This is a genomic window from Aeromonas sp. R7-2, from assembly GCF_040908105.1.
Classification (GTDB): Bacteria; Pseudomonadota; Gammaproteobacteria; order Enterobacterales; family Aeromonadaceae; genus Aeromonas; species Aeromonas caviae.
Genome location: NZ_JBFODC010000037.1, coordinates 110,890 through 334,001, shown reverse-complemented (window position 1 = coordinate 334,001; position 223,112 = coordinate 110,890). Strand labels below are relative to the sequence as shown.

Genomic DNA, 223,112 nt, shown 5'->3' with positions numbered 1-223,112 from the left:
GCAGGCGGCCGATGAGGGTGCTCTTGCCGTCGTCCACGCTGCCGCAGGTGAGAAAACGCAGCAGGCTCTTGTGCTGCTGGGCGTGCAGGTAGGCTTCAATGCCCTGTTCGCTGATGGCGGTCTGAATGTGGTTGTTCATGTTGCGATTCCTTAGAACATTTTTTAGAAATAGCCCTGACGCTTCTTCTGCTCCATGGAGCCGGCCTGATCGTGGTCGATGAGCCGCCCTTGCCGCTCGCTCGAGGTGGTGATCAGCATCTCTTCGATGATCTCCGGCAGGGTGGTGGCATTGGATTCGATGGCCCCGGTCAGCGGGTAGCAGCCGAGGGTACGGAAGCGCACCAGCTCCTGCTTCACTTCGTCTTCCGGGCCGATGGGCATGCGATCGTCATCCACCATGATCTTGATGCCGCCGCGATCCACCACGGGGCGCATGGCCGCGAAGTAGAGCGGGACTATGTCGATGTTCTCGAGATAGATGTATTGCCAGATGTCCAGCTCGGTCCAGTTGGAGAGCGGGAAGACACGGATGCTCTCCCCCTTGTTGACCTGGCTGTTGTAGACGCGCCACAGCTCCGGGCGCTGGTTCTTCGGATCCCAGCGGTGGGACTTGTCGCGGAAAGAGTAGACGCGCTCCTTGGCGCGGGATTTCTCCTCGTCGCGACGGGCACCACCGAAGGCGGCGTCGAAGCCGTATTTGTTGAGCGCCTGCTTGAGCCCCTCGGTCTTCATGATGTCGGTGTGCTTGCTGCTGCCGTGCACGAAGGGGTTGATGTCCATGGCCAGACCGTCCGGGTTCTTGTGGACGATGAGATCCAGCCCGAACTTTTTGGCGGTCTCGTCCCGGAACTTGATCATCTCCTTGAACTTCCAGTTGGTGTCCACGTGCAGCAGGGGGAAGGGGATCTTGCCCGGATAGAAGGCCTTGCGGGCCAGGTGCAGCATGACGGAGGAGTCCTTGCCGATGGAGTACATCATCACCGGGTTTTCAAATTCGGCGGCCACCTCGCGGATGATATGGATGCTCTCGGCTTCCAGTTGCTGCAGGTGAGTCAGTCGCTCGCGGGTGACACCTGCACGGATGCTCTGTGCATCGGATGGCTGCAGTTGGGTCAGTCTTTCACGGTCCATGTCTGGGTCCTCGGTTCATTGCTATCGCACCTGCTCGGGGCGCGGTGTTGGTTCAGTTCGGTGCCGCTATGGCCGCACCGTCAAATCGATTCGGGTCTCGCCTCTCAGGCCAGGCTCACCAGCTTGAGCTCGTGGCCGCTTTCTGCTTCCTGCCCTTGCCCCTGTTCGCCAAACCAGGCGAGTTGCTGGCGCAGGGCCACCACTTCACCGATGACGATAAGCGACGGGCTCACCGCCTGCTGGGCCAGTTCGGCCAGATCCGCCAAGGTGCCGGTCAGCACCCGCTGACGGGCCGTGGTGCCCCGCTCGATGATGGCGATAGGGGTGGCGGCGCGTCGGCCATGGCTTACCAGTTGCTGCTGGATATGCTCGGAGCGCATCAGCCCCATGTAGATGACCAGGGTCTGGTTGGTGGCCGCAAGCTGCTGCCAGTCGGGCTCCTTGCCCTCCTTCTGGCAGTGGCCGGTGATGAAGACGGCGCTCTGGGCATGGTCGCGGTGGGTGAGCGGAATGCCCGCATAGGCGGTGGCGCCGGCGGCGGCCGTGATGCCGGGCACCACGGAGAAGGGAATGCCCTCCTCGGCCAGCACTTCCAGCTCCTCGCCACCACGGCCGAACATGAAGGGATCACCCCCCTTGAGGCGCACCACCCGGTTGCCCGCTTTGGCATATTCCACCAGCAGGCGATTGGTCTCTTCCTGGGGCACGCTGTGGGCACCCGCCTTCTTGCCGACCGACACCAGGGTGGCGTCGCGGCGCACCAGGTCCAGGATCTCGGGGGAGACCAGCTGGTCATAGAGCACCACTTCGGCCTGCTGGATCTGTTGCAGCGCCTTGAGGGTCAGCAGGCCAGGATCCCCCGGGCCCGCCCCTACCAGCACCACTTCTCCCACTTCGGTACGGGCTTTGTCCAGTCCCTCGTTCAGCCACTGCTCGGCACCCTGCCAATCGGCTTTCTCAATCAGACCGGCCAGGGTGTTGGAGGCAAAGGCGCGCTCCCAGAAGCGGCGGCGATCGGAGAGGGAGGCCAGCACCTGCTTGGCCCGGCGGCGCACCCGGCCGGAGAGCTCCGCCAGACCGCCAAGATGGCGGGGCAGCAGGCTCTCGAGCCGCTCGCGCAACAGGCGCACCAGCACGGGGGCCTTGCCGCCGCTGGAGACGGCCACCACGATGGGGCTGCGATCGATGATGGAGGGGAAGATAAAGCTGGAGCGCTCGGGGTCATCCACCAGGTTGACGAACAGACCGCGCTCGGTGGCGCTCTGGTAGACCAGGGCGTTGACCTCGAGATCGTCGGTCGCGGCCACCACCAGGATCTGCCCTGCCAGGTGGGCCGGGTCGAAACGCGCCGCCACATGGGTGAAGCGACCGGAAAATTCATGGAACTCGGGCTCGAGCACGGGAGAGACCAGGGTGATCCGGGCACCTGCCGCCAGCAGCAGGCGCGCCTTGCGCAGGGCAACCTCGCCCCCGCCCACCAGCAGTACCGGGCGGCCTTCCAACCTGGCAAACATAGGTAAATAATCCATCAGGGCCCGCTCCTCGGCATCGCGACATCTGGGGCGACTATAGGCAGGAGCGCTTATCCCTCAAAATAATAAAAAATGCTCTTTAATGCGTTTTGGTAATTAGTAAAGCCGTGTAGCGGCAATAGAGAAGCGAATCTGCTTGTGGTGGATGGCACCAGACCCTAGGCTAGTGAAAGTGTTTCATAAGGAGCTTAATCATGAATGAGTCATTGATTGTATTGGGGATCTTCATATTCCTGGTACTCGCCACCCTGAGTGCCGGCATCAAGATAGTGCCCCAGGGTTACAACTGGACCGTGGAGCGCTTCGGCCGCTACACCCGCACCCTCTCCCCGGGCCTCAACCTGCTGATCCCCTACATCGACCGCATCGGCCACAAGATCATCATGATGGAGCAGGTGCTGGACATCCCGGCCCAGGAGGTGATCTCCCGGGACAACGCCAACGTCACCATCGACGCCATCAGCTTCGTGCAGGTGGTGGATGCCCGCAAGGCGGGCTACGAGGTCAACGATCTCACCAGCGCCATCCGCAATCTCACCATGACCAACATGCGGACCGTGCTCGGCGCCATGGAGCTGGACGAAATGCTCTCCCAGCGCGACACCATCAACGAGAAGCTGCTGCGCACCATGGATGCGGCCACCGCCCCCTGGGGCATCAAGGTGACCCGGATCGAGATCAAGGATGTGCGCCCGCCCCTCGCCCTGGTGGAAGCCATGAACGCCCAGATGAAGGCCGAGCGCCAGAAGCGGGCCGAGGTGCTGGAGGCCGAAGGGGTGCGCCAGTCCAAGATCTTGAAGGCCGAGGGGGAGAAGCAGTCCCAGATCCTGAAAGCCGAGGGTGAGCGTCAGGCCGCCTTCCTCGCCGCCGAAGCGCGGGAGCGGGCCGCCGAGGCGGAAGCCAAGGCGACCCACATGGTCTCCCAGGCGATTGCCGAGGGCGACATGCAGGCCATCAACTACTTCGTGGCCCAGAAATACACCGAGGCCCTGGCCCGCATCGGTGAAGGCCCCAACAGCAAGATCATCATGATGCCCCTGGAAGCGGGCAGCCTGATAGGCTCGGTGGCGGGCATGGCCGAGCTGTTCAACAAAGACGGCAAGGCGGGCAAATCATGACAGCCCTGTTCGAGGGGCTGACCCACTGGCACTGGCTGGGACTCGGCTTCGTGCTGCTGGCCATCGAGGTGATGGGGTCGGTGGGCTTTCTGCTCTGGACCGGCATCGCCGCCCTGGAGGTGGGGCTCCTGCTGCTGGTCTGGCCCTTCGGCTGGCAGGCGCAGTTGCTGCTCTTCGCCCTGCAATCCCTGCTCACCACCTGGGCCTGGTGGCGCTGGCAGCATCGCCGGGATCGCTCCGGGCTGGATGCCGCCGCTCCCATCAACGAGCGGATGCAAAGCTACATGGGCCGCGAGCTGACCCTGCTGGACGAGGTCAGCCAGGGGATGAGCCGGGTGCATCTGGACGACACCGTCTGGACGGTGCGCTGCAACGCGCCGCTGCCGGCCGGCAGCCGGGTCAAGGTGGTGGGGGCCGACTCCCACATCCTGCTGGTGGAACCCCTCGGCTGACCGGGCAACGCCCCGCCATGGCCATAAAAAAACGGGCCCGGCGCGAGTGCGCCGAGCCCGTTTTTCAATGAGGTGCTGGCTTAGTTGGCCTTGGCATCGCTCACGGCAGCTTCAGCCTTGGTGGCCACGTCAGCGGCAGCCTTCTCGACAGTAGCGGAAGCTTCGGAAGCAGCCTTCTCGACGGTAGCAGACGCTTCGCTAGCGGCTTTCTCGACAGTGGCAGCAACGTCTGCGGCCGGGGTCGCAGCCGGAGCGGCAGCTTCTTCTTTCTGACCACAGGCGGTCAACATCAGACCCAGGATACCGGCTACCAGTACTTTGTTCATGTGCATACCCTCAAAAAAAGATGGAGAGATGGTGCAGGGACCATCACTGTACGCCCCGGCTCCTGTCGGCACACCGGCCGCTGGAGCCCGAAGGCGCGCGAAATATATCCCCATATGCGGCCGATGAAAACGCGTATCACAATGATATTTTCTCGTTGGCATGATAAGAAACACTGCTGCAACGACAAATATTAATATAAAACACCCATTCATCACCAGATTCGCACAACAAATCGCCAATTACCTGACGATTGCCAGTCAGCCATTGTCTTTCTGTCAGGCTCTCGGCGCTGCCGGATTACGCCGTCAGTCAGACAGCTTCTGACAAGGCAGGCGCCGCCCCTGCTGGTCGCTCTCCCGGGCCAGGTCCAGCAAGGCCATCACCGCCAGGGCCTCGTCGGCCGGCACCGGGTTCTCCCCCTCTCCCCGGATGGTGGCGCAGACACCGCGATAGTAGGCGCCGTAGTCCCCCGCTTCGCCAGCCACGGTCTGCTGCACGAGCTGACCGTCCCGGATCTGGCTGAGCTGGCCGGGGGCGGGATCCACGCCCCAGTCCGCCGCCGGAGGCCGCTTGCCCTCCTTGAGCTGCTCCTCCTGCACGTCCATGCCGAACTTGATGAAGGAGCCCTGACTGCCGTGCACCACGAAGCGGGGCATCACGGCCGACACCAGACAACTGCCGTGCAGAATGACCCGCATCTCGCCATAACCCAGCACCACATGGAAGTAGTCGTCCGCCAGGGCCCCGGGGCGCTGCTTGCCCAGATCCGCCTGCAACCAGTCCGGCTGGCCGAACAGCTGGAGCGACTGATCCAGGATATGAGGGCCGAGATCGAACCAGAGACCGGAGCCCGGGCCGCCCGCCTCGCGCCAGCGCTGGCGCACCTCGGGGCGATAACGGTCGAAGTGGGATTCGAACTGGGCGACTTGCCCCAACGCCCCCTCCGCCAGCAGACGGCGCACCGTGAGGAAGTCCCCGTCCCAGCGCCGGTTGTGGAAGATGCTGAGCAGCCGTTGCTGCTTCTCCGCCAACTCGACCAGCGCCTTCGCTTCGGCCAGATCCAGGGCGAACGGCTTGTCGATCACCACGTGCTTGCCCGCCAGCAGGGCCTCGCGAGCGATGGGGGCGTGGGTGTCGTTGGGGGTGGCGATCACCACCAGATCGAGGCTGTCATCGGCCAGCACCTGCTCCAGGGTGCCGACCCGGGTGCCGGGCAACGCGACCTGTACCTTGGCGGCATCCCGGCTCACCACCCAGCGCAGGGTCAGGCCCGGGGTCGTGGCCAGGAAGGGGGCGTGAAAGGTCTGTCCTGCGAAGCCGTATCCCACCAGGGCGGCGTTGATTGTGTGGCTCATCCGGTTTTCTCCACGGGTCTGTGATCATGCGAGGCAGGCGGGTCGCCTGAAAAAGAGAAGGGGGCTCAAGGCCCCCTGAGTGTGCTCATCAGAGCACAGGATTTATTGCAAACACAAGCGGCGACCCTGGCGGGTCATCAGCATCACCAGCGGGGGCAGCAACAGCCACATGTGCAGGGCCAGCTGGCTCAGGGGATCCGGCATCAGCCAACCGGTGATCCCCACCAGGGCGCCGGAGCCGCTCATCTGGAACAGGCCGAGCAGGGCGGCCGCAGTCCCGGCGCAGTGGCCGAAGGGGGCCAGCGCCATACCGGCGGCGGCGCCCAGGATCATCGCAAAACCGATGCTGGAGAGGAACACCGGGCCCATCATGGCCAGCGGGTGCGGGATGTGCATGGCCAGGGTCAGGGTGATGGCGGAGAGCAGCAGCACCAGCAGGCCGATGCGCAGGGTCCGTCTTGGCCCTACCCGGGCGATGAAGCGCGGGGCCAGGAAGCAGGCCAGGATGTTGAGGGCCGCATTGGCGGTGAACCAGTGGCTGAAACCACTCATGTCCAGCCCCAGGGTCACCATCAGTTGTACCGGCGCAGCCGTCACGTAGGCGAGGATCACCGCCATCGCCAGCATGCACAGCGCCGCGTTGAACAGGAAGCTCGGGGAGCGCAGCACCGGGCTGTAGCGGGACCAGCTGATGAGCGGGCCAGCACTGCTGGTCTCCTCAGGGCGGGTTTCCGGCATCCGCCACAGCAGCCAGCTGCCGACCACGACGGCGTAACCGGCCATGAACCAGAAGTTCGCCGACCAGCCCGCCTTGGCGGTGAGCCAGCCACCCAGCAGGGGCGCCAGTGCGGGGATAAAGCAGATGGCACCGTTCAGATAGGAGATCATCTGACCGCTCTTCTTGGGGCCATAGCTGTCACGGACCACCGAGAAGGCGGCCACCGAGGTGGCGCAGGCCCCGAAGCCTTGCAGCACCCGCGCCAGCATCAGCTCGCCCAGGCTGGCAGCAAAGCCGGCTGCCAGGGCGCTCAGGCCGTAGAGCAGCACGCCCCCCAGGGCAATGGGTTTGCGCCCGTAGCGATCGGCGAGCGGCCCCACCAGCAGTTGCCCCAGCCCCATGCTGAACAGGAACCAGGTGATGGTGCCCTGCATCAGGGTCACTTCGGCCCCCAGCTGCTCGGCCATCTGGGGGATGGCAGGCAAATAGATGTCGATGGCCAGCGGGCTGAACAACACCAGGAGTACAAGCAAAAGAATCAATGGCATCAGTCACCTCAAGCCCTAGGAATATCGATTGGGCCGCGAGTCTACTGACTCAGAGTAATGAATTGAAATGGTATTTAATCACTTCGGTTATTCCCTGCTGGAAACATGCATCTCTTCTACCTCTCAGGGGGTGGAACCCGGATCCCCCGTTGGCACCGGATCCCGGGTAATTGGCGCTTTTACTAAACCCCTCCCCCGCATAGAATGCGCAGATTATTTTTGCGGAGGTGTGTGATGAACAAGCTTGTCCTGGCAACAGGGAACCAGAAAAAGGTGAAGGAATTGGCCGCCATGCTGGCCGATATGAAGATCCAGGTGATCCCGCAGAGCGAGTTTGCAGTCTCCGATGCCGACGAGACCGGCACCACCTTCGTCGAGAATGCCATCATCAAGGCCCGCCACGCCGCCCGCGTCACCGGCCTGCCCGCCGTGGCCGACGACTCCGGTCTGGAAGTGGATCTGCTGCACGGCCGCCCCGGCGTCTACTCCGCCCGTTTTGCCGGCGCCGGTGCCAGCGACAAGGAGAACATCGACAAGCTGCTGGCCGAGCTCAAGGGCGCGCCGGATTACCTGAAAAGCGCCCGCTTCTGGTGCGTGCTGGTCTACATGCGCCACGCCGACGATCCCACCCCCATTATCTGCCAGGCCAGCTGGGAAGGGATGATCATCGACGAACCCCGCGGCCAGCACGGCTTCGGCTACGACCCCGTGTTCTTCGTGCCCGACCACGACTGCACCTCGGCCCAGATGCCGGCGGAGCTCAAGAACCAGCTCAGCCACCGTGGCCAGGCCCTGGCCAAGCTCAAAGCAGCCCTGGCGGCGGTCAACTAAAGCGCTGTCTCCCGCCGCGTTGTCATCTACAATGGGGGCCGTCGGCCCCCGTTTCGTTCGCGGCGTCCCGCCCGTTGTCACCGGCAACCAGGGCCACCCGACCCCTTTTGATTGTTGAATACTGGAAATCCCATGCTGCAACTGCCGCCCCTCTCCCTCTATATCCACGTGCCCTGGTGCGTCCAGAAGTGCCCCTACTGCGACTTCAACTCCCACGCCCAGAAGGGGGAGCTGCCCCACCTCGAGTACGTGGCGGCCCTGCTGGAGGATCTGGAGCAGGATCTGCACTGGGCCCAGGGGCGCCCCCTCTCCTCCATCTTTATCGGTGGCGGCACGCCGAGCCTGCTCTCCGTCGACGCCATGCAGGCACTGCTGGACGGGGTGCGCGCACGGATCGCACTGACCCCGGACTGCGAGATCACCATGGAGGCCAACCCGGGCACGGTGGAGGCGGACAAGTTCGCTGGCTTCCAGCGGGCCGGCATCAATCGCATCTCCATCGGGGTACAGAGCTTCCAGCAGGAGAAATTGACCCGGCTCGGCCGCATCCACGGCCCCGAGGAGGCGCGCAAGGCCGCCGAGCTGGCCCACGCCATCGCGCTTCCCACCTTCAACCTGGATCTGATGCACGGCCTGCCGGATCAGAGCCTGGACGATGCGCTCTACGACCTGCAGCAGGCCATCGACTGCGCGCCGCCGCACCTCTCCTGGTATCAGCTCACCATAGAGCCGAACACGGCATTCGCCTCCAAGCCCCCCACGTTGCCGGAAGATGACACCCTGTGGGACATCTACGAGCAGGGCCACGCCATGCTGACCGCCCGGGGCTATCAGCAGTACGAGATCTCGGCCTATGCCAAAGAGGGGTATCAGTGCCGCCACAACCTCAACTACTGGCGCTTTGGCGACTATCTGGGGATCGGCTGCGGCGCCCACGGCAAGGTGACGGATCTCGCGAGCCAGCAGATCCTGCGCACCGCCAAGGTGAAGCATCCGAAAGGTTATCTGGATCCGAGCCGCCCCTATCTGGACAGCCAATGGCAGGTAAGCGCGGACGATCTGCCCCTGGAATACTTCATGAACCGGTTCAGATTGTTTGAACCCGCCCCCAAGGCGGAGTTCGAGGCCTTCACGGGGCTACCGCTGGAGCGGGTAGAGACCATGCTCGCCATCGCCCGGACCAAGGAGCTGATCGAGGATCTCGGCGACAGCTGGCAGCTCACGTCCCTCGGGCATCGCTACCTCAACGTGCTGCTCGAACTCTTTATGGATGAGTGAGCACGGGTTCACTCTCTTGCGTCAAGACCGCAAGTCAGCACCAGCGAATAGAAAAACAATCAGGGCGCCATTGGCGCCCTGATTGTGTTAGCTGATGCCTTGCGGCAGAAACCCGCTCAGCAGCAGACGCTTGCCATCTGCTGTTGGCCGGGCTCCCACCGCTTGCCGTGCTTGGCCTTGCGCTGATAGCTGCCCTTACCCTTCTTGCTCGGCTCGACCCGGGCCTGGAACAGGGGGGAGGTCACCAGTGCCTTGAGGTGGTTGTCCTGAATGATGCCGCGCTGATGTTCGCAGGCGGGTTCGGCGGTGACACAGGTCACCTTCTTCTTGGCCATATGGGCTCCTTGATGGGGTTGTCGTGTTTGCCTATCGTCCCTGTCTGGAAGGGCTGGTGGCGAAAAACGCGCCGATTGTGCGCCTCTTGCCTCCCCCGTGCAAGCTGTCAGGCGGGGTGATAGATAACCCGCACCAGGCCGCTTGGCAGCACGGCGCTCGACACCGGTCTCAACCCTGCGGGGAGAGGCCCGGTAAAGAGCGGGATCCCGCCCCCCAGGGTGACCGGCACCCAGAACAGGGTCAGCTCGTCCACCAGGGCCCCCTGCAGACCCTGCCTCACCAGCTCCCCGCCATCCAGATAGAGGTGACGGCTTCCCCCCTGCCACAACTCGTCCAGCACCTGCGCCAGCGCCCCCTGCCTGAACGCGACCCGAGGACGGGGGTCGGCGGGCCTGTGGGTCAGTACCACCAGCGGCTTGTCCCCGTAGGGCCACTCGGGAAAGGCGCTTACGATATCGTAGGTGTTGCGCCCCATCAGCAGGGTGTCTGCGCTCGCCATCAGGGCGCTGTACCCGGTCTCCTCCGGCCCGTCGCCACCATAGGGGGCCAGCCATGCCAGATCGCCCCCCTCCCCGGCGATGAAACCGTCGAGGGAGAGGGCGAGAAAGGCGGAGACCCGGGGCCGGCGCAGCTCAGTGCTCATGGTCGTGGTGCTCGTGGCGGGAAGGGGCGCCGGACTCCAGGGTCTCGAGGATGGCGCAGTGCTCCGCCGAGCGCGGGCCGCCGCAGCAGATGTCGGAGAGGGCCTTCAGGTTCTCGCGAAAACGGGTCAGCTCCAGGAGCTTCTGCTCCACCTGTTCGAGCTTGGTGTCGGCCACGGCCTTCACCTCCTGGCAGGTGACCTTGGCCTTGTTGGTGTCCAGGGCAAGCAGCTCGCCGATGTCCGCGAGGGAGAAGCCCACCGACTTGGCGCGGATGATGAACTCCAGCCGCCGCCTGTCCTGCTCCCCGTAGAGGCGATAACCAGATTCGTTGCGAATGCCCGGCGAGATGAGGCCGTTCTTCTCGTAAAAGCGCAGGGTGTCGGCCTTCACCCCGCACGCCTTGGCCAGTTCACCGATCCGATACATGGTCCTCTCCCCCCGCATGACATTCCCGACATGGTACTCAATATAAACCGGCCTCCACTATCACCTCTTTGCCCGGCGATTGCCAGTCAAAGGCAGGAAAGCAGCAGCTAACCCCCCACTTGCCGGCCATTTATCCCCAAAACACTGAAAAGACAAACGTTTCACAAAAATTCACCAGAAAACGTTTAACGCCGCATCCCACAAGGGTTTGTCTCTTTAAAAAATCCACCACAGGTCACATTTTTTGTGTAGAATACGCGCCCACAAGAGAGCGTCGCGTCAAGCGGGCATTTCCTAAAACGCTTTTGCCAACGGCCGCCCCGGGCGAGAGTGGTTTGCGAAATCCCCCACTTCCATTTATTTGGGGACTCTCTGTGTGTTGAGCCTCGCCTCCCATGGAACGGTCCCCGTTATGCTGAGGACGATAGTGTGATGGAACAAGCTCGACCCATTCGCCGTGCACTGCTGAGTGTGTCTGACAAGACTGGCATCCTGGAATTTGCCAAGGCACTCGACGCGCGTGGTGTGGCCCTGCTCTCCACCGGTGGTACCGCCAAGCTGCTGGCCGATGCGGGCCTGCCGGTGACCGAGGTGTCCGACTACACCGGATTCCCCGAGATGATGGACGGCCGGGTCAAGACCCTGCATCCCAAGGTACACGGCGGCATTCTCGGCCGTCGCGACCGGGATGACGCCATCATGGCCGAGCACGCTATCTCCCCCATCGACATGGTCGTCGTCAACCTCTATCCCTTCGCCGCCACCGTGGCCAAAGCCGGTTGCACCCTGGAAGACGCCGTCGAGAACATCGACATCGGCGGCCCGACCATGGTCCGCTCCGCTGCCAAGAACCACAAGGACGTCACCATCGTCGTCAAGGCCTCCGACTATGACCGCGTCATCGCCGAGATGGATGGCAACGGCAACAGCCTGACCCTCTCCACCCGCTTCGATCTGGCCATCGCCGCCTTCGAGCACACCGCCGCCTACGATGGCATGATCGCCAACTACTTCGGCACCCTGGTGCCCTCCTACGGCGAAAACAAGGAAGGCGACGAAGAGTCCCGCTTCCCCCGCACCTTCAACAGCCAGTTCATCAAGAAGCAGGACATGCGCTATGGCGAGAACAGCCACCAGGCTGCCGCCTTCTACGCCGAAGAGCAAGCCGCGCCGGGCTCGGTGGCAAGCGCCATCCAGCTGCAGGGCAAGGCCCTCTCCTACAACAACATTGCCGACACCGACGCGGCGCTGGAGTGCGTGAAGGAGTTCAGCGAACCGGCCTGCGTCATCGTCAAGCATGCCAACCCCTGCGGCGTCGCCATCGGTGACGACCTGCTGGCAGCCTACGATCGCGCCTACCAGACCGACCCCACCTCGGCCTTTGGCGGCATCATCGCCTTCAACCGCGAACTGGACGGCGAGACCGCCGCGGCCATCGTCGCCCGCCAGTTCGTGGAAGTGATCATCGCTCCCAGCATCAGCCAGGCAGCCCGCGAGGCGGTCGCCGCCAAGCAGAACGTGCGCCTGCTGGAATGCGGCCAGTGGACTGCCCCGGCGCAAGGCTTTGACTTCAAGCGCGTCAACGGCGGCCTGCTGGTGCAGGAGCGCGATCTGGGCATGGTGACCCTGGGGGATCTGACCGTGGTCAGCCAGCGTCAACCCACCGAGGCCGAGCTGCAGGATCTGCTGTTCTGCTGGAAGGTCGCCAAGTTCGTCAAATCCAACGCCATCGTCTACGCCAAGAACGGCCAGACCATCGGCGTGGGCGCCGGCCAGATGAGCCGCGTCTACTCCGCCAAGATCGCCGGCATCAAGGCCGAGGATGAAGGGCTGACCGTGGCGGGCTCCGTCATGGCCTCCGACGCCTTCTTCCCGTTCCGCGACGGCATCGATGCCGCCGCTGCCGCGGGCATCTCCTGCGTCATCCAGCCAGGTGGCTCGATGCGCGACCAGGAGGTGATCGACGCCGCCAACGAACACGGCATGTGCATGGTGTTCACCAACATGCGTCATTTCCGTCACTGACAGCCCAGGGCCGCCGATGGCGGCCCTGCCTCTTTAGCACCGGATCCTTTCCACTGGCAGGTTGCCACCGCAGCGCCAGTGAACTCAGACAGAAGCGAGCGAGACGATGAAAGTACTGATCATTGGCAACGGCGGCCGTGAACACGCCCTGGCCTGGAAGGCCAAACACTCCCCCCTGGTGACCCAGGTCTTCGTGGCACCGGGCAATGCGGGCACCCAGCTTGAGCCGGGCATCGAGAACGTCGCCATCCAGGCCACCGACATCGAGGGCCTGCTGGCCTTCGCCAAGGCGAACCAGGTCGGCCTCACCATCGTCGGACCGGAAGCCCCCCTGGTGAAAGGGGTGGTCGATGCCTTCCGCGCCGCCGATCAGACCATCTTCGGCCCGACCGCCGCCGCCGCCCAGCTGGAAGGCTCCAAGGCCTTCACCAAGGACTTCCTGGCCCGCCACGCCATTCCCACCGCCGACTACCAGAACTTCACCGAGGTGGAGCCGGCGCTGGCCTATCTGCGCGAGAAGGGCGCCCCCATCGTCATCAAGGCCGACGGTCTGGCCGCCGGCAAAGGGGTGATCGTCGCCATGACCCTCGACGAGGCGGAAGCGGCGGTGCGTGACATGCTCTCCGGCAATGCCTTCGGCGATGCCGGTGCCCGGGTGGTGATCGAGGAGTTCCTGGACGGGGAAGAGGCGAGCTTCATCGTCATGGTGGACGGCGAGCACGTGCTGCCCATGGCCACCAGCCAGGATCACAAGCGCGCCTTTGATGGCGACACCGGCCCCAACACCGGCGGCATGGGGGCCTACTCCCCGGCCCCCGTGGTGACCGACGAGGTGCACCAGCGCGTGATGGAGCGGGTGATCATGCCGACCGTGCGCGGCATGGCGGCCGAAGGCAACGTCTACACCGGCTTCCTCTACGCCGGTCTGATGATCGATGCCGAGGGCAACCCCAAGGTGATCGAGTTCAACTGCCGCTTCGGCGACCCCGAAACCCAGCCCATCATGCTGCGGATGCAGTCCGATCTGGTGGATCTCTGCCTCGCCGCCTGCGCCGGCCAGCTAGATCAGAAGGAAGCCGTCTATGACCCCCGTGCCGCCATCGGCGTGGTGCTGGCGGCGGGTGGCTATCCCGGCGACTACACCAGCAACCACCCCATCAGCGGTCTGCCGGTGGACGAAGTGGCAGGGGAGAAGGTGTTCCATGCAGGCACCCGCCTGGAAGGGCACACCAGCCTGACCCAGGGTGGCCGCGTGCTGTGCGCCACCGCCCTCGGCCACACGGTACAGGAAGCCCAGCAGCGGGCCTATGCCCTGGCTGGCCGCATCCAGTGGGACGGCATCTTCTATCGCAAGGACATCGGCTGGCGTGCCATCGAGCGCGAGCAGGCCGAATAAGGGCCGGATCCCGATCACTCAAAGGGCCTGCGGGCCCTTTTTTTGTTGCACGGCGTCTGTTCGGGCAGTGGAATCATCCATGGATGGTGGCTTTCAAAAACAAAAACACCTGAAAAACTCACATGACGTTAAAAAATCTATTTTTGATAAAGAATGGCAGCATGATTCACTGCCTGAGGGCCCCTTCCCGGACCAGGTGCGCGCCCTTGTATCCCTGCCGGAGGCGAGATCCGGTGGCCGTTCTCTTTCGGCTACATTACCACAGCAATCCCCTGCACAATTCGTCACAATTGGTCGCACTTTCTTCATACAATGATCGCCCTTTCATGGCATCATGATGCGTGAAACCGCACTCAAATGAGTGCTATAACAACCTGCAATCTCGTCGTCTCATAAGGAAATCCCATGCTGAAAACTGTGCGTCCCCTGCTGCTGCCCCTGATGTTCGGCCTGATGGCCCTGCCTGCCATGGCCGGCGATCTGGAGCAGCCGATGAAGAAGATCGGCTTCAACTACAAGCAGGCCGTCAAGGCCGACGACGCGGCCACCATGGAGAAATACATCAAGGAGATGAAGGCCCAGCTGGACGTCGCCAAGGGCAAGAACATGCCCGCCGCCAAGAAGGAGAAGTTCCTGGAAGGCATGACCGAAGTGCAGACCGAGCTGGATGCCAGCCTGGCAGCCCTCCAGGCCGGTGACGAAGCCAAGGCGCGCGAGCACCTGGCCAAGGTCAACGACCTGAAGAAGGAGTACCACAACTATGCCAAGCAAAAAGGCTGATCCCTTCCACTGGGATGCTCTGGTGCGCCTCACCCACTGGGGTGTGGCGGCCATCTGTATCGGCAATCTCTGGCTCAACGAGGCGGGCGAGGAGTGGCACGAGCGGATGGGATACGCCGTCATGGTGCTCATCGGCATACGCCTGCTGTGGGGGCTCACCTTCGCTCGCGGCCACGCCCGCCTGCGCGCCCTCATCCCGAGCCGGGAGGATTTTCGCCATCAGGCCGACGCCCTGCGCGAACGGACCCCGCCCACCCCGGGCCATCACGGCAGCGGCAAGCTGGCGGTCTGGGCACTCTGGCTGCTGGTACTCGCCACCGCAGGGACCGGCTGGTTCCAGAACACCGAGACCGGCTTCGATCTGGGGGCGGACGACTGGCACGAGTGGTGCACCTGGGCACTCCAGGGCATGATAGCCCTGCACCTGTGCGCCATCGCCTACACCTCCTGGCGCCAGCGCAGCAACCTGGTCACCCGCATGCTGCCAGGGCGTCGTGCCCGGGCCAGTGCCGGGCAGCAGGAACCCAACGTCTGAACGTTCACGGGGCCCTGCGGGGCCCCTGTTCATCCCCTTCGCTACCCGCTTGACGGGAGCTCGCACCGATCTGCTCCCCTCTGCCCCCTCCTGCTGCCACCGAATGGCATGAAAGCATTTTCATTCACATTTCTTAATTAATTCAGCTTGTTCGATTTTCAACCACGTCGATTTCATGAATGCTACGGAGCTGAACGAGGTTGTTTGTTGTCCGTTCGACTACACGACAGTGATACGTCAATAACAAGATCGAAGGGAAAATCGTCATGCACAACACACTGTTTCGAACCGCCCTGCTGGCGGCGGCACTCGGCTCTTTCAGCCACACTGCCAGCGCCGAAGGAGTCATGGTTCACCTGTTCCAATGGAAGTTCAACGACATCGCCAACGAGTGCGAGACCGTGCTCGGGCCCAAGGGGTTCGGTGGCGTCCAGATCACCCCGCCCGCCGAGCACAAGCAGGGCAGCCAGGTCTGGTGGACCGTCTATCAACCGGTCAGCTTCAAGAATTTCAACAGCTTCGGTGGTAGCGAGGCAGAGCTCAGAAGCATGATCGCCCGCTGCAACGCTGCCGGGGTCAAGGTCTATGCCGACGCCGTCTTCAACCAGCTGGCATCGGGTTCGGGCACCGCCACCGGCGGCGGCAGCTACAACTCGGGGCAATACCAATATCCCCAGTTCGGCTACAACGACTTCCATCACAGCGGCGACATCACCAACTACGGTGACAGCAACAACGTCTGGAACGGCGCCCTCTACGGCATGCCGGACCTCAATACCGGCTCATCCTACGTCCAGGATCAGATCGCCACCTACATGAAGACCCTGCTCGGCTGGGGCGTGGCGGGCTTTCGCATCGATGCGGCCAAGCACATGGCGCCGGCCGATGTGAAGGCCATCCTCGACAAGGCGGGCAGCCCCAGGGCCTACCTGGAGGTGATCGGCGCAGGCGGGGAGTCCCCCGACATTCAGCCGGGCCGCTACACCTATATCGACACCGTCATCGACTTCAAATACGGCACCGATCTTGCCGCCAACTTCAATGGCCAGATCAAGAACCTCAAGACCCTGGGCGAGAGCTGGGGCCTGCTCCCCTCCAACAAAGCCTTCGTCTTCGTGGTCAACCACGACCGCGAACGCGGCCACGGCGGTGGCGGCATGCTCACCTTCATGAGCGGTGCCCGCTACGATCTGGCCAACACCTTCATGATGGCCTGGCCCTATGGCTGGAAGCAGGTGATGTCGGGCTATCGCTTTGAAAACATGGGCACCTATGAAACCGACAAGGGGGCGCCGGGCAGCACGCCCTGCACGGACAGCCAGTGGAACTGCGAACAGCGCCGACCGACCATCATGAACATGGCCCTGTTCCACAACCGGACCGAAGGCCAGCCCGTCAGCAACTGGTGGGACAACGGCAACAACCAGATAGCCTTCAGCCGCGGTGACAAGGGCTTCGTCGCCATCAACAACGAGAGCGGCAGCCTGGTGGCCTCGGTGCAGACCGGCCTACCGGCCGGCGAGTACTGCAACCTCCTGGGGGGCAATGACTACTGCAGCGGCGGTTATGTCACCGTCGATGGCAGCGGCAAGGCCAGCCTGAACGTCCCCGGCATGAAGGCGGCCGCCATCATCGCCGGTTGCACCAAGGCCAGCCCCTGCGGCGGTTCCGTCCTGCCGGGCAACAAGTTCAGCAGCATGAATCTGCGCGGTACCCACAACGCCTGGGGCAACACCCCCATGACCGTCGATACCAACCGTGTCTGGTCCGCCACCCTCACCCTGACCGGCAACGGTGACGCCACCGGTGCCCAGCGCTTCAAGTTCGACGTCTTCGGCAACTGGGCCGAGAACTACGGCGACAACGAAGGGGATGGCATCGCCGACAAGGGCAGCAGCAAGGATATCCTGGTCAGCGGGGCGGGCACCTACCGCATCACCCTGAGCGAGAGCGATCTGCGCTACACGGTCACCCCCCTCACCAGCAACCAGGCACCGGTCGCCGCCCTCTCCCCCAAAACCCTCAGCGTCAAGGCGGGGGAGAGCGTGGTGTTCGACGCCTCCGCTTCCAGCGATGACGGCGGCGTGGTGAGCTACAGCTGGTCCAGCGGGGGCACCGCCGCCACGGAGACAGTCCGGTTCGATACCCCGGGTACCCATACCGTGACGGTCACCGTGACCGATGCGGAAGGGTTGACCGCCAGTGCCAGCGCCACCGTGACCGTCACCGACGACAACGGCACCTACGCCAGCGTATTGCCCACCCTGAACTTCCGCGGCACCCCCAATGCCTGGGGATCCCTTGCCATGACGCTGATCGCCGACAATCAGTGGGAAGCCCTGGTCACCTTCGACGGTCAGACCAACCAGCGCTTCAAGTTCGACGTCAAGGGGGACTGGACCCAGAACTACGGCGACACCAACAAGGACGGCGTGGCCGAACTGACCGGCAGTGACATCCTCACCCCGGTCATCGGCCAGTACCGGGTACGTTTCAACGATCAGACCCTGCAATACAGCCTGACTCCGGTGAGCGTCACCTATGCCAAGAATGTCGCCAGCCTCAACATTCGCGGCACCACCAACAACTGGGGCACAACCCCCATGTCCCTGGTCGGTGATCACCTCTGGCAGGCCAGCGTCACCTTCACCGGCAGCGGTGATGGCAACGGCGGCCAGCGTTTCAAGTTCGACGTCAAGGGGGACTGGACCCAGAACTACGGCGACACCAACAAGGATGGCGTGGCCGAGCTGGCCGGGGCAGACATCACCACGGCAGTGGTCGGTGCCTATGTGGTGCGCTTCAACGACCAGACCCTGGCCTACAGCCTGAGCGCCCAGTAAGGCTGGACACACGCCAGGGCCATTTTGCCCCGGCGCCGAACCAGGCCTCCCGCCATCGGCGGGAGGCCTTTTTCATGGCTCCATGACCCGTTCCCCGCCAGCCTGTCGGCAGGCATACTGATCCTTCATCCCCATGCAGGAGCACATATGAAACAATTGCACACCCTCAAGGCCGAGGGACGGATCGAGGAAGCCCGTCAGCACGGTCTGCTGCAACTCATCGCGCACCCGGCCCACGCCGAGCTGCATTACGAAGTGGCCGGACTGCACGACATGCTGGGGCGAGAGGCCGAGGCCATTCCGCTCTATCAGAAGGCCGTGTCGCTGGGGCTTGGCGAGGCGTCGCTGCGCGGGGCCCTGCTTGGACTTGGCAACTCCTATCGCACCACGGGCCGTCATGCCGAGGCGCTGGCCACCTTTGACGAGGCCTTGGCCCGCTTCCCCGATGCCGTGGAGTTCAAGGTGTTTCGTGCCATGACCTGCTACAACCTGGGGCGCAGCAAGGAGGGGATGGAGACGCGGCTGGGGATCCTCGCGACCACCACCACGGATCCCGCCCTGCTTCCCTACCGGCGCGCCATGGCACTCTATGCCGAGGATCTGGACAGACACTGGTAAGCGCCAGAAACGACAAAGCCGCTCAAAAGAGCGGCTTTGTCTGAAAATGGTGGCCCCTGGGGGACTTGAACCCACGACCAATCGATTATGAGTCGACTGCTCTGACCAACTGAGCTAAGGGGCCATTGATGCTGGTTAGCGGCGTGGATTATAGGGGATGGCGGATACCCCGTCCATAGTCAGATCAACCACTTGGCGAGATTTCATCCATATTCAAGCGGTTCCATGACCCCTCTTCACGCCCATGCCAGCACGGATAAAACAAAGCCCCGCACGGCGGGGCTTTTTGTTGCAATGTCAGGCTGACAGAACCCGGGACTACTCGTCCAGGAAACTGCGCAGCACTTCCGAGCGGCTCGGATGGCGCAGTTTGCGCAGGGCCTTGGCTTCGATCTGACGGATACGCTCACGGGTGACGTCGAACTGCTTGCCCACTTCCTCGAGGGTGTGGTCGGTGTTCATGTCGATACCGAAGCGCATGCGCAGTACCTTGGCTTCCCGTGCGGTCAGCCCGGCCAGCACTTCGCGGGTCGCGTTGCGCAGGCTCTCACTGGTGGCCGCATCCGCTGGCAGAGCCAGGGTGGTATCTTCGATGAAGTCGCCCAAGTGGGAGTCTTCATCATCACCGATGGGCGTCTCCATGGAGATGGGCTCCTTGGCGATTTTCAGTACCTTGCGGATCTTGTCTTCCGGCATGCCCATGCGCATGGCCAGCTCTTCCGGGTTCGGTTCACGACCCATCTCCTGCAGCATCTGGCGGGAGATACGGTTGAGCTTGTTGATGGTCTCGATCATGTGCACCGGGATACGGATAGTACGGGCCTGATCCGCGATGGAGCGGGTAATGGCCTGACGGATCCACCAGGTGGCATAGGTCGAGAACTTGTAGCCGCGACGATATTCGAACTTGTCGACCGCCTTCATCAGACCGATGTTGCCCTCCTGGATCAGATCCAGGAACTGCAGACCGCGGTTGGTGTACTTCTTGGCGATGGAGATAACCAGACGCAAGTTGGCCTCGACCATCTCTTTCTTCGCACGGCGGGCTTTGGCCTCACCAATGCTCATGCGGCGGTTGATGTCCTTGATCTGGGCGATGGACAGACCGGTCTCTTCTTCGATCTGCTGCAGCTTGCCGATGGAACGCAGTACTTCTTCGTCCATCTCGAGCAGACGGGGAGACCACGCCTTGCCGGCCTGCTTCTGGTATTCGAACCAGGCAGTTTCGCACTCGTTGTTGGTGAAGGCCGCGACGAAGGTCTTCTTCGGCATCTTGGCCTGCTCAACGCAGAGCTTCATGATGATGCGTTCCTGCACGCGGACACGCTCCATCATCTCCCGCATGTTGTTGACCAGGCGATCGAACTGCTTGGGCATCAGGCGGAATTGACGGAAGACATCGGCCAGCTGGGCGATGGCATTCTGGGTGTCGTCGTGGGCACGGCCATTCTGCTGAATGGAGAGACGAGTCACCTCATACTGGGCACGCAGTTCGCCGAATTTCTCGCGAGCGACTTCCGGATCCGGGCCACCGTCGCCGTCATCGTCGGAGTTGTCACCGTCTTCGTCTTCGTCCTCATCTTCGTCTTCGTCTTCGTCGGCGAGGTCGTCCTCGCTGAGCTCGGAGCCGATATGAGTGGCGGTCGGCGCCACGTCATCCACTTCGTTCGGATCGATGAAGCCGGAGATGATGTCGGACAGGCGAAGCTGCTCGGCTTCGTACTTGTCGTACTGTTCGAGCAGATAGGTGATGGCTTCAGGGTACTCGGCGACGGAGCTTTGTACCTGGTTGATACCGTCTTCGATCCGCTTGGCGATGTCGATCTCGCCTTCGCGGGTCAGCAGTTCGACGGTACCCATTTCCCGCATGTACATGCGGACGGGATCGGTCGTGCGACCAATCTCAGATTCAACAGATGCCAGAGCCTGGGCCGCTGCTTCGGCAGCGTCCTCATCGGCGGTACCACCTTCAGCCATGATAAGGTCATCGGCATCCGGAGCGTTTTCAACCACTTGAATGCCCATATCGTTGATCATCTGGATGATGTCTTCGATCTGGTCTGAATCGACAATGTCTTGCGGGAGGTGATCGTTCACCTCGGCATAGGTCAGGTAGCCCTGTTCTTTACCTTTGGCAACGAGGAGTTTAAGCTGAGACTGCGGGGTTTGCTCCATAGAACTCATCCGGTTGGTGTTGCTAGGTTGCGCGTACAGTGCGCTGCTGCGCAAATAGCCAATTCTAATAGAAAACCGCCAGACATGCTATGTCTGGTTGCGGCGTCGGTCATGAGAAACCCCTGCCCGCAGTGTTGTCGGGGCCAGGTGGTTATAAAGTGTTTGCTTTCAATCCCGTCGATTCGGGCAACGCTATTCATATTGGGACTGCTCACTCAAATATCAAGCCCCACTCTCATTTCTTTTCTCAATCTGCACCTCTCTGATCAGCATCATCAGCTCCTGAGTTTCCTCAGAGCTTAGCCCTTCCTGCGCCACCTTGGCCTGCAATTCTTCGATCCGTTGCTTCAGGAAAAGGTTGATGAAACCGACAAAGGTATCCTGCAATTCTCCCAGAATATCGGGCTCCTGGTCGAGCTTTACCTCTTCAAACAGGTCATGCATCGCCAGTTGGGCAAGTATTTCTCCCTCTTTTGTGCCGCGCCAATGCTCCAGCAGGATACCCGTTGTCACTCCCGGCTGGGTCAGGATCTGCTGGTGCAGTTGCAGCAGGAAAGGGATCCCCTGCAGGCGCAGCCCGGCCAACTCGGGCATGGCCGGCAGCTCGGCAGTGATCGCCGGATACTGCACCATCAGGGCCAGAGCCCTGCGGATCGGCGTCAGTTTGGTCGCCTTGGGTTTGTTGACTTCCGCCTTGGGCTGGCTGTTGCGGGCAAACAGCTCGGCAATCCGCTGCTTGTTTTCTCCCCAGCGCATCATGCTGGAAAGTCGGGTAATCAACCCCTCGCGAGTGAAACCTTCCGGTACCCGACGAATCAGCTCGGCGGCCTTGTTGGCCACTTCAAACTTGCCAGCCTCACCGGAAAGAGCCGCATCGCGCCCGAGGCGTTCGAACATGAAATCCGCAAACGACTGGGCCTTGTCGAGCAGCGCTTCGAACCCCTCCTTGCCGATCTGGCGTACCAGCGAGTCGGGATCCTCGCCATCCGGCAAAAAGACGAACTTGAGTTCACGGCCGTCCTGCAGGTGGGAGAGCGCGTTATCCAGCGCCCGCCAGGCCGCTTCCCGACCGGCGTTGTCTCCGTCGTAGCAACAGACCACCTCTGCCGTGGTACGGAACAGGGTGTGGATGTGATCGCTGGTGGTCGCAGTCCCCAGTGCCGCCACCGCATAGTCGATGTCGTACTGGCCGAGCGCCACCACATCCATGTAGCCTTCCACCACCAGGATCCGGCGCGGATCCTTGTGTGCCTGCTTGACCTCATAAAGGCCGAACAGTTCCCGCCCCTTGTGGAAGATGGGGGTTTCGGGGGAGTTCAGGTACTTGGGCGTGCCATCCCCCAACACCCGGCCACCGAAGCCGATGACCCGGCCGCGTTTGTCCCGGATCGGAAACATGATGCGATCGCGGAAACGATCGTAGCTGCCCGGGCCGCTGTCACGGGGGATCAGCATACCGCCCGAAATCAGCAGTTGTTCGTGACCCCGACTGGCGCCAAAGCGGCGACGCACCTGATCCCAGTCCCCAGGGGCATAACCGATGTTGAAGCGCTTGACCACCTCGCCAGTCAGGCCCCGGCCTTTCAGATACTCCACCGCCTGAGGCGCGTTCTTGAGATTGCTCTCGTAGAAGCGCGCAATCTGGTTCATCAGCTCGAACAGATCCTTGCTGACGGCTGGTTGGCTATGGCTTGATCCACCCGCCGTTTGCTCACGGGGAACCTGCATACCGTGCAGGCTGGCAAGCTCCTCAATGGCATCGGGGAATTCCAGGCCGTCGTACTCCATGACAAAGCCGATGGCATTGCCGTGGGCACCACAACCGAAACAGTGATAGAACTGCTTCTCCTGGCTGACGGTAAAGGAGGGGCTTTTTTCGTTATGAAAAGGGCAGCAAGCCTGGTAGTTCTTACCGGCTTTCTTCAACCGCACACGGGAGTCGATCAACTCGACTATGTCCGTGCGTACGAGCAGATCATCGATAAAGGATTGCGGGATCCTGCCAGCCATAACCGTCCTGTTTCATTGCATAGGAAATAAAAAAGCCGCGCATTCCAATGGGAAGCACGGCTTCTTCGACCAAACAAGAGAGTTGCCTGTTACGCCAAGCGGGTTTTCACCTGAGCACTGACGGCGCCGACATCGGCACGCCCCTGAATTTTTGGCTTCAAGACAGCCATGACTTTACCCATGTCAGCCATGACGGCAGCACCACTTTCAGTGATGGCTTGCTCGATCAGGGCGGCAATTTCGTCTGCGGTCAGCTGTTGTGGCAGGAACTCCTGCAGCACAACGATCTCGGCGGACTCTTTGTCGGCGAGATCCTGGCGACCGGCAGCTTCAAACTGGCTGATGGAATCGCGACGCTGTTTGACCATTTTGGTCACGACAGCGAGGATCTCTTCATCATTGAGCTCGACACGGGTATCGACTTCACGCTGCTTGATTTCTGCCATCAACAAGCGGATAGCACCCAACCGAGGCTTGTCTTTGGCAAGCATGGCGAGCTTTTGCTGATCCTTGAGTTGATCCTTCAGAGACACGGCATGATCCCTTGATTAGTACAGGCGGATACGACGTGCGTTTTCGCGGGACAGCTTCTTGGCGTGACGCTTGACAGCGGACGCTTTGGCGCGCTTGCGAATGGTAGTCGGCTTCTCGTAGAACTCACGGCTACGAACTTCGGACAGGATACCGGCCTTTTCGCAAGAACGCTTGAAGCGACGCAGAGCAACGTCAAACGGCTCATTTTCACGGACTTTGATTACTGGCATGTGCCTTTCACCTCAGTGATAAATTGTTAGCTGACCTTCAATCGATCAGCATGTCTTAAAATGGTGCGAAATTATACTCTGGACAGGGAATGAAAGTAAACCCGCAGAGATCGCTCTGGTTTAAAAAACCCGCGAAGGTTACCATAGCCGTCTCATTTTAGCAGTGAAATTTTTTAGCAATGCGTGTATTGGGCATAGAGACATCCTGTGACGAAACCGGGATCGCGATCTTCGATGATCAAAAAGGGATCCTTTCCCACCAGTTGTACAGCCAGGTCAAGCTGCATGCGGACTACGGCGGCGTCGTTCCCGAGCTCGCCAGCCGGGACCATGTACGCAAGACGATCCCCTTGATCCAGGCCGCCTTGAAAGAGGCCGGACTTGGCAAGGATGACATCGATGGCATCGCCTATACCGCGGGGCCAGGTCTGGTTGGCGCCATCCTGGTCGGGGCGACCATAGGCCGCTCGCTGGCCATGGCCTGGGACAAGCCGGCCATCGCCGTACACCACATGGAAGGTCACCTGCTGGCCCCCATGCTGGAAGAGAAGGCCCCCGAGTTCCCCTTCGTGGCGCTCTTGGTTTCCGGCGGGCACTCCATGCTGGTTCGGGTCGATGGCATCGGCAGCTACCAGTTGCTGGGCGAATCGATCGACGATGCCGCCGGTGAGGCGTTCGACAAGACCGCCAAGCTGATGGGTCTGGACTACCCCGGTGGTCCGCTGCTCTCCCGGCTGGCAGAAAAGGGCACCACTGGACGCTTTACCTTCCCGCGTCCCATGACCGACCGTCCCGGGCTCGACATGAGCTTCTCCGGCCTCAAGACCTTTGCCGCCAATACCATAGCAGCCAATGGCGACGACGAGCAGACCCGTGCCGACATCGCCCGGGCGTTTGAGGATGCAGTGGTCGACACCCTGGCCATCAAGTGCCGTCGTGCCCTGAAAGAGACCGGTCTCAATCGTCTGGTCGTGGCAGGCGGCGTCAGCGCCAACCGTCATCTGCGCGCCCAGCTGGCCGAGCTGATGGAGAGCCTCAAAGGTGAAGTCTTCTACCCGCGCACCGAATACTGCACCGACAACGGCGCCATGATCGCCTATGCAGGCATGCAACGCCTTAAGGCGGGAGTCTTCGAACCCCTGGTCGTCAAGGCCGTGCCGCGCTGGCCGCTGGATACCCTGGATCCGGTGTGATCCTGACGATCCACGACAAAAAGAAAGGGGCCTGCGGCCCCTTTTTCATCTTGATGACGGTATTCATACCCGTTTAGTTGGTGCGGAACAACGCTTCGATGGAGAGTCCCTGCCCCAGCAGGATCTCCCGCAAGCGGCGCAACCCTTCTACCTGGATCTGACGCACCCGCTCGCGGGTCAGACCAATCTCGGCGCCCACGTCTTCCAAGGTGGCCGGTTCATAGCCGAGCAGACCGAAACGGCGGGCCAGCACTTCGCGCTGCTTGGGATTCAGCTCCTCCAGCCAATGCACTATGCTGCTGCGCATGTCATCTTCCTGGGACTCCAGCTCGGGCCCCATGCCGCGCTCGTCGGAAAGTACATCCAGCAGCGCCTTGTCGCGATCGCCACCAATGGGAGTATCCACCGAGGTGATCTTCTCGTTGAGCTTGAGCATGCGATTCACATCGTCCACAGAGCGATCCAGTGCAGAGGCGATATCCTCGGCGGTCGGCTCATGGTCGAGACGATGGGAAAGCTCGCGCGCAGTGCGCAGATAGACGTTCAGCTCCTTGACCACATGGATGGGCAGACGAATGGTCCGGGTCTGGTTCATGATGGCCCGCTCTATGGTCTGGCGGATCCACCAGGTGGCATAGGTAGAGAAACGGAAGCCTCGCTCGGGGTCAAACTTCTCGACCGCGCGAATAAGACCGAGGTTGCCCTCTTCGATGAGATCCAGCAGCACCAGGCCGCGGTTGTTGTAGCGCCGGGCAATCTTGACCACCAGGCGCAGGTTGGATTCAATCATGCGCTTGCGCGCCGCTTTGTCGCCACGCAGAGCACGGCGGGCGTAGTAGACTTCCTCTTCGGCCGTGAGCAAGGGGGAGAAACCTATCTCCCCCAGATAGAGCTGGGTGGCGTCCATTACCTTGTTCAGCTCGGGCGCCATCAGTTCATCGGAAATGGTTTCTTCGGCTTCGGCCGCCACTTCCTGAACCTCTTCTTCCTCCTGAACCTCCAGCTCCTCGTCGAACTCTAACTCTGCATCCTGCATTACCAGTTGTTCTTGGCTCATGATATCTCTCCCTGACCTACACCAGAGTAAGACTCAGCTCTCTGAGTTAACGCTTTGGCAAATAGCCCATCGGGTTGATCGACTTGCCTTTGTACCGGATTTCAAAGTGCAAGCGCACATCCGGCGCATCCGTGCTACCCATATTGGCGATAACCGCTCCGCCCTTCACGGTGTCTCCCTCCTTGACCCTCAACTCATCGTTGTGAGCGTAGGCGGAGAGGTAGTCATCGTTGTGCTTGAGAATTATCAGCTTGCCATAACCTCGCAGTGCACTGCCCGCATAGACCACTTTGCCGCTGCTCGCAGCGTAAATGGGTTGGCCCTTCTGGCCGGAAATGTCGATGCCCTTGTTGCCTTGTTCCGCAACGGAGAAGCCTTCAACGATCCGCCCTTTGGTCGGCCAATGCCAGGAGAGTGTTGACGAGGAACTGACGGTTTTTTGTTCTTTCGCCTGAGCGTATGCTGTTGACGAGGCAGGAGCAATCGTTTTCTGAGCAATAAATGGTGTGGTCGTACCTGCCGGAGCCGTGGCCAGGGGTTTGGGCCCCGTGCTGGTCACAACCGGTGTGGTTGCTGCCACCATCTGACCACCCGAGGAACCCGCTCCCCCCACATTGAGCACCTGGCCCACGTGCAATGCATAAGGAGCCTGGAGGTTGTTGCGCTGGGCCAACGCCTGGTTGGAAAGACCGAACTGGCGACCGATGCTGCTCAATGTATCGCCACGGCGCACCTCGTAACTGCCAGACCCCGTCACGCTGCCACGACTGACAGGGCTGCCGACGGTTGCCACCGCCATAGGGGCGGAAGCGCCATCGAGCCTGAGCTGCTGGCCGGGATAAATGTTATAGGGGGGAGTGATGCCATTGATGCTGATAAGCGAAGCCACATCCATGCCAGAACGAAATGCAATGGAATAGAGAGTGTCTCCTTTGACCACGGTGTACCCGTTGCCTGCAATGCCGGGCTTGGTCATACCTTGACGCACGGGGATGGTCGAAGCGACCTGATCATTGCCCAGGCTGTGCACCGGAGCCGCAGTCTTGCTGGAGGAACAGGCAAGCAGCAGCCATGACAACACGACGACACCGCTACCTTGCCAAACACGCGAACACATAGTGGATCCTTAACGACTAAACCAGAAATAGGCCGCAACGGCCAAACCAATACAGAGCCAGCCCAGCACATCCACATAGTGCATCAGCTTGCGCTCCATCTTCTCGCCGCCCCAGCGCATCAGACCTGCAACCAGGAAGAAGCGCATGCCACGACCGATCAGCGAGGTCAGGATGAAAGGCAACAGTGCCATGTGGAGCAAGCCAGCCGTGACGGTAAACACCTTGTAGGGGATCGGCGTGAAGCTGGCAATAAAAATAACCCAGATGCCCCACTGCGCGAACCACTGCTCGGCCAGGGCAATCTTGTCCTCATAGCCAACCGAGGTCACCAGCGGCTGCACCACTGGCTCCCACAGGGCATAGCCGAGCAGATAACCAAACAGGGCGCCCAGCACCGAAAAGAGAGTGGCCAGCGCGGCATAGTGCCAGGCGCGATGAGGTTTGCCGAGCGCCATGGGTGCCAGCATCACATCCACCGGGATGGGCCAGAAGATGGATTCAATAAAGGCGGTGATGGCCAGATACCAGGGGGCATACTTGTGGCGTGCCCACTGCATCACCAGAACATAAAGGCGGGAAAACAACTTCACTCGACATCTCCGTCAATCAGGGGAACGAAACGTACCGGCTCCAGGATCCGGCTGGTGAGCTGGGAGCCCGATCGCTCGATGAGCTGCAGGGTCTGCTGACCATCACCCACCGGCAACACCAGACGACCACCGTCAGCCAGCTGATCGGTCAGGGCCTTGGGGACCTCACTGGCCGCCGCAGTCACCAGAATGGCGTCGAAAGGGCCCTTGTTGGGCCAACCTAGCCACCCATTGCCGTGCTTGGCCGACACATTGTGCAGATCGAGCTGGCGCAATCTACGCCGGGCCTGAAACTGCAGCGACTTGATCCGCTCCATGGTGTAGACATGCTCCACCAGGTGGGCCAGTACCGCCGTCTGGTAGCCCGATCCCGTCCCGATCTCCAGCACATGGGCTGGATCGTTCTGGATCAGCAGCTCGGTCATGCGCGCCACGATGTAAGGCTGGGAGATGGTCTGCCCATGGCCGATAGGCAGGGCCGTATTGTCCCAGGCCTTGTGGGCCATGGCCTCATCCACGAACAGCTGGCGCGGCACCTTCGCAATCGCCGCCAATACGCGGAAATCGCGGACATCCTGGGCAATCAGTTGATTCAACAGGCGCTGTACTATCACAACGTCATCCCTGCAGATCCAGCCACGCGCCCAGGGTCGACAGACTGCCGTAGGCCGTCATGTCGATGGTCAGGGGAGTGATGGAGACATAACCCTGCTCGATGGCGGCAAAGTCCGTTCCCTCTCCCGCATCCTGCTGGTTGCCGGGGGGGCCAATCCAGTAGACGGGCTGACCACGGGGATCCTCGGTGCGGATCACCGACTCCGCCCGGTGGCGATTGCCAAGACGAGTCACCCTGATCCCCTTGATCTGCTCGAGCGGCAGGTCCGGCACATTCACGTTGAGGATCTGATCCGCAGGCAACGGATGCACCATCAGCCCCCGCACCAGCTGGGCGGCGTAGTGGGCCGCACTGGCGAAATGAGTCTTGCCCACCAGCGAAACGGCGATGGAGGGGAAACCAAGATGACGCCCTTCCGTCGCGGCCGCCACCGTCCCCGAGTAGATGACGTCATCCCCCAGGTTGGCCCCGTGATTGATACCGGCCACCACCATGTCGGGCTCAGGGCGCAACAGTTCGTTGACCGCCAGATGAACGCAGTCGGTCGGCGTCCCCTTGACCGCATAACTCTTGATGCCGTGAAAACTGGACGCATCGAGGCGGGTGACCCGCAGCGGTACTTCCAGCGTCAGGGAGTGGCTGGCACCGCTGCGGTTGCGATCCGGTGCCACCACCACGACCTCGCCACAGGCACGCAACGCCTCGCTGAGGGCGCGAATGCCCTCGGCGTGTACCCCATCGTCATTACTGACCAGAATTCGCATCGGTTGAGTTCCTGAAACCGTGATCGGCCTCTTCGGCCAGCATTAACTCTCGTACCACGCTGGTGGCAAAGGCACCGGCAGGCAGGAAGAACGACAGGGTCAGCACCTCGCCCTCCCGTTGCCAGCTCATCTGCTCCGGCTTGAGCAGCAGCGGACGCCTGTCCTGATCCAGCCCGGCTTTCTCCAGTCCTTCGCACCAGTCACCATAAGGAGCCAGCACTTCTTGCTCGAACTCGGCAGCCGCGCCCTGGCTCGCCAGACGGCCACGGCCCCACTGGGGAGCGGTCAGCTGCACGTCTCCGGAGGCAAGGCGTGCCTCCAGCTCGGGAGTCACGCTCTCTTCGCTGAAGATGGAGTGGCTGCCCTTGAGCATCACGCAGTCGCCTGCCAGCAGCTGATGGGCCAGTCCCTGCTCGATGCGGGCGCTGACGATGGCATTGAACAGCATGCTGCGGGCGGCGGACAGATAGAGGGAGCGCTTGTTGCGATCCTTGATCCGTTTGCCGGCGAACATCGCCTTGGCGGCCTCCAGGTTGTTGCCACCTCGGCCGAAACGCTGCTCGCCGTAGTAGTTGGGCACCCCCTGGGTTGCTATCGCCTGCAAACGGGATTCCAGCCCGTCGGCCTGCTCCAGCCCGGTGAGACGCAGGGTGAAGTGGTTGCCCTTGAGATAGCCGACCCGCAGCTTCTTGTTGTGGCGCTTCACCTCAAGGATCCGGATGTTGTCGTTCTCGATGACCGAGAGATCCGGCTCGCCCTTGCCCGGCAGATGGATGCCGAACCACTGTTCGGTCACCGCATGGCGATCTTTCAGACCAGCCCAGGTCACTGCATTGCGGGCAACCCCGGCCGCATCGGCCAGCAGGCCAGCCACCCAGGCGGTATTCTCGCCAGTTTTGCGTACCCGGACGAAGATGTGTTCCCCCTCGCCGCAAGGTGCAAACCCGAGATCTTCATTGACCACGAAGTCGGCGGCCTCGGCCTTGAGGATGCCGCGAGCAGTGGGCGTCCCGTGCAGATAGGCAAGTTGTTCAAGCATCATTGTTTCACCAGCAAGACGACGGCTTCGGTGGCGATCCCTTCCTTGCGCCCCGTGAATCCGAGTTGTTCGGTGGTGGTCGCCTTGACGTTCACCCGGTTCAAATCACATTGCAGATCCGCGGCCAGCACGGCGCACATGGCGTCGATATGGGGGGCCATCTTGGGGGCCTGGGCGATGATGGTCACATCCAGGTTGCCGATGGCATAACCTGCGCGCTGCACGCGGGCAAAGACATCCCGCAGCAGGATGCGGCTGTCGATGCCCTTGAATTCGGCTGAGGTATCGGGAAAGTGGCGGCCGATGTCACCGGCGCCGATGGCCCCCAGCAGGGCATCGCTCACCGCATGCAACACCACGTCGCCATCGGAGTGGGCCAGCAGGCCCTGTTCATAGGGCACCGCCACCCCGCCCAGCATGCAGGGGCCGACCCCGCCAAACTTGTGAACATCAAAACCATGTCCGATCCGCATCATGCCTGCGCCCTCCTCAATACACGGAAATCTGTCTCATCAAAACCATGTCCGGTGCGGATCATGCCTGCTCCTCTGGGGATGAATCGGGTCGTGCCGACCGGCACGCACGTTGTTGCTGTAAATAGAGCCCGGCCAGGGAGAGATCTTCCGGCCGGGTCACCTTGATGTTGTCGGCCCGCCCTTCCACCATGCGCACGGGGAAACCGGCGCGTTCCATGGCGGAGGCTTCATCGGTGATGGCAGCGCCGAGCGCCAGCCCCTCCTCCAGCGCCCGCTTGAGGGGGCGGACCAAAAACATCTGGGGCGTCAGGGCATGCCAGAGCTGCTCGCGATCCACGGTGGCGAGGATATTGCCGGCCGCATCGGTGCGCTTCATGGTATCGCGCACCCGGCTGCCGAGGATGGCACCGCCAGAGGCCATGGCGGCAACAATGAGCGCATCGAGATCCTCATGGGTCAGACAGGGCCGGGCGGCGTCATGCACCAGTGCCCACTCCCCTTCTGCCACGTGCAACGCATTGAGCACGGAGAAGGCGCGCTCGCTTCCCCCTTCCACTCGCAGCACCCGCGGGTCAGTGGCCACGGTCAAGGTCTCAAACCAGCTGTCGTGGGGCGCCAGCGCCACGATCACACGGGCGATGGCGGGATGGGAGAGCAAACGCTCCAGGGTGTGCTCCAGAATGCATTTCCCTGCCAGGGACAGGTACTGCTTGGGGCAACTGGCCCCCATGCGACTACCAATACCGGCAGCCGGGACGATGGCGGTCAGGCCGCTCAGGCTATCAGTCATCGTAGGGGGCACCATCAGGCTCCGTCACCTGATCCTTTTCTTTGGGAATGATTCGGTAGAAGGTCTCGCCCTGCTTGATATAGCCAAGATCGTTGCGCGACAACTCCTCGATGGCCTCAAGGCCAGAGGTAAGATCGTCGATTTCCCGGTAAATCAGACTGTTGCGATCCTTGAGTACCAGGTTGTCCTGTTGCTGCCGCTCGATGGCGGTGGAGAGTTCCCGATAGTCGGAGAGGCCGTTTTTCCCCAGCCAGAGGTCATATTGCAGCCCTCCCAACAGGAGGAGCAGGATAAGAGTGAGTAGCCGCATGCACTGAGTCTCCTTCAAGCGGCCTAGTTTCCCATATTCGCAGGCAAGACAAAAGAAAGCCTGTGTGCCGGATGGGTTGGTCGGAATAAAAAATGCAGGTCGCACACGCCCATAAGCGCAGAACGAAAAAGCCCCGCCAGGTGGCGGGGCTTTTTGAAGCATGAACGCAGGCGAAAATTAAGCCTGGTTCTTCACTTCTTTCAGACCACGGAACGGAGCCTTGGCACCCAGGGCTTCTTCGATACGGATCAGCTGGTTGTACTTGGCAACACGGTCAGAACGGCTCATGGAACCGGTCTTGATCTGGCCAGCAGCGGTACCCACAGCCAGGTCGGCGATGGTCGCGTCTTCGGTCTCACCGGAGCGGTGGGAGATGACGGCAGTGTAGCCAGCGTCTTTGGCCATCTTGATGGCAGCCAGAGTTTCGGTCAGGGAACCGATCTGGTTGAACTTGATCAGGATGGAGTTGGCGATGCCGTTGTCGATACCGCGCTTCAGGATCTTGGTGTTGGTTACGAACAGGTCGTCACCCACGATCTGGATTTTCTTGCCCAGTTCGGCGGTCTGGTAGGCGAAACCTTCCCAGTCGGATTCGTCCAGGCCATCTTCGATGGAGACGATCGGGAACTTGGTGGTCAGGTCAGCCAGGAAGTCGGAGAAACCGTTGGAGGTGAAGATACGACCTTCGCCCTTCAGGTTGTACTCTTTCTTCTCTGCGTCGTAGAACTCGGACGCAGCGCAGTCCATGGCCAGGGTGATGTCGGTGCCCAGTTTGTAACCGGCAGCAGCAACGGCTTCAGCGATCACTTCCAGCGCTTCGGCGTTGGATTTCAGGTTCGGAGCGAAACCACCTTCGTCACCGACGGCAGTGTTGTAGCCCTTGGACTTCAGCACTTTGGCCAGGTTGTGGAACACTTCTGCGCCCATGCGAACGGCTTCTTTCAGGGTCTTGGCGCCAACCGGCTGGATCATGAACTCCTGGATGTCGACGTTGTTGTCGGCGTGCTCACCACCGTTGATGATGTTCATCATGGGCAGCGGCATGGAGTAGACACCCGGGGTGCCATTCAGCTCGGCGATGTGGGCGTACAGCGGCATGCCTTTGGCAGCAGCGGCAGCTTTGGCGTTGGCCAGGGAAACAGCCAGGATGGCGTTGGCGCCGAACTTGGATTTGTTCTCGGTACCGTCGAGGTCGATCATGATCTGGTCGACAGTGGCCTGGTCCTTGGCATCTTTACCCAGCAGAGCCTGAGCGATCGGGCCGTTGACGGCTTCGATGGCTTTCAGCACGCCTTTACCCAGGAAACGGCTCTTGTCGCCGTCACGCAGTTCCAGCGCTTCGCGGGAACCGGTGGACGCGCCAGACGGAGCGGCTGCCATACCAACAAAACCACCTTCCAGGTGAACTTCGGCCTCAACGGTCGGGTTACCACGGGAGTCGATGATTTCACGACCGATCACTTTAACGATCTTGGACATGTGTATTTCCTCAGGTTTCGTAAAAAAACAACAAAAATATGCCAAAAAAAGCGGCTGTGGCACAGAGCCCCAACCGCATTTATTTTCAATTACTTCAAATTACGCTTCTGATACTCGCCCGCCGCCTTCACAAAACCGGCGAACAGGGCGTGGCCATCACGGGGAGTCGAGGTGAACTCCGGGTGGAACTGCGCGGCCACGAACCAGGGGTGATCCGGGATCTCGATGATTTCCACCAGCTTCTTGTCGGCGGAGAGACCGGTCACCTTCAGACCTGCCGCTTCAATCTGCGGCAGCAGCTTGTTGTTCACTTCATAACGGTGACGGTGGCGCTCGTAAATGGTCGGGCTGCCGTACATCTGACGGACCTTGGAATCTTCCACCAGGTGGCAGAGCTGGGAGCCCAGACGCATAGTACCGCCCAGATCGGACTTCTCGGTCCGGGTCTCGACGTTGCCTTCGTCATCCACCCACTCGGTGATGAGACCGACCACGGGGTACGGGCTGTCTTTCTTGAACTCGGAGGAGTGAGCCCCTTCCATGCCCGCCACGTTGCGGGCGTATTCGATCAAGGCAACCTGCATGCCCAGGCAGATACCGAGGTAGGGGATCTTGTTCTCGCGGGCATATTTGGCGGCCAGGATTTTGCCTTCCACACCGCGCTCGCCGAAGCCACCCGGCACCAGGATCGCATCCAGACCTTCCAGCAGCTCGGCGCCACGGGTCTCGATGTCCTGGGAGTCGATGTACTTGATGTTGACGGAGAGACGGGTCTTCAGGCCACCGTGCTTGAGCGCTTCGTTGACGGACTTGTAGGCGTCCGGCAGGGAGACATACTTGCCCACCATGCCGATGGTGACTTCGGCAGTCGGGTTGGCCTCTTCATAGATGACCTGTTCCCACTCGGCCAGGTCGGCTTCTTTGCACTCGATGCCGAAGCGCTCGGTGATGTAGCCGTCCAGACCCTGGGATTTCAGCAGCGCCGGGATCTTGTAGATGGAGTCGACATCCTTCATAGAGATGACGGCGCGCTCGGGCACATTGCAGAACAGGGCGATCTTGGCACGCTCGTTGGCCGGAATGGCGCGGTCGGAGCGGCAGATCAGCACATCCGGCTGGATACCGATGGAGAGCAGCTCCTTCACGGAGTGCTGGGTCGGCTTGGTCTTCACCTCGCCGGCGGCGGCCAGGTAAGGAACCAGGGTCAGGTGCATGAACATGGCATTGTTGCGACCCACGATGGCCGCCAGCTGACGAATGGCTTCAAGGAATGGCAGGGACTCGATGTCGCCCACGGTACCGCCCACTTCGACGATGGCAACCTGATGACCTTCGGCACCGGCAATCACCCGCTCCTTGATGGCGTTGGTGATGTGCGGGATCACCTGGATGGTGGCGCCCAGATAGTCACCACGACGCTCCTTGCGCAGCACGTCTGCATAGATGCGACCGGTGGTGAAGTTGTTGCGGCGGGTCATCTTGGTGCGGATGAAACGCTCGTAGTGGCCCAAATCCAGATCGGTTTCGGCCCCGTCCTCGGTTACGAACACTTCACCATGCTGGGTCGGGCTCATGGTGCCCGGATCCACGTTGATGTACGGGTCCAGTTTCATGATGGTCACATCCAGACCACGGGCTTCCAGAATGGCTGCCAGAGAAGCTGCGGCAATGCCTTTGCCGAGGGATGAAACAACGCCACCAGTCACAAAAATATATTTGGTCGTCATGCTGAACCTGAAAGAAGTTTAGGGAATTTTAAGGGGTGCTTCGGGGATGAAGCAGGACGGGGAAACAGTATACCAAAACCCCCACTCCCAAACAATGAACAAAAATCTATCAGGCTCCCCGCCGCCCCGTCTTGCGCCAAATCAACTTTGCTCGGTTTCCTTGGCCTTGTTCCAGGCCTCGTCCAGCTTCTCCAGGGAGCAATCCGTCATTTTCAGACCTTCTGCGGCAATAAAGTGTTCAACCTGACGAAAACGACGCTCAAACTTGGTGTTGGCAGCCCGCAGCACCTGCTCGGGATCCTTGCCCAGATGACGCACCAGATTGACGGTGGCAAACAAGAGATCGCCGAGCTCGTCGCTCACCCGAGCCTCGTCCACGTCGACCATCAGCGCCTCTTCCATCACCTCCTCGATCTCCTCGTGGATCTTGTCCACCACGGGCCCCAGGGTCTTCCAGTCGAAACCGACGCTGGCGCAGCGCTTCTGGATCTTGGCTGCCCGGGTCAGGGCAGGCAGGGAGAGGGGGATATCGTCCAGCACGCTCTCCTTGTCGAGCGCCGCACGCTCTTTGGCCTTTTCCGCCTCCCAGTTCGCTTTGACCGCCTGCTCGTCACCGAGATCGGCATCGGAGAAGACATGGGGGTGGCGGCGAATGAGCTTCTCGCTCACGGTATCGATGATGTCGGCAAAGTCGAACAACCCCTGCTCCTTGCCGAGCTGGGCATAGAACACGACCTGGAACAGCAGATCACCGAGCTCCCCCTTCAGCCCTTGCCAATCTTCGCTCTCGATGGCATCCGCCACCTCGTAGGCCTCCTCCAGGGTGTGCGGCACTATGGTCTGGAAGCTCTGCTTGAAATCCCAGGGGCAACCCCCGTTCGGGTCACGCAATCTGGCCATGATGTCGAGCAGTTGGGGAAGGTCGTAGCGTTGGGACATGGGCAACTCACTTTCGATTCAGTAAATGGGTTCATGAATATCCGCTCACGCCACTGCTCCACATGATGTGGAGCCATGGCGGACGGAGATGGGGCGCGTGATATCCGTCTTCAATGCTCTGCAAGGAGGGAGAAAATGCAGACCGGCCACTGGGGCCGGTCGGTTGAGCATTACAGCCGCTTGGCGCTGATCACGTCGTTGAGCTGACTGAGCTTGGCCAACGCCCGGTTGAAGGCGTTGATGTTGTAAATCTCCAGCTCCATGTCTATTTCGGCGGTCTGCTCGCGCACGTTGGAGCGCGAACGCACTCCCATCACGTTGATCTTCTCGTTGGCGAGCACGGTGGTGATGTCGCGCAGCAGGCCGGATCTGTCGTTGGAGAGAATGCGGATGGTGAGACCGTAACCGCCGGAGTAGTTCTCCCCCCAGACCGCATCGATCAGGCGCTCCGGGTTGCGACGCGACAGCTCCTTGAGCTGCTCGCAATCCTCCCGGTGGATGGAAACCCCCCGTCCCATGGTGATGAAGCCCTGGATGGCGTCCCCCGGGATGGGCTGGCAACAGCGGGCGATGTGAGTCATCAGGTTGCCCACCCCTTCCACCACGATGTGATCCTTGGGTTTGGGGCGGAAGGGCACATTGGCCTTCTGCTCCAGCTTCTCCAGCAGACGGCGATCTTCTTCTTCCGCCGTCGGCTTGTTGTAACGGGTATCCAGATAATTGAGCAGCTGGTTGATGCGGATGTCGCCGCTGCCGATACCGGCCAGCAAATCTTCCAGCTCCTCCGCATGGAAGCGCTCCAGCACTACCTTGTCCACCTTGGAGAGGGTGAGGTTGTGTCTGTCCAGCTCTTTCTCCAGCAGCTCCTTGCCGGCGGCAATGTTCTTGTCCCGGTCCAGCTTTCTGAACCAGGTGGCCACCTTGGCCCGCGCCCGGCTGGAGCGCAGGAAGCCGGCGTTCGGGTTCATCCAGTCGCGGCTCGGGTTCGGCTCCTTCTGGGTGATCACCTCCACCTGATCACCGGTTTGCAGCGTATAGGTGAAGGGCACGATACGACCGTCGATCTTGGTGCCGATGCAGCGGTGACCGATCATGCTGTGCACGTGATAGGCGAAGTCGAGCGGCGTCGCCCCTGCCGGCAGGTCGATGACATCGCCCTTGGGAGTGAAGACATAAACCCTGTCCTCGAACACCTGACTGCGCAGATCGTCCAGCAAGGAGCCGCTCTCCGAGAGGTCCTCCTGCCAGGCGAGGAGTTTGCGCAGCCATTCGATCTTGTCTTCGAAGGTGCTGGTCTTGGCAGCGGCCTGGGCCCCTTCCTTGTAGCGCCAGTGCGCAGCCACACCGAGCTCCGCATCCTGATGCATCTGCTCGGTACGGATCTGGATCTCCACTGTCTTGCCCTCCTCCCCCACCACCACGGTGTGGATGGACTGGTAGCCATTGGGCTTGGGGTTGGCGACATAGTCGTCAAATTCGCGGGGAATATGGTGGAAATGGGTGTGAACGATACCGAGCGCCGCGTAGCAATCCTGCAGCCGCTTGGTGATCACCCGCACCGCGCGCACATCGAACAGCTCGTTGAATTCGAGGTGCTTCTTCTGCATCTTGCGCCAGATGCTGTAGATGTGTTTCGGTCGGCCATAGACCTCGGCCTCGACGCCGGCCTCGGCCAGGGCATCGCGCAGGGACTGCACGAATTCGCGGATGTAGCGCTCGCGGTCGAGCCGTTTCTCGTCCAGTTGCTTGGCGATCTGCTTGTAGGTGTCCGGGTGCAGGTAGCGGAAGGCGAGATCCTCGAGCTCCCACTTGAGCTGACCGATACCGAGGCGGTTCGCAAGGGGAGCATAGATGTTGGTGATCTCCTGGGCCATCAGCACCCGGGTCTCCTCATCCGCCTTCTTCGCCTCACGCAGGCAGGCGATGCGCTCCGCCAGCTTGATGACCACGGCGCGCACGTCCTCGACCATGGCGAGCAGCATGCGGCGCACGTTGTCCACCTGCTCCGGCGAGGTTTCGCTGCGGTGAAGGGTTTGCAGGGAGCGGATGGCCTCCATCTCCAGCACCCCTTCCACCAGCTTGGCGATCTTGGGGCCGAAGTCCTCGTTCACCTTTTCCTGGCTGATGAGACCGGCTTCGACGAAGGGATAGAGAATGGCGGCCTTGAGGGTGGCGAGATCCATGCTGAGCATCAGCAGGATGCCCACCATCTCGACCCCGCGCACCAGCAGGCGGTTGGTGAGCGCTTCGTCACCCAGGGTCAGGCAATACTGGTAGACGGTTCGCAACTGATTCTTGTCACTTTCACTCAGGGTAAGGGAACTGACCCACTCATCCAGAGTGAAATTGTCTTTCAAATGAATATCGCGCACCGCAACCATGGTATCAATCCTTAAAAGTGTGGGGTCGAAAGCCGATGCTCTCCTCATCCCCTCATCAACTGATGACTGCCTCAAATGGGGATGCATGAAAGAGTTTTCAAGGCATGTCACCGCGCAAGGTGACAGGGCTCTTCCCCGCATCCGATCCACTATCGACGACCTAGATTACCCTAATCACTCCCGCTCAAACAGCGCTGCCGCCGCTGGAAAACCAAGATAACCGCATTCTGCCCTGCCCGTTGAAGGCAGCGAAAAACACCTGTTTTACCTCACTCTGGCAGCATCATGCACATCGAAAAATCATCACGACCGCATCTTGATTCATCCAGAATAATGCGGTCGCCTCGACTCAGCCCCGTTCGAACAGCGCCATGGACTCCAGATGACCGGTGTGGGGGAACATGTCCAGCATCCCCAGACGGGTCAGCTTGTAGCCCCCCTGCACCAGCACCTGACTGTCACGGGCCAGGGTGACCGGGTTACAGGAAACATAGACCACCCGTTTGGGGGAAAGTGCCGCCACGTGGCTCATCACCTCCAGCGCCCCGGGTCTGGCCGGATCCAGCAGTACCAGATCGAACCCTTCCCGGGCCCAGGACATGCCCACGATGTCGCCGCTCAAGTCCGCCTTGTAGAAGCGGGCGTTGTCGATGCCGTTGCGGCGGGCATTCTCCTGTGCACGCGTCACCATGGCGAGCTCCCCTTCCACCCCCACCACTTCGCGGGCCTGACGGGCCAGCGGCAGGGTGAAGTTGCCGATGCCGCAGAAGAGGTCCAGCACCTTGTCATCCTTGCCTGCGTCGAGCCAGCTCAATGCCTGCTCCACCATGCGCTGGTTAACGGACCCGTTGACCTGGATGAAGTCGCCGGGAGCGAATGCAAGAGACAGGCCATCCAGCGTGTAACTTGGCTGAGACTGTTGACGCAGAGGTTCGATCTGCTCGTCCGCCGCCTGCAGATAGAGGTCTATCCCCTGGGCGGTGGCAAACTCGGTCAAGTGCGCCCGGTCCGCCTCGGTGGGGCGACCGGTGTGGCGCAGCAGCATCAGAATGCCCTGCTCCCCCTGAATGAGTTCCGCATGGCCCAGTTCGCGCTGGCTCTTCAGCCGGTTGAGGCATTCGCGCAGAGGGGCGATAAGGGCGGAGAGGGGCTCGGCCAGCACAGGACAGCCGGCAATCTCTACCAGATCGTTCGACTGGCGACGACGAAAGCCCACCCGGGTACAGCGACCGTTCTTGTCAAACTTGATAGCCAGACGGCAGACCCGGCGGTAGGCGCGGGACTCCCCCGTCAGCGCAGGTGCCAACGCTGGCGCCTGGATGTTGCCAAGGCGCTCGAACAGGCTGACCAGCCCCGCCTCCTTGGCCGCCAGTTGATCTCCCTCTCCCAGGTGCTGGGCACTGCAACCGCCACACTCGCGATAGTGGTCGCAGAAGGGGGCGACCCGGTTGGCCGCCGGGGTCACCACCTGTTGCAGGGCGGCGTGGGCATAGTGCTTCTTGTCGTCGATGATGCGGGCCTTGATGGCCTCGCCGGGCAGCGCCCCTTCGACGAAGATGGCCTTGCCCTGATGACGGCCGATGCCGACACAGTGGTGATCCAGACTGTCTACCGTAAATTCAATACGTTGGGGCTGGGTGGATTTCTTTTGGGGCTTGAAAAACTGGGCCATAAAACTTGGTGCCTATAGGTGGCTATGTCATGATTGTGGAATCTGCGGCAGACCATTGTCCCACAAGAATAATCGTATGACCAAATACGGCCTGAGGGCCCCAGCCGCGGCATCCGCCCCATCGTCCATTCTGACCAAAAGTGGCCCATTGATATGACCGGATACGGCCTGAGACCCCGTACAGCGACATTGACTGTATTGCCTGCCCGACCCCGGTGCCTGCATGCGCCCCGGGTCATGGCTTCTCTTGCGAAAGGCGGGTCGGCGGCATGACCAAGTACGGTCTCAGGGCCCGGGTGCTGGCCTTCACCATCTTGCCGACCCTCATCATCGGCGGCCTCATCGCCGGCTATTTCACCTTCCACCGCTATCAGCAGCTGGAAAACAACCTCATCGATCAGGGCATCAACATCATCGAGCCCCTGGCCATCGCCAGCGAATACGGCATGACACAGCACAGCCGCGAATCCCTCAAGCGGCTGATCGGGCTCACCCATCGCAAGAACTCGCCCTTCATCAAGTCCATCGCCGTCTTCACCCAGGAGAACCAGCTGTTCGTGACGTCCAACTACCACAGGGACTTCAGCCAGCTTCGTCTGCCGGACGGCAGCGTCATCCCGGCCCTGACCAGCGTCTCCGTCAACGGCGATGACATCATACTGCGCACCCCCATCCAGGCAGAGACCAGCCTGGACGGCTTCCCGCTGCCAAGCGATCTGGAGCCGCCGGTCATCGGCTACATCTCCATGCAGCTCGCCACGGACAGGGCCATCGTCCTGCAGTACCGCGACGCCTTCTTCGCGGTCATCATCGTGCTCATCGGGCTGGCCATCAGCGCCCTGTTCGGCTTCCGTCTGGTCAAGAGCGTGACCCAGCCCATCACCGACATGGTGCAGGCGGTGCACCGGATCAGGGAGGGGCGACTCGATACCCGGGTCAGCGGCCAGCTCACCGGCGAGCTGGACATGCTCAAGAACGGCATCAACGCCATGGCCAAGGCGCTCTCCGAATATCACGAGGAGATGCAGCAGAACATCGATCAGGCGACGTCGGATCTGCGGGAGACCCTCGAGCAGATCGAGATCCAGAACGTCGAGCTCGACATGGCGAAGAAGCGCGCCCAGGAGGCCGCCAGGGTCAAGTCCGAGTTCCTCGCCAACATGTCCCACGAGCTGCGCACCCCGCTCAACGGGGTCATCGGCTTCACCCGCCAACTGCTCAAGACCAGCCTGACCCCGAGCCAGACCGACTACATGCAGACCATCGAGAAGTCGGCGCGCAACCTCCTTGGGATCATCAACGACATCCTCGACTTCTCCAAGCTGGAGGCGGGCAAGCTGCAGCTCGAGCACATCCCCTTCAGCCTGCGGGACACCCTCAACGAGACCATGCACCTGCTGGGGCCGAGCGCCCACGACAAGCAGCTCGAACTCTCCCTCCAGGTGGATGCCGCCGTGCCGGACTACCTCACCGGCGACCCCATGCGCCTGCAGCAGGTGCTCACCAACCTCACCGGCAACGCCATCAAGTTCACCGAGCGCGGCAACGTGGACGTGCGTGTCGAGCAGACCGGGGAATCGAACGGCAACAAGGTGCGCCTGCGGGTGCTGATTCGCGATACCGGCATCGGCATCTCGGAAGAGCAGCAGCGCCAGTTGTTCCAGGCCTTCAACCAGGCTGACTCCTCCATCTCCCGCCGCTATGGGGGCACCGGGCTCGGGCTCGTCATCACCCAGAAGCTGGTGCAGCAGATGGGGGGCCAGATCCGCTTCGAATCCGAACTCGGCAAGGGGTCGGTTTTCTCGTTCCACCTGGATCTGGATGTCTCACCCCTGCCCCAGAGCGAGCGGCTTCCGCTGGATCGCATCCAGGGCAAGCGGGTCTGGCTGCTGGAGCCGGATCCCTTCACTCACGCCTCCCTGCTTGCCCTGCTGGGAGAGTGGCACCTGGATGTGCACTCCCTGACGGTGGACGAGGAGTGGCCCCCGATGAGCAGCCAGGACATGGTGCTCATCGGCAGCAGCACCCTGCACAGCCCACAGCAGGTGATTGCCCGTCTCGACGGACTGGACGGCCAGCAGAACACCATAGTGCTGCTCAGCAGCCACGAGCCGGCCCTCTACGACGCCATGCTGGCCCACGGCGCCGTCCACTGCCTCTCCAAGCCCATCAACCATCGCAAGTTGCTGCACGCCCTGCTCTCCCCCGAGGCGGTACGCCGTGCCCCCCTGCCCGCGCCGACGCCGCGCAGCGTGCAGGCGGTCAAGGTGCTGGCGGTGGATGACAACGCCGCCAACCTCAAGCTCATCGCCGCCATGCTCAAGGAGATGGTGACCGAGGTGGTGGTGTGCAAGAACGGCAAGGAGGCGGTCAACCTGGCCCAGAGCCAGCCGTTCGACATCATCTTCATGGATATCCAGATGCCCGTCATGGACGGCATCAGCGCCACCCAGGCGATCCGCCACCACTCCCTCAACACCGAGACCCCCATCGTCGCGGTCACCGCCCATGCCATTCCCGGTGAGCGGGAGCGCCTCATTCGCCAGGGCATGGACGACTACCTGGCCAAACCCATCGACGAGGGGATGCTGGCGCAGCTCATCACCGACTTCGCCCACCGGCGGCACCAGAATCACGGGGATCAGCAGATAGACTGGCCCCTCGCCGTGCGTCAGGCCGCCGGCAAGCCAGCCCTCGCCCGGGAGATGCTGACCATGCTGCTGGCCAGCTTCGACGAGGTGGAGCCCATCCTGGCGGCGGCGCTGGAAGGGAGTGCCGACGATGCAGACGTGCTGGCCCAGCTCCACCGCCTCAACGGTGGCTGCGCCTACTCCGGGGTGCCGGGTCTGCAACGCCTGCTCTCCCAGCTCGAGCAGCAGCTGCGCGACGGGGTCGCCGTGAGCGATCTGGAACCCGAATTGCTGGAGCTGCAGGATGCCCTGGAGCAGGTGAGGCAGGAGGCCCCCCGCTACCTGGCCCTGACCGACTGAGGCGCTTTTTCTGACTGGACAGGCGGCAGGTGGTAACATCTGCGCCGTTTCCACAGGAGTCAACATGACCAACAACGATATTCTGCGCCGCCTGCGCTATGCCCTCAGCATCAGTAACGACCAGATGGTCGAGATCTTTGCCAAGGGCAATCTGGCCATAACCCATGCCCAGTTGCACGGCTGGCTGATGAAAGAGGCCGAAGAGGGCGAGGCACAGGAAGCGGGCTTCGCCGCCTGCCCGGACTCGGCACTGAGCCAGTTCCTCGACGGCTTCATCGCCCTGCGCCGCGGTGTGCGGGAAGATGCCCCGCCCCAGGTGATCCCGAACCGGATCAACAACAACCTGATCCTGCGCAAGCTGCGCATCGGCCTCAACTACAAGGAAGAGGAGATGCTGGGCACCCTCAAGCTCGCGAACTTCAACCTCTCCAAGTCCGAGCTGAGCGCCCTGTTCCGCGCCAGGGATCACAAGCACTATCAGGATTGCGGGGATCAGATCCTGCGCAACTTCCTGATTGGCCTCACCGCCAAATACAGGCCCGGGCCCTGATGACCGCCTCCGGCCAGGTGCGAGGCTAGACCATGAGCTGGCGCCGCCTGCTGACTCCACGCCCGTCGGCGAGCGGCGGTGCGTGTCGGTTCGCGGCGCGCTGGTTCTGGTCACTGCCCCTCATCCTGCTGCTCGGCGCCTGCCAGCCTGCACCCTATCGGCTCAATCTGGATCATCAGAGCGCCAGCCAGAACGAGCGCATCGCCTTTCTCATCCTGCACTACACGGATGAAGAGGATGCCCGCTCCCTGCGCCTGCTGACCGAGCCGGAGCACAAGGTGAGCGCCCACTACCTGATCCCCCGCGACACCGACGAGCAACCGTTCCCGGTCTACCAGCTGGTGCCCGACAGCCAGCGGGCCTGGCACGCCGGACGCAGTCGCTGGCATCACTACGCCGGGCTCAACGCCAGTTCGCTCGGCATCGAGATAGTGAATCTCGGGTATGACGAGAAAGACGCGGCCCTGCCCGCCCATCTGAGACACTGGCAACCCTATCCCCCTGCCCAGATCGCCGCCCTCGGCGCCCTCGCCCGGGATCTGGTCGAACGCTACCAGATCCCCCCCACCCAGGTGCTGGCCCACAGCGATGTCGCCCCCGAGCGCAAGCAGGATCCCGGCCCCCGGTTCCCCTGGCGCGAGCTCGCCCTGCGCTACGGTGTCGGCGCCTGGCCCGACGAGGCCCGGGTGGCCGAGCTGCGCCAGACGCAGCTCATCCCCTGGGATGCGCTGCAATGGCAGCAGCAGCTAGCCCGTTACGGCTACGGCCTACCCCAGCACGGCGCCTGGGATGAGCAGAGCCGTGCCGTCCTGCGCGCCTTCCAGCTTCACTTTCGCCCCGCCCTGGTCACCGGCGAGCCGGATGCCGAGTGCCAGGCCATCCTCACCGCCCTGCTGGAGCGCTACTTCCCGTAACCAGGCTGAGGCGCCCCTTTCCTTTCGCCCTCTGCACACGGATGCCCGGCCCCATGCCAGATGAGCACGGGGTTTACCCCGCCTTCCACTCCTGAAAACCACAAGGGACGCCGAAGCGTCCCTTGTGGTTGCGATACCTGCGAAGCGGCATCAGATCCCCTGACGGGCTTCCTGCATCAGCGCACGCATGTCGCTGACCGCCTTGGCCAGACCGTCGAAGGCGGCGCGGCCGATGATGGCGTGACCGATGTTGAGCTCATAGAGCTCGGGGATGGCGGCGATGGCCTTGACGTTGTGGTAGTGCAGACCGTGGCCCGCATTGACCTTCAAGCCCTTGCCAGCGGCGTAGGAAGCACCGGCGGCGATGCGCTTGAACTCGGCGTTGCGCTCGGCATCCGTGGTGGCATCGGCGTAGCGGCCGGTGTGGATCTCGATGAAGGGAGCACCGCTCGCGGCGGCCGCATCGATCTGCAACGGATCCGCATCGATGAAGAGGGATACCTGAGCACCGACGGCCGCAAGACGGGTCACCGCATCGGTCACCTTGTCCAGCTGGCCCGCCACGTCCAGACCACCCTCGGTGGTCACCTCGGTGCGCTTCTCCGGCACCAGGCAGACGAAGTGGGGCTTGATGCGGCAGGCGATGCCGATCATCTCCTCGGTCACCGCCATCTCCAGGTTCATCCTGGTCTGGATGGTCTGGCGCAGGATCTCCACGTCCCGGTCGGTGATGTGGCGGCGATCTTCCCGCAGGTGGACCGTGATGCCATCGGCACCGGCCTGCTCGGCCACGAAGGCGGCCTGTACCGGATCCGGATACTGGGTGCCGCGGGCGTTGCGCAGGGTGGCGATATGATCGATGTTCACACCCAGGTAGATCTCGCTCATTGCTTACTCCTTGATACAGGTCATCTGTGAATGCCGGAGCGGGTGGAGCCCGCTCCTCTGTCCATGTGCCGCCGCAGCCCGGTTCTGGCCACGGCGACAGCATTATTGTTCATGAAAGGCGATGTCATAAACATAAAACATCACCAGATAATAAAAATCAGCTTGAAACACTGCCTTTTCGCTTCAAAAAGAGCTCCCTGCTCTTCAGTTGACGCTTGCCGAGATAGGGCTGCAGCGCCAGCCGACTGAAACGCTTGGCCGCCTGCAGCAAGGGGGGCGTGTCGAAACGCCCCTCGGCGAAGGCCAGCAGGTGGGCGCCGAGGAACAGGGTACGGGGATCCGGCGCCCGCTCGCAAGCGACAAAGCCGAGCTCCCGCTCGAAGCCGTAGAGCAGGGTGGGGTCGATGGGGGAGTCGTCGTCCGCGGCATATTCGAAGTCCACCGCGTAGCCCAGGGCCTGCAGCAGCAGGAACTCGAAGCGGCGCAGGGACAGCTCCGGGGTCTCGCCGTCCGCCAGGGCCATGATGGCACGGGCATAGGCGTCGAACACCTCGGGGAAGGGGGTGTGCGCTTCCAGCAGGTAGTAGACCAGCTCGTTGAGATAGAGGCCGTAGAAGAGACGATCCCCGCCGAGGCGCAACGAGTGATCCGGGCACTCCACCTGGGTGAGGTTCTTGAGATCCCCCTTGCCGCGCCAGGCAATGGTGAGCAGGGTGAAGGGCTGAAGCAGCCCCTTCAGAGAAGAGCGTGGCCCGCGGGAACCGCGAGCCACCAGGGTGAATCGACCGCTATCCTGGGTGAAGACCTCGACCAGCTGGCTGGTCTCCCGATAGGGCCGACTGTGGATGACGAAAGCCGGGGTCAGCAATCAGTCGTCGCCATACCCGAGGCTGCGCAGGGCCCGCTCGTCGTCGGCCCAGCCGGACTTGACCTTGACCCACAGCTCGAGATGCACCTTGTTCTGGAACAGCCGTTCCATGTCGATGCGCGCCTCTGTGCCGATGGTCTTGATCTTCTCGCCCTTGTTGCCGATGACCATCTTTTTCTGGCCTTCGCGCTCCACCAGGATGAGCCCGTGGATGTGGTAGAGACCGTTTTCCTCGACCTTGAAACGCTCGATCTCCACCGTCACCGAATAGGGCAGCTCCTCGCCGGTGAAGCGCATCAGCTTCTCGCGGATGATCTCGGAGGCCATGAAGCGGGAAGAGCGGTCGGTCACGTAATCTTCCGGGAAGAAGTGGACGTTCTCCGGCAGCAGATCCTTGGCCCACTCGCGGATCTTCTCCACGTTGGTGCCCTTCTCGGCGCTGATGGGCAGGATGTGGGCAAAGTTCATCTGCTGACCCAGCCACTCGAGGTGCGGCAGCAGATCCTCTTTTTCCTTGACGTTGTCGATCTTGTTGACCGCCAGCACCACGGGGCACTTGAGGTGGCGCAGCTTGCCCAGCACCATCTCGTCATCCTTGGTCCAGTGGGTGCCGTCCACCACGAACACCACCATGGCCACGTCCCCGAGGGAACTGGTGGCGGCGCGGTTCATCAGGCGGTTGATGGCCCGCTTCTCCTCGATGTGCAGACCCGGGGTATCCACATAGATGGTCTGATGGTTCTCCTCGGTGTCGATCCCCAGGATCCGGTGACGGGTAGTCTGGGGCTTCTTCGAGGTGATGCTGACCTTCTGGCCGAGCAACTTGTTGAGCAGGGTGGACTTGCCCACGTTGGGGCGGCCCACGATGGCGACAAAGCCGCAATAGGTGGTATCTGTCATGACCGCGTTCCCAATGCTGATGGAGTGAAAAGAGCGCACAGTGCCGGATCCGTCATGGTGCTCATGACAGCCGTTCCAGTGCTTGCTGCGCCGCGGCCTGTTCGGCCTTGCGGCGGCTGGAGCCGATCCCGACCAGGGGGCCATCCAGCCCATCCACTTCGCACTGGACGGTGAACTCCTGGTTGTGGGCCTCGCCCTTGACGTTGGTCACCGTGTAGGTCGGCAGGGATTTGCGGCTGCCCTGCAGGATCTCTTGCAGACGGGTCTTGGGATCCTTCTGTTCGATCCCGGGCTTGATCTCGCCAAGGCGGCTGGCATACCAGCCGAGCAGGAGGCTGCGCACCCGCTCCAGATCCGTGTCCAGATAGATGGCGCCGATCACCGCCTCGACGGTGTCGGCCAGGATGGACTCGCGGCGAAAACCACCGCTTTTCAGCTCCCCCGGCCCCAGGATCAGGTGATCCCCGAGGTCGAATTCCCGGCCCAGCTCGGCCAGCGTCTTCTCGCGCACCAGAGTGGCGCGCATCCGGCTGAGATCCCCTTCCGCCGCCTGCGGGAAGCGGTGGAAGAGATCATCGGCAATCACCAGACTCAGGATGGAGTCCCCCAGAAATTCCAGGCGCTCGTTGTGACGAGACCCTGCGCTGCGATGGGTCAGAGCCCGGGTCAGCAGCTCAGGATCCTGAAAGACATGCCCGAGACGGGACTGCAGTCTGTTCATCTTGATATTCATTTACTTGATTCCGCCAATGCGGTTGAAGCGCACACCGGTCGGCACCCAGCTCGGCAAGCTGGACCCTTCCTCGCGCTCGAATTCGAAACTGATCCAGATGGCGACCGCCTTGCCCACCAGGTTCTGCTCGGGCACGAAGCCCCAGAAACGACTGTCGGTGCTGTTGTCGCGGTTGTCACCCATCACGAAATAGTGGCCTTCCGGCACCACCCACTCGTCGGGGTAGGTGCCGGGCTGGCGATAGTAGCGGTCCACCAGGTCCGGCATCAGCGGGTTGCGCAAGGTCTCGTGGGAGACATCGCCCAGCTGTTCGGTGTAGCGATCCAGCGGGATCCCCATCTGGCTGAACTCGCCGCGCTGCTCGAACTTGACGTCCAGCTTCTGGAAGCCAGGGCACGTTTTCCCTTCCTGCTCATCGCACTTGGGCCGGATCATCAGCTCCTTGTTGCGATAGATGACCCGATCGCCGGGCATGCCGACCACCCGCTTGATGTAGTCCACCCGGGTATCCAGCGGATACTTGAAGACCACCACATCACCGCGCTTCGGCTCACCGGTCTCGAGGAACTTGGTGTTGGTCACCGGGTCCTTGAGGCCGTAGGCAAACTTCTCCACCAGGATGAAGTCGCCCACCAGCAGGGTCGGCATCATGGAGCCGGACGGGATCTGGAACGGCTCGAAGATGAAGGAGCGCAGGATCAGCACCAGCGCGATCACCGGGAAAACCCCGCCGGTCTGTTCGATCCAGACCGGCATGGGGGCCACCTTGGCCAGTGTCTTCTCGTCCACATCCGGACCGGCATTGGCACGGGCGGCGGCAATCTTGGCCGCCCGCTGCTTGGCCCAGACCAGCTTGTCGAGCGTCCAGATGATGCCGGTCAGCAGGGTGACGACGACGAGGATCAGGGAAAAGGTGCTTGCCATCGATTAATCCTTTCCGACGTGGAGAATGGCGAGGAAGGCCTCTTGCGGCACGTCCACACGGCCCAGAGACTTCATCCGCTTCTTGCCTTCTTTCTGCTTGTTCAACAGCTTCTTCTTCCGGCTCACGTCACCACCGTAGCACTTGGCGGTGACGTCTTTACGCAATGCCTTGACGGTGCTGCGGGCGATGATCTGGTTGCCGATGGCGGCCTGGATGGCGATGTCGAACATCTGGCGCGGGATCAGCTCGCGCATCTTCTCCACCACCTGGCGACCGCGATACTGGGCGTTCTCCTTGTGGGTGATGATGGCCAGGGCGTCGACCCGCTCGCCGTTGATCATGATGTCCAGACGGACCATGTCGGAGGTTTCGAAACGCTTGAAGCCGTAGTCCAGGGAGGCGTAGCCGCGACTGGTGGACTTCAGACGGTCGAAGAAGTCGAGCACCACTTCCGCCATCGGGATCTCGTAGGTCAGCGCCACCTGCTTGCCGTGGTAGACCATGTTGGTCTGTACGCCGCGCTTCTCGATGCAGAGGGTGATGACGTTGCCCATGTACTCCTGCGGCAGCAGGATGTGGCACTCGGCGATGGGCTCGCGCATCTCCTTGATGTTGTTGATGGCGGGCATCTGGGCCGGGCTGTCGATGTGGATGGTGGAGCCATCGTTCAGCTCGATCTCGTAGACCACGGTCGGTGCGGTGGTGATGAGATCCAGATCGTATTCACGCTCCAGACGCTCCTGGATGATCTCCATGTGCAGCATCCCGAGGAAGCCGCAGCGGAAGCCGAAGCCCAGCGCCGTGGAGCTCTCCGGTTCGTAGAACAGGGAGGCATCGTTGAGGGAGAGCTTCTCCAGCGCATCGCGGAAGGACTCGTAGTCATCGCTGGAGATGGGGAACAGGCCCGCATAGACCTGGGGCTTCACCTTCTTGAAGCCGGCCAGCGCCTTCTCGGCACCGTGCTTGGCCAGGGTCAGGGTATCCCCCACCGGCGCACCGTGGATGTCCTTGATGCCGCAGACGACCCAACCTACCTCGCCACAACCCAGGCCGTCGGTGTCCACCTGCTTCGGCGTGAAGATACCGATGCGATCCACACCCCACACCTGACCGGTGCTCATCACCTTGATCTTGTCGTTCTTCTTCAGGGAACCGTTCTTGATCCGCACGAGCGACACGACCCCGAGGTAGGAGTCGAACCAGGAGTCGATGATCAGCGCCTGCAGCGGCGCCTCCGGATCCCCTTCTGGGGACGGGATCTTGGCGACGATCTCTTCCAGCACCAGATCGACACCGAGGCCGGTCTTGGCGGAGCAGCGCACCGCGTCCACCGCGTCGATGCCGACAATGTCCTCGATCTCCTCGGCAACCCGCTCGGGCTCTGCGGCCGGCAGGTCAATCTTGTTCAGCACCGGCACCACTTCCAGATCCATTTCCATGGCGGTGTAGCAGTTGGCCAGAGTCTGTGCCTCAACCCCCTGACCGGCATCCACCACCAGCAGTGCCCCTTCACAGGCAGCCAGGGAGCGAGAAACCTCGTAGGAGAAATCCACGTGGCCCGGGGTGTCGATAAAGTTCAGCTGATAGGTGTTACCGTCTTGTGCCTGGTAGTTCAGGGTCACACTCTGTGCCTTGATGGTAATGCCGCGCTCGCGCTCCAGATCCATGGAGTCCAGCACCTGGGCCTGCATCTCGCGATCGGACAGGCCGCCGCAAGTCTGGATCAAACGGTCCGACAGGGTCGACTTACCGTGGTCGATGTGCGCAATAATCGAAAAGTTACGAATGTGTTTCATCGAGCAAGAATCACTCAAAATTAAGTTAGGGTCGGATATGAGGGCAGGATTTTACTGGATAACCCGGTCGACGGCCAATCTTTAGTCGGCGGGCCCCACAAATAGCGCCTTGTCTGGCGGGCGTTGGGCACCTGGATGCCCTCCGCCAGACCAGGCCCCTCAAGAGAGATGACGGGTATTGAGCACCACCCCGAGCATGCGGGGACCGTATTCCCCCTGCTCGAGCCGGTCAGAAAAGTAACGAACCAGTAAAAATCCGATGGCGCCGCCCAGCAGACAGCAGAGGATGGTCACCCCCTCTCCCGCCGACAAGAGCGGCACCAGCCAGAGCTGACCGAGCAGGGCGCCCAGCAGCAGACAGAAGAGCGGCAGCACGTACACCAGAGCCGCACCGCGCAGGATGCTGGCCTGAGGGATGCCCAGGCGGATCTGCTGGCCCACCGCCACATCGCCGGTGAGGGCGACCCGCAGCCGCTGCGCCTTCATGGGAAAGGCCTTGGCGACGGTGCCGGTCCCGCAGCTGGATTGTTGGTGGCAACCGCTGCAGGCGGATCGCCGCTCGCACTCCACCCAGGCGTGATTGCCGTCGATGGCCACTACTGTGGCCAGCTCTTCACTCATGTTACTCACCTGATGACTCCTCACAGGGGACGGTGGATGCTCCGGATCTCAGCACGGCGGCACCCTCAGGGCAAGTCTCACGGCAAAGACTCACTGCACCGCCTCGTTGCGGGCCAGGGGCTGCACTGCCTCGGCGATGCGCTTGGCGGTTTCGGCGGGCACCTCGCCCACCACGGTGATCTCCACCCCGACCTCGTTGACGAAGCTCACCAGCGAGGTGGCCCCCTGGCGGATCAACTGCTGGCGCACCGCCTGCTTGGGATCGACCCGGGAGACGTAGACGGAGAGATCCACCAGCCCGTCGGAGAGCATCATGTAATCCACCGGCAGACTGGTGCTGACCAGCTGATGCCGATCCTGAGAGAGCACCTTGAAGCCATCGGGCAACCAGGTCAGGTGCCAGTTGAGGGTCTGCTGGGGAGCGGGATAGGCATCTTCCAGCGCCAGCGCATCCGGCAGCTTGCTGCGTGCCAGGGTGACCAGCCAGGGGGCCGGCGCAGATTGCCTGTCCAGATCCACCCCCAGCACCTGCTCCACCAGATTTCCTTCCCGATCCACCATGTCCACCCGCAGCAGCAGATGGCTCTGTTCGTCAATCCAGAGCACGAAGCCGTACTTGTCCGCCTCCTTGGGCACCAGCCGTACCACTTGTGCCACCAGGCCGGCCACCCGGCTGCGGCCCGCCAGCACGGGGTCATAACTCTCCATCACCCGGGGCAGCGGCATCCTCACCAGGCTCGACCAGACCCCGGGGAAACGCGCCCCCTTGAGGGTGTAGGGTTCATGGGTGTTTTCGAAGAAGGTGTATTCGTTCTGGCGTTGCAGGAACTCCACGGCCTTGCCGTCGAGATAGCTCAAGTGAGCCACCTCCTTGCCATCGATGATCCCGTGGCTGAAACGGATAGGCTCGAGGCGCCCCTGGCGGGCCTTGACCATGGACAATTCGAAGTTTTGTTGCGAAACGGCACTCTGCATCTGCTGCAACAAGGCCTCGGCCGACAGATCGTCGGCCGAGGCCTTGGCACAAATCAACAGGAGAGAGGCCAGCAGGATACGGCTGGACTGGCGCACGATCTGATCCCTAAAAATGCGTTATTCCTGAATCTGCTTGTCTTGCAGCAGACGCTGTTGCAGTTGATGGTCGCGCAGGAAGGCATTGATGCGCTCGCGCTGCTCCTGCATCTGCTGCTCGCTCAGACCTTGCTGACGCACACCGGTCCGGCTGCCATCCTGGGGATAGTGCACGCTCACCGGCGCAGCACTGCCACCCACGGGTATGGTATTGAGCACCGGGCTGGTCGGCACACCATCCTTGCCCTGGTACTGCTGCACGCCGAAGATGACGGCGGCAGCCACGGAGGCGGCAATGGCATACTGCCCCACTTGCTGGCCAAAGCGGCGAACGAAGGGGATCACCTTGCCGGCGGGCTGCACCTGGGGCGCAGCAGGCTGTGCCGGCTTGGGCGCCAGTATGGCGGGTTCATCCTCCAGCGCCAGCATGATGCTGTCGCTGAGATCCAGTTGCAGATTGACCGGCAGGTCACCCCGCATGGCATCACCGATCAGATGGTAACGCGACCAGGTATCCTGCAGAGCGGGATCCGTTCCCAGCTCGTTCAGTACCTCGATTTCGCTGAGGTCGCCATCCATCAGGGCTGAAAGTTGCTCTTTATTTGCCATAAGTTTGCCTGTCTTTCCCCAGTTAATGCTCGATCAGAGGTTGCAGCTTTTTATCGATTGCTTCCCTCGCCCGGAAGATGCGGGATCTCACCGTACCCACCGGACAATCCATGATCTCCGCAATCTCCTCGTAGCTCAGCCCTTCCATTTCACGAAGGGTGATCGCCGTTCTCAAATCTTCTGGCAAGGCTTCTATGGCGGTAAACACCGTACGCTTGATCTCGTCGGTCAGCACCAGGTTTTCCGGGGTGGCCACCTCTTGCAGGGCTTCACCACCACCATAATATTCAGCCTCGTCCGCTTCGACATCACTGCTGGGCGGTCTACGCCCCTGTGACGTCAGGTAGTTTTTGGCCGTGTTGACGGCAATCCGGTACAACCAGGTGTAAAACGCGCTCTCGCCACGGAATGTCGGCAACGCACGGTAGGCCTTGATGAATGCCTCCTGCGCCACATCCGGTACATCGCCCGGATTGTTGACATACCTGGCCACCAGGTTGACCACCTTGTGCTGGTACTTGCGTACCAACAGGTTGAATGCATTTTTATCGCCACGCTGGACCCGTTCAACCAGCTGTTCGTCCAGTAGATTCTGGTCGCTCATCAGAGCCGTAAAACCCCCATCAGGTTATCGTTTTTCTTTTCCGGCCCCTTCTAAGCGCACAAGTTCAGACAGGAGGAATCAGGGAAAGTTCGCTTGCATTGAAAAAAATGTGATGCGGGCTGCATCACAACCCCCCTTGGGCTACCATGGGGCCAGTTCTTAATCCAGGCCAATGATACTTATGAAAGCAAGTGTTGAATACCTTTGCGACGTACTCATCATTGGCAGCGGTGCCGCCGGTCTGTCCCTCGCGTTGCGATTGGCAGACCAGGCCAAAGTCCTGGTTCTGAGCAAGGGGCCCATCAGTGAGGGGGCCACTCTCTATGCGCAAGGAGGCATCGCTGCCGTGTTCGACGAGACCGACAGCATCGAATCCCACGTGAGCGACACGCTCAACGCCGGCGCCGGGTTGTGCGACCCGGCGGTGGTGGAGTTCACCGCCCGCAACGCCCGCGACTCCATCCAGTGGCTCATTCAGCAGGGGGTCCCCTTCGATCAGGAAGAGGATGCCGAGGGGGAATCCCACTATCACCTGACCCGGGAAGGGGGCCACAGCCATCGCCGCATCTTCCACGCGGCCGACGCCACCGGCAAGGCGGTGCAGCTCACTCTGATCGACCAGGTGCGCGCCCACCCCAACATCCAGCTGATGGAGCGCTTCAACGCGGTCGATCTCATCACCACCCGCAAGCTGGGTCTGCCGGGCAACAAGGTACTGGGAGCCTATGTCTGGAATCGCAACGCCGAGCAGGTCGAGGTGATCCGCGCCCGCTTCGTGGCGCTGGCCACCGGCGGTGCCTCCAAGGTGTACCAGTACACCTCCAACCCCGATGTAAGCTCCGGCGATGGCATTGCCATGGCGTGGCGCGCCGGCTGCCGGGTGGCGAACCTGGAGTTCAACCAGTTCCACCCCACCAGCCTGTTCCACCCGGACGACCCCAACTTCCTGCTGACCGAAGCCCTGCGCGGCGAAGGGGCCTACCTGCGCCGTCCCGACGGCAGCCGCTTCATGCCGGAGTTTGACGAGCGGGCCGAGCTGGCCCCGCGGGACATCGTCGCCCGCGCCATCGACCACGAGATGAAGCGCCTCGGGGCGGATTGCATGTATCTGGATATCAGCCACAAGCCGGCGGATTTCATCATCAAGCACTTCCCGACCATTTATGAGCGCTGCCTCGCGGTCGGTATCGACATCACCAGGGAGGCGATGCCCATCGTCCCGGCGGCCCACTACACCTGTGGCGGCGTGATGATCGACAACAACGGCCAGACCGACATCCCCGGCCTCTATGCCATCGGCGAGGTGACCTATACCGGGTTGCACGGCGCCAATCGCATGGCCTCCAACTCCCTGCTCGAATGCGTGGTCTATGCCCACCAGGCGGGAGCCGACATCCTGGCCAAGCTGCCCACCAGCGTGGCGCCCCCCAGCCTGCCGGCCTGGGACGAGAGCCAGGTGGATGACTCGGACGAGCAGGTGGTGATCCAGCACAACTGGCACGAGCTGCGGCTGATGATGTGGGACTACGTGGGCATAGTGCGCACCAACAAGCGCCTGGCCCGGGCCAAGCGTCGCATCGATCTGCTCAAGCAGGAGGTGCAGGAGTACTACGCCAACTTCCGGGTCTCCAACAACCTGCTGGAGCTGCGCAACCTGTTGCAGGTGGCCGAGCTCATCGTCAACTGCGCCCTGGAGCGCAAGGAGTCTCGCGGTTTGCACTACAACCTGGATTATCCGGACATGCAGCCGGACTCCAAGCCAACCGTGCTGACCCCGGATCGGGAATGACGCCGGATCAGGAATAAGGCCGTTGCGTTCGATTCGGGCGTATGCCCTCCCCCAGATGACCCCGCCCAGGCGGGGTCATCTGCTATGAGCGGCAGATGTAGCAGGTAGAGAGACGCCCCTAGCGGACAGCGAGGTGAATGGCGCGGGCCAGGGCGCGGTAGTGTGCAGGGGCCAGGGCATCGGAGAAGAGCCAGAGCTGCCCCTCGGAGCCCTCCACCGTCTTCAGCCGCAACCAGAGCACCCCGGGCAGGATGCGGCTGCGGGGATCCAGCCGATGGCGCGCCCCTTGCCACTCGAGCCACTCCCCGTCCCAGACGAGCACGCCGCTCGCCGCCGGATGGCGGCGCAACGCGCGCCACAGACTCAGCCCCCAGACAGGGAGGAACAGCCCCCATTGCCAGCCCTGGATCAGGCTGGCGACGGGCAAGAGCAGCAACAGAAACAGGATGCACAGCAGCAGACGCTGCTGGCGGGAGGCGATCACGGGCATCACTACCCGCTGGGGAGACGCGAGGCTGGCCATGAGGGGTGGCGGTCGCGAGTCGGGCTCAGCGCAGGCTGTCGTGACGGGCCTGGTTGCGCTCGAGGATCAGGGGGATCATGGCGGCAAAAGCGGGATCCTCGGGCACGCCGTGACCCATGCACCAGCGGAACAGCTCGGGATCCTCGCACTCCAGCAGGCGGATGAAGGTGCGCTGTTCGGCCTCGCCGAGGCCATCGAACTCGTGCTCAAAGAAGGGCATAAAGATCACATCCAGCTCGAGCATGCCGCGACGGCAGGCCCACTTCAGGCGGGACTTCTCACTTGGGTTCAACATGGAACTCTCCTTACAAAGACCGGGGAATGGTAGCAGCAGGATTTTCCGGCTGACAAACATTCCTTACGTCTTTACCATACAGGTCACATACTTTCTGTCTCTGGAATCCCATCGTGAGCCTGCCGACCCCTCTTCTTCCTGCCGAGCCGACCCTGTTTTCCCTGACCAACCTGGCCATCACCCGCCTCGGCGGCCCGGATCGCGCCAAGTATCTGCAAGGTCAGGTCACCTGCGACGTCAACGCCCTGCAACCGGGCCAGAGCACCCTCGGCGGCCACTGCGATCCCAAGGGCAAGCTGTGGAGCGATTTTCGCCTGCTCTGCCTGGAAGACAGCCTGCTGATGCTGACCAAGCCCTCGGTGCTGGCCCGCCAGCTGCCGGAGCTCAAGAAGTTTGCGATCTTTGCCAAGGTCGAGATCGGCGAGTTTCAGGGCAGCCTGGCCGGACTGGCCGGTCAGGGGACGGACGACTGGATGGCACAACACTTCGCGCTGACCGGCACCGGCCTGGTGGAGGGCGGCATGGCAGTCAGGGTGGAGGCGGACCGCTGGCTGCTGGCGAACGCATCCCCGCTGGCCCTGAACCTGCCGGTGGGCGACGAAGGACTCTGGTGGGGGCTGGAGATCAAAGCCGGTCTCCCCCATCTGGAAGCGGTCCATCAGGGGGAATACATCCCCCAGATGCTGAACCTGCAAGCCCTTGATGGCATCAGCTTCAACAAGGGCTGCTACATGGGGCAGGAGACGGTGGCACGCGCCAAGTATCGCGGCGCCAACAACCGCGCCCTCTTCGTGCTGAGCGGCACTGCCGCAACGCAGGTGGCCAGCGGTGACACCCTGGAGATCCAGCTCGGTGACAACTGGCGCCGCAGCGGTCTGGTGCTCAACGCCTGGCAGCAGCAGGGTCAGGTGTGGCTCACTGCCGTGCTGCCCAAGGATACCGAGGCCGACGCCCGCTTCCGCCTCAAGCTGGAAGAGGGCTCCAGCCTCGGTCTGCAACCCCTGCCCTATGCGTTGATCGACTGAATCCCCCTAGCGAGGCACCCGCGCCAGCAGTGCCTCCTGCAGCCAGCGCCCCGCCTGCCCGAGCGGGCGGGCGCGATACCACTGCAACTCCAGCGCCAGTTCCGCCTCGGCGATGAAGTCCGGCTTGAGCACCACCAGCTCCCCCCGCGCCAGGGGCCGGTGCAGCAGAAACTCGGGCACCGCCGCCCATCCCAGCCCCAGTTTCACCAGCTCCAGGATCCCGAGATCCCCCTCCACCCACCACACTTGCGCCGAGAGGCGGAAGCGATGGCGCTCCGTCCCCTCCCGCCGTCCGGTCACCATCAACTGGCGAGCCCCTTGCAGGTCGCTCTCCTTCAACGGTGTCTTGTGGGCCAGGGGGTGATCCGGAGAGACCACCAGGGGCATGGTGACCGTCCCCAGGGAGCGGGAGACCAGCTCCCGCTCGGGGTGCGCCTTCTGATAGCTGATGCCAAGCTGTGCACGGCCGCTCTTGAGCAGCTCGGTCACGTCCTCCATCAGCGGGAACAGCAGCTCCAGCTCCACCGCCGGGTAACGGCTGGCGAACTCCTCCAGCAGGGAACCAAGCCAGGGCAGGTGGGAGTCATCGTCGATGGCCAGGGTGAGGCGCGACTCGACGCCGTTGGCCAGTTCTCCTGCGATGGCCTGCAGTCGCTCGCTCTGGGCCAGCAGCACCCCCGCCTCCTGACAGATGCGGGCACCCGCCTCGGTCAGCACGGGATAGCGGCCGCTGCGATCGAACAGCGCAAGGCCGAGATCGATCTCCAGGTTGGCGATGGCGGCACTCACCACCGACTGGGCCTTGCCCAGCCTGCGCGCCGCCGCCGAGAACGACCCGGTCTCGGCCGTCGCCAGCAATGCCTTGAAGTGTTCCAGTGAAGGGGTCATGAGCCTGCTCCGCCGTGCCGTTGTGTCGTCACATCTATCTATTTTAGCGATAGATACCAACGTGAATCTATCCAGTTTTGGCGATACATTGCCGCCATTCCCTGACCAAAGAGAGAGATAAACCATGCGTACGACCCGTGACCGCCTGCGCCACGCCATCGGCTTCGAATTGATTGGCCTGCTGATCGCCGCCCCGCTGGCTAGCTGGGTGACCGGCGTCGGGCTCAACCACATGGGCCCCCTGGCCCTGTTCTTCTCGGTGGTCGCCACCGTCTGGAACTATGTCTACAACATCGGCGTCGACAGGCTGCTGCTGCGCCTGCAGGGCCATACCCACAAGAGCCTGTGGCAGCGGGTGCTGCATACCTTGGGTTTCGAGGGGGGCTTGCTGATCGTCGCCCTGCCGGTGATGGCCTGGTGGCTCGACATCGGCCTGCTGGAGGCGCTGGTGCTGGATATGGGCTTCGTGCTCTTCTACCTGGTCTATGCCTTCGTCTACAACTGGAGTTACGATAAGGTGTTCCCCATTCCCATGGGACAGGTGCAGAAGGCACTGGGATAAGCGATTCGAGGGGTAAGGGCGAGGCACCATCATGCGATGGCATGATGGTGCTGAAGAGGGCCTCGCGGGGTCAGGCCTGGGCCTTGACCTCTTCCGGCGGGGTATCGTCCTGCCTGGTTTCCTGGCGCATCATGGCTTCGAGGTCGCTCTGGTACTGGTTCAGCATGCGCTGGGCCGCCACCATGTCCCCCTTGTGCAGGCGCTCGAACAGATGATGCTGCACCACGCCGTTGAGGTACTCCACCGTGATGGGTTGCTCCAACGCCGACAACAGCTCCTCTTTTTCCAGCTCCGCATTGATCTCGTCGACACTGGTACGCAGCAGACCGGCCAGTTGCACCAGCATGCGGCGCTCCCCTTCACGCAACAGGCTCAACATGCGGTTTCTCTGCTGCTCATTCTGTTGGGTCATACATTTCCTTACGTAGAATTGGAACAAGCCCGCTCATTCTGCCCTGTCCTTTTCACAGCGTCCATCTCGGGCGCATGACTTATTCCGGGTGCGGGGGGCCGGGTGCTATTTGCCCCCCGGCCCGGTATAGTAACGGCTGATCCAGGGGGCCCGTGCGCCCCGTTGCCGAGACCGTCCATCCCTATGACCGATGCCATTCTGGTGCTCTGCACCTGCCCCGACGAGACCAGTGCAGACCGCCTCTGCGAGCAGCTGCTCGACCAGCGCCTCGCCGCCTGCATCAACCAGCTACCCGGGGTCACCTCCGTCTATCGCTGGCAGGGCAAGACGGAGCGAACCCGGGAGATCCAGCTCGTCATCAAGAGTCGGGCCGCGCTGTTCGAACCCCTGCGCCAGTGCATTCTCGCCCACCATCCCTACGAGGTACCGGAGATCCTGGCGCTCCCGGCAAGCCAGGGCCACCCTGCCTATCTCGACTGGTTGACACAGGAGACCTCATGACCGCCTCTCGCCCCCTCTCCTTCCTGCTGATGCTGCTGGGCCTGCTCTGCGTCCTGACGACGGCCCCCGCCCGGGCCAGCAGCCAGGATCTGCTCGGCAGCCTCGGCATCGAGACTCAGCCCAGATTCCTCAAGGTGGATCAGGCCTTCGCCCTCGAGAGCGAACAACAGGGTGATCGGCTGCTGCTCCGGATACGCATCGCCGACGGCTACTACCTCTATCGCCACAGCATCCGTGTGAAGGGAGAGAACCTCGCCTTTGACGAGCCCGTCCTGCCCCCCGGTACCGAGCACGAGGATGACTTCTTCGGCAAGAGCCGGGTCTATTACCAGGAGGTGCAGATCCCCGTGGCGCTGACCCGGGTCGGGGACGCGGCCAGCCTCACCCTGAGTTACCAGGGCTGCACCGAGGGACTCTGCTACCCACCGACCGACAAGCGGATCGCCGTCGAGCCCCTCACCGCCCCCGCCCAGGCGGAAGCGGCGGCCAGCCTTCAGGGCACAGACGTGCCGGGCAGCCAGCAGGACAGGCTGGCGGCCGCCCTCGGCAGCCAGGGGTTCTGGATCAGCGTCGCCGCCTTCTTCGCCCTGGGTCTCGGCCTCGCCTTCACCCCCTGCGTCTTCCCCATGTATCCCATCCTGACCGGGATCATCGCCGGGGCCGGGCATCGCCTCTCCACCCGTCGCGCCTTCCTGCTCTCCTTTGTCTATGTGCAGGGGATGGCGGTCACCTATACCCTGCTCGGGCTCGTCGTCGCCTCGGCAGGCCTGCAGTTCCAGGCGGCCCTGCAGCACCCCTATGTGCTCATCGGCCTCTCGGTGATGTTCGTGCTGCTCGCCCTCTCCATGTTCGGGCTCTACACCCTGCAACTGCCGAGCAGCCTGCAAACCCGTCTCTCGGGCTTCTCCAACCGCCAGCAGGGCGGATCCGTGGCCGGCGTTGCCATCATGGGCATGATCTCGGGACTGGTCTGCTCCCCCTGCACCACGGCGCCGCTCTCCGGGGCCCTTATCTACGTGGCCCAGAGTGGCGATCTCTGGCTCGGCGGTGCGGCCCTCTATGCCCTCTCCCTGGGCATGGGGCTGCCGCTGCTCTTGCTCGGCACCTCTGGCGGCAAGCTGCTGCCCAGGGCCGGCGCCTGGATGGATGTGATCAAGCAACTCTTCGGTTTTGCGCTGCTGGCGGTACCCATCCTACTGCTCTCAAGGCTCCTGAGCGATCAGGTGGCTACCCTGCTCTGGCTCGGCTGGGGGCTGGTGCTGTGCGGTTATCTCTATCACCACAACCAGCATCGCGCCCATTCGGTGGGCAAGAGCCTTGGCGGCTTCGTCCTGCTGCTGGCGATGATGGGTCTGGTGGTGGTGGGCAAGGATCTGCTGCTGCCACCCGAGGGGGCCAATGCCGCCGCCCAGACCCAGGCCCCCCGATTCATCCGCATCAAGACCCTGGACGATCTCAAGGTGCAGCTCGCCGCCGCCCGCGGCAAGCCGGTGCTGCTGGATCTCTACGCCGACTGGTGCGTGGCCTGCAAGGAGTTCGAGCACAAGACCTTCAGCGACCCCGATGTGCAGGCGCGCTTCAGCGAGATGGTGCTGCTGCAGGCGGACGTCACCGCCAACGACGACGCCGACGTGGATCTGCTCAACGGCCTCAACGTGCTGGGATTGCCGACCCTCATCTTCTTCGATCGCGATGGCAACGAGGTGAACGGCCAGCGGGTGACCGGCTTCATGGGGCCTGTCGAATTTCTCGGCCAGCTGGACAAGCTGCGCTGATACCGGGTGGCCCGTGCAACCGTGTGGGCCCCCGGTTTGACCGCCATTTTTCCGGCAATCCCTTGTATATGACCGACGCCGTGGCAGAATTTGCCCTTTCCCGTCTCGTTCGTCCGGAGTTTTGATGAAAAAGTGGTTCATCCCCCTGCTGGCCCTCTGGCTTTATGGCTGCAACGCAGGTCCCGGTGAAGAGACCATCCAGAGCCAGGTCACCGCCAGGTTGCAGGCGGGCACGGATGCTGACCTGTTCGACATCCGCGACTTCGCCGTGCTCGGCAAGGAGGAGCGGATGGAGGGGGTCTATCTGGTCAAGGTGAGCTACCAGCTCCACTTCAAGCAGGGACTGGATCAGTTGCAGGTGCTGCACGACGAGGATCTCGTCTATGACAGGGTCGGCCCCTTCCAGCAGGAGATGGGGCTGATGGAGCTCGAGCGCAAATATGGCGACTTCGAGGCAGGCCAGGCCCTGGCGCAGGAGACCCAGGTCTGGATGATGAAGACGGAGCAGGGCTGGCGCCTGGCCGAGCCAGACGCGACGCAGCAGGGATAATCCCGAGCCCCCTCCCCCTAGAGCAGATCCTTCAGCCGATACCAGAGCATCCCGAGCGCCAGTAGCGGAGAGCGCAGCGCCGGGCCACCCGGGAAGGTCATGTGGGGGACGCGGCTGAAGAGATCGAAGCCCCGGCTCTCCCCCTTGATCGCCTCCGCCACCAACTTGCCCGCCATGTGGGTGGCATTGAGGCCATGGCCCGAATAGGCCTGGGCATAGAAGACGTTGGGATGCTGCTCGAGGCGGCCTATCTGGGGCAGCCGGTTGGCGCCTATGCCTATCATGCCCCCCCACTGGAACTCGATGGCGGTACCCGCGAGCTCGGGGAAGACCCGCAGCAGCTTGGGCAGCATGAAGGCCTTGATGTCGCGGGGGTCACGGCCCGAGTAGTTGCAGGCACCGCCAAACAGCAGGCGACCGTCCGCCGACAACCGATAGTAGTCGAGCGCCACGTTCTGATCGCACACCGCCATGTTCTGTGGCAGCAAGCGCTGGCGCAGGCGCTTCTCCAGCACCTGGGTGGCGAGAATGTAGGAGCCCGCCGGCAGCACCTTGCCCCCGAGATCGGGCTGGAGGTCGCCCAGGTAAGCGTTGCAGCCGATCACCAGGTAGTCCGCGCTGACCCGGCCGTGGGCCGTGGTCACCTCGACCCGCTCGCCGTAATCGATGTGGGTCACCCTTGAGTGTTCGAACAGGGAGACCCCGAGACTGGCTGCCGCACGCGCTTCGCCGAGGGCCAGGTTGAGAGGATGCAGGTGGCCGGAGCCCATGTCGATCATCCCGCCGATATAGCGATCCGACCCGACCACGGTGTGCATCTCCTCCCGCGCCACCATCTTCAGTGCGTGCCGATAACCCAGGCTCGCCAGGTGCTCGGCATCCTCCTCGAACCCCTTCAGGTGACGCGCCTTGGTGGCGAGATCGCAATAGCCCCAGGTGAGATCGCACTCGATATTGAAACGCTCGACCCGCTCGCGCACCAGCTGCACCGCTTCGATCCCCATGAGATCCAGCTCCCGCACGCCCGCCTCGCCAATCCAGCCGGCGAACTGGCTGGTATCGTGGCCGATGCCGCGGATCAGCTGGCCGCCGTTGCGCCCCGACGCTCCCCAGCCGATGCGGTTGGCCTCCAGCAACACCACCTTGTAACCGGCATCGGCCAGGTTGATGGCGGTGTTGAGGCCGGTGAAACCGCCACCGATAACGCAGACGTCCGCATCCAGCTCACCACTGAGCTCGGGCCACTGCCGATGGTCGTTGCGAGTGGCCGCGTAATAGGAGGCCGTGTGTTCCTGATGTCCCTGTCTTCCTGTCTGCATGCTCAGCATCCTGCCTGGTTGCATTCGTTTACTAAATTAAACGGGTGTCATCGATAATACCCAGCCCCCCATCCCCAATCCAGCCCGTCAGGATCACAGAAATGCAAAAGGCGCCCCGAAGGGCGCCTTTTCATGCAATCAAGGTGCTGCGAATTACAGTACGTCGATGGCGTTCAGGTCGGAGAAGGCCTTCTCCAGACGCGCGATCATGGAAGTCTGACCGGCACGCAGCCATACGCGCGGATCGTAGAACTTCTTGTTCGGCTTGTCGGCACCTTCCGGGTTGCCCAGCTGGCCTTGCAGGTAGGCTTCGTTGGATTTGTAGAAGTTCAGCACGCCTTCCCAGGTCGCCCACTGGGTGTCGGTGTCGATGTTCATCTTCACCACGCCGTAGGAGATGGATTCGCGGATCTCTTCCAGGGTAGAGCCGGAGCCACCGTGGAACACGAAGTCCAGGGACTTGGCAGGCAGACCGAACTTCTCGGAGACGTACTTCTGGGAGTTGTCCAGGATCTTCGGAGTCAGCTTGACGTTACCCGGCTTGTATACACCGTGCACGTTGCCGAAGGAGGCAGCGATGGTGAAGCGCGGGCTGATCTTGGACAGACGCTCGTAGGCGTAGGCCACGTCTTCCGGCTGGGTGTACAGGGAGGATTGGTCCAGGTGGCTGTTGTCCACGCCGTCTTCTTCACCGCCGGTGCAGCCCAGTTCCAGCTCCAGAGTCATGTTCATCTTGGCCATGCGGGTCAGGTACTCGCAGCAGATGTCGATGTTCTCTTCCAGAGACTCTTCGGACAGATCCAGCATGTGGGAGGAGAACAGCGGCTTGCCGGTTTCGGCAAAGTGCTTCTCACCGGCGTCCAGCAGGCCGTCGATCCACGGCAGCAGCTTCTTGGCAGCGTGGTCGGTGTGCAGGATCACGGGAACACCGTAGGCTTCGGCAACGGCGTGCACGTGCTTGGCACCGGAGATGGCACCCAGGATGGCAGCTTGCTGGCCTTCCAGCTTCAGACCCTTGCCGGCGGTGAACACGGCACCACCGTTGGAGAACTGTACGATAACCGGGGCTTTGACCTTGGCGGCAGCTTCCAGCACGGCGTTCACGGAGTCGGTACCGACGCAGTTGACGGCCGGCAGAGCGAAGCCGTTTTCCTTGGCGATGGCGAACACTTTCTGAACGTCATCACCAGTGATCACGCCGGGTTTTACGAAGTCGAAAATTTTCTTAGACATGTTTAATCGTCCTGTCTCGTATGCCGTTAATAAAAAGTGGGGGGTTCATCATGAACCGGCACAGCGGCCACATGATAAACGAAACGGGAGGCTTTTGCCCCCCGTCCCGGGTCAATTAGGCTTTGGCGCGCTCTTCGAGAATCGCGACAGCCGGCAGTACCTTGCCTTCTACGAACTCCAGGAAGGCGCCGCCGCCGGTGGAGATGTAGGAGACCTTGTCGGCGATGCCGAACTTGTCGATGGCAGCCAGGGTGTCACCACCGCCAGCGATGGAGAAGGCCGGGGAAGCGGCGATGGCTTCGGCGATCACCTTGGTGCCTTCAGCGAACTGGTCGAACTCGAACACGCCGACCGGGCCGTTCCACAGGATGGTCTTGGCGTTCATGATGATGTCGGCCAGGGCCTTGGCGGAATCCGGACCGATGTCGAAGATCATGTCGCCGTCAGTCACGTCGGACACGGACTTGATGGTGGCCGGGGTGGATTCGGAGAACTCGGCACCCACAACCACGTCGGTGGTCACCGGAATGTTGGTTTCGGCAGCCAGTTTCTTGGCGGTGTCGATCAGATCGTGCTCGCACAGGGACTTGCCGACGTTGTGACCGGCAGCAGCGATGAAGGTGTTGGCGATGCCACCACCGACCACCAGCTGGTCAGCGATCTTGGAGAGGGATTCGAGTACGGTCAGCTTGGTGGAGACCTTGGAGCCGCCCACGATGGCAACCATGGGGCGCTCGGGCTTCAGCATGGCTTTGCCCAGGGCTTCCAGTTCACCGGCCAGCAGGGGGCCTGCACAGGCAACCGGCGCGAACTGGGCCACACCGTAGGTAGAACCTTCGGCGCGGTGAGCAGTACCGAACGCATCCATTACAAAGACGTCACACAGGGCGGCGTATTTTTTGGCCAGCTCTTCGGTGTTCTTCTTCTCGCCTTTGTTGAAGCGGCAGTTTTCCAGCACAACCAGCTCACCGGCGGCGACGTCTACGCCATCCAGGTAGTCTTTGGCCAGACGAACCGGGCAGGACAGTGCGTCTTTCAGATAGTTGACAACCGGAGCCAGGGAGAATTCTTCGTTGTATTCACCCTCGGTCGGACGACCCAGGTGGGAGGTGATCATCAGCTTGGCGCCCTTTTCCAGAGCCAGCTTGATGGTCGGCAGAGTCGCAACGATACGTGCATCGGAAGTGACCTTGCCGTCTTTTACCGGCACGTTCAGGTCAGCACGGATCAGAACGCGTTTGCCCGCCAGATCCAGGTCGGTCATCTTGATAACAGACATATTCAGTCCTCTATATATTTTCAGGTAATGTTAAAAAAACAGTAACCTTGCGCCCGGTGCAGACTTTCAGCCTGCGGCCATCATGGCCCGGGTGGTATCCAGCATGCGGTTGGCGAAGCCCCATTCGTTATCGCACCACATCAACATCTTGACGAGGTTGGCATCGCTGACCCGGGTCTGGGTACCATCAATGATGCAGGAGTGTGCATCATGATTAAAGTCTACGGAGACCAGTGGCTCTTCCGTGTAGTCCAGAATACCGTGTAATGTACCTCTGGATGCCCGTTGCAGGGCTTGATTTACGTCACTAACTGTCACTTTTTTACGAACAGTAATGCTCAGATCCATGGCGGTTACATTGATGGTCGGTACCCGTACCGCGATCGCCTCGAACTTGCCGGCAAAGTGGGGAAGGATACGTTCCAACCCCTTTGCCAGCTTGGTGTCCACCGGGATGATGGACTGGCTGGCTGCCCGGGTTCTGCGCAAGTCGCCGTGATAGGCATCGATGACTTGCTGATCGTGCATGGCCGAATGAATTGTCGTAATAGTACCACAATTTATCTCGAATTCTCGATGCAATGTTTCGATGACGGGGACCACGCAGTTGGTGGTGCAGGAGGCGTTGGAGACGATCCGCTCCCGCCCGGTCAGCACCTGGTGGTTGACCCCGTAGACGATGGTGGCGTCCACGTCCGCGTCCGCCGGATGGGAGAAGAGCACCTTGCCCGCTCCCGCCCCCAGATGCAGCTCGGCATCGGCCCGGGAGCCGAACACCCCGGTGCAGTCCAGCACCACGTCCACCCCCAGCGCCCGCCACGGCAAGTTCGACGGATCCCGCTCGGCAAACAGGGCGATGAGATCCTCCCCCACCTGCATGCTGTTGCCCGCCAGTTGCACCGGATAGCGGAAGCGACCGTGGCTGGTGTCGAAGCGGGTCAGGTGCACCATGGCCTCGGGGGCCGCCAGCTCGTTGATGGCCACTATCTTGATAGTCTTGTCGCGGCCGCTCTCGTAGAGGGCCCGCAGCACGTTGCGGCCGATGCGGCCATAGCCGTTGATGGCAATCTTGATCATGGAAACGTTGTGTCCTTAGCTGCGACAAAGGGATGGGAGGAAGGGGCGACTCACGAGAGCAGTGCCTCGCGAAAGACGCCGCGGGCCAGCAGTGCGGCACCGAATACCCCGGCGCTGTCCCCCAGGGCCGGCGCTATCATGGGGGTGGCGAAACGGGGGTTGAACAGGAAGGGCAATACCGTTTCGCGCCCGGCGCGATAGAGGCTCTGCACATTGCCCACGCCGCCACCGATGACGATGACGTCCGGATCGAGAATATTGATCACGTTGGCGAGGGCCTGGCCGAACAGCAGATGCAGCCGGTCGATGGTGAGCCTGGCGACATGATCATGGGCACTGGCCGCAGCAATCTGGGCGAGCGAGAGACGGCGTTTGGTCCTGGCCTCGTACCAGGCCTCCAGCGCCGGGCCGCTGATGAGGGTTTCGACGCAGCCGCGCTTGCCGCAGTAGCACTCTGGCCCCTCCGGCAGCAGGACGTTGTGCCCCCACTCCCCGGCGATGCCGTGGTGACCGTTGAGGATCTGGCCGTTGATGACGATGCCGGCCCCGACCCCGGTGCCCATGATGATGCCGAACACCACTTTTGCATCGGGATGATGCTGGCGCACCGCCCCCAGGTGGGTTTCCGCCAGGGCGAAACAGTTGGCGTCGTTGGCAATGAGCACGGGGACGCCCAGCCTGCGCTCCAGATCTTCCTTGAGCGGCTTGCCGTTGAACTCGGTGGTGTTGCTGTTTTTCAGCAGCCCGGTCTGGGGGTCCCGGGCCCCCGGCGTCCCCATGCCGATGAGTGCAGGGCGCTGACCGAGTTTGGCGGCACACTCGTCCACCAGTTTGGCGATCTGGCCCAGCATGTGCTGGTAGCCGCCGTGCCGTTCAGTGGGAATGCGGTGGCGCAGCAACACCTCGTCGCCATCGAGCACCACGCACTCGCACTTGGTCCCGCCAAGGTCGATCCCCCAATCCCACGCCTGCTTCTCCATCCAGCCTCCTGCCCCTCAACGACCCCATCCCGGCCACGACTGCCAACATGGGGGTGCAGTGTAACCCGAGCCGCAACCAGGATGCAGCCCCCTGTGTCACGGACAGCAAAACGGGGCCCGCAGGCCCCGTTCATCACGCTGTTTGCCGCGCTCAGCGACCGTGGTACCGGGCGGAGAGCTCATGCACCGCGTTGACGAACACGCCGGCATGTTCCGGGTCCACATCCTGATGGATGCCGTGCCCCAGGTTGAAGACATGACCGTTGCCATGACCGAAACCGGCCAGAATGGTGGCGACCTCTTCGCGGATCCGCTCCGGGGTGGCGTAGAGCATGGAGGGGTCCATGTTGCCTTGCAGCGCCACCTTGTCGCCGACCCGGCGTTTGGCGTCCGCGATGTCGGTGGTCCAGTCCAGCCCCAGGGCATCACAGCCGGTGGCGGCGATCTGCTCCAGCCACTGGCCGCCGTTCTTGGTGAACAGGGTGACCGGCACACGGCGGCCCTCATGTTCACGGATCAGGCCATCGACGATCTTGTGCATGTACTGCAGGGAGAAGTCGCGGTAATCGCGCGGGGTGAGCACGCCGCCCCAGGTGTCGAATACCATGACCGCCTGGGCACCCGCCCTGATCTGGGCGTTGAGATAGCTAATCACGCTGTCCGCCAGCTTGTCGAGCAGCAGATGCAGGGTCTGCGGCTCTGCATACATCATCTTCTTGATCTTGGTGAAGGCCTTGGAGCTGCCCCCCTCCACCATGTAGGTGGCCAGGGTCCAGGGGCTGCCGGAGAAGCCGATGAGCGGCACGTCGCCCTTGAGCTCGCGGCGGATGGTGCGCACCGCATTCATCACGTAGCCGAGCTCGTCTTCCGGATCCGGGATGGGCAGGGCCTGCACGTCGGCCATGGAGGTGATCGGGCGCTCGAAGCGCGGGCCTTCCCCGTGTTCGAAGTAGAGGCCCAGCCCCATGGCATCGGGCACGGTCAGGATGTCGGAGAAGAGAATGGCGGCATCGAGTGGATAGCGGCGCAGGGGCTGCAAGGTGACTTCACAGGCCAGCTCGGCGTTGCGACACAGGGACATGAAATCCCCCGCAACGGCGCGGGTCGCCTTGTATTCCGGCAGATAACGGCCAGCCTGACGCATCATCCATACCGGGGTCATGTCCACTTCCTGGCGCAGCAGGGCACGCAGGTATCGATCGTTTTTCAGCTCTTTCATCCCAGTTCCTGAGTCATGTCACGCATAAAATGGCGGACATGATACCACTTTGTGCAAGGCTGAGGGCGCCCCTGATGCCGCACATCGCCGCAGGAGTGCAAAGATGTGAGGGGGCGCATACAAGCGCCCCTGTTTTCCCTCAACGCGCCTCGGCGAGGCACTGTTCGATGAGCCGGCGCGCTATGGTGCCATGAGGGGGCAAGCGCGGCAGCCAGTCAGCCTCAAAGAAGCCTGCCGCCACCAGTTCGTCATCCTGCACCCGGATCTCGCCGCTCTCGTAGTCGGCGGTGAAGCCCATCATCAGGCTGTGGGGGAAGGGCCAGGGCTGGCTCGCCACGTAACGCACATTGGTCACCCGGATGCCGCTCTCCTCGAACACCTCCCGCGCCACGCACTGCTCCAGATTCTCCCCTGCCTCCACGAAGCCGGCCAGCACGGTATACATGGGATCATCCGCCTGATAGTGACGGCGGTGGGCTGCCAGCAAGATGGCCGGCCCCTTGCGCACCGCGACGATGATGCAGGGGGAGATGCGCGGATAGACGACATGGCCGTGATGACACCCCTGGGCCCACTCCCCTTCCCTCGGGGTCATGGGGGCGCCGCACTCACCGCAGAAACGATGGGTACGGCGAAAAGTGGCGAGTTGCCAGGCCCGCCCTGCGAGGCGAAAGCCCTCTTCGTCCCCCGCCACCATAAGCTGGCGCAGCGGGGCCATGGCCTCGGTCTCCGCCTCCGCCCCCAGATCCAGCAGATGGCAAGGCAGGCCGTCCCACTCGTCGAAGCGCTCGAAGGAGGCGGTGTGCAGATGGGTGGGCAAAACGGCGCGGGGCCCTTGTGGAATGCGCCCCTGTTCATCCAGCAGGACGAGGTGATCGCCCCCCAGCACGAACCAGAAGGCCTGTTCAGTTGATGACATATGATGAAGGCTCTTGTTGAGAATGCGCGCGGCACAGGATCGTTTGCCTCATATTACGAGCGGGAAGGGCCGATGGCGACCCCCGACATGGCCCTCTTCTCGCCAGGCACACCATGAAAAAAGGCCGCCTCTGGCGACCTTTCATCCTGTTGACCGCCCGGGCGATCAGTTCATCCAGCGCTCGCTGCTCTTACGACGGCGCGGGAGCATGGGCAGGAGGATCCCGAGCAGGATGCCGCCCCCCACCATGGCACCACCGCGGATGAACCAGTCCATCTGCATGTCGTGCTCACGGTTGTCATAGCTCTGGGTCAGGGCGTCGTTCTGTTCCTTGAGGCTGCTCATCTCGGCGCTCTGGCTGTCCAGACGGGCTTTGAGGCTGGCGATCTCCTTGCTCTGCTCGGCGATCTTGCCATCCTTCTCGGCGAAGCGTTTCTCGTTGTCGCCATTGAGGTTCAGCAGACGGGCCTTGGCTTCGTCCAGCTCTTTCTGAACCTGGGGAAGGCGTTCACGCAGGCTGATCTCCCCCTGCAGCTCGCTGTTCTTGATCCAGCCCTCGCGGCCACGACCGTCCACCACCTGGGTGAATCCGGCCTCCTGGTTCACCGCCTTGACCTCCAGCGGCTCACCGGCCTTGACGCTGCCGAGGATCCGGTACTGGGTACCCGGACCGTTGTGGATATAGGTAAAGATGTTGTCTGAAACATAGCGGGTATCGGCCAGTGCCTGTTGGGCACACAAGCAGATCAGGATCCCGAGAAGGGCGCGCATGGTCGATCGATTCTCTTCGTTGGATTAGGTTGCAGGCCGAATGTTAAGCCGCCTGCGGGTCAAAGGACAAGCAAAGAAAAGCGCCATCTCCCCGAGTGAGAGCTGTCTCGCAGCCCCGCCGGTTTGCCACGCGACCATTCCAGACGTCGCACCTACTTCTGTTTCAGCGCCTGCACCTCGGCGCGCAGGGCCTTGAGCTCTTTGAGCAGTTGCGCCTGCTGCTCGCTCTGCTGGCGTCGCCACACCGCGGTGTCATCGTTGGTCTTGCCGGGATGGACGAACAGGCTGGCCATGAAGCCGCTGAGGGCGCCAAACAACCCCACTCCAAAGAGGATCAGCAGGCTGGCGACGAAGCGCCCCTCCTCCGTCTTGGGCACCAGATCCCCGTACCCCACGGTAGAGAGGGTCACCAGCGTCCACCAGAAGGCATCGTAAGGAGTCTGGATCTGGCTGCCGGGTTGCCCCGTTTCCAGCCAGTACATGACGCCGGAGCCGACCCCCAGCAACAGGAAGAAGAGGAAGAGAATGCCGGAGAGGGTGGTTTCGTTGCGTTCACGACGGAACATGGCCAGCAGATCCGGTCTGTCCCGGAGCAACTGGTAGACCCGCCACAGCTGGATGAGCCGCGCCCAACGTAGTTGTTCCACCATGGGCAGGCTGCCGGGCAGATAGAACCAGTTGCTCTTGAAGAAGGCCATCCTGTCGGAGGCGCGCGCCCAGCCATAGGCGAAGTGAGCGAGGAAGAAGTAGCAGATCAGGCTGTCGACATCATAAAAGAGCTGCAAAGTCTGGGGGCTCAGTTCACCGTGCCCCAGCCAGCGAGCAGCCACCAGGCAAACCGAAATCACGGAGAGAAACCCCATCAGCAGATCCATGGTACGCAAATGAGTTAAGTGATGTCGCATACATTTTCCAACTTTAAGCACGGTGCAAATTAATAAAAAGGAAGATAATGCCGATAGCTATGACGGCAAAGGAATAATGGACGTTGAAAGGAGAAAAATTATGCAGTTGAACCCGCTGGAGAGGCGCATGAGCAACATCCGACTGGTGCCCAAGGTGGTGCTGCTCATGGTGTTCAGCACCCTGCTGCTGCTGGCCAAACTCTGGTTCGATGCCAGCAACCTGGAAGCGACCCTGCTCAGCGAGGGCATTGATGCCGCCATGGCCAACACCATCGCCGATCGCCTGCTCTGGACCGGGCTGGTGGAGACGGCGCTCATGGGGGTCGTCTTCGTGGTGCTGCTGCTCACCGGCTCCCGCCTCATGGTCAAGCAGGTCCACTACCTGGTGGGGCTGCTGGAGCGTTTCGCCAACAAGGATCTCAGCCACAGCGTGCTGCTCAAGTCCCGGGACGAGTTCGGCGACATCGCCAAGGCGGTGGCCCACTCCCAGGAGAACCTCAAGGAGGTGTTCGGGACCCAGCGTGCCGCCTGCAAGGAGCTCAACGAGATCGCCTCCCAGGTGACTCTCTGCATGGATGAGGCGAACGAGGCCATCAACGAGGAGTTCACCCAGATTGAGCAGCTTGCCAGCGCCATGAGCCAGATGGTCGGTGCCATTCGAGAAGTGGCCAACCACGCGGAGCAGGCGTCCCACGCCACCGCCGAAACCAGCCAGCTGGCCGAGGAGGGCAGCCGCTGCGTGGCGGCTACCGTCAACACCATCGACACTCTCTCCGGCAACATCCAGCGCTCCTCCACCGTGGTCAACGAAGTGGAGCACGGGGTCGATCGCATCGGCTCCGTGGTGGACACCATCCGCAGCATCTCCGAGCAGACCAACCTGCTGGCCCTGAACGCCGCCATCGAGGCCGCCCGCGCCGGTGAGGCGGGTCGCGGTTTTGCCGTGGTCGCCTCCGAGGTGCGCGAACTCGCGAACCGTGCCCAGGCCGCCACCGTCGAGATCCAGAAGATGATCGAGCAGCTTCAGGGCAACGCCCGCCAGGCCGTCGGCCTGATGGCCGAGAGCGTGCAGCAGGCGGACAAGGGGGTGGAGCAGGTGACCCAGGCTGGTACCCAGCTCGACACCATAGTGCAGCGGGTGCAGGGAGTGGCCGACATGAACCGCCAGATCGCCGCCGCCTCCGAGCAGCAGAGCTCGGTCGCCGAGGAGATGAATGCCAACCTGGAGCAGGTCAAACAGGTGGTGGAAGGCTCCGTCGTGGTGCTGCGGGAGCTGAAAGATGCCTCCGAACTGGTGGAACACCACAGCCAGACGCTGGACAGCCATATCCAGGCCTTCAAGCTGGCCTGATGCTGGCGCCCATCGTCAAACCTTCAGGCTGGCCTGAGGTCATGATTTGAGTACACTGGAAGGCCCCCTTAGGGGCCTTTCTTTTTTCATCACGGCAAGGAGCCAGGATGCAGACCACAGAACGTGCGCTTGAGATAAGCGACGACAAGGGGCGCCTCGACGTCCCGCTCATTCACCGTTTCCTCAGTGAAAAGGCCTATTGGTGCCTCGGCATTCCCCTCGCCACCCTGCAGCGGGCCATCAACCACTCCCTGTGCTTCGGAGCCTATCTCGACGGCCAGCAGGTCGCCTTCGCCCGGGTCATCACCGACAAGGCCACCTTCGGTTATCTCGCCGACGTCTTCGTGCTGCCCGAACATCGCGGGCGCGGTCACAGCAAGGCCCTGGTGGCAGCGATCCTCGCCCACCCGGAGCTGCAAGGGCTGCGCCGTCTCTCCCTCGCCACCTCCGATGCCCACGGCCTCTACGCCGGTTTCGGTTTTGTGCCGCCGAGAAGCCCCGGCAGCCTGATGGAAATCTACGACCCCGAGATCTACCGGCGTCCCTGAGCCCGGCCGATCGCCAGATCCGTCGCCGGATCACCTTCCGGGCAGCGGCGCTGTGACGCCAGCGCCCGGGAGTGCTAGATTGGCAGCCGGCTTTTCACTCTCCCTGCAGACTCGTCAACCACAAGGACGGCAACCGTGGCCCAGCACTCTCCCTCTTTCTCCGCCTTCTCTCCCTTGTTGCAGGAGCAGGCCCTGCGCCACTGGCAGCGGCTGCTCGCCCTGGCGCCCCAGTATGACGCACTGCCCGAGCCCACCCGCCAGACCCTGCTGACCCTGCTCGGCCTCTCCGACTTTGTCGCCGACTCCCTTATCAAGCAGCCGGGGCTGCTGGCCGAGACCCTGGCATCGGACGCACTGACCCGGGCCGAGCGCTGGCCCGCCTATGAACCTGAGCTCGCAGCCCTGCTCGCCGAGGTCGCGGACGAGGAGGCGCTCAAGCGCATCCTGCGCCAGTTCCGCCGCAGCCGCATGCTGGTGATCGCCTGGCGCGAGCTGCTCGGGGAGTCCGAGGTCGAAGAGAGCTTCATCCATCTCACCAAGCTGGCGGATGCCCTCATCTGTGGTGCCCGCGACTGGCTCTACGCCAAACAGTGCAGCGAGCTGGGCACCCCCATGGACGGCGATGGCAATCCCCAGCCGCTGCTCATCCTCGGGATGGGCAAGCTCGGCGGCGGCGAGCTCAACTTCTCCTCGGACATCGACCTTATCTTCACCTTCCCCGAGAACGGCTACACCGTTGGCGGTCGGCGGGAGCTCGCCAACCAGCAGTTCTTCATCAAGCTGGGGCAGCGTCTCATCAACGCCCTCCACCAGCCCACCCAGGATGGTCAGGTGTTCCGGGTCGACATGCGGCTACGCCCCTTTGGCGATGCGGGGCCGCTCGCCATCTCCTTCGCCGCCATGGAGGACTACTACCAGCATCACGGCCGCAACTGGGAGCGCTACGCCATGGTCAAGGCACGGGTGCTGGGCCCCCAGTGTGAACACGCCATGGCCCTGACCGAACTGCTGCGCCCCTTCGTGTTCCGCCGCTACATCGATTTTGGCGTCATCGACGGCCTGCGCCAGATGAAGGCGATGATCGCCGCCGAGGTGCGCCGCAAGGGACTGGAGGGCAACATCAAGCTGGGGGCCGGGGGCATTCGCGAGGTGGAGTTCATCGCCCAGGCGCTGCAACTCATCCGTGGCGGGCGCGAGCCCGCCCTGCGGGTACGCCACCTGCCCGAGGCGCTGGCCGCCATCGCCCAGGGGGGTGCCCTGGAGGGGAGCCAGTGCGAACGCCTGCTCACCGCCTATCGCTTCCTGCGCCGGGTGGAAAACATCTTGCAGGAGATCGGCGATCAGCAGACCCAGACTCTGCCCACCGAGGATCGGGATCGCCAGCGGCTCATCGCCCCCCTCGGCTTTACCGACTGGGACGCCTTCATGGCCCACCTCGATGAGGAGATGGCCGCCGTCCATCAGGAGTTCGTCGCCGTGGTGGGGGAAGAGAAGGAGGCCCCCGCCCACCTGGAACAGCTCTGGCTCGATCTCTGGCGCACCGAGCTCGATGCCGCCGAGCTGGAAAAACTGCTGACCACGCAGGGAGTGGTGGAGCCCGCCCCCCTCTGCGCCGCCCTGCTGCGTTTCAAGGAGGAGTACAAGCGCCGTCAGGTAGGGCCCCAGGGGCGCATCGCCCTGGACTGGCTGATGCCGGAGCTGCTGCGCCTGGTGGTGGCGAGCCGTGAGCCCGCCCGCCTGTTCGAGCGGGTCTGCACCCTGCTGACTCGCATCTTCACCCGCAGCGCCTATCTGCAACTGCTGGCGGAAAACCCCGCCGCCCTGCGCCAGCTGGTACGCCTGTGTGACGAGAGCAACCTGGTGAGCGAGCAGCTGGCCCGCTACCCCATCCTGCTGGACGAGTTGCTCGACCCGCAACACCTCTACCACCCCACCCCGCTGGATCAGTACAAGCCCCAGTTGCGCCAGTTCCTGCTGCGCATCCCCGAGGAGGACGTGGAGCAGCAGATGGAGGCGCTGCGCCAGTTCAAGCAGGTGCAGCTCCTGCGCATCGTCGCCGCCGACATCGCCGGCGCCCTGCCGCTGATGAAGGTGAGCGACCACCTCACCTGGCTGGCGGAGGCGATCACCGAGGAGGTGGTCAATCAGGCGTGGGCCCAGATGAGCGAACGCTACGGGGTGCCGCCCGAGGTGGCGGTGAGCGGCCAGCGCGGCTTTGCGGTGGTGGCCTACGGCAAGCTGGGGGGCATCGAACTCGGCTACGGCTCGGATCTCGATCTGGTGTTCCTGCACGGCGGCGACCCCAACAGTTACACCGATGGCCGCAAGCCCATCGACAGCCGCCAGTTCTACCTGCGCCTGGCCCAGCGGATCCTGCATCTGTTCAGCACCCGCACTCCGTCCGGCATCCTCTACGAGATCGACATGCGGCTGCGCCCCTCCGGCGACGCCGGCCTGCTGGTCTCATCGCTGTCGGCCTATGAGCAGTACCAGCAGCAGGAAGCCTGGACCTGGGAGCATCAGGCCCTGGTGCGAGCCCGTCCCATCTATGGCGATGATGCCGTGGTCGCCGAATTTGCCCGCATTCGCCGCGACGTGCTGGCCAAGGAGCGGGATCTGCCCACCCTGGCCCGCGAAGTGCGGGAGATGCGCCAGAAGATGCGGGATCACCTGCTCAAGGCGGGAGAGGGAGAGTTCGATCTCAAGCAGTCCCCCGGCGGCATGGTGGACATCGAGTTCATCGCCCAGTACCTGGTGCTGGCCCATGCCTGCGGTGAGCCGGACGCCCTCACCCGCTGGTCAGACAATGTGCGCATCTTCGATGAGTGCGTGATGGCGGGAGTGCTCACTCTGGAGCAGGCAGAGGGGCTCAAGCAGGCCTATCTGGAGATCCGCAACCTCGGCCATCGCCTCAATCTCTCGGAGATCTCCCGCAAGGTGGGGGACGATCAGTTGCCGCGAGAGCGGGGCCATGTGCTGGCGGTCTGGCAACAGCTGCTGGGAGAATAAGCAGAAGGGGCGCCATGGCGCCCCTTCTCGTTGACGGGAGGCTTGTTGAAGATGACCTAACGCCCGCCCGCCACATCGATAAAGGTGCCGGTGGCATAGGAGGCCTCGTCCGACAGCAGCCAGGCGATGGCGGTCGCCACCTCACGGGGTTCGCCGCCCCGTTGCAGGGGAATATTGCCTTTGATCCTGTCCACCCGGCCGGGCTCGCCGCCGTCGGCATGCATCTCGGTGTAGATGAAACCCGGACGCACCCCGTTGACCCGGATCCCCTGAGCCGCCAGCTCCAGCGACAAGCCTCTGGTCAGCACGTCGACGGCCCCCTTGGCGGCGGCATAATCCACGTACTCCCCGGGGGAGCCCAGCCGGGCGGCGGCCGAAGAGACATTGACGATGGCGCCCCCCGCCGTCATGCGGCGCACCGCCTCGCGGCAGCAGAGAAAGTAGCTGGTGACATTGGTGGTCAGGGTCTGGTTGATGCGCTCGGCGCTCATCTCCAGTACCCGCATCTGAGGCTGCAACCTGCCGGCGTTGTTCACCAGATGAGTGACGGGGCCGAGCCGCGCGTCCATCTCCTCGAACAGGCGCACCACCTCGGCCTCCACGCTGACATCGGCCTGCACCGCGATGCACTCGACCGGATGGGTGGCCAGGATCTCGGCCACCACCCCCTCGGCGGACGCCCTGTCCTGACGATAGTTGAGACAGAGATGGTAACCCTGAGCCGCCAGATAGCGGGCTGTCGCGGCCCCGATACCTCTGCCGCCGCCGGTGATCAGCACCCGTTTGTTCATGAACCCTCCTGGTTCCCGGTTTCGATGACTGCTTCGCATAGTACCTCATGTTGCCGACCACACCTCGTCCCGTGACGCCCGGCACAACAACAAAGAGCCCGCACGGGGCGGGCTCTTGATGGCAACAAGGGGAAGTTGGCTATTTGAACAGGCCCTTGAGCAGCTGGTCCGCCACCCCTTTCACCCCTTCGTTGTCGGCCTTGTCACCCAGCAGCTTCTTGAGACCGCGCTCGGCCTCCTTGCGGGCCTTCTCCTCCAGCACCTTGTTGTTGCTGAGCAAGGCCTTCACGTCAAGCTTGTAGCTCGGCGCCTGCCAGTGGCCGCCGATGCGCACCGGTATGGTGATGTCCTTGAGCTCGTCCACCGTCTTGCCCCCCTGCCCCTTGCTGCTCTCCACCACGGAGGTGAGGAACAGGAAGTCGAGGGTCTCCGGCACCAGGGCGGTCTGGCCCTGCCCCTTCACCCGCAGGGCGGGGGCAAACAGCTGGATGTCATCGCTCCTGGCAACCCCGTCGGCAATCTGGAAGCTGGCGGTGAGGGCGCTGAAGTCGGTCTTGCGCACCTCCTTCACCTGATCCGCCCCCTTGCCGGTCAGGGTGGCCCGCGCCTCGCGGATCATCTCCGCCAGGTTGATGCCGTGCAGGGCGCCATCGCTCAACTTGAGGTTCACCTTGCCCTGCATCCGGCTGCGCAGCGCCTGTTCGGAGAGTCCTGAGCCCTGCGCCTCGACCTCCAGATCCCCCTTGCCTTCCAGCAGGTCGGTCTGGGCCAGGGTCTGCAGCAGGGGCCGCACATCGACCCCTTGCACCCGCTTGTGCACCTGATAGCGGGCCGGCTGCTGACGGGCATCGAGCACGCCGCTGGCGGTCACCTTGCCACCGGCCACCCCGGCACTGAACTGCTTGAGGGTGAGCTGACCACCCGCCAGGGCCAGTTGCAGATCGACGGCGCTCAGATCCAGCCCCTTGAGGCGCAGGCTGCCCAGTTGCAGGCGGCCAGCCAGGTCCACCGACTTGAGGGCGGTCAGATCCGGTTCGGCCGTGGAGAGCGCCTGGGCGGCGGGTGCCGCAGCCTGATCCTTTGCTCCGGCCGGTGCAGCCGCCCCCGACGTGGCCGCAGCGGACGCCGTCCTGGCTGGCTGACCCAGCCAACTGTCCAGGTCGAGCTTGGCCCCCTTGAGGTCAAAGTCCACTTTGGGAACGGCCCCCAGACGAACGGCGCCGCTGCCGCTCAGCAGGGCATCGTCCGCCCCCAGCACCAGGTTGCTGAGGGCGACGCTCTGCTTGTCGAGCTCCGCGCGGGCAAAACCCGCCAGCTTCACCTGCATCTGCGGGCGCGGCAGAGAATCACCGCTGAGCTTGGCGGCCAGCACGGCATCCGATATTTCCAGCAGTTGCCGGTTTTCATCGAGGCGCGCCTTGAGGGTCCCCTCCAGCGTACCGGCCAGGGTCGGCTTGTCCGCCGCCCCCTGTGCCCCGCTGAGGCTAAGGCTCAGACTGCTCCACTCCCCCAATGCCAGCCGATCGGCCTTGAGGGTGAAGGCATCGAGCCGCTGCACCGGCTGGTTCAGGCTGCCGCTGAGATTGAGATCCTTGAGCTCGCTCTTCATGGCCTCCCGGGCCGGTTTGAGCTGGGCCTGACCCTTGAGATCAAAGGCCAGATCCCCCTGTGCCCCCTTGGCCGCCAGGGTCACCGGTACCCACTCCCCCGGGGTCAACTGCCCCAGATCGAGATCCAGCCTGTCGAGCCGGGAGACGGTAGCGCTGCGGTCGTCCCGCACCAGGGCGCTGGCATCCACCAGCGCGATGCCTTGCAGGCTGATCTGCCAGGGCTGCTTGTCACTGGCGGCTAGGGGCGTCGTTGCGACAGGCTCGGAGGCCGCCTCCTCCTTGGGGTCGGCGGAGGCCTTGAGCAGGTCACTCAGGTTGGAGCTGCCGTCAGCCCTGGTCTGGATAAAGAGATGGGCGCCGCTCAGGGTCACCTTGCCTATCTCAAGCTTGTGGGAGAGCAGCGGCAGCAAGCCTACCGAGGCCTCACCCTGCTCGAATCGCACCAGGTCGGGCTCGGCGAAACCGGCGGGGTTGCGCAGCGCCACCTGCTCGAGGGAGAGGCCCAGGCTTGGCCAGAAACGCCAACCGATATCCCCTTGTATCACCAGCTCGCGGCCGGTGCTCTTGCGCACCTGTTCCACCAGCTGGGGCTTGAACTGGTTGGGATCGATGAGGGACACCAGGGCGGCGATGGCCACCACGGCCGCCAGCGCCAACCCCAGCAGGATGTAGATGATCTTCTTCACGATGGACTCCTTGAATGCGGATCTTGTGGCTGACTATACCACCGGGGGGATGACAGATGGGGCCCGTCTGCCAAAACGGGCCAGCGGCGAGACAGGGATGGTCGCAGGCCCACGTTCAAACACGCGGCAATAAAAAGGGCCCCGCAGGGCCCTGATGATAGTGGATGGCTGGCGCCCGTCTCGCCCGGATCAAGGCTGACGCGGCAGCTCCCTGTAGCCCATCTCGTACAGGGTGAAGGCATAGATGTCCGCACTCTGCTCGATAAGTTTGGCCACCGGCGTGCCCGCCCCGTGCCCGGCATTGGTCTCGATGCGGATGAGCTGGGGATGGGGGCCGGCATTGTCGGCCTGCAGGGTGGCGGCAAACTTGAAGGAGTGGGCCGGCACCACCCGATCGTCGTGATCCGCCGTGGTCACCAGGGTCGAGGGGTAGCTGACCCCGGCCCGGACGTTGTGCAGGGGCGAGTAGCCCTTCAGGTAGTCGAACATCGCCTCGCTGTCGGCGCTGGTGCCGTAGTCATAAGCCCAGCCCGCCCCGGCGGTGAAGGTGTGGTAGCGCAGCATGTCGAGCACCCCCACCGCCGGCAGGGCGACCCGCATCAGATCCGGCCGCTGGGTCATGACCGCCCCCACCAGCAGACCGCCGTTGGAGCCACCTCGGATCGCCAGCCGATCGGTGCGGGTGTAGCCTTCGGCCTTGAGGTACTCGGCCGCCGCGATGAAATCGTCGAACACGTTCTGCTTGTTCATCCTGGTGCCCGCCAGGTGCCAGGCCTGGCCGTACTCGCCGCCCCCGCGCAGGTTGGCCACCGCATAGACGCCCCCCAGATCGAGCCAGTTGGCCACCGACACGCTGAAGCTCGGGGTCAGGCTCACGTCGAAACCGCCGTAGCCATAGAGGATGGTCGGGTTGCTGCCATCAAGCTTGAGGCCCTTGCGGTAGCTGATGATGAGCGGCACCCGGGTGCCGTCCTTGCTCTGGTAGAAGCGCTGCTCGGAAACGTAATCCTCCGGTTTGAACGGCGCCGCCGAGGCGCGATAGAGGCTGATGGCGCCGCTCTTGGGCTCGAATCGGTAGAGAGTCGGCGGCTGGGCATAGTGCTCGAAGCCAAAATAGAGGGCGGGATCGTCGTGCTTGCCGTTGAAGCCACTGACGCTGCCAAGGCCGGGCAGCGCCACCTCGCGCACCCGCTTGCCTTCGTAGTCGAACTGCTCGACCCGGGCGGTGGCATCCACCATGTACTCGGCAAACAGATAGCCGCTGCCGCTGTGCACCGTCAGCACCTGCTGACGCTCGGGGATGAGATCCCGCCAGCGGGCCGGACCCGGGTTGGCGGCATCCACCGTCACCAGCCGGCCGTTGGGGGCGTCCCGGTTGGTCAGCAGGTAAAGGGTGCTGCCCTGGTTGTCCACCAGGCTCACGTCCGCATCCAGATCCCCCTGCACCGTCAGCAGCGGCGCGTTCTCCTGGCTCAGATCCTTCACATAGAGGCGGTTGCCTGAGGTGGAGTTCGCCGCCGAGATAAGCAGGAAGCGGTCATCTTCGGTGACGGTCGCCCCCACGTAGCGGTGGTGCTGGGCCGGGATGGCGCCGAACACCAGTCGGTCATCCTCCTGCGCCGTGCCGAGCCGGTGGAAATAGACCTTGTGCTGATCGGTCTTGGCCGACAGCTCGCTGCCGTCGGGCTTGTCGTAGCTCGAGTAGAAGAAGCCCTCGTTGCCGAGCCAGCTGATGCCGCTGAACTTCACGTCCTTAAGGGGCGCCTCCAGCGGCTGCTTGCTCTCTACGTCCATCAGGTGGATCTCGCGCCAGTCGCTGCCGGCCAGTGACAAGGAGTAGGCCAGGATGCGGCCATCGCGGGAGAAGCTCAGCTGATCCAGCGCCGTGGTGCCGTCGGGGCTGAGGGTATTGGGATCGAGGAACACCTCCGCCGGCTTGCCCTCCAGCTGGCGCCACAGCACGTTCTGGTTCTGCAGGCCGTTGTTCTTGAAGAAGTAGTGGTAGCGCCCCTCGCGAAACGGCGCCCCCTCCTTGGCGTAGTTCCAGGAGGCGGCCAGCTTCTCCTTGATGGCGACGCGATACGGGATCTGCGCCAGGTAACCCTGAGTCACCCGGTTCTGGGCCTTGACCCAGGCCTCCGTCTCGGGGCTGCGATCATCCTCCAGCCAGCGATAGGGGTCGGCCACGGCCTGGCCGAAATAGTGATCTACCTGCTCACCCTGGCGGGTGACGGGGTAGTGAAGGCGCGTATTCCCTGACATGGCATCCTCTCTGGTTGGCTGGCCGCTGCACGCACAGAGCAGTGACAGGGCCAGCAGGCTGACAATGGCTCGCATCGAGGCGGCTCCCTGCGGTTTGAGTGAGCGGGCAGGTTAACAAAGCGCGCCGGATGGCCCAACCCCCCGACCGGTGGCAGAGGGTGGCCCGCCGACACGGGGGAGCCATATGAATTTTTTCGCTTAAGTTTGCCGCTTTATTTTGTTTGTTATCCGGCCCTTGGGTCACAGGATGGAATAAGCGACCGACCATCTCGACTCATTCAGGATAAAGCATGCCGTACAGCTACCTATCACATCTACGTTGCAGCAAGACCGGCGAGATAGTGAATGCCGATCAGCCCCAGCAGTTGAGCCCGGTCGGTGCCCCCTTGCTGGCCAGCTACGACCTCGAGGCCCTGAAACAGGCCTGGCACCCGGCCGCGCTGCTGGGCCGCCCCGCCAGCCTGTGGCGCTACCACGAGCTGCTGCCGGTGCGCGACCCCGCCCAGGTGATCACCCTGGGGGAAGGCTTCACCCCTCTGCTGCCCCTGCCCGCTTTCGGCAAGCAGATTGGCATTCCGGATCTCTGGATGAAGGATGAGAGCATCATCCCCACCGGTTCTTTCAAGGCCCGCGGCGCCGCGGTCGGCGTCTCCCGCGCCCGGGAGCTCGGCATCACCCACTTCGCCATGCCCACCAACGGCAACGCCGGGGCGGCCTGGGCGCTCTATGGCGCCCGCGCCGGGCTGCGCAGCACCATAGTCATGCCCCAGGCGGCCCCCGCCATCACAAGACTGGAGACCTCGCTGGCCGGTGCCCGCCTCTATCTGGTGGACGGCCTCATCAGCGACGCCGGTCGCCAGGTGGCCGAGGCGGTGGCCGAGCAGGGGCTGTTCGATGCCTCCACCCTCAAGGAGCCCTATCGCATCGAGGGCAAGAAGACCATGGGGCTGGAGATCGCCGAGCAGCTCGGCTGGACCCTGCCGGACGTCATCCTCTACCCCACCGGCGGCGGAGTCGGTCTCATCGGCATCTACAAGGCGCTGCGGGAGTTGCAGGAGCTGGGCTGGGTCAAGGGGCCACTGCCGCGACTGGTGGCGGTGCAGGCGAGCGGCTGCGCCCCCATCGTCCAGGCGTGGCAGCAGGGGGAGCGCGAATCGCGCTTCTGGCCCGACTCCCAGACCCTCGCCTTTGGCATCAACGTGCCCAAGGCGCTGGGGGACTTTCTGGTGCTGGACGCCCTCTATCGCACCGAGGGGTGCGCCGTCGCGGTGGACGATAGCGCCATCCAGCGCGAGATCCGCCAGCTCGCCGCGCGCGAAGGCAGCTTCGTCTGCCCGGAAGGGGCGGCCGCCTTCGCCGCCGCCCGCCAGCTGCGGGAAGCGGGCTGGATACAGGGGGGCGAGCGGGTGGTGGTGCTCAACACCGGCGCCGGCATCAAGTACCCTGACGCCATCACGGTCGTGCCCCAGCGGCTGCGCCGCGACGGGAGGATCCCGGCATGAGCTTCGACTGGTCCTTTGTTCTCACCACCCTGCCGGCGTTCGGCCAATCGGTCTGGGTCACCTTGCAGCTTGGCATCCTAGTGATCCTCACCTCGCTCGCCGTGGCGATACTCAACGTGACGCTGCAAAGCCTGCACAAGCCCTGGCTGAACGGGGTGATCCGCGCCTATGTGGAGCTGGCCCGCAACACGCCGCTCTTGATCCAGCTGTTCTTTCTCTACTTCGGGCTGCCGGCGCTCGGCATCTCGCTCTCCGGCTTTGCCACGGCGGTGATCGCCATGACCTTCCTCGGTGGCGGTTACCTCACCGAGGCGCTGCGGGCAGGCGTTCAGGCAATCCCCCCCAGCCAGCTGGAAGCAGGCCGGGCCATCGGCCTCTCCCGTTGGCAGCTGCTGCGCCACGTCCAGCTGCCCCAGGCCTGGCTCGCCAGCCTGCCGGCGCTGTTTGCCAACTTCATCTTTCTGCTCAAAGAGACCACGGTGGCTTCGGCGGTGGCGGTGCCCGAGCTCCTCTACACCACCAAGAACTACATCGCCCTCTACTACAAGACCTACGAGATGCTGGCGGTGCTGACCTTGATGTGCGTGCTGATCTTTCTGCCGCTCTCCCTTGCCCTGCGCGTCGTTGAAAGGAGGCTGCAACATGGTCAGTTCGGTCATTGAGCAACTGATGCAGGCACCTATTTTCCAGCTGCCGCCGTCACTCGCCACCCATGCAGAGGAAAGGAGGGATCACTATGGCCAGTCCAGTCACTGAACAGCTGACGCAGGCGCTGCCGCTGCTGGCGGTGGGCGCGGGTCAGACCCTCGCCATCTCCCTGCTCGCCATCCTGTTCGCCACCCTGGGCGGGGTCGGTTACGGCGTGCTGGCCCAGCAAGGGGGAAGGCTGACTCGGGGAGCACTGCGGGTTTATCTGGAGCTGTTTCGGATGGTGCCCGTGCTGGTGTGGCTCTATCTCTTTTTCTTCGGGTTGCCGATCTTCTTTGGCCTGGATATCCCGGCCTTCTGGTGTGCCGTGCTGGTGCTGGCCCTGTGGGGGTCGAGCGAGGTAGGCGAAGTGGTGCGCGGCGGTCTCAAGTCCCTCGCCCGCGGCCAGCAGGAGGCCGGCCTGGCGCTCGGGCTCTCCCGCTGGCAGCTCTATCGCCACGTGCTGCTGCCCCAGGCGCTGCAACGGCTGACGCCGCCGACCATCAACATCTACACCCGCATCATCAAGACCAGCTCGCTGGCGGTGCTGATCGGGGTGGTGGAGGTGATCAAGGTAGGCCAGCAGATCATCGAGCGCACCTATGGCTCGCTGCTCATCTACGGTCTGCTGTTCCTGTTTTTCTTTCTGGTCTGCTATCCGCTCTCGCTCGCCTCGCGCCGGCTGGAGCAACAATGGGGTAATGCGGTATGACACCTCTGCTTGAGCTCAATGCTGTCAGCAAACAATTCGGCCAACACCGGGTACTGGACGAGGTCAGCCTCACGGTGAACGCCGGGGAAGTGATCGTCATCCTGGGGCCGAGCGGCTGCGGCAAGAGCACCTTGCTGCGCACCCTCAACGGGCTCGAACCGATTCAGGGGGGGGACATTCGCTTCGACGGAGAGTTGCTGGATGCCAGCACCGACTGGCAGCGGCTGCGCCAGCGCATCGGCATGGTGTTCCAGAGCTATCACCTCTTCCCCAACCTGACGGTGCTGGAGAACGTGCTGCTCGGCCCTGTGCAGGTGCAGAAGCGGGAGCGGGCCGAGGCCCTGCTGCAGGCGGAACAGCTGCTGACCCGCATCGGCCTGTGGGAGCGGCGCCATGACTATCCGCGCCAGCTCTCCGGCGGCCAGCAGCAGCGCATCGCCATCGTGCGGGCCCTGTGCATGAACCCCCAGGTGATGCTGTTTGACGAGGTGACCGCTGCGCTGGATCCCGAGATGGTGCAGGAGGTGCTGGAGGTGATCCGGGATCTCGCCGGCAGCGGCATGACCCTGCTCATCGTCACCCACGAGCTGGCGTTCGCCCAGGCGGTGGCGGATCGCATCATCTTCATGGACGGCGGCCACATCCTGGAGCAGGCCGCCCCCCATCAATTTTTCGACAATCCCAGGAGCCAGCGTGCCCGCCAGTTCCTCGCCAAGTTTTCTTATACAACTGTCAGCAAACGAAAGGAGTCAGCATGAAGATAATTACCTCGGTCCTGTTTAGCGCCCTCATCGGCCTGGGCCTCGCCAGCGGCGCCGCCCAGGCAGAAGACGGTTCCCTCGCCAAGATCAAGGCGCGGGACAAGCTCATGGTCGGCGTCTTCACCGACAAGCCGCCGTTTGGCTATGTGGACGAGAAGGGCAACTACGTCGGCTTTGACACCGATCTCGGCCGCCGCTTCGCCAAGGATCTGCTGGGGGACGAGAACAAGGTCGAGTTCGTGGCGGTGGAGCCCGCCAGTCGCATCCCCTTCCTGCAGAGCGACAAGGTGGATCTGATCCTCGCCAACATGACGGTGACCCCGGAGCGGCGGCAGGTGGTGGACTTCACCAACCCGAACCTCAAGGTCGCGGTGCAGGTGCTGGTGCCGGAAGGCAGCGACGCCAAGAAGCTCGACGATCTGGCCGGCAAGCGGCTTATCGTCACCACCGGCACCACGGCCGACATCTGGCTGACCCGCAACCACCCGGACTGGAAGGTGCTCAAGTTCGAGAAGAACACCGAATCCCTGCAGGCGCTGGCCCAGGGCCGTGGCGATGCCTATGCCCAGGACAACCTGGTGCTGTTCAGCTGGGCCAAGGAGAACCCGGGCTATCGGGTACTGCCCGAGAAGCTGGGCTCGGAAGACCCCATCGCCCCGGCAGTGAAGAAGGGCAATATCGAGCTGCGTAACTGGGTCAACGACCGTCTCGCCAAGCTGGGGGAAGAGAAGTACCTGCTCAAACTCTACGACCAGTATGTGCGCGACAAGCTTAGCGCCGATACCGATCCCAACGACGTGATAGTGGAAGGAGGCAAGTGGCAGGGTTGAGCCCTGCCCCCACAGCAGTGCTGAGTGTGAAGTGTGTGATCTTTGGTTCCGTTGGTCCGCAAACCGCAAGGTTTGACCTTTCCAGGCGTCCCCTCCAGGTGGCGCCTTTTTTTGTTTGCAAGACCCCGGCAGGCGGGACACCCGCTCTGTGAGCCAGCTCCCCCTGCCCCGGGATGCCCTGTGCCATCCTCACTGAAACGGCAGCGGGAGGAGAAACCCATGTGGATAGAGGCCGAGCCCGTCTACGGCGCCCTGGTGTCCCTGGCCATCGGGCTCATCATCGGGCTGGAGCGGGGCTGGCAGGTGCGCCAGCTCGGAGACAACCAGCGCATCGCCGGGATGCGCACCTATGGCCTCATCGGTCTGCTCGGCGGGGTCTGCGCCCTGCTGCTGCCCACCCTGGGGCCCTGGCTGGCTCTGCTCGGTCTGCTGACCGTGGTGACGGGGTGCGGCCTCTCGGTCTGGCTGGCCCTGCGCTGGCAGGGGGAGTTCGGTCTCACCAGCTCGGTGGCCATGGTGCTCACCTATCTGCTGGGGCTGATGTCGGTGCTGCAGAGCCCGAGCGAGGCGGTGGCCTGCGCCGTGCTGGCGGCCCTCCTGATGGGGCTCAAGGGCAAGATCCAGCAGGGGATGCTGTTCTTGAGCGAAATGGAGTTTCACGCCACCCTGCGCTTTCTGCTCATCTCCCTGGTGCTGCTGCCGGTGCTCCCCGATACCGAGATGGGTCCCCTCAATGCCTTCAATCCCTTCAAGATCTGGCTCATGGTGGTGGTGATCGCCGGCATCTCGTTCTGTGGTCACTTCGCGGTGCGCCTGCTCGGCACCCGCTCCGGGCTGGTGCTCACCAGCATGCTGGCGGGGCTCGCCTCCTCCACCGCCCTCACCCTGCAATTTGCCCGCCTCAACAAGGAGCAGGGGGGGCTGGAGCGGCTGCTGGCCACCGGCATCCTGCTGGCGGGGGCCACCATGTGGCTCAGGCTGCTGGCACTGGTGCTGATCATCCACGGAGAGCTGGCGCTGCGTCTGGCTGTCCCCCTGCTGCTGCTGGCAGCCATCGTCTACGGCTTTGCGTTCTGGTTCTGGCGCCAGCGGGAAGAGATGCCGGACGGCCCGGTACAGCCCGAAACCCGCAACCCGCTGGATCTCGCCACCGCCATCAAGTTCGGTCTGCTGCTCGCCCTCATCGGCTTCATGGCCACCCTGCTGCAAAACAAGGTGGGCAACTCCGGGGTCTATCTGCTGTCGCTGGTCTCCGGCATCACGGACGTGGACGCCATCACCCTATCCCTCTCCCAGCTCGCCCAGAAGGAGCTGGCCCTGGAGGTGGCGGCCAGAGGCATACTGCTCGCCGGGCTGGTCAACTCCCTGGTGAAAGGGGTGCTGGCACTGGTGATTGGCGGACGCAGCCTGGGGCGGCGGGTCTTGCTCCCCTACCTCGTCTCCATCCTGCTCATCCTGCCCCTTGTCCTGATGACGTGATGACGTGATGACAGGATGACGGGGATCACCTGACGGGCCCGGCACTCTGACACCCCCTCCCCTTGTCGCGTATACTGCCCCCTCTTGCAGCAGGAGGAGATGACCATGGCAAGCGACTGGGACAAGGTACTGGCGGGGGGCGCCCTGGACAGCCAGAGCGAGGAGATAGCGAACGACCGCATTCGCGGCCAGGCGCTGCTGAGCCGGCTCAACGCCTCACCGGCGGGGGATCACGTCCTGCGCCAGCAGATCTGCCGCGACCTCTTCGCCCACTGTCCCGACTCCTGCTGGATCAGCACCCCCTTCACCTGCGAATTCGGCCGCAACATCCACATCGGCGAGAAGACCTTCTTCAACTTCAACGTCACCATACTCGACGTGGGCGAGGTGCACATCGGCAACCATGTGTTGCTGGCCCCCAACGTGCAGATCTACACCGCCACCCACACCATGGACTATCTGGAGCGACGCAACTGGACCGCCTACAACAAGCCGGTGCGGATCGGCGATGACTGCTGGATTGGCGGCGGGGCCATCATCTGCCCAGGCGTCACCATAGGGCCCCGCTCCATCATAGGGGCTGGCGCCGTGGTCACCCGGGACATCCCGGCGGACTCCCTGGCGGTGGGTAATCCGGCCCGGGTGATCCGCACGCTACAACCGGGCGAGACTCGGGATCAGGCGTGCCTGTCATGATGGCCCTTGCCCTGCTGCCTTTGGGTTGGGCAGGCTGGCTCGGCGCGCACGATGCCAACTGGTGGCCGCTGGCCCTGATCCTGCTGATGAGCCTGCTGACCCTGGTCGTCTACGCCTGGGACAAACGCCAGGCCATTCGTGGCGGCTGGCGCGTCCCCGAGGCCCGCCTGCATCTGCTTGAGCTGTGCGGCGGCTGGCCTGGCGCCCTGGTCGCCCGCCAGTGGCTGCGCCACAAGACCCAGAAGGGGAGCTACCGCCTGCGGTTCTGGGCCATCGTCTGGGGGCAGTTGCTGCTGCTCGGGATCTGGCTCGGCTGGCCGCTCTGGCCGCTCTGAACAACCAGGCGGGCATTGCCGCCCAGGGTCGGGTATGAGACAACGACAGCACGGGAGACAGATCCTCTAGTTCAAATATTGAAAGGAGTCATTCATGACCATGTGGACAGGTATCGTTCTGATCGTCTTTATCAGCGTGTCGTTCAGCTATCTCACCAAGCGCGCCCGCTACCAGATGGGGGATGCCCGCATTACCGACCGTCTTGGCAAGCAGGACATGATCATCAAGGAGTTGCAGGAGCGCATCGCCAATCTGGAGGCCATCGTCATCGAGGAGGAGAAACGCCGCCCGTTCAAGGATCTCTGATCCGGCAAGCCGGGTGGCAAACCAACCAGCCCCCGGGCTGCAAGGGTTTGCCGCCGCCCCCGTTCGCACCCGCTCGCCCTCTGCCTGGCAAAAACGAAATTCACAGCAGGATCAATCCCCTGCCATTTTTCGGCTGAATGCTCGCCAAGCTGGCCCGTTCCCTGCTCCGTCATGACATCAGTCGTACGGAGAGTGACATCATGATCGCCATCGGCCCCCTGCTTCCCCTCGCCTCCCTTGCCATCAAGCTCGGCAGCAAGCTGCTGGGCGACGGTACGCCGCCCACCCAGACCGAGCCCGCCGTGCAGGAAGAGCGGCTTGCCCCCACGGTGCAGAGCCTGTTCCAGCGCCTCGGCATCCAGGAGGCTGACAGCGAGCAGAACCGCCCCGCAATCAACCACTTCATGGGGGCGCTGATGCAGACCCTGGGCCAGGAATCCTCGGGCCAGCCCCTGCCCCAGGCCATCGATGCCGCCCGCACCCAGTTGGCAGACGGCACCCAGAGCACCCGCCTCGACGCGCTGCAGAGCGAGCTCGACACCCTCAAGGGCTCCCTCGGCAACAGCGGCCTCAACCTCGATTAGCTGCTCTATGCCTTCAAGCAAACCCTGCCCCAGGGCCCGGGGGAAGGCGTAGGCAAGCTGCTCAATGCCAGCGCGTGAGCGGGAGTGGAACCATGAAAAACGGCAACCTGGCGGTTACCGTTTTTTTTCGGGCGGCTCCCTGGGTGCCACGCTAGGACTGTGAAGGAGGCGGGCTCAGCATGGCGCCGGCCAGTGCGGTCTGCCCGCGCTCCTGCAGGGCATTGGCCGCTCCCAGGCGATCCGCCGCCTCCTTGTTCTGACCCAGCTTGAACTTGCCGACCAGCCGCTCAATCTCGATCTCTATGCCCACCACGGCCTGCACCATGGTCTCGAGATAGTCTCTCGGTGCATCCGCCATCTTCCAGGGAATGGACTCTCCCGCCTCGTGGGTACGGGTCAGGGTCGCGAGCAAGCGACGCACGAAGCGGGCATCGTCCCTCACCCGGATACGGCCATGGGCGTGCACCACGGCATAGTTCCAGGTGGGCACCTGCTTGTGATGAACCTGCTTGCCCGGATACCAGCTGGGGGAGATATAACCCTCGGCGGCGCGGAAGATCACCAGCACCTCGTCGCCGTCTTTCACCTCCTGCCAAAGCGGGTTGTTGCGGGCCACATGGGCCCGCAGCACCCCGTGGGCCCCCTGCTCCCCATCGAACTCGAACGGCAGGTGGTTGGCATCCAACCCCCCTTCACCACAGGTGATCAGGGCCCCCAGAGGGTGCGCCTGCATCAGCTGGTGCAGCGCCTCGGGGTCGGTAACGGCGAAATGGGGTGGCAGGTACATGGGAACTCCTTGATCCGGTTGACGCGTCCATACGCATTGCAGCGGGATCATGCCCTGCCCGGCACGGGCCGTCACCCCGAATGTGCCCACTGAGCCAGTTCATTGCAGCGGGTGAACGCAATTCCACATCATCATCCACAAACGCGATATAACACCCTATGTTCACGATGCGAATATCACCTTAACAGCCCAAGTGAATGGAAAAACAACATCAATGACAAAGATAATTCCGCTTTACCCCCCTCCCCCCTTCGCCAGATAGCCGATACGGTAGATCTCGCCCCCGGCAGGCAAGGGCGATGAGAGGGACGGGAGAAAATCCGCCTCCAGCCATTCCCATCGGGTGAGACCCCAGCCGCTCACCATGGCCTCGCCGTGCAGGTCGGCCAGCTGGTCGTGGGAAGCGACCTTGGTGCGCCGCAGCCTGGCCATGCAAGCCCCGTCGAGGGAGGCCGGATCCGGCGACCGCAGCAGATGCCAGGTCTCGATGCGGGGCCAGCCGAAATGCCGGGTGAGCGCCGCGAATCCCTCGCTTGCCAGGAATCGGTGCATCGCCTCGGCGCTGTGCCACACATAGAAGGGGGCATAGCGGTTCTCCTGCCCCGGCAGGGCCCCATCGTCCTGACGGCTGTAGAGATAGGCCTTGAACAACAGACCGGGAAAGCCGTCCAGTCTGGCGCCATTGCTGGCGATCCGCTGCTCGATCAGCGCCATGTCGTAGTCTGCGGGCAGGGTGAATCGGTAGTGCATGGCGATCATGAGGCCACCTCCTGTCTGAACATCCGGCCCTGGCCAAAACTCCACGCCTCGGCATCGTTCTGCTGGATCACCACCATGAGGTTGTCGGGATGGATCCCAAGCTCGGCCTCAAGGCGCTCGGCGAGACGTGCATAAAGCCGCTCCCTGGTCGCGGTGCTGCGCACCTTGCCCGCCAGGATCTGGAAGAGGATGAAACCCTGGTCCCGGCGGCCGGTCTGGTAGTGGGGGTCATAGATGAGCGCACTGGCAGGCAAGATCTCGAGGATCTGGAATTTATCCTCCAGCGGCACCTCGAACACCTCCACCAGGGTCTGGTGGTAGAGGGCGCTGAGTTGCTGCAGGTGTGCGTCGCTCATCCCCTCGCACAGGGTGATGCGGGTCAGCGGCATGGGGTCACCTCCTCGCGGGGGGGCAGATAGCCCACGGCCGTCACTGCGGCGGGCAAACCGGCGTAGAAGGCAAGATGGGTAAACAGCTCTTCCAGCTCATCCCGGGACAGGCCGTTTTGCCGGGCGAATGCAATATGCCAGGGCAGTTGTTGCACCCGGCCCAGTGACGCCAGGATGGCCAGGGTGATCAGGCTGCGCTCGCGTGCCGAGAGGGTGGGGCGCTGCCAGATATCGCCAAACAGCGTCTCTTCCGCCAGTCGGGCGAGTCGGGGGGCAAGCTGCGCCAGGGCGGCGCGATCGGGAACATCAGGTGTCATGGCAATCTCCTTGGTAGATGAAGCCACTCTCCCTCACTGCTACAATTTAAAAAATCGAAACATTCAAGACCAATCATCCCGATTATAAGGATAGTTATGTCACCCCTTCCCCCCAGCCTGGATCTCGATGCCCTGCGAAGCTATGTGCTGGGGCTGGAGTGCGGCAGCTTTGCGCTGGCGGCGCAGCGGCTGTGCCGCTCCACCTCGGCGGTCAGCGCCCAGTTGAAAAAACTCGAACAGCAGTGCGGCACCGATCTGGTCATGAAGCAGGGACGTCACCTGGTGCCGACGGCCAGCGGTGAGCGCCTGCTGGGCTACGCCAAGCGGCTGCTGGCGCTCAATGACGAAGCCGTGCTCGCCCTCAAAGGGGAACAGCTGCAAGGGGAGATCAGGCTCGGGGTGCAGGAGGACTTCGGTGAATCTTTGCTCCCCGCCGTGCTGGGGCCCCTCTGTCGTCAGCACCCGGCCCTGCGCATGACAACCCGCATCGATCGCAACGGGGCCCTGGTGCAGGGGATCAGGGAGGGCACCCTCGACATGGCTCTCGCCTGGCAGCCACAGGGAGAGCGGGAGGATCTTCCCCTCATCGAGGTGGTGCAACTGGCCTGGATTGCCCACCCCGAGTGGGACCTCGCCCCTTTGCTCGCGCGCGGGGAGCCCCTGCCCCTGGTGCTCTTCGATGCCCCCTGCCTGATGCGGGCACGGGCCATCCGCGCCCTCGACGATGCCGGGATCCCCTGGCGGATCGCCTTCACCAGCCAGAGCCTGGGCGGGATCTGGGCCGCCGTGCAGGCCGGGCTAGGGATCACGGTGCGTTCCCCCATCGGCATGCCGGCCAGTCTCGCCACCCTCGGCGGCGTGCTGCCCTCACCGGGCACCCTGGGGGTGGTGCTGCTCACTGCCAGCCATGAAACCGACGAGGCCAGGAGCCAGTTGCAACGACTGCTCACGGACGCCGTTCATCATGCCAGCGCCGGACACAGGGGCTGAACAGCGCCTGGTCAACGCGCCCCACGGCGCCGAGGCGTACCCATAAAAAAACGGCAACCCTGGGGTTGCCGTTCTGCCTTCTTGTTCCCATGGCGAGCCGCTTGGCTTAACCCGCCCGTTTGGCCAGCCAGGCCTCGGCGGCGGTGAGGGCTGCCTCTATCTGCTCGCGAGCGACGCCTCCCTTGGCAACCCGCTTGGCCAGAGTCGCTTCCAGCTCCAGGTTCGGGTAAACATCCTCCCCCACCACGGGGCTGAAGCGCTGGAACTCGGGGAGGGAGAGTTCTTCCAAGGGCTTTTTCACCTGGATCGCATAGACCACGGTCTCGCCGACGATATGGTGCGCCTCACGGAACGGAATCCCCTTGGCCACCAGATAGTCCGCCAGCTCGGTGGCGTTGGCGTAGCCGCCCTGGGCCGCTGCCATGGTGCGCTCGCCATTGACCTTCAGATCGATGAGCACCAGCGCCGCCATGTCGAGGCAGTCGTGCCAGGTATCGAGGGCGTCGAACAGCCCCTCTTTGTCTTCCTGCATGTCCTTGTTGTAGGCCAGCGGCAGCGCCTTGAGGCTCATCAGCATGCCCATCTGGGCACCGACCACCCGGCCGGTCTTGCCACGAATGAGCTCCAGCGCGTCCGGGTTCTTCTTCTGCGGCATCAGCGACGAGCCGGAAGTGACGGCGTCAGACAGCTCGACAAAGCCCGCCTCGCCGGTGTTGTAGAAGATGAGGTCTTCGGCAAAGCGCGACAGGTGGGTCATGGAGAGGGACGCCACGTGCATCAGCTCCACCACGTGATCCCGGTCGGAGACCGAATCCAGGCTGTTGCGGGTGGCGCCGCTAAAGCCCATGTCGAGCGCCAGCGCCTCCCGGTCGATGGCATAGGCGGTGCCCGCCAGGGCGCCGCAGCCGAGGGGGCTGGTGTCGAGGCGCTTGAGGGCATCCTGCAGACGGGAATGGTCCCGCTCCAGCATCTCCACATAGGCCAGGGCCCAGTGGGCGTAAGTGACCGGCTGGGCACGCTGCAGGTGGGTGTAACCCGGCAGTACCGCGGCCTGGTTGGCACGGGCGGAGGCCACCAGCCCCTGTTGCAGGGCGGTGATGGAACCGAGCAGCAGCTCGCCCTGTGCCTTGCACCAGAGTTTGAGGTCGGTGGCGACCTGATCGTTGCGCGAGCGACCGGTGTGCAGCTTCTTGCCAAGGGCGCCGACGGCGTCGATGAGCTGGCTCTCGACCCAGGAGTGGATGTCTTCGGCGTCCGAGTTCAGGATCTGCTGGGGATCCTGCTGCACGGAGGCGAGCAGTACCTCCATCGCCTGCTGCAACTGAGCCTGCTCATCGGCGGTCAACACCCCCACCTTGACCAGCGCTTTGGCCCAGGCCATGGAGCCTTGAATATCCTGCTCCGCCAGACGGTAGTCGAACCGCAGCGAATCGTTGAACTGCTTGAACCGGCTATCGGCTCCCTGACTGAAGCGTCCACCCCAAAGTGCCATACTGCTCTCCTTGAATGCGTTGTCGGCGGCGCCTTGCGCCGTCGAACTTGAAATCTTGCCCTGTTTTTCTGCGAGCCTGTTATCTCACAGAAGCGGCCAGGGCGCAGCCGCTCTTGTCACACCCGATGAGGATGGCAAAGGGCCTCTCTGCCTGTAAAAGAGGGGGCCATGCCCCCTCGTATCAACGGGTGATAGCGCTTGCTTAGCCGTGGGTATGGTCGCCACCGATGGCTTGATGCTGCTCTTTCATGGCGCGGATCCGGCTCGCCAGGGTGTAGAGACGGATGAAGCCTTCGGCATGGCTCTGGTCGTACACTTCGTCGGCACCGAAGGTGGCGAAGTCTTCGGAGTAGAGGCTGTTCGGCGACTTCTTCTGCACCGCGGTGACCTGACCCTTGTACATCTTCAGCACCACTTCACCGTCGAGCTCCTCGGCGATGGCGTTGGCGGAGGCGACAATGGCCTTGCACAGCGGGGTGAACCAGCGACCGTCATACACCAGGTGGGAGAACTCGGCACCCAGTTTTTCCCGCCAGGCGCGGGTCGGTCTGTCCAGTACCAGCTCTTCCACGGCGCGCAGTGCGGCGACCATCACGGTACCACCCGGGGTCTCGTAGCAGCCACGGGACTTCATGCCCACCATCCGGTTCTCGGTGATGTCGATCCGGCCCACGCCGTGCTTGCCGGCACGCTCGTTCAGGGTGGTCAGGATCTGGTGCGGGCTGAGCGGCTGGTCGTCAACGGCCACCACTTCGCCCTTGGCCACGGTCAGCTTGACGTATTCCGGCTCGTTCGGGGCATCCTCTGCAGAGACGGTCCACTGCCAGACGGCTTCGGACGGCTCGTTCCAGGTGCTCTCCAGCTCGCCACCCTCGGTGGAGATGTGCCAGGCGTTGGCGTCGCGGCTGTAGATCTTCTTCAGGGTCGCCTTGCAGGGGATGTTGCGGGCTTCCAGATAGGCCAGCAGATCTTCCCGGGAACGCATGTCCCACAACCGCCACGGGGCGATCACTTTCAGTTGGGGAGCCAGGGCAGCTACCGCCCCTTCGAACCGCACCTGGTCGTTGCCCTTGCCGGTGCAACCGTGGGAGATGGCATCAGCCCCTTCTGCCAGGGCAGCCTCGACCATCGCCTTGGCGATCACCGGACGGGCCATGGAGGTACCCAGCAGGTAGGTGCCTTCATAGACGGCGCCGGTCTTCAGGGTCGGGTAGACATACTCTTTGACGAACTCTTCCCGCAGATCCTTGACGATGCACTTGACCGCGCCGGAGGCGATGGCCTTCTGCTCGATCCCTTCCAGATCGTCACGCTCCTGGCCCACGTCGGCGACGAAGGCGATGATTTCAGCGTCATAGTGCTCCTTCAGCCAGGGAATGATGGCCGAGGTATCCAGTCCGCCCGAGTAAGCCAGTACGATCTTGTTGATTCCGCTCATTTACTTCTCTCCGTGATGATTCGATAAAAAGGGGTGATTCCGGGTCGGTTGCCGGATTACTTCTGGCCCTGTCCGAACAGGGTCAGCAGCACGGCGTTCTGGATATGCATCCGGTTTTCTGCCTCATCCATGATGAGGGAGGCTGGGCCGTCCATGACCTCCGAGGTGATCTCCAGCTCCCGGTGGGCCGGCTGGCAGTGCAGCACATGCTGGATGCCGGTCCGATCGAGCAGGGCCTGGTTGATCTGATAAGGCATGAAGATATCTTTTACCTGCTCCATTGGTGTGTTGTCACCCATGGAAACCCAGGTATCGGTATAAACCACGTCAAAGCCTTCGATATCCGCGACATCATCGCTGATATGTATGGTCGCGCCAGATTGAGCTGCCAGCGCCTGGGCCTGCAGGAAGATCTGGGTATCCGGGCCATGACCTTTCGGGCAGACCAGGGTCACGTCGGTGCCGAGGGTCGCCCCCAGCAGCAGCAGGGAGTGGCTCACGTTGTTGCCATCGCCGAGATAGGCCAGCTTCACCTTGGACAGATCGCTGTAGTGCTCGCTGATGGTCATGAAATCCGCCAGCCCCTGGCAGGGGTGGTAGAGGTTGCACAGGCTGTTGACCACAGGCACCGAGCCGAACTCGGCCAGCTCGACCAGGGTCTGGTGATCGAACACCCGGGCGACGATGGCGTCACACCAGCGGGACAGGTTGCTGGCGAAATCCTTCACCGACTCCCGCTTGCCGAGCGCGCCGTTCTGCTGATCCAGATAGACGCTGTGACCACCCAGTTTGGCGATGCCGATGTCGAAGGTGACCCGGGTACGCAGGGAGGGCTTCTCGAACAGGGTGACCACGCTCTTGCCCGCCAGGGCCTGGCTGTATTTCTTCGGATCGGCCTTGACCGCTTTACCAAGCGCCAGCAGCGCCTCGATCTGGGCCTTGCTTAAATCACTGTCTTTCAGAAGATGTTGCATCGGATTGTCCTTTTCCCGGTGGAGATCAGAGGGTGACCTGGGTGCCGACCGCGCCGCCAGCCAGCAGCTTGAGCAGCTGATCCGGGTAGCGCCAGCTGGCGACACAGACCGGCTTGCCCAGGGTTTCGGCGGCGTGCAGGGCGGCTTTCACCTTGACGGCCATGCCGTCCGTGATAACTCCCTTCTCCATCAGGTCCAGCGCGCTCTGCTTGTCCAGTTGCGGCACCAGCTTGCCCTTGCCATCCAGAATGCCGCTCACATCCGACAGCATCACCAGATCGGCGCCCAGCGCTTCGGCGATGGCGGTGGCCGCCTGATCCGCATTGACGTTCATCATCTGTCCGTCGGCGGTGATGCCGATGGAGCTCACCACCGGCAGGAAGCCCTGCCCCAGGATGCCGGCCACCAGCGCCGGGTTGCCCGGTTTGCAGTCACCGACCGCACCGAGATCCGGATCGAGCTGGGTCACCTGGCACAGACCGCCGTCGGCGAGGCACAGACCCACAGCAGGAATGCCGGTGGAGATGGCCTTGGCCATCATCATCTTGTTGGCGGTCCCGGCCAGGGCACCGGCAATCACGGGGATCTGCTCGAACGGGGTCACCCGCAGGCCGTTCTTCTTGGTGGAGGTCATGCCCAGCCCCTTGAGCAGGTCGTCCACCAGGCAGCCACCACCGTGCACCAGCACCAGAGGACGGTGCTGATCATCCAGGAAGGTCTTCAGGGTGGCGAACAGGGCGGTCAGGGCCTCGTCGTTCTCGATCAGGGCACCACCCAACTTGATTACCAGCGTCTGCTTGTCCATCTTCTCGATCCTTTCTTAAAGCGTTAAATCAGGCCGGTGGCCGGTTCAAAACCAAACTTGATATTTATGCACTGCATGGCTTGCGAGGCGGCCCCCTTGAGCAGGTTGTCGATGGCAGAAACCACCACCAGCATGTTGCCCTGCTGCTGCCAGGCGATGTCGCAGTAGGGCGTGCTCGCCACGCCGCGGATGGAGGGCATCTGGCCGGTGAGGCGTACCAGCGGCTTGCCTTCGTAGGCTTTGAGGTAGGCCTGATCCACCTGGGTCGGCGTCACCCCTTCTGCCAGTTGCACATAGATGGTGGCCAGGATGCCCCGCACATAGTTGCCGAGGTGGGGCTGGAACAGCACCTCCTTGCCGAGGTGGTGGCTGATCTCCGGCTGGTGCCTGTGATTAAAGGTGCCGTAGGGATTGAGGCTCACTTCGCAGAAACTGGTGTTGATGGCGGCCTTGCGACCGGCCCCGGAGACGCCGGAAACCGCATTGATGATGGGCTGCCACCCCTGGGCAATCAGCCCGGCCTGTTGCAGCGGCTTGAGGGCGCACAGGGAGGCGGTCGGGTAGCATCCCGGCACGGCAATCAGCTGGGCGGCCTTGACGGCATCGGCATTCCACTCGGCCAGACCGTAGGCGGCCTGCTCCAGCCACTGCTCATTCTCGTGGGTGAAGCCGTAGAAGGAGGCGTAGAACTGCTGATCGTTGACCCGGAAGGCACCGGAGAGATCGAACACCGGCAACCCCTTGGCCAGGAACTTGGGCGCGAGTTCCGCACTCACCTCGTGAGCGGTGGCCAGCACCACCAGATCGGCCTGGGTCAGGATCCGGGTCATGCCGTCTTCGTCCAAGGGCAGCAGCGGCTGATCCAGCTTACCCACCCATTGGGGATGCAGGGAAGAGAAGCGCTTGTGGGCGTCCTGGCTGCCGGCGGAAACATAGAGGCCGAACAGCTCGAGTTGTGGATGGTTCTGGACCAGAGCGGCCAGTTCGGCCCCCGCGTAGCCACTGGCACCGACGATAACGGTCTTAAGCATGTTTGAGTATTCCAAGTCTGGGTTCGAAATTCACAGCATGGTGCTGCGGTGCAAGGGGTCGGCTATCGCCCCTTTGATGCAACGAGTGCGGAGGGGCAATTCAGGCGGATATGCGTCGTCGGTTACAGATCAGGTGACAGAACATTAACTTTCCCTTACAACTAGAGGCCTTGTCGATGAGCACTCGAATAGAATATTCATGCACTCACTTTGCATTTGTATTTTCTAACAGAAACACTCCGGGGACGCAAGGAGGAGCTGATGGCCAAACTGGATTTTTTTTCACTTTATAAGAATATTATTGCGATTCCCTCTATCAGCAGCACGGATACTCGCTGGGATCAGAGCAACGAGGCGGTGATCCGGCTGCTGGCCGACTGGTTCGGCCAGCTTGGATTCCAGTGCGAGGTCACGGCCCTGCCAGATCTGCCGGGCAAGTTCAACCTGGTGGCGACCTATGGTCAGGGAGAAGGGGGGCTGCTGCTGGCGGGCCACACGGATACGGTTCCCTTCGATGAAGGAGCCTGGACCAAAGACCCCTTCAAGGTGACCGAAGAGGGCAACCGCCTGTACGGGCTCGGCACCATCGACATGAAGGGCTTCTTCGCCTTTATCGTGGAAGCGCTCAAGGAGGTCGACCTCAAGACCCTGAGCAAGCCGCTGCGCATCCTGGCCACCGCCGATGAAGAGACCACCATGGCCGGGGCCCGCGCCATCGCCGCCGCAGCCGAACTCAAACCCGACTACGCGGTGATCGGCGAACCCACCGGGCTGGTGCCCGTGGTGGCCCACAAGGGCCACATGTCGGAAGCCATTCGCATCACAGGCCGAAGCGGCCACAGTTCGGATCCCGCCAACGGCGTCAATGCCATGGAGATCATGCACAAGGCCATGGGTCAGGTGCTCAGGCTCCAGCAGGATCTGAAGGAGAAGTACGCGGATCACCGTTTCGCCGTGCCCCAGCCCACCCTGAACCTCGGCTACATCCAGGGGGGCGACAGCCCGAACCGCATCTGCGGCTGCTGCGAGCTGCACATCGACATGCGTCCCACCCCTCAGGTGGGTCCCGACGAGCTGATGGGCATGTTGAAAGAGGCGCTCTCCCCCATCGAGATCCACCAGCCCGGCTGCCTGCACCTGCAGCACCTGCACGAACCCATTCCGGCCTATGCCTGCCAGGATGACTCCGAGCTGGTGCGGGAGGCGGAAAAGGCGAGCGGCCGGGCCGCCGAGTCCGTGAACTATTGCACCGAAGCCCCCTTTATCCAGCAGCTGGGTTGCGAGACCATAGTGATGGGCCCAGGCCATATCACCCAAGCCCACCAGCCCGATGAATACCTGGATCTGTCGTTCGTCAAACCGACCACGGCGGTGCTGCAGCACCTGATCCGGCGCTTCTGCGTCTAGCCAAACAGGGATGTAAGTAAGTTACATGACAGGCGCCTTGGGACAGGTGAGGGAAATACATGTTCTGAATCGGCTTGTTATTTGACCTTGCGCAGACAATCTGGGTAGATTGTCCCCCTAAGATGACGGAGCATATGTTGTAATCGCACAACAATAAGTGAGGTCGCCTCCCGCCTGGAAGGTCAGGAGGCACCAACAAAATAAGGATGTGGAATGAACGAAAAGTACGCCGCACTACGGGCCAACGTAGGCATGTTGGGCCAACTGCTGGGGAAATCCATCAAGGATCATCAGGGGCAGGCCTTCCTCGACAAGATTGAGACCATTCGCCAACTGGCCAAGTCTTCCCGCAAGGGGAACGAGGCAGACAGAGAGCGCCTGCTCGACACCCTGCGTACCCTCTCCGATGACGAACTGCTGCCCGTGGCCCGTGCCTTCAGCCAGTTCCTCAACCTGGCGAACGTGGCGGAGCAGTTCCACACCATCTCCCGTCGCTGCGAAGAGCAGGTCTGCACCCCGGACCCGCTGGAGCAGATGTTCGACAAGCTGAAAGCCTCCAACCTGTCCCAGGAGGCCATCATCCAGGCCGTGCGCGAGCTGGACATCGATCTGGTGCTGACCGCTCACCCCACCGAGGTGACCCGTCGTACCCTGATCCACAAGCACGTGCAGCTCAACGACTGCCTCGAGGCCCTGGAACTCTCCGATCTGCTGCCCCGCGAGCGGGACAAGATCCAGAGTCGCATCGAGCAACTGGTCAACCAGGCCTGGCACACCAACGAGATCCGCGAACAGCGCCCGACCCCGGTGGACGAAGCCAAGTGGGGCTTCGCCGTGGTAGAAAACAGCCTGTGGCCGGCCATCCCCGAATTCATGCGCAATCTGGACGAGCGCCTGCAACACCATCTGGGTGTGCGGCTGCCGCTGGACGCCGCGCCGGTCAAGTTCACATCCTGGATGGGCGGTGACCGCGACGGCAACCCCTTCGTCACCGCCAAGGTGACCGCCGAAGTGCTGGAGCTGGGCCGCTGGATGGCGGTGAGCCTGTTCTACAAGGATATCAAGGAGCTCACCTCCGAGCTCTCCATGGCCGATTGCACCGACGCCGTGCGTGCCCGGGTCGGCGACAATCCCGAGCCCTACCGCGCCCTGGTGCGCGAGCTGCGCGAACAGCTTCGCGAAACTCAGGAGTACCTGACCGCCAAGGTACAGGGCCAGGCGAGCGAGAGCCGGGATCTGGTCAAGAGCACCGCCCAGCTGCGCGAGCCCCTGGAGCTCTGCTACCACTCCCTGCATGCCTGCGGCATGGGCAACATTGCCGACGGCATGCTGCTGGACGTGCTGCGCAAGCTGGCCTGCTTCGGCATCCACCTGGTCAAGCTGGACATCCGTCAGGATGGCGAGCGTCACGGTCAGGTCTTCTCCGAGCTGACCCGCTACCTGGGTGTGGGCGACTACGCCGAGTGGAGCGAAGAGGACAAGCAGGCCTTCCTGCTGCGCGAGCTGAACTCCCGCCGCCCCCTCATCCCGAGCGACTGGGATCCCAGTGCCGAGACCCGCGAGACCATCGACACCTGTCGCGTCATCGCCCAGCACGACCCCGATGCGTTCGGCATCTACATCATCTCTATGGCCGGTGCCCCGTCCGATGTCTTGGCGGTCCAGCTGTTGCTGAAGGAAGCTGGCTGCAAGTTCCGCATGCCGGTTGCCCCGCTGTTCGAGACCCAGGAAGACCTGATGGCGGGCACCGCCGTGATGGAACGCCTGCTGTCGGTGGACTGGTATCGCGGTTACATCCAGGGCCGTCAGTACGTGATGATCGGCTACTCCGACTCCGCCAAGGATGCGGGCATGATGGCCGCTGGCTGGGCCCAGTACGCCGCCATGGAATCCCTGGTGGCGCTGGCTGAAGCCAACAACATCCGCCTCACCCTGTTCCATGGCCGTGGCGGTACCGTCGGCCGTGGCGGCGCCCCCGCCCATCAGGCGATCCTATCGCAACCCCCGGGATCCCTGCGCGGCGGCCTGCGGGTCACCGAACAGGGGGAGATGATCCGCTTCAAGTTCGGCCTGCCGAAGGTGGCCATCCAGAGCCTGAACCTCTACACCAGCGCCGTGCTGGAGGGGAACCTGCTGCCGCCGCCCAAGCCGAAAGAGAGCTGGCGCGCCGTGATGGAGCAGCTGGCGTCTGTCTCCTGCGATCACTACCGCAGTATCGTGCGCGGTCACCCGGACTTCGTGCCTTACTTCCGTGCTGCCACCCCGGAGATGGAGCTCGGCAAGCTGCCGCTCGGTTCCCGCCCCGCCAAGCGCAAGCCCAACGGCGGTGTCGAGAGCCTGCGCGCCATCCCCTGGATCTTCGCATGGACCCAGAACCGGCTGATGCTGCCGGCCTGGCTCGGCGCCCACAAGGGATTGCAACAAGCCATCGACGACGGCCAGAAGAGCGTGCTGGACGAGATGAGCCGCCAGTGGCCCTTCTTCCGCACCCGTCTCGAAATGCTGGAGATGGTGTTCCTCAAGGCCGACCTCTGGCTGGCGGAATACTATGACACCCGCCTGGTGCCGGAGAACCTGTGGGCACTCGGCAAGCAGCTGCGTCAGGAGCTTGCCGACTCCATCGAGGTGGTGCTGAAACTGCGCCCGCAGGGCGACCTGCTGGACGATCAGCCTTGGATCAAGGAGTCCATCAAGCTGCGCAACCCCTACACCGACCCGCTCAACGTGCTGCAGGCCGAGCTGCTCAATCGCTCCCGCAACCACCCGGAGACCCTGCACCCCGAGCTGGATCAGGCGCTGATGGTCACCATCGCCGGCATCGCCGCCGGCATGCGCAACACCGGCTGATCCCGGACCGTTGCAAACAAGGGCGCCTCAGCGCCCTTTTTCGTCTCTGCCGGGCACGGGGATCCCGATATTGCCGCCAGCACACCCCCCTCTAAGGGAAAAAAGCATCCACAACAAACAGGGCGCCATGATGGCGCCCTGTTTTATTTCGCGATATAGGCTTTCATCAGGAGACCTGGTTGCGACCCCGACGTTTCGCCTCGTAAAGTCGCTGGTCCACGCATTGAAGCCAGTCATCCATGCGCCTGTAACTCATCTGATAGGGCGTGAGCCCCACGCTGATGGTGACGGTGATCGCCTGGTGCTGGTACAGGAAGGTGTGCTGCTCCACCTGGCGCCGGATGCGCTCCATGATGGTGTGGGCCTCCTCCAGGGTCGTGCCCCGCAGCAGCAGGATGAACTCCTCCCCGCCAAATCGCGCCACCAGATCTTTGCTGCGCACCGCCTGCATCAGGAGCCCCGCCAGCGACGCCAGCACGGCATCCCCGGCAAGGTGTCCATATACATCATTGATTTGCTTGAAGAAGTCGATGTCTATCAAGGCCAGGCAGCAGGCCTCCCCTTCGGCGGGATGGTGCTGGACGTGATCCAGCAACACGTTTGCCTGCTGGAAAAAGCTGCTGCGGTTGGGCAGCTTGGTCAAGAAGTCGTGCTCGGCGTTGAAGCGCAGCACCCGCTCCATGCGGCTGCGCTCATCCTCCAGGTTGCGGGCGTGGATAAGGGTGCCAAGGGCCGTGGTGAGGGGCTCGAGCAGGCTGACATGGGTCTCGTCAAAGCCACCCGGGCGGTTGGCCAGGGCGATCATGCCGATCGCCTCTCCCTTGTGGCGGATGGGAATGCCGAGGAAGCTCTCCAGGTGCGGATGACCACGGGGGGAGACACCGCGACTGGCTGGATGGCTCGGTAGATCGTTGCAGCACACCAGGGTATTGTGGGTCACCACGTGCCCAAACAGGTTGTCGAGCTTGCTGAAGATGAGCCCGCCCCGACTCTGGCGCTGCTGCTCATACCAGGCGTGGGTCGCCTCGTCCCAGGAGACATTGGAGATGGAGGGGACATAGAGACTGGGGCGGCCATCCTCGTACTGAATGATGCCGATGAAACCATAGGAGCTTTCGCTCACGCTCAGCAGCCGCTCGAAGACGGTGTCGCAGGCGGAGCCGAGATTGCGATCGAGCAGAAAACTCTGGTGAGCGGCCACCACGATGTCAAACAGCTGGCTCTGCTGCTCGACCCGCTGCTTGGCCATCACCGCCGAGGTAATGTCGTGCGCCAGCTTGACCACCCCCAGCAGGATGCCTGCCTCGTCGGTCACGGGCATGTAGGTGGCATGGAGCCAGAGGGGGTTGCCACCTTGCCTGACCCGGCGAAACTCCCCCGACTGGATCTCGCCACCCAATACTCTCTGCCAGAAGAGATCATGCTCCGCCTGCAGATCCGGCGGCAAGAGCATGAGATGGGACTGGCCCACCAGCGCTTCGGGGGGATAACCCAGCATGTCGCAAAACAGGGGATTGACCGACACCATGCGACCATCGAGATCGAACTCGACCATGCCATAGGCCCGATCAAGGGCGGTCAGCCTGGCGAGGGTCTCATATCGATCCATCGCGTCGATATCGCGAGCGCAAAGTGCTGTGGTATTCATGGCTACGATTCCTTTCGATCGCCGGCGCATTGCATTGGAATGCGGGGACAAGTGCCCAAATCATAGGATCCGGCACCCGGTTACGCTAACACAGGCCCCGATTGGGTGTGAAGACTGGTTCTTGCCACATCCGGCTCCCGGGCGCAGACTGTCTGGCCTTGCCACGGTTCGAGGAGACCCCATGACACCCGCCATCAACTTGCTGAAAAAGCTCAAGATCCCCCACAGGCTCTACCCCTACGAGTGTGAAGCCCACGACGACTTCGGCAAGCATGCCGCTACCCAGCTGGGTCTGCCTGAGGCGCAGGTGTTCAAGACCCTGCTCGCCCATCACGACAAGCAGGCGGTGGTGGCCATCGTGCCCTCCTCGGGCATGTGCAGCCTCAAGCAGCTCGCCAAGGCAACCGGGCTCAAGAAGGTGGAGATGATGAAGCCGGTGGAAGCCGAAAAGCTGACCGGCTACAAGGTGGGCGGCATCAGTCCCCTGGCCCAGAAGAAGCTGCTGCCCACCGTGCTGGACGACTCCGCCATGGCCTTCGACGAGATCCTGGTGAGCGGTGGCAAGCGGGGGCTCTCGGTCGGCGTGGCCCCCGGGGACATGGTCCGGCTGATGAACTGGATTGCGGCCCCCATCGGCGATCATCACGACTGAACAAACAAAAGAGGCGCCATGACTGGCGCCTCTTGCGTCTGGATGTCGGATCTGACGCCTTGTGTGCGAAGGATACCCAAAGCCCCGGCACCGGAAACCGCCCCGTCCCCGCGGGTGATCTGTCGCCCTCAACACGCCGCAGAGCGGCAGGCGGCGGTCAGTTCGGAGAGTCGGCGACGCTGACGCCCGGCATGGTCGAAATTGCCGTCCTCCAGCCAGCGCTCGAAGCACCCTTTCAGGGCGGGCCACTCGCTGTCGATGACGGAGAACCAGGCCGTATCCCGGTTGTGTCCCTTGTCCACCCGCGCCTGACGGAAGGTCCCCTCATAGTGAAAGCCCAGGCGCAGGGCCGCCTGGCGCGAAGGCAGGTTCAGGGCATTGCACTTCCACTCGTAGCGACGGTATCCCAGAGCAAAGGCATTGGCCATCATCAACACCATGGCCGCCGTCGCCAGCCGTGACTGCTGCATGGCGGGGGAGAAGTGCAGCCAGCCCACCTCGATGCTGCCCGCCAGGGGATCGATGCGCAGGTAGCTCGCCAGTCCCAGCGCCCGTCCGCTCCCCTCGTCGATGATGCCGTAGAACTGGGGATCCCGCTTGGTGGCAACCTCCCGCAGCCAGACCCCCATGGCGACCTCGTCCGCGAAAGGGCCGCTGGTCAGGTAAGTCCACATGGCCCCGCTGTCGGCACTGAATGCCTGCCACAGATCCCCCAGGTGGCGCTCGGGATCAAGGGGCTCGAGACGACAGCCCCAGCCATGCAGTGCGCGGTGAGGAGGGAACTCGGCGCCGCGCCATTCTGGCTGCGCACACCCCAGAGGCTGCCCAAAGTCGTTGAAAAGGGCGGCTCCGGACAGGGAGGCATCGCCCCCCTCATTGCAACGTTCAACAGGCACAGGCAATTCCCCCTTCCAGCAGCACTCCGGGCTCGCTGCCCGTGGCGACGGCGAAACCGTCCTGACGCCACCAGTGCAGGCCCCCTATCAACTCCTTGACCTCAAACCCGAGAGACGCCAGCTTGTAGGCCCCCTGGGTCGAACCGTTGCAGCCGATGCCGTCGCAATAGCAGACATAGACCAGGTTCCGGTCCAGTACCGCCGTGGTCGACGCCGTCATGGTCCTGTGGGGGAAGGAGATGGCGCCGGGGATGTGCCCCTCGGCATAGTGTGCGGGGGAGCGGGTATCGATGACCACGATCCCCGCCGCCCCGGCCAGCAGATCGGCGGCCAGATCCGCCGGATCGGTACGAAACTTCAGTTGGGCCTCGAAAAAGGCGCTGGCTTCGGCGGCCCCTGCCACCCCTGTGCTCAATACATGACTCATCCTGAACGCTCCTGATGACTAGATGACGATCTCTGTGGTGACGACGGTGTTGACCGAGTTGGCGATGAAGCACTCCTCATGGGCCTGGTGGTGCAACTGCTCCAGATCGGCCAGGGCGGGCTCCTGCTCTCCCCCGAAGATCACCCTGGGACGCAGGGTGACCCGGGTCATGGCGAGGCGACCTTGCCCGTTTTTCGCCATGATGCCGACCGCTTCGTCCCGGTAGCTCTCTACCCGATAGCCCGCCTTCGCCGCCAGCCAGAGGAAGGTGAGCATGTGGCAACTGGAGAGGGCCGCCACAAACGCCTCTTCCGGGTCCACATGTTCCGCCACCGAGTAAGGCAGCGGCACCACATGGGGAGAGGAGGAGGCCGGCACCCTGACCCCGCCATCAAACGCCCACTCATGGGCCCGGCTGTAACGCTGATCGACGAAGGGCTCGTGCTCCCCCCGCTGCCAACTGATGGTGGCACTGTATTCCGACATGCAGACTCCTTGTGTTGCCAATCCGTGCCGCCCGCTGGCGCCACCCTGTGACCACCAATGTAGCGACAAAATGGCCTTGCCACGCCGACCAATTTTGCCAATATGGGCAGACCAATTTCATCGAGCCGCCACCATGACCATCCACCCCACCCGCTCTGCCCGTCGGTCGCCAGCCCCACTGCCGCGCCATGCCCTGCGGGCAGGCTCCCTGCCTCGAAAGAGGTGCAACCCCCGCGCCAACGGGAGCACACCATGACCGTTCTGCCAACGCTCTTCGCCAGCCAGCAGCAAGGGGATCTGCCCCTGCACGAACAACTGGTGCGTACCCTGCGCGAGGCCATCCTGGCGGGCCACCTGCCCCTGCACAGCCGCCTGCCCGCCAGCCGTCTCCTGGCCCGGGATCTCGGTATCTCCCGCAGCACGGTGGAACTGGCCTATGGCCGGCTCGAGGCGGAGGGGTATCTGGTGCGCAAGGTGGGCGCCGGCAGCTTTGTCGCCCTGGCGGCGGTGCGCCCCGCGCCGCGCCCGCCCCAGTCAGCGGCGGGCCTCTCCCGTCGCGGTCAGGAGATGGCCCTGGGTGGCGCCTGTCACGACGTGCCCGAGGTGGGCACCACCTTTGCTTCCAGCCAGCCGGATCCCCGTCTCTTCCCCCAGGCACTCTGGGGTCGGCTGATGCAGCAACAGTGGCGCCAGCGCGCCAGCGACTGGATGAACTACGGGGATCCCCAGGGGCTTGGGGAACTTCGCGCCGCCATCAGCAGCTATCTGGTGCAGTCACGCGGCGTGGTGTGCGAGCCGGATCAGATACTGATCCTCACCAGCTCCCAGCAGGGGATCCTGCTGGCGACCCAGTTGCTCATCGATGCCGGTGACACCGTCTGGGTGGAAGACCCCGGTTATCCCGGGGCTCGCACCGCCATGGAGAGCGCCGGTGCCCGGGTGCATCCGGTGCCGGTGGATGAAGAGGGGCTCAACCCTCATGGGGATCATCCTGCACCACGCCTCATCTACTGCACCCCGGCACACCAGTATCCCCTTGGCGTCCCCATGAGCCTGCCCCGCCGCATGGCGCTGCTGGCCGAGGCAGAGCGTCACGGCGCCTGGATCCTGGAGGACGATTACGACGGGGAGTACCAGTATGATCAGCGTCCCCTGCCCGCCCTGCAGGGGCTCGACGGCCAGGGGCGGGTGATCTATGTGGGCACCTTCAGCAAGGTGCTGTTCGGCTCGCTGCGCCTCGCCTACCTGGTGCTGCCCAGGCCACTGATGGACTCCTTCTGCCGCGCCCGGGCCGCCGTCGACGGCCACAGCAACCAGTTGCAGCAAGCGGTCACGGCAGACTTCATCCGGGGCGGGCACTTCGCCACCCACCTGCGCCAGAGCCGCCTCCTCTACCAGAGCAGACGGGATCTGCTGCTGGCGGAACTGGCAGAGCACTGCCCGGGGCTCACTCCCATCCACAGCGGCGCCGGCCTGCAGTGCGCCGTGCTGCTGCCCCCCGGTGGCGAGGCGCGCTGGACCGATGCCGCCAACGCCTGCGGGCTGGGGCTGCGCCATCTGGGCCAGTTCTACCTGGGCCCGCCGACGCTGGAAGGGTGGCTGCTCGGCTTTGGCTGCCTCGACAACCAGACGCTGCGCCAGCTGTGTCGTCGTATGGGTCTCTTGATGAAATCCGCATGACCCCCTTCTCAAGAGGTCAGATCTGCCAGAGCCTGATAGCGCTGTGTCGACGGGAATGGCCCGTCTATACTGGGCACAATCCCGTTGCCGAACCCGGTCAAGATGCATCGAATCCTGCTCCTTTTGCTCGCCCTCTCCCTCCCGTCCCTCACGATGGCGGCCACCCGCTTCACCCTGATCACCGGGGAAACCCAACAGGATGTCCGCATGAATTATTACCGGGCGGCAATGCGGCTGGCGCTGGAGAAAACACGGCCCGATTACGGCGACTATGAACTGCTCGACGCCATCAGGATGAACAAGGCGAGGATGCGGCTCGAAGTGCAAACGCCGGGCAAGAATGCCCTCTTCATCGTCGACAGCTGGCCCCAGGAGATCCCTCAACCCGGCGTCACCCTGGTCCCCTTCCCCATCGATCTGGGTGTGCTCGGCTACCGGGTCTGTTTTGTCGGCAGCGCCCGTGCCCAGGCCCTGGCCGGGGTTCACACCCTGTCCCAGTTGCAGCAGTTCACGCAAGGGGTGGGCACAGGCTGGCGGGATGCCGACATCCTGCGCTACAACGGCTTCAGGGTGCAGGAGGTGGATAACTATGAGTCACTGTTTCGCCTAGTGGCCCGTGGCCGGATCGATCTCTTCTGCCGTGGTGCCAACGAGATATTGAGCGAGTGGAAAAACCACAGACCCGGCCTGCCGGGGCTGACCGTGGATAGCCATGTCGCCCTCTTCTATCCGCTCATCCACTCCCTCTACAGCCACGCCACCTACAGCAAGGAGCGCGAGCGCCTTTTGCGCGGCCTGCAACTGGCCTGGAAAGATGGCTCCCTGCAGCGCCTCTGGCGCCATCATTTCCAGCCTTCCCTGGTCTTTGCCCGGCTCGATTCACGCCAGATCTTCCGGCTGACCAACCCGCAGTTGCCCGACGAGAGCACCGACTACCGCTCCTATCTCTATGACCCGATGAGGGATGACTTTGGCATCGCTCCCTGACTGGCTCGCCGGTTCTCCCCTGTCAGGCAGGCTCCCCTTGCGCACTCTCTGCCTGGCGCTGCTGCTCTGGTTGCTGCCGACCTGCGTCATGGCCGCCCCCGGCAGCATTCGTGCCTGCATGGAGAACAGTGATTCGCCTCCCTGGTTGCTGATGTCCGGCGAGGGGATAGTGCAGTTCCACCTCAAGGAGGTGGCAAACCGGATCGGGCACCCCATCATTCTCACCCCCCTTCCCTGGAAACGCTGCCTCTCCCTCGTCAGCCAGGGCCAGCTCGATGCCGCCGTCAAGCTGAGCTACAGCGAAGAGCGTGCTCGCACCATAGGGGTCTATCCCATGCGACACGGAGCACCTGATCCCGCCAAGCGCCTGCTCACCGAGAGCTACAGCCTCTACCAGCCAAAAGGCGGACAGGTTCGCTGGGATGGCCGGCAACTCGTCGCCCATGGCGTCATTGCGGCGCAATCCGGCTTCTCCATCGTCACCCAGCTGCAGGAGAGCGGTGTCAGGGTGGATGACTCCAGCAGGGAACCACTGATCCTGCTCAAGAAGGTCGCGATGCAGCGCGCCGTTGCCGCCGCCCTGCAAACCGGGGTCGCAGAACGGACCCTGGCCGCCCACCCGCAGTTGCAGGCCACACTCGAGCGGATCACCCCTCCCCTGGTCGAAAAACCCTACTACCTCATCTTCTCCCACCCCTTCCATCAAGCCCACCCCGATCTCAGCCAACAGGTGTGGGACGAGATTGAGGAGGTGCGACACTCCGCAGCCTATGCCCGCTTCGTCACAGGCATGGCGTCACCGGGGACCCCCTAACCCCAGCCCCCCCTCCCTCAGCCCTGCTCGCGGCACAGGGCAAGCCAGGCCTCGGCGGTGCGGGAGAGGTAGCGATCCCCTGGCCAGATCACCCCGAGCCGCCAGCTCAGCGCCGGGGCCAGAGGGCGCAACACCAGCCCATCCGGCGTCAGCCGCCGGCAGATGGGCTCCGGCAGGAAGGCGACTCCCATGCCGCTTCGCACCATGGCGGTGAGAAAGTCCCACTGGCTGCTGCGGGCCGCCACCTGGGGCACGAACCCGGCTTGCTCGCAGGCCTGCTCCAGCCGCTCGCTCAGGGTGAAGGCCTGGGTATAGAGCAGGAAGGGTTCGTCCCGCAGAGCCTCCAGCCGGATCTCGCCCCCCTCGCGCCAGCGGGGCAGGTCCGGCAGCACCACCCGGATGGGGTAACTGTCCAGATCCAGGGCGCAGAGAGCCCCCTCTTCCCTGGTCGGCAGCATGGTGATGGCGAGATCCAGCTCCCCCGCCAGCACCGCCTGCTCGATGCGCCGCCCGCCATATTCGACGATGGAGAGCTCCACGCCGGGGTAGCGGCTGCGATAGGTACGAATGAGATCCGCATAGACATGGCCCACCATGGGCGGGATGCCGAGGGCAAGACGCCCGGATTGCAGGCTCTGCAGATCCGCCAGCTCCGCCTCCAGCTGCTGCATCTCCGCCAGGATGGTCTGGGCCCGATTGAACAGCACCTGGCCGCTGTCGGTCAGGGTGAAGCGGCGACCGACCCGGCTCAGCAGGGGCTGGCCCAGCTCCTCTTCCATGTTGCGGATCATTTTGCTGATGGTGGGCTGGGTGACGAACAGCTTCTCGGAGGCGCGGGTGAAGCTCTGCTCCCGCACCAGCTCGACGAAGTAACGCAGGGCTCGAATATCCATGGTGCTCTCTTGACGGGGATGGCTGGCTAAATCATGCCTCTTTGGCATGATTTTGATAATTTAAATTCATTTTTTGCAGGTTTGGTCCCTCTCTATACTGTGAGCAGGTTCACAGAAAGACGCTTGCCATGAAAACCCTCTGCCTTCGCTGGTTGCAAACCCCCTTCCAAATCGCCCTGCTGGCGGCCATCTGGTTGCTGGCCGACATCGCAGTGCGCACCTTGCACCTGCCCCTGCCCGCCAACCTCACCGGCATGTTGCTGCTGCTGGTCTGCATCCTGCTCGGAGTGGTCAAGGCCCAGTGGTTCAGTGCCGGGGCCCGCTGGCTGCTGGCGGAGATGCTGCTCTTCTTCGTCCCCGCCGTGGTGGCCGTGGTCAACTATCAGGAGCTGCTGCTGCAGGAGGGGTGGCGCATCATGGTGGTCCTGATCGTCAGCACCGTGCTGGTGCTCGGCACCACGGCGCTGGTGGTGGACAGGGTCTATCGCCTCGAGCTGAAGCTGGCCCGCCGGAGTCGCCGCCATGTCTGACACCCTGCTCGGCCTGCTCTGCTTCGCCCTGACCCTGCTCTTCTACTACGCCAGCAAGTGGCTCTATGGCAAAAAGCGCATCCTGCCCCTGATGCCGCTGCTGCTGGCCCCCACCCTGCTGGTGGCCGTGGTGATGCTGTTCCACATTCCCTACCGGGACTACATGGCCGAATCCCACTGGCTGCTCTGGCTGCTGGGCCCTGCCACCGTCGCCTTCGCGGTGCCCGTCTACGAGAATCGCCAGCTGATGCGCCGCCACTGGCTCTCCCTCTCGGTCGGGGTCGTGGCGTCCGTGGTGATGGCGGTGGGCAGCACAGTGCTGCTGGCCCGCTGGCTCAACCTCTCCGAGCTGTTGCAGCGCAGCATGGCCATGAGATCCATCACCACCCCCTTCGCGGTGGAGGCGACCCGTTCCGTGGGTGGCAACGCCGATCTCACCGCCCTGTTCGTGGTGCTGACCGGCGTCATCGGCATGGCGGTGGGAGAAAGCGTGCTCACCGTGCTCGCCATCCGCAGCCGCCTCGGCAAAGGCGCGGGCTTTGGTGCCTCGGCCCACGGGGCCGGGACAGCCAGGGCCTATCAGATGGGCAACGAGGAGGGGGTGGTCTCCAGCATGGTAATGATGATAGCCGGCATGGCCACCGTGCTGCTCGCCCCCCTTCTGGGCAGGCTGTTCTGGTAACTCCGCCACCCGATAACAGAAGAGGCGCCCTGGGGCGCCTCTTCTCATTGCATCGTGTCACGCAGCCTCAGAGGCTGGCGCAGATCTGCCAGAGATCGTACTGGATGGCGGCGGCCGTCACTTCCCGGCCCGCTCCCGGCCCCTGGATCACCAGGGGGTTGGTGCGATAGCTGTCGCTCTCGATGGCGAACACATTGTCGCAGGGCAAGAGGTTGGCAAACGGGTGATGGGGCTCCAGCGCCTCCAGCCCGACGCGGGCCTTGCCGTCGTGCTCGAAGCGGGCGACATAACGCAGCACCTTGCCGACCCGGCGCGCCCCCTCGAAGGCGGTCTGGATAGGGTCATCCAGCTCCTTGAGCCTGTCCATGAACTGATCCGCACTCACCTTGCGCAGGGCCACCGGCACCAGGTTCTCCAGCTCGATGTCGGCGGAGTCGAGTTCGAAGCCCGCCTCCCGCGCCAGGATGAGCAGCTTGCGGCGCACATCCTGACCGGAGAGATCCTCCCGGGGATCCGGCTCGGTCAGGCCGTGTTGCCACGCCTCGTCCACCAGCTCGGAGAAGGGGCGAGTGCCGTCATACTGCTGGAACAGCCAGGAGAGGGTGCCGGAGAAGATGCCGGAGACCCCCTGGATGCGGTCACCGCTCTGGCGCAGCATCTGGATGCTGGACTGGATGGGCAGCCCGGCCCCCACGGTGGCGTTGTAGCGCCATTGCACCTGGTGGTCGCGGCAGGTCTGCTTGATGCGCTGGTAAAACTCGCTGTCGGCGGCACCGGCAAACTTGTTGGCGGCGATGATGTGGATGCCGAGCTGGGCAAAGTCCGGGTAGTAGCGGCTCACCGTCTCGCTGGCGGTCATGTCGAGCGCGATCAGGGAGTCAAAACTGTGCTGCTCCAGCTGGGAGAGCAACTCCGGCCAGATGAGCGGCTTGGGATGGAAGTTGTCCTGTACCTTGAGGGGATCCAGCCCCTCTTCGTCCAGCAGCCCGCCCTTGGAGTCGAAGACCCCGTAGAGGGTGAGCGCCAGATTGAGCTCATGCTCGAGGCGCGCCTTCTCGCGGGCGTAGAGCCCCAGCCAGTGACCGCCGATATTGCCTTTGCCGAACACCACCAGCCCGACCCGGGTCGGGCGGCTGAACAGGGCACTGTGCAGAGCGATGAGCAGCGGCTCCAGCACGATCTGGCGCAGCACGGCCACCAGGCTCAGGCCGTCTTTGGCCACCTGCACGAACTCCAGAGGCTGATCCGCCAGCAGCTGGTAGAAACGGTGGCACTGCTCGGCATTGTCGGTGACGCCGGCCCCCACCAGGGCGACCAGGCTGAACCCTTCCTTCTGGATGAGGCCGGTAAAGTTGCCCTGCAACTGGAAGTCACGGAGCACCTCGAAGGCCCCTTGTGCCACCTCCAGGGTGTAGGCCAGACGCAGGACCCGTCGATCCGGCTGGCGCTGCAGGGTGAGCGGATGGAGGCGATGGCGGGCCAGATGGGCCTCAATGGCCGCCACTGTCTGCTCAAAGTCAGTCTGCGGCAGCACCTTGAGCTCGATGAGGGCTATCTGATCCACCGAGGAGACGATGCGGGCACCGCCGGAGCGGGGCGCACGGCGCAGGATGTGGGTGCAGCCTTCGTCCGGATTGTAGCTGCAGCGCAGGGTGAGGCGCTGACGGCTGTCGGCCACCGGCTGCAGGGTACGCGAATGCAGCACCGAGGAGCCCAGGCGTGCCAGCTCGTTGGCCTCGGCCAGGCTCAGGCGCTCCAGCAGACGCGCCTCTTTCACCCGGCGCGGGTCGGCACTGTAGACCCCGGCCACGTCGCTCCAGATGGTGGTGGACTCGCCGTCCGCCAGCGCCGCCAGGAGGCTGGCACTGTAGTCGGAGCCGTTGCGTCCCAGCAGCAGGGAACGCCCCTCCATGTCGGCGGCAATGAAGCCGGTCACCACGATGCGACCGGCGTGCTCAGCCAGGCGGGCCTTGAGCAGCTCGCTGGAGAGGGCGGTATCCACCTTGATGAGGGCGCCGTCTTCTGCGCGCAGGAAGCTGCGGGCATCGAGCCAGGCGGCCGCCTCACCCCGGCTGGTGAGCAGGGCAGCCAGCAGGCGGGCGGACCACACCTCGCCAAAGGCGAGCAGGCCGTTGCGCTCGAAGCGGTCAAACTGCCCCTCCAGGGTCTTGGCGATCAGCTGCATGTCGCCCGTCAGTTGCTGGCTCAGATCGAGGTGAAGCTCCCCTTCCAGCAGGCCGTCGATCAGGCTTTGCTGATAGGCGTGCAGGGCGGTGATGGCTTCGCCTGCGGCCTCATCCCCCGCTTCCGCCAGCTCCACCAGCTGGATCAGCCGGTTGGTGGTCTTGCCCGCGGCGGAGACCACCACCAGCTCGTTGCCCCCCACCTGTTGCTCGACGATGCTGGCGACCCGGCGATAACAGACCGGATCCGCCAGGCTGCTGCCGCCGAACTTGTGTACATGGCGCCGCTTCAAGCCTGCTTCTGTTGCCACCACACACTCTCCTTGTTGTTGTTCCATTACTTCACCTGCTCTGCCTGTTGTGCCAACTGCGCCTGTTCAAACCCCTGGGCCAGATCGGCCACCAGATCCTCACCGTGTTCGATCCCCACCGACAGGCGCAGCAACTGGGCACTGATACCCGCCGCCTGCTGGGCCGCAGGGGTCATGGCCCTGTGGGTCATGCTGGCCGGATGGGCCACCAGACTCTCCACACCGCCGAGGGACTCCGCCACCGAGAAGAGGCGCAGCCCCGCGAGGAAGGCGCGCAGCCCCGTCTCGTTGCAATCGAGCTCAAAACTTAGCATGGCGCCAAAGCCGGACTGTTGACGGCGCGCAATGTCGTGGCCCGGATGGCTCGGCAGGCTGGGGTGATAGATCCGCTTGACCAGCGGCTGCTGCTGCAAGAAGGCGAGGATGCGATCCGTGTTCTCCTGATGGGTGCGCAGGCGCGGGGCCAGGGTGCGCAGGCCCCGCAGGGTGAGGTAGGAGTCAAAGGCACCGGAGGTGAGCCCCAGGCAGTTGGCCCACCACACCAGGGAGTCGGCCAGAGCCTGATCCTTGGCGATCGCCACACCCCCGACCACGTCGGAGTGGCCGTTGATGTACTTGGTGGTGGAGTGGACCACCACGTCGGCACCAAGGGCCAGAGGCTGTTGCAGCAAGGGGGAGAGGAAAGTGTTGTCCACCACCACCTGGGCCCCCACCCCGTGGGAGGCCTCGGCGATGGCGGCGATGTCCACCACCCGCAGCAGCGGGTTGGAGGGGGTCTCCACCCACACCAGTGCGGGTTTCTGGGCCAGCGCGGCGGCCAGCGCCACCTCGTCTCCCTGATCCACGAACTGCACTTGGTAGTGGCCCTTGGCCGCCAGATACTCGAACAGACGCCAGGTACCGCCGTAGCAGTCGTGGGGGGCGATCAGCAGATCCCCCGCCTTGAGCAGAGCCGTGGTCACCAGGTGAACGGCCCCCATGCCGGTGCCGGTCACCACGGCGCCGGCCCCCCCTTCCAGGGCCGCCAGGGCGTCCGCCAGATTGGTGCGGGTCGGGTTGCCGGAACGGGCATAGTCGTATTGACGGGGCTCGCCAAAGTCGGCAAAGGTGTAGTTGCTGGAGAGGTAGATGGGGGGCACCACGGCACCGTGCTGCGTGTCTGTCTCAATCCCGGTGCGTACCGCCAGGGTGGCCTTGTGGGTCATGTCACTCTCCTTGATGGGTTGCCGGAGCCGGTCCGCCTCGTGGGTCGTCCAGCCCCGCTCTCATTTTCGCTGGCCGGACTGCCGGCCCATGGTGCACCACACTACGCCACCTTAAAAAAGCCGTCAACACTTCTAGACGTCTAAATGGCTTTGCTGTTGGATTGCCATTGAATTCCTTAAGGGTTAAAATCCGCGCTCACGGCCAAACGACTACAGGTGGAACATGGGTACAGAGTGGAACGGCGACTACGTCAGCCCCTATGCAGAGCACGGCAAGAAGAGCGAACAGGTCAAGAAGATTACCGTCTCGATCCCGCTCAAGGTGCTGAAGGTGTTGACCGATGAGCGCACCCGTCGCCAGGTGAACAACCTGCGTCATGCGACCAACAGCGAGCTGCTCTGCGAAGCCTTCCTGCACGCCTTCACCGGCCAGCCGCTGCCCTGTGACGACGACCTGCGCAAGGATCACCCGGACAGCGTCCCCGCCGAGGCCCGCGCCATCATGGAAGCCCTTGGCAAAGAGATCGAAGACTTCGACGCCGAGTAATGCGGCTGCCCATGGCAAACGATGCATCCCTTTCAATGACGCGGCCCGGTGCCGCGTCATGCTTATCTGCCGCCTCCCCCTTCAGCCTGCGTCACTACCAGAGCGACATGCAGAGCCACAGTCATGACCACGCCCAGCTGGTGATCCCCCTCGTCGGCCCCCTCGAGATCGAGGTGCAGGGCCGGGGATGTCGCCTCGCCCCCGGTTTTGCCTGCATCATCGCCCCTGGCCTTCGCCACGACTACGCCGCCGACCCGGCGCACGTGTTTCTGGTGCAGGAGAGCCACTGGCTGCCGGCAGCCCTGGGGGACCACCCCTTCGTCGAGCTGGATGAGGCCCAGCGCCACTACCTCGCCTTCCTGCACCGCATGGTGGCCGAGGGGCGCCACGTGGCCGGCATGGATCAGGTGTGGCTCGGGCTGCTGACCGAGGGACGCGGCATGGGCCTCGCCGCCGCTCCCCGTATAGCCCCTCGTATCGCCAAGGTGCAGCGTCATATGGAAGCCCACCTCGCAGACCCCCTCACCAACGAGGAACTCGCCGCCATCGCCTGCCTCGGCCTGAGTCAGTTCAAACACGCCTTTCGCCAGCAGGTGGGCACGAGCGTCTCCCACTACCTCAGGATGCGGCGTATGGCGCTGGCCCGCACCCTGCTCGCCCGCACCCAGCTGCCAGTCGGCGAAGTGGCCAGCCGCTGCGGCTACCAGAACCAGGGAGCCTTTGCCGAGCGTTTCCTGGCCGAGACCGGACTGACCCCTTCCCTCTGGCGCCGGCAAAACGGCTGCCTGCCGTAATCGGTCGGCTCTTTGCCGAAGACAATCCCCGGGCATTCGAGGCATGCTGAGGCTCATGCAAGGTATGAGCAACGAGGAGCCAAGATGCAGACCATAAGCTGGCAGGATTTCGAGATGGTGGAGCTCAGGGTGGGCACCCTGGTGCGGGTCGAGCCCTTCCCCGAGGCGCGCCGCCCCGCCTACAAGGTGTGGGCGGATTTCGGCCCCGAGCTCGGGGTGCGCAAGAGCAGCGCCCAGATCACCGACCTCTATCGACCGGAGGATCTGGTGGGCCGCCAGATCGTCGCCGTGGTGAACTTTCCCCCCAAGCAGATAGGCCCCATCCAGTCGGAGTTTCTGCTGACCGGCTTCTATCGCCCGGATGGCGCCGTGGTGATCGCCATCCCCGAGCAGGCGGTGGAGAACGGCGCCAAGCTGGGGTGAGACGACGGCAAGGCAACCAGAGAGCAGAAGTAAGAGAGGCGACCCCCGGGGTCGCCTCTCTTGTTTGATGCTGACGGCCTGGCTTATTTCAGCAGGCTGAACAGCAGGGCCGAGACCGCCAGGGCACCGGTCAGCAGGATGAAGCCGTTGACCCAACGGTGACGGAAGCGAGCCAGCGCCTCCACCTTGTAGATGGCCACCACCGGCATGATGAAGAGGATCATGGCGATGACGGGGCCGGAGAGGGTCTCCATCAACCCCAGAATGCCCGGGTTGATGATGGCGGCACCCCAGATGGCGAAGAACATCAGGGCGATGCCGAGCTTGTCCGCCTTCGCCAGCGGCAGGCCGGTGGGCTTGGCGATCAGGCTTTTCAGGCTCTCGCGGGCACCGAGGAAGTGGCCGAGGAAGGAGGAGCTGATGGCGATGAAGGCGATGAGCGGCCCCAGGGTCACGATCACCGGGTTGTCGGTGATGTTGGCGAGATAGGAGAGCACGGAGACGTTCTGGGCCTTGGCCTCGGCCAGCTGGGCCGGGGAGAGGCTCAGCACGCAGGAGAAGACGAAGAAGAGCACGAAGCCCACCAGCATGACGGTGGTGTTGCGCAGGATCAGGCCGCTCTTGGTTTCGGCCTGCTCCCCGTATTCCCGGCGCTGCACGTTGGCAAAGCCCGAGATGGCGGCGGCGTGGCTGAAGGCGAACACGGTGACCGGCAGCGCCAGCCAGACGGTGTTGAGGAAGCTCGAGCCTTCAAAGGCGGTCACTTCCGGCCACTGCCACTGGGGAATGAGGTAGCAGGAGAGGGCCAGCAGGATCGCCGCCAGCGGGTAGACCATGACGGCGAAGGCCCGCAGCATCGCCTTCTCGCCGGCCAGCATCACGGCGATCATGGCGAACACCAGCACGCCGGAGAGCATCACCCGATCCGGGGAGGCCAGGCCGAGCTGGTTGACCATGAAGCTCTCCACCGTGTTGGTCAGCCCGACGCCGTAGATGAGCAGGATCGGGAAGATGGAGAGGAAATAGAGCGCCGAGATGAGGCGCCCGGCCATCTTGCCGAAATGCTCCTCGGCCACCTCGGTGAAGTCGGCCTGGGGGCGCGACGACGAGAGCACGAAACGCGCCAGCCCGCGGTGGGCCAGGAAGGTCATGGGACCGGCCAGCACGGCGACGATGATGAGGGGCCAGATCCCCCCCAGACCCAGGTTGATGGGCAGGAACAGAATGCCGGCGCCGACGGCGGTGCCGAACAGGCTGATGACCCAGTGGGTGTCGTGGCGACGCCAGCCGGTGCTGGCCATGGTGGAGGGGGAACCGGACAGCTCCCGTGAGACGTCTGCAGATAAACTCATCGATAAATCACTTTTACGTAGTATTAAAATCTAAAAAGATTGTGCTCCTTTAGCATTTAATTCTCAAAAAGGGAGGCTGGCAGATCTCACTGGCAAAGCCCTGTTCCACCAGTGAGATTGGGAGGAAATTTCACCCCGGATTATTCAATTAATCCTGACATTAACCAAAAATTAGGAATATAAAACCAAAATAAAAACCGACGTCGATTTTTTGTTTCGATGAAATGCATGTTTTCAGAATTAACTGAAATTTATGCCAGTGCAGCCAGATTGGATGTGATGATCCACTGCCGTTATCGCCATCACTAGCGAATCTCCCTGAAATCCCCGTAACCAGCCAGTGGATCACACCAATGCAATCAGGCGACCCTGTGGTCGCCTGATTGCATTCCCTGCGAGATTGTCGACCCGTCAGTGGGCCAGAATGCGACCCCAGGCGAGATCCGGGTCCCCCATCACGATGAAGTCCGGGTTCTCCAGCGACTCGGTCTCGTTGTAGCTCAGCGGTTGCAGCGTCAGGCTGAGGATGCGGCCCCCTGCCGCCTCCACGATGCACTGGGCGGCAGCGGTATCCCACTCCCCGGTGGGGCCCAGGCGTACGTAGCAATCCGCCACGCCTTCCGCCACCAGACAGGACTTGAGGGAGCTGGAGCCGAGCGGGATCAGCTCGTAGTGGATGGCCGGGTTGAGGCGACGGGTCAGGTTCTCCAGTTTCTGGCGGCGGCTGATGGCCACCACCAGGGAGTCAGGCTGATCGTGTTCATGATGGATGGCGCTGATGGGACGGCTCTCGCCATTCGCCTCCTTGAAGGCGCCGTGACCACGCACCGCCCAGTAGAGCAGATCGGATTCGGGGGCATAGATGACCCCGAGCACCGGGACATTGTCCCGCACCAGGGCGATCAGGGTGGCGAAATCGCCGCTGCCTGCGATGAACTCGCCAGTGCCGTCCAGCGGGTCCACCAGCCAGTACTGGCGCCAGTTCGCACGCTGGCTGAAGGGGATGTCGGCCGCCTCTTCGGTCAGCACGGGGACATGGGGAGTGAGCGCTGCCAGCGCCTGTTTGAGGTAGGCATCGGCAGCAAGATCGGCACTGGTGACCGGGGTCGCATCCTCCTTCAACTGGCGTTCGAACTGACCGCCGCGATAGATCTCGTGAAGGATCCTGCCCGCCTCACGGGCGATCTCCTTGACCTCGGGTATCCAGGCCAACAACTCCTGCATGGTGCTTACCTCTGCCTCTGATTGCCAAACAGACCCTCTGCGGGCTAATTTCCCTGCTCCGCCAGCCATTTGCTGGCCAGCAGCAGGGCACTGATGCTGCGCGACTCGGTGAAGTCCGGTCGTGCCAGCAACTCGTCGATCCGGTTGAGGGGCCAGGGGATCACCTCGAGAGGCTCGGGCTCGTCACCGACCCGCTGCTCGGGGTAGAGATCCCGCGCCAGCAAGATGTCCATCCGGCTGGAGAAATACCCCGGCGCCAGCGACACCTGCTTGAGCAGGGTCAGGCTGCTCGCCCCGAAGCCCGCCTCCTCCATCAGCTCCCGGTTGCCCGCCTCGAAGGCATTTTCACCGGGGTCTATCAATCCCTTGGGGAAACCCAGCTCGTAGGAGTGGGTGCCCGCCGCGTACTCGCGCACCAGCAGCAGGGTGTGGGCATCGAACAGGGGCACCACCATGACGGCACCCCGGTTGCCGCCGCGCATCCGCTCATAGACCCGCTCCTCGCCGTTGGAGAATTTCAGGTGAAGGGACTCCACCTTGAACAGCCGGCTCTCGGCCACGATCTCGGCCTTGAGGATCTCCGGCTTGCTCTTGTCATGGGCCATGGTCTCGACACTGAGGTGGACGGGATTGCGCTTGTGGGGATCGCTCATCGGGGGCTGACTGCTCGTTAAAAAATCGTGTTTCAAGAGTAAACGACTCCCCTGCCGAACACCACGGGGCAAAGAGGGGAAAGATGTCTGAAAAATCCGTTATAATGCGCCCCGTTTTTCCCATCACCACAGACATCGCGAGGCCCCATGTCGACTCCCCTGCCCTGGCACCAGATTGATACCGTGTTGCTCGACATGGATGGCACCCTGATCGATCTCCATTTTGACAGCCATCTGTGGCAAACCCTGGTGCCGGTGCGCTACGCCGAGCGACTCGGCCTGCCGCTAGCCGAGGCGAAGGCGCAGATAGACACCCACTATCATGCGGTCAACGGCACGCTCGACTGGTACTGCGTGGATTACTGGACCCGGACGCTCGGGCTCGACATCCGCGCCCTCAAACAGGAGATCCTGGAGAAGATCCAGTGGCGCCCCAACGTCATTCCCTTCCTGGCCGCACTCAAGGCCGCCGGCAAGCAGGTAGTGCTCTTCACCAATGCCCATCCCGCCAGCCTGTCGGTGAAGGATGCACGCCTCGGCCTCGCCCAGCACCTCGATCTGATGGTGAGCACCCATGAGCTCGGGTGGTCGAAGGAGAGCCAGCACTGCTGGCAGGCACTGGCCGAGCGGCTGGCGTTCGACCCGGCCCGCACCCTGTTCGTGGATGACAGCGAGCGGATCCTGGCTGCCTCGGCCGAGTTCGGCATCGCCCACCAGCTCGGCATCCGTCACCCCGACAGCCAGATGCCGCCGCTCACCTTCCAGCACTTCCCGGCGCTCGACGACTACGCCGACCTGCTCCCTCTCGGCGCCTGACACGCACAAGGCCCTCTTCACGAGGGCCTTGTCACATCAGCTCAACAGCCTGCCGAGCGCATCCCGTTCATGAAAGCCCTCAGGCCGCATCGCGCGGGGCCAGCACCCCCATGCCGGCCAGGTAGTCGAGGGCGCTTGGGGTGAAGCCGACCTCCGTGAGGTGCGCCGCCGTGAAAGGGGCTGCATGCAGAGGCAGGCCGCGCCTCACCCGTTCCATCCAGTCCGGATTGCCAAGGGCCGCCGTGCCCACCGCCACCAGATCGGCGCCACCGGCCAGAGCCCGCTCCGCCGAAACTGCGTCGCTAATCTTGCCCGCCACCATGAGCGGCACCCGCCCGGCCAACCCGACCCTTACCGCCTCCAGCAGGGCGCCGCCGTCGGGATCCCCCGCCACCGCCTTGAAGCTGTCCCCCATGGAGAAGTGCAGGTAGTCGATCCCCTCGTCCGCCAGCAGGCGCGCCACCGCCAGCTGATGGGCCAGTTCGATGCCCTGGATATGGGCATAGCTCTCGGGGGAGAGACGCACCCCGACCAGGAAGCCCCGGGGTAGACGGGCGCGAATGCCGCGCACGATCTCCACCAGGATCCGCGCCCGGTTCGCGAGGCTGCCACCCCAGCGGTCGGTGCGCCGGTTGTGCAGGGGGTTGAGGAAGTTGCAGAGCAGGAAGTGGTGGGCTGCGTGCAGCTCGACCCCATGCAGGCCGGCGCCATGGGCCCGCTCCGCAGCGCTCACAAAGGCGTCAATGAGCGTCAGAATCTCCGCCTCGCTCAGCCCCTTGACCCCGAGGGGGTAACGCCCGCCCGGCGCCAGCGCGCACGGGCCGACCGGCGCCCCGTCGTTCAGCTCGGGCAGAGCCCGCATCCCGCCGTGATGCAGTTGCACCACCGCCAGTGCCCCGGCCTGCCGCGCACTGTCGGCCAGGGCCGTGAAGGCCTGCTGCTGGGCGTCCGTCATCAGGGCAGGCTGCCCCGCCCAGCAGCGTCCGCCGGGCCGCACCTGGGTGGCGGCGGCGATGAGCAGGCCGAAGCCGCCACGGGCGCAGCGCGCCAGCCAGTCGAGCTCGGCCTGGCCGGGATCACCGCCTGCGCCGCTCATGTTGTGGGTCAAAGGGGCCAGCACGGCCCGGTTCTTGAGCCGCAATCCGGCTCGCTCGAAGTGGAAGCTGTCGCCCAGTGTCTTGTTCATCGTCCTCTCCCGGGATCGCAATGGTATGGCGGCCACTATAAACCCGGGCTATGAGGATATAATCAGGCACTCAAGCAAAACATTCATTCCCAGCAAGACACAATAGGCCACCCCTCATGAGTCACCACAAGCTCGACACCCTCTACCTGATGCGCCTGCTGGTCGCCATCGTCCGCTGCGGATCCTTCGCGGCGGCGGCGGCCCAGCTCGGCATCACCCCGAGCAAGGCGTCAAAAGATCTGCGCCACCTGGAGCAGAGCCTCGGCAGCGTGCTCCTGAGCCGCACCACCCGCCGGGTGCAACTGACCGACGCAGGAGAGCTCGCTTACCGCCAGGCCGACCAGATGATCGCCCTGCACGAGCAGTTGCTGGACGGCCTGCAGCGCCGCCGCTCGGCACTGTGCGGGGAGCTGCGCATCACGGCGCCGGATCTCTGGGGAGAAGTGGTGCTGACTCCGGTGCTGCTGCGCTTTCGCGCCGACCACCCGGAGGTGCGGATCATCGCCGACTTCAGCAATACCCCGGCCGACCTGCTGCGCGACAACCTGCACGTGGCGTTTCGCAGCACCGAGCTGGGCACCCAGCCCTACCTGGCGCGCCCCATCGCGGTGGACGATCTGGTGCTCTGCGCCAGCGCCGACTACCTGGACCGCCACCCGCCCCTCAGCACACCCCAAGATCTGCACCAGCACAGCCTCATCACCCGCAGCCAGGAGTACGGCCGCCACGAGCGCTGGCCCCTGCTTGCCCAGGGGCGCGAGATCCCTCTCGAGGTAGCGGGCGAGCTGGCCTTCAGCAGCAAGAAGGCGATTCACCAGGGGATGCGCCAGGGACTGGGGATAGCCCGCCTGCCGCGCTACCTGGTGGCGGCCGAGCTGGCCGAGGGGGTGGTGCGCGAAGTGCTGCCGGACTATCGCCCCAAGGGGGCCCATTTCTACGCCCTCTATACCCAGCGCCGGGCCGAGTCGGCCCTGGTCGGCCACTTCCTCGACTACGTCATCGAGGCGCTCACCCCTTCATGAGCAGATCACCAGGTGGTACTGCTTCTTGCCCCGGCGCAGCAGCAGGTAGCGGCCGAACAGCCGATCGTCGGCGGTGAGCGGCTCATCCCGGCGGATCGCACCGTTGACGCTGACGGCCCCCGCCGCCAGCAGCTCGCGGGCGATCCGCTTCGAGTTGGCCAGGCCGCACTCCACCAGCAGGGTCACCAGATCCGTTTCCCCCTCGATGCAGCTGCTTGGCATGCCATCTTGCGCCAGCTGGGCCAGATCGCTCTCCCCAAGGCGCGCTACCTCGCCACTGAACAACGATTCGCTGATGCGCTGCGCCGCCGCCAGCGCCCCCTTGCCGTGTACCAGTTCGGTCAGCTCGTCCGCTAGCACCTGCTGGGCCAGCTTGCGCCCCTGCCGCTTCGCATCCTCCGCCTCCAGCGTCTCAATCTCGGCCAGCGGCATAAAGCTGTAGTAGCGCAGGAAGCGGTAGACATCCTCGTCCGCGGTGCCGAGCCAGAACTGGTAGAAGGCGTAAGGGGAGGTGAGCGCCGGGTCGAGCCAGATAGCGCCCCCCTCGGTCTTGCCGAACTTGGTGCCATCGGCCTTGGTGATGAGCGGCAGCGTCATGCCATAGACCTGGGCCTGATGGAGGCGGCGGGTGAGGTCCATGCCGCTGGTGATGTTGCCCCACTGGTCGTTGCCACCGATCTGCAGGGTGCAGCCGAGGCGCTGGTTGAGCACGGCGAAGTCCTGGGATTGCAGCAGGGCGTAGGAGAACTCGGTGAACGAGATCCCCTGATCCGGACGGGCCAGGCGCTGGCGCACCGATTCGCGGGCCAGCATGGCGTTGACCGAGAAGTGCTTGCCGATGTCCCGCAGAAAATCGAGGGCGGACATCTGCCCCATCCAGTCGGCGTTGTTGACCAACAGCGGCGCCGCCAGCCCGTCGCTCGCCGGCAACAGGGCGCTTATCTGGGCCGACAGGCTGGCGACCCAGCCCTGCACCATCTCGGCGCTGTTGAGGGTGCGCTCGCTTGCCTTGAAGCTGGGATCGCCGATAAGGCCGGTGGCCCCGCCCACCAGGGCCACCGGGGTGTGGCCCGCCAGCTGGAAGCGGCGCAGCATCAGCAGTGGCACCAGGTGGCCGATGTGCAGGCTGCCAGCGGTGGGATCGAACCCGCAATAGACGGTGCGCGGGGTGGCAAGATGGTCGGCCAGCGCCACCGGGTCGGAATTCTGGGCCACCAGGCCGCGCTGGGTCAGCTCATCGAGCAGGTGAGGATTTGTCATGGGGGGCTCCAACAGCAAGAGAAAGAGGGCCATCCTCGCCGTTTGCGGTGCTGGCAGATATGTCCCCCAGGGGACAGTTTTGCCACTCCCGTGCTAGCATCCTGCCATCGTGGGGAAGCCATTCCCTGACCCGGAGCCCATCGCCATGCCCCCGTCCCCTGCCACGGATACCCTGAGCCTGACCGCCACCGTCGATGCCCTGCACGGCAGCGGCTTCCCGGCAGCCCTGGTGCGCCTCATCCAGCAACAGGTGGCATTCGACTGTGCCCTGCTGCTCGGGGTGGGGCTGCGCCCCGTCTACCTCTACGACAACCTGCATCATCAGCGGGCCCTATTGTTCGACCGCTACCTCACCCGCCACTTTAGCCAGGATCCCTTCATGCAGGCGCTGGAGCAGGGGCTGGGTGCCGGGGTCTGGACCCTGGCGCAGGTGTCGCGGGGGCGACTCGACCCCGAGTATCGCCACCACTTCTATCAGGCCACCGGCTGGCAGGAGGAGGTGGGGCTGATCCTGCCGGTGCGCGGCGGCCTCACCCTGATGCTGTTTCTGGGCCGCCTCGACAAGCGCCGCTCCCTCAGCCGTGACGAGCTGGCCAGGCTGGAGGCACTGTTTCCGCTGGTCCACTCCCTGTGTCGCCAGCACTGGCGGGAAGATACACCCCGCCTGGCCCGCAGCCCGGCCAGGTCAGATGGCACTGACCTCAAGGGGGCGGTGGAGCAGGCTATCGCCAGTGTGGGGGGAGATCAGCTAACCCGGCGGGAGCACCAGGTGGCGGGTTTGCTGTTGCAGGGGCTGGATACCGAGGCCATTGCCGGTGCGCTCGGCATCGGCAGCGGCACGGTGAAGAATCACCGCAAGCACCTCTACGCCAAGTTGAACCTGCACTCCCGGGCCGAGCTGTTCAGCTTTTTCCTCAATCACCTCATCACGGCGCCAGCCGGCGCGCCCCCATAACGACACCACCCCGCCGGGGCGGGGTGGTTCAAACCATGGGCAACGCCGTCAGATGCGGCCCTGATAACGCAGCGGGAAGCGCCCCTGCCCATCGGGCTGGCCGAGGAAGGGGAGCCCCTGTTTCATCTGGTCCGGCAGCTCGGGACCCGGTTTCAGGGTGCCCTGGAACAGGTACTGGCGATTGGCCTGCAACTCCAGCTTGCCCAGCACCTGCACCGCCTCCGAGCCCTGCTTGATCTCGGCCACCAGCCGGGAGTCGAGACAGGTGAGCGTGATCTCGGGATCCCCCAGGGCCAGCTTGCCCGCCGGGGTGTCCGCCTGTGCGTCATACCAGTGAAGATCCCCGTAAAGGTTGTCACACCAGGGAGTGCCCTGGGCAAACTGATCGATCTTGAGCTGCAACTGACCCGTCGCCGTCAACGGGAAGGGGGGTCTCATCGGCACCCGCTCCAGCACCCAGGGGGCCGGCGCATTCAGGGTGATGTCGCGCCCGAAAGCGGCACCGTTCCAACCCAGGATCCCCTGCCCGTTGAGTCCGCTGCGCTCGCCAAAGCGCACCGACACCTCGGGCGCCAGCCGCAGCAGAGACCAGCCATCGAGATCCCAGCGCAACTGGGTGAGGGACTCGCTGGCATATTGCACCCGGGCGGCCTGACCGCTCCAGAGGGTGCCGCTCACCCCCTCCAACCGTACCAGATTGGGGGGCAGCGGCAGATGGCGCACCACCAGGGATGCAGGCAACTGGGCCAGCAGGAAACCGAGATAGGCCAGCAGGAAGAGACTGGCGATCACTATTTTTCGCTTCATTGGGAACGACTCAACTGCAAACGTCTGACCTTGACCAGCCCGGGGGCCAGCCCCTCGCGGGCCAGCTCGATGATCTGCACCTGGACGCCGTATTGATCCGAGAGGGTCGCAAGCCAGATCAGCAGATCATCGAACGGCACCGTGTCTATCCATACCTGCAGCTCCTGACCCTGGGGCTGCAAGCGGGCAATCTTGATCTTCTGGTTGAAGGCGGTGCGGTTCACCACACCGTCCAGGGTACCGCCGGTATCGATCTGGCGCCCCTGTCCCCCCTGCATCGCCAGCACCTCCTGCCCCTTCTCCTTGAGCCAGGCCAGGGTCTGCTGCTGGTTCACCACCTGCCGCTCGCGCTCGGCAATGCGATTTGCCACCGGCTGCCAGATCGCCCAGTAGCAGAGCCCGATGAGCAGCACGCTGCCCCCCACCGCCACCAGCCGCTGCTCGCGGGCACTGATGCCGCGCCACCAGCGCTGCAGTTTGTCCATCATGACGACCTCCCCTTGAGCACCAGCGCCCCTTCGACCTTGCCTTCGGTGCTTCGCACCTCACCCTGCTGCACCTCGAAGCGCTTGCCCGCCAGCTCGCGGAAACGTTCGATCTCGGTGAAGCCGGGGGCCGTCACCTGCAACCTCAGCTCGCCCCGGGCTGCATCGAAGCGCAGCACCTCGGGCTTGAGGCCGGGCACCTCGGCAAACACCGGGGCCAGCTCGGTCAGGAGCAACAGGACGCCATCCTGGGGAGCCTGCCCCAACTGCTGGAGGTGCTGGGTCATCTGGCTGCGCACGTTGACGATACGCGTCTCCCCCGGGAAGATCCGGGTGTAGACCTGCCGGATCTCCGCCTTGAGGGCCTTGTCCTGTTCCGCCAGCTGGTGCAGATGCACACCGCGCTGCACCAGGGCCACCAGCAACAATACGCCTGCCAGCACCGCCACCTTGCGCCACTGCAACCAGTAGCGGGCGTATTCGGTCTGGGGACGATAGGGCCCCTGCAGCAGGTTGGCCTGGCAGGTCAGCGCCCCTTTCGCCAGCAACAGCATGGGCAGTTCCGGGTCAGCCCCCTGCCAGTTGCCCGCCGCCATGGCGGGGATGGGAGTATGGCAGTGCAGGGTGACGGGTTCGGTCTGCGCTGCCAGCAGCATGGCCAGCAGGGATTCCTCCGCCACTATGCCCTGATGGGGGCCCTGACGGACCAGCCACTCCTCCCCCAGCTGCAGGGCTGACCAGCCATCGGCGACGAGCGGCAGTGCCAGAACGTCGGGCAGCAGGTGCAGGGTCTTGAGCCCTGCCTGCTCCAGCCAGCCGAGCCAGGAGTGCATCTTCCCCTTGTCCACCGCCATCAGATCCACCTCGCGGCCCTGATGGCCGAGCACCACCAGGTGCAGATCGTCCACGTCTGAGGCGATCTGCTCCTCCAGCAGATAGGGCAGGGCCGCCGCACTCTGGCGGCTGTATTTGCCCGGCAGATTGACCCGCCGGAAGATAAGATCGCTGCCGGGCACCAGGGTCACCACGGGGCGACCACCGGCACGCTCCTGCAGCTCGCCGAGGGCGTGCGCCGAGGCCAGGATGCCGGAGGCGATGATCTCCTGCTCCTGCGCCGACCAGACCAGCCAGTGCACTGGCTGCTGCGCATTGGTCCCCAGACGGATGACCAGACTCTCGCTCACTAATGTCTCTCCTGCCATGCCCGCTCCTCCCTCAGGGGGGCGGGCGCACAGCCATGGGTTGCAGTCCAATCGGGGGATGCGCAGGGCAGCTGAAACCGCCCCACGCCCCCTTGTTATTCGGCGCCGCCGCTCAGGCGACGCAGCATCACCAGCTTGTTGTCCTTGCCACGCTGGAAGACGGTCTCAAGCCTGGCGCGGGTCTCCCCCACCTCCGCCAGCAGGCGGGCCTCGAAGAAGCTGCTCTTGATGTCCAGGGCGCCATCCAGCCCGGTGATGGCACCCGGCTGAACCTGCAACTGCTCCGTCATCTCCTGCTTGTTCTTCCACCCCTTCTTGGGGCGGCTGGTCAGCACCCGCTTGGCATCGTCCAGCCCGATCTTCCCCTGGTAGAGCCCCACCAGCAGGGCCGCCTGCTCCGGCCGGATGGTGTTGATGTTCACCACCAGCTTGTCATTGGGCAGGGAGCACACATAGGGGGCCAACCGGGCGTACAGGCTGGCGCTCACCCCGCGCACTGCCCGCAATTCGTCGGTGCCCAGCATCCGCTGGTTAGCCACCAGGTAGGGTGGATTGAGTCCCTCGTAGTAGGCATCCTCGGCCCCGTTGCTCGAGACCAGCTGGGTATCCTTGTCGGTCCAGTCGCGGATGGCGTCCGTCAGCTGTACCGCTTCGTAATCATCCACCTCGAGCTGGGCGAGCAGGGCCCGGAACACCTTGAACTGGTAAGGCTGGGCATCGAGATCGTCGCCGTTCTCCCCCTCCTTGAGGGGCACGCTCAGGCTGTTGAGGTTGAAGCAGGATTGCAGATCCCGCACCCGGCCCGAGAGGGTGCCATCCTCCACCGGGAAGACCCCGTCCTCCCGCGCCCAGTTCTGTCCCAGACTCACCCGATCCGGGTCGTCCTTGAAGTCCTGGTTCAGCACCTTGATCACCAGGGCCTCCGCCGACATGGCATACCACCAGGCCTGCTTGCCCAGGGTGAGGTTGGCGGTGCGACGCAGCTCCAGTTGCAGGCGGCCGCTCATGTTGCTGGCGACGATCACCATCACCGCGAGGATGAGCAGCACCACCAGCAGGGCCATGCCCCCCTGGCGGCCCAGTGTAGTGCGGGATCGGCCCCGGCCGCGCTTAATTGCCATTGTCCGCTCGCTGGCCACCAGCACCGATCAGGAACTGGCGGCGTCGAATAGTGCCGTCATCCTCCGTGATAGACAGGGGAAAACGACGATCAGTTACCATTCTCTGCCCTCTGGCCACCGGCTCCGATCAGGAACTGGCGACGTCGAATAGTGCCGTCATCCTCCGTGACGGACAGGGGAAAACGACGATCAGTTACCATTCTCTGCCCTCTGACCACCGGCTCCGATCAGGAACTGGCGACGGATGGTGCCGTAGTCTTCAAGCTCCAGCTCCACCGCCAGCCCGTAGGGCAGCAGGTCGCGCTGGGTCCACTCTTCCTTCCACTGTCCCTTGTCGTAGAAATAGAGGCGCAGCGCCGTCACGCCGGTCAGCACGGGCTGAATGCGCGGCTCGGTGCCAATGGCCGGATCCGGATAGAGGTAGCTCAACCGCTCCAGGGTCTGCCCCTTGAGACGCCAACCCACCCGTTGCAGACCGGAGCGCGGCAGTATGCCGTCCGGATTAAGCCAGCCGCCGCGAATGAAGGCCATGCCCCAGTCGTCGCTCTGCTGGCCGAAGCGGGACGCCGCCAGCAGCACCTTGTTGTTTTCGCCGTCGATGCGACCGCTGCGCGGCACCATCTGGGTGACGTCCCGCTCCAGCAGGCTGAAGGCGAGCTGCAGTTCCGAGAGACGGGCCTCCTTGCGCTTGGCCACCTCGTCGCTGGTCAGCACCCCTTGCAGCACCTGATAGGCCCCCAGGCTCAGGGTGGCGAAGATGGCGATGGCCACCAGCATCTCAAGCAGGGTAAAGCCGCGGTGGTGCGATGGGTGGGTGTTGCTCTGGATCATCGGCTGACACCGGCTCCGGATCATGGACGCACGTTGATGAATGTTCATCGGCTGAGATAGGTCCGGATCATGGCCACCGGGCTGTCGGCCTTGGGCGCGGTGCGCACTTCCATGTCCAGCGCCCTGAAGTTGCTGTCCGCCGTGGCGACGCCGCGATAGCGCCAGTACCAGGTCTGCCCGGCCATCTCCTCGTCCCCTTCCACCCAGCTGTCTCCCGGCCACTTGCCTTCGAGCTTCTGCTGCACCAGCTGATTCTCCACCACCCAGGTCGCCAGGGTCTTCTGCTCCAGATAATTGAGGCCGGCCAGGTGTTCGCTCGCGGTCTTCATCACCGCCAGCCCGGCGATGGCAAACACCGCCAGGGCCACCATGACCTCCAGCAGCGTCATGCCGCACACCCGGGCGGGGCCGCCCGACAGAGCGGTGCGACGCGCTAGAACGCCCCCTGCGGGCCTGGTGCTCCTCACTCTTCTTCCTCTTCATCCTGCAACAGGGAGAGACGACCGAACTCGTCCCCCCTGACGGTACGCAGGTAGTGCAGATCCTCGTCCTGCTGGCTCAGGGTCAGCACGAAGGGAGAGAGCTCTCCCCCCGGAAAGACCAGGATCTGGGGTGTCCGCTCACGCTCGTCCCGACCCTGCTCCTGGCGTTCATCCGACGCAGTACGCCAGTTGAAACCTTCCAGCTCCACCGCCAGGGTCATCCCCTCCGGCAACGTCACCGGCCCCAGCAGCTTGTCACCGGTCAGTGCGCGCCACTTGCGATCCTTGGGATCCCGGGACATAAACTGCCAGCCGTTCTCCTCGACCCGCAGCCCCAGCAGCCTGCCATCCATGACCGAATACTCCTGGGCCTGCTGCAGGGTCGCCATGAAGCGGCGCGCCTGCTTGTCGAGCTCCCGATCCCCCCTGGCGCCCCCCATGCTGAGGGTGACGGCGGTCGCCACCAGTCCCATCAACATGGCCACCAGCAACACTTCCAGCAGGGTAAAACCGGCCTGGTGACGGGCCGAAGAGGCCACCTTCATTCAGGCAGCCCCGGGGGGACGCAGTGAGCACGACGCGGCGGAATCACTTATTGGAAGTCCTTCAGGTTCCAGTTGCCGATGTCGTCATCGGTCCCGGCTTCGCCGTCCATCCCCATGGAGAAGATGTCGATCTTGCCGAACTGGCCCGGGCTCAGCAGCTGGTACTGGTTGCCCCAGGGATCCTGCGGCAGGCGCTTGATGTAGCCCCCTTCACGGTAGCTGCGCGGCTCAGGGGATGCGGTCGGCTTGTTGACCAGGGCGTCCAGCCCCTGCTCGGTGGTGGGGTAGCGGTTGTTGTCCAGCTTGTACATGTCGAGGGCGTTTTCCAGCGCCACTATGTCGGAGACCGCTTTTTGCTGATCCGCCTTCTCCTTGTTGCCCATCAGGTTGGGCACCACCAGGCTGGCCAGGATCCCCAGGATCACGATGACCACCATCACTTCCAGCAGGGTAAAACCCGATTGACGACGCTTTTGCATGACTGACTCCCTAACGAAATGAGATGGCATGAGCCATCAACGATTAACTGTTAAACCACGATCGTTCGATTGAATGTGCAGGTTCGAATGGCGAAGCCTATTCGGGCACCCGACCCTCACAGATTCACCATGTTGTTGAGCTCGAGCGAGTTGACCGCGGGATCGACCGATGTCACACGCACGCCAGCCTCACAGATTCACCATGTTGTTGAGCTCTAGGATTGGCTGCAGGATCGACATCACGATAAACAGCACCACCCCGGCCATGGAGACCACCAGCATGGGCTCGAACACCCCGAGGGCGATGTTCACCTGGGTTTCGAACTCCCTGTCCTGGTTGTCCGCCGCCCGCTCCAGCATGCTGTCGAGCTCGCCGCTCTGCTCGCCCGAGGCGATCATGTGCAGCATCATGGGCGGAAAAATTCTGGTTTCATCCAGCGACTTGCGCAGGCTGGTCCCCTCCCGCACCCGTTCGGTGGCCTCACCGATGCGCATGCGGGCATAGTCGTTGGAGAGCACTTCGCCGGCGATCTTCATTCCCTCCAGCAGGGGGACGGCGCTGGCGTTGAGGATGCTCAGGGTGCGGGCAAAGCGGGCGGTGTTGAGACCGCGGCTGACCCGACCGATCACCGGCAGGCGCAGTATCACCTGGTGCCAGCGACGACGACGCTTGTCGTCGGTCAGCCACCAGCGCCAGATCAGGCCGCCAATGCCAAGGAGCAGCAGGAACCAGAGGCCGTAGTGCTGCAACAGCTCGCTGGTGCCGATGAGGAAGCGGGTGGTGCCCGGCAGTTGCTGGCCCATGTGTTCGAACTGGGCCACCACCTTGGGCACCACGGCGGTGAGCAGTATGGAGATGACCCCCACCGCCACCAGGGTGAGGACGATGGGATAGATCATCGCCTGCAGCAGCTTGGTGCGCATGTGCTGGCGCTGCTCGGTGTAATCGGCGAGACGGTTGAGCACCTTCTCCAGGTGACCGGACTTCTCCCCGGCCGCCACCATGGAGCGGAACAGCTGGTCGAACACATGGGGGAAGGCCCCCAGCGAATCGGCCAGGGAATACCCCTCCACCACCTTGCTGCGCACCGTCGCCACCAGGCTGCGCAGGTGGGCCTTCTCGCACTGCTCGGCGACCGCCTTGAGGGCCTCTTCGATGGTGAGACCGGCCCCCACCAGGGTCGCCAGCTGGCGGGTGATGAGGGCCAGTTCTGCGGTGGAGGCACCACGGCGAAACAGCACGAAGCGGTTCGCCTCCCGCTTGGCCTTCTCGGTGGTCTCGTTCACCTCGAGGGGGGTCAGCCCCTGCTCGCGCAGCAGCTGGCGCACCTGGCGGGCAGAATCCCCTTCCAGCACGCCGCTCTTGTTGCGCCCCTTGCCGTCGAGGGCCTTGTATTCAAATGCCGCCATCTCAGTCTTCCCGGGTCACGCGCAGCACCTCTTCGAGGCTGGTCTGCCCCTTGAGCACCTTGTCGATGCCGTCGCGGCGGATGCTGGGGGTGTGACCCCGGATCAGCCGCTCGATGGCGAGCTCGCCGCTGGCGCTGTGGATCGCCTCGCGCACCGCCTCGTCCACCACCACCAGCTCGTGGATGCCGGTCCGGCCGCGATAGCCGGTATGGTTGCACTGCTCGCAGCCCACCGGACGCCAGATCTGCTGATCCGGCGCAAGCTCGATGCCCATGGCAACACGCTCCTGCTCGGTGACAGGGTGCGGTGCGCGGCAATCCGGGCAGAGGGTGCGCACCAGCCGCTGGGCCAATACCGCCAGGAGCGACGAGGAGAGCAGGAAGGGCTCGATCCCCATGTCCCGCATCCGGGTGATGGCGCCGATGGCGGTGTTGGTGTGCAGGGTCGACATCACCAGGTGACCGGTGAGGGATGCCTGCACCGCGATCTGGGCGGTCTCGAGGTCACGGATTTCCCCCACCATCACCACGTCCGGATCCTGGCGCAGAATGGCGCGCAGGCCCCGGGCGAAGGTCATGTCCACCTTGCTGTTGACCTGGGTCTGGCCCACCCCTTCGAGGTCATATTCGATGGGGTCTTCGACGGTCAGGATGTTGCGATCCCGCGAGTTGATCTCGGAGAGGGCCGCATAGAGGGTGGTCGACTTGCCCGAACCGGTCGGGCCCGTCACCAGGATGATGCCGTGGGGCTTGCGAATGAGTTCGCTGATGATGTTGCGGTTGGCCAGCGTCATGCCGAGCTGCTTGAGCTCGAGGCGCACGTTGTTCTTGTCGAGCAGTCGCAATACCACCCGCTCGCCGTAGCTGGAGGGCATAGTGGAGACCCGCACGTCCACCGCCCGGCCGCCGATGCGCAGTGAGATGCGGCCATCTTGCGGCACCCGCTTCTCGGCGATGTCCATGCGCGACATGACCTTGATGCGCGACACCAGCAGGGAGGCGAGCTTGCGATGGGGGCGCAGGATCTCCCGCAGCACCCCATCGATGCGAAAACGGATCACCAGGGCCCGCTCGAAGGTCTCGATGTGGATGTCGGACGCCTCTTCTTTTATCGCCTCGCTCAACATGGCATTGATGAGGCGAATGATGGGGGCGTCGTCGTCGGCATCCAGCAGATCCTCGCTCTGGGGCAGCTCTTCGGCCAGGGCAAAGAAGTCCATCTCGTTGCCGAGATCCTCCATCAGCTGACGCGCCTCGGAGGAGTCACGCTGATAGTGGGCCATCAGGAGCGTCTCGAACTCGTCGTTGCCAAGCTGCTCCACCGCGAAGGCACAGCCCGCCACCCGTCGCACCTCCAGCAGGGTCTGGGGGGAGATCCCCTGACGACAGAGCAGCACCGGGGCACCCTGGCGCTCGGTCAGGATGGCCCCGAAGTTGCGGGCAAACGCGAACGGCAGTTCCGGCAGGGGAGCCGGCAGCTCGCTGCCATCGAGCTGATAGGCGGCCATCAGGGCTTGCTCTGCACGAAGGGCTGCTCCTGCACCTGGGCGCGCACGCCGGTGGCGGTCGCCTGCTGCTGGGCCTGCATTCTCTGGATCTGCTGCTGCACCTCGGGGGACATCATCACGTCCTGGCCATAGGCGGGCAGCACCTGGCGAGCCGGCGAGGTGGCATAGCCCTCTTCCGCAGCCCGGCTCAGCTGTTCGGCCCTGAACAGGGTGTACTTGTTGCTGGAGACCCCGGAGTAGACATTGGCGTCACGCAATATGGTCGGGCGGATGAAGACCATCAGGTTGCGCTTGGCGGTGGAGGTCTTGGAGGAACGGAACAGGTAACCCAGTACCGGAATGTCCCCGAGCAGGGGCACCTTGGAGATCTGCTCCTGGGTCTGTTCGTCCATCAGGCCGCCCAGCACCACTGTCTCGCCGCTCTTGACCAGCACGGCGTTCTTCACGGTACGGGTATCGAAGGTGGGGCCCAGGTTGGCGGTCCCGGTCGCCTGCTTCTGTGCCACGCTGGAGACTTCCTGCTCGATGTTGAGCAGCACGGAATCTCCTTCGTTGATCTGGGGCGTCACCACCAGCTTGGTCCCCACCGTCTTGCGCTCTATGGTGTTGAACACCTGATCGCTGGTGGTGGAGCTCTGGGAGCCGCTCTGCACCGGCACTTCCTGACCGACGTTGAAGGAGGCCTCCTTGTTGTCCATGGTGACGATGCTCGGGGTGGAGAGGATGTCGTTCTTGCTGTTGGTGGAGAGCGCCGTCACCAGCGCCGCCCAGTCCCCGTGATAGAAGCCTGCCGCCATGCCGCTGAAGCTGCCCGCCAGGGATGACAGGCCGTCGGTGTTGCCGTTGTCTTTGTAATCCTTGGCGGCGATGGCCAGGGAGCCGATGGGCAGACCGGTGTCGGTGAACTGGGTGCCGCCGCCATTGGTGTTGGCCCACTGCACCCCTAGGTTCATGCCGTCACCATCCGATATCTCGACGATGATGGCCTCCACCAGCACCTGGGCACGACGAATGTCGAGCTTGGCGATGACCTGCTCCAGCTCGGCCATCACGTCCGGCTGGGCGGTGATCACCAGGGCATTGGTGGTCTCGTCGGCGGAGATGGCGAGCTGGCCTCCGCCGATGCTGGCGCCGCCCGTGGCCGTGGCAGCCGCCCCGCCCTTCTTGTCGGCGGCGATGCTGGAGCTGACCCCCTTGAGGACGTCCACCAGATCCTTGGCCTTGCCATATTTCAGGTAGAAGACCCGGGTGTTGCCCTGGCTCTGCAGATCCCGGTCGAGCTGGCGCACCATCTGGATGATGCGGGCACGGGCCTTGGGCTCGCCGCTGATGACCACGGAGTTGGTGCGCTCGTCGGCCACCACCTTGGGGGAAAGCAGCAGCGAGGCGTTGGCCCCCTGATTGCTGCCATCCTTGTTGAGGTTGGTCACCAGCCGCACCATCTCGCCGGCGGAGGCGAACTTGAGCTTGATGACGTCCATGTCCTGATCCCCCGCCTTGTCCACCCGGCGAACCACCTCCACCAGGCGGTTGACCACAGCGGCGCGGCCGGTGATGAGCAGCACGTTGGATGGCTCGTAGTGGACCACGTTGCCGCCGCCGGCGTTGTCGTTGAGCTGACGCAGCAGGGGGGCCAGTTCACGGACCGAGACATTGCGCACCGGTACCACCCGGGTCACCATCTCGTCACCCACGCCGGGGTTGGTGTCATCCACCACGGGGATGGCCGAGGTCTTGGCATCCTTGGAGCGCACCACCTTGAGCACGCCGTTGTTCATGGGCACCACGGCAAAGCCGTAAACGTCGAGCACGCTCAGGAAGAACTGGTAGTACTGATCCTCGTTGAGCAGGTCATAGCTGCGCACGTTGATCTTGCCGCGTACCGATGGCTCTATGATGATGGTTTTGTTCAGGTTCTTGCCGACCGTGTTGATGAACTCCTCGATGTCGGCGTTCTTGAAACTGGCGGAATACTCGGTGGCCCAGGCAGAACCGGCCATCATCAAGGCTGCCGCCATGGTGGCCAGACGCCAGCCCTTCCCTTTATTTGTCATTCTTGGTGCTACTCCAATTCATTATTCTGACAAGCCGACATAGACGTCGTAGAGCTGTCCTTGCCGCTCGACGGTGACGGTCATTTCCGTGGCGCCCGCCACCTGCTGCATCGCCTGCATGGCCTGGGCGTTGTCACGCAGATCCAGGCCATTGATGCTGACCGCCAGATCGTTGGCGACCAGTCCGAGTTGATTGAACAGTTCCGGATTGCGACCCGGGTTGAGGCGATAGCCGGTCATGCGACCGTCCACCCGGACCGGAGAAATATTGAGGTAATCGGTGATCTTGCCCGGGTTGCCCAGCAGTTCGCTGCGCACGGAGGAGAGCCCCTCCTGGCGGGCCGGTTTGGGCAGGGGCTTGCCATACTCCTCCCCGTCCAGCATCAGGGTCTCGTCACGGCCGTCCCGGGCGATGATGACCCGATCGGCAAACACCTGGCGTATCCTGGCCTGGGTACCGTCGATGTAGTCCCCGATGCCGTAAGAGTTCTGTGTCCCGTTGTGGGCGATGATGGCGATGGACTTGGCGGGATCCGAGCTTGCCAGCACCCCGTTGAGCTGGGCGTTGAGCTGGGTTTTCGGGGCATCCGCCGCCACCGTCTCTGCCGCCTTGTCCGCCTGGGGTTGCAGCGCCTTGCCAAAGAGAGAGAGGCGGCTGAGGTTGCCAAGATCGAGGCGATCGCCACCACTCCCCTGCACCGAGGTGACCGAGGGTTGCCAGGGGGTCAGGGGAGCGGGCTGGGCCAGTTCGTACAGGCGCCAGGTGAGCACGGCGCACTGCTGGGCCAGCAACAGCAGCAGAAGCCAGAACAGGGGCTGGCTGAAGCGGGAGAGTGGCATGGCCTTGCAGCGAGCCAGAAGGGAAGTCAACAAATCATCCCTGAACGGTAGCGTCATCTTTCTCAAAATTGTCTGGCATCCAAGTCGGTTGGCTATTGTGTACGGCAATGGACCCAGAGACAACCGACCGGATGGGACCAAGGGGTGAAAATTCAGTTTCCGTCACACCCGGATGCCCCCTGTTTCTATCCCGGGGCCCGCCTCTGGTATAATCAGGCACCTTTTCAGCCATCCCGGAGCCGAACCATGTCGAATCCAGCACAAAGCAGCACTCAGGTCCGTCTCGACAAGTGGCTGTGGGCCGCCCGCTTTTACAAGACCCGCAGTCTGGCGCGGGATCAGATCGACGGCGGCAAGGTGCACTACAACGGCCAGCGCACCAAGCCGGGCAAGGCGGTCGAGGTCGGCGCCCTGGTGCGATTCTGGCAAGGCCAGGACGAGCGGGAGGTGCGGGTGCTCGAGGTGAGCGAGCAGCGCAAATCCGCCCCGCTGGCCCAGCAACTCTACGAAGAGACAGAGGCCAGCCTGAAGAAACGGGCCGAAAACAGCGAAGCCCGCCGCTTCAACATCCAGTTTGCCCCAAGCCCGGAGCGCCGACCCGACAAGCAGGAGCGACGCCAGCTTATCCGGGTCAAGCAATCCTGATCCGCGTCTGTGGCCCCTTTATGACGACAGGTGGAGGAATTAGTTCCTAACCACCTGTTTAACAATGTGTTTATTTTTCCCCAAGAACATCCTAGGAAACCATGATGAGTAACCAAGACCTCCTGTATCGCTATCTGTTCGAAGAGTACGAAGTGCGTGGGGAGCTGGTCCAGCTGGATCGTACCTACCGCCACATCATCGACGCCCAGAACTACCCGGTACAGGTGCAGCACCTGCTGGGCGAGCTGCTGGTTGCCACCAGCCTGCTGACCGCCACCCTCAAGTTCGAAGGCTCCATCACGGTGCAGCTGCAGGGGGACGGTCCGGTGCGTCTGGCCGTCATCAACGGCGACAACAACCAGCAATTGCGCGGCGTGGCACGCTATGAAGGGGAACTGCCGACGGACGGCAAGCTGCAAAGCCTGATCGGCAACGGCCATCTGGTCATCACCATCACCCCGGATCAGGGAGAGCGCTATCAGGGCATCATCGCCCTGGAGGCCGACACCCTGGCGGCCTGCCTGGAGCACTACTTCGCCCAGTCCGAACAACTCGCCACCCGCCTCTGGATCCGCACCGGCCACAACGAGGGCGAGCCCCGTGCGGCGGGCATCCTGCTGCAGGAGCTGCCGGCCCAGAGCGAGGATCACAGCGAAGATTTCGACCACCTGGTCCAGCTCACCACCACCATCAAGGACGAGGAGCTGTTCGGTCTGGACGCGGAAGAGATCCTCTACCGCCTCTACCACCAGGACAAGGTACGGGTGTTCGATCCCCAGGCCATCGAGTTCCGCTGCACCTGCTCCCGCGCCCGTTGCGAAGGGGCCTTGCTGCAGATAGACAAGGAGGAAGCGGTATCCATGGTGCAGGAGCTCGGCAAGATCGACATGCACTGCGATTACTGCGGCGCCCACTACGAATTCGACGGGATAGACATCGAAACCCTGTTCAGCAGGGCTCCCGGTAATGATGCAAACCAGTTACACTAATCAAAGGCGGGCAAAACCCGCCTTTAACTTAAATAACAAAAAAATACCCTATTTTATAAAGTTTGATGGCGATCGCTAAAAACTACCACCTAGGTGGTAGCATGAACGTCAGATAGAACCCTACACACCTCTGAACCCAGGAGAATACAATGACAATCGTGGTAGAACCCACCCTGGCCCAACAACTGAAGCTGGACCAATACGGTATCAAAAACAGCCAGGAAATCGTTCGCAACCCCTCCTATGAGCAGCTTTTCGCTGAAGAGACCCGCTCAGACCTTGAGGGCTTCGAACGTGGCGTCGTCACCGAGCTTGGCGCCGTCAACGTCAACACCGGCATCTTCACCGGCCGTTCCCCTAAAGATAAATATATCGTCAAAGATGCCACTACCCAGGATACTGTGTGGTGGTCTGACCAGGGTAAAAACGATAACAAGGCGATTACCCCGGAAGTGTGGTCACATCTGAAAGGGCTGGTCACCAAACAGCTCTCCGGCAAGCGTCTGTTCGTGGTGGACGGCTTCTGCGGCGCCAACCCGGACACCCGCCTGGCAGTGCGCATCATCACCGAGGTGGCCTGGCAGGCGCACTTCGTGAAGAACATGTTCATCCGCCCGAGCGAAGAGGAGCTGAAGGCCTTCAAACCGGACTTCGTGGTGATGAACGGTGCCAAGTGCACCAACCCGAACTGGAAGGAGCAGGGTCTCAACTCCGAGAACTTCGTCGCCTTCAACATGACCGAGAAGATGCAACTCATCGGCGGCACCTGGTACGGTGGCGAGATGAAGAAGGGCATGTTCTCCATGATGAACTACTTCCTGCCCCTGCGCGGCATCGCCTCCATGCACTGCTCCGCCAACGTGGGCAAGGATGGGGACGTGGCCATCTTCTTCGGCCTCTCCGGCACCGGCAAAACCACCCTCTCCACCGATCCCAAGCGTCAGCTGATCGGCGATGACGAGCACGGCTGGGATGATCACGGCGTGTTCAACTTCGAAGGGGGCTGCTACGCCAAGACCATCAAGCTCTCCGAAGAGGCCGAGCCGGACATCTACCACGCCATCCGCCGCGATGCGCTGCTGGAGAACGTGACCGTGGCCGCCGATGGCACCATCGACTTCGACGATGGTTCCCGCACCGAGAATACCCGGGTCTCCTACCCCATCTATCACATCGACAACATCGTCAAGCCGGTCTCCAAGGCGGGTCACGCCACCAAGGTGATCTTCCTGACCGCAGACGCCTTCGGTGTGCTGCCCCCGGTCGCCAAGCTGACCAAGGAGCAGACCAAGTACCACTTCCTGTCCGGCTTCACCGCCAAACTGGCCGGTACCGAGCGCGGCATCACAGAGCCGACCCCGACCTTCTCCTCCTGCTTCGGCGCGGCTTTCCTCAGCCTGCACCCGACCAAGTACGGCCAAGAGCTGGTGAAACGGATGGAAGCGGCAGGGGCTGAAGCCTATCTGGTCAACACCGGCTGGAACGGCACCGGCAAGCGGATCTCCATCAAGGATACCCGTGGCATCATCGACGCCATCCTGGATGGTTCCATCGAGAAGGCGCCGACCAAGGTACTGCCGGTGTTCAACCTGGAAGTGCCGACCGAGCTGCCGGGCGTCAACCCCGCCATCCTGGATCCGCGAGACACTTACGCCGACCAGGCCGAGTGGGATGCCAAGGCGGCCGATCTGGCCGGGCGCTTCATCAAGAACTTCGAGCGCTTCACCGACAACGACGAAGGCAAACGCCTGGTCGCGGCGGGCCCGCAGTTGTAAGAAACGCGCCTCGCGTCTCGCAATCCCGTACCGGTCAGCCCTGCTGGCCGGTATTTTTTTGGCCGATGCGCGGCATATGGCTCCCGCCAAGCCTTGCCTTGACGGCCCTTGCGCGTTAGATTCAGCCAAACTTTATACAATATACAATTTTGCAACCTGCCCGTGACCCCAGCATGACCCCACCTTACAAAACCCGAACCCAGATGGTGATGGAGAACCTCCGCGGCCGGATATTGCGTGGCGAGTTTGCAGCGGGCGCCCCCCTGCGCCAGGACGCCATCGCCAAGGAGCTGGCGGTGAGCCGTATCCCGGTACGGGAAGCCCTGATGCAACTGGAAGCCCAGGGGCTAGTGAAGTTCGAGGCCCATCGCGGCGCCGTGGTGACCATGCTGGATGCCTCGGCCATCGAGGAGCTCTTTTATTTGCGGGCACTGCTCGAAGCCGATACCCTGTTCCACGCCGTCGACCTGATGACGGAGGAGACCTTCGCCCAGGCGCAAGCCATCCTCGCCCAGTTTGATCTGGCGCTGGAGTCTGGCACCCAGATCGAACACTGGGCCGAGTTGAATCACCGCTTTCACGCCACCCTCTACCAGGCAGCCAATCGCCCCCAGGCACTGGAACTGATCGCCCAGATCAATCTGAGCTGCGACCGCTATGTGCGTTTCGAACTGCTGTTCGCCCAGGGCGGCGTGGACAAGGCCGAGCGGGAGCACGCCCGACTCCTTGAACTGTGCCGCGCCCGGCGCAAGCACGAGGCAGTGGTACTGCTCAAGCAACACATCGAGGCGGCAGGCCAATCGATCAGACAGATCCTGGCAGGCGGCCACCATCAATGAACACTCACATCACCACAAGCTGGCAATAACGACATGAACCATTTCGAGATTATTGAAACCCGCGTCGCCCAGGTCAGGGCCACACTGGCCACGCTGGAGCTGGACGCTTTCATCGTGCCCCACGACGACGAGCATCTGGGGGAGTACATTCCCGCCTATGCCGAGCGGCTGGACTGGATCACGGGTTTCAACGGCTCCGCCGGGCTCGCCATCATCATGGCGCATCGGGCGGCCCTGTTCATCGACGGTCGTTATACCGTGCAGGCGCGCATGCAGGCGCCGGCCGAGCTGTTCGAGTTTCTCCACCTCAATGAAGACCCCCACGTGCAGTGGCTGGCGGAGCAGTTGCCCTCAGGCTCCCGGGTCGGTTTCGATGCCCGCCTGCACAGTCTGGCCTGGTATCAGAACGCCAACGCCGTGCTGACCGAGCGCGGCATCGAGCTGGTGCGCATCGACGAGAACCCCATCGATCTGCACTGGAGCGATCGTCCCGCTCCGACCAAGAGCCCTGTCATCCTCTACAGCGAGGAGCTGGCGGGCCAGTCCAGCCAGGCCAAGCGCGAAATGCTGGCCAGCGATCTGCGCAAGCGCGGGCTGGATGCGGTGCTGCTGACCCAGGCCGAGCCCATCAACTGGCTGCTCAACCTGCGTGGTCGCGACGTGGAACGCCTGCCGGTGGTGCTCGGCTTTGCGGTGCTCTACGCCAACACTACCATGGATTTCTTCGTCGATACCGACAAGATCGACTGCTTCGCCTTCAGCCAGCACGTGGGGCAGGATGTCTCCGTCTACCCCATCGACAAGCTGGGTGACGTGTTGCAGCGCATCGGCGAGGATCAGCAGAAGGTGCTGGCCGACCCCAACACCGCCAACGCCTGGACCCAGCTCGTGATGGAAGAGGCGGGCGCCATTCTGGTGGCCGGCCAGGATCCCACCATGCTGCCCAAGGCGTGCAAGAACCCCGTGGAGCTGGCAGGCATGCGTGCCGCCCACCTGCGCGACGGCGTTGCCGTCACCCGCTTCCTGGCCTGGCTGGATCGCCTGATCGCCAGCGGCGAGTTCGACGGTGTGGACGAAGGCACCCTGGCAGACCAGCTGGAAGCCTTCCGCCACGAGCAGGAGCACTATGTGGAGCCGAGCTTCGACACCATCTCGGCACTCGGCCCCAATGCCGCCATGTGCCACTACCGCCACACCAACGGTACCCCGCGGGCCTTCGGCCAGGACAGCATCTATCTGGTGGACTCCGGCGCCCAGTACCTGGACGGCACCACCGACATCACCCGCACCGTCAAGGTGGGTGAGGTGACCGACGAGCACAGGGCCATGTTTACCCGGGTGCTGCAGGGTCATATTGCCCTGGATCAGGCCCGCTTCCCCCGCGGTACAGCCGGCATCCAGCTCGACGTGCTGGCCCGCATGCCCCTGTGGCAAGCCGGCTACAACTACGACCATGGCACCGGTCACGGGGTCGGCCACTTCCTCAGCGTGCACGAAGGCCCGCAGCGCATCGCCCCCAAGGGCAGCCTGGTGGCCCTGCAGCCGGGCATGGTGCTCTCCAACGAGCCGGGCTACTACCGGGAAGATGCCTTCGGCATCCGCTGTGAAAACCTGGTGGTGGTGACCGAACAGGAGGCCCGTGGCGAGCAGCCGATGCTGGGCTTCGAGCGACTGACCTATGTGCCGTTCGATATCCGCCTCATCGATCGCAGCCTGCTGAGCCCGGCGGAGTTCCGCTGGATCAACGAATACCATGCGGAGGTCTACCGCCGTCTGAGCCCGCTGCTGGAGGGCGAGGATCTCGCCTGGCTGGAGCAGGCGACCAGCCTCCTCTGATGACACAGGGCCTGCGGGCCCTGTTTCTTTATCCGCGGCATGCCACAAATGCCCCCCTTGCATCGACTCCCCGCCCCTTCTACCCTGTGCCTCCTTTTTGGCTGCCCCGCAGCAGAGACCCGATGAGAGGAGCCCCGATGCACTCGTCCCCCGTATTGCGCCTTGCCACCCACACCGACATGCACGCCATCTGGCAGATAGATGCCGATGTCTTCGGCGAGGATGTCTACCCCGGTTTCTTCTTTCGCCAGGCCATGGATCTGTGGCCCGAACTGCTGGTCGTCGCGGAACGGGAAGGCCGGCTGCTGGGCTATGCCCTCGGGGGGCTTGGTCAGGATCGGTCGCAGGGCTGGCTGCTCTCCCTCGCGGTGCGTCCCGAAGCACGCGGCTTCGGCCTGGCCGAGCAAATGATGTTGCAGGTGGAGCAGGCTCTGGCGCATTTGCAGGTTGCCCGGGTGAGGCTGACCGTGGATCCCGCCAATCCGGCCCAGCGCCTCTACTTAAGGCTGGGTTATCAGCAGTTGGCAGAAGAGAGAGGCTACTTCGGGCCGGGCGAGGATCGCCTGCTGCTGGAAAAAGCCCTGATCTGACCATCCACCACCGGCACGGGAGCCTTCCGGCCACATAATTGGTTACACTTTGCGGGTTTAATGCGCAATCTGGTTGGCGTAAAGTGCAATTCATCACCAGATTAATCCGATGCCCGCCCAGGAGGCCCATCATGTTCAAACGTATTGCTCTCGTCACCCTGCTGGCGGCCACCACCGCCATCACCGGCTGTGCCAACAGCGACGTCTACTCCGGCGATGTCTACACCAAGGATCGCGCCAAGCAGGTACAGACCGTCAGCTATGGCACCATCCTCTCCACCCGCCCCGTCAAGATCCAGGCCGATGAGAACTCCCTGATCGGCACCATTGGCGGTGCCGTGGTCGGCGGCCTGCTCGGCAGCACCATAGGCGGCGGTCGTGGCAGTGACATCGCGGCGGCCGGTGGCGCCATCGCGGGTGCGGCGGCCGGCAAGGCGGCAGGGGACAAACTCAACCAGGTTGACGGGGTCGAGCTCGAGATCAAGAAAGAGAACGGCGAATCCATCGTGGTGGTACAAAAGGCCAGCCCCACCTTTGTGCCTGGTGCCCGGGTCCGCATGACCCAGGGCAACGGCACCATCAACGTGGCCGTGGTGAACTGATAGCGCCGCTCAAGGTGCAACTGCCATAAAAAGGTGAGCCCGGGCTCACCTTTTTGCGCTCTGCACCACTGAGGATTCACTTCCCCAGATGCAGCCAGGCCGCGATGGACAACTGCAGGCCCACCAGGTCGGCATGGTGGAACAGGGCATGCAATGATGCACGATCCCCGGCCACCTGCATCATCAGACGCTGTTGCGCCTGCAGGCCGGCCAGCCAGGAGGGGGGCACCGTCAGCGTGCCTGCCGCCTCAGCAACCAGGGATACCCCCTCGAGCAGAGCATGCAGCGCCCGTTGTTGTTCGCCAGCATCGTCACTCTCGAGCCAGAGCTGCTCATGATACTGCCAGTGCTGCATACCCAGGGTAATGCTGGCCTTCTGATCTTTGCCCTCAATCCTTTGCAGGAGCTGCACGGCCAGTGGTTTGCCAAGCCCAGCCAGCCTGTATCCGCGCTGCGCCTTGGACTGGGCACCCAGCCGCAATCCTCCCAGCGCCGCCAGCTTGCTCGCCAGGGTGAACAGGGCGCGGGCATCACCGGATTTCAGCTCCAGCTCCAGCTCGTCGATCCCGGTACGCCCCAGGGCACCGACAATCTCCCCCTGATCCCAGGCCAGCTCGATCTCGGCATCTCCGAATGCGATCAGCCAGTGGCGGCGCAGGAAATCGGTGCTGAACTGGGCCACCAGACAGCTCTGGAGTTCATCGCGCACTGCCAGACTCGGCCAGATATCGGCAGGAAAGGCAGACAGGGTCGGAATGGTTCCCTCTACCGGGGTGTTGTACTCGGGTCTGGCGTGCAATCCGCCCACGACCTGCCCCCGGCACTTGATGGTCTGCTCGGAAAAATCATCGCTGCGACGAATGCGCAACCCCATCTCGAGCCCACGCAAACCCAGATCGGGCGTGTCGAAATAGACGTTGCCAAGAGCGGCTTGATTGGAAGAGATAATCTCTAGTGAATTCAGAAGGTTGGAGAGTGATTCTTGAATATTGCTGGTGACGAAAAACTTTATCTCGATCTCAGTTTGCATAGTCATTCCGGGCTGGCGGGCAACTTTGGGGGGCATGTTCAGGGTCGCGAGGATATAATGCCAGCGACAGTTCACGATTAATTCACGGTTTTATTGATGGCACAGTTCGGTTACCATGCGCCCCTCATAAAATCGTATCGAGTGTTTTTTCACCGACACAGGTTTGGCCATGCCAGTAAATACTATTTTGGGTCTTTTTGCCAAGTCCCCCATCAAGCCGCTGCAGAAGCATATCGTCAAGGTTCACGTGTGCTGCGAACAGCTCATTCCCTTCTTTGATGCCGTCGCTGAAGACCGCTGGGAAGATGCCGAGAAGATCCGGCAACAGATCGCCCAGCTGGAAAAAGAAGCGGACATCCTCAAGCGCGAAATCCGCTTGAAACTCCCCCGCGGCCTGTTCCTGCCGGTCGCCCGTACCGATCTGCTGGAGCTCTTGACCCAGCAGGACAAGATTGCCAACCGTGCCAAGGATATTTCCGGTCGCATGCTTGGCCGCAAGATGGAATTCCCCACCGAGATGCGCGCCGATTTCATGGCCTATCTCAAACGCTGTATCGATGCGACCGCCCAAGCCGAAAAAGCCATCGGAGAACTCGATGAGCTGCTCGAAACCGGCTTTAAAGGACGTGAAGTTGAAATGGTTGCCGAGATGATCCACCAGCTGGATCTCATCGAGGACGATACTGACACCATGCAGATCGGACTGCGCCAACAGCTGCAAGCCGTTGAGCACAAATACAATCCGATCGACGTTATGTTCCTCTACAAGATCCTCGAATGGGTAGGTGACCTGGCTGATCAGGCAGAGCGCGTTGGCGCCCGTCTGGAATTGATGCTGGCTCGTTCGTAATCGACTGACTGGGTAAACACTACTAATGGACATTATCGCGAATTACGGCACCACCCTGGTGCTCGTGGCGGCCTTGTTCGGCTTTTTGATGGCCTGGGGCATTGGTGCGAACGACGTCGCCAATGCCATGGGCACATCGGTCGGCACCAAGTCCCTGACCATCCGTCAGGCGATCATCATCGCCATGATCTTTGAATTTGCCGGCGCCTATCTGGCCGGTGGCGAAGTGACGGCAACCATCCGCAGCGGCATCATCGACAGCAACGCCTTTGCCGACACGCCGGATCTGCTGGTGCTCGGCATGATCGCCTCCCTGCTGGCTGCGGGTCTATGGCTGATCCTGGCCTCCTATTTCGGCTGGCCCGTCTCCACCACCCACTCCATCATCGGCGCCATCGTGGGCTTCGCCGTGGTGAGCATCGGTCCGGAAGCGGTACAGTGGAACAAGTTTGGCGGCATCGTCGGCTCCTGGATCATCACGCCGGCCATCTCGGGCATCATCGCCTACTTCATGTTCATCAGCGTGCAGAAGCTCATCTTCAACACGGACAATCCCCTGGACAACGCCAAGCGCTATGTCCCCTTCTACATGTTCCTGACGTCGCTGGTCATCTGCCTGGTCACCATCAAGAAGGGGCTGACCCACGTCGGTCTGCACCTGAGCAATGGCGAAGGCGCGCTGCTCTCCGTCGCCATCTCCATCGCGGTGGCGTTTGCCGGCTGGATCTATATCCGCGGCCAGCAGTACAACCCGAAAGATGACAGCAAGATGCACTTCGCCAACGTGGAGAAGGTGTTCGGCATCCTGATGATCATCACCGCCTGCGCCATGGCCTTCGCCCATGGCTCCAACGACGTGGCCAACGCCATCGGTCCGCTCTCTGCAGTCGCCTCCATCGTGGCGGCCGGCGGCGAGATCGGCGGCAGCTCCCACATCGCCTGGTGGATCCTGCCCCTTGGCGGCATCGGCATCGTCATCGGTCTGGCCACCATGGGCGAGAAGGTGATGGCGACCGTCGGCACCGGCATCACCCACCTGACCCCGAGCCGTGGCTTCGCCGCCCAGCTGGCCACCGCCGCCACCGTGGTGATCGCCTCCGGCACCGGTCTGCCCATCTCCACCACCCAGACCCTGGTCGGTGCCGTCATGGGCGTCGGTCTGGCACGGGGCATCGCGGCCCTGAACCTGGGCGTGCTGCGCAACATCGTGGTCTCCTGGGTCATCACCCTGCCCGCGGGCGCCATCCTGGCCATCGCCATCTTCTACGTGTTGCAGGCCTGCTTCTCCTGAGCAGCCCACGCCGCACGACAAAAAGCCCGGGTCATTGACCCGGGCTTTTTTATGCTTCGCCCATATCACGCCGTCGATTGAGCGTCGATCGGCTGCAGCGTTTACTCCTCGATAAAGGTCCACTCGTCGCGCACCCGGCTGATGGCATCGAGCCGCCGCTTGGCAAGCTGCTCGCGGATTGCCTCCCCTTTGAAGCCGGCCGCCACTATCTCCTTGACCGGCACAGCCTGCGCCGCCTCCAGGGCCTCGGCGACATAGTCCGGCTGACTGTAGACCTTCTCTTCGAAGCCGGTACGACCGTGGAAGTCGGCGCGACAGGCATCGAGCAGCTGGGCAAAGCGCTCCGGTCTGCGCCAGGCATCGGCCTTGTCGAATACCTTGAGCAGGGTCGAGGGCTTGAGCTCGAAGGCAATGTGGATATGGGTGTGCAGGTCGCTCACCAGCAGTGCCAGATCGCGACACTCGTTCGGCACCCGGAAGCGCTCGCAAAAATCGCGAATGAGCGGCAACCCCTTCTGACCATGGCCGTGATGGCTCGGCCAGAAGGCGGGCGGGGTCAGCCCCTTGCCAAAGTCGTGGCAGAGGGACGCGAAGCGCACGGTCAGTTCGGGGGAGAGACGACATGCCTGCGCCAGCACCATCATGGTGTGGATGCCGGTGTCGATCTCCGGGTGCCATCTGGCAGGGGCCGGCACACCGAACAGGGCATCGAGCTCGGGGAAGAGCGCCTTGAGGGCGCCGCATTCGCGCAGCACCTCGAAGAAGATCTGGGGTGTCGGCCCCAGCAGCACTTTTTCCAGCTCCTTCCAGACCCGCTCCGGGGTCAGGTGGGCCAGCTCTCCAGCCTCCGTCATCTCGCGCATCAGCCCCAGCGTCTCGGGGGCCACCACGAACCCCTGGGCATGGAAACGGGCGGCGAAGCGCGCCACCCGCAGGATGCGCAGAGGATCCTCGGCAAAGGCCGGCGAGACATGGCGCAGCAACCGCGCCTCCAGATCCTGCACGCCGCCGTAGGGATCGTGCAGTTGCCCGTCCTCATCTTCGGCGATGGCGTTGATGGTGAGATCCCGGCGCAGCAGATCCTGCTCCAGCGTCACCTCGGGGGCGGCATGGCAGACGAAGCCGGTGTAACCCTGCCCCTGCTTGCGCTCGGTGCGCGCCAGGGCGTACTCCTGCTGGGTTTTGGGGTGAAGAAAGACCGGAAAGTCTCGGCCCACCTGGGTGAATCCGAGACCCAGCATCTGTTCCACCGTGGCGCCGACCACCAGGTGGTCCCTGTCACCCTGGGGCAGTCCCAACAGGCGATCCCGTACCGCCCCTCCTACCAGATAAATCTGCACGCGCACTCTCCCTCGATAAACTTGCCCCGATGATACCGCTTTTGGCCAAGAGAGACGATGTGCCCCCACCGCACCGGGCTCGTCATCACTCGGCCGGGCGGCCGCTTTCCGTCATCGTCCTGGGTGAGTCAGCCCGTGGTTCGAGCCAGCTCCCCTTATGGTATCCGGGTCTTTGACATCCCTTTTGGGAGGCTTTAACCTGCCGCCCATAACAATGGAATGGATCCTTATGTACACACAGTTCTTCGGTCTGTCGGAGCCCCCGTTCTCCATCTCGCCCAACCCCAAATACCTCTATATGAGCGAGCGTCACGGGGAGGCCCTCGCCCACCTCAACTACGGGTTGCAGGACGGTGGTGGCTTCGTGCTGCTGACCGGGGAAGTGGGTACGGGAAAGACCACCGTCTCCCGCTGTCTGCTGCAGCAATTGCCCGCCGACACCGAGATCGCCTACATCCTCAATCCCTCTCTGACCGAGCGGGATCTGCTGGCCGCCATCTGCGACGAATTCCAGTTGCCCTACGGCGAAGAGGCCAGCCTCAAGCAATTGTTCGACCTTATCCGGGATCATCTGCTGGCGAATCTGGCGGCAGGCAAGCGCAGCGTGGTGCTGGTGGATGAAGCCCAGCACCTGCTGCCCGGCGTGCTGGAGCAGTTGCGACTGCTCACCAATCTGGAGACAGACGAGAAGAAACTGCTGCAGGTGGTGCTCATCGGCCAGCCCGAGCTGCAACAGATGCTGCGCCAGCCCCTGCTGCGCCAGCTGGCGCAGCGGATCACCGCCCGCTATCACCTGCTGCCGCTCTCGCGCCAGGATGTGGATGCCTATGTCCGCTTCCGGTTGCAGGTGGCAGGCTGCGTCCAGCCCATCTTCACCCCCAGGGCCATCCAGACCCTGCATCGCCTCTCCGGGGGCATTCCCCGCCTCATCAACCTCATCTGCGACCGCGCCCTCATCGCCGCCTTCGCCCGTGGCAGCCACAAGATAGTGCACGGGGACATCAGCCAGTCCGCGTATGAGGTGAGCGGTATTCGCGACGAGGGGAGCTGGCAATCCGGCCTCACGGTCGCCCTGGTGGGCGCCCTGCTGGTCGCCACCGGCTGGTGGGGCTGGCAATTCTTTGGATTCTTCCCAGCCCGCCCCCTGGTCAAGGTCGAGGTACCGGTCAAGGTGGATGACACGCCAGAGCAGCAGGCCCAGCTGACCCGCGCCATCAATCAGGCGCTGGAGCCGGACGTCGCCATGCAGAATCTCTACAAGGTATGGGGCTACCAGGCCGAGCTGGAGGAGGCAACCTGCGACAATGCCCCCCGTGCGGGCCTGCGCTGCCAGGAGGGAGAAGCCTCCCTGGCACAATTGCAGGCGCTGCAATACCCGGCCCTCATCAGTCTCACCGACGAGACCGGCGGCCTCTATTACGCCACCCTGGTCAGCCTGGGGGCGGACAAGGCTTCCCTGCTCATCGGCAACCAGAGCTGGCAGGTGGACAGGCAGTGGCTCTCCGACGCCTGGGGCGGCAGCTACACCCTGCTCTGGCGCATGCCCAGGGGCAACGTGCCCCTGATAGCGAGCAATGCCGGGGCTGCCCAGGTGCAGTGGCTGGACAACGCCCTTAGCCGCGCCATGCAGCAACCCGATCGCAAGGTGAGCCGCTTTGATGCCACCCTCAAGAACAAGCTGCAACAGTTCCAGCGCGAGCAGGGACTGACCCCGGACGGCATCGCCGGCAGCAACACCCTGCTGCGGCTGAATGTGGCCTCCGGCGAACCCATGCCCAGGCTGGAGGATGAATCCCTGCGAGCCAGCACGCCGGTCGATCTCGACAGCGTGGCAGATGATGAGACGGACCCCATGGTCGAGGAGGCCTCCTGATGTCCACCCTGCTCAAGGCCCTGCGCCGGGCCGACCAGCCCCAGTTCACCCCCCATATGCCGCTCATGGGTCTGCCCGTGAGCCAGGAAGAGGAGCCCAACCGCCGCTGGATCTGGTGGGCCCTGGTGCCCCTGGCCCTGGTGATGGGCGCCGCCGCCAACTATGGCTGGCACCTCTATCACCTCAAACCAGTGGAACAGCAGGTCGAAGTGAAGGAAGTGGTGACTCCCCCCTTCGTGCGGGTCGAACCCAGGCCCATGATCACCCGGCCGCTGCCGCCCCCCCTGCCGGAGCCCGTGGTCGCTCCAAGACCTGCCGCAACCCCGGCTGCGACTACCGCAAGCCAGGGGGGACAGAGTCTGGCAGAGCGGCTGATGGCCGCCCTCAACAACACGCCGCTGGTGGAAGAGAGTGCGCCCCAGGCTCAAGTCCAGACCAGTGCCATCCCCCTCGGCGCCCTGGCCCCGGCCCTGAAACAGCAGGTACCGTCCCTGACCTATGGTGCCCACAACTACTCCTCCGACCCGGCCAAGCGGGCCGTCGTGCTCAATGGACGGGAGTGGCGCGAGGGCAATGAGATCGCCCCCGGTGTCATCCTGGCAGCCATCGCCCAGGACTACATCGTCCTGCAGGTCGGCGGCCAGTATGCCAGCCTCAAGGCGCTGCAAGACTGGCGCGGCTGATCTGTCGGCATCCGGTGGCCCTCTCCTGGGAGGGTCACCGCCCATTCTGAGGGAGCCCGAGAGCTCCCCTTTTTAATCAATAACCTACACTCGACCTTTGCCATGCGCCGGGTCGAGGATCGCCCTCCTGATGGCGGGCGGACTTATCATCAGAACATGAGTACACTGTGAGCCACTCAGACAACACCACCTTCGCCACCCGCATTCTGGACTGGTACCAGATCCACGGCCGCAAGACCCTGCCCTGGCAGCAGGACAAAACCCCCTACCGGGTCTGGGTCTCCGAGATCATGCTGCAACAGACCCAGGTTGCCACTGTCATCCCCTATTACGAGCGGTTCATGGCCCGCTTCCCCGACGTGCTGGCCCTGGCCAACGCCCCCATCGACGAGGTGCTGCATCACTGGACCGGGCTTGGCTACTACGCGCGCGCCCGCAACCTGCACAAGGCTGCCCAGCAGATCCGCGATCTGCACGGCGGCCTCTTTCCGGAACAACTGGAAGAGGTGATGGCCCTGCCCGGCATCGGTCGCTCCACCGCCGGGGCCGTGCTCTCCCTCTCTCTGGGCCAGCCCCACGCCATCCTGGATGGCAACGTGAAGCGGGTACTCACCCGCTGGCTGGCGCTGACGGGCTGGCCGGGTCAGAAGCAGGTCGAGCACGATCTCTGGGAGCTGGCGACCCGCCTCACCCCGCGCGTCGGGGTGGCCCAGTACAACCAGGCCATGATGGACATGGGGGCCACCGTCTGCACCCGCAGCAAGCCCGCCTGCGAGCGCTGCCCGGTGCAGGCCGATTGCCAGGGGCTGTCGCAGGGCAACCCCACCGCCTACCCTCACAGCAAGCCGAAGAAGAGCATTCCGGCACGCAACGGCATTATGCTGATCATCCGCCACGGCGATCAGCTGCTGCTGGAGAAGCGTCCGCCGCAAGGGATCTGGGGCGGGCTCTACTGCTTCCCGCAGGTGGAATCCCTCACCGAGGTGACCGGACGACTGCGGGAGTTGGGGCTGGAGGATGCCGCCTATCAGGAGCTCGCTGGATTTCGTCACACTTTCAGCCACTTCCACCTCGATATCCGCCCTTTGCTGATCGAAATGGCTGTTCCGCCCGCCCCCCTGCTCATGGAAGCGGATACCCGACTCTGGTATAACTTACGCCATCCTGCCGAGGTGGGATTGGCGGCGGCCACGGCCCGTCTGCTCGCCTACCCGGACTTACAACCAGACTTGCAACCACAGAGGTCAACATGAGCCGTACCGTATTTTGCCTGCGCCTGAAGAAAGAAGCGCCGGGTCTCGATTTCCAACTCTACCCCGGTGAACTCGGCAAGCGGATCTTCGACAACATCAGCAAGGAAGCCTGGACCGAGTGGCAGAAGAAGCAGGTCATGCTGATCAACGAGAAGAAGCTGAACATGATGAATCTCGAGCACCGCCAGTTGCTGGAAAAAGAGATGGTCAGCTATCTGTTCGACGCGGGTGAAGTCCAGATCGACGGCTACACCCCTCCCAGCCAGTGAGCGGGAATCGAGTCAAAGGGCCAGCGTCCCCCTGAGTCGTCGACATGCCGCAGGGTGACACCAATCCTGGCTCAGGCCAGTCAGTGACGGGCGGCCCCACCGCCCGGTTTGAGGATCTTATGGGTCGTTTTTTTGGGCTGCTGTGCGCCCTGCTGTTTCTCTCTGCCTGTTCATCCACACCCCAGACCAGCGGGAGTGGCGATGATGATCTGGTCAACGGCAAGGACGTGCGCGGTTTTGAACACATGATCAGTGCGCTCTCCCATAACGTGAACGAGATATGGGGGCGCGAGGCGCTGTTCGCGGGCAAGTTTGACTACGTCAAATACACGGATCAGTACAAGAGCCGCGCCCACATCGATTTCTCCAGCGGTCACATCATGGTGGAGACCGTCTCGGGTCTGGATCCCCGTGCCCACCTGCGTCGCGCCATCATCGAAACCCTGCTGACCCCGGACGATCCGGCAGAGGTCGACCTCTATTCCGACCGTGAGATCATGCCAGGTGGCGAGCCCTTCCTCTATGGCCAGGTGCTGGACAACCAGGGACAAGCGATCCGCTCCAGCTGGCGTGCAGAGCGTTATGCCGACTATCTGATCGCCAACGCGATGAAGAAGCGCACCCTCGGGATCCGCAACATCTTCTTCATCGACATTCCCATGGTGGCCAACCACGAAGACAGGCGCGGCTACAAATACGCCAGCATCATCCGCGACGCCTCCCGCAAGTACGGGGTCGCCGAGAGTCTCATCTACGCGGTGATCAAGACCGAGAGCAGCTTCAACCCCTATGCGGTCAGCCACGCCAACGCCTATGGCCTGATGCAGGTGATCCCGGCTACCGCTGGGCGGGATGTCTATGTGAGGGTCAAGGGCAAGGATGGCCAGCCGACCAGGGAAGATCTGTTCAATCCGGCCTACAACATCGATGTGGGGACCGCCTACCTGCACCTGCTGCAGACCGTCTATCTGGCGGATATCCAGGATCCCCAGTCCCGCCGCTATGCGGTGATCTCCGCCTACAACGGTGGTGCGGGAGGGGTGCTCAACACCTTCTCCAACGATCGCAAGGCGGCCCCCGGCATGATCAACCGCCTCTCCCCCGAGGCCGTCTATCAGGTGCTGACCGAACAGCATCCCAAGGCAGAGGCTCGCCGCTATCTCTACAAGGTCAATCAGGCCGAGAAGGGGTTCAAGCGAACCGTCGCAAGCCGGGCTGGCTGATGGCATGCAAGAAGGGCGCTCCTGGAGCGCCCTTCCCATTTACTGTGGCCTGAAAACTTACTTGGCGATGAAGCCACCCTTGCTCAGGGGCGCTGCCCCCACCTTCTCCAGGTGTTCCACCTCGACTTCGGTCTTGTTCCAGCTGTGGTCCACCTCGCCGCGCACGCGGATCAGATCGTCAGGGCCCACCTCGGTACCGCGCCACACGTCACCATCCACCTCCACTTCCACCTCGCCGCTGTCGTCACGGAACAGGTAGTTTTCGCCACCCAGGTGTTTGACCAGCTTGCCTTCCAGGGTCACCCACTGATCATCGGCCACGTCTTTCAACTGGGCGACCGATACCTTGTTCTGCTCCTTGGGGCCGGTGTAGGCCGCCATGGCGAAGGAAGAGACGGACATCAGGGCCACCAGGGCGATTGCTTTTGCGTTGTTCATTTCATGCTCCTGTCTTTGCGGTATGAGGGCATCTTGCCCGGGGGCGCGTGAAACAAACGTGAAGCCTCCCCATTCAGGGAGGAGTGATGTGATCGCAAGCGATTAAATGGCCACGGCATGCTGCAATAATGTATTCGAGTGGATACCTTTTCACCTGGCCATGCGGGTTCCCAGCCCGCCGCCATCGAGGAACAGCCCGCAGGCCCGCCCTGCCCCATCCATGAGAACAGCTACATGAACAAATGGCTTTTGTGTTTATTGGGACTCTTCGCCCTCACGGTCCATGCCGCCGAGACGCGTCCCCCCTTCTCCCGCATCGTGATGTTCGGCGACAGCCTCTCCGACACCGGCAAGATGTACACCAAGATGCGCGGTTACCTCCCCTCCAGCCCTCCCTACCATCAAGGCCGCTTCTCCAATGGCCCGGTCTGGCTGGAGCAGCTCACCCAGCACTTCCCGGGCCTCGCCATCGCCAACGAGGCGGAAGGGGGCGCCACTGCCGTGGCCTACAACAAGATCTCCTGGAATCCCAAGTATCAGGTCATCAACAACCTGGATTACGAGGTGACCCAGTTCCTGCAAAAGGACAGCTTCAAGCCCGATGATCTGGTGATCCTCTGGGTCGGTGCCAACGATTACCTGGCCTATGGCTGGAACACCGAGCAGGATGCCAAGCGGGTGCGCGACGCCATCAGCGATGCGGCCAACCGCATGGTATTGAATGGCGCCAAGCAGATCTTGCTGTTCAACCTGCCGGATCTGGGCCAGAACCCCTCGGCCCGCAGCCAGAAAGTGGTCGAGGCAGCCAGCCATGTCTCCGCCTACCACAACCAGCTGCTGCTGAACCTGGCACGCCAGCTGGCCCCCACCGGCATGGTGAAATTGTTCGAGATCGACAAGCAGTTCGCCGAGATGCTGCGCGAGCCGCAGAACTTCGGCCTGAGCGACACCGAACACGCCTGCTATGGCGGCGGCTATGTGTGGAAGCCGTTTGCCTCCCGCAGCGCCGCCACCGACAGTCGGCTGGCCCCCTTCAATCCCGAGGAGCGCCTTGCCATCGCCGGCAACCCCCTGCTGGCTCAGGCCGTCGCAACGCCCATGGCGCGCCGCAGTGCGGGCGAGCTGAACTGTGAAGGCAAGATGTTCTGGGACCAGGTCCACCCCACCACAGTGGTACACGCCGCCCTGAGCGAGCGGGCTGCCGCCTTCATCGAACAGGAGTACGAATTCCTCCCTCGATAACGGAGGCCATCCTGCCAGGGCCGGCGCTTCGCCGGCCCTCTTGCCGACAAGGGCAAGCAACCCCATATGACACCCATCACAGATTCGAGTCACGGTTCCCCGGCGGTCTTCTGTCTCCACTATGATGCAGATGGATATCACAATATGTTTTATATCAGTTGCTTGTAGATCGAGAAAAGCGAGCTACGTTTAAACGTGTTGTGGTCGAACACAGGCCCAACCCACGAGGCGAGGCGACATGAATTCGCGCTCCCCACACACAAGATTGCAGAGGCATCTATGAACAAAACACTGATTACCTTGCTGGTTTCAGGCTTGCTTGCGGCCAACGCCCAGGCAGCCGGACAAGACAACACCTGGTATGGCGGTGCCAAACTGGGTTGGTCCAACTTCTACGGTGTCGATGAAAGCAACGCCATCGCCATCACCGACAAAGACGACGATGAAGTCGGCGCCGGTGCCTTCGCCGGTTACCAGATCAACCAGAATCTGGGTGTCGAACTCGGTTATGACTACCTTGGCAAGCTCAAGTACAGCGGCACCCGCAATGGCGCGGCCTTCAATGACTCCGTGCAAGCCCAGCTGGCCCAGCTCACGCTGAAACTGGGCTTCCCGGTTGCGGACAATCTGGACCTTTACGGCCGTGTCGGGGGCGGCTATGGCTGGACCGACAGCGATCAGCTGGAAAACGACAGCCGCTTCACCTTCGTCGGCGCGCTCGGTGCGGAGTATGCCCTGAACCTGGATTGGGCAGCCCGCCTCGAATACCAGTACAGCACCCCGTATGGCAGCCGTGACGATACCGGCCTGCGCATGGACAACGGCCTGCTCTCCCTGGCCGCCGTCTACCGCTTCGGTCAGGTTGCACCGGCTCTGCCGGTCGCAGCTCCCGCCCCCGCGCCCGAGCCCGTGATGGTCGACAAGCAGTTCACCCTGAGCTCGGACGTGCTGTTTGACTTCAACAAGGCCACCCTCAAACCCCAGGCCGGGCAGGCGCTGGATACCCTCTACAGCCAGATTGAAGAGGCCAGGCCCAAAGACGGGTCGGCCACCGTCATCGGCTATACCGACCGCATCGGTTCCGAGGCCTACAACCAGAAGTTGTCCGAGCAGCGTGCCCGGACCGTGGCCGATTACCTGATTGGCAAGGGCCTGCCTGCCGGCAAGGTCAATGTGGAAGGGCGTGGCAAGCAGTCTCCCGTCACCGGCGACAGCTGCACCAGCAAATCCAAGCGCGAGCTGATCGTCTGCCTGGCCCCGGATCGCCGGGTAGAGGTCAAGGTACAGGGCGTCTCGGAAGTACAGCAATAACGACGACCCCAAACAAAACGGGAGGCCATGGCCTCCCGTCTTTTTTTATGCTTCCTCAGCTGCGCGTGCGCACATCCGCCGCAATCTGATCGAGCAACAGTTGCCAGCCCTGCCCCAGCTCGTTCACCAGGGCGCCATACCCATCGGCAGGCAGCACCCGCTCCTGCTGGAAGGGAACATCTCTCAACACGACCCCCTCCTCCGTCAGCAGGCGCCAGCGACCGCTAAGCAGGGCGCGGCCGTCGTGCCGCCCCTGGAAACGCTCGACCGAGATGCTCAGCACAGGCCCCTTGCGGGCCCCGTCCTGACGCACCACCCAGCCAGGCAGGCGACTGGAGAGGCCATTGAGGGTCAACTGGTTCAACTGGGCATCGAGGGAACCTGCCCAGCGATGGTACTCGGCAAAGTGCAGCTCCTTTCCCTCCAGTTGATAGACCAGGCTCATCCGGTCAAGCTGACCGGACAGGGCGACGGGGCGCAGCACCAACTGGTGCTGCGGCTGCGCCGTGGTGACACTCGACGGCGCCGTGTCGGCATCCAGCGAATAGTAATGCAGCGTCGTCGGCGCACTGCCACATCCCGCCAGCAGGCCCAGCAAGGCCAGCGTCATCATCCGTTTTTTCATCATTTTCCTCGCTTGGGCTCGGGATCCCGCGGACGAGCGCGGTCAAAGATCAGTGAACTCGGCTGCTCGTTCAGTGAATGGACCAGAGGTTGCAACTCGCTCATCAGCTGGTTGAGGGATTGCACCGACTGGCGCAGTTCCTGATTGGTCTGGGAACCGGCATCATAGGTCTGCAACGTCTCCTGCAATTGCTTGAGGCTCTGGTTGAGGGAGGCCGGCAATTGCTGGGTCGACTGCTGACCGGTAAACTGCTCCAGATTCGCACTCACGGCACTGACATGCTTGAGCGTCTTGTCCAGCGTCATCAGGGTGCTGTTGACCTGAGTGAGGGTGGTGGCCATGTCCATGTCGACGAACTTGTCGAGGATGAGGTTCACCTTGCGCTCGATCTGATCCAGCCCGGCCTGGGCGGTCGGGAAGACCTGATAGCCCGCCATCTTGAGCGGCTGATAGACAGGCGCATCCGGATAGAAGTTCAGATCGATCACCTTGCCCCCCGTCAGCAGGCTGGCGGTCTTGAGGCTGGCCCTCAGCCCTTCCTTGAACTGCTTGTTGAACAGGGCCCGCCACTGCTCCTTCTCCGCATTGGCATAACGGTGGGAGAGACGCTGCACCTCGATGCGCGCCAGCACCGGGATCTGCCGGCTCTTGAACAGCTGGACGCCCTTGTCGTCGATGAGATAGGGAGCCGAGATGACGGTACCGACCCGGATGCCGCGATATTGTACCGCCGCGCCGGGATGCAGCCCGCCCACATCATTGTCGAACAGGAAGACATAGTCGATGAACTGATCCAGGCTACCGGCCAGCACGCTCTCCTCGTCCTTGAACAGCACGAACTCGTCGTTCTGTTTCACCGGTTCCCCCGGCAACCAGCCGGGAGGCAGCCCCATGGTGATGCCGCCGTTGATCAGGCTCTCCAGCGAGTCCATCTTCACCTTCATCCCCTCGCTGCTCATGGAGACCTCGAAGCCGGGCGTCAGCCAGAACCGGGAGTTGCTGCTCACCAGGACGTCATAAGGCGCGTTGATGAAGAGCTGGTACTGCATCTCGCTCTTCTCGGGCAGGAACTTGGCCTCTTCGACCTGGCCGATGGTGAATCCCTGATAGCTGATGGGGGAACCCGCGCCCAGCGCGTTGGCATCCCGGCTGGACAGGGAGAGTCGCAATCCCTTGGCATCCAGGGATGCCAGGGGTGGCCTGTCCAGCATGGCGTATTCGCTTCGCGCCCTGCCCTTCTTGCCGGGAGAAAGTTCGATATAGGCACCGGAGAGCAAGGTGCCAAGACCTGAAACGCCCTCACGCCCGACCCTGGGCTTGACCACCCAGAACTGGCTGTCTTTCTTGAGCATGCCGGCGGCGGCATTGGTCAGGCGAGCCTTGAGCACGGCATGGCTGTAATCCTCGCTGAGCTCCACCGTCTCGATACGGCCCACCTCCACTTCACGAGAACGGATCACCGTCTTGCCCGCCACTATGCCCTCGGCGGTCGCCACCGTCAGGGTGAAGCTCGGCCCTTGTGAATACCAATGCTGGAACAGCATCCAGGCGCCGATGAAGAGCGCCAGCAAAGGCACCATCCAGATAGCGGCAGCCGAACTCATGAAATCAGAGCCCGGTTTCCACCTTGTCTTACGCTCACTCACGTTCGCGTTCTCCTTGTTGTAAATCCCAGATCAGGCGGGAATCGAAACTCATGGCAGCCACCATGGTGACCAGTACGACCCCGGCAAAGGCGACGGCCGCAGGGCCAGGGTAGATGGTCATCAGATTGTCGAGCCGGATGAGACCGGCCAGGATGGCCACCACGAAGACGTCGATCATCGACCAGCGCCCCACAAATTCGGTCATGCGATAGAGTTTTAGCTTGCCGAGGGGAGATGTCCCCTGGCCGCGCTGCACCACGTAGCAGAGCCACAGCAGCGCCAGGATCTTCACCAGCGGCACCACCACGCTCGCGAAGAAGATGACGGCGGCAATGGGGTAGGAGCCCATGGCCCACAGCAGCACCACCCCGCCCATGATGGTCGAGGGGCTGTCATCCCCCAGGAACACGGTGTCCATGATGGGATACAGGTTGGCTGGGACATAGAGGATCACCGAGGTGATCAGCAGGGCCCAGGTGCGGTTCAGACCACCCGGCTTTCGGCTGTGCAGGTGATCCCCGCAGCGAACGCAACTATGGGCATCCTGCTCGTTCAGGGCGCCGCAGATGTGACAGCCCACCAGACCGCACGACAGGGCGCTCTCCTCGGGATCCAGCTCCCTCGCCGCCGTCGGGCCGAACAGCCGCTGCCACAGCCACATCCGATCCAGGGAGGAGATCATCTTGATGAGCAGCAGGGTGTAGCCAACAAAGGCCCAGAACGACAGCCCCATCTTGATGTCGGCCATCCCCATCAGCTTGACCAGCGAGATGAGCACGCCGATGAGGAAGACGTCCACCATCAGCCAGGGCTTGATCCGGCACAGCAGGCGGCCAAGGGAGCGCAGGGCCTTGCTGTGCAGATCCTTGTCCAGGCGCCACAGCACCAGCATGATGGAGCCGATATAGACCAGCGGCAACCCGATCAGGGTAATGCTCAGCACGGCCCCGAGGAACAGGTAGCCTTGATCCACCAGGGTGGTGATGCACTGCAGGAAGGTCATCTCCTGCCCCACCCCCTTGGCCGAGAACGACATGAAGGTAAAGGCGTTGGAGAGCACGAACATGATGATGGCCGCAAAGCCATAGGCGATAGGCCTGCGCTCCTGCTCCGGCAGATGACGAGTCAGGGTATGGCCGCAGCGCGGACAACTGCTCGTCTCCCCCACGGCCAGCTCGGTGGCCGGCACCAGCAGGTCACACTCTTCGCAGGCGGTCGCGTCATGGGTATAGGTGGGTGGATGTTGGTGTGAAACCGGATGCAAGATAAGACCCCAGCATGAGGCCCGCCACGGGGCCAGAGCCGCCAATTATTGCAGCAGCGGCCCCTGCCGACCAGCCCTGTCGTTGTCCATCCTGCCCGGGTGTGAGAATGACTTTGACAAGGCAGTGACCATTTAGCACAATCAAACGCCACTTTTTTTCCGCGGGACAATAATTTATGACAACTGAATCCCCAAGCTACTCCACTATCGAGCAGGCCTTCTCCCTCGGGAACGGGCAAGATTCTGCCCTCAACTGGTTGCGCAAAAACCGTAGCCAGGTCGCCATCTTCCTGGTGAGCGGCATCAAGCTGGAGGGGACCATCAGCGGTTTTGACCAGTACAGCGTGCTGTTGACCGATGCCCATGGCAATCAGCAACTGGTCTACAAGGCCAAGATTTCCACCATTGCCATGCACTCCGGCCGTCCTGCCGTCAGCATCCAGCGGGCCCGCAAGCCACGGGTTTCCATGGCGCCGCGCCCCCATGGCGCACCCAGCCGTTATGACGACAACCAGGGTGGCGGCAGCGAGCAGTAAATCTCGCCCCCGCCCATCCTGACGGTGTCGCTGCGTCAGCCAGTGACATCTGCTCCCCACTCTCATGTTTCGCCTGTCCCGTATGAGAGTGGGGCTTCTCTCCCGAGCAGGTTGTTGACCCGCTCGTCTTCGTTACTCAGCAGGTCAACCCGACCGGTTTTCCCTCTCTGACCATGCAGACCTGCATGCCGGCCGCTTCACCGGCCTGTGCGCCTATGCCCGTGTCCTCGAACACCAGACATTGACCGGGCTCGACCCCCAGGCGTCGCGCCACCAGCAGGAAGGTGTCTGGATGGGGTTTGTGCAGCTCCACGTCGTCGGCGGTGACCACCACGGGGAAATACCGATCCAGCCCTGTGTTGCGCAGCACCGCTTCGGCATTGATACGGGGAGAGCCTGTCCCTATGCCCATGGGGATCCGGCCGTGATAGCGTTCCACCAGATCCAGCATGGCCGGGAAGGGGGTGGCCTTGTGCAGGTTGGCGACATAGTGTTCGGTCTTGCAGCGTGTCACCACCAGGGGATCCAGCGCGATCTGCTGCACTTCGGCCACCAGCAGGGCTATCTTGCGGCTGGGCATGCCTCCCAGCTCATAAAACCAGTCGGCGTCGAACCGAAAGCCAAACTCGCGGGCGGTGTGCTCCCAGGCGGCCAGGTGCAAGGGCATGGAGTCCACCAGAGTGCCGTCGAGGTCGAAAACCAGGCCTTGAAATCCGGATAGGGTCATGGTGCAGGATCTGTCTGTGAAAAATGGGCCCCCATTCTAGCCAGAGCGCGGGCGCATCGCCATGCGCCAGATGGCGAGAAACGCTTGCCACCTCATTTATACAGGGCGGCGTGGATCTGATGCCGGGCAGGCAGCCCCCACGCAGGTGTCAGCGATAGGCCAGGGTACAGGCCCGCCCTTGGGATTTGGCGTGATAGAGTGCCTGATCCGCCTGCTCGGTCAGGGTTTGCCACTCCTTGTCCGATGACGGGACCAGATAGCTGAACCCGATGCTGACGGTGAGTGTCGCCGCCACCCGGGAGGCCGGATGGGGAATTTGCAAGGCGTCAAGGCCGTGGTGGATCTGCTCCGCCAGCCGCTCCGCTTCTCCCGGCTGCGGTGAACACAGCAGGATGACAAACTCCTCCCCCCCATAGCGGGCCACCAGGTTGGTACGCCGCCGCTCGGTGTCCTGCAGCAGTGCCGCCACCCGCTGCAGGCACTGATCCCCCTTGCCGTGGCCGAAGTGATCGTTGTAGGACTTGAACTCGTCCACATCGATCATCAGCACCGCCAGCACCCCCTGATGGCGGCGAGCCCGCTCCCACTCCCGTTCCATGGTGATGTCCCATTGGCGGCGGTTGGCGATGCCAGTCAGGGGATCTTCCAGAGACAGCAGGGAGAGGCGCCGGTTGGCCTCCTCCAGCGCCCGGTTGGTATCGGCCAGTTGCCGGGTGCGCTCCTGCACCCTCAGCTCCAGCTCCCGATTGAAGCGCTCAAGCTTCTCCTGGGTGCGCTGGCGGATCAGCAACTGGGAGAGCACGGCGGCATACTGCTTGAAGATCTCGCTCTGATACGCCTTGAGGGGGCGCCGCCAGAGCAGGTTGTCGGCGGCGATCCAGCCGATGGGGGTACTCCCGTCCCAGAGCGACACCATGGCGTTCCAGCCGCGACCCACCTCCTGCTTCTCGTAATAGAGAGGCGTGTCCTCCAGCACCAGGACATAGTCCTTGCGACGCAGCGCCTCCTGCACCGTGGGGTGATCCGGAATGGGGCTGATGAAATGGCGCTCGTCGATGAGCTCACCCGCCTCGTTGGTACCCCAGGTACCGTGCATGATCTTGAATTCACTGTCAGTCAGGAAGATGGCGATGCGATCGAACTGCAACTCCTGGCGGGCCAGTGCCACCGCGTCGTGCAGCAAACGATCCTCGCTCTCGCAGCGGGAGAGCTTGACCCCCACCTGATGCAGCGCCTGCAGCATGCTGAGGAAAGAGTCCTGCAGGGCCTGGCTGCGCACGAGGTCTGCCTGGGTGTGGAGCCGCTGATCCCGCTCCAGATCCACCTGTCCCGCGAGTCGCCGACTCTCGAGCTCGGCGGCGAGATAATGCATGAGCAGCTGGATGCTCTGCTGCTGGCGTCTTGGCAGGCGATCGAGACGACGGCGGGTTTCCAGATAGACCACGGCCTCCAGCCCCTTGTGACGCTTGAGGGGGAAGCTGGCGCGCAGGCGCGGGATCTCGGGTTCGACGCTCTCCCTCTCCCAGATGGCACGGGTCGGCGCGATGGGCTCCACCAGCAACTGGCCGAGCGCAAGGGAACGTTCGATGAAGAGGATGGGCAACTCGAGGGAAGAGAGGATGTCAGCGCTCAGGCAGAGCAGACCCTGTTCCGGGCGATAGTGATAGAGCTGGGGCGTCGGAGCACGCAGCCACAGATAGATCTGTTCAGCCTCTGTTTTTTCCCTGACCGCAGACAAGGTCACTTCACAGAGATGTTCAAAACTGGTGAAGTGCTCCGGATCCCATTCTTCCATGCCAAATCATCCTTGGTTGTATCCAAGCGAGTATATCGGCAAAGCCCGGCCATTAATTGACCGGGCAATCAAAAGCGAGATCCAGAGCCCAGTTTTTACAACAGATTCAATGCCTGCATGGCACTGCGGATGCGCTCGCGGGTGGCCTCGGAGAGCGGCATCACCGGCAGACGGCACTCTTCGCTGCACAGACCCAGCAGGGAGACCGCATACTTGGCCCCTGCGGGGCTCGGCTCGGCGAACATGGCCTGGTGCAGCGGAATGAGCTTGTCCTGCAATTCGCGGGCAGCTTGCCACTCACCGGCCAGCGCCAGGTTCTGCACCTCGGCCACCAGCTTGGGGGCCACGTTGGCCGTCACCGAGATGCAACCCTGGCCACCACCGATGTTGTAGGCCACGGCGGTGGCATCTTCACCGGAGAGCCAGGCAAACGGCTTCTTGATGAGCTGGCGTTCAACCCAGGGGCGGGCCAGATCACCGGTGGCATCCTTCACGCCGGCAATGCGCGGCAACTCGGCCAGACGGGCCAGGGTCGCCGGCTGCACGTCAACGATGGCGCGGGGCGGAATGTTGTAGACGATGATGGGTTTGGTGGTGGCGTCATGCACCGCCTTGAAGTGGTGGTAGAGCCCTTCCTGATTGGGGCGGTTGTAGTAACCGGCCACATGCAGGGTGGCATCCGCTCCCATCTGCTCGGCATAGCGGGTGTATTCAATGGCTTCAACCGGGTTGTTGGAGCCTGCACCTGCGATCACGGGAATGCGCCCGGCCACCAGCTTGACCACCAGCTCCACCACGCGGCAATGCTCATCGTGGGTCAGGGTCGGGCTCTCCCCGGTCGTGCCGACCGGCACTATGCCATGGGTTCCCTGCTCTATGTGCCACTCTACCAGGCGAGCCAGTGCGGCCTCGTCCAGCTGGCCCTGTCGAAATGGGGTGATCAGGGCAACTATCGAACCTTGAAACATGGGATTTCCTTCTCCTAAACAGATGGATTGGTCAATAAAAAGCCCCGGTACGGGAGTCGCTACCGGGGCTTGAATCGTCTCAGGGATGAGAGGTTACGCGCGCACGCCAGCAGGCCCGATTGTCAGGCTGTGTTTATGCTTTCGTTTCGATACGCATGACCGCATTGCATCATCTCTGGGTAAATAAGGCGTCTGGGCATATTTCGGGAACACGGCATAAATGTCAAGGCGAAAGCGGCCATGTATAATGGCCGCCCAAAAATGCGTGGAGAGACCCAATGAGCCGTCCTGTCAGTGCCGTCAGTCAGATGCTGGAACGTAACCAAGCCCTCTTTGTCGGCAAGCGGCTGTTGGTGTGCGGTGCCCTGGAGGATGATTATCCTCGTCAACTGGCCGAGTTGGCACAAAGCCTGACCGTCTTCACCACGGATTACTGCTATTACCGCAGCCAGCAGGCTGCTCTGGGAGACGCCATCCTGTTCGATCACCAGCTGGGGGGCGCCCCCCGATTCGATGCCCTGCTGCTGCTGATGCCCAAGGCCAAGGCCGAGGCGCAATACCTGCTGGCCATGATGACGCCGCTGCTCGAAAGCGGGGCCGACCTGTTCCTCGCCGGCGAGAACCGGGGCGGCATCAACGGGGCAGACAAGCTGCTGGCACCTTATGGCGAGAAACCGATCAAACGCGACTCTGCGCGCCGCTGCTCTCTCTACCACGGCACGTTCGACAAACCGGTTGTCCCCTTCGAGCTGGACGCCTGGTTCAGTCGCTATGAGTGCCAGGCGGGCGACACCACCCTGACCGTCATGGCCCTGCCCGGGGTCTTCAGTGCAGACGGCCTGGATCTCGGCACCCAGATGCTGCTGGCGAGCCTCCCCCCCGTAACGGGCAAGCTGCTCGACTTTGGCTGCGGCGCCGGCGTCATCGGTTCCGTGCTGGCCAAGCGCAACCCGGCCCTGGCTGTCACCATGGTGGATATCAATGCCCTGGCACTGGAGTCCAGCCGCCGAACCCTGGCGGTCAACGGTCTGAGCGGACGTGTTCATGCCTCCGATGTCTATTCCGACATTGCCGAAACATTCCAACAGATTGTCTCGAATCCCCCCTTCCATGCCGGGCTCAAGACCTTCTACGCCGCCACCGAAACCTTCCTGGCAAAGGCACCTGAGTACCTGACCGCAAATGGCGCCCTGACCATAGTCGCCAATGCCTTCCTGCGATACCAGCCTATACTCGATGCGCACTTCAAACAGACCGAGGTGATCGCGGGCGATGCCAAATTCAAGGTGTATCTGAGCAAAGCTTAAAGAAGTGCAACGGTTGTAATAAAACAAGTAGAGAGTGCCAGACGGGATCTGTTAAGGTACCAAGAAAACGTTTACCACCCCTTTAGGGGTGTTTTTTTCGCAGCGACATGAAAACCTTTTCAACATCATGATCTCAGGGAGAGAACGACGATGGCAGGCATACTCACCATGATACTGGCAGGCGGTGAAGGTACCCGACTGCAACCGCTGACCACCACCCGCAGCAAACCCTCCGTACCCTTTGGCGGCAGTTACCGGTTGATCGACTTCGTGCTCAACAACTTCGTCAACGCCGACTTCCTGCGCATCTATGTACTCACCCAGTTCAAGTCCCAGTCCCTTTACCTGCACATGAAGAAGGGCTGGAACATCGTCGGCATCACGGATCGCTTCATCGACCCCATTCCGGCCCAGATGCGAATGGGCAAACGCTGGTATGACGGCACCGCAGACGCCATTTATCAGAACCTGCGCTTCATCGAGATCTCCGACCCCGAGCACGTCTGCATCTTCGGCTCCGATCACATCTACAAGATGGACGTGAGCCAGATGGTGAGCTTCCACAAGCAGAAAGCGGCCGCCCTGACCGTCGCGGCACTGCGCATGCCCATCGAGGAAGCAAGCGCCTTCGGGGTGATCGAGGTGGATCAGGAAGGGCGCATGATTGGCTTTGAAGAAAAGCCCCGTCACCCGAAACACATCCCCGGCGACCCCACCCAGGCCCTGGTCTCCATGGGTAACTACATCTTCGAGACCGAGGCCCTCTATCGGGAGCTCAAGCGGGATGCCGCCGAGGAGAACTCCAGTCACGATTTCGGCAAGGACATCATTCCCAGCCTGTTCCCCCGTGCCCCCGTCTATGTCTACGACTACAGCACCAACGTGATCCCGGGCGAGAAGCCCAACGTCTACTGGCGCGATGTGGGGACGCTCGACTCTTACTGGCAGGCACACATGGACCTGGTGGCCGACGATGCCCCCTTCTCTCTCTACAATCGCAAGTGGCCGCTGCACACCCATTACCCGCCCCTGCCCCCCGCCACCTTCATCGATACCGACGACTGCAAGGTCAAGATCGCCAACTCCCTGATCTCCGGTGGCTGCTTCATTCAGGGCAGCCAGATCCAGCGATCCATACTGGGATTTCGCTGCAACATAGGCCCCTGCAGCCACATCAGTGAATCCGTGCTGCTGGGGGATGTGAAAATCGGCGAAGGTTGCTCCATTCGCCGCGCCATCATCGACAAAAACGTTGAAATTGCACCCGGCACCGTGATCGGTGAGAATCTGGACCATGACAGAGAGCGGTTTACCGTATCCGAAGGCGGTATCGTCGTGGTACCTAAGGGAGCAAGAGTTGGCTATTAACCCACTGAAAATCCTGTTTGTAGCCTCGGAGGTTGAGGGGCTGGTGAAGACCGGGGGCCTGGCAGATGTGGCCAAGGCCCTGCCGCAGCATCTCGCCCGTCAGGGGCACGATGTGCGCATCATTATGCCCTTCTACAAGACCATCAAGCGCCGGGAGGAGGCCACCCTCCTCGCCTCGCGCTGGCTCCCCACCCCCCAGGATCGCAGTGATATCAGCTATCGCATCCATCAGCTGGAACTGGACGGGATCTGCGTCTATCTGCTCGATTGCCCGCACTATTTCGACCGCCCCCAGCTTTATGCCGAGAACAACCAGGCCTATCCCGACAACGGTGAACGCTTTGCCTTTCTGGCCGCAGCGGCCCTGCATGCGTGCGAACAGCTGGGTTTCGCTCCCGACATCGCCCACTGCAACGACTGGCACACCGGTCTGCTGCCGCTGCTGCTGAAAACCCGTCATGCCCACAACCCCTTCTTCCAGCGCACCCGGTCGGTCATCAGCATTCACAACGCGGCCTTTCAGGGCGTGTTCGATCGCCAGCAGTTCTGGGCCGTGCCGGAAATCCACGACTACGAGCAGCGCATCAACTACGACTATGGTCACATCAATCTGCTCAAGTGCGGTGTGCTCTATGCAGACAAGATCAATGCGGTCAGCCCCAACTACGCCAGCGAGCTGCTGACGCACCTGGGCGCTCACGGCATGGCCAGCGTATTCCAGCAGCGGGCAGCTGACCTGCGTGGCATCCTCAACGGCTGTGACTATCAGGACTGGGATCCCGCCTTCGATCCTCTGTTGCCCGCCACCTATGATGCCGACAACCTGGATGGCAAACACACCTGCAAGCGCATCCTGCAGCAGGAGACGGGGCTCCCCGTCGGCAACCTCCCCATCTATGGCATGGTGTGTCGACTGACCGAGCAGAAAGGAGTACACCTTCTCATCCCGGCGCTGGACAAGTTCTTGCAGCATCAGGTCCAGGTGGTAATTGTGGGCTCCGGTGATCCCTCTCTCGCCGCCCAGTTGCAAAGCATTGCCCAGCAGCATCCCGACAAGTTTGCCTTCATCAATGCCTATGACGACCGTCTGGCCCACCTGGTGGAGGCCGGCGCCGACTTCTTCCTGATGCCTTCTCTGTTCGAGCCATGCGGGCTCAACCAGATGTACAGTCTGGCCTATGGCACCCTGCCCCTGGTGCGGGCCGTCGGCGGATTGAAAGATACCGTCGTGGACTGGGATGCTGACCCGGCGAATGCGACCGGTTTCTGCTTCAACGATCCCACTGCCAGCACCTTGCTCGATGCCATGCGCCGCAGCCTGCTCCATTATCTGCAGGAGCCGGCACGTTTTGCCCGTGTGCAGCACCACGCCATGAACACCCGCTTCGACTGGGCAGACTCCGTCATCCTGTACGAACAGATGTATCAGGATGCGCTGGCCACCGTCTGACGCCGATTGCTGAAGTTTTGTGCCCTTGGCACGCCTTTATCCGTCAACAGCGAAAAAAGTCCCCTTTGGCTGTTGACGCCCCCCCAAAACTCTATAGAATCCCCCACCGCAGTGATGCGAAGGTGGCGGAATTGGTAGACGCGCTAGCTTCAGGTGTTAGTGTCCCACGGATGTGAGGGTTCGAGTCCCTCTCTTCGCACCATACTGCAACATGCTCTTATCAGACGGCATGTAAATTCAGACTGATAACCCGATGTGCGAAGGTGGCGGAATTGGTAGACGCGCTAGCTTCAGGTGTTAGTGCCCCCCGGGTGTGAGGGTTCGAGTCCCTCTCTTCGCACCATGCTTTTATCAGACAGCATGTAAATCCAGACTGATAACCCGATGTGCGAAGGTGGCGGAATTGGTAGACGCGCTAGCTTCAGGTGTTAGTGCCCCCCGGGTGTGAGGGTTCGAGTCCCTCTCTTCGCACCATGCTTCTGGCATGTAAAACACAGAAAATGCGCTCCAACCGCATTTAAAAACCAGCTGGAGAAAATCAGTGTGCGAAGGTGGCGGAATTGGTAGACGCGCTAGCTTCAGGTGTTAGTGTCCCACGGATGTGAGGGTTCGAGTCCCTCTCTTCGCACCATCATTCTGCAAAGGCCCGTTACGAGAGTAACGGGCCTTTTGTGTTTTCATGCCCCATGGCTATGCTGTTGAAGATGCTACGCCACCACGGGGGTTTTCCCATGATCCTGGATACCGATATTCACAACTTCTATGAGCATCTGGTGCTCAAGGAGATAGAAAAACAGGGGTTGGCTCGAACATTGACCCCCTATCAGCTGGCAGACCTCTGCTGCCTGACACTCAACCAGCTTCCTTCCCACTATATCCGCCACGATGTCGACATGATCTACTTCACGACAGACGCCGAACGCAGCGAGATGGAGAAGAAGGTCATCGCCTCCCTGCGCCAGGCCTACGACAAGATCCAGGCCGTCCCCACTCGCCAGGCTTAATGCCAACCCTGCTGCCAGAGCAGAGTGACGACCCCTGTCATTCCCGCAACCGGCAGCAGGATCAACACCGGTCTCAGCCTGGGTTCCAGCATGACCCAGGCAGCCAGCAAGAACCCCAGGCTCCAGAACCCGTATTCCTTCTCCTGACCCCAGACCAGCACCGCCAGAAGGGCGGCCAAGATCAGAGCGCGTGCTATCCAGTTCATTGGCATTGGTCCGAAAAAACATTAATGATAACTATTATCATCTTTGGTGTTGCCATCTGCAATCGAACTTGCCTATGGATCTCCGGCTATCAAACGGTGTCGATTGAACAGTGAAAAATGCCGATTAGATCAACTATTTTGTGGGATTTTAAAATTTTAAAGCTGTTTTGCCGAATGAGCAGGGATTTTACACCTCCGCTTTATGGTAGATTGCGCCCTCTTTTGGTAAGCCTCTCGGGATCGACGCATCCGCAGGACGAGAGGGGCTGACCTTGGCGAGCAAGAGTTTAGGGAGCGTCTATGCAAAACCAACAACACCACATCCGATTGCCGGGCATGTCGCAAGTATTTGCCTGCCTAGCCATTTTCCTGGCCCTGGCCTTCTCCTTCACCAGCGTGCTGGATCTGCCAATCCAGCTGGCACTGTTCATCGCCTGGTTCGTCATCATGGGACTCGGCATCAAGCTCGGCCATGATTACAAATCCCTGGAACAGGCGGCAGTCGACGGCGTCGCCAAGGGGATGGGGGCCATCCTGATACTGATCTCCGTCGGTGCCCTGGTGGGCACCTGGATTGCCGGCGGCATCGTCCCCAGCATCATCTACTTCGGCCTCAAGGTGATACACCCCTCCATCTTCCTGCTGGCGACCCTGATCATCTGCTCTCTCACCTCGCTGGCCACCGGCACCTCCTGGGGCTCGGCGGCCACCGCCGGCATCGCCATGATGGGTATAGGCCACAGCCTGGGGGTACCCGCGCCGCTGGTAGCCGGTGCCGTGCTCTCCGGCGTCTACTTCGGTGACAAGCTCTCCCCGCTCTCCGACTCCGTGGTGCTGGCCTCGACCATGTCCAACGTCGACGTGATGGAACACATCAAGGGGATGCTGCCCATCAGCCTGTTCTCCTACGTCATCACCGCCGCCCTGTTCACCGTGGTCGGCATGCAGTACTCCGGCAACGTCAGCCTGGAGCAGGTCAATCTGGTGATGGACGCCCTCGACAAGCAGTTCAACATCACCCCCATGGCCATAGTGCCCGTGGTGCTGGTGCTGGGCCTGTTGGCCAACCGCAAGCCCGCCTTCCCGGTGATCAGCTTCGGCGCCTTGCTGGGTCTTGTCTGGGCCATCGTCTTCCAGGACATGGATCCGGTGAAGGCGATGCACTCCGCCTACAGCCCGTTTGCCATCACCTCAGGCGTCGATTTCATCGACAACATCCTGGGCCGTGGCGGCATGGAGTCCATGCTGGGTTCCGTGGCCGTCATCATCTTCGGCTTGGGCTTCGGCGGTCTGCTGGAAAAGGTCGGCATCCTCTCCGTCATCGCCAGTGCCTTCGAGAAGCGCATCAACAGCGCCGGCAGCCTGACCAGCCACACCATCGGCACCGCCTTCCTGGCCAACGTGTTCGGTTCCGCTATGTATGTATCGCTGATCCTGACCCCCAAGATCATGGCCAAGAACTACGACAGACTGGGGCTTGCGCGCAAGAACCTCTCCCGCAACGCCGAGTTTGGCGGCACCCTCACCTGCGGCATGGTGCCCTGGAGCGACAACGGCATCTTCATGGCCGGGGTACTGGGGGTAGCGACCCTCGACTACCTGCCCTACATGTGGCTCAGCTTCACCTGCATCATAGTGACCATCACCCTCGCCTATCTGGGCAAGGGAGTGAACCGTGTACCGGTCACAGAGGCGGTGACAACCCGCTAATTTCCGTAAAAACAACGACAAAGGCGCCATCACGGCGCCTTTTGTCTGGGTGCGATTCGAGGTTAAGCTGGCACTCACCTTGATCGCACGTGGCAGGACGCCCAGATGAACTTCACCTTTCGCCAGATCCGCTATTTCGTGGCGGTGGCCGACAGCTTCTCGGTGAGCCGGGCAGCCGCCGAGCTGCACATCTCCCAGTCGGCGGTCACCAGCGCCATCCGCGAGCTGGAGACCGAGCTCGGCGCCGCCCTGTTCGAGCGCAATCCGCGCGGGGTCAGCCTCACTACCCAGGGCCACCAGTTTCTGCTGCACGCCCGTCGCATCCTCGGCGCCATGACCGAAGCCAGCCACTCTCTCAAGGCGGTAGCCCAGCAGGATCAGGGGCGGCTTACCATAGGCGTAACCACGCTGGTGGCAGGCTACTATCTGTCGGAGGCCCTCGGCCGCTTTCGCCGCGCCTTCCCGGCGGTGCAGATCGAGGTGAAGGAGGATGAGCAGCCCTATCTCGAGCACCAGATCGTCAACGGTGAGGTGGACGTGGGGATCCTGATGACCAACCGCACCATCCGCCAGGAGGCGTTCGATACCGAGCTGCTGACCCGCTCGCCGCTGCGGGTCTGGCTCGCCGCCAACCACCCCCTCTGCGCCGAGTCGACCCTCTCCCTCAAGGCGCTCGGCGAAGAGCCCATGATCTCGCTGACCGCCGACCAGCTGGACCAGATCATCGGCGGCGGCCTGCGCCGCTACGGTATCGCGCCGCGCATCGTGCTGCGTACCGCCTCGGTGGAAGCGGTGCGCAGCCTGGTGGCGAGCCAGCTCGGGCTCGCCCTGCTGCCGGACTTTGCCTACCGCCCCTGGTCCCTGGAGCAGGAGCGGGTCGAGGCCCGCGCCATCAAGGAGCCCATCCCCGCCATCGACATCGGTCTGGTGTGGCGGCGCGGCTCGCGCCTTGACTGGGCCGCACGCGAGTTCATCGACATCGCCAGAGATCAGAGCCGGCTGCGGGCCCGCCAGCACCTCCCCCGCTAGGACTGAGCCTGAACAGCCGTGACTCCGGCAAAAAAACAGATTCATCTGCACTCGATATCGATTTTGCAGATACCAAAGCCGTTAAAAATTGAAATTCTCATTGCTCCCGGCTTCTCCTACGCTCATGGCTGGTTAACAGGATGTTAATGCCTACTGTGGCGCCGCCACGGTTGCCAATCATGCAAGGAGAGCAAGATGAAATTGACCCCTCTGACCCTGGCCCTGATCCCGGTGCTGCTGGCAGGCCAGGTCCAGGCTGCCCCCACCACCCTCGGCAAGGGTGAAGGCCAGCTCAACATCGTGGCCTGGGCCGGCTACGTGGAGCGCGGCGAGACCGACAAGAACTACGACTGGGTCACCGGCTTCGAGAAAGAGACCGGCTGCAAGGTCAACGTCAAGACGGCCGCCACCTCGGACGAGATGGTGGCGCTGATGAACGAGGGAGGCTTCGATCTGGTGACCGCCTCCGGCGACGCCAGCCTGCGCCTCATCGCCGGCGGCAAGGTGCAGGCACTGAACCTGGCGCTCATTCCGAGCTACGGCAAGATAGACCCCCGCCTGCAGAATGCCCCATGGCACACGGTAGACGGCAAGCACTACGGCGTGCCCTACCAGTGGGGCGGCAACATCTTGATGTACAACACCAAGGTGTTCCCCAAGGCACCTGACTCCTGGAGCGTGGTGTTCGAGGAGCAGACCCTGCCGGACGGCAAGTCCAACAAGGGCCGGGTGCAGGCGTTTGACGGCCCCATCCACATCGCCGATGCCGCCCTCTATCTGATGAGCCACCAGCCCGCGCTCGGCATCAAGGATCCTTACGAGCTGAACGAGGATCAGTACAAGGCCGCCCTCGACCTCTTGCGCCAGCAGCGTCAGCTGGTGGGACGCTACTGGCACGACGCCTTCGTCCAGATCGACGACTTCAAGAACGAGGGGGTGGTGGCCTCCGGCTCCTGGCCGTTCCAGGCCAATACCCTGATCGCCGACAAGCAGCCCATCGCCACGACGGTGCCCAAGGAGGGCGTCACCGGCTGGGCCGACACCAGCATGGTACACAGCGAGGCGAAGAACCTCACCTGTGCCTACAAGTGGCTGGAGCACTCCCTCAACAACAAGCTGCAAGGGGATCTCGCCTCCTGGTTCGGCTCCGTGCCGGTGGTGCCCGCCGCCTGTGAGGGCAATGCCCTGCTCGGGAAAGAGGGGTGCAAGACCAACGGCATCGGCAACTTCGATCGGGTGCGCTTCTGGCGTACCCCCGTCACCCAGTGCAAGAGCCAGGGAACCTGCGTGCCTTACTACCGCTGGGTCTCGGACTATATCGCAATCCTGGGTGGTCGCTGAGATTGCCTCCGTAAATGCCGATATGGGGCCGGACAGGAGTCCGGCCCGCTTCCCACACAGACAAGGACGCCCCATGAATGCCGTACAATTTGACCGGGTCAGCCGCCACTATGGCGAGGTGAAGGCGGTCGACGACATCTCCTTCCAGATCCCGGCCGGCGAGTTTTTCACTCTGCTGGGGCCAAGCGGTTCCGGCAAGACCACCTGCCTGCGGATGATCGCGGGCTTCGAATACCCGAGCGAGGGGGAGATCCGGCTGTTCGGCGAACCCTGTTCTACCGTGCCACCCTACGACCGCAACCTCAATACCGTGTTTCAGGACTACGCCCTGTTTCCCAACATGGATGTGCGCGACAACATCGGCTACGGCCTGATGCTCAAGGGCGTGGCCAAGGCGGAGCGTTACCGCAAGGTGGACGAGATGCTGGAGCTGGTACGCCTGCCCGGCGTCGGCAACCGCAAGCCCGGCCAGCTCTCCGGCGGCCAGCGCCAGCGCATCGCCATCGCCCGGGCGCTGATCAACCAGCCGCGCATCCTCTTACTGGACGAACCGCTCGGGGCGCTCGACCTCAAGCTGCGCGAGCAGATGCAGCTCGAACTGAAAGCCTTGCAGCGCCAGCTCGGCATCACCTTCATCTTCGTCACCCACGATCAGCAGGAGGCGCTCTCCATGAGCGACCGGATCTGCATCTTCAATCAGGGCAAGATCGAGCAGATCGCCGCGCCGGATACCATCTACGACGCCCCCGCCACCCCCTTCGTCGCCCGCTTCGTCGGCACCGTCAACCTGTTCGAGGGGGAGCAGGCCCGCCGTCTGTGCGGCGATGCTCAGCAGATGATGGTGCGCCCGGAGCGGATCCGGCTCGCCGAGGCCGGCACACCGGGCTGGTCAGGGGAAGTGCGCGAGGTTGAGTACCTCGGCCCCTTCGTGCGCTACCGGGTTGATCTCGGCGAGCAGCTCGAGCTTATCGTCAACCACCCCAACGAGGGCCAGGCCCGTCTGCCCCGTGGCGCCCGGGTCAGCCTCAGCTGGCCGGAGCAGGCGATCCATCGCCTGCACACAGCCCCTCAGGGAGCTCAACCATGAGCGCCCCCCACAGTGCGAGCCTTGCCATGAGCCAACCCACTGCCCCCCTCTCCTATCGGCCGCTGCGGCGCCTCTCCACCCTGCTCTACGGGCGGCCGCGTCTGTTGCTGGCCATCCTGCTGGGGCCGCCACTGCTCTGGCTTGGCATCATCTATGTCGGCTCCCTGCTGATGCTGCTCTCCAACGCCTTCTTCGGACTGGACGAGTTCAGCGGCCAGATCCGCCACGAGCTGGGGCTGCAGAACTTCGTTGCCCTGCTGCGGGCTGAGAACCTGGACGTGATCCTGCGCACCGTCGGCATGTCGCTGCTGGTAACCCTGGCCTGCGCCCTGCTCGGTTTTCCGATCGCCTACTACATGGCGCGCTACACCAGCGGCAAGACCCGGGCCCTGTTCTACGTCGGCATCATGCTGCCGCTCTGGTCCAGCTATCTGGTGCGGGTCTACGCCTGGAAGCTGATCCTGGCCAAGGAGGGGGTCATCAGCTGGCTGGCAGACACCCTGGGACTGGACTGGCTGCTGGACGCCATCCTCTCGCTGCCGGTGATCGGGGGGCCGTCGCTGTCATTCTCGCGCATCGGCACCTTCATCGTGTTCGTCTACGTCTGGCTGCCCTTCATGATCCTGCCCATCCAGGCGGCGGTGGAGCGGATCCCGCGCTCTTTGCTGGAAGCGAGCTGCGATCTCGGCGCCACCCCTACCCAGACCTTTCGCACTCTGATCCTGCCGCTGGCCCTGCCCGGCGTGGTGGCGGGCTCCATCTTCACCTTCTCCCTGACGCTGGGGGACTACATCATCCCCGGCATCATAGGCAACTCCACCATGTACATAGGTCAGGTGGTCTACATGCAGCAGGGCACGGCGGGCAACCTGCCCTTCGCTGCCGCCTTCTCGCTGGTGCCGATCCTCATCATCGCCATCTACCTCACCATCGCGAAACGCTTGGGGGCCTTCGATGCGCTCTAATCAGCCCATGAAACGGGACCATGGCAACCAGCCTTCCGGCCTGCTCAAGTACGCGGCCATCGGCGGCCTCTTGTTCCTGCACTTTCCGATCCTGTTCATCTTCCTCTACGCCTTCACCAGCGAGAGCAAGAGCTATCAGTTCCCGCCGCCCGGGCTCACCCTCAAGTGGTTCGAGGTGACCCTCAACCGCCCCGACGTGTGGCGCGCCATACAGCTGTCGCTGGAGGTAGCGGGGCTGGCGACGCTGGCCGCCATGGTGCTTGGCACTCTGGCGGCGGGGGCCATCGCCCGCAGCCGCTTCTTCGGCCAGGAGGTGGTGTCGCTGTTGCTGGTGCTGCCCATCGCCCTGCCCGGCATCGTCACCGGCATCGCGCTGCGCTCCGCCTACGGGGTGATGGAGATCCCCTTCAGCTTCTGGACCATCGTTATTGGTCACGCCACCTTCTGCGTGGTGGTGGTCTACAACAATGCCCTGGCGCGCTTTCGCCGCACCAACCAGAGCCTCATCGAGGCGTCCATGGATCTCGGTGCCGACGGCTTCCAGACCCTGCGCTACGTGATCCTGCCCAATCTGGCCACGGCACTGCTGGCGGGGGGCATGCTGGCGTTTGCCCTGAGCTTTGACGAGGTGATCGTCACCACCTTCACCGCCGGCCAGCAGACCACGCTGCCGATCTGGATGTATCAGGAGCTGATCCGGCCACGGGACAGGCCGGTCACTAACGTGGTGGCGCTCATCATAGTGGCCTTCACCACCATTCCCATTCTGCTTGCCTACTACCTCACCCGCGACGGCCAAGACGTTGCCGGCAGTGGCAAATAACGACTCAACGCGTGCGCAAGGATGCAACCATGAAACTCTCTACCCAACTTTTGATCGACGGTCAGTTCGTCACCGGTGACGGCCAGGCCGAGCCCATCCTCAACCCGGCCACCGGCGAGCTGCTCGCCTCGGTGCCCGAAGCCTCGTTCGAGCAGGTGAACCGGGCGGTGAACGGCGCCCAACGCGCCTTCGCCCAGTGGAGCCGCACCACCCCAGCCCAACGCAGCACGCTGCTGCTGCGCCTGGCTGATGCCATCGAGCGCCACGCCGAGGAGTTTGCGGCGCTCGAATCCCTCAACTGCGGCAAGCCCTATCTGGCGGTGCTAAATGACGAGCTGCCGGCGGTAGTGGACTGCTTCCGCTTCTTCGCCGGCGCGGCTCGCTGCCTGCAGGGGCCGCTGGCGGGGGAGTACATCGAGGGGCACACCAGCATGATCCGCCGCGATCCCATCGGGGTGGTGGGCAGTATCGCCCCCTGGAACTATCCGTTGATGATGGCGGCCTGGAAGATGGCCCCGGTGCTCGCCGCCGGCAATACGGTGGTGCTCAAGCCCTCCGAGCAGACCCCGCTCACCGCCCTGCGCCTGGCGGAGCTCGCCAGCGAGCTGTTCCCCCGCGGCGTCATCAACATCGTCTGCGGCCGGGGCGAGAGCGTGGGGGCGCCGCTGGTGGAGCACCCGCTGGTGCGCATGGTGTCCCTCACCGGTGACATCGCCACTGGCCAGAAGATCCTGCAGAGCGCCGCCCGCACCATGAAGCGCACCCATCTGGAGCTTGGCGGCAAGGCGCCGGTCATCATCTTTGACGATGCAGACTTGGAGGCCGTGGTGGCCGGCATTCGCACCTTCGGCTTCTACAACGCCGGCCAGGATTGCACAGCCGCTTGCCGCATCTATGCCCAGGGCAAGATCTACGACAAGTTCGTCGCCGCCATGACCGAGGCGGTTGCCTCCATCAAGGTGGGCGGTCCGCGCGAGGAGGGGGTGGAGATGGGGCCGCTCATCTCGGACCGGCAGCGCAACCGGGTGGCCAGCTTCGTGGAGCGGGCCCAGAGCAGCGGTCACGTGGAGGTGACGGCGGGAGGCAAGATCCGCCCCGGCAACGGCTTCTTCTTCGAACCGACCCTGATCGCCCATGCCCGTCAGGAGGATGAAATTGTGCGCCGGGAGGTATTTGGCCCGGTGGTGTCGGTGACCCGCTTTGGCGACGCCGAGCAGGTGGTGCAGTGGGCCAACGACTCGGACTACGGCCTCGCCAGCTCGGTCTGGACCCGGGATCTCGGCCTTGCCAGCAAGGTAGCCAGCCACCTGCAGTACGGCTGCACCTGGATCAACACCCACTTCATGCTCACCTCCGAGATGCCCCACGGCGGCATGAAGATGTCCGGCTACGGCAAGGATCTCTCCCTCTACGCGCTGGAGGACTACACGGTGCCGCGCCACATCATGGTCAAGCTCTAGGCTCCACTCCGTCCCCCTGAAAACAAGATGGCCCCTTGGGGCCATCTTGTTTTGCATCAGGTCTGTGCATCCCTGCAGTGCACCAACGCAGCGTCACCATTCACCCGACCGCGACCCGCATCAACGTCATGACAACCGCCACAACCAGTGGTGATCCAGAATCAGCAGACCAAACAGCAGCATCAGGTGATAGATGGAGAAACGGAAGGTGCGCATCGCCTGGCCGGGCCGATCCCCGTACTTCAACAGCCAACCATGCCAGCAGAATCCAAGGTTCAACCCAAGGCTGCCGACCAGGTAGACAAGCCCCGACATGCCGATCAGATAGGGCAGCAGACAGACGAGCGTCAGGATCAGCAGATAGAGCAGGATGGCTGTCTTGGTGAAATCGGTGCCGTGGGTGACCGGCAGCATGGGAATGTCGGCACCGGCATAGTCATCGCGCCGGTGGATGGCCAAACACCAGAAATGGGGCGGCGTCCAGGTAAAGATGATCATCACCAGCAGCCAGGGCTCGGCCGAAAGCTGCCCCGTGATGCTGGTCCAACCCAAGAGCGGTGGCATGGCTCCCGCCAATCCGCCGATGACGATATTCTGCGGCGTGGCCCGCTTCAGCAGCAGGGTATAGACGACCGCATAGCCGAACAGGCTGGCCAGGGTTAGCCAGGCAGTCAGGGGATTTACGCCCCAATGGAGCAGAACAAACCCCGACAGTGCCAGACAGATCGCGAAACTCATCGCCTGCCCCGGCGTGATCCGTCCCATGGCGACCGGGCGCCAGCGCGTTCTGCGCATCCGGGCATCGATGCCGTACTCCAGAGAATGGTTCATGGCCGCCGCCCCGGCAGCGAGCAGTCCAATCCCCGCCAGGCCCAGTATCATCTCGTCCAGAGAGGCGCGTGTCGGCTCGGCCAGCAGCATGCCCACCCAGGCGGTCAGGAGCAGCAGGGCGACCACCTTTGGTTTGGTCAACTGACAATAATCGCGCACCCGGCGGAGGGCAAAGCGCTGTGCCCGCCCTCTCCCATTCATGTCCGGCTCCTGACCATCCCAGGGGATGACAAGGGGTCGTGATGATGCAAAGAGAGGCTCCCGCGCGCCAGCACACAACAGGCCAGCAGGTGGGCGGCCACCAGATTGTGTGCAAGGGCGTTGGCCAGCGGCAGGGCCAGATGGACGTTCGCCAATCCCAAGGCAATCTGCACGGTCAGCAGACCCAGCAACAGCCAGCCAAACCCTCTCAGGGGGGTCCGCTGGCAGAGCAGCGCGAGGGCGAAAGCTCCCACCAGCAAGGCCGTGGTCAGCGCTCCCAGGCGATGGGCGATGTGAATGGTCTGGCGCGCCTCCTTGCCCAGCACGCCGAACTCATAGCTGGCGTGCCCCAGAGGGAGATGAAAGGCTTGCGCCCAATTCAGCTCTGCCTGCCAGTTGCCCTGGCACAAGGGAAACTCCACACATGCCATGGCCGCATAGTTCGCCGACGTCCAGCCCCCCAGCGCGATCTGCAGCAGCAACACGCCACAGGCCATGCTGCCAAGCCAGGACACCCCCTGGTGTACGGGCGGGGGTGAAGGGAAACCTGCCAATTCGGCCCGATAGAGCCAAAGCAAGGTCAGGATGGCGAAGCCGCCCAGCAGATGAGTGGTCACCACCAGGGGATGCAGGGCCAGGGTCACCGTCCACATACCCAGTGCTGCCTGACCCGCAACCAGCACCAGCAAGATGAGCGAGAGGTGGCGCAGTCGGCCGCCTGTACGCCAGCCCAAGGCGGACAGGAGCACAATCACGCCTCCCAGCACCCCGGCGAAGTAGCGATGCACCATCTCGCTGCGCGCCTTGTGAGGAACAAGCGGGCTGGCCGGATAGCGCTGTGCCGCCAGTTCCGCATGCTCAGCGCGGGGAATGGCCAGGGAACCATAGCAACCAGGCCAATCGGGACAAGCCAACCCGGCATCCGTCAACCGGGTATAAGCACCGAGCGCGATGACAAGAACTGCCAGCGCAATGGCCACGGATGCCAGCCTCTTGTGCATCTTCATATGCCGCCTCGCTGACCGTGCAGTAGCCAGAAGATGCGAGTTCCATGCCGGCTGCATCGTCACTGCACCCCACGCTGATACTTGAGCAGTTGCTGCAGATCCGACAGTACCGCCTTGCCAAGCAACGGCCAGGTCGTCGTGCTGCCGGGTACCTCGTAACGCAAGATGGCCAGCCCGCGGGCGTCCACCAGCAGTATATCCCCCTCCCTCATTTCACTGTTTGCCTCGTGAGGTGGCGTCAACTGGACCAGCTCCAGCTTGTCCAGGTTGCGGCCAAGTGCAGCCTGGATGCGCGCCATCAGCACAGGGACCTGCCGGCATTGCCCCTCGCAGCGAGGGGCCACCAGATAGACCAGTCGCCATTGGTGCTGATGGGCAGGAAGCGGTTGCAACAGGTAGATCTCCTGGTGCAGCCAGTGCCCCTTGCTGCGCGTGCCGGGTTCATACCAGCCCTGGTGAAGAGTCAGAGCCGCCAGCACCACAGGCAGCAGGATCACCGCAGCAAAGAGCACTGGTACCCGCCAGCGTCGCCATCCGCTCATGGGGAGCACCTCCTTGTCAGCATGACCCCCCCTGACAGAACCACCAGCGCCAAGCCGAGCCATTGCACCGCATAGGCCCGGTGTTTTTCGGGCGGCATGACATTGTGCTGGTAGTGATAGAGGAATGGGGTTCGTCTTTGATACAACACGGCGTCTGCAAGCGGGGCTCCGATTGCCTGTCGCAGGGTCTCGACCCTGATGGATTGCAGCCGGTTCGGGTAGGGGCCTGGTTCTATGTTCTGTCCCAACAGGAAGCCGCCGGGAGCCATGCGCAGCACACCTTCAAGGGTCATTGCGGCGGGGATGGCGGGATTGGGCAATTGCGACCTGTCGGATGGCGCGGGCACCCATCCCAGGTTGACCAGCAACAGTGAGGATCCCCCCTCTGCGCGTACCGGGATGAGCACGTCATAGCCAACCTCCCCGTTGACGATCTGGTTGTCCAGCAACCAGACATAAGGGCTGACCCACTCGACTTTCCCTTGCAGAGGCTGGCCATCCAGTGACTCCGGGTGTTGCCAGTCGATCTGGGCCAATGTCCTTGGCCCGGCCTGCTGCATCTTTGCCATCTGCGCCAGCCAGGCCGTTTTTTCCATTCCGCGCTGCCACTGCCAGAACGCCAGCTTGCACAAACCGGCCGTCACCACCAGAGTGAACAACAAGACGAACCAGCGTCTGTGATGCCATGGTCGTCGCTTGTCTCGTGCAGCCGAATCGCGCATATCGAGGAGGATCCCAAGATGTTGATCAAGGTCGTTCTGATACTCATGCTGCTGCTCATCATCGGCCAGCTGTTTCACGCCCTCTGGCTGATGCTCAGTGCAGGCAATACGCAAAAGATGTCGGTACCTCTGGGCCGGCGCGTCTTCTTCTCCCTGCTGGTGGTCATCATACTGCTGCTCTCTCTCGCGATGGGCTGGCTGGAGCCCAACCCGCGTCCCTACTGAGCACGGCATCAAAGCAGGTAGACAAAGACGAACAGACAGAGCCAGACCACATCGACGAAGTGCCAGTACCAGGCCGCAGCCTGGAAAGCGAAATGACGCTGTGGGGTGAAATGATCCCTCAACATGATGCGCAGCCAGATGATGGTCAGGAAAAGGGTGCCCAGCAGCACGTGCAGTCCATGGAACCCGGTCAGAATGAAGAAGGTATTGCCATAGATGCCGGAATCCAGCCGCAGCCCGAGATCCCGATAGGCATGCAGATACTCATAGCCTTGAAACCACAGGAATATCAGCCCGAGCACCACAGTGGCCAGCAACATCCCCTTGAGCCGCATGCGTCTGCCGTTTTCCAGACTCATGTGTGCAAACAGCAGGGTCACGGAGGAGCCGAGCAGGATCAGGGTATTGATGAGGGGGATCCCCTGCCAGGGCATGGCCTGGGTCGTGGCCCCGCCGGGCGTCTTGAGCAGGGGCCAGTGAGCGGTGAAATCCGGCCACAGCAGCTGGCCCGTCATCACCCTGTGGCCCGCACCATCCAGCCAGGGCACCGCAAGCTGGCGGGCATAGAACAGCACTCCGAAAAAAGCCAGAAAGAACATCACTTCGGAGAAGATGAACCAGACCATGCCCTGCCTGAAGGATCTGTCCATCTGGGCGCTGTAGAGCCCGGTCATGGACTCCCGGATGATGTGACGGAACCAGCCAAACAACATGAATGCCAGCAGGGCGACACCGGCCATCATCAGATACCGGCCGAAACCGGTCTGCCCACTCGCCACTTCATTGACCAGATGTCCCGCCCCCAACGCCAGGAAAAACAGTGCAATGGCACCAATGATGGGCCAGCGACTCTGGTCCGGGACATAATAGGTCTGGTTCACCTTGGCCATGGTCATTTCCTCTGTGCGAGTGCCGGTACCGGTACGGACGCCGTGATGTCATAGAGCGAGTAGGAGAGCGTGATGGTATTGATGCTGTCCGGTAGTGCCGGATCGATATAGAACTTGAGCGGCATCAGCTTGCTCTGCCCTGCCCTCAGCTCCTGGCGATTGAAACAGAAACACTCCACTTTCTTCAGATAGGCCGCGGCGGGACCGGGAGAGACCGACGGGACCGCCTGACCCACCATGGTCCGCTCCGTGGGATTGAACACCCGAAAGTTGACCATCTTCACCTCCCCCGGCCGCACCGACAGCCGAGCCGTCTCACCGCTGAACTCCCACGGCATCCGGGTATCCGCATGAGCAAGAAACTCGATCTGGATGCTCCGCTTGCTGTCGATCACCGCCCGCTCCGTACTGGCCGCTTGATCAGACGTCTTGCCATTGAGGCCGGTGATCCGGCAGAAGACGTCATAAAGCGGCACCAGCGCAAAGGCAAAACCAAACATGACGAGCACGACCAGAGCCAGTTTTCTGAGCAAGGGGGCATGACTGACCTTGGTCATATGACCTCCCTAACGCTCTTCCGACCGGATATCCGGTGGAGTCTGGAAACTGTGATAGGGAGGGGGAGAAGAGAGCGTCCATTCCAGCCCCTCGGCCCCCTCCCATACCCGATCGCTCGCCTTGGCTCCGCCTCTGATGCATTTGATCACACCCCAGACAAACAGCAGCTGGGACAGGCCGAAGGCAAAGCCCCCCAGGCTGATCAGCATGTTGAAGTCGGCAAATTGCAGGGCGTAATCGGGAATGCGGCGAGGCATGCCCGCCAGCCCGACAAAATGCATGGGGAAAAACAGCACATTGACCGAGACGAGCGAACACCAGAAGTGCCATTGGCCGAGCCGCTCGTCATACATGTGCCCCGTCCATTTCGGCAACCAGTAGTAGGCCGCAGCCAGGATCGAGAAGACGGCACCGGTCACCAGCACATAGTGGAAATGGGCCACTACGAAATAGGTGTCGTGATACTGAAAATCAGCTGGCGTCATGGCCAGCATCAGCCCGGAGAAACCGCCAATGGTGAACAGGGTGATGAAGGCGATGGCAAACAGCATGGGGGTCTCGAATGTCAGAGAACCACGCCACATGGTAGCAAGCCAGTTGAATACCTTTACCCCTGTCGGCACCGCGATCAACATGGTGGTGTACATGAAGAACAGCTCCGCCACCACGGGCAATCCGGTGGTGAACATGTGGTGAGCCCAGACCATGAAGGAGAGCAAGGCGATGCTGCTGGTGGCATAGACCATGGAGCGATAACCGAACAGCTTCTTGCGGGAGAAGGTCGGAATGATGCTGGAGACGATGCCGAAAGCCGGCAATATCATGATGTAGACTTCCGGGTGCCCGAAGAACCAGAAAATGTGCTGAAACAGGACAGGATCCCCCCCACCGGCCGCATCGAAGAAACTGGTCCCGAAATACTTGTCCGTCAGCACCATGGTCACCGCAGCCGCCAGCACCGGCATGACAGCGATGAGCAGAAACGCCGTGATGAGCCAGGTCCAGACAAACAGCGGCATCTGCATCCAGCCCATGCCCGGCGCCCGCAGGTTGAAGATGGTCACGATGACGTTGATGGCCCCCATGATGGAGGAGATCCCCATGATGTGAATGGCAAAGACGAACAGGGCCGTGCTGTTGCCGCTGTACTGGGTGGACAGGGGGGCATAGAAGGTCCAGCCAGAACTGGGGCCGCCTCCCTCCATAAACAGGCTCGACAGGAGGATGAGGAAAGCAAACGGCAGGATCCAGAAGCTCCAGTTGTTCATGCGGGGCAGCGCCATGTCAGGAGCCCCAATCATGATGGGGATCAGCCAGTTGGCGAGGCCGGTGAAGGCGGGCATGACGGCACCAAAGACCATGATGAGGCCGTGTACCGTGGTCATCTGGTTGAAAAACAGGGGTTCCACCAGTTGCAGTCCGGGCTGGAACAGTTCTGCCCGGATCACCATGGCCATGGCGCCACCGGTAAAGAACATGGTGAGGGCAAAGCAAAGATAGAGGGTACCGATGTCCTTGTGATTGGTGGTGTAGAGCCAGCGCCTCAGACCGGCCGCTGGCTGGTGGACATGTTCGCTGTGCGGGGTATCCGTGATTCCATCACTCATGCCGACGCCTCACTTGTCCTTGTCCGGATTGGCCGGGTTGAGAAGGGACTGCACCTCGGCTGGCTGCACAAGGTCGCCGGTCTTGTTATCCCAGGCATTGCGTTCATAGGTGATGACGGCGGCCAGTTCCTGCGCCGTCAACTGTTTGCCAAAAGGCTGCATCGCCGTGCCGCTCTTGCCATGCAGGACGATGTCCAGATGCTGGGCCCGATGTTCCGCCTGTGTGGTCACCTTGCTGCCATTGAGCGCCGGGAAGATGCCGGGCAATCCGGTACCCGCGGGCTGATGACAGGCAGCGCAGTGCCCCAGATAGACTTTCTCCCCCTGTGCCATGGCTTGTGGCAACGTCATGGTCTCCGCTGCCTGCGCCTGTTGCTGTGCCTTGGCAGTTGCCTGCTCGTCTCCCTTTCTGGCAATCCACTTCTCGAACTCCTCTGCGGATTTGGCCACCACAACCACAGGCATGAAACCGTGATCCTTGCCGCACAGCTCGGCGCACTGCCCACGATAGGTGCCCGGCTTGTCGATCCGGGTCCAGGACTCGTTGATGTAGCCAGGATTGGCGTCTTTTTTCACGGCGAAGGCGGGAACCCACCAGGAGTGAATGACATCGTCCGAGGTCATCAGGAAACGGATCTTCTTGCCGACCGGCAATACCAGAGGGTTATCCACCTCCAGCAGATAATTGCCGCCCTTGGGGGCATCACCGGAGATCTGCTGTTTGCTGGTCGCCAGCAGGGAATAAAACGCCACTGGATACTCGAGGTATTTGTAATGCCATTTCCATTGCGAGCCCGTGACGAGGACGGTGAGATCGGCCTTGGAGGTATCCTCCATCTTCAACAGGGTCGAGGTTGCCGGTGCCGCCATCGCGATCAGTATCAACACGGGGATGGCCGTCCACAGCAACTCGATGCGGGTGCTTTCGTGAAACTGGGCGGCTTTGGCACCGCGCGATTTTCGATGGTGCACGATGGACCAGAACATGATGCCGAAGACGAGCAGACCGATGACGCAACAGATATAGAAAATCGTCATGTGCAGGTCATAGACCTGCTGGCTGATGGCGGTCGCCCCGCGCGTCATGTTGAACCGGATCTCATTGGCAAAAGCGCTGCTGCTGATGAACCACATCATCATTCCGGCACCTGCCTGAGCTGCATCGTTTCTCACATTGCACTCCCTGTGCACGTTGGAGAAGATGGCCTGCATTCAATACACCCGACGCTAACCATCTGAAAATAATGCATTTATTAAAATTCATTTCACATTCAAGTATTAGTCCATATTCAGAAAAAACCAAAATGCAGACAGCCCTGACCAGGCTCATCAGAGCAGTGGCAATGGGCAAAACGCGAGCAGGGAAGAGGGAGAAACGGGTCCCGGGGTGGCCACGTCTTGAACGGGGAGAGCTTTAGCCATGGTGAGTCGAATCGATGTGCAGAACCCGGGAGGGGCCATGGGGTCCTCCCGGGCTCCGTGGTTTTCTGCCGTGCCAGAGGCGGGGGTCAGCCCGCTGGTGCTTGCTGAGCCAGCAGTCTGGCCAGCAGGGAGCGCAGTGCTTTTATCAGGGCGGGTTTGCCCGCGACACCCTGTCGGGCAGCCAGCTCGGACCAGGACGCATATTGCCAGATGGTGGCGATCAGCAACCGTCGTTCATCCTGACTTAACGCATCCAGCATCATCACTCGCCGGAGTAGCCAGCGTTGCAGTGTCGCCTGGCACAATTCGAATGGCTTGTGATGGTGGGCAAAGCAATCGAGTTCCCGATGCTCGAATTCATCCAGATCCGGCACATGAGTGACAGGTCCGCCTCTGAGGGATAGCCAGACCAGTTCGGTATCCAGCCTCTTGAGTTCACCCGCCAGCAGGGCCGGCAACTGGCTCATGAAACGCTGTCGCCATTGCGCCAGCTCGGCGTGATATTCCGATTGCAACGGCATCAGCAGCAAAGCTGCATGACTGCCGCTGGCCGCATCGCGCTGCAGACCAAGACGCAGCACCTTCAATCCCGCCTTGAGCCAGAATGGCAGCAGATCTGGACTGGCGGAGAAGGCAGATCCCAGATAATCGACCCGTAATGCCCGATAATGTGATACCAGCTTGTCCAGCAACCGGGACCCCAGCCCGAGACGATGAAGGGCAGGATGGATGGCGATGCGCATCACCCTGGCATAAGAGCGCTCCCCCGCCGTCACGAAACCGGCGTGGGCCAGCAGCGACTGGGGCAGCAGATGTCCACGAGGGCGCCTTCGTCCGGCCCAGATCGCGTGCGCCAGATCAGGGGGTATATTGCCCTCCCGCGCGACCAGCGCCACCCCGAGCAACTCCTGTCCCTGCTCCATCAGATGAATGTCGAGATCCGGCCCCTCCAGCAAATACCGCAGATCACTGGGGCTGGTCTGGTAGTGAGCCAGCACGAGCAGGCCGAACACCCGATTGAGCAGCGCGTCATCACGGGCCAGCTCATCTTGTCCGACCAGGCGCCAGGTCGGTGATGTCGGGGGATGAGGTGCCGATATGTCAGCATTCAGACCAAGGAGCCGGAAGATCAGAGGCTCCAGCGGATCGCTCAGGCTCCAGCGAATGGGCTCCACCAGGCGCAGCTCCTGCCAATCCGGGGTTTGCTCATCGAGTATCCGCTTGAAGCGCAGATGAAAGCCGCGCCCCGTCCCCTCATAGCCGTGCTCCGTTGTAGCGAAGACAATACGACTGTGGCGGGCCAGCATGGCCTCCAGCAGTGGGGTCGGGATGGCGGCGGCTTCATCTACCAGCAGCAGATCCGCCAGCACGTCTCCTTGAGCCACCCGATCAGGGGACACATAGCTCAGACCGGCCAGCCGCTCAGGCATCTCTGCCAGCGCGCGCTCTGCATGGGCAAAAAGTGTCGCCACTGTAGCGTGGGAAGGGGCCGTCACCGCTATCGTCAAGGCCGGATCCCGACTCAGCAAGTCGGCGCTCGCCAGCCCCAGCACGGCGCTCTTGCCACGACCGCGATCGGCGCTCAGCACCAGGGGGCGGCGGCGATGGCCGTGCAACACGTTGTGGATGGCGGGCAGCGCACGGGCCTGATCCGCGCTCAGCGGTCGGCTCCCGTCGAGAGGCTGCCAGGTAATATCACAAGAGGCTGGCGTCAGATCTCGCGCCGGATCTTCTGCCAGCAACCGTACCAGCCGGGAGATGAAACCCTGCCCGGCACGATCGGCCTCCTCTGGCTGGGCGACCAGCCTCTGACGATCAGGGTCTGGGTAGGTCGGCCATACCTCCCGCGGCGGGGTCAGCAGAAGCAAGAGCCCCCCAGCCCTCAATGTCCCCGCCAAGGCACCGAATGCATCGGGGTGAAAACCGCTGAAGGCATTGAATACCAGGGTGTCGCACTCCTGACCGAGCCGTTGAAGCGCCTTGGCGGCAGGCTGCGGAGCATGACGCTCAGGACCCTGCCCCAGCCAGAACACCGCCCCCCACAGCAAGGATTCGGCACGAACGATGCAGTCATCCTGCTCCCCTTCCAGCCAGATCAGACGCCGCTCGCCGGCATGAGCGATAGCGTGGCGCAAGGCGAGCAGCTCGGCTGACATCATGGAGCTGGGCTGGCGTCTGGCTTCACACGGGGTTCAAACATGCGCTCCCCCATCTGGTCGATGAAGGTATGGGCCTTTTGCACCATGAAGCGCTCGGCATCCGCCGGGTTGGCAAAGAGATCGGAGCGGATGAAGCGATGGGTCTGTAATTGCCCGTCTATCTCCCTGGTGATGCGACCTGCCAGCCTGTATTGCCCCCCTTCCGCCATGGGCTCGGGATAGATGAGATAGCCCATGTATTCGATGGGCTCAACCTCGGGGCTCTGGGCGATCTCTCCCTTGAACAGGGCATTGAATAGTTTTTTGAACATGTTCGCATCCTCTCTGATAAAGGCATTCTCCCCAAGGGTGGAATCACTGGCAAGCACGGGATCTTATTACCATTCGTTCTTTGCACTACGAACCATTCTCATTTAGATTTCATCTCATTCCAGCATGAGGTCCAGATTATGTACGTGTGTTTGTGCCGCGGCATCACAGATAACCAGATCCGCAAGGCGGTACAGGCAGGCAAGACTGAATTCCGACAGTTGAAACAGTCGCTGGAAGTCGGTGCCCAATGTGGTAAATGTGTGCGCATGGCGATGGAGATCATCGCTACCGAAATCGACAAGATGGAGTCAGAGCAAGCACCGCTCTATTACGAAGTGGCGTAAAACCGCCGACTTCTCATCTTCATCTCTCCTTCTGCCCTCCAGAGGACGACTTTCCCCATCACGTTATGGTCATGTTTCTGGACTAAGCTCTAGTGATCGTTGCCTAGGCTCGAAAACGAGGAGTAATGTCGATGAAAGGAGATCCCAAAATCATTGCCCACCTCAACAAGGTGCTGGCCAATGAGCTGGTTGCCATCAACCAATACTTCCTGCATGCCCGCATCTATGATGACTGGGGCCTCAAGGGGCTGGGGCACAAGGAGTATCACGAATCCATCGATGAGATGAAACATGCCGACGAGCTGGTCAAGCGGGTGCTGTTTCTGGAAGGGCTGCCCAACTTGCAGGATCTGGGCAAGCTGCGCATCGGTGAGACGGTGGAAGAGATGCTGCGCTGTGACTTGTCTCTGGAGATGGACGCCATCCCCGACCTGAAAGTCGCCATCACCTATGCCGAGTCTGTGCAGGACTACGTCAGCCGCGACCTGTTCCAGGAGATCCTGGAAGATGAAGAGGACCATGTGGACTGGCTGGAAACCCAACTCGATCTCATCGCCCGTATCGGTCTGGAAAACTACCAGCAATCCCAGCTCCATGCCGAGTCATCCTGAATCGCGATGACATCAAGAGACAATCCCAACCCGCCCAGGCGGGTTTTTTCATGGCACCAGCGGCAGAGATCTTGCCCAACGATACGGTAGCCAACCTGGTTGCTGACAAGGCAGGCCAGAGGCTGTCAGGATGGCAGGCGCCGGATTGAACCGCCTCCGGGATCACAGTTACGATGCATGGGGCAGCGGCAGGCGCCGCTTTCGATTAGGATACGACCCCATTCCCATCATTTTGCTACGGATGACCTCCATGGAACTGATTGCACGCGAGATGGCGCCCCACAAACGGGTTGCCCTGGTGGCTCACGACAACATGAAAGCCCCTCTGCTGAACTGGGTGCTGCGGCGCAAGGAGGAGCTCAAGCTCCACCATCTCTATGCGACCGGCACCACGGGCACCCTGCTCGGCAAGAAGGCGCAGCTGCCCATTACCTGCCTCTTCTCCGGCCCCATGGGAGGGGATCAGCAGCTCGGCGCCCTCATCGCCGAAGGGAAGATAGACGTGATGATCTTCTTCTGGGATCCCCTCAATCCCGCCGCCCACGATCCTGACGTCAAGGCCCTGCTGCGCCTCGCGGCCGTCTGGAACATCCCGGTCGCCACCAACGAGGCGACGGCGGACTTCATCATGGACAGCCCGCACATGCAGCAGGCATTCAGCGTCCAGGTGCCCGACTACGCCGGCTACCTCAAAGCCAGAACCGAATAAGCAACGCCAGACAGCAAAGAGCCGGAACAGATGTCCGGCTCTTTTCTTTCATGGGGGGAGAAGGTCAGCGCTGGAGGCTTTTCTGCGCGAATTTGGGCCTGGCATTCATGATCTGCTCCACCTGCTCGTCGCTCATCTTGCCCCGCGACAGTCCCAGAACCTTGTAGGTCAGCAGAGGGCGCGCCGGCAGGGCGATCATCAGGGCGCGGATCTGGTTCTCGTCTTCCTTCTCTCGCGCCGGCTTGCCGTAGGCGTAGGTGAGCACGCCGGCATCCATCAGGTTTTTGACGGCGGGTTCGGTGATCGGCAGGTTTATGACGCTTTTCCGTTGCAGTACGAACTCCCGCAGCACCGCCTTCTCGTTGAAGTCGAGGAAGCCAATCATCTGGGCCAGTTGATCCTGCTGGCGGCGGGACTGCCACTCGTCACAGGCCCACTCCCAGGCGATCAGGAAGCCCTGACTGCAGAAATAGGAGATGGCGATCAACATGCCGACCCCAAGCCAGGCCGCATGAGCCGTGGCCCACTGGCTCACGGCGCCTTTCATCAATCCGGCCGGAAACAGCAGGATGATGCTGCAGCAAAGCAGCAGCCAGACCATCAGCCAGTTGAGGCGATTAAGCTGGTAAAAATGTTGGATCCACCGTTTCATCGTTCACCCTTCCCAAGTCAATGTGGACAGTAGCCAACTCGTAGCAATCGCTGTGCCAGCACAAGGATCCCCGTAAAAAGATCAGGATCCCGGACGGGAGAGTCGAGGGGTTGTCACATCCTTTTACAACTTGTCGCGCGGATCATCCCCTGTTGGCCTTGCGCCTCACCGAACCACTTGGTAAAAAGCCCGCACTGTCACTGGGGAGTAGCAACCCGCCCGAAATCCGGGCAGGGCCCATGTCAACACTCTTGGATCCACAGATCCATGGCATGGGCGGCGATAGCACCTATCGTCCTGCAAGACCTTTGGCCTCGATATGCACGCCAGCCGGGCGAGCCGTATCGGGTCCATCGGTTGTTCTGCTCGCCTGGCGGTTACTCATCATGCTGATCACCCTGCTGTTATTTCTGATCTCTGCCGTCACCATCTATCTGGCCTGCGAATACTTCGTCAACGGCATCGAATGGACCGGCCATCATTTCAAACTGTCCCAAAGCGCCACCGGTTCTCTGCTGGCTGCCCTCGGCACGGCCCTGCCCGAATGCATCGTCACCCTGACCGCCCTGCTGATGGGGGATGCCCCCGCCCAGCAGCAGATAGGCATAGGTGCGGCCCTCGGCGGCCCGCTGGTGCTGGCTACCATAGGCTATGCTGCCGTCGGCGTGACCCTGCTGCTGTGCATGAGCCGGGAGCACAGATCCATCAATGGCGAGGTGCAGCGGGAGATAGGCCGCGATCAGGCCTGGTTTGCCGGCATCTTCCTGCTGGCCGTGCTGCTTGGCATGGTGGTCTTCACCGGTAAAACCTGGCTGGCCCCCCTGTTCGTGCTGATCTACCTCCTCTATGTGCGACGTGAGCTGAAACAGACCGACAGCCACGAGGCCGAATTGCCCTCCCCCCTCAAGCTGGATCCGCACGCCAGGATCCCGGCGCTCGGCAAGGTGCTGCTGCAAACCCTGGTGGCGCTCGGTGTGGTGGCGCTGGCGGCCCAGCTGTTCGTTCACCAGCTGGAGAACATGGGCGAGCTGTTCGGTCTCTCTCCGGTGCTGGCGGCCCTGCTGCTGAGCCCGGTGGCCACCGAAATGCCCGAGCTGATGAACGTGCTTATCTGGGTGCGGCAGGGCAAACACCGGCTGGCGCTGGCCAATATCTCGGGGGCCATGATGATCCAGGGCACCATTCCCAAGGCGTTCTGCCTGCTGTTCACCCCCTGGCTGCTGGACAGCACCATGATGGCCTCCTCCCTGGTGACGCTGCTGGCGGTCACGCTGCTGTGGTGGGGGTTCAGTCGGGAGCGGATGACGGCGGGCAGGCTCGCCCTGGTGGGACTGGTTTACCTGGGTTTCTGCGGCTGGCTGATGATGAGCTGAGGACCGACCTCTGCCTCTGGCGCAACAAGAAAGGGCAGGATCCTATCCTGCCCTTCATCTCACGGGGTAGTGTCAATCAGACCGATCCGAGGTCTCAGAACTGCTGGAACCAGCGCTGGATCTGGGCCGGATCCTTGCTCTGGGTCAGGGCGAGCATCAGCAGCACCCGCGCCTTCTGCGGGTTGAGGGTCTCGGCGGCGACGAAGCCGTACTTGGCGTCATCGATCTCGGCATCCAGGGTGGTGGAACCGGTCGGCACGCGGGCGGAACGCACCACGCGAATGCCGTCCTTGCTCGCCTTGGCCAGGGTGCCGAACAGGGTGTGGTAGAGGTTGCCGTTGCCCACCCCGGCGCTGACGATGCCGTCAAACTTGGCATCCACCAGGGCCTTGGCCGGCAGGTCCGAGGCGTTGGCGTAGCTGTAGACGATGCCGACCTGGGGCAGCTTGTCGAGCTTGCTCACGTCGAACGGGGTCTTGCTGGTATGCAGACGGGCCGGGCTGCGCTGGTAGTCGATCTTGCCGTTGTGGATGTAGCCGAGCGGGCCGAAGTTGGGGGAGGCGAAGGTCTGCACTCCTGTGGTGTTGGTCTTGGTGACGTCGCGGGCATCCAGCACGGTGTCGTTCATCGCCACCATGACGCCACGCCCCTTGGAGGCGGGGTCGGAGGCAGTCACCACGGCGTTGTAGAGGTTCATGGGGCCGTCGGCGCTCATGGCGGTGGAGGGGCGCATGGCGCCCACCAGCACCACCGGCTTGTCGCTCTTGACGGTCAGATTGAGGAAGTAGGCGGTCTCCTCCATGGTGTCGGTGCCATGGGTGATGACGATGCCGTCCACGTCATCCCTGGCCAGCAGCGCGTTGACCCGCTTGGCGAGCGTGAGCCACACCTCGTCGTTCATGTCCTGGGAGCCGATCTTGACCACCTGCTCACCCTGCACGTCGGCCACGTTTTTCATCTCGGGCACGGCGGCGATCAGCGTCTCGATGGCCACCTTGCCGGCCTCGTAGTTGGACTGTGTGGCAGACTGGCCCGCCCCGGCGATGGTGCCGCCGGTGGCCAGAATGTGCACGCTGGGCAGCGCCATGGCCATGGGGGAGAGGGTCAGGCCGAGTACGGCGGCGATCAGGGTCTTGCGAATGGGAAGGGTCATGCTGCAATCCTTTTGGATGAGGGAATTGCAGCATTTTTATTCTTTTTAAACGGGATTTAAGTGATCATTCTCACCAATAAAAAGAAGTAAACAGAATATTAGTCTGATTTATACCAATTAAGTGATAATCCACTCTACCTGAAAGCCTCTCGCCTCGATCAGGGCGATCAACTCGGCTTTGCTCAGCTCGCTCTCGATGGCTGCCTTGCGGCTGGCAAAGTCGACCGTGGCGGTGCGGACTGCTGGCTGGGCCAGCAGGGCCTTTTGCAGGCTGGCAGCGCAACCGCCGCAGGACATGCCGGTAACGGTGAGTTCGATGGTCATGGGCTCTCTCCTCTGTGGATGTGACATCAGCCTAAAGCTGCCGCCTCCGGCAAGGTCAAGGGTGAATGCCGATCCCGTCAACCCCGGGTCGTGCATCATGGCGGCGCCCCATCACCCCATCAGTCTCAGGTAGTTCATCAGGGCGGCCCCCAGGCTGGTGGTGACGAGCGAGCCCAGGGTGGTGGTGGCGATGATGTTGGCCGCGAGGGCACTGTCACCGCCCATGGCGCGGGTCATCACATAGCTGGCGGCGGCGGTGGGGGTTGAGCTGATGAGAAACAGGATGCCGAGGGCCTGCGGGCTGAAGCCGAGCGCCCAGGCCCCCAGCACCAGCAGCACGGGGATGCAGCACAACCGGTTGACCGTGGCCCAGCCGGTCAGCATGGCGCCGCCGCGCAGGGCCTTGAGGTTGAGGCTGGCGCCGGTGCACAGCAGGGCCAGCGGCAGGGTCATGTTGGCGAAATAGTTGCCCGTGGTGATGACCAGCTGGGGCAGTTCGATGCCGAGCAGACCGAAGGGCAGGGCCGCCAGAATGGCGATGATGAGGGGGTTTTTGACGATCCCCTTGAGTATGGGGGCGAGCCCCTTTCCGCCCCCCAGGCTGCGGGTCAGGGTGATCACCGCGAGCACGTTGTAGAGCACAGTGATGGAGCCCACCAGCAGGGCGGCGGCCCCTATCCCCTCCGGGCCGTAGGCGTTTTGCACATAGGCCAGCCCCATGATCCCCATGTTGCCGCGAAAGCTGCCCTGCACGAAGATGCCCCGCAATTTCTGCTCGCTGATGAAGCGGGCCGCCAGCACCTCCAGCACCAGGAAACCGGCGAGGGTGCCGAGCAGGCCGTAGAGGATGAGCCAGGGGCTCGGCATGGTGGAAAAATCGGTGCGCACCATGCTGAGAAACAAGAGCGCTGGCAGGGTGACCTGGAACACCAGACGGGAGGCGGACTCGACGAAGCTGTCGGGCAAGAGACCCAGCCGCTTGAGCCAGATGCCGAGTACCAGCACCAGACAGATGGGGCCCGTGATGGAGAGAGAGAAGTGCAGACTTGCCAACAGATCCATGATGCGCGTCCTGTGCAACGGCGAAGAAAGTCGCCTGGGAAAGGGCATTCTAACGCCATGGGCTTGTATTCACAGGAGTTAATCACAACAATGTCTGCATCCCGATTGTCGCCCTCCCCTGTCACGGATCCCCCATGGAAAAGAAACTGACCATCCTCGATATCGCTCGCCTCAGCGGGGTCGGCAAGTCGACCGTCTCCCGGGTGCTCAATCAGGATCCCAAGGTCAATGCCCAGACCAGGGCCAGGGTCGAATCGGTGATCGCCCAGCACGGTTTCGTGCCGAGCAAATCGGCGCGGGCCATGCGCAGCCAGAGCCAGCAGGTGGTCGGCATCGTGGTGTCGCGCCTCGACTCCAGCTCCGAGAACCAGGCGGTGCGCGGCATGCTGGAGACCCTCTACCAGCGTGGCTACGACGCCGTGCTGATGGAGAGCAAGTTCTCCCCCGCCAAGGTGAGCGAGCACCTGGCGGTGCTGGAGCGGCGCGGGGTGGACGGCATCATCCTGTTTGCCTTCAACGATCTGGACTATGCCGCCATGGCGCCGCTCAGGGAGAAATTGGTGCTGATGGCCCGCGAGCGCCCCGGCTTCTCGTCGGTCTGCTTCGACGATGACGGGGCGGTGCGCGCCGTGCTCGCCCACCTCGGGGAGCGTGGCCTGACCGAGGTCGCCTATCTCGGGGTGGAACGCAGCGATCTCACCACGGGGCTGCGTCGGCATCAGGCTTACCTCGACTACTGTCGGGAACAGGGGCGCACGCCCCGCAGCGCCCTCGGGGATCTCGGTCTGCAAAGCGGCTATCGGCTCGCGGCCGAGCTGCTCACCCCCACCACCCAGGCCATGGTCTGTGCCAGCGACACCCTGGCCATCGGCGCCGCCAAATACCTGCAGGAGCAGGGTCGCACCGACATCCTGGTGAGCGGCCTTGGCAGCAATCCCATGCTGACTTTCCTCTTTGCCAACACCCTCAGCCTGGATTTCGGCTACAAGGATGCCGGTATACTGGCCGCCAGACAGCTGCTCGATCAGATTGAAGAGGGGCAGCCCCCCAGAGCTACCATCGCCCCCTGTCAGCCCCTGTAGTCTATCTTTTCCTCCATTCCCGGCGTTTTGCGCTTTTTGTGACCAGCGCCACGAATTGGGAACGTTCCCATTGCCGATGCCAGCCACTGGCTTCATGCTGATTGGGAACGATACCAATAAACGGGCGGTCCTTGGCCAGCCGGTAAAGACACGACCATTATTCATGGAGTCACAGAGGGAAGGCTCATGTCAAAAGTCAACACACAGCATCTGGCGCAGCTGATCGAGCGGATCGGCGGCAAAGAGAACATCACCACTGTCAGCCACTGCCTGACCCGGCTCAGGTTCGTGCTGGCCGATCCGGCCAAGGCCGATCCCAAGGCCATCGAGACCATCCCTTCGGTGAAGGGAAGCTTCACCCAGGGCGGCCAATTCCAGGTGGTGATCGGCAACGAGGTGGATCAGTGGTACAAGGCGCTCACCCAGGAGATCGGCGTGAGCGGCGGCAGCAAGGAGGCCGCCAAACAGGCCGCCCGCCACAACATGAATCCGCTGGAGCGCGGCATCTCCCACCTGGCGGAGATCTTCGTGCCCCTGCTGCCCGCCATCATCACCGGCGGCCTGATCCTGGGTTTTCGCAACGTCATCGGCGATATCAAGATGTTCGACGACGGCACCCACACCCTCACCGAGATCAGCCAGTTCTGGGCCCAGGTGCACGCCTTCCTCTGGCTGCTGGGTGAAGCCATCTTCCACTTCCTGCCGGTGGGTGTCTGCTGGTCTGCGGTGAAGAAGATGGGCGGCTCCGAGATCCTCGGCATCGTGCTGGGTATCACGCTGGTGTCGCCGCAACTGATGAACGCCTATGGCATCGGCCAGCAGACCCCGGAAGTGTGGGACTTCGGCCTCTTCGTCATCCAGAAGGTGGGGTATCAGGCCCAGGTCATTCCGGCCCTGCTGGCGGGTGTCTTCCTCGCATGGGTGGAGACCAGCCTCAAGCGCATCATCCCGGCCTATCTCTACCTGGTGATTGTGCCCTTCATCTCCCTGCTGCTGGCGGTGATCGTGGCACACGCCCTGATCGGTCCGTTCGGCCGCTGGATTGGTGACGGCGTCGGCTTTGCCGCCAAGGCGGCCATGACGGGTTCGTTTGCCCCCATCGGCGCAGCCCTGTTCGGCTTCCTCTATGCGCCCCTGGTCATCACCGGCATCCACCACACCACCAACGCGGTGGACCTGCAACTGATGCAGAGCATGGGCGGCACCCCCATCTGGCCGCTGATCGCCCTCTCCAACATCGCCCAGGCGTCTGCGGTCGTCGGCATCATCCTGATCAGCCGCAAGGAGAACGAGCGGGAGATCTCGGTCCCGGCCGCCATCTCCGCCTATCTCGGGGTGACCGAGCCGGCCATGTACGGCATCAACCTCAAGTACAAGTTCCCCATGCTGTGCGCCATGGTGGGCTCAAGCTGTGCGGCTCTCATCTGCGGCTTCGCCGGGGTGATGGCCAACGGCATCGGGGTGGGCGGCCTGCCAGGCATCCTCTCCATCCAGCCGCAATACTGGGGCATCTACGCCATCGCCATGCTGGTGGCCATCGTGGTCCCCGCCCTGCTGACCCTGCTGGTCTACAAGCGCCAGCAAGCGGCCGGCAAGCTGGATCTGGCCACGGCCTGATCCACACAACCTCGGCGGAGCCCTGGCTCCGCCCTTTATCGTTGCCCTGTTCCAACTAATCCGGTTTCAACCAATGAGCGAACCAACCATGACACAGACACCCTGGTGGCAAAGCGCCGTGATTTACCAGATCTACCCCAAAAGCTTTCAGGATTCCGGCGCCCGTGGCACCGGTGATCTCAAGGGGATCATGGCCCGCCTCGACTACCTCAAGACGCTGGGGGTCGATGCCCTCTGGCTGACCCCGGTCTACGTCTCTCCCCAGGTGGACAACGGCTACGACATCGCCGATTACCTCAACATAGATCCCGCCTACGGCACCATGAGCGATTTCGAGGCCCTGCTGGGCGCCGCCCATGCGCGCGGCATCCGCATCGTGATGGATATCGTGGTGAATCACACCTCCACCGAGCACGCCTGGTTCAAGTCGGCGCTGGGGGACAAGCACAGCCCCTATCGCGACTACTACATCTGGAAAGATTCGGTGGACGGCGGCGTGCCCAACAACTGGCAATCCAAGTTTGGCGGCAGCGCCTGGGAGCTGGATCCGGCCACCGGCCAGTACTACCTGCACCTCTTTGCCCGCGAGCAGGCGGATCTCAACTGGGAGAACCCTGCCGTGCGCGCCGAGGTGAAGAAGATCATCCATTTCTGGGCGAAGAAAGGGGTGGACGGTTTCCGCCTCGACGTCATCAACCTCATCTCCAAGGATCAGGCATTCCCTGACGACGAGGTGGGGGATGGCCGCCGCTTCTACACCGACGGGCCGCGCATCCACGAATTTTTGCAGGATGTGAGCCGCGACGTCTTCGCCCCCGTGGGGGCCATGACGGTAGGCGAGATGTCTTCCACCAGCCTGGAACACTGCCAGCGCTATGGCGCGCTGGATGGTTCCGAGCTCTCCATGGTGTTCAACTTCCATCACCTCAAGGTGGATTACCCGGGCGGCGACAAGTGGACCAAGGCCCCGTTCGATTTCCTCGAACTCAAGCGCATCTTCAACCACTGGCAGAGCGGTATGCATGGCAAGGGGTGGTCGGCGCTGTTCTGGTGCAACCACGATCAGCCGCGCATCGTCTCCCGTTTCGGCGATGAGGACGAGCATAGGGTGGTCGCCGCCAAAATGCTGGCCAGCACGCTGCACGGCCTGCAAGGCACCCCCTACATCTATCAGGGGGAGGAGATCGGCATGACCAACCCCGGCTATCAGCACATCGACGACTATCAGGATGTGGAGAGCCGCAACATCTTCGCCATCAAGCAGGCGGAAGGGATGAGCGAGGCCGAGATCCTCGCCATTCTCGGCGCCAAGTCCCGGGACAACTCGCGCACCCCGATGCAGTGGAGTGCCGCCCCCAACGCCGGTTTCACCAGCGGGACGCCCTGGCTCAAGCCAACCGCCAACTACCCCGAGATCAACGCCGAGGCGGCGCTCGCCGACCAGCACTCGGTGTTCTGGCACTATCGGGATCTCATCGCCCTTCGCAAGGCGCACCCCATCTTCACTCAGGGGGATTATCAGGAGCTGCTGACCGGGCACCCGCAGATCTGGGCCTATGTCCGCCGCGCCGGCGGCCAGACTCTGGTGGTGGTGAGCAACTTCTACGGCGAGCCGGTGGAGTTTGCCCTGCCTGCCGAGCTGGCCAATGGAGAGGGGCGCCTGCTGCTTGGCAACTACCCGGATAGCCCGGCCCGCCCGCAATCCTGCAAGCTGCGCCCTTACGAATCCCTGATCTGGCTGATGGAGCAATGATGACTGACGCAACAACAGTGCAGCGACCCGCCGTGCGTGGCCCCGAGTGGCAGAAGATGGTGGCGGGAGCGCCCTATGATGCAGGGGACCCCGAACTGCGGGCTGCGCGGGAGCAGTGCCGCGCCCTGCTGGGAGAACTGAACCGGGAGCGAACCGATGCCCCTGACTGGGATGAGCGCCTCACCCGCCTGCTGGGTGGCCGCGCAGAACGCTGTTTCATCACGCCCCCTTTCTTCTGCGACTATGGCGCCAACATCTTTGTCGGCGAGAATTTCTACGCCAATTTCAACTGCACCATCCTGGATGTGTGCGAGGTACACATAGGCGACAACGTGCTGCTGGCCCCCGGAGTGCAGATCTACACCGCTACCCACCCGGTGGCGGTAGCGCCGCGCATCAAGGGGGTGGAGTTCGGCAAGCCGGTGCGTATCGGCAACAACGTCTGGATTGGGGGCAGCGTCGTCATCTGCCCGGGCGTCACCATAGGGGACAACAGCGTCATCGGGGCGGGATCAGTTGTCACCAGAGACATTCCGGCAGGCGTGGTGGCGGTCGGCAATCCCTGCCGGGTCTTGCGCCCCATGACGGCAGAGGAGCTGGCGCCCGGAGAACCTGGCTGACACAGAAGGGGCAGGCCGTACCTGCCCCTGTTCGTTTCCCTGACGGCGCTCCCGCAATGCCGGCAAGGCTTCGGCGCAACCCCCTCTTTACCCGGGCAGCAAGGCGCCGCAACGCTTGTGCTGTCCCATGACCACCAGAGTCTTGAAACTGCGCACCTGGTCCCTGGCATGGAGCACCCGACGGGTGAACTGCTCGTAACTTTGCATGTCCCTGGCGGCCACTTGCAGCACGAAGTCCTGCTCCCCCGTCACATACCAGAGATCCATCACCTCGGGTTCCCGCTGCAGGCTGGCGATCATCTCATCGACGATGCGGCCATGATCCCGCTCCAGGGTCACCAGCACCAGCATGGTGATGGGCCAGCCCATGGTGGACGGTGCCACCAGCGCCACTTCCCGCTCGATGAGACCGGACTCCCGCAAGGCGCGGACGCGGCGGTAGCAGGCTGGGGCGGAAAGACCGACCCTGTGGGCCAGCTCCGGCGTGGGCAGACGAGCATCCTGTTGCAGCTCGGCGAGGATGAGCAGATCAAATTTGTCGGTCATGGGGTTCATTAGATAAAAATTATCGCACAAGGCCAGTATTAGACCGGTTTACCCAAGTATCCAGATATATTTTATTGCTCATCGTCCTGCCCGGTATGAACACCATGCAACCCAATCCCAATGCCCTCTCCTCTCTTCTGGCCGTCCTGCTCGCCATGTTGTCGATCACCCTCGGCGCCTCCCTGGCCAAATCCCTGTTTCCCTTGCTGGGTGCCGCAGGTACGACCCTGTTCCGGCTGGGGTGCGCCGCCCTCCTCCTCTCCCTGGTGTTTCGCATCTGGCGTGCCCCCCTCGACCGACGCACCCTGCTGGGCGCCATCCCCTACGGCCTGTCGCTTGGGGCCATGAACCTGCTCTTCTATCTGGCCATCGCACGCATTCCCCTCGGCGTAGCCCTGGCCATCGAGTTCATCGGCCCCCTGACGGTGGCTCTGATCTCCTCACGCCACCGGGCGGACTTCATCTGGCTGATACTGGCCATCGCCGGGCTGCTGCTGCTCTTGCCCCTGCGGGCAACACAGCAGGCCATCGATCCCCTGGGTGCCGCACTGGCTCTCGGGGCTGGCCTCTTCTGGGGGCTCTATATGCTCACCGGAAAGCGGGCAGGAGCCTTGCTGGGCGCACAGGCTCCGGCGCTGGGCATGTGGGTGGGCACCCTGCTGGTATTGCCCTTCGGGCTTGAGGGTGCGATCGAGGCTTCATTCACCGTCCCCGTGATCCTCACCATCATCGGGGTGGGGCTGCTCTCGAGCGCCATCCCCTACTCTCTCGAGATGTTTGCCCTGCGCCGCCTTCCCCTCAAGAGCTACGGCATTCTCACCAGCGGTGAACCGGCCATGGGAGCCTTGATGGGACTGGTATGGCTGGGCGAGCAGTTGCCCCCGTCCCAATGGCTCGGGATAACCGCCATCATCGCCGCCTCCATGGGCACCACCTGGCAGGCGGGTCGTCGACAAGCCGGCTCCGCCTGAACCAAAAAAAATCGGGGCCGGCGATGACCGGCCCCGGGGATGGTACGAGCGCGTCAGGACGAGTAGTCGTAACAGCGTTTGAGCTCGCCGAAGTCATAGAAGAAGCTGCCCACCGCAATGGGGGAGCAACCTGCCTTGAAGGCGAGCTCCTTCTCGTTGTAAAGCATCTTCACCAGCACCCGGCCGGCCTCGTTGCGGTAGACATCCCACTGGATATTGGCCGCATAGGGAGAGACCCAGCCGCCACGCCATTCGTTGTTTTCCTGGCTCATCAGCACGCCGGGCTGGGCGCTCTGGCGGCTCCCTTCCAGCTTCATCAGGGCCGCCAGCGGGATCAGGGTCTCCGCATGGGCGAAGCGCAGCTTGGCGACATGCTCGCCCGCCTCTTCCACCACCTGGGTCTGTACCTCGTTGAAGAGGCCGTCAAGCAGGGGCTGGGCCACGGCGTAGGTGGCGCTCTGGCTGGCAAGACTCGGCCCCTTCTCGTAGAAGTCCTCGGCATCGGAAAGGTAGGAGAACCAGGCAGACTCCTCTGGCGTGATGAACTGCTCGAAATCCCAGGACCCGCCTTGTGCCTGCGCCTCCCGGATCATCCCCGGGCCGATGATGAAGAGGTTGTAGAGCATGAGGGCGGCGTCCACCTCGTCGCGCACATGGGTCTTGCCGCCGTCTTCCGGATTCACCGCCACGTAATCCACCCCGGCGGCCAGCTCGTCGACGAAGGCCTTGCTGTAGAGACGCTCGAGCATCTCGCGGGCCATCACCCGGGTCCTGGGCAGGGCCTTGAGCGCATCGAGGGCCTCGGTCAGCTCGGGAGCGGGAGCCACCCCGTTATCTTCGTCCCCGACAAAGGCCTGATAGGCCTGGAAGGTGGGCAGATACCGGGTGTACTCCCCCTGCGGCTCGGTCTTGTGGAAGTAGAGCTCGAACTTGTTGCGCAGCCCCTTGTCGATCTCGGAAGGGTTCTCCTGGCTGACGTAACAGTCGGGGCTGTCTGTCACCAGAGAGACCCGTTTGGCCAGGCTCTGCATGAAGAAGTAGGCGCTTTCGTTGGCGCGATCCTTGCCCGATGTCTCGACCTTGAGGCAGAGGGGAGTCGATTCAGTGGCCAGCAGGGTGGGCAGCCGTTCGGCGAGCCGGGTCGCCAGGTTGGCGTGCTCCTCCTTACCGAGCGCACTCAGCAGGCCATAGCCGAGGGTCTGGTTGGCGGCCGTGACGGCGTCCACCTTGGCGCCGAGCCGTTGGCCCAGCTCGGTCAAGGCCCCCTGCCTCGCGGCATCCTCCCACACCAGCTTGGTCAGCACATCGTATTTGGGGCTGGACAGCGAGCGGGAGCCATGGCGTGCCACCAGTTCGGTGAAGACGGGACTAAAGCCTTCAGGGGCAACCTCATAGCTGTTCATTGCCTGACGGGCGGCATAGACCGCCTTGGTGCTGTATTGATAGTCGCCGACGGCAGGCGAGGAGGAGTCGTTGCCCGAATTGCAGCCGCTCAGCAGGGTGGCCGCCACGCAGGCGGCAAGGGAAGAGACGCGAAACATAGCCATCCTTGAAGCAGTTTTAAAATGAAACCGCACAGTACGCACCGGATGTGACAATCCGGTGTCAGGTCTGGGACATGCACCTCTCTCCGGAAGGGTGACTCCCCTCCAACCCGTCTATGTCCCCCCCACAAAACATCATTCATATTTTTTGAACGTGTAGGCCAGTTTATCTCGCTAACAATGACCGGGTGAGGCGCTTAATATTCACGCATCGCTTAGGCAGGAGCGCCAAGCCGCAAAACAACTGGTCGTTCATGGCCGTCCCCCATCCATATGGGTGACAAACATCCGTGACAAAACAACACACCATTTGAATGACCTCTTGCAAGGATGCATTGATGCAGGCCTGTCAGGCCTTGCCAATGACATAAAAACCAAGAGAGTGAATGAACATGAAAAACGTGATCAAGATGCTGGCCGTTGCAGGCCTGATGAGCGCCGGTGTTGCCCAGGCTTCCGTCCCCGCCGACTTCAACGCCACCCCGGGTGTGCTGTTCGTGAACTGGCATGCCAGCGCCGCCATGGCCGGCAAGGCCAACCCCATGCTGGAGGTGCGCGATGAATCCGGTGATCTGGTAGCCTCCGTCCACGCCAACCTGATGGGTACCCAACAGGTACAGATCCCGAGCCGCGCCCAGGGCAACCTGACCGTCAGCCTCGGCGATCAGAGCAGCGATTACCGCATCCCGTTTGGCATCGGCAGCGGCAATCCCCGCTGATCAACGCAGACGACTTCCCTCCAGGGTCTGGCAAAGACACGCCGACCAGGCGAGAGATCAACGACAAGGGCGCCATCAAGGCGCCCTTGTCGTCGTTGCCGTCGGCACGCACGGCTACTGGGTGAAGACGGGACCGAAGCCGGATCCCCACAGGATGGCCGTGGCAGCCAGCACGCAGACCAGCAACACCAGGCCGACCGTCACCACTGAGCTGGCGTAGATGAATCCCTGCTCCTTGGTGATGTGCATCAGGATGGGCACGCCGATATAGAGCAGGTAGACGGAATAGGTCAGCCCGACCAAACCGATGAGCATCACGAACCAGAGATGCGGGAAGAAAGCGGAGAAGCCCACCATGAAGAGTGGCGTGGAGGTGTAGGCCGCCAGCTCCAGCGAGGTCGTGTAGCTGGGATCCGAGCCGAAGGTATGCCCCATCCAGTGCACCAGATAGGAGAGTGCCAGCACGCCGATGATGAGGGTCACGTACATGGCGACCGACAGCTTGAATGCACTGTTGGCGGTCAGGGTGATGGGATCACCGACCCCGATGCTCCAGCCGATGTGAACGGCGGAATAGTAGGCGCAGATGGGAGGGATAAGGGCCACGAGCAGGATGTGGGTCAGACTGTTTCTGAAGCTGTCGTGCCGCTCGTCTATGGTATGCCATTCGGTGTGGGGATGGGCATACAATCCCCATAAGTGATTCAATATCATAGCGTTATTCCTTCTCTACATCGGTGGTTGGCGGATCGATACCGGGCTTTCTCCTCTGATTGCGTCATGTCCGGGCGCTGGTGGCGCCATCGCTTGCCATGGCATGCGATGACTTTAAATAAAGTCGCTCCACCGCCGCTGCGTCAAGCAGGGTCGCCGAGCCAGCCGGGAGGGATGGGAAGACAGCAGGAGGGCACCGGAGGCGGGCACTGATGGCACCCGCCGCCGGCACTCCCGTCAATACTGCTTGGTTTTCGAGGCAAAACCCGCGAGGAAGAGACCGGTCAGGAACATGCCGCAGAAGGCTTCGATGGCCGACAGCAGTTGCAGCGGCGAGGAGGTCTGGGAGATGTCCCCATAACCCAGGGTCACGAAGGTGACGATGCTGAAATAGAGGGAGCGCCCCAGATGGCCGTGGGTTGCAGACTCCGGTGCCAGGAAATAGGTCAGGGTCGCCAGCAGGATCACCCCCATCGACATCAGCAGGCTTCTGATGGGACGCTCCCCAAACCCCCAGGTGATGAAGCTGATGAACTTGCCCGCGCACTTGAGATAGCACAACAGGGAGAGCCAGCACTTCGTCATCGGACCGCTGCGCAACCAGCGCTCCCGGAACAGCTCCCGCGGGCTCGCCAGGGACTTCATCTCGTGCAGCTTCTCCTTGTAGTAGCACTCGCCGGCGTCGACGGTGTCACCCACGCTGGAGAAGAGACGCTTGGCATTGCGATAGAGTTTGCTCGCCTCGTTGTGGTCGATCCGCCCATTGTCGTTGTAGACCACCTCCACCTTGTCCAGGTTGGTGTGCTCCATGGTGGCATCGAAGTTCTTGGCGCTGACGCTGAAGTTTTTCAGCACCGCCCGGGAGGAGTGGAAGCGGATCTCCTCGCACTCTATGGTGAAGTCCTGAAAGACCCCGTCCTCCAGCGCCAGCTCCCGCTTCTTGGCCCAGGCCCTGTGGTCCCACAGCAGGGAGTCGAACAGATCGAGCCCGATCACCCCGCCATTGACCCTGACCCCCTTGGCCGAGCAGTGCCACAGATAAACCTTGGAGTTGTTGACGGCCCCATCGAGAGAGAGCTCGTCGAGACAGGTAAAATCGAGCAACCGGCCGGAGATGATGGGGCTTTTGAGGGTAACACCGCCGATGTTGAGCAGACGATGCTTGCCCAGCACCTGGGCCTCCCCCTTGTTGTTCTCCGAGACCGAAAGCAGGCTTTGCACCCGTTTCACCTCGTCATTGCCATGTTTTCCCGCCAGCCACATGCTGTAAGGCTCGAAACGGGTCTCCGAGCGAATGAGGCCGCTCTTGCGCAGGGATTCCAGTGCACTCGAGGCGCTCTCATACAGGCGGACCTTGTCGTCGCTCATGTAGACACAAAGGCTCAGCACGCAGCGGGAGCTGATGAAGCGGGCGATGCCGATCTGGAAGATCACGCTTTTTTCTATCTTCTGCTCCGCCATCCAGTCGTCGAAATGGGGCAGCGACGCCACCAGCAGCGCCCAGATACGGGGATAATCGTTCTCACGCCGCCACTCGTTGAATTGCTCGGGGGAAAGCTGCCAAAGCTCTGTTGCATTCATAGATGACCTCAGTAATGGAGATGTTCTCGTCGGTGATTCTCTGTCAAGTGCAACCAATAGAAGCGAGCTTACAACAGCAACGAATGGCCCCTAAGAATCAGGAGAAAAAAAGTTAACCATTTGAAAAAAAATGCATAAATGCTTTCTCACACACCAAAAAAATGAACGCTCAGAGATAAAAAAAACTCCCGACCGGGAGCTTTTTTTATGGGCAGTACGCGATGGCGTTACGCCTCCAGGCTGATGCCGATGTTGGAGACGCCGTCCTGGGCCGCGAAGGCGCGGATGGCAAGGATGCGGTCGCTGTCCCGTTCATGGGCCACCCGTTTGAGCAGTTCGACCTGGAACTCCAGCTCCGCTTCCATGTACTCGTGCTCATAGAGCTCCTCATCGCTGAGATCCCGCTCTTCCAGCATCTCGATGAAGCCGGCGACCGTGCCGACAGACGCATGGCTGGCGTCGTTGGCCTCTTCCCCCACCCGGCAGATCACCGAGTTGTAGGCACAGCCCAGCGCCACGCAGGCGTCCAGTGCCGGATAGGCGCCGTAGGATTCAAACTTGCGGGGATCGGGAATGTAGACTTCAAACGCTTCCAGAATGGCACCAAGATTGACGCGGGATCCCTTGACCGTCAGGTAGTTCCACATCTGATCCAGCGCGTGACGGAATGCCCTCGCATCCCCGAAACCGGAAGCCTGGGTAAAGAGCACATAGTTGGGGTACATGCGCTCTGCCAGCGCCAGGGTATAGACGGTTTGCTGCCAGGGCTGCAGCTCGGCCAGTCGCTTATAAAACTTGTCACCAAACACTGGAGTCGGATCCTTTGCAAAATGTGGGGCAGATTGTAGCCCACGAGGGCCCCGTCTAAAAATGAAAAAGCGCCCTGCTCGACTATCTTGCCCGATCAACTGGGGTAAGATGGAGACAGCATCCCTCTCGCCTTGCCATAAACACGATAAGGAACAAGAGTATGAGCCAACGTACCCTGCTGCTGTTGAGTCAGGACAACAGCCACTATGAACGCCTGCTCAAGGCGGCCCATCTTCCCCATCTGCACATTCTTCGGGCCGACAATCAGGCCGAGGCCGAACAGCTTATCGGTGACGCTCATATCCTGATGGCCGAGCCTGCCCGGGCCAAGCCGCTGCTGGCCAAGGCCGGCAAGCTCAGCTGGCTCCAGTCCACTTATGCCGGGGTCGACGTGCTGCTGGACGCCAGTTGCCGCCGCGACTACCTGCTCACCAATGTCCGCGGCATCTTCGGCCCCTTGATGAGCGAGTATGTGTTCGGCCATCTGCTCAGCCTGACCCGCCAGTTGCCACTCTATCGCGAGCAGCAGCAGCAGGGCGTCTGGCAGAGCCATCCCTATCAGGGCTTGAAGGGAAAGACGCTGCTGCTGCTCGGTACCGGCAGCATAGGGCAGCATATCGCCCACACCGGAAAGCATTTTGGCATGAGGGTGCTCGGCATCAGCCACAGTGGCCGTGAGCGTGCCGGGTTCGATCAGGTGTACCAGTTGCCGGCTCTCAACAAGATGCTGGCCCAGGCCGATGTCATCGTCAGCGTGCTGCCCGCCACCCGCGAGACTCGCCACCTCTTCACCGCCGAACGCTTCGGCCACTGCAAACCGGGCGCCATCTTCTTCAACGTCGGTAGAGGCAATGCCGTCCATGAGGGGGATCTGCTGGCGGCACTGCAAGCCGGCAAGCCCGCCATGGCGGTGCTCGATGTGTTCGAGCAGGAACCCCTGCCCGCTGACAGCCCGCTCTGGCACCAACCCAATCTCATCGTGACGCCCCACAACAGCGCCTACAGCTTCCCGGAAGATGTGGCCCAGATCTTCATCCGCAACTACATCCGCTTCATCGATGGTCAGCAGCTGGACGGCAGGATCGACTTTGACAAGGGTTATTGAAGCCGTTCTGCAATGAAAAGGCCCCGCCAGTTGGCGGGGCCTTTTTCGTCAGGAGGGAGCCGTTCAGCCCGCCTCCATCTCTTTGCGGTAGCTCTTCACCTTGGCGAGGAACTGACGCTTGTCCTTGCCGGAGAGCGGCTCCGCCATCGGCAGCTTGATCTTCATGGGATCCACCGGGCGGTTGTTGATGCGTACTTCGTAGTGCAGGTGAGCACCGGTGGAGCGGCCCGTGTTGCCGGAGAGGGCAATCTTGTCACCCATCTTCACCTTCTGGCCCGGCTTGACCAGCAGCTTGCTCAGGTGCAGATAACGGGTCATCAGGGTACGGCCGTGCTTGATCACGACATAGGTGCCTGCCAGCGGGTGGCTGGTTGCCTTGAGGACCACACCGTCACCGGTCGCCATGATGGGCGTGCCTACCGGCAAGGCAAAGTCGGTTCCCTCATGGGGCCGGACCTGCCCGGTAATGGGATGACGGCGATTCGGGTTGAAACTGGAGCTGACCCGGTAACGGCTGTGAGTCGGATAACGGCGGAAGCCGCGCTCCAGGCTGTTTGCCTGACCGTCATAATAGTTGCCATCTTCCGACAACCAGGCTGACACGGCCTTGCCCTGGCTGAACACCTCGACCCCCAGCAACTGGGTATTGCCCGTACTCTTGCCGTCGACCGTCTCCTGACGGACCAGCACCTTGAACTTGTCACCCTTTTTCAAATCCTTGGCGAAGTTGAGGCGCCACTGGAACAGGTTGGCAATCTTCTGGATATGGTTGGCCGGGATACCGGCATTGCGGGCGCTGACGTAGAAGCTGCCGTTGATGACACCGTCATAGCTCTTCTGCTGCCACTCTACCTCTTCATTGAGCATGTTGGCGCTATAGGTGTCGTCGGTACGCTCCAGCACCAGGGTCTGCTTGATGTTCAGGCGGATCTTCAACTGCTGCAGAATGTTGTCCTGATCGATCAGCAACTCGATGGTCTGACCGGGTTTGAGACGCGCCAGGTTGTTCTTGGCATCCGCATCCAGCACCTTGTAGAGGGTGGTGGTGGACAGCCCCAGGTTGTTGAAGATGGTGGTCAGGTTCTCGCCGTTGCGAACCCGGTAATCTTGCCATTGAGGCGTGGCATCGGCCGGGATGTCGTCTTCGGGAGCGGCTGACTCGACCAGCTCGTGATCCGGAATGTCGTTGAAGTCGGTGTTGTCTTCGTTGGTTGCGGTGCCCGTGGTGGCGATCGGCAACTCCAGACGCAGTGGCCGCTCCAGGATGTCACCGGGAGCTGGCAATACGGCTACCGCTGACAGCGTCATGGCCGTGAGCAATAGCATGGCATAGAAATGCTTGCGGGGAACCGGGGGTTCCCAATTGGCAGCCTGGGCTACCAAGGGACGGAGACGTTTCATCCGCTATCCTGTTATTAGATCTAAGGGTGGTGGTTGTGGGTCTGTTTTTATGAGTTTTTATTATGAAAACCGAATATCTGGCTTTTAGACCTAAATACTTACAAAAAGTTCATAGCTCCATGCACGAAACTCACATTTTATGCATAACCTTCCAGCATGGGCAGAAATGATCGTCATTTTCAGCCATTTTTTTCTATTTTTAAGAACCAAGTCCGGTTGTGGTGCTCTCCGGCCCAGAAAATGTTGCAAAAACATCTCCATGGAGTGGGTATGTCATTGGCAAAATTGTTAAATGTAATCATCCTAATCCTCTTCACCATCGGCGCCGCGCTGCTGCTCGTGCTGGAGATCACCACGGTACGACAGTCTATTCTCGACCAGATGTCGGCCAACCTTGAAACCGCCATCACCGCACTGGGGCTGGTGCTGCAGGGCACTCTGCTCAACGATGACAAGGTCCTTGCCGAGACCATAGTGAACGCCATGTTCGACGGAGGCTTCGTCAACTCCGTCGTTCTGCTGGATCCGGATGGCCAGGTGCTGTTCCAGAAGGTGTTCCACACCGCACAGCAAAATGTTCCAGGCTGGCTCCCCTCAGTTATCGACATGCCACCGGTCAAGATTGAGCAGGAGTTGACCGACGGCTGGCGCATTCTCGGTACCCTCACGCTCGAGGGACACAAGGGTTACGCCTACCAGCATCTGTGGAACGCCATCAGTCGTACCGGACTTGCGCTGCTCGCCGGCCTGCTGGTGTTCAGCCTGGTAATCACCTGGGTGTGCCGCCGCCTGCTGCGCCCCCTCGAACAGATCAGTCTGCAACTGGCCCGAATCCGCAAACGCCAGTTCAGCGGCAACCTGCCAACCCCGTGGCTTCGCGAATTGCAGGAAGTCGTTGTCTCCATCAACCAGCTGGTCTCTGAACGCAAGCGGGACCTGCTGCAACAGCGGCTCAAGATCACCCAGCTTGGCAAGCACGACGCTCTCCCGACCCACCAGAAGCTCGTTGGGCTGGTCGACACCGATGGCAACACCTATCAGCAGCATTTCTTCTCCACTCAGGGGAGTATCAGGCTCTACAGCCGCCTGCTACCCAAGCACCCCCCCACCACGGACAGTTCGCCGGATGAAATTCGGGGGCTGCTCAACGACTGGCTGACTCAGAAGGCGGAAGGGCTCCAGCTGCCTCTCAGCCTGCTCGGCCACCCAGACTGGGCGCAGTTTGCCCCCGTGCTGACCAGCGCTCGTGGTAAGACGCTGGACTGGCGCTGGGATCTGGCGATCTTCCCCCCCCTGGCCGAGGAACGACTGACCGCACTCCAGTCCCAGGGGATTGAGCTGGCATTCAGCAACATCCCGATGAACAACGACAATCTGGCCAGGCTCGACCCCATCAGACCTGTCTTCATCAGTTGCCAGCTCACCCAGTCCCCCCTTTATTGGAACCTGCTCTCCCAATGCCTCCATGCTTCCGGCTACACCTTGCTGGCGGAAGCCGGCGACGTAAGCGATGTGGACATGCTGCGCAGTTGGGGCATCGATGGTTATGCCACTCAGGAGAATGCATCATGAGGATCCCGCTGCTGCTGCTCGCCCTGCTGTGGCAACCGACCCTGCACGCGACCACCATGACCATAGGCACAGGGGGGGAGCAAGGCATCTATTATCAGGTCATCAAGGAGTTCTGCAGACTGGCCAAAAAAAGTGACCCCACGATGCCCTGCAAACTACAGGCCAGCTCCGGGTCCATCGAAAATCTCCGCCAGCTGAAAACGGGAGAGGTACCCTATGCGCTCGTCCAGTCCGACTGGCTCTATCAGGCCAGCCAGGGCACCGGGCCTTTCGCTGCCCAGCCACAACCCGAGCTGAGGGCGCTCTTTGCCACCCACGCCGAACCTTTCACCATAGTGGTGCGAGCCGATGGGGATATCACCACCCTGGAGCAGCTCAAGCTGGCCCCCATCGACATGGGCCTGAAGAGTTCAGGGACTCGTCAAACGGCATTGGCCCTGTTCAATGTTCTGGGCGCAAAGGAGCAAGATCTCGATTTGAAGAGCGTCGCCAATCTCTCCGAAGCGTTGTGCAATAAACAGATCGATGCCTATGGCCTTGTCATGGGTCATCCCAACCGCATCGTGCTGGACACCGCCAAGCGCTGCGCCGTGCGCTTCCTGGCGATCGAGGGGCCCGTAAGGGACCAGCTGCTCAAGGGGGTCAGGTATTATCAGCGCAGCCAGGTGCCGGCACGCATCTACCCGGGCAACCTCAAGGCAACCCCCACCTTCGCCATCGCCGCCACCCTGGTGACCAATGCCGCCACTCCCGATGACGAGGTCTATCGGCTGACCCGGGCCATGCTGAGTCAGCAAACCAGTTTCAACGAACAGACCTATGGCTATGCGAACCTGTTTCACAAGGCGCGCAACAAAATAGGCCCGGTGCTGAGTGTCGAACAGCATCCGGGCGCGGGAAAATATTTCGAGGAGTTGAAGGCGGCGGGCAAGTTATAGCTGGCGACGGGGGGAGCGCAAATGCTCGCTGGAGAAGCGGCTCTGCATCGAGGTCCACTGGGCCAGGCGATCGGCACTCCCCGCCAGGGTTCCCTCGCGACGGGATTTCATGATCCAGATGCTTTTGGCATCGAAACTGTAAACCGGCTGCAGATCATTGCGCTTGCTCCCCGGCAGGATGCGGCCATTGATGTTGTCCAGCACCAGGGGATCTGACTTGATGGTCGGGAAGTACAACGTCACCATGTGGAATTGGTTGTAACGAATTGCCTTCACATAGGCCAGCCGCAGCTTCTTCTCGTCGACCCCCAGCTCCATCAGGGTATAGTACTTGGCGATGCTGTAGTCCTCGCAATCCCCTCCTCTCGCCCCGATGAACTCCAGCGGATTGGCCCAATAATCATCATCCCCCCACAGTCTGGGATCCTCGCTGTAGGTCAGGTTGTTGAAGTAGTTGTTCACCAGCTCCAGCTTCTGCTGGTCCGTCGTTCCGGCTCTTGGCGTCAGCAGACGAGAGAAGGCCTCGGACCGCTGGATCGCTCTGGCGCCATAGACCGCCTGCATTTTTGCCCTGAGTTCCGGGCTGGCGATGTGTTCGGAAAGACCGGATGCCTGTATGCCGGATCCCAGCAGGGTCAGCGTGCAGGCAGAGACGAGCAACCATTTCATGACTGACACTCCATATCAGATGCTGGAGGTCAGTATAGTTGGCCGCGCCGCCTCTATCGTCAATGTCGGGCAAGGCCTAGCGGCACTGGGCGAAGGCATCCGCCAACTGCTGCATGAATTGCGGATAACCGTCCGGACCGAGCGGCACCTGCTCGCCGACTTCGTCCAGCAGCAGCACCTTGGCCCCGGTATTGCGGGCAACCGACTCGATCACCGCCGGGGAGAACTGCGGCTCGGCGTAGATGCAGCTCGCCTTTTTCTCTTCCAGCGCCTTGCGGATGTCAATCAGCGTCTTGGCTCCCGGGCGACGCTCCGGGCTCACGGTGAAGTGTCCCTTGGAGCTCATGCCGTAGTGACGCTCCCAGTATCCATAGGCTTCGTGGAACACGAAGTAGCCCTTCTGATCCACCGCGTTCATCTGCACGGCGATCACCTTGTCCAGGGCGTCAACCTTGCCCTCGAAGGCCGCGAGATTGGCGGCATAGCGCGCCTGGTTGGCAGGATCCAGCTTGCCCAGTTCGGTCGCGATCGCCTCGGCAATCACCTTGGCCTGGGTTGGACCCAGCCAGATGTGGGGATCCACCCCTTCGTGGTGGTGCCCTTCATGGCCCTCGTCGTGCGAGCCGTGGTCGTGGGCGGCATGGTCATGATCCTTGTCATCATGGTGATGATCGTCATGTTCCCCCTGGGTCGCATAGTTGTACAGCGGCATGCCGGGAACCTGGGTCAGGGTCAATACATGAGGATGCTGGGCCAGGGGTTTGGCCATGAAGCCTTCCAGCTCGGGACCGACCCACACCACCAGATCGGCCTCCTTGATATTGCGCATGTCGGAAGGGCGCAGGGAAAAATCGTGGGGCGACGCACCGGTGGGCAGCAGCACCCCGGGCTCGCTCACACCATCGGTGATCGCCGCCGCGATGAAGCCCAGGGGTTTGATGGTGGTCAGCACCTCGAGGGCACGGACAGGCAGACTCACCGCCATCAGGGCAGTGATCAGAGCAAGAATTCGCATAGAGGTCTCGTCAGGGTGTGTGTGTGTGATAATATAACAAACCAACGTCGCTGTTATATTATAACTCTCACAGGCTGTAAACCCCGGAGCTGTCATGACCCAACTGGTGGAGCTGAAAGAGGTCTGTCTCTCATTTGACGGACGACTCGTGCTCGACAAGGTCTCCTTTACCCTGAACAAAGGCAAAATCACCACCCTGGTCGGCCCCAACGGGGCGGGCAAGAGCACCCTGAGCAAGCTGGTGCTGGGTTTGCTCAGCCCAGATTCGGGGGACATCGTTCGCCGCCGCGATCTGCGGATCGGCTATGTACCCCAGCGCCTCTATCTGGACCCCACCCTCCCCCTGACGGTGCGCCGCTTCCTGCAACTTGGCAAGAACAGCCGCCTCTCCATCGAGGAGGCGCTCAATCGGGTCGGTGCCCAGGGTCTGCTGGACAACCGGATGCAAAAGCTCTCCGGTGGCGAGATGCAGCGGGTACTGCTGGCCCGCGCCCTGCTGGTCAAACCCGAGCTGCTGGTGCTGGACGAACCGGTGCAAGGGGTAGATATCACGGGCCAGATCGAGCTCTATGCCCTCATCAGCCAGCTGGCCGCCGAGTTCCACTGCGCCGTGCTGATGGTCTCCCACGATCTGCACCTGGTGATGGCCAGCACTCACGAGGTGATCTGCCTCAATCGCCACGTCTGCTGCCACGGCGAGCCGGAGAGCGTGGCCCGGCACCCGGAATTTGCCCGCCTGTTCGGGCGGCCGGAGCGGGAGGTGCTGGCGGTCTATACCCACCATCACCACTGCGATGGCGAACACCATCATCATGAACCGCAGGCTCCCGTCATCCGCCTGCCCTCTCGCAACAACTAGGATCTTAACGTGGACAGCTTTCTGTTATACGCCCTCGCGGCCGGACTCGGCATCGCCCTGCTGGCCGGGCCCCTGGGCAGCTTCGTGGTGTGGCGCAAGATGGCCTATTTTGGCGACACCCTCTCCCATGCCTGCCTCTTCGGCATCGCCCTCGGCATCCTGCTGCAGGTGGACCTCACCCTGGCGGTCGTGGTCTGCTGCCTCGCCATGGCAATGCTGCTGGTCATCATGAGCCGCAACCAGCAGGTGGCCACCGACACCCTGCTCGGCATTCTGGCCCACAGCGCCCTGTCGCTGGGTCTGGTCACCCTGAGCTTCATGGACAACGTGCGGGTGGATCTGATGGCCTACCTGTTTGGCGACCTGCTCTCGGTGCAGCCCATGGACCTGCTCTGGATCTACGGCGGCGGCGCCCTGGTGCTGCTCACCCTGTGGCGACTCTGGGATCCCCTGCTCTCCATGACCATCTCGGAAGAGCTGGCCCGGGTGGAAGGGGTACGGGTGGATGTGCTGCGCTGCGTGCTGATGTTGCTGATAGGCCTGGTCATCGCCGTGGCCATGAAGTTCGTCGGGGCGCTCATCATCACCTCCTTGCTGATCATTCCCGCCGCCACCGCCCGCCGCTTCAGCCAGACCCCGGAGCAGATGGCCGGCTTTGCCGCCCTGACAGGCTGTCTCGCCGTGCTGGGGGGCCTTGCCCTCTCCTGGTATCAGGACACCCCGGCCGGTCCCTCGGTCGTAGTCTGCGCCACCACCCTCTTTGTACTGAGCCAGTTCAAGCGCACCTGACCCGCTCCTGATGGCCCTGGTCTCGCCAGTGCCATCAGGCCTCCCGAATCAGACTCCTGCGTCGTGGGCTGTGCCGTCCATTCTGCATAGGGCGCCCAGCACGTTCAGACGCGCCTGAGAGGCTCGTTTTCCCCGGGTCTCAGGCTCGCCTGCGACTCCTGCCACAGCCACTGACGCAACCGGCTGATGGCGGGTTCATGGGCGCGCGAGCGCTTGAAGACGAAATAGAAGTTGTCGCCGGTCTCGAGGGCGTGCAGGGGCAGCCGCACCAGACGCGGATCTTCCGGCTGCAACATGTAGTCATTGATGAGCGCCATTCCCTGGTCCCAGTTCGCCGCCTCCAGCGCGAGCAGGATATGGCTGAAATGGTGCACCCTCGCCTCGGGGGGAATAGTCAGCCCCCCCATTTCGGCCCAGCGCCGCCAATCTTCCCCCTTCTCGCGGTAGATAGCCTGGATGGAGAGCAGCGGCAACTGCCACAGGGTGGCGGGCCACTCCCCTTCCACCTGCTGCCACATCCGGCGACTGCACACCGGCATCAGCCGCTCCCGATAGAGCAGATCGTGCATGTAGCCCGGCCCTTCGGGGGAGACGGTGATGAAACCGTCCGCCACCCTGTCGGAGAGCTCGGGATCTTCCGCCACCATCTCCAGGCTGAGATCCAGCTCGGGATAGAGCTGGCGCAGCCCGGCCAGGCGCGGGATCAGCCACTTCACCGCAAACGAGCTGTAGACCGCGAGCCGCACCCGCATCTCGCCTCCACCGCGCAACTGCTCGCTGCTCTGGGCAATCTGGACCAGCCCGGCGGCGATCCCCTCGAAATAGATCTCCCCCTGGGGCGTCAGGGAGAGCAGCCGCCCCTGGCGCAGCAGCAGCCGCTCCCCCAGAAAATCCTCCAGCAGACGGATCTGGTGACTGACCGCACTCTGGCTGACATTGAGCTCCAGGGCGGCGCGGGAAAAACTCAGCAGGCGGGCAACCACCTCGAAATATTGAACGGCGCGCAGGGGGGGCAGCTTCATTATCCAAATTTCTCATGCGTGATGATTTTTTATCATTTTACTGGATAATAGGCCGCGGGCTACCCTCCCCTCATCTGAATCTGGAGGTGGTATGAATGCAGTCGGGATAGGCATCCTCTATCTGGTGCTCGGCAACATGGTGGCGGTCTTCTCCGATGCCCTGGTCAAGGTGCTGGAGCCGGACCAGCCCATTTTCCAGTTTGTCTTTTTCCGCCAGCTCTCCGCAGCCCTGCTGCTCGCCCCCTGGCTGCTCTGGTCCTGGCGGCGCAACCCGCCGGTAGCCCTCAAGTGGCACCTGCTGCGAGCCCACATCTGGGCCGTCGGCGTCTGCCTGATGGTGGTCGCCCTCACCCGGCTGCCGCTCGCCACCGCCAACGCCCTCTTTTATGCCGCCCCGCTGCTGATGGTGCCGCTCGCGGTCTGGCTGGCGGGGGAGGCACTCTCGCGCCAGAAGGTGCTGACGGCGCTGCTCGGCTTCGTCGGAGTGCTCATCGTGCTGCGCCCGACCGAGGTAAACTGGGCCGCCCTGGCGGCGCTCGGGGTAGCGCTCTCCCTGGCGGTCAACAACCTGCTGATCAAGCGCATCCCGCTCCAGCAGCCCATCGCCCAGACCCTGTTTTTCACCAATGTGCTGAGCATGCCCTTCATCCTGGCGCTGGCCTGGTGGGAAGGGGGCGAGTGGCAATGGCAGATGTGGTGGCCCGCCTTCGGCTCCTCGGCGCTCATCATGGTCTACGCGGGGCTGTGCGTGATGGCCTATCGCAAGGCGGAGGCGAGCAAGATCGCCTCGGCGGAGTACACCGGGCTGCTGATGGCGGTCGCCATCGGGGTCTGGCTGTTTGACGAACAGCCGGGGCTGCCGCTGCTGCTGGGGTGCCTGTGCATCATACTTCCGCTGGTCGCCATGGCCCGCAGCAAGCCCAAGCCCCAGGCCGAGCCGGCGCTCTAGCCTGCCGGGTCAAGCAGGGGGGCGACCCGCTGCTGCAGATGGGGGATCACCCCCTGCTCGAACCAGGGGTTCTTCCTGAGCCAGAGGGTGTTGCGCGGGGACGGGTGCGGCAGCGGCAACCAGGCCGGGCCATAGTCCGCCCAGTGTCGCACCGTCTCGGTGAGCGATCCTTTCGCCGCCGCCCTCAGGTAGTAAGCCTGCGCATACTTGCCGATGAGCAGGGTCAGCTCGATGTTGGGCAGCAGCATCAGTACCTTGTCGTGCCAGGTGGGGGCACATTCCGGGCGCGGCGGCAGATCCCCCGACTTGCCCCTGCCGGGGTAACAGAGCCCCATGGGCATGATGGCGATGCGGGATTCATCGTAAAAGATGGCTTTGTCCACCCCGAGCCACAAGCGCAGCCGATCGCCGGAGGGATCGTCCCAGGGGATGCCGCTGGCGTGTACCCGGGTGCCGGGGGCCTGGCCGATGATGAGCAGACGGGCGCGCTCGTTGCCGCGGATCACCGGCCTTGGGCCGAGCGGCAGGTGGGCCTCGCACAGGCGGCAGGCCCGGATCTGTTCAAACAGGGGATCGAGTCGGTTCATGGGCCCGATAGTACCAGAGTTTTCTCCCCGCTCCCGCTTGTGAAAGGGGCGGCGGATACTTATCATGCAGCCGCCATTGTTTAGTTTAATAAACGGAGAGAGATGAAGAACTGGATGGGCACCGGCAGCGCGGCCCTCTCATTCGTGCTGTGGGGCATGCTGCCCCTCTATTACCAGTTCATGCCCGAGATCAACATGTGGGAACTGCTCTCCCACCGGGTGCTCTGGTCCGTGGTGCTGCTGGGAGGCCTGCTTCTGCTCCTCGGCCAGCGGGTGCCCTGGGGGGCCCTGCGCGGCGATCCCCGGCAGCTCGGCCTCGTGCTGCTGGCAGGCCCCGTGATGTCCATCAGCTGGTGCATGTTCACCTGGTGCCTGACCACGGGCCAGGTGCTGGCCACCAGCCTCGCCTTCTTCATGACCCCGCTCTTCAACATCGCCTTTGCGGTGCTCTTCCTCAAAGAGAAGCTCACCCCGCAAAAACACCTGGCGGTGGCGCTCGCCCTGGCGGGGCTCGCCTACATGCTCTTCTCCTACGGCGAGCTGCCCTGGTTCTCCCTCGTGATGGGGGCCAACTTCGCCCTCTACGGCCTCATCAAGAAGAAGGTGAGACTGGACGCCGGTACCAGCCTCTATCTGGAGTCCCTGGTGCAGTTGCCCGTCGCCCTTCTCATCATCGGCTGGCTGATCTTGCAGGGCACCAGCCAGTTTATGGCCGGTGACTGGACCGATCGCCTGCTGCTGATGGGCAGTGCCCCCGCCACCCTGCTGCCGGTGGGGCTGTTCTGCTATGCAGTGGCGCGCACGCCCATGAGCACGGTGGGGCTGTTGCAATACATAGAGCCGAGCCTCGCCTTCCTGCTCGCCCTCTTCTGGTTTGGCGAGATCCCGGATCCGGTGAAATCCGTGGGCTTTGCCTTCGTCTGGGCCGGCCTGCTGGTGAGCCTGCTGCCCCTGCACCGGCTTGGGCGCCAGCGGGCCAGGTGGCGCACCTCGTGACCCTCGCCACCACCACTCCCTCCCGCTGGTTTGTCTATCTGGTGCGCACTGGCGCCGGGGCACTCTATGCGGGGATCAGCACGGATCCCGAGCGGCGACTGCGTCAGCACCAGAGCGGCAAGGGGGCCAGAGCCCTGCGCGGCAAGGGGCCCCTCTCACTGGTATGGCAGCAAGAGGTCCCCGGCAAACGCGAGGCACTGCGCCTCGAGTACCGCCTCAAGCAGCAGAGCAAGGCGTTCAAGGAGCGCCTGGTGCACGAGCCGGCGTTGTGGCACGGCTGGAGCCTTTCCTGGCTGGCCACCCCGCACACCGACCCTGTGTCGCCCCCATAAAAAGGGCCACTGCAAGCAGTGGCCAAGGAAGGATGCGAAATCAGGGAGGCTTAACGGTAGGTGTTCGACTGCTTGCGCCTGTTGCTGAGGAGCCAGCACACCACCAGCACCACCAGCAACCAGGGCGCCAGCTTGATGATGAGGGCAAACATGCCGGCCAGGGCGCCAAACAGCACGAAGACCCCGCTCACCAGCAGCATGGCCAGCACGGTGAATCCGGTCAGCGCCATGCCGATCAGCACCAGGATCAAGACGATAAATTCCAGCATGTTGTGCTCCTCACGGGCTTGCACTTGCCGACGGGACGATCCGGAGATCACCCCAGCCAGCGTTGAAGTTCACGGCGGGGAGGCATGACGAGCACCCCCACCAGATAGAGCGCCAGGGCCAGCGGCGGCATCAGGATCAGGGCGAGCAGGGCCACCACCCGCACCGTCACTCTGGACACCCCCAGCCCTCTGGCAAGACCGGCGCAGACCCCGGTCAGCTTGCGATGGGCGAGATCCTTGGGCCAGGGTGTCATGGTTATGCCTCCACCTTCTGACCCTTGAGCCGGGCCAGTTCCCGCTCAATCTCGTCGTTCAGCTCCAGCTCGCGGAACTGGGCCTCGAGGGACGGATTCTGCCCCAGGGTCGCCGCCTCCAGCTGGGCCTCCAGCTGATCGACCCGGTTCTGGAAGCCGTCGAAGCGGGCCACCAGCTCGTGCATGCGCTGGTTGTCCACCTGGGCACGGGCGCGGATGCGGCTGTGGGCGGTCTGCTCGCGCAGGGTCAGCATCTTCTGCTTCTCCCGCGCCTCGGTCAGCTTGGCCGCCAGTCGCTCGCTGTCGGCGGTGAGCTGGGCCAGCACCTCGGCCACCCGCGCCTTGTCCTCTTCCAGCCGCTCGCACTGCTTCATCTCCGCCAGCTTCTCGGTGAGGGCGGCACGGGCCAGATCTTCGCGGCCCTTCTGGATGGCGAGTTCGGCCTTGGCTGCCCACTCCTGGATCTGGTTGCGCAGCGCCTGCTGATGGCGCTCCAGCTGTTTCTGTTCGGCGATGACGCGGGCGGCCTGGGTTCTCATCTCGACCTGGACCTGCTCCATCTCCTCGATCATCAGCCGCAGCATCTTCTCCGGCTCTTCGCTCTTGTCGAGCAGGCTGTGCAGGTTGGCATTGATCACGTCGGTCAGGCGGCTGAATACGCTCATGGTCTGGCTCCTTGTTGATGGGGTGTCACTCTCTTCCCATGACATTACAAGAGCCGTGCCAGAATATTTTTTCCTTTATTTACAATTAGATGAAAGTTAACGATGGATGTTTATTGGATACGGCGTGGTGAAAAAAACCAACAAGATGGTGATTTTCACCAATAAAAAAGGGAGCCGGTGGCTCCCTCATACAATCAGCGGCGTACTCAGGCGGCCCGGGGATGACCGAGCTTGCCATCCAGCTCCGCCAGCTTGGCTTCCATCTTCTCCCGGCAGGTGTCGGAGAGCTCGCGGATGCCGGCGGCGCCGTGCTCCTTGCTGCACACCGGGGCCATCACCTCCAGCAGCACCTCGCCGTTGTCCCAGCGGTTGAGATCGACCTGACCGAAGTAGCTGGAGCAGACGATGGGCACCACGGGCACCTCGGCCTGGACGGCAGTGTGGAAGGCCCCCGCCTTGAACGGCAGCAGACCACGCCCCTGGGAGCGGGTCCCCTCCGGGAACATCCAGATGGAGGTGCCGCGATGCTTGATGCGATCCACCACCTGGCCGATGGTGCCGATGGCGCGGGAGCGGTTGGAGCGGTCGATCAGCACGTTGCCGGAGAGCCAGAAGATGAGACCGAAGAAGGGGAGCCACAGCAGGCTCTTCTTGCCCACCGCCACCACGCCGGGCTGCACGGCGCCGGTCACGGTGAAGATGTCGTAGTTGCTCTGGTGATTGCAGACGTAGACCGCCGGCCCCACCGATTTGACCTCGTCGGCCACCGTCACCCGGACCTTGAGGCCGATCAGCGGGCAGACCGCATGATACATGCGGGCAAAGACATAGACGTTGTTCGGGTGGCGCGGGCGCACCAGACAAAGCAACAGGCCGAACAGGAACCAGAAGACGAGCAGCAGTGCCAGCAGCAGCACACGGGCAAGTTTGAGCATCGAACACCTCGGAATTTGACTCGGCGCAGTATACTGGTCCCCCTTTTAGCGAACAAGCGTTCGCCAGACAGAACCGACCAGCCCCGGACGCCACCGGCCACCCCGGCTTGCCCCACCCGCCATTGCCCGCTAGGATGTGGCCATCTTGATGAACGGGGCGAGCATGATGTTGCAACAACGCGCGGCGACACGACTCCTGCTGCTGGTCTGCCTGCTGGTGCTCAATTGCGCGGCCCAGCCGCTGGCCCGCCTCGCCCTGCTCGATCACGCCGTGAGTTGCCAGACCCTGCCCCAGTTCGCCTCAGCCGACGACCAGGCCGACAAGGGCACGCCCGCCAGTGTGCAGCCCAATAGCTGCCAGCTCAACGGCAAGTGGCTGAGCGCCGCCAGTCTGCTGTGCGTGGAGCAACTCTTCTTCGCCATCGCCTTCGTGATTGCCCTGCTG

The 223,112-nt window shown here is 62.7% G+C and carries 219 protein-coding genes, 5 tRNA genes, 3 pseudogenes and 1 riboswitch (2 of these 228 only partly in view); of the genes and pseudogenes, 101 read left to right on the top strand and 126 right to left on the bottom strand.

What is annotated here, in order from left to right; all coding sequences use genetic code 11:
- The 3 genes from cysN to cysG all read right to left on the bottom strand — a co-directional run.
- A protein-coding gene (gene cysN / locus AB5Y47_RS19860) for a sulfate adenylyltransferase subunit CysN (protein ID WP_042864966.1) crosses the window boundary here: on the bottom strand, positions 1-139 show its beginning. It extends 1,289 nt beyond the left edge of the window; the window shows 139 of its 1,428 coding nt (coding positions 1-139); it begins with the start codon at positions 137-139; its stop codon lies off the left edge, out of view.
- 23 nt (positions 140-162) lie between these two features.
- Entirely contained in the window at positions 163-1,131 is a 969-nt protein-coding gene (cysD, locus tag AB5Y47_RS19855) for a sulfate adenylyltransferase subunit CysD (protein ID WP_052224733.1), read from the bottom strand.
- Between the two features lie 104 nt (positions 1,132-1,235).
- Complete coding sequence (gene cysG, locus AB5Y47_RS19850; RefSeq protein WP_368220568.1) at positions 1,236-2,660, bottom strand: siroheme synthase CysG; 1,425 nt, start codon at positions 2,658-2,660, stop codon at positions 1,236-1,238.
- Positions 2,661-2,857: 197 nt separating this feature from the next.
- Here cysG and AB5Y47_RS19845 point away from each other — a divergent pair, with 197 nt between their 5' ends.
- Both AB5Y47_RS19845 and AB5Y47_RS19840 read left to right on the top strand, forming a co-directional pair.
- Positions 2,858-3,781 (top strand): SPFH domain-containing protein, encoded by a 924-nt coding sequence (locus tag AB5Y47_RS19845; RefSeq protein ID WP_029314806.1) that lies wholly within the window; start codon positions 2,858-2,860, stop codon positions 3,779-3,781.
- On the top strand, positions 3,778-4,233 hold the full coding sequence (locus tag AB5Y47_RS19840) for an NfeD family protein (RefSeq protein ID WP_010675601.1): 456 nt from the start codon (positions 3,778-3,780) through the stop codon (positions 4,231-4,233). The genes AB5Y47_RS19845 and AB5Y47_RS19840 overlap by 4 nt, the downstream gene beginning before the upstream one ends.
- An 80-nt stretch (positions 4,234-4,313) precedes the next feature.
- Here AB5Y47_RS19840 and AB5Y47_RS19835 read toward each other — a convergent pair whose 3' ends face one another.
- The 3 genes from AB5Y47_RS19835 to AB5Y47_RS19825 form a co-directional block, all read right to left on the bottom strand.
- Entirely contained in the window at positions 4,314-4,559 is a 246-nt protein-coding gene (locus AB5Y47_RS19835) for a hypothetical protein (RefSeq protein ID WP_010675602.1), read from the bottom strand.
- 306 nt (positions 4,560-4,865) lie between these two features.
- Positions 4,866-5,915 (bottom strand): oxidoreductase, encoded by a 1,050-nt coding sequence (locus AB5Y47_RS19830; RefSeq protein ID WP_368220566.1) that lies wholly within the window; start codon positions 5,913-5,915, stop codon positions 4,866-4,868.
- A 102-nt stretch (positions 5,916-6,017) separates the two neighbouring features.
- A complete protein-coding gene (locus AB5Y47_RS19825) occupies positions 6,018-7,181 on the bottom strand; it encodes a multidrug effflux MFS transporter (RefSeq protein WP_039040832.1) in 1,164 nt (387 codons plus the stop codon).
- 234 nt (positions 7,182-7,415) lie between these two features.
- On the opposite strand from AB5Y47_RS19825, the gene rdgB reads away from it, so the two are divergent.
- Both rdgB and hemW read left to right on the top strand, forming a co-directional pair.
- Positions 7,416-8,012, top strand: a complete 597-nt coding sequence (rdgB, locus tag AB5Y47_RS19820; RefSeq protein ID WP_010675605.1) for an RdgB/HAM1 family non-canonical purine NTP pyrophosphatase — start codon at positions 7,416-7,418, stop codon at positions 8,010-8,012.
- Positions 8,013-8,144: 132 nt separating this feature from the next.
- Complete coding sequence (hemW, locus tag AB5Y47_RS19815; RefSeq protein ID WP_201890296.1) at positions 8,145-9,290, top strand: radical SAM family heme chaperone HemW; 1,146 nt, start codon at positions 8,145-8,147, stop codon at positions 9,288-9,290.
- Positions 9,291-9,406: 116 nt separating this feature from the next.
- Here the strand turns inward: hemW and AB5Y47_RS19810 are convergent, their stop codons facing one another.
- The 3 genes from AB5Y47_RS19810 to zntR all read right to left on the bottom strand — a co-directional run bounded on the left by AB5Y47_RS19810 (position 9,407) and on the right by zntR (position 10,696).
- Positions 9,407-9,625: an alternative ribosome-rescue factor A gene (locus AB5Y47_RS19810; protein WP_010675607.1), complete on the bottom strand. Its 219-nt coding sequence runs from the start codon at positions 9,623-9,625 to the stop codon at positions 9,407-9,409.
- A 107-nt stretch (positions 9,626-9,732) separates the two neighbouring features.
- On the bottom strand, positions 9,733-10,269 hold the full coding sequence (locus AB5Y47_RS19805; protein ID WP_042016332.1) for a dihydrofolate reductase family protein: 537 nt from the start codon (positions 10,267-10,269) through the stop codon (positions 9,733-9,735).
- Positions 10,259-10,696, bottom strand: a complete 438-nt coding sequence (gene zntR / locus AB5Y47_RS19800) for a Zn(2+)-responsive transcriptional regulator (protein WP_041211075.1) — start codon at positions 10,694-10,696, stop codon at positions 10,259-10,261. Before zntR ends, AB5Y47_RS19805 begins: the two co-directional genes overlap by 11 nt.
- Positions 10,697-11,128: 432 nt before the next feature.
- On the opposite strand from zntR, the gene purH reads away from it, so the two are divergent.
- From purH to AB5Y47_RS19765, 7 genes are all read left to right on the top strand, one after another.
- Positions 11,129-12,721, top strand: coding sequence for a bifunctional phosphoribosylaminoimidazolecarboxamide formyltransferase/IMP cyclohydrolase (gene purH, locus AB5Y47_RS19795; RefSeq protein ID WP_010675610.1), 1,593 nt, complete (start codon positions 11,129-11,131; stop codon positions 12,719-12,721).
- A gap of 106 nt (positions 12,722-12,827) precedes the next feature.
- Complete coding sequence (purD, locus tag AB5Y47_RS19790) at positions 12,828-14,117, top strand: phosphoribosylamine--glycine ligase (RefSeq protein ID WP_069651882.1); 1,290 nt, start codon at positions 12,828-12,830, stop codon at positions 14,115-14,117.
- 79 nt (positions 14,118-14,196) lie between these two features.
- Positions 14,197-14,433: a hypothetical protein gene (locus tag AB5Y47_RS19785; RefSeq protein WP_319896292.1), complete on the top strand. Its 237-nt coding sequence runs from the start codon at positions 14,197-14,199 to the stop codon at positions 14,431-14,433.
- A gap of 89 nt (positions 14,434-14,522) precedes the next feature.
- Positions 14,523-14,897 carry a cytochrome b562 gene (locus AB5Y47_RS19780; RefSeq protein ID WP_010675612.1) on the top strand — a complete coding sequence of 125 codons (375 nt, stop codon included), beginning with the start codon at positions 14,523-14,525 and terminating at the stop codon, positions 14,895-14,897.
- Positions 14,878-15,432 (top strand): cytochrome b/b6 domain-containing protein, encoded by a 555-nt coding sequence (locus tag AB5Y47_RS19775; protein ID WP_010675613.1) that lies wholly within the window; start codon positions 14,878-14,880, stop codon positions 15,430-15,432. The genes AB5Y47_RS19780 and AB5Y47_RS19775 overlap by 20 nt, the downstream gene beginning before the upstream one ends.
- A gap of 266 nt (positions 15,433-15,698) precedes the next feature.
- Positions 15,699-18,275 carry an alpha amylase C-terminal domain-containing protein gene (locus AB5Y47_RS19770; protein ID WP_368220563.1) on the top strand — a complete coding sequence of 859 codons (2,577 nt, stop codon included), beginning with the start codon at positions 15,699-15,701 and terminating at the stop codon, positions 18,273-18,275.
- Positions 18,276-18,422: 147 nt separating this feature from the next.
- On the top strand, positions 18,423-18,893 hold the full coding sequence (locus AB5Y47_RS19765) for a tetratricopeptide repeat protein (RefSeq protein ID WP_368220561.1): 471 nt from the start codon (positions 18,423-18,425) through the stop codon (positions 18,891-18,893).
- A 47-nt stretch (positions 18,894-18,940) separates the two neighbouring features.
- On the opposite strand, the gene AB5Y47_RS19760 is transcribed toward AB5Y47_RS19765, so the two are convergent.
- The 5 genes from AB5Y47_RS19760 to rpsU form a co-directional block, all read right to left on the bottom strand.
- Positions 18,941-19,017: transfer RNA gene (locus tag AB5Y47_RS19760), tRNA-Ile, on the bottom strand.
- A gap of 194 nt (positions 19,018-19,211) precedes the next feature.
- Positions 19,212-21,107 carry an RNA polymerase sigma factor RpoD gene (gene rpoD, locus AB5Y47_RS19755; RefSeq protein WP_263639565.1) on the bottom strand — a complete coding sequence of 632 codons (1,896 nt, stop codon included), beginning with the start codon at positions 21,105-21,107 and terminating at the stop codon, positions 19,212-19,214.
- A 183-nt stretch (positions 21,108-21,290) separates the two neighbouring features.
- A complete protein-coding gene (gene dnaG, locus AB5Y47_RS19750) occupies positions 21,291-23,078 on the bottom strand; it encodes a DNA primase (protein ID WP_368220560.1) in 1,788 nt (595 codons plus the stop codon).
- Between the two features lie 89 nt (positions 23,079-23,167).
- On the bottom strand, positions 23,168-23,611 hold the full coding sequence (locus AB5Y47_RS19745; RefSeq protein WP_010675618.1) for a GatB/YqeY domain-containing protein: 444 nt from the start codon (positions 23,609-23,611) through the stop codon (positions 23,168-23,170).
- A gap of 15 nt (positions 23,612-23,626) precedes the next feature.
- Positions 23,627-23,842, bottom strand: coding sequence for a 30S ribosomal protein S21 (rpsU, locus tag AB5Y47_RS19740; protein ID WP_005309452.1), 216 nt, complete (start codon positions 23,840-23,842; stop codon positions 23,627-23,629).
- Positions 23,843-24,021: 179 nt separating this feature from the next.
- Between rpsU and tsaD the strand changes: the two genes are divergently transcribed.
- Positions 24,022-25,035 (top strand): tRNA (adenosine(37)-N6)-threonylcarbamoyltransferase complex transferase subunit TsaD, encoded by a 1,014-nt coding sequence (gene tsaD / locus AB5Y47_RS19735; protein ID WP_041213897.1) that lies wholly within the window; start codon positions 24,022-24,024, stop codon positions 25,033-25,035.
- Between the two features lie 73 nt (positions 25,036-25,108).
- Here the strand turns inward: tsaD and rpoS are convergent, their stop codons facing one another.
- The 14 genes from rpoS to rlmD form a co-directional block, all read right to left on the bottom strand.
- On the bottom strand, positions 25,109-26,092 hold the full coding sequence (rpoS, locus tag AB5Y47_RS19730) for an RNA polymerase sigma factor RpoS (RefSeq protein ID WP_010675620.1): 984 nt from the start codon (positions 26,090-26,092) through the stop codon (positions 25,109-25,111).
- Positions 26,093-26,138: 46 nt separating this feature from the next.
- Positions 26,139-27,209, bottom strand: a complete 1,071-nt coding sequence (locus AB5Y47_RS19725) for a LysM peptidoglycan-binding domain-containing protein (RefSeq protein ID WP_010675621.1) — start codon at positions 27,207-27,209, stop codon at positions 26,139-26,141.
- Positions 27,210-27,218: 9 nt separating this feature from the next.
- Positions 27,219-27,800 carry a YqaA family protein gene (locus AB5Y47_RS19720; protein ID WP_010675622.1) on the bottom strand — a complete coding sequence of 194 codons (582 nt, stop codon included), beginning with the start codon at positions 27,798-27,800 and terminating at the stop codon, positions 27,219-27,221.
- Positions 27,797-28,414: a protein-L-isoaspartate(D-aspartate) O-methyltransferase gene (locus AB5Y47_RS19715; RefSeq protein ID WP_010675623.1), complete on the bottom strand. Its 618-nt coding sequence runs from the start codon at positions 28,412-28,414 to the stop codon at positions 27,797-27,799. Before AB5Y47_RS19715 ends, AB5Y47_RS19720 begins: the two co-directional genes overlap by 4 nt.
- 4 nt (positions 28,415-28,418) lie before the next feature.
- Positions 28,419-29,180, bottom strand: a complete 762-nt coding sequence (surE, locus tag AB5Y47_RS19710) for a 5'/3'-nucleotidase SurE (protein WP_041211067.1) — start codon at positions 29,178-29,180, stop codon at positions 28,419-28,421.
- Positions 29,161-30,219, bottom strand: a complete 1,059-nt coding sequence (truD, locus tag AB5Y47_RS19705; protein ID WP_043154863.1) for a tRNA pseudouridine(13) synthase TruD — start codon at positions 30,217-30,219, stop codon at positions 29,161-29,163. Before truD ends, surE begins: the two co-directional genes overlap by 20 nt.
- A complete protein-coding gene (gene ispF, locus AB5Y47_RS19700; protein ID WP_043154801.1) occupies positions 30,219-30,695 on the bottom strand; it encodes a 2-C-methyl-D-erythritol 2,4-cyclodiphosphate synthase in 477 nt (158 codons plus the stop codon). The genes truD and ispF overlap by 1 nt, the downstream gene beginning before the upstream one ends.
- A gap of 58 nt (positions 30,696-30,753) precedes the next feature.
- Complete coding sequence (gene ispD, locus AB5Y47_RS19695) at positions 30,754-31,485, bottom strand: 2-C-methyl-D-erythritol 4-phosphate cytidylyltransferase (protein ID WP_043154802.1); 732 nt, start codon at positions 31,483-31,485, stop codon at positions 30,754-30,756.
- Positions 31,478-31,795 carry a cell division protein FtsB gene (gene ftsB, locus AB5Y47_RS19690; protein WP_010675628.1) on the bottom strand — a complete coding sequence of 106 codons (318 nt, stop codon included), beginning with the start codon at positions 31,793-31,795 and terminating at the stop codon, positions 31,478-31,480. The genes ispD and ftsB overlap by 8 nt, the downstream gene beginning before the upstream one ends.
- A 177-nt stretch (positions 31,796-31,972) precedes the next feature.
- Positions 31,973-33,274, bottom strand: a complete 1,302-nt coding sequence (gene eno, locus AB5Y47_RS19685; protein ID WP_043154803.1) for a phosphopyruvate hydratase — start codon at positions 33,272-33,274, stop codon at positions 31,973-31,975.
- Positions 33,275-33,363: 89 nt separating this feature from the next.
- Positions 33,364-35,001, bottom strand: a complete 1,638-nt coding sequence (pyrG, locus tag AB5Y47_RS19680) for a glutamine hydrolyzing CTP synthase (protein WP_039041042.1) — start codon at positions 34,999-35,001, stop codon at positions 33,364-33,366.
- Positions 35,002-35,142: 141 nt separating this feature from the next.
- Positions 35,143-35,940, bottom strand: coding sequence for a nucleoside triphosphate pyrophosphohydrolase (mazG, locus tag AB5Y47_RS19675; RefSeq protein ID WP_368220559.1), 798 nt, complete (start codon positions 35,938-35,940; stop codon positions 35,143-35,145).
- Positions 35,941-36,110: 170 nt separating this feature from the next.
- Positions 36,111-38,321: a GTP diphosphokinase gene (gene relA / locus AB5Y47_RS19670; RefSeq protein WP_010675631.1), complete on the bottom strand. Its 2,211-nt coding sequence runs from the start codon at positions 38,319-38,321 to the stop codon at positions 36,111-36,113.
- Positions 38,322-38,670: 349 nt separating this feature from the next.
- Complete coding sequence (rlmD, locus tag AB5Y47_RS19665) at positions 38,671-39,993, bottom strand: 23S rRNA (uracil(1939)-C(5))-methyltransferase RlmD (protein ID WP_111896572.1); 1,323 nt, start codon at positions 39,991-39,993, stop codon at positions 38,671-38,673.
- 269 nt (positions 39,994-40,262) lie between these two features.
- Between rlmD and barA the strand changes: the two genes are divergently transcribed.
- The 3 genes from barA (at position 40,263) to AB5Y47_RS19650 (ending at position 44,447) form a co-directional block, all read left to right on the top strand.
- Complete coding sequence (gene barA / locus AB5Y47_RS19660; protein ID WP_045521991.1) at positions 40,263-42,983, top strand: two-component sensor histidine kinase BarA; 2,721 nt, start codon at positions 40,263-40,265, stop codon at positions 42,981-42,983.
- 64 nt (positions 42,984-43,047) lie between these two features.
- Complete coding sequence (locus tag AB5Y47_RS19655) at positions 43,048-43,533, top strand: DUF1456 family protein (RefSeq protein ID WP_010675634.1); 486 nt, start codon at positions 43,048-43,050, stop codon at positions 43,531-43,533.
- 32 nt (positions 43,534-43,565) lie between these two features.
- Positions 43,566-44,447 carry an N-acetylmuramoyl-L-alanine amidase gene (locus AB5Y47_RS19650; RefSeq protein WP_111896574.1) on the top strand — a complete coding sequence of 294 codons (882 nt, stop codon included), beginning with the start codon at positions 43,566-43,568 and terminating at the stop codon, positions 44,445-44,447.
- A gap of 150 nt (positions 44,448-44,597) precedes the next feature.
- On the opposite strand, the gene pdxJ is transcribed toward AB5Y47_RS19650, so the two are convergent.
- From pdxJ to rpoE, 10 genes are all read right to left on the bottom strand, one after another.
- Positions 44,598-45,335 (bottom strand): pyridoxine 5'-phosphate synthase, encoded by a 738-nt coding sequence (gene pdxJ / locus AB5Y47_RS19645; RefSeq protein WP_010675636.1) that lies wholly within the window; start codon positions 45,333-45,335, stop codon positions 44,598-44,600.
- Between the two features lie 157 nt (positions 45,336-45,492).
- Positions 45,493-46,203 carry a DNA repair protein RecO gene (recO, locus tag AB5Y47_RS19640; protein ID WP_111896575.1) on the bottom strand — a complete coding sequence of 237 codons (711 nt, stop codon included), beginning with the start codon at positions 46,201-46,203 and terminating at the stop codon, positions 45,493-45,495.
- The gene (gene era / locus AB5Y47_RS19635) at positions 46,204-47,103 is read right to left on the bottom strand and encodes a GTPase Era (RefSeq protein WP_010675638.1); all 900 of its coding nucleotides are present in this window, start codon (positions 47,101-47,103) and stop codon (positions 46,204-46,206) included.
- 61 nt (positions 47,104-47,164) lie between these two features.
- On the bottom strand, positions 47,165-47,836 hold the full coding sequence (gene rnc / locus AB5Y47_RS19630; protein WP_010675639.1) for a ribonuclease III: 672 nt from the start codon (positions 47,834-47,836) through the stop codon (positions 47,165-47,167).
- A complete protein-coding gene (lepB, locus tag AB5Y47_RS19625) occupies positions 47,837-48,760 on the bottom strand; it encodes a signal peptidase I (RefSeq protein WP_010675640.1) in 924 nt (307 codons plus the stop codon). It abuts the gene before it with no gap.
- Between the two features lie 3 nt (positions 48,761-48,763).
- Positions 48,764-50,557, bottom strand: a complete 1,794-nt coding sequence (lepA, locus tag AB5Y47_RS19620) for a translation elongation factor 4 (protein WP_010675641.1) — start codon at positions 50,555-50,557, stop codon at positions 48,764-48,766.
- Between the two features lie 159 nt (positions 50,558-50,716).
- Positions 50,717-51,178 carry a SoxR reducing system RseC family protein gene (locus AB5Y47_RS19615; protein WP_039040538.1) on the bottom strand — a complete coding sequence of 154 codons (462 nt, stop codon included), beginning with the start codon at positions 51,176-51,178 and terminating at the stop codon, positions 50,717-50,719.
- A gap of 90 nt (positions 51,179-51,268) precedes the next feature.
- On the bottom strand, positions 51,269-52,249 hold the full coding sequence (locus tag AB5Y47_RS19610; RefSeq protein ID WP_010675643.1) for a MucB/RseB C-terminal domain-containing protein: 981 nt from the start codon (positions 52,247-52,249) through the stop codon (positions 51,269-51,271).
- A 21-nt stretch (positions 52,250-52,270) separates the two neighbouring features.
- Positions 52,271-52,858, bottom strand: coding sequence for a sigma-E factor negative regulatory protein (locus AB5Y47_RS19605; RefSeq protein ID WP_041211670.1), 588 nt, complete (start codon positions 52,856-52,858; stop codon positions 52,271-52,273).
- 22 nt (positions 52,859-52,880) lie between these two features.
- Complete coding sequence (gene rpoE, locus AB5Y47_RS19600; protein ID WP_368220555.1) at positions 52,881-53,462, bottom strand: RNA polymerase sigma factor RpoE; 582 nt, start codon at positions 53,460-53,462, stop codon at positions 52,881-52,883.
- 181 nt (positions 53,463-53,643) lie between these two features.
- Between rpoE and nadB the strand changes: the two genes are divergently transcribed.
- Positions 53,644-55,251, top strand: a complete 1,608-nt coding sequence (gene nadB / locus AB5Y47_RS19595; RefSeq protein ID WP_010675646.1) for an L-aspartate oxidase — start codon at positions 53,644-53,646, stop codon at positions 55,249-55,251.
- Positions 55,252-55,369: 118 nt separating this feature from the next.
- Here the strand turns inward: nadB and AB5Y47_RS19590 are convergent, their stop codons facing one another.
- Together AB5Y47_RS19590 and AB5Y47_RS19585 are read right to left on the bottom strand one after the other, a co-directional pair.
- Positions 55,370-55,741: a protein YgfX gene (locus tag AB5Y47_RS19590; RefSeq protein WP_043154867.1), complete on the bottom strand. Its 372-nt coding sequence runs from the start codon at positions 55,739-55,741 to the stop codon at positions 55,370-55,372.
- Between the two features lie 58 nt (positions 55,742-55,799).
- Positions 55,800-56,069, bottom strand: a complete 270-nt coding sequence (locus AB5Y47_RS19585) for a succinate dehydrogenase assembly factor 2 (RefSeq protein WP_010675648.1) — start codon at positions 56,067-56,069, stop codon at positions 55,800-55,802.
- A gap of 113 nt (positions 56,070-56,182) precedes the next feature.
- On the opposite strand from AB5Y47_RS19585, the gene ygfZ reads away from it, so the two are divergent.
- The gene (ygfZ, locus tag AB5Y47_RS19580; RefSeq protein ID WP_214005136.1) at positions 56,183-57,094 is read left to right on the top strand and encodes a tRNA-modifying protein YgfZ; all 912 of its coding nucleotides are present in this window, start codon (positions 56,183-56,185) and stop codon (positions 57,092-57,094) included.
- Between the two features lie 6 nt (positions 57,095-57,100).
- On the opposite strand, the gene AB5Y47_RS19575 is transcribed toward ygfZ, so the two are convergent.
- Positions 57,101-57,982 carry a LysR family transcriptional regulator gene (locus AB5Y47_RS19575; RefSeq protein ID WP_010675650.1) on the bottom strand — a complete coding sequence of 294 codons (882 nt, stop codon included), beginning with the start codon at positions 57,980-57,982 and terminating at the stop codon, positions 57,101-57,103.
- A 124-nt stretch (positions 57,983-58,106) separates the two neighbouring features.
- Between AB5Y47_RS19575 and AB5Y47_RS19570 the strand changes: the two genes are divergently transcribed.
- Entirely contained in the window at positions 58,107-58,544 is a 438-nt protein-coding gene (locus tag AB5Y47_RS19570; RefSeq protein ID WP_124244252.1) for a PACE efflux transporter, read from the top strand.
- A gap of 70 nt (positions 58,545-58,614) precedes the next feature.
- Here the strand turns inward: AB5Y47_RS19570 and AB5Y47_RS19565 are convergent, their stop codons facing one another.
- Positions 58,615-58,956 (bottom strand): hypothetical protein, encoded by a 342-nt coding sequence (locus AB5Y47_RS19565; protein ID WP_010675652.1) that lies wholly within the window; start codon positions 58,954-58,956, stop codon positions 58,615-58,617.
- A gap of 183 nt (positions 58,957-59,139) precedes the next feature.
- Between AB5Y47_RS19565 and cutA the strand changes: the two genes are divergently transcribed.
- The 3 genes from cutA (at position 59,140) to AB5Y47_RS19550 (ending at position 61,782) form a co-directional block, all read left to right on the top strand.
- Positions 59,140-59,457, top strand: a complete 318-nt coding sequence (gene cutA / locus AB5Y47_RS19560) for a divalent-cation tolerance protein CutA (RefSeq protein ID WP_010675653.1) — start codon at positions 59,140-59,142, stop codon at positions 59,455-59,457.
- Positions 59,454-61,232, top strand: a complete 1,779-nt coding sequence (locus AB5Y47_RS19555; protein ID WP_139737292.1) for a protein-disulfide reductase DsbD — start codon at positions 59,454-59,456, stop codon at positions 61,230-61,232. The genes cutA and AB5Y47_RS19555 overlap by 4 nt, the downstream gene beginning before the upstream one ends.
- Positions 61,233-61,356: 124 nt before the next feature.
- The gene (locus AB5Y47_RS19550) at positions 61,357-61,782 is read left to right on the top strand and encodes a hypothetical protein (RefSeq protein ID WP_039040544.1); all 426 of its coding nucleotides are present in this window, start codon (positions 61,357-61,359) and stop codon (positions 61,780-61,782) included.
- A gap of 17 nt (positions 61,783-61,799) precedes the next feature.
- Here AB5Y47_RS19550 and AB5Y47_RS19545 read toward each other — a convergent pair whose 3' ends face one another.
- From AB5Y47_RS19545 to AB5Y47_RS19505, 9 genes are all read right to left on the bottom strand, one after another.
- Positions 61,800-63,101: an FAD-binding oxidoreductase gene (locus AB5Y47_RS19545; RefSeq protein ID WP_104454760.1), complete on the bottom strand. Its 1,302-nt coding sequence runs from the start codon at positions 63,099-63,101 to the stop codon at positions 61,800-61,802.
- A gap of 153 nt (positions 63,102-63,254) precedes the next feature.
- The gene (fbaA, locus tag AB5Y47_RS19540) at positions 63,255-64,334 is read right to left on the bottom strand and encodes a class II fructose-bisphosphate aldolase (protein ID WP_010675658.1); all 1,080 of its coding nucleotides are present in this window, start codon (positions 64,332-64,334) and stop codon (positions 63,255-63,257) included.
- A 115-nt stretch (positions 64,335-64,449) separates the two neighbouring features.
- Positions 64,450-65,613 carry a phosphoglycerate kinase gene (locus AB5Y47_RS19535; RefSeq protein ID WP_052815671.1) on the bottom strand — a complete coding sequence of 388 codons (1,164 nt, stop codon included), beginning with the start codon at positions 65,611-65,613 and terminating at the stop codon, positions 64,450-64,452.
- 66 nt (positions 65,614-65,679) lie between these two features.
- Entirely contained in the window at positions 65,680-66,690 is a 1,011-nt protein-coding gene (gene epd / locus AB5Y47_RS19530; RefSeq protein WP_041211676.1) for an erythrose-4-phosphate dehydrogenase, read from the bottom strand.
- Positions 66,691-66,740: 50 nt separating this feature from the next.
- Entirely contained in the window at positions 66,741-67,670 is a 930-nt protein-coding gene (locus tag AB5Y47_RS19525; protein ID WP_368220552.1) for an ROK family protein, read from the bottom strand.
- Between the two features lie 151 nt (positions 67,671-67,821).
- Entirely contained in the window at positions 67,822-68,889 is a 1,068-nt protein-coding gene (gene hemE, locus AB5Y47_RS19520) for a uroporphyrinogen decarboxylase (protein ID WP_042016218.1), read from the bottom strand.
- Positions 68,890-69,028: 139 nt separating this feature from the next.
- Entirely contained in the window at positions 69,029-69,808 is a 780-nt protein-coding gene (gene nudC, locus AB5Y47_RS19515) for an NAD(+) diphosphatase (RefSeq protein WP_368220550.1), read from the bottom strand.
- Between the two features lie 165 nt (positions 69,809-69,973).
- On the bottom strand, positions 69,974-70,579 hold the full coding sequence (locus AB5Y47_RS19510) for a TIGR04211 family SH3 domain-containing protein (RefSeq protein WP_010675664.1): 606 nt from the start codon (positions 70,577-70,579) through the stop codon (positions 69,974-69,976).
- A 152-nt stretch (positions 70,580-70,731) separates the two neighbouring features.
- The gene (locus AB5Y47_RS19505) at positions 70,732-71,484 is read right to left on the bottom strand and encodes a potassium channel family protein (RefSeq protein WP_029314808.1); all 753 of its coding nucleotides are present in this window, start codon (positions 71,482-71,484) and stop codon (positions 70,732-70,734) included.
- Positions 71,485-71,584: 100 nt separating this feature from the next.
- Here AB5Y47_RS19505 and AB5Y47_RS19500 point away from each other — a divergent pair, with 100 nt between their 5' ends.
- The 3 genes from AB5Y47_RS19500 (at position 71,585) to glnE (ending at position 76,392) form a co-directional block, all read left to right on the top strand.
- Positions 71,585-72,835, top strand: coding sequence for a methyl-accepting chemotaxis protein (locus AB5Y47_RS19500; protein ID WP_010675666.1), 1,251 nt, complete (start codon positions 71,585-71,587; stop codon positions 72,833-72,835).
- 107 nt (positions 72,836-72,942) lie between these two features.
- Positions 72,943-73,383: a GNAT family N-acetyltransferase gene (locus tag AB5Y47_RS19495; RefSeq protein WP_201922960.1), complete on the top strand. Its 441-nt coding sequence runs from the start codon at positions 72,943-72,945 to the stop codon at positions 73,381-73,383.
- Between the two features lie 135 nt (positions 73,384-73,518).
- On the top strand, positions 73,519-76,392 hold the full coding sequence (gene glnE, locus AB5Y47_RS19490) for a bifunctional [glutamate--ammonia ligase]-adenylyl-L-tyrosine phosphorylase/[glutamate--ammonia-ligase] adenylyltransferase (protein ID WP_368220549.1): 2,874 nt from the start codon (positions 73,519-73,521) through the stop codon (positions 76,390-76,392).
- Between the two features lie 56 nt (positions 76,393-76,448).
- Here the strand turns inward: glnE and AB5Y47_RS19485 are convergent, their stop codons facing one another.
- The 3 genes from AB5Y47_RS19485 to AB5Y47_RS19475 form a co-directional block, all read right to left on the bottom strand.
- Positions 76,449-77,183, bottom strand: coding sequence for an SDR family oxidoreductase (locus tag AB5Y47_RS19485; RefSeq protein WP_323926154.1), 735 nt, complete (start codon positions 77,181-77,183; stop codon positions 76,449-76,451).
- A 139-nt stretch (positions 77,184-77,322) separates the two neighbouring features.
- Positions 77,323-79,479: an AsmA family protein gene (locus tag AB5Y47_RS19480; RefSeq protein ID WP_368220547.1), complete on the bottom strand. Its 2,157-nt coding sequence runs from the start codon at positions 79,477-79,479 to the stop codon at positions 77,323-77,325.
- A 189-nt stretch (positions 79,480-79,668) separates the two neighbouring features.
- Entirely contained in the window at positions 79,669-81,816 is a 2,148-nt protein-coding gene (locus AB5Y47_RS19475) for a prolyl oligopeptidase family serine peptidase (RefSeq protein WP_319921486.1), read from the bottom strand.
- Between the two features lie 215 nt (positions 81,817-82,031).
- On the opposite strand from AB5Y47_RS19475, the gene AB5Y47_RS19470 reads away from it, so the two are divergent.
- The 10 genes and pseudogenes from AB5Y47_RS19470 (at position 82,032) to AB5Y47_RS19425 (ending at position 89,712) form a co-directional block, all read left to right on the top strand.
- Positions 82,032-83,243: a threonine synthase gene (locus AB5Y47_RS19470; RefSeq protein ID WP_263308303.1), complete on the top strand. Its 1,212-nt coding sequence runs from the start codon at positions 82,032-82,034 to the stop codon at positions 83,241-83,243.
- Positions 83,240-83,905, top strand: a complete 666-nt coding sequence (locus AB5Y47_RS19465) for an amino acid ABC transporter permease (protein ID WP_319921487.1) — start codon at positions 83,240-83,242, stop codon at positions 83,903-83,905. The genes AB5Y47_RS19470 and AB5Y47_RS19465 overlap by 4 nt, the downstream gene beginning before the upstream one ends.
- A 74-nt stretch (positions 83,906-83,979) precedes the next feature.
- Positions 83,980-84,642, top strand: coding sequence for an amino acid ABC transporter permease (locus AB5Y47_RS19460; protein ID WP_279981904.1), 663 nt, complete (start codon positions 83,980-83,982; stop codon positions 84,640-84,642).
- Positions 84,639-85,400, top strand: coding sequence for an amino acid ABC transporter ATP-binding protein (locus tag AB5Y47_RS19455; protein ID WP_368220543.1), 762 nt, complete (start codon positions 84,639-84,641; stop codon positions 85,398-85,400). Before AB5Y47_RS19460 ends, AB5Y47_RS19455 begins: the two co-directional genes overlap by 4 nt.
- Positions 85,397-86,233 carry a transporter substrate-binding domain-containing protein gene (locus tag AB5Y47_RS19450; RefSeq protein ID WP_368220540.1) on the top strand — a complete coding sequence of 279 codons (837 nt, stop codon included), beginning with the start codon at positions 85,397-85,399 and terminating at the stop codon, positions 86,231-86,233. Before AB5Y47_RS19455 ends, AB5Y47_RS19450 begins: the two co-directional genes overlap by 4 nt.
- A 219-nt stretch (positions 86,234-86,452) precedes the next feature.
- A complete protein-coding gene (locus AB5Y47_RS19445; protein ID WP_368220537.1) occupies positions 86,453-87,712 on the top strand; it encodes an MgtC/SapB family protein in 1,260 nt (419 codons plus the stop codon).
- A gap of 105 nt (positions 87,713-87,817) precedes the next feature.
- Positions 87,818-88,408 carry a sugar O-acetyltransferase gene (locus AB5Y47_RS19440; RefSeq protein WP_041215770.1) on the top strand — a complete coding sequence of 197 codons (591 nt, stop codon included), beginning with the start codon at positions 87,818-87,820 and terminating at the stop codon, positions 88,406-88,408.
- The gene (locus AB5Y47_RS19435) at positions 88,405-88,743 is read left to right on the top strand and encodes a DUF1294 domain-containing protein (RefSeq protein WP_039040562.1); all 339 of its coding nucleotides are present in this window, start codon (positions 88,405-88,407) and stop codon (positions 88,741-88,743) included. Before AB5Y47_RS19440 ends, AB5Y47_RS19435 begins: the two co-directional genes overlap by 4 nt.
- 94 nt (positions 88,744-88,837) lie before the next feature.
- A complete protein-coding gene (locus AB5Y47_RS19430; protein ID WP_043154852.1) occupies positions 88,838-89,050 on the top strand; it encodes a hypothetical protein in 213 nt (70 codons plus the stop codon).
- Between the two features lie 200 nt (positions 89,051-89,250).
- A pseudogene (locus tag AB5Y47_RS19425) lies at positions 89,251-89,712 on the top strand (hypothetical protein).
- A 73-nt stretch (positions 89,713-89,785) separates the two neighbouring features.
- On the opposite strand, the gene AB5Y47_RS19420 reads toward AB5Y47_RS19425, so the two are convergent.
- The 4 genes from AB5Y47_RS19420 to AB5Y47_RS19405 form a co-directional block, all read right to left on the bottom strand.
- Positions 89,786-90,421, bottom strand: a complete 636-nt coding sequence (locus AB5Y47_RS19420; protein WP_049636106.1) for an FMN-binding negative transcriptional regulator — start codon at positions 90,419-90,421, stop codon at positions 89,786-89,788.
- Positions 90,422-90,655: 234 nt separating this feature from the next.
- Positions 90,656-91,180 (bottom strand): DUF4865 family protein, encoded by a 525-nt coding sequence (locus AB5Y47_RS19415; RefSeq protein ID WP_049636107.1) that lies wholly within the window; start codon positions 91,178-91,180, stop codon positions 90,656-90,658.
- Entirely contained in the window at positions 91,177-91,569 is a 393-nt protein-coding gene (locus AB5Y47_RS19410; protein ID WP_052815513.1) for a tautomerase family protein, read from the bottom strand. Before AB5Y47_RS19410 ends, AB5Y47_RS19415 begins: the two co-directional genes overlap by 4 nt.
- Positions 91,560-91,886 carry a carboxymuconolactone decarboxylase family protein gene (locus AB5Y47_RS19405; protein ID WP_045522042.1) on the bottom strand — a complete coding sequence of 109 codons (327 nt, stop codon included), beginning with the start codon at positions 91,884-91,886 and terminating at the stop codon, positions 91,560-91,562. Before AB5Y47_RS19405 ends, AB5Y47_RS19410 begins: the two co-directional genes overlap by 10 nt.
- A gap of 96 nt (positions 91,887-91,982) precedes the next feature.
- Between AB5Y47_RS19405 and AB5Y47_RS19400 the strand changes: the two genes are divergently transcribed.
- On the top strand, positions 91,983-92,876 hold the full coding sequence (locus AB5Y47_RS19400) for a LysR substrate-binding domain-containing protein (RefSeq protein WP_119197299.1): 894 nt from the start codon (positions 91,983-91,985) through the stop codon (positions 92,874-92,876).
- Between the two features lie 106 nt (positions 92,877-92,982).
- Here AB5Y47_RS19400 and argH read toward each other — a convergent pair whose 3' ends face one another.
- The 5 genes from argH to argC all read right to left on the bottom strand — a co-directional run bounded on the left by argH (position 92,983) and on the right by argC (position 98,616).
- Positions 92,983-94,368 carry an argininosuccinate lyase gene (gene argH / locus AB5Y47_RS19395; protein WP_124244270.1) on the bottom strand — a complete coding sequence of 462 codons (1,386 nt, stop codon included), beginning with the start codon at positions 94,366-94,368 and terminating at the stop codon, positions 92,983-92,985.
- A gap of 202 nt (positions 94,369-94,570) precedes the next feature.
- Positions 94,571-95,806 carry an argininosuccinate synthase gene (locus tag AB5Y47_RS19390; RefSeq protein ID WP_010675687.1) on the bottom strand — a complete coding sequence of 412 codons (1,236 nt, stop codon included), beginning with the start codon at positions 95,804-95,806 and terminating at the stop codon, positions 94,571-94,573.
- A 56-nt stretch (positions 95,807-95,862) separates the two neighbouring features.
- Positions 95,863-96,780 (bottom strand): ornithine carbamoyltransferase, encoded by a 918-nt coding sequence (locus tag AB5Y47_RS19385; protein ID WP_010675688.1) that lies wholly within the window; start codon positions 96,778-96,780, stop codon positions 95,863-95,865.
- A 25-nt stretch (positions 96,781-96,805) separates the two neighbouring features.
- Positions 96,806-97,585: an acetylglutamate kinase gene (gene argB / locus AB5Y47_RS19380; protein WP_010675689.1), complete on the bottom strand. Its 780-nt coding sequence runs from the start codon at positions 97,583-97,585 to the stop codon at positions 96,806-96,808.
- Between the two features lie 23 nt (positions 97,586-97,608).
- Positions 97,609-98,616 (bottom strand): N-acetyl-gamma-glutamyl-phosphate reductase, encoded by a 1,008-nt coding sequence (gene argC, locus AB5Y47_RS19375; RefSeq protein ID WP_103858800.1) that lies wholly within the window; start codon positions 98,614-98,616, stop codon positions 97,609-97,611.
- Between the two features lie 261 nt (positions 98,617-98,877).
- Here argC and argE point away from each other — a divergent pair, with 261 nt between their 5' ends.
- Both argE and ppc read left to right on the top strand, forming a co-directional pair.
- A complete protein-coding gene (argE, locus tag AB5Y47_RS19370; protein ID WP_039040568.1) occupies positions 98,878-100,023 on the top strand; it encodes an acetylornithine deacetylase in 1,146 nt (381 codons plus the stop codon).
- Positions 100,024-100,236: 213 nt separating this feature from the next.
- Positions 100,237-102,870 (top strand): phosphoenolpyruvate carboxylase, encoded by a 2,634-nt coding sequence (gene ppc / locus AB5Y47_RS19365; protein WP_010675692.1) that lies wholly within the window; start codon positions 100,237-100,239, stop codon positions 102,868-102,870.
- Between the two features lie 166 nt (positions 102,871-103,036).
- On the opposite strand, the gene AB5Y47_RS19360 is transcribed toward ppc, so the two are convergent.
- Positions 103,037-104,518 (bottom strand): sensor domain-containing diguanylate cyclase, encoded by a 1,482-nt coding sequence (locus tag AB5Y47_RS19360; RefSeq protein WP_214002930.1) that lies wholly within the window; start codon positions 104,516-104,518, stop codon positions 103,037-103,039.
- A gap of 181 nt (positions 104,519-104,699) precedes the next feature.
- Between AB5Y47_RS19360 and ybaK the strand changes: the two genes are divergently transcribed.
- A complete protein-coding gene (gene ybaK / locus AB5Y47_RS19355) occupies positions 104,700-105,170 on the top strand; it encodes a Cys-tRNA(Pro) deacylase (RefSeq protein WP_319896270.1) in 471 nt (156 codons plus the stop codon).
- 128 nt (positions 105,171-105,298) lie between these two features.
- Here ybaK and AB5Y47_RS19350 read toward each other — a convergent pair whose 3' ends face one another.
- The 3 genes from AB5Y47_RS19350 to AB5Y47_RS19340 are packed head-to-tail and all read right to left on the bottom strand — an operon-like array spanning position 105,299 to position 106,979.
- The gene (locus AB5Y47_RS19350) at positions 105,299-106,066 is read right to left on the bottom strand and encodes a GNAT family protein (protein ID WP_319896269.1); all 768 of its coding nucleotides are present in this window, start codon (positions 106,064-106,066) and stop codon (positions 105,299-105,301) included.
- Positions 106,056-106,493: a rhodanese-like domain-containing protein gene (locus tag AB5Y47_RS19345; RefSeq protein ID WP_042878345.1), complete on the bottom strand. Its 438-nt coding sequence runs from the start codon at positions 106,491-106,493 to the stop codon at positions 106,056-106,058. The genes AB5Y47_RS19350 and AB5Y47_RS19345 overlap by 11 nt, the downstream gene beginning before the upstream one ends.
- An 18-nt stretch (positions 106,494-106,511) precedes the next feature.
- Positions 106,512-106,979: an OsmC family protein gene (locus tag AB5Y47_RS19340; protein ID WP_010675697.1), complete on the bottom strand. Its 468-nt coding sequence runs from the start codon at positions 106,977-106,979 to the stop codon at positions 106,512-106,514.
- 252 nt (positions 106,980-107,231) lie between these two features.
- On the opposite strand from AB5Y47_RS19340, the gene AB5Y47_RS19335 reads away from it, so the two are divergent.
- The 3 genes from AB5Y47_RS19335 to AB5Y47_RS19325 all read left to right on the top strand — a co-directional run bounded on the left by AB5Y47_RS19335 (position 107,232) and on the right by AB5Y47_RS19325 (position 110,460).
- Entirely contained in the window at positions 107,232-108,659 is a 1,428-nt protein-coding gene (locus AB5Y47_RS19335) for a PLP-dependent aminotransferase family protein (protein ID WP_323956302.1), read from the top strand.
- Between the two features lie 153 nt (positions 108,660-108,812).
- Positions 108,813-109,646 (top strand): hypothetical protein, encoded by an 834-nt coding sequence (locus tag AB5Y47_RS19330; protein WP_080944108.1) that lies wholly within the window; start codon positions 108,813-108,815, stop codon positions 109,644-109,646.
- A complete protein-coding gene (locus AB5Y47_RS19325) occupies positions 109,630-110,460 on the top strand; it encodes a substrate-binding periplasmic protein (RefSeq protein WP_368220535.1) in 831 nt (276 codons plus the stop codon). The genes AB5Y47_RS19330 and AB5Y47_RS19325 overlap by 17 nt, the downstream gene beginning before the upstream one ends.
- Positions 110,461-110,477: 17 nt before the next feature.
- On the opposite strand, the gene AB5Y47_RS19320 is transcribed toward AB5Y47_RS19325, so the two are convergent.
- Positions 110,478-111,353, bottom strand: a complete 876-nt coding sequence (locus tag AB5Y47_RS19320) for a LysR family transcriptional regulator (protein WP_039040573.1) — start codon at positions 111,351-111,353, stop codon at positions 110,478-110,480.
- A 128-nt stretch (positions 111,354-111,481) separates the two neighbouring features.
- Between AB5Y47_RS19320 and AB5Y47_RS19315 the strand changes: the two genes are divergently transcribed.
- Positions 111,482-111,883 carry a CidA/LrgA family protein gene (locus AB5Y47_RS19315; protein ID WP_039040574.1) on the top strand — a complete coding sequence of 134 codons (402 nt, stop codon included), beginning with the start codon at positions 111,482-111,484 and terminating at the stop codon, positions 111,881-111,883.
- Entirely contained in the window at positions 111,876-112,565 is a 690-nt protein-coding gene (locus AB5Y47_RS19310) for an LrgB family protein (RefSeq protein ID WP_010675703.1), read from the top strand. Before AB5Y47_RS19315 ends, AB5Y47_RS19310 begins: the two co-directional genes overlap by 8 nt.
- A gap of 67 nt (positions 112,566-112,632) precedes the next feature.
- Here the strand turns inward: AB5Y47_RS19310 and AB5Y47_RS19305 are convergent, their stop codons facing one another.
- A complete protein-coding gene (locus tag AB5Y47_RS19305) occupies positions 112,633-115,086 on the bottom strand; it encodes a bifunctional aspartate kinase/homoserine dehydrogenase II (RefSeq protein WP_368220532.1) in 2,454 nt (817 codons plus the stop codon).
- Positions 115,086-116,264 carry a cystathionine gamma-synthase gene (metB, locus tag AB5Y47_RS19300; RefSeq protein ID WP_010675705.1) on the bottom strand — a complete coding sequence of 393 codons (1,179 nt, stop codon included), beginning with the start codon at positions 116,262-116,264 and terminating at the stop codon, positions 115,086-115,088. Before metB ends, AB5Y47_RS19305 begins: the two co-directional genes overlap by 1 nt.
- 223 nt (positions 116,265-116,487) lie before the next feature.
- On the opposite strand from metB, the gene metJ reads away from it, so the two are divergent.
- From metJ to AB5Y47_RS19285, 3 genes are all read left to right on the top strand, one after another.
- Complete coding sequence (metJ, locus tag AB5Y47_RS19295) at positions 116,488-116,811, top strand: met regulon transcriptional regulator MetJ (protein WP_005327165.1); 324 nt, start codon at positions 116,488-116,490, stop codon at positions 116,809-116,811.
- Between the two features lie 35 nt (positions 116,812-116,846).
- Positions 116,847-117,605, top strand: coding sequence for an AraC family transcriptional regulator (locus AB5Y47_RS19290; protein ID WP_043152960.1), 759 nt, complete (start codon positions 116,847-116,849; stop codon positions 117,603-117,605).
- Between the two features lie 84 nt (positions 117,606-117,689).
- Positions 117,690-118,028 carry a tRNA-binding protein gene (locus tag AB5Y47_RS19285; protein ID WP_010675707.1) on the top strand — a complete coding sequence of 113 codons (339 nt, stop codon included), beginning with the start codon at positions 117,690-117,692 and terminating at the stop codon, positions 118,026-118,028.
- 83 nt (positions 118,029-118,111) lie between these two features.
- On the opposite strand, the gene AB5Y47_RS19280 is transcribed toward AB5Y47_RS19285, so the two are convergent.
- From AB5Y47_RS19280 to nudE, 3 genes are all read right to left on the bottom strand, one after another.
- Entirely contained in the window at positions 118,112-119,380 is a 1,269-nt protein-coding gene (locus tag AB5Y47_RS19280) for an aromatic amino acid transport family protein (protein WP_052815524.1), read from the bottom strand.
- Positions 119,381-119,791: 411 nt separating this feature from the next.
- Complete coding sequence (gene cysQ / locus AB5Y47_RS19275; protein WP_319862290.1) at positions 119,792-120,604, bottom strand: 3'(2'),5'-bisphosphate nucleotidase CysQ; 813 nt, start codon at positions 120,602-120,604, stop codon at positions 119,792-119,794.
- A 44-nt stretch (positions 120,605-120,648) separates the two neighbouring features.
- Complete coding sequence (gene nudE / locus AB5Y47_RS19270; RefSeq protein WP_039040577.1) at positions 120,649-121,257, bottom strand: ADP compounds hydrolase NudE; 609 nt, start codon at positions 121,255-121,257, stop codon at positions 120,649-120,651.
- A gap of 147 nt (positions 121,258-121,404) precedes the next feature.
- On the opposite strand from nudE, the gene yrfG reads away from it, so the two are divergent.
- Entirely contained in the window at positions 121,405-122,073 is a 669-nt protein-coding gene (yrfG, locus tag AB5Y47_RS19265) for a GMP/IMP nucleotidase (RefSeq protein ID WP_043152800.1), read from the top strand.
- A 79-nt stretch (positions 122,074-122,152) separates the two neighbouring features.
- Here the strand turns inward: yrfG and AB5Y47_RS19260 are convergent, their stop codons facing one another.
- Positions 122,153-123,259 carry an NADH:flavin oxidoreductase gene (locus AB5Y47_RS19260; RefSeq protein ID WP_183148950.1) on the bottom strand — a complete coding sequence of 369 codons (1,107 nt, stop codon included), beginning with the start codon at positions 123,257-123,259 and terminating at the stop codon, positions 122,153-122,155.
- Positions 123,260-123,375: 116 nt separating this feature from the next.
- On the opposite strand from AB5Y47_RS19260, the gene AB5Y47_RS19255 reads away from it, so the two are divergent.
- Positions 123,376-124,281 carry a LysR family transcriptional regulator gene (locus AB5Y47_RS19255; protein ID WP_042864913.1) on the top strand — a complete coding sequence of 302 codons (906 nt, stop codon included), beginning with the start codon at positions 123,376-123,378 and terminating at the stop codon, positions 124,279-124,281.
- On the opposite strand, the gene tyrS is transcribed toward AB5Y47_RS19255, so the two are convergent.
- The gene (tyrS, locus tag AB5Y47_RS19250; protein WP_368220531.1) at positions 124,276-125,541 is read right to left on the bottom strand and encodes a tyrosine--tRNA ligase; all 1,266 of its coding nucleotides are present in this window, start codon (positions 125,539-125,541) and stop codon (positions 124,276-124,278) included. The genes AB5Y47_RS19255 and tyrS overlap by 6 nt on opposite strands.
- A gap of 145 nt (positions 125,542-125,686) precedes the next feature.
- On the opposite strand from tyrS, the gene AB5Y47_RS19245 reads away from it, so the two are divergent.
- On the top strand, positions 125,687-126,496 hold the full coding sequence (locus tag AB5Y47_RS19245) for a LuxR C-terminal-related transcriptional regulator (RefSeq protein WP_368220530.1): 810 nt from the start codon (positions 125,687-125,689) through the stop codon (positions 126,494-126,496).
- 48 nt (positions 126,497-126,544) lie between these two features.
- Here the strand turns inward: AB5Y47_RS19245 and exeN are convergent, their stop codons facing one another.
- The 13 genes and pseudogenes from exeN to exeC all read right to left on the bottom strand — a co-directional run bounded on the left by exeN (position 126,545) and on the right by exeC (position 138,292).
- The gene (gene exeN, locus AB5Y47_RS19240) at positions 126,545-127,303 is read right to left on the bottom strand and encodes a GspN family type II secretion system protein ExeN (protein ID WP_039040581.1); all 759 of its coding nucleotides are present in this window, start codon (positions 127,301-127,303) and stop codon (positions 126,545-126,547) included.
- Complete coding sequence (gene exeM / locus AB5Y47_RS19235; RefSeq protein ID WP_045522069.1) at positions 127,300-127,791, bottom strand: GspM family type II secretion system protein ExeM; 492 nt, start codon at positions 127,789-127,791, stop codon at positions 127,300-127,302. Before exeM ends, exeN begins: the two co-directional genes overlap by 4 nt.
- The gene (exeL, locus tag AB5Y47_RS19230; RefSeq protein ID WP_368220529.1) at positions 127,788-128,972 is read right to left on the bottom strand and encodes a GspL family type II secretion system protein ExeL; all 1,185 of its coding nucleotides are present in this window, start codon (positions 128,970-128,972) and stop codon (positions 127,788-127,790) included. Before exeL ends, exeM begins: the two co-directional genes overlap by 4 nt.
- A 113-nt stretch (positions 128,973-129,085) precedes the next feature.
- Positions 129,086-130,111, bottom strand: coding sequence for a GspK family T2SS minor pseudopilin variant ExeK (gene exeK, locus AB5Y47_RS19225; RefSeq protein ID WP_041213947.1), 1,026 nt, complete (start codon positions 130,109-130,111; stop codon positions 129,086-129,088).
- Between the two features lie 89 nt (positions 130,112-130,200).
- Positions 130,201-130,275 (bottom strand): annotated as a pseudogene (locus AB5Y47_RS19220) (type II secretion system protein GspJ); the annotation flags it as partial.
- A 25-nt stretch (positions 130,276-130,300) separates the two neighbouring features.
- On the bottom strand, positions 130,301-130,942 hold the full coding sequence (gene exeJ, locus AB5Y47_RS19215) for a GspJ family T2SS minor pseudopilin variant ExeJ (protein ID WP_041211717.1): 642 nt from the start codon (positions 130,940-130,942) through the stop codon (positions 130,301-130,303).
- Between the two features lie 44 nt (positions 130,943-130,986).
- Positions 130,987-131,340 (bottom strand): GspI family T2SS minor pseudopilin variant ExeI, encoded by a 354-nt coding sequence (gene exeI, locus AB5Y47_RS19210; protein WP_368220596.1) that lies wholly within the window; start codon positions 131,338-131,340, stop codon positions 130,987-130,989.
- A 65-nt stretch (positions 131,341-131,405) separates the two neighbouring features.
- Positions 131,406-131,969 carry a GspH family T2SS minor pseudopilin variant ExeH gene (gene exeH / locus AB5Y47_RS19205; protein WP_010675722.1) on the bottom strand — a complete coding sequence of 188 codons (564 nt, stop codon included), beginning with the start codon at positions 131,967-131,969 and terminating at the stop codon, positions 131,406-131,408.
- A 47-nt stretch (positions 131,970-132,016) separates the two neighbouring features.
- Positions 132,017-132,448 carry a GspG family T2SS major pseudopilin variant ExeG gene (exeG, locus tag AB5Y47_RS19200; protein WP_010675723.1) on the bottom strand — a complete coding sequence of 144 codons (432 nt, stop codon included), beginning with the start codon at positions 132,446-132,448 and terminating at the stop codon, positions 132,017-132,019.
- Positions 132,449-132,637: 189 nt separating this feature from the next.
- The gene (gene exeF, locus AB5Y47_RS19195; RefSeq protein WP_039040588.1) at positions 132,638-133,858 is read right to left on the bottom strand and encodes a GspF family T2SS innner membrane protein variant ExeF; all 1,221 of its coding nucleotides are present in this window, start codon (positions 133,856-133,858) and stop codon (positions 132,638-132,640) included.
- Position 133,859: 1 nt separating this feature from the next.
- The gene (gene exeE, locus AB5Y47_RS19190; protein WP_042014784.1) at positions 133,860-135,365 is read right to left on the bottom strand and encodes a GspE family T2SS ATPase variant ExeE; all 1,506 of its coding nucleotides are present in this window, start codon (positions 135,363-135,365) and stop codon (positions 133,860-133,862) included.
- Complete coding sequence (gene exeD, locus AB5Y47_RS19185) at positions 135,365-137,419, bottom strand: GspD family T2SS secretin variant ExeD (protein WP_010675726.1); 2,055 nt, start codon at positions 137,417-137,419, stop codon at positions 135,365-135,367. The genes exeE and exeD overlap by 1 nt, the downstream gene beginning before the upstream one ends.
- A 21-nt stretch (positions 137,420-137,440) precedes the next feature.
- On the bottom strand, positions 137,441-138,292 hold the full coding sequence (exeC, locus tag AB5Y47_RS19180; protein WP_272865916.1) for a GspC family type II secretion system variant ExeC: 852 nt from the start codon (positions 138,290-138,292) through the stop codon (positions 137,441-137,443).
- A 213-nt stretch (positions 138,293-138,505) separates the two neighbouring features.
- Here exeC and hslR point away from each other — a divergent pair, with 213 nt between their 5' ends.
- From hslR to AB5Y47_RS19145, 7 genes are all read left to right on the top strand, one after another.
- Entirely contained in the window at positions 138,506-138,904 is a 399-nt protein-coding gene (gene hslR, locus AB5Y47_RS19175; RefSeq protein WP_368220527.1) for a ribosome-associated heat shock protein Hsp15, read from the top strand.
- 104 nt (positions 138,905-139,008) lie between these two features.
- Positions 139,009-139,893 (top strand): Hsp33 family molecular chaperone HslO, encoded by an 885-nt coding sequence (hslO, locus tag AB5Y47_RS19170; protein WP_368220525.1) that lies wholly within the window; start codon positions 139,009-139,011, stop codon positions 139,891-139,893.
- Positions 139,894-140,042: 149 nt separating this feature from the next.
- On the top strand, positions 140,043-141,668 hold the full coding sequence (gene pckA / locus AB5Y47_RS19165; protein ID WP_069784268.1) for a phosphoenolpyruvate carboxykinase (ATP): 1,626 nt from the start codon (positions 140,043-140,045) through the stop codon (positions 141,666-141,668).
- 173 nt (positions 141,669-141,841) lie between these two features.
- Complete coding sequence (locus AB5Y47_RS19160) at positions 141,842-142,507, top strand: GntR family transcriptional regulator (RefSeq protein WP_039040592.1); 666 nt, start codon at positions 141,842-141,844, stop codon at positions 142,505-142,507.
- Between the two features lie 33 nt (positions 142,508-142,540).
- Positions 142,541-144,343 (top strand): aminopeptidase P family protein, encoded by a 1,803-nt coding sequence (locus AB5Y47_RS19155; protein ID WP_161470349.1) that lies wholly within the window; start codon positions 142,541-142,543, stop codon positions 144,341-144,343.
- A gap of 137 nt (positions 144,344-144,480) precedes the next feature.
- Positions 144,481-144,933 carry an N-acetyltransferase gene (locus tag AB5Y47_RS19150; RefSeq protein ID WP_128296204.1) on the top strand — a complete coding sequence of 151 codons (453 nt, stop codon included), beginning with the start codon at positions 144,481-144,483 and terminating at the stop codon, positions 144,931-144,933.
- Between the two features lie 131 nt (positions 144,934-145,064).
- Positions 145,065-145,535, top strand: coding sequence for a glycine zipper 2TM domain-containing protein (locus AB5Y47_RS19145; RefSeq protein ID WP_010675734.1), 471 nt, complete (start codon positions 145,065-145,067; stop codon positions 145,533-145,535).
- Positions 145,536-145,611: 76 nt separating this feature from the next.
- Here the strand turns inward: AB5Y47_RS19145 and AB5Y47_RS19140 are convergent, their stop codons facing one another.
- Positions 145,612-146,565: an inorganic triphosphatase gene (locus tag AB5Y47_RS19140; RefSeq protein WP_263308334.1), complete on the bottom strand. Its 954-nt coding sequence runs from the start codon at positions 146,563-146,565 to the stop codon at positions 145,612-145,614.
- A gap of 169 nt (positions 146,566-146,734) precedes the next feature.
- On the opposite strand from AB5Y47_RS19140, the gene AB5Y47_RS19135 reads away from it, so the two are divergent.
- A complete protein-coding gene (locus tag AB5Y47_RS19135; protein ID WP_010675736.1) occupies positions 146,735-147,415 on the top strand; it encodes a TIGR00153 family protein in 681 nt (226 codons plus the stop codon).
- Positions 147,416-147,440: 25 nt separating this feature from the next.
- Positions 147,441-148,706 carry an inorganic phosphate transporter gene (locus tag AB5Y47_RS19130; protein ID WP_069784272.1) on the top strand — a complete coding sequence of 422 codons (1,266 nt, stop codon included), beginning with the start codon at positions 147,441-147,443 and terminating at the stop codon, positions 148,704-148,706.
- Positions 148,707-148,807: 101 nt separating this feature from the next.
- On the opposite strand, the gene AB5Y47_RS19125 is transcribed toward AB5Y47_RS19130, so the two are convergent.
- Entirely contained in the window at positions 148,808-150,046 is a 1,239-nt protein-coding gene (locus tag AB5Y47_RS19125; RefSeq protein WP_223953825.1) for a multifunctional CCA addition/repair protein, read from the bottom strand.
- Between the two features lie 229 nt (positions 150,047-150,275).
- Here AB5Y47_RS19125 and AB5Y47_RS19120 point away from each other — a divergent pair, with 229 nt between their 5' ends.
- The 5 genes from AB5Y47_RS19120 (at position 150,276) to mltC (ending at position 155,347) form a co-directional block, all read left to right on the top strand.
- A complete protein-coding gene (locus AB5Y47_RS19120; protein WP_010675739.1) occupies positions 150,276-151,919 on the top strand; it encodes an ExeA family protein in 1,644 nt (547 codons plus the stop codon).
- On the top strand, positions 151,919-152,602 hold the full coding sequence (exeB, locus tag AB5Y47_RS19115; protein ID WP_053288784.1) for a GspB family T2SS assembly factor variant ExeB: 684 nt from the start codon (positions 151,919-151,921) through the stop codon (positions 152,600-152,602). Before AB5Y47_RS19120 ends, exeB begins: the two co-directional genes overlap by 1 nt.
- A 167-nt stretch (positions 152,603-152,769) precedes the next feature.
- Complete coding sequence (gene mutY / locus AB5Y47_RS19110; RefSeq protein WP_202016111.1) at positions 152,770-153,855, top strand: A/G-specific adenine glycosylase; 1,086 nt, start codon at positions 152,770-152,772, stop codon at positions 153,853-153,855.
- Positions 153,852-154,124 carry an oxidative damage protection protein gene (locus tag AB5Y47_RS19105; protein ID WP_010675742.1) on the top strand — a complete coding sequence of 91 codons (273 nt, stop codon included), beginning with the start codon at positions 153,852-153,854 and terminating at the stop codon, positions 154,122-154,124. The genes mutY and AB5Y47_RS19105 overlap by 4 nt, the downstream gene beginning before the upstream one ends.
- Positions 154,125-154,243: 119 nt before the next feature.
- Positions 154,244-155,347 carry a membrane-bound lytic murein transglycosylase MltC gene (gene mltC / locus AB5Y47_RS19100; RefSeq protein WP_010675743.1) on the top strand — a complete coding sequence of 368 codons (1,104 nt, stop codon included), beginning with the start codon at positions 154,244-154,246 and terminating at the stop codon, positions 155,345-155,347.
- 57 nt (positions 155,348-155,404) lie between these two features.
- Here mltC and AB5Y47_RS19095 read toward each other — a convergent pair whose 3' ends face one another.
- Positions 155,405-155,785 (bottom strand): YgiW/YdeI family stress tolerance OB fold protein, encoded by a 381-nt coding sequence (locus tag AB5Y47_RS19095; RefSeq protein WP_039040598.1) that lies wholly within the window; start codon positions 155,783-155,785, stop codon positions 155,405-155,407.
- Between the two features lie 234 nt (positions 155,786-156,019).
- On the opposite strand from AB5Y47_RS19095, the gene AB5Y47_RS19090 reads away from it, so the two are divergent.
- Both AB5Y47_RS19090 and ompA read left to right on the top strand, forming a co-directional pair.
- Complete coding sequence (locus AB5Y47_RS19090; RefSeq protein ID WP_119197792.1) at positions 156,020-157,027, top strand: SGNH/GDSL hydrolase family protein; 1,008 nt, start codon at positions 156,020-156,022, stop codon at positions 157,025-157,027.
- Positions 157,028-157,306: 279 nt separating this feature from the next.
- Positions 157,307-158,338, top strand: coding sequence for a porin OmpA (gene ompA / locus AB5Y47_RS19085; RefSeq protein WP_043152837.1), 1,032 nt, complete (start codon positions 157,307-157,309; stop codon positions 158,336-158,338).
- Between the two features lie 55 nt (positions 158,339-158,393).
- Here the strand turns inward: ompA and AB5Y47_RS19080 are convergent, their stop codons facing one another.
- The 3 genes from AB5Y47_RS19080 to AB5Y47_RS19070 are packed head-to-tail and all read right to left on the bottom strand — an operon-like array spanning position 158,394 to position 161,873.
- On the bottom strand, positions 158,394-158,963 hold the full coding sequence (locus AB5Y47_RS19080) for a membrane integrity-associated transporter subunit PqiC (RefSeq protein ID WP_043152838.1): 570 nt from the start codon (positions 158,961-158,963) through the stop codon (positions 158,394-158,396).
- Positions 158,963-160,609, bottom strand: a complete 1,647-nt coding sequence (pqiB, locus tag AB5Y47_RS19075) for an intermembrane transport protein PqiB (protein WP_069651939.1) — start codon at positions 160,607-160,609, stop codon at positions 158,963-158,965. Before pqiB ends, AB5Y47_RS19080 begins: the two co-directional genes overlap by 1 nt.
- Entirely contained in the window at positions 160,602-161,873 is a 1,272-nt protein-coding gene (locus AB5Y47_RS19070; protein ID WP_043152840.1) for a paraquat-inducible protein A, read from the bottom strand. The genes pqiB and AB5Y47_RS19070 overlap by 8 nt, the downstream gene beginning before the upstream one ends.
- A gap of 176 nt (positions 161,874-162,049) precedes the next feature.
- On the opposite strand from AB5Y47_RS19070, the gene hfq reads away from it, so the two are divergent.
- Entirely contained in the window at positions 162,050-162,409 is a 360-nt protein-coding gene (hfq, locus tag AB5Y47_RS19065) for an RNA chaperone Hfq (protein WP_039040603.1), read from the top strand.
- Positions 162,410-162,545: 136 nt separating this feature from the next.
- On the opposite strand, the gene AB5Y47_RS19060 is transcribed toward hfq, so the two are convergent.
- The 3 genes from AB5Y47_RS19060 to dapA form a co-directional block, all read right to left on the bottom strand.
- A complete protein-coding gene (locus AB5Y47_RS19060; protein WP_043152842.1) occupies positions 162,546-163,136 on the bottom strand; it encodes an HAD family phosphatase in 591 nt (196 codons plus the stop codon).
- Positions 163,137-163,284: 148 nt separating this feature from the next.
- A complete protein-coding gene (locus tag AB5Y47_RS19055) occupies positions 163,285-164,931 on the bottom strand; it encodes a diguanylate cyclase (RefSeq protein ID WP_043152843.1) in 1,647 nt (548 codons plus the stop codon).
- A 95-nt stretch (positions 164,932-165,026) separates the two neighbouring features.
- Complete coding sequence (gene dapA, locus AB5Y47_RS19050; RefSeq protein WP_039040606.1) at positions 165,027-165,899, bottom strand: 4-hydroxy-tetrahydrodipicolinate synthase; 873 nt, start codon at positions 165,897-165,899, stop codon at positions 165,027-165,029.
- Between the two features lie 278 nt (positions 165,900-166,177).
- Here dapA and rsmC point away from each other — a divergent pair, with 278 nt between their 5' ends.
- The 8 genes and pseudogenes from rsmC (at position 166,178) to AB5Y47_RS19010 (ending at position 171,028) form a co-directional block, all read left to right on the top strand.
- Positions 166,178-167,206: a 16S rRNA (guanine(1207)-N(2))-methyltransferase RsmC gene (gene rsmC, locus AB5Y47_RS19045; RefSeq protein WP_053288787.1), complete on the top strand. Its 1,029-nt coding sequence runs from the start codon at positions 166,178-166,180 to the stop codon at positions 167,204-167,206.
- Between the two features lie 147 nt (positions 167,207-167,353).
- Positions 167,354-168,574: pseudogene (gene glgC / locus AB5Y47_RS19040) on the top strand (glucose-1-phosphate adenylyltransferase); the annotation flags it as partial.
- Complete coding sequence (glgA, locus tag AB5Y47_RS19035; RefSeq protein WP_043152847.1) at positions 168,564-170,024, top strand: glycogen synthase GlgA; 1,461 nt, start codon at positions 168,564-168,566, stop codon at positions 170,022-170,024. The pseudogene glgC and the gene glgA, both read left to right, overlap by 11 nt.
- 116 nt (positions 170,025-170,140) lie before the next feature.
- A tRNA-Leu gene (locus AB5Y47_RS19030) sits at positions 170,141-170,226 on the top strand.
- Positions 170,227-170,281: 55 nt separating this feature from the next.
- A tRNA-Leu gene (locus AB5Y47_RS19025) sits at positions 170,282-170,367 on the top strand.
- Positions 170,368-170,412: 45 nt separating this feature from the next.
- Positions 170,413-170,498 (top strand) — tRNA-Leu (locus AB5Y47_RS19020).
- Positions 170,499-170,569: 71 nt separating this feature from the next.
- Positions 170,570-170,655, top strand: a tRNA-Leu gene (locus AB5Y47_RS19015).
- Between the two features lie 100 nt (positions 170,656-170,755).
- Positions 170,756-171,028 (top strand): late competence development ComFB family protein, encoded by a 273-nt coding sequence (locus AB5Y47_RS19010; RefSeq protein WP_029314828.1) that lies wholly within the window; start codon positions 170,756-170,758, stop codon positions 171,026-171,028.
- Here AB5Y47_RS19010 and AB5Y47_RS19005 read toward each other — a convergent pair.
- Positions 171,025-171,234: a hypothetical protein gene (locus tag AB5Y47_RS19005; RefSeq protein WP_043152850.1), complete on the bottom strand. Its 210-nt coding sequence runs from the start codon at positions 171,232-171,234 to the stop codon at positions 171,025-171,027. The two genes, AB5Y47_RS19010 and AB5Y47_RS19005, sit on opposite strands and share 4 nt — an antisense overlap.
- Before the next feature lie 300 nt (positions 171,235-171,534).
- Between AB5Y47_RS19005 and nhaC the strand changes: the two genes are divergently transcribed.
- The 7 genes from nhaC (at position 171,535) to AB5Y47_RS18970 (ending at position 179,649) form a co-directional block, all read left to right on the top strand.
- The gene (gene nhaC / locus AB5Y47_RS19000; RefSeq protein WP_103243757.1) at positions 171,535-172,944 is read left to right on the top strand and encodes a Na+/H+ antiporter NhaC; all 1,410 of its coding nucleotides are present in this window, start codon (positions 171,535-171,537) and stop codon (positions 172,942-172,944) included.
- A gap of 105 nt (positions 172,945-173,049) precedes the next feature.
- Entirely contained in the window at positions 173,050-173,973 is a 924-nt protein-coding gene (locus tag AB5Y47_RS18995) for a LysR family transcriptional regulator (protein WP_043152857.1), read from the top strand.
- A 195-nt stretch (positions 173,974-174,168) separates the two neighbouring features.
- A complete protein-coding gene (locus tag AB5Y47_RS18990; RefSeq protein ID WP_368220523.1) occupies positions 174,169-175,314 on the top strand; it encodes an ABC transporter substrate-binding protein in 1,146 nt (381 codons plus the stop codon).
- Between the two features lie 73 nt (positions 175,315-175,387).
- A complete protein-coding gene (locus AB5Y47_RS18985; protein ID WP_041216935.1) occupies positions 175,388-176,401 on the top strand; it encodes an ABC transporter ATP-binding protein in 1,014 nt (337 codons plus the stop codon).
- The gene (locus AB5Y47_RS18980) at positions 176,398-177,366 is read left to right on the top strand and encodes an ABC transporter permease (RefSeq protein WP_368220522.1); all 969 of its coding nucleotides are present in this window, start codon (positions 176,398-176,400) and stop codon (positions 177,364-177,366) included. Before AB5Y47_RS18985 ends, AB5Y47_RS18980 begins: the two co-directional genes overlap by 4 nt.
- A gap of 7 nt (positions 177,367-177,373) precedes the next feature.
- On the top strand, positions 177,374-178,189 hold the full coding sequence (locus tag AB5Y47_RS18975) for an ABC transporter permease (RefSeq protein ID WP_011707522.1): 816 nt from the start codon (positions 177,374-177,376) through the stop codon (positions 178,187-178,189).
- A 29-nt stretch (positions 178,190-178,218) separates the two neighbouring features.
- Positions 178,219-179,649 (top strand): gamma-aminobutyraldehyde dehydrogenase, encoded by a 1,431-nt coding sequence (locus AB5Y47_RS18970; RefSeq protein WP_113069019.1) that lies wholly within the window; start codon positions 178,219-178,221, stop codon positions 179,647-179,649.
- 126 nt (positions 179,650-179,775) lie between these two features.
- On the opposite strand, the gene cyoE is transcribed toward AB5Y47_RS18970, so the two are convergent.
- Genes cyoE through AB5Y47_RS18950 form a run of 4 tightly spaced genes read right to left on the bottom strand, consistent with a single transcriptional unit; the run spans position 179,776 to position 182,892 of the window.
- The gene (gene cyoE, locus AB5Y47_RS18965; RefSeq protein ID WP_324041122.1) at positions 179,776-180,681 is read right to left on the bottom strand and encodes a heme o synthase; all 906 of its coding nucleotides are present in this window, start codon (positions 180,679-180,681) and stop codon (positions 179,776-179,778) included.
- Entirely contained in the window at positions 180,678-181,688 is a 1,011-nt protein-coding gene (locus AB5Y47_RS18960; protein ID WP_368220520.1) for a heme A synthase, read from the bottom strand. Before AB5Y47_RS18960 ends, cyoE begins: the two co-directional genes overlap by 4 nt.
- A 59-nt stretch (positions 181,689-181,747) precedes the next feature.
- A complete protein-coding gene (locus AB5Y47_RS18955; protein ID WP_368220518.1) occupies positions 181,748-182,230 on the bottom strand; it encodes a hypothetical protein in 483 nt (160 codons plus the stop codon).
- Positions 182,227-182,892, bottom strand: coding sequence for an SURF1 family protein (locus tag AB5Y47_RS18950; RefSeq protein WP_223953830.1), 666 nt, complete (start codon positions 182,890-182,892; stop codon positions 182,227-182,229). Before AB5Y47_RS18950 ends, AB5Y47_RS18955 begins: the two co-directional genes overlap by 4 nt.
- 78 nt (positions 182,893-182,970) lie before the next feature.
- On the opposite strand from AB5Y47_RS18950, the gene AB5Y47_RS18945 reads away from it, so the two are divergent.
- Positions 182,971-183,177: a DUF2909 family protein gene (locus tag AB5Y47_RS18945; RefSeq protein ID WP_043152873.1), complete on the top strand. Its 207-nt coding sequence runs from the start codon at positions 182,971-182,973 to the stop codon at positions 183,175-183,177.
- A gap of 8 nt (positions 183,178-183,185) precedes the next feature.
- On the opposite strand, the gene AB5Y47_RS18940 is transcribed toward AB5Y47_RS18945, so the two are convergent.
- From AB5Y47_RS18940 to AB5Y47_RS18915, 6 genes are all read right to left on the bottom strand, one after another.
- Positions 183,186-184,067 (bottom strand): cytochrome c oxidase subunit 3, encoded by an 882-nt coding sequence (locus tag AB5Y47_RS18940; protein ID WP_043152874.1) that lies wholly within the window; start codon positions 184,065-184,067, stop codon positions 183,186-183,188.
- Positions 184,068-184,069: 2 nt separating this feature from the next.
- Entirely contained in the window at positions 184,070-184,624 is a 555-nt protein-coding gene (locus AB5Y47_RS18935) for a cytochrome c oxidase assembly protein (RefSeq protein WP_043152875.1), read from the bottom strand.
- Between the two features lie 9 nt (positions 184,625-184,633).
- Positions 184,634-186,232 (bottom strand): cytochrome c oxidase subunit I, encoded by a 1,599-nt coding sequence (ctaD, locus tag AB5Y47_RS18930; protein ID WP_069784288.1) that lies wholly within the window; start codon positions 186,230-186,232, stop codon positions 184,634-184,636.
- A 9-nt stretch (positions 186,233-186,241) separates the two neighbouring features.
- The gene (coxB, locus tag AB5Y47_RS18925) at positions 186,242-187,372 is read right to left on the bottom strand and encodes a cytochrome c oxidase subunit II (protein WP_223917946.1); all 1,131 of its coding nucleotides are present in this window, start codon (positions 187,370-187,372) and stop codon (positions 186,242-186,244) included.
- A 368-nt stretch (positions 187,373-187,740) separates the two neighbouring features.
- A complete protein-coding gene (locus AB5Y47_RS18920; protein ID WP_043152877.1) occupies positions 187,741-189,813 on the bottom strand; it encodes a tRNA(Met) cytidine acetyltransferase TmcA in 2,073 nt (690 codons plus the stop codon).
- On the bottom strand, positions 189,810-190,124 hold the full coding sequence (locus AB5Y47_RS18915) for an HlyU family transcriptional regulator (RefSeq protein WP_041211748.1): 315 nt from the start codon (positions 190,122-190,124) through the stop codon (positions 189,810-189,812). The genes AB5Y47_RS18920 and AB5Y47_RS18915 overlap by 4 nt, the downstream gene beginning before the upstream one ends.
- Before the next feature lie 138 nt (positions 190,125-190,262).
- On the opposite strand from AB5Y47_RS18915, the gene AB5Y47_RS18910 reads away from it, so the two are divergent.
- The 3 genes from AB5Y47_RS18910 (at position 190,263) to AB5Y47_RS18900 (ending at position 191,789) form a co-directional block, all read left to right on the top strand.
- On the top strand, positions 190,263-190,469 hold the full coding sequence (locus AB5Y47_RS18910; protein WP_010675777.1) for a bacterioferritin-associated ferredoxin: 207 nt from the start codon (positions 190,263-190,265) through the stop codon (positions 190,467-190,469).
- Positions 190,470-190,600: 131 nt separating this feature from the next.
- Complete coding sequence (gene bfr, locus AB5Y47_RS18905) at positions 190,601-191,080, top strand: bacterioferritin (protein ID WP_042015144.1); 480 nt, start codon at positions 190,601-190,603, stop codon at positions 191,078-191,080.
- A gap of 250 nt (positions 191,081-191,330) precedes the next feature.
- Positions 191,331-191,789, top strand: a complete 459-nt coding sequence (locus AB5Y47_RS18900; protein ID WP_041211864.1) for a methylglyoxal synthase — start codon at positions 191,331-191,333, stop codon at positions 191,787-191,789.
- A 64-nt stretch (positions 191,790-191,853) separates the two neighbouring features.
- Here AB5Y47_RS18900 and AB5Y47_RS18895 read toward each other — a convergent pair whose 3' ends face one another.
- Complete coding sequence (locus AB5Y47_RS18895) at positions 191,854-192,441, bottom strand: superinfection exclusion B family protein (RefSeq protein WP_041213974.1); 588 nt, start codon at positions 192,439-192,441, stop codon at positions 191,854-191,856.
- 190 nt (positions 192,442-192,631) lie between these two features.
- A riboswitch (yybP-ykoY riboswitch) is annotated at positions 192,632-192,738 on the top strand.
- Between the two features lie 89 nt (positions 192,739-192,827).
- Here AB5Y47_RS18895 and AB5Y47_RS18890 point away from each other — a divergent pair.
- Positions 192,828-193,814, top strand: coding sequence for a sodium:calcium antiporter (locus AB5Y47_RS18890; RefSeq protein ID WP_043152882.1), 987 nt, complete (start codon positions 192,828-192,830; stop codon positions 193,812-193,814).
- Between the two features lie 94 nt (positions 193,815-193,908).
- Here AB5Y47_RS18890 and ansB read toward each other — a convergent pair whose 3' ends face one another.
- The 3 genes from ansB to AB5Y47_RS18875 form a co-directional block, all read right to left on the bottom strand.
- On the bottom strand, positions 193,909-194,967 hold the full coding sequence (gene ansB, locus AB5Y47_RS18885; protein WP_368220515.1) for an L-asparaginase 2: 1,059 nt from the start codon (positions 194,965-194,967) through the stop codon (positions 193,909-193,911).
- 117 nt (positions 194,968-195,084) lie between these two features.
- Entirely contained in the window at positions 195,085-195,291 is a 207-nt protein-coding gene (locus AB5Y47_RS18880; protein ID WP_041213975.1) for a heavy-metal-associated domain-containing protein, read from the bottom strand.
- A 111-nt stretch (positions 195,292-195,402) separates the two neighbouring features.
- Positions 195,403-196,353, bottom strand: a complete 951-nt coding sequence (locus tag AB5Y47_RS18875) for an AEC family transporter (protein WP_043152886.1) — start codon at positions 196,351-196,353, stop codon at positions 195,403-195,405.
- Between the two features lie 134 nt (positions 196,354-196,487).
- Between AB5Y47_RS18875 and treR the strand changes: the two genes are divergently transcribed.
- The 4 genes from treR (at position 196,488) to AB5Y47_RS18855 (ending at position 201,425) form a co-directional block, all read left to right on the top strand.
- Complete coding sequence (gene treR, locus AB5Y47_RS18870) at positions 196,488-197,435, top strand: trehalose operon repressor TreR (RefSeq protein WP_041211765.1); 948 nt, start codon at positions 196,488-196,490, stop codon at positions 197,433-197,435.
- A 186-nt stretch (positions 197,436-197,621) separates the two neighbouring features.
- Positions 197,622-199,052, top strand: a complete 1,431-nt coding sequence (gene treB, locus AB5Y47_RS18865; protein WP_039039721.1) for a PTS trehalose transporter subunit IIBC — start codon at positions 197,622-197,624, stop codon at positions 199,050-199,052.
- A gap of 88 nt (positions 199,053-199,140) precedes the next feature.
- Positions 199,141-200,805 (top strand): alpha,alpha-phosphotrehalase, encoded by a 1,665-nt coding sequence (gene treC, locus AB5Y47_RS18860; protein WP_368220512.1) that lies wholly within the window; start codon positions 199,141-199,143, stop codon positions 200,803-200,805.
- Complete coding sequence (locus AB5Y47_RS18855; protein WP_043152895.1) at positions 200,805-201,425, top strand: sugar O-acetyltransferase; 621 nt, start codon at positions 200,805-200,807, stop codon at positions 201,423-201,425. Before treC ends, AB5Y47_RS18855 begins: the two co-directional genes overlap by 1 nt.
- Positions 201,426-201,512: 87 nt before the next feature.
- Here the strand turns inward: AB5Y47_RS18855 and AB5Y47_RS18850 are convergent, their stop codons facing one another.
- Entirely contained in the window at positions 201,513-201,971 is a 459-nt protein-coding gene (locus tag AB5Y47_RS18850) for an Lrp/AsnC family transcriptional regulator (RefSeq protein ID WP_039039724.1), read from the bottom strand.
- Between the two features lie 95 nt (positions 201,972-202,066).
- Here AB5Y47_RS18850 and AB5Y47_RS18845 point away from each other — a divergent pair, with 95 nt between their 5' ends.
- On the top strand, positions 202,067-202,942 hold the full coding sequence (locus AB5Y47_RS18845; protein WP_043152972.1) for a DMT family transporter: 876 nt from the start codon (positions 202,067-202,069) through the stop codon (positions 202,940-202,942).
- A gap of 53 nt (positions 202,943-202,995) precedes the next feature.
- Here the strand turns inward: AB5Y47_RS18845 and AB5Y47_RS18840 are convergent, their stop codons facing one another.
- Entirely contained in the window at positions 202,996-204,489 is a 1,494-nt protein-coding gene (locus tag AB5Y47_RS18840) for a histidine-type phosphatase (protein ID WP_309295474.1), read from the bottom strand.
- 383 nt (positions 204,490-204,872) lie between these two features.
- On the opposite strand from AB5Y47_RS18840, the gene AB5Y47_RS18835 reads away from it, so the two are divergent.
- On the top strand, positions 204,873-205,205 hold the full coding sequence (locus AB5Y47_RS18835; protein ID WP_039039727.1) for a hypothetical protein: 333 nt from the start codon (positions 204,873-204,875) through the stop codon (positions 205,203-205,205).
- Between the two features lie 114 nt (positions 205,206-205,319).
- Here the strand turns inward: AB5Y47_RS18835 and AB5Y47_RS18830 are convergent, their stop codons facing one another.
- The 3 genes from AB5Y47_RS18830 to AB5Y47_RS18820 all read right to left on the bottom strand — a co-directional run bounded on the left by AB5Y47_RS18830 (position 205,320) and on the right by AB5Y47_RS18820 (position 208,309).
- The gene (locus tag AB5Y47_RS18830) at positions 205,320-205,919 is read right to left on the bottom strand and encodes a Yip1 family protein (protein ID WP_029314835.1); all 600 of its coding nucleotides are present in this window, start codon (positions 205,917-205,919) and stop codon (positions 205,320-205,322) included.
- A 237-nt stretch (positions 205,920-206,156) separates the two neighbouring features.
- The gene (locus AB5Y47_RS18825) at positions 206,157-207,500 is read right to left on the bottom strand and encodes a potassium channel family protein (RefSeq protein ID WP_043152903.1); all 1,344 of its coding nucleotides are present in this window, start codon (positions 207,498-207,500) and stop codon (positions 206,157-206,159) included.
- 227 nt (positions 207,501-207,727) lie between these two features.
- On the bottom strand, positions 207,728-208,309 hold the full coding sequence (locus tag AB5Y47_RS18820; protein ID WP_042864483.1) for a YjaG family protein: 582 nt from the start codon (positions 208,307-208,309) through the stop codon (positions 207,728-207,730).
- Positions 208,310-208,470: 161 nt separating this feature from the next.
- Here AB5Y47_RS18820 and AB5Y47_RS18815 point away from each other — a divergent pair, with 161 nt between their 5' ends.
- Positions 208,471-209,415, top strand: coding sequence for a D-2-hydroxyacid dehydrogenase (locus tag AB5Y47_RS18815; protein WP_043152907.1), 945 nt, complete (start codon positions 208,471-208,473; stop codon positions 209,413-209,415).
- A 63-nt stretch (positions 209,416-209,478) separates the two neighbouring features.
- On the opposite strand, the gene mepM is transcribed toward AB5Y47_RS18815, so the two are convergent.
- Positions 209,479-210,816: a murein DD-endopeptidase MepM gene (gene mepM, locus AB5Y47_RS18810; protein ID WP_041212320.1), complete on the bottom strand. Its 1,338-nt coding sequence runs from the start codon at positions 210,814-210,816 to the stop codon at positions 209,479-209,481.
- Positions 210,817-211,086: 270 nt separating this feature from the next.
- On the opposite strand from mepM, the gene AB5Y47_RS18805 reads away from it, so the two are divergent.
- Both AB5Y47_RS18805 and AB5Y47_RS18800 read left to right on the top strand, forming a co-directional pair.
- A complete protein-coding gene (locus tag AB5Y47_RS18805; RefSeq protein WP_043152912.1) occupies positions 211,087-212,388 on the top strand; it encodes a LapD/MoxY N-terminal periplasmic domain-containing protein in 1,302 nt (433 codons plus the stop codon).
- Positions 212,385-213,326, top strand: a complete 942-nt coding sequence (locus AB5Y47_RS18800) for a TAXI family TRAP transporter solute-binding subunit (protein ID WP_042014953.1) — start codon at positions 212,385-212,387, stop codon at positions 213,324-213,326. The genes AB5Y47_RS18805 and AB5Y47_RS18800 overlap by 4 nt, the downstream gene beginning before the upstream one ends.
- On the opposite strand, the gene AB5Y47_RS18795 is transcribed toward AB5Y47_RS18800, so the two are convergent.
- A complete protein-coding gene (locus AB5Y47_RS18795) occupies positions 213,321-213,995 on the bottom strand; it encodes a transglutaminase-like cysteine peptidase (protein ID WP_041212317.1) in 675 nt (224 codons plus the stop codon). The two genes, AB5Y47_RS18800 and AB5Y47_RS18795, sit on opposite strands and share 6 nt — an antisense overlap.
- A 76-nt stretch (positions 213,996-214,071) precedes the next feature.
- Complete coding sequence (gene znuA, locus AB5Y47_RS18790) at positions 214,072-215,010, bottom strand: zinc ABC transporter substrate-binding protein ZnuA (RefSeq protein WP_043152916.1); 939 nt, start codon at positions 215,008-215,010, stop codon at positions 214,072-214,074.
- A gap of 94 nt (positions 215,011-215,104) precedes the next feature.
- On the opposite strand from znuA, the gene znuC reads away from it, so the two are divergent.
- Entirely contained in the window at positions 215,105-215,869 is a 765-nt protein-coding gene (znuC, locus tag AB5Y47_RS18785) for a zinc ABC transporter ATP-binding protein ZnuC (RefSeq protein WP_342041016.1), read from the top strand.
- A gap of 9 nt (positions 215,870-215,878) precedes the next feature.
- On the top strand, positions 215,879-216,658 hold the full coding sequence (gene znuB, locus AB5Y47_RS18780; protein WP_010672803.1) for a zinc ABC transporter permease subunit ZnuB: 780 nt from the start codon (positions 215,879-215,881) through the stop codon (positions 216,656-216,658).
- A 104-nt stretch (positions 216,659-216,762) separates the two neighbouring features.
- On the opposite strand, the gene AB5Y47_RS18775 is transcribed toward znuB, so the two are convergent.
- On the bottom strand, positions 216,763-217,680 hold the full coding sequence (locus AB5Y47_RS18775; protein WP_042014956.1) for a LysR substrate-binding domain-containing protein: 918 nt from the start codon (positions 217,678-217,680) through the stop codon (positions 216,763-216,765).
- Positions 217,681-217,771: 91 nt separating this feature from the next.
- Between AB5Y47_RS18775 and AB5Y47_RS18770 the strand changes: the two genes are divergently transcribed.
- Positions 217,772-218,629 carry a DMT family transporter gene (locus AB5Y47_RS18770; protein ID WP_010672801.1) on the top strand — a complete coding sequence of 286 codons (858 nt, stop codon included), beginning with the start codon at positions 217,772-217,774 and terminating at the stop codon, positions 218,627-218,629.
- Here AB5Y47_RS18770 and AB5Y47_RS18765 read toward each other — a convergent pair.
- Positions 218,626-219,216 (bottom strand): uracil-DNA glycosylase family protein, encoded by a 591-nt coding sequence (locus AB5Y47_RS18765; RefSeq protein ID WP_368220510.1) that lies wholly within the window; start codon positions 219,214-219,216, stop codon positions 218,626-218,628. The two genes, AB5Y47_RS18770 and AB5Y47_RS18765, sit on opposite strands and share 4 nt — an antisense overlap.
- A gap of 102 nt (positions 219,217-219,318) precedes the next feature.
- Here AB5Y47_RS18765 and rarD point away from each other — a divergent pair, with 102 nt between their 5' ends.
- On the top strand, positions 219,319-220,212 hold the full coding sequence (gene rarD, locus AB5Y47_RS18760; protein WP_368220508.1) for an EamA family transporter RarD: 894 nt from the start codon (positions 219,319-219,321) through the stop codon (positions 220,210-220,212).
- Positions 220,209-220,544, top strand: coding sequence for a GIY-YIG nuclease family protein (locus AB5Y47_RS18755; RefSeq protein ID WP_143237027.1), 336 nt, complete (start codon positions 220,209-220,211; stop codon positions 220,542-220,544). Before rarD ends, AB5Y47_RS18755 begins: the two co-directional genes overlap by 4 nt.
- Positions 220,545-220,594: 50 nt before the next feature.
- Here AB5Y47_RS18755 and pspG read toward each other — a convergent pair whose 3' ends face one another.
- The 4 genes from pspG to AB5Y47_RS18735 form a co-directional block, all read right to left on the bottom strand.
- Positions 220,595-220,813 carry an envelope stress response protein PspG gene (pspG, locus tag AB5Y47_RS18750; protein WP_010672797.1) on the bottom strand — a complete coding sequence of 73 codons (219 nt, stop codon included), beginning with the start codon at positions 220,811-220,813 and terminating at the stop codon, positions 220,595-220,597.
- Positions 220,814-220,860: 47 nt separating this feature from the next.
- A complete protein-coding gene (locus AB5Y47_RS18745) occupies positions 220,861-221,067 on the bottom strand; it encodes a PspC domain-containing protein (protein WP_010672796.1) in 207 nt (68 codons plus the stop codon).
- Between the two features lie 2 nt (positions 221,068-221,069).
- Positions 221,070-221,732 (bottom strand): phage shock protein PspA, encoded by a 663-nt coding sequence (pspA, locus tag AB5Y47_RS18740; protein ID WP_010672795.1) that lies wholly within the window; start codon positions 221,730-221,732, stop codon positions 221,070-221,072.
- Positions 221,733-221,938: 206 nt separating this feature from the next.
- Positions 221,939-222,667 (bottom strand): 1-acylglycerol-3-phosphate O-acyltransferase, encoded by a 729-nt coding sequence (locus AB5Y47_RS18735; protein WP_368220506.1) that lies wholly within the window; start codon positions 222,665-222,667, stop codon positions 221,939-221,941.
- Between the two features lie 163 nt (positions 222,668-222,830).
- Here AB5Y47_RS18735 and AB5Y47_RS18730 point away from each other — a divergent pair, with 163 nt between their 5' ends.
- Positions 222,831-223,112, top strand: partial view of a hypothetical protein gene (locus AB5Y47_RS18730; protein ID WP_103261193.1) — the 5' portion only. Its footprint extends 99 nt past the window's final position; the window shows 282 of its 381 coding nt (coding positions 1-282); it begins with the start codon at positions 222,831-222,833; its stop codon lies beyond the right edge, outside the window.

Excerpts from the sequence above, each read along its gene's own strand:
- cysD (WP_052224733.1), bottom strand. The coding sequence starts at position 1,131 with ATGGACCGTGAAAGACTGACCCAACTGCAGCCATCCGATGCACAGAGC.
- cysG (WP_368220568.1), bottom strand. The coding sequence starts at position 2,660 with ATGGATTATTTACCTATGTTTGCCAGGTTGGAAGGCCGCCCGGTACTG.
- AB5Y47_RS19845 (WP_029314806.1), top strand. The coding sequence starts at position 2,858 with ATGAATGAGTCATTGATTGTATTGGGGATCTTCATATTCCTGGTACTC.
- AB5Y47_RS19840 (WP_010675601.1), top strand. The coding sequence starts at position 3,778 with ATGACAGCCCTGTTCGAGGGGCTGACCCACTGGCACTGGCTGGGACTC.
- AB5Y47_RS19835 (WP_010675602.1), bottom strand. The coding sequence starts at position 4,559 with ATGAACAAAGTACTGGTAGCCGGTATCCTGGGTCTGATGTTGACCGCC.
- AB5Y47_RS19830 (WP_368220566.1), bottom strand. The coding sequence starts at position 5,915 with ATGAGCCACACAATCAACGCCGCCCTGGTGGGATACGGCTTCGCAGGA.
- AB5Y47_RS19825 (WP_039040832.1), bottom strand. The coding sequence starts at position 7,181 with ATGCCATTGATTCTTTTGCTTGTACTCCTGGTGTTGTTCAGCCCGCTG.
- rdgB (WP_010675605.1), top strand. The coding sequence starts at position 7,416 with ATGAACAAGCTTGTCCTGGCAACAGGGAACCAGAAAAAGGTGAAGGAA.
- hemW (WP_201890296.1), top strand. The coding sequence starts at position 8,145 with ATGCTGCAACTGCCGCCCCTCTCCCTCTATATCCACGTGCCCTGGTGC.
- AB5Y47_RS19810 (WP_010675607.1), bottom strand. The coding sequence starts at position 9,625 with ATGGCCAAGAAGAAGGTGACCTGTGTCACCGCCGAACCCGCCTGCGAA.
- AB5Y47_RS19805 (WP_042016332.1), bottom strand. The coding sequence starts at position 10,269 with ATGAGCACTGAGCTGCGCCGGCCCCGGGTCTCCGCCTTTCTCGCCCTC.
- zntR (WP_041211075.1), bottom strand. The coding sequence starts at position 10,696 with ATGTATCGGATCGGTGAACTGGCCAAGGCGTGCGGGGTGAAGGCCGAC.
- purH (WP_010675610.1), top strand. The coding sequence starts at position 11,129 with ATGGAACAAGCTCGACCCATTCGCCGTGCACTGCTGAGTGTGTCTGAC.
- purD (WP_069651882.1), top strand. The coding sequence starts at position 12,828 with ATGAAAGTACTGATCATTGGCAACGGCGGCCGTGAACACGCCCTGGCC.
- AB5Y47_RS19785 (WP_319896292.1), top strand. The coding sequence starts at position 14,197 with ATGGATGGTGGCTTTCAAAAACAAAAACACCTGAAAAACTCACATGAC.
- AB5Y47_RS19780 (WP_010675612.1), top strand. The coding sequence starts at position 14,523 with ATGCTGAAAACTGTGCGTCCCCTGCTGCTGCCCCTGATGTTCGGCCTG.
- AB5Y47_RS19775 (WP_010675613.1), top strand. The coding sequence starts at position 14,878 with ATGCCAAGCAAAAAGGCTGATCCCTTCCACTGGGATGCTCTGGTGCGC.
- AB5Y47_RS19770 (WP_368220563.1), top strand. The coding sequence starts at position 15,699 with ATGCACAACACACTGTTTCGAACCGCCCTGCTGGCGGCGGCACTCGGC.
- AB5Y47_RS19765 (WP_368220561.1), top strand. The coding sequence starts at position 18,423 with ATGAAACAATTGCACACCCTCAAGGCCGAGGGACGGATCGAGGAAGCC.
- dnaG (WP_368220560.1), bottom strand. The coding sequence starts at position 23,078 with ATGGCTGGCAGGATCCCGCAATCCTTTATCGATGATCTGCTCGTACGC.
- rpsU (WP_005309452.1), bottom strand. The coding sequence starts at position 23,842 with ATGCCAGTAATCAAAGTCCGTGAAAATGAGCCGTTTGACGTTGCTCTG.
- tsaD (WP_041213897.1), top strand. The coding sequence starts at position 24,022 with ATGCGTGTATTGGGCATAGAGACATCCTGTGACGAAACCGGGATCGCG.
- rpoS (WP_010675620.1), bottom strand. The coding sequence starts at position 26,092 with ATGAGCCAAGAACAACTGGTAATGCAGGATGCAGAGTTAGAGTTCGAC.
- AB5Y47_RS19725 (WP_010675621.1), bottom strand. The coding sequence starts at position 27,209 with ATGTGTTCGCGTGTTTGGCAAGGTAGCGGTGTCGTCGTGTTGTCATGG.
- surE (WP_041211067.1), bottom strand. The coding sequence starts at position 29,180 with ATGCGAATTCTGGTCAGTAATGACGATGGGGTACACGCCGAGGGCATT.
- truD (WP_043154863.1), bottom strand. The coding sequence starts at position 30,219 with ATGCTTGAACAACTTGCCTATCTGCACGGGACGCCCACTGCTCGCGGC.
- ispF (WP_043154801.1), bottom strand. The coding sequence starts at position 30,695 with ATGATGCGGATCGGACATGGTTTTGATGTTCACAAGTTTGGCGGGGTC.
- ispD (WP_043154802.1), bottom strand. The coding sequence starts at position 31,485 with ATGACTGATAGCCTGAGCGGCCTGACCGCCATCGTCCCGGCTGCCGGT.
- ftsB (WP_010675628.1), bottom strand. The coding sequence starts at position 31,795 with ATGCGGCTACTCACTCTTATCCTGCTCCTCCTGTTGGGAGGGCTGCAA.
- eno (WP_043154803.1), bottom strand. The coding sequence starts at position 33,274 with ATGTCCAAGATCGTTAAAGTGATCGGTCGTGAAATCATCGACTCCCGT.
- pyrG (WP_039041042.1), bottom strand. The coding sequence starts at position 35,001 with ATGACGACCAAATATATTTTTGTGACTGGTGGCGTTGTTTCATCCCTC.
- mazG (WP_368220559.1), bottom strand. The coding sequence starts at position 35,940 with ATGTCCCAACGCTACGACCTTCCCCAACTGCTCGACATCATGGCCAGA.
- relA (WP_010675631.1), bottom strand. The coding sequence starts at position 38,321 with ATGGTTGCGGTGCGCGATATTCATTTGAAAGACAATTTCACTCTGGAT.
- rlmD (WP_111896572.1), bottom strand. The coding sequence starts at position 39,993 with ATGGCCCAGTTTTTCAAGCCCCAAAAGAAATCCACCCAGCCCCAACGT.
- barA (WP_045521991.1), top strand. The coding sequence starts at position 40,263 with ATGACCAAGTACGGTCTCAGGGCCCGGGTGCTGGCCTTCACCATCTTG.
- AB5Y47_RS19655 (WP_010675634.1), top strand. The coding sequence starts at position 43,048 with ATGACCAACAACGATATTCTGCGCCGCCTGCGCTATGCCCTCAGCATC.
- AB5Y47_RS19650 (WP_111896574.1), top strand. The coding sequence starts at position 43,566 with ATGAGCTGGCGCCGCCTGCTGACTCCACGCCCGTCGGCGAGCGGCGGT.
- pdxJ (WP_010675636.1), bottom strand. The coding sequence starts at position 45,335 with ATGAGCGAGATCTACCTGGGTGTGAACATCGATCATATCGCCACCCTG.
- era (WP_010675638.1), bottom strand. The coding sequence starts at position 47,103 with ATGACAGATACCACCTATTGCGGCTTTGTCGCCATCGTGGGCCGCCCC.
- rnc (WP_010675639.1), bottom strand. The coding sequence starts at position 47,836 with ATGAATATCAAGATGAACAGACTGCAGTCCCGTCTCGGGCATGTCTTT.
- lepB (WP_010675640.1), bottom strand. The coding sequence starts at position 48,760 with ATGGCAAGCACCTTTTCCCTGATCCTCGTCGTCGTCACCCTGCTGACC.
- lepA (WP_010675641.1), bottom strand. The coding sequence starts at position 50,557 with ATGAAACACATTCGTAACTTTTCGATTATTGCGCACATCGACCACGGT.
- AB5Y47_RS19615 (WP_039040538.1), bottom strand. The coding sequence starts at position 51,178 with ATGAGTGAAGAGCTGGCCACAGTAGTGGCCATCGACGGCAATCACGCC.
- AB5Y47_RS19605 (WP_041211670.1), bottom strand. The coding sequence starts at position 52,858 with ATGGCAAATAAAGAGCAACTTTCAGCCCTGATGGATGGCGACCTCAGC.
- rpoE (WP_368220555.1), bottom strand. The coding sequence starts at position 53,462 with ATGAGCGACCAGAATCTACTGGACGAACAGCTGGTTGAACGGGTCCAG.
- nadB (WP_010675646.1), top strand. The coding sequence starts at position 53,644 with ATGAAAGCAAGTGTTGAATACCTTTGCGACGTACTCATCATTGGCAGC.
- AB5Y47_RS19590 (WP_043154867.1), bottom strand. The coding sequence starts at position 55,741 with ATGCCCGTGATCGCCTCCCGCCAGCAGCGTCTGCTGCTGTGCATCCTG.
- AB5Y47_RS19585 (WP_010675648.1), bottom strand. The coding sequence starts at position 56,069 with ATGTTGAACCCAAGTGAGAAGTCCCGCCTGAAGTGGGCCTGCCGTCGC.
- AB5Y47_RS19575 (WP_010675650.1), bottom strand. The coding sequence starts at position 57,982 with ATGACCCCTTCACTGGAACACTTCAAGGCATTGCTGGCGACGGCCGAG.
- AB5Y47_RS19570 (WP_124244252.1), top strand. The coding sequence starts at position 58,107 with ATGCGTACGACCCGTGACCGCCTGCGCCACGCCATCGGCTTCGAATTG.
- AB5Y47_RS19565 (WP_010675652.1), bottom strand. The coding sequence starts at position 58,956 with ATGACCCAACAGAATGAGCAGCAGAGAAACCGCATGTTGAGCCTGTTG.
- cutA (WP_010675653.1), top strand. The coding sequence starts at position 59,140 with ATGACCGATGCCATTCTGGTGCTCTGCACCTGCCCCGACGAGACCAGT.
- AB5Y47_RS19555 (WP_139737292.1), top strand. The coding sequence starts at position 59,454 with ATGACCGCCTCTCGCCCCCTCTCCTTCCTGCTGATGCTGCTGGGCCTG.
- AB5Y47_RS19550 (WP_039040544.1), top strand. The coding sequence starts at position 61,357 with ATGAAAAAGTGGTTCATCCCCCTGCTGGCCCTCTGGCTTTATGGCTGC.
- AB5Y47_RS19545 (WP_104454760.1), bottom strand. The coding sequence starts at position 63,101 with ATGCAGACAGGAAGACAGGGACATCAGGAACACACGGCCTCCTATTAC.
- fbaA (WP_010675658.1), bottom strand. The coding sequence starts at position 64,334 with ATGTCTAAGAAAATTTTCGACTTCGTAAAACCCGGCGTGATCACTGGT.
- AB5Y47_RS19535 (WP_052815671.1), bottom strand. The coding sequence starts at position 65,613 with ATGTCTGTTATCAAGATGACCGACCTGGATCTGGCGGGCAAACGCGTT.
- epd (WP_041211676.1), bottom strand. The coding sequence starts at position 66,690 with ATGATCAAGATTGCCATCAACGGCTATGGCCGCATCGGCCGCAACGTG.
- AB5Y47_RS19525 (WP_368220552.1), bottom strand. The coding sequence starts at position 67,670 with ATGGAGAAGCAGGCGTGGGATTGGGGGATCGACCTTGGCGGGACCAAG.
- hemE (WP_042016218.1), bottom strand. The coding sequence starts at position 68,889 with ATGAAAGAGCTGAAAAACGATCGATACCTGCGTGCCCTGCTGCGCCAG.
- nudC (WP_368220550.1), bottom strand. The coding sequence starts at position 69,808 with ATGTCATCAACTGAACAGGCCTTCTGGTTCGTGCTGGGGGGCGATCAC.
- AB5Y47_RS19510 (WP_010675664.1), bottom strand. The coding sequence starts at position 70,579 with ATGCGCGCCCTTCTCGGGATCCTGATCTGCTTGTGTGCCCAACAGGCA.
- AB5Y47_RS19505 (WP_029314808.1), bottom strand. The coding sequence starts at position 71,484 with ATGCGACATCACTTAACTCATTTGCGTACCATGGATCTGCTGATGGGG.
- AB5Y47_RS19500 (WP_010675666.1), top strand. The coding sequence starts at position 71,585 with ATGCAGTTGAACCCGCTGGAGAGGCGCATGAGCAACATCCGACTGGTG.
- AB5Y47_RS19495 (WP_201922960.1), top strand. The coding sequence starts at position 72,943 with ATGCAGACCACAGAACGTGCGCTTGAGATAAGCGACGACAAGGGGCGC.
- AB5Y47_RS19485 (WP_323926154.1), bottom strand. The coding sequence starts at position 77,183 with ATGAACAAACGGGTGCTGATCACCGGCGGCGGCAGAGGTATCGGGGCC.
- AB5Y47_RS19475 (WP_319921486.1), bottom strand. The coding sequence starts at position 81,816 with ATGCGAGCCATTGTCAGCCTGCTGGCCCTGTCACTGCTCTGTGCGTGC.
- AB5Y47_RS19470 (WP_263308303.1), top strand. The coding sequence starts at position 82,032 with ATGCCGTACAGCTACCTATCACATCTACGTTGCAGCAAGACCGGCGAG.
- AB5Y47_RS19465 (WP_319921487.1), top strand. The coding sequence starts at position 83,240 with ATGAGCTTCGACTGGTCCTTTGTTCTCACCACCCTGCCGGCGTTCGGC.
- AB5Y47_RS19460 (WP_279981904.1), top strand. The coding sequence starts at position 83,980 with ATGGCCAGTCCAGTCACTGAACAGCTGACGCAGGCGCTGCCGCTGCTG.
- AB5Y47_RS19455 (WP_368220543.1), top strand. The coding sequence starts at position 84,639 with ATGACACCTCTGCTTGAGCTCAATGCTGTCAGCAAACAATTCGGCCAA.
- AB5Y47_RS19450 (WP_368220540.1), top strand. The coding sequence starts at position 85,397 with ATGAAGATAATTACCTCGGTCCTGTTTAGCGCCCTCATCGGCCTGGGC.
- AB5Y47_RS19445 (WP_368220537.1), top strand. The coding sequence starts at position 86,453 with ATGTGGATAGAGGCCGAGCCCGTCTACGGCGCCCTGGTGTCCCTGGCC.
- AB5Y47_RS19440 (WP_041215770.1), top strand. The coding sequence starts at position 87,818 with ATGGCAAGCGACTGGGACAAGGTACTGGCGGGGGGCGCCCTGGACAGC.
- AB5Y47_RS19435 (WP_039040562.1), top strand. The coding sequence starts at position 88,405 with ATGATGGCCCTTGCCCTGCTGCCTTTGGGTTGGGCAGGCTGGCTCGGC.
- AB5Y47_RS19430 (WP_043154852.1), top strand. The coding sequence starts at position 88,838 with ATGACCATGTGGACAGGTATCGTTCTGATCGTCTTTATCAGCGTGTCG.
- AB5Y47_RS19420 (WP_049636106.1), bottom strand. The coding sequence starts at position 90,421 with ATGTACCTGCCACCCCATTTCGCCGTTACCGACCCCGAGGCGCTGCAC.
- AB5Y47_RS19415 (WP_049636107.1), bottom strand. The coding sequence starts at position 91,180 with ATGATCGCCATGCACTACCGATTCACCCTGCCCGCAGACTACGACATG.
- AB5Y47_RS19410 (WP_052815513.1), bottom strand. The coding sequence starts at position 91,569 with ATGCCGCTGACCCGCATCACCCTGTGCGAGGGGATGAGCGACGCACAC.
- AB5Y47_RS19405 (WP_045522042.1), bottom strand. The coding sequence starts at position 91,886 with ATGACACCTGATGTTCCCGATCGCGCCGCCCTGGCGCAGCTTGCCCCC.
- AB5Y47_RS19400 (WP_119197299.1), top strand. The coding sequence starts at position 91,983 with ATGTCACCCCTTCCCCCCAGCCTGGATCTCGATGCCCTGCGAAGCTAT.
- argH (WP_124244270.1), bottom strand. The coding sequence starts at position 94,368 with ATGGCACTTTGGGGTGGACGCTTCAGTCAGGGAGCCGATAGCCGGTTC.
- AB5Y47_RS19390 (WP_010675687.1), bottom strand. The coding sequence starts at position 95,806 with ATGAGCGGAATCAACAAGATCGTACTGGCTTACTCGGGCGGACTGGAT.
- AB5Y47_RS19385 (WP_010675688.1), bottom strand. The coding sequence starts at position 96,780 with ATGCAACATCTTCTGAAAGACAGTGATTTAAGCAAGGCCCAGATCGAG.
- argB (WP_010675689.1), bottom strand. The coding sequence starts at position 97,585 with ATGGACAAGCAGACGCTGGTAATCAAGTTGGGTGGTGCCCTGATCGAG.
- argC (WP_103858800.1), bottom strand. The coding sequence starts at position 98,616 with ATGCTTAAGACCGTTATCGTCGGTGCCAGTGGCTACGCGGGGGCCGAA.
- argE (WP_039040568.1), top strand. The coding sequence starts at position 98,878 with ATGGCCAAACTGGATTTTTTTTCACTTTATAAGAATATTATTGCGATT.
- ppc (WP_010675692.1), top strand. The coding sequence starts at position 100,237 with ATGAACGAAAAGTACGCCGCACTACGGGCCAACGTAGGCATGTTGGGC.
- AB5Y47_RS19360 (WP_214002930.1), bottom strand. The coding sequence starts at position 104,518 with ATGAATACCACAGCACTTTGCGCTCGCGATATCGACGCGATGGATCGA.
- ybaK (WP_319896270.1), top strand. The coding sequence starts at position 104,700 with ATGACACCCGCCATCAACTTGCTGAAAAAGCTCAAGATCCCCCACAGG.
- AB5Y47_RS19345 (WP_042878345.1), bottom strand. The coding sequence starts at position 106,493 with ATGAGTCATGTATTGAGCACAGGGGTGGCAGGGGCCGCCGAAGCCAGC.
- AB5Y47_RS19340 (WP_010675697.1), bottom strand. The coding sequence starts at position 106,979 with ATGTCGGAATACAGTGCCACCATCAGTTGGCAGCGGGGGGAGCACGAG.
- AB5Y47_RS19335 (WP_323956302.1), top strand. The coding sequence starts at position 107,232 with ATGACCGTTCTGCCAACGCTCTTCGCCAGCCAGCAGCAAGGGGATCTG.
- AB5Y47_RS19330 (WP_080944108.1), top strand. The coding sequence starts at position 108,813 with ATGGCGGCCACCCGCTTCACCCTGATCACCGGGGAAACCCAACAGGAT.
- AB5Y47_RS19320 (WP_039040573.1), bottom strand. The coding sequence starts at position 111,353 with ATGGATATTCGAGCCCTGCGTTACTTCGTCGAGCTGGTGCGGGAGCAG.
- AB5Y47_RS19315 (WP_039040574.1), top strand. The coding sequence starts at position 111,482 with ATGAAAACCCTCTGCCTTCGCTGGTTGCAAACCCCCTTCCAAATCGCC.
- AB5Y47_RS19310 (WP_010675703.1), top strand. The coding sequence starts at position 111,876 with ATGTCTGACACCCTGCTCGGCCTGCTCTGCTTCGCCCTGACCCTGCTC.
- AB5Y47_RS19305 (WP_368220532.1), bottom strand. The coding sequence starts at position 115,086 with ATGGAACAACAACAAGGAGAGTGTGTGGTGGCAACAGAAGCAGGCTTG.
- metB (WP_010675705.1), bottom strand. The coding sequence starts at position 116,264 with ATGACCCACAAGGCCACCCTGGCGGTACGCACCGGGATTGAGACAGAC.
- metJ (WP_005327165.1), top strand. The coding sequence starts at position 116,488 with ATGGGTACAGAGTGGAACGGCGACTACGTCAGCCCCTATGCAGAGCAC.
- AB5Y47_RS19290 (WP_043152960.1), top strand. The coding sequence starts at position 116,847 with ATGACGCGGCCCGGTGCCGCGTCATGCTTATCTGCCGCCTCCCCCTTC.
- AB5Y47_RS19285 (WP_010675707.1), top strand. The coding sequence starts at position 117,690 with ATGCAGACCATAAGCTGGCAGGATTTCGAGATGGTGGAGCTCAGGGTG.
- AB5Y47_RS19280 (WP_052815524.1), bottom strand. The coding sequence starts at position 119,380 with ATGAGTTTATCTGCAGACGTCTCACGGGAGCTGTCCGGTTCCCCCTCC.
- cysQ (WP_319862290.1), bottom strand. The coding sequence starts at position 120,604 with ATGCAGGAGTTGTTGGCCTGGATACCCGAGGTCAAGGAGATCGCCCGT.
- nudE (WP_039040577.1), bottom strand. The coding sequence starts at position 121,257 with ATGAGCGATCCCCACAAGCGCAATCCCGTCCACCTCAGTGTCGAGACC.
- yrfG (WP_043152800.1), top strand. The coding sequence starts at position 121,405 with ATGTCGACTCCCCTGCCCTGGCACCAGATTGATACCGTGTTGCTCGAC.
- AB5Y47_RS19260 (WP_183148950.1), bottom strand. The coding sequence starts at position 123,259 with ATGAACAAGACACTGGGCGACAGCTTCCACTTCGAGCGAGCCGGATTG.
- AB5Y47_RS19255 (WP_042864913.1), top strand. The coding sequence starts at position 123,376 with ATGAGTCACCACAAGCTCGACACCCTCTACCTGATGCGCCTGCTGGTC.
- tyrS (WP_368220531.1), bottom strand. The coding sequence starts at position 125,541 with ATGACAAATCCTCACCTGCTCGATGAGCTGACCCAGCGCGGCCTGGTG.
- AB5Y47_RS19245 (WP_368220530.1), top strand. The coding sequence starts at position 125,687 with ATGCCCCCGTCCCCTGCCACGGATACCCTGAGCCTGACCGCCACCGTC.
- exeN (WP_039040581.1), bottom strand. The coding sequence starts at position 127,303 with ATGAAGCGAAAAATAGTGATCGCCAGTCTCTTCCTGCTGGCCTATCTC.
- exeM (WP_045522069.1), bottom strand. The coding sequence starts at position 127,791 with ATGATGGACAAACTGCAGCGCTGGTGGCGCGGCATCAGTGCCCGCGAG.
- exeK (WP_041213947.1), bottom strand. The coding sequence starts at position 130,111 with ATGGCAATTAAGCGCGGCCGGGGCCGATCCCGCACTACACTGGGCCGC.
- exeJ (WP_041211717.1), bottom strand. The coding sequence starts at position 130,942 with ATGATCCAGAGCAACACCCACCCATCGCACCACCGCGGCTTTACCCTG.
- exeH (WP_010675722.1), bottom strand. The coding sequence starts at position 131,969 with ATGAAGGTGGCCTCTTCGGCCCGTCACCAGGCCGGTTTTACCCTGCTG.
- exeG (WP_010675723.1), bottom strand. The coding sequence starts at position 132,448 with ATGCAAAAGCGTCGTCAATCGGGTTTTACCCTGCTGGAAGTGATGGTG.
- exeF (WP_039040588.1), bottom strand. The coding sequence starts at position 133,858 with ATGGCGGCATTTGAATACAAGGCCCTCGACGGCAAGGGGCGCAACAAG.
- exeE (WP_042014784.1), bottom strand. The coding sequence starts at position 135,365 with ATGGCCGCCTATCAGCTCGATGGCAGCGAGCTGCCGGCTCCCCTGCCG.
- exeD (WP_010675726.1), bottom strand. The coding sequence starts at position 137,419 with ATGACAAATAAAGGGAAGGGCTGGCGTCTGGCCACCATGGCGGCAGCC.
- hslR (WP_368220527.1), top strand. The coding sequence starts at position 138,506 with ATGTCGAATCCAGCACAAAGCAGCACTCAGGTCCGTCTCGACAAGTGG.
- hslO (WP_368220525.1), top strand. The coding sequence starts at position 139,009 with ATGAGTAACCAAGACCTCCTGTATCGCTATCTGTTCGAAGAGTACGAA.
- pckA (WP_069784268.1), top strand. The coding sequence starts at position 140,043 with ATGACAATCGTGGTAGAACCCACCCTGGCCCAACAACTGAAGCTGGAC.
- AB5Y47_RS19160 (WP_039040592.1), top strand. The coding sequence starts at position 141,842 with ATGACCCCACCTTACAAAACCCGAACCCAGATGGTGATGGAGAACCTC.
- AB5Y47_RS19155 (WP_161470349.1), top strand. The coding sequence starts at position 142,541 with ATGAACCATTTCGAGATTATTGAAACCCGCGTCGCCCAGGTCAGGGCC.
- AB5Y47_RS19150 (WP_128296204.1), top strand. The coding sequence starts at position 144,481 with ATGCACTCGTCCCCCGTATTGCGCCTTGCCACCCACACCGACATGCAC.
- AB5Y47_RS19145 (WP_010675734.1), top strand. The coding sequence starts at position 145,065 with ATGTTCAAACGTATTGCTCTCGTCACCCTGCTGGCGGCCACCACCGCC.
- AB5Y47_RS19140 (WP_263308334.1), bottom strand. The coding sequence starts at position 146,565 with ATGCAAACTGAGATCGAGATAAAGTTTTTCGTCACCAGCAATATTCAA.
- AB5Y47_RS19135 (WP_010675736.1), top strand. The coding sequence starts at position 146,735 with ATGCCAGTAAATACTATTTTGGGTCTTTTTGCCAAGTCCCCCATCAAG.
- AB5Y47_RS19130 (WP_069784272.1), top strand. The coding sequence starts at position 147,441 with ATGGACATTATCGCGAATTACGGCACCACCCTGGTGCTCGTGGCGGCC.
- AB5Y47_RS19120 (WP_010675739.1), top strand. The coding sequence starts at position 150,276 with ATGTACACACAGTTCTTCGGTCTGTCGGAGCCCCCGTTCTCCATCTCG.
- exeB (WP_053288784.1), top strand. The coding sequence starts at position 151,919 with ATGTCCACCCTGCTCAAGGCCCTGCGCCGGGCCGACCAGCCCCAGTTC.
- AB5Y47_RS19105 (WP_010675742.1), top strand. The coding sequence starts at position 153,852 with ATGAGCCGTACCGTATTTTGCCTGCGCCTGAAGAAAGAAGCGCCGGGT.
- mltC (WP_010675743.1), top strand. The coding sequence starts at position 154,244 with ATGGGTCGTTTTTTTGGGCTGCTGTGCGCCCTGCTGTTTCTCTCTGCC.
- AB5Y47_RS19095 (WP_039040598.1), bottom strand. The coding sequence starts at position 155,785 with ATGAACAACGCAAAAGCAATCGCCCTGGTGGCCCTGATGTCCGTCTCT.
- AB5Y47_RS19090 (WP_119197792.1), top strand. The coding sequence starts at position 156,020 with ATGAACAAATGGCTTTTGTGTTTATTGGGACTCTTCGCCCTCACGGTC.
- ompA (WP_043152837.1), top strand. The coding sequence starts at position 157,307 with ATGAACAAAACACTGATTACCTTGCTGGTTTCAGGCTTGCTTGCGGCC.
- AB5Y47_RS19080 (WP_043152838.1), bottom strand. The coding sequence starts at position 158,963 with ATGAAAAAACGGATGATGACGCTGGCCTTGCTGGGCCTGCTGGCGGGA.
- hfq (WP_039040603.1), top strand. The coding sequence starts at position 162,050 with ATGACAACTGAATCCCCAAGCTACTCCACTATCGAGCAGGCCTTCTCC.
- AB5Y47_RS19060 (WP_043152842.1), bottom strand. The coding sequence starts at position 163,136 with ATGACCCTATCCGGATTTCAAGGCCTGGTTTTCGACCTCGACGGCACT.
- AB5Y47_RS19055 (WP_043152843.1), bottom strand. The coding sequence starts at position 164,931 with ATGGAAGAATGGGATCCGGAGCACTTCACCAGTTTTGAACATCTCTGT.
- dapA (WP_039040606.1), bottom strand. The coding sequence starts at position 165,899 with ATGTTTCAAGGTTCGATAGTTGCCCTGATCACCCCATTTCGACAGGGC.
- rsmC (WP_053288787.1), top strand. The coding sequence starts at position 166,178 with ATGAGCCGTCCTGTCAGTGCCGTCAGTCAGATGCTGGAACGTAACCAA.
- AB5Y47_RS19010 (WP_029314828.1), top strand. The coding sequence starts at position 170,756 with ATGATCCTGGATACCGATATTCACAACTTCTATGAGCATCTGGTGCTC.
- AB5Y47_RS19005 (WP_043152850.1), bottom strand. The coding sequence starts at position 171,234 with ATGAACTGGATAGCACGCGCTCTGATCTTGGCCGCCCTTCTGGCGGTG.
- nhaC (WP_103243757.1), top strand. The coding sequence starts at position 171,535 with ATGCAAAACCAACAACACCACATCCGATTGCCGGGCATGTCGCAAGTA.
- AB5Y47_RS18995 (WP_043152857.1), top strand. The coding sequence starts at position 173,050 with ATGAACTTCACCTTTCGCCAGATCCGCTATTTCGTGGCGGTGGCCGAC.
- AB5Y47_RS18990 (WP_368220523.1), top strand. The coding sequence starts at position 174,169 with ATGAAATTGACCCCTCTGACCCTGGCCCTGATCCCGGTGCTGCTGGCA.
- AB5Y47_RS18985 (WP_041216935.1), top strand. The coding sequence starts at position 175,388 with ATGAATGCCGTACAATTTGACCGGGTCAGCCGCCACTATGGCGAGGTG.
- AB5Y47_RS18980 (WP_368220522.1), top strand. The coding sequence starts at position 176,398 with ATGAGCGCCCCCCACAGTGCGAGCCTTGCCATGAGCCAACCCACTGCC.
- AB5Y47_RS18975 (WP_011707522.1), top strand. The coding sequence starts at position 177,374 with ATGAAACGGGACCATGGCAACCAGCCTTCCGGCCTGCTCAAGTACGCG.
- AB5Y47_RS18970 (WP_113069019.1), top strand. The coding sequence starts at position 178,219 with ATGAAACTCTCTACCCAACTTTTGATCGACGGTCAGTTCGTCACCGGT.
- cyoE (WP_324041122.1), bottom strand. The coding sequence starts at position 180,681 with ATGAATGGGAGAGGGCGGGCACAGCGCTTTGCCCTCCGCCGGGTGCGC.
- AB5Y47_RS18960 (WP_368220520.1), bottom strand. The coding sequence starts at position 181,688 with ATGAAGATGCACAAGAGGCTGGCATCCGTGGCCATTGCGCTGGCAGTT.
- AB5Y47_RS18955 (WP_368220518.1), bottom strand. The coding sequence starts at position 182,230 with ATGAGCGGATGGCGACGCTGGCGGGTACCAGTGCTCTTTGCTGCGGTG.
- AB5Y47_RS18945 (WP_043152873.1), top strand. The coding sequence starts at position 182,971 with ATGTTGATCAAGGTCGTTCTGATACTCATGCTGCTGCTCATCATCGGC.
- AB5Y47_RS18940 (WP_043152874.1), bottom strand. The coding sequence starts at position 184,067 with ATGGCCAAGGTGAACCAGACCTATTATGTCCCGGACCAGAGTCGCTGG.
- AB5Y47_RS18935 (WP_043152875.1), bottom strand. The coding sequence starts at position 184,624 with ATGACCAAGGTCAGTCATGCCCCCTTGCTCAGAAAACTGGCTCTGGTC.
- ctaD (WP_069784288.1), bottom strand. The coding sequence starts at position 186,232 with ATGAGTGATGGAATCACGGATACCCCGCACAGCGAACATGTCCACCAG.
- coxB (WP_223917946.1), bottom strand. The coding sequence starts at position 187,372 with ATGATGATGTGGTTCATCAGCAGCAGCGCTTTTGCCAATGAGATCCGG.
- AB5Y47_RS18920 (WP_043152877.1), bottom strand. The coding sequence starts at position 189,813 with ATGATGTCAGCCGAGCTGCTCGCCTTGCGCCACGCTATCGCTCATGCC.
- AB5Y47_RS18915 (WP_041211748.1), bottom strand. The coding sequence starts at position 190,124 with ATGTTCAAAAAACTATTCAATGCCCTGTTCAAGGGAGAGATCGCCCAG.
- AB5Y47_RS18910 (WP_010675777.1), top strand. The coding sequence starts at position 190,263 with ATGTACGTGTGTTTGTGCCGCGGCATCACAGATAACCAGATCCGCAAG.
- bfr (WP_042015144.1), top strand. The coding sequence starts at position 190,601 with ATGAAAGGAGATCCCAAAATCATTGCCCACCTCAACAAGGTGCTGGCC.
- AB5Y47_RS18900 (WP_041211864.1), top strand. The coding sequence starts at position 191,331 with ATGGAACTGATTGCACGCGAGATGGCGCCCCACAAACGGGTTGCCCTG.
- AB5Y47_RS18895 (WP_041213974.1), bottom strand. The coding sequence starts at position 192,441 with ATGAAACGGTGGATCCAACATTTTTACCAGCTTAATCGCCTCAACTGG.
- AB5Y47_RS18890 (WP_043152882.1), top strand. The coding sequence starts at position 192,828 with ATGCTGATCACCCTGCTGTTATTTCTGATCTCTGCCGTCACCATCTAT.
- ansB (WP_368220515.1), bottom strand. The coding sequence starts at position 194,967 with ATGACCCTTCCCATTCGCAAGACCCTGATCGCCGCCGTACTCGGCCTG.
- AB5Y47_RS18880 (WP_041213975.1), bottom strand. The coding sequence starts at position 195,291 with ATGACCATCGAACTCACCGTTACCGGCATGTCCTGCGGCGGTTGCGCT.
- AB5Y47_RS18875 (WP_043152886.1), bottom strand. The coding sequence starts at position 196,353 with ATGGATCTGTTGGCAAGTCTGCACTTCTCTCTCTCCATCACGGGCCCC.
- treR (WP_041211765.1), top strand. The coding sequence starts at position 196,488 with ATGGAAAAGAAACTGACCATCCTCGATATCGCTCGCCTCAGCGGGGTC.
- treB (WP_039039721.1), top strand. The coding sequence starts at position 197,622 with ATGTCAAAAGTCAACACACAGCATCTGGCGCAGCTGATCGAGCGGATC.
- treC (WP_368220512.1), top strand. The coding sequence starts at position 199,141 with ATGACACAGACACCCTGGTGGCAAAGCGCCGTGATTTACCAGATCTAC.
- AB5Y47_RS18855 (WP_043152895.1), top strand. The coding sequence starts at position 200,805 with ATGACTGACGCAACAACAGTGCAGCGACCCGCCGTGCGTGGCCCCGAG.
- AB5Y47_RS18850 (WP_039039724.1), bottom strand. The coding sequence starts at position 201,971 with ATGACCGACAAATTTGATCTGCTCATCCTCGCCGAGCTGCAACAGGAT.
- AB5Y47_RS18845 (WP_043152972.1), top strand. The coding sequence starts at position 202,067 with ATGAACACCATGCAACCCAATCCCAATGCCCTCTCCTCTCTTCTGGCC.
- AB5Y47_RS18840 (WP_309295474.1), bottom strand. The coding sequence starts at position 204,489 with ATGGCTATGTTTCGCGTCTCTTCCCTTGCCGCCTGCGTGGCGGCCACC.
- AB5Y47_RS18835 (WP_039039727.1), top strand. The coding sequence starts at position 204,873 with ATGAACATGAAAAACGTGATCAAGATGCTGGCCGTTGCAGGCCTGATG.
- AB5Y47_RS18830 (WP_029314835.1), bottom strand. The coding sequence starts at position 205,919 with ATGATATTGAATCACTTATGGGGATTGTATGCCCATCCCCACACCGAA.
- AB5Y47_RS18825 (WP_043152903.1), bottom strand. The coding sequence starts at position 207,500 with ATGAATGCAACAGAGCTTTGGCAGCTTTCCCCCGAGCAATTCAACGAG.
- AB5Y47_RS18815 (WP_043152907.1), top strand. The coding sequence starts at position 208,471 with ATGAGCCAACGTACCCTGCTGCTGTTGAGTCAGGACAACAGCCACTAT.
- mepM (WP_041212320.1), bottom strand. The coding sequence starts at position 210,816 with ATGAAACGTCTCCGTCCCTTGGTAGCCCAGGCTGCCAATTGGGAACCC.
- AB5Y47_RS18805 (WP_043152912.1), top strand. The coding sequence starts at position 211,087 with ATGTCATTGGCAAAATTGTTAAATGTAATCATCCTAATCCTCTTCACC.
- AB5Y47_RS18800 (WP_042014953.1), top strand. The coding sequence starts at position 212,385 with ATGAGGATCCCGCTGCTGCTGCTCGCCCTGCTGTGGCAACCGACCCTG.
- AB5Y47_RS18795 (WP_041212317.1), bottom strand. The coding sequence starts at position 213,995 with ATGAAATGGTTGCTCGTCTCTGCCTGCACGCTGACCCTGCTGGGATCC.
- znuA (WP_043152916.1), bottom strand. The coding sequence starts at position 215,010 with ATGCGAATTCTTGCTCTGATCACTGCCCTGATGGCGGTGAGTCTGCCT.
- znuC (WP_342041016.1), top strand. The coding sequence starts at position 215,105 with ATGACCCAACTGGTGGAGCTGAAAGAGGTCTGTCTCTCATTTGACGGA.
- AB5Y47_RS18775 (WP_042014956.1), bottom strand. The coding sequence starts at position 217,680 with ATGAAGCTGCCCCCCCTGCGCGCCGTTCAATATTTCGAGGTGGTTGCC.
- AB5Y47_RS18770 (WP_010672801.1), top strand. The coding sequence starts at position 217,772 with ATGAATGCAGTCGGGATAGGCATCCTCTATCTGGTGCTCGGCAACATG.
- AB5Y47_RS18765 (WP_368220510.1), bottom strand. The coding sequence starts at position 219,216 with ATGAACCGACTCGATCCCCTGTTTGAACAGATCCGGGCCTGCCGCCTG.
- rarD (WP_368220508.1), top strand. The coding sequence starts at position 219,319 with ATGAAGAACTGGATGGGCACCGGCAGCGCGGCCCTCTCATTCGTGCTG.
- pspG (WP_010672797.1), bottom strand. The coding sequence starts at position 220,813 with ATGCTGGAATTTATCGTCTTGATCCTGGTGCTGATCGGCATGGCGCTG.
- AB5Y47_RS18745 (WP_010672796.1), bottom strand. The coding sequence starts at position 221,067 with ATGACACCCTGGCCCAAGGATCTCGCCCATCGCAAGCTGACCGGGGTC.
- pspA (WP_010672795.1), bottom strand. The coding sequence starts at position 221,732 with ATGAGCGTATTCAGCCGCCTGACCGACGTGATCAATGCCAACCTGCAC.
- AB5Y47_RS18735 (WP_368220506.1), bottom strand. The coding sequence starts at position 222,667 with ATGCTCAAACTTGCCCGTGTGCTGCTGCTGGCACTGCTGCTCGTCTTC.